The 227,476-nt window shown below is 66.2% G+C and carries 215 protein-coding genes and 1 pseudogene (1 of these 216 cut by a window edge); 139 read left to right on the top strand and 77 right to left on the bottom strand.

Translation table 11 applies throughout. The annotated features are described in order from the left end of the window. Positions 1-304: the 3' portion of a BLUF domain-containing protein gene (locus tag ACMGRF_RS08335; RefSeq protein WP_414485916.1), read on the top strand. It extends 44 nt beyond the left edge of the window; only the last 304 of its 348 coding nucleotides appear in the window; its start codon lies beyond the left edge, outside the window; its stop codon occupies positions 302-304. Positions 305-319: 15 nt separating this feature from the next. On the opposite strand, the gene ACMGRF_RS08330 is transcribed toward ACMGRF_RS08335, so the two are convergent. Beyond that, positions 320-712 (bottom strand): response regulator, encoded by a 393-nt coding sequence (locus ACMGRF_RS08330; RefSeq protein ID WP_049416481.1) that lies wholly within the window; start codon positions 710-712, stop codon positions 320-322. A gap of 133 nt (positions 713-845) precedes the next feature. Between ACMGRF_RS08330 and ACMGRF_RS08325 the strand changes: the two genes are divergently transcribed. The 3 genes from ACMGRF_RS08325 to ACMGRF_RS08315 all read left to right on the top strand — a co-directional run bounded on the left by ACMGRF_RS08325 (position 846) and on the right by ACMGRF_RS08315 (position 2,887). After that, positions 846-1,259, top strand: coding sequence for a hypothetical protein (locus ACMGRF_RS08325; RefSeq protein ID WP_241895114.1), 414 nt, complete (start codon positions 846-848; stop codon positions 1,257-1,259). A gap of 158 nt (positions 1,260-1,417) precedes the next feature. Then, positions 1,418-1,939: a ferritin-like domain-containing protein gene (locus ACMGRF_RS08320; protein WP_049416479.1), complete on the top strand. Its 522-nt coding sequence runs from the start codon at positions 1,418-1,420 to the stop codon at positions 1,937-1,939. A 39-nt stretch (positions 1,940-1,978) separates the two neighbouring features. Continuing rightward, the gene (locus ACMGRF_RS08315) at positions 1,979-2,887 is read left to right on the top strand and encodes a manganese catalase family protein (RefSeq protein WP_049416476.1); all 909 of its coding nucleotides are present in this window, start codon (positions 1,979-1,981) and stop codon (positions 2,885-2,887) included. 121 nt (positions 2,888-3,008) lie between these two features. On the opposite strand, the gene ACMGRF_RS08310 is transcribed toward ACMGRF_RS08315, so the two are convergent. After that, the gene (locus ACMGRF_RS08310; RefSeq protein ID WP_049416473.1) at positions 3,009-3,329 is read right to left on the bottom strand and encodes a KGG domain-containing protein; all 321 of its coding nucleotides are present in this window, start codon (positions 3,327-3,329) and stop codon (positions 3,009-3,011) included. A 303-nt stretch (positions 3,330-3,632) separates the two neighbouring features. Here ACMGRF_RS08310 and ACMGRF_RS08305 point away from each other — a divergent pair, with 303 nt between their 5' ends. The 3 genes from ACMGRF_RS08305 to ACMGRF_RS08295 are packed head-to-tail and all read left to right on the top strand — an operon-like array spanning position 3,633 to position 5,591. Next, a complete protein-coding gene (locus ACMGRF_RS08305; protein ID WP_049416469.1) occupies positions 3,633-4,100 on the top strand; it encodes a BLUF domain-containing protein in 468 nt (155 codons plus the stop codon). Next, the gene (locus tag ACMGRF_RS08300) at positions 4,097-4,864 is read left to right on the top strand and encodes a DUF72 domain-containing protein (RefSeq protein WP_049416465.1); all 768 of its coding nucleotides are present in this window, start codon (positions 4,097-4,099) and stop codon (positions 4,862-4,864) included. Before ACMGRF_RS08305 ends, ACMGRF_RS08300 begins: the two co-directional genes overlap by 4 nt. Continuing rightward, complete coding sequence (locus ACMGRF_RS08295; protein ID WP_414485817.1) at positions 4,857-5,591, top strand: DNA-formamidopyrimidine glycosylase family protein; 735 nt, start codon at positions 4,857-4,859, stop codon at positions 5,589-5,591. The genes ACMGRF_RS08300 and ACMGRF_RS08295 overlap by 8 nt, the downstream gene beginning before the upstream one ends. A 39-nt stretch (positions 5,592-5,630) precedes the next feature. Here ACMGRF_RS08295 and ACMGRF_RS08290 read toward each other — a convergent pair whose 3' ends face one another. After that, entirely contained in the window at positions 5,631-6,128 is a 498-nt protein-coding gene (locus tag ACMGRF_RS08290; protein ID WP_414485816.1) for a ferritin-like domain-containing protein, read from the bottom strand. A 248-nt stretch (positions 6,129-6,376) separates the two neighbouring features. Here ACMGRF_RS08290 and ACMGRF_RS08285 point away from each other — a divergent pair, with 248 nt between their 5' ends. From ACMGRF_RS08285 to ACMGRF_RS08275, 3 genes are all read left to right on the top strand, one after another. Beyond that, positions 6,377-6,553: a DUF3606 domain-containing protein gene (locus ACMGRF_RS08285; protein ID WP_065426543.1), complete on the top strand. Its 177-nt coding sequence runs from the start codon at positions 6,377-6,379 to the stop codon at positions 6,551-6,553. A gap of 13 nt (positions 6,554-6,566) precedes the next feature. Beyond that, positions 6,567-9,116 carry a DNA ligase D gene (gene ligD, locus ACMGRF_RS08280; protein WP_180878924.1) on the top strand — a complete coding sequence of 850 codons (2,550 nt, stop codon included), beginning with the start codon at positions 6,567-6,569 and terminating at the stop codon, positions 9,114-9,116. A 138-nt stretch (positions 9,117-9,254) separates the two neighbouring features. After that, positions 9,255-9,704: a BLUF domain-containing protein gene (locus tag ACMGRF_RS08275; protein WP_049416458.1), complete on the top strand. Its 450-nt coding sequence runs from the start codon at positions 9,255-9,257 to the stop codon at positions 9,702-9,704. 9 nt (positions 9,705-9,713) lie between these two features. Here ACMGRF_RS08275 and ACMGRF_RS08270 read toward each other — a convergent pair whose 3' ends face one another. After that, on the bottom strand, positions 9,714-9,944 hold the full coding sequence (locus ACMGRF_RS08270) for a hypothetical protein (RefSeq protein ID WP_049441027.1): 231 nt from the start codon (positions 9,942-9,944) through the stop codon (positions 9,714-9,716). A gap of 222 nt (positions 9,945-10,166) precedes the next feature. Between ACMGRF_RS08270 and ACMGRF_RS08265 the strand changes: the two genes are divergently transcribed. Next, the gene (locus tag ACMGRF_RS08265) at positions 10,167-11,660 is read left to right on the top strand and encodes an FAD-dependent oxidoreductase (protein WP_049416451.1); all 1,494 of its coding nucleotides are present in this window, start codon (positions 10,167-10,169) and stop codon (positions 11,658-11,660) included. A 27-nt stretch (positions 11,661-11,687) separates the two neighbouring features. Here the strand turns inward: ACMGRF_RS08265 and ACMGRF_RS08260 are convergent, their stop codons facing one another. The 3 genes from ACMGRF_RS08260 to ACMGRF_RS08250 all read right to left on the bottom strand — a co-directional run bounded on the left by ACMGRF_RS08260 (position 11,688) and on the right by ACMGRF_RS08250 (position 12,763). After that, positions 11,688-12,110, bottom strand: coding sequence for a low affinity iron permease family protein (locus ACMGRF_RS08260; RefSeq protein WP_049416449.1), 423 nt, complete (start codon positions 12,108-12,110; stop codon positions 11,688-11,690). Beyond that, positions 12,107-12,361: a hypothetical protein gene (locus tag ACMGRF_RS08255; protein ID WP_049416445.1), complete on the bottom strand. Its 255-nt coding sequence runs from the start codon at positions 12,359-12,361 to the stop codon at positions 12,107-12,109. The genes ACMGRF_RS08260 and ACMGRF_RS08255 overlap by 4 nt, the downstream gene beginning before the upstream one ends. Positions 12,362-12,484: 123 nt before the next feature. Further along, positions 12,485-12,763: a hypothetical protein gene (locus tag ACMGRF_RS08250; RefSeq protein ID WP_134709879.1), complete on the bottom strand. Its 279-nt coding sequence runs from the start codon at positions 12,761-12,763 to the stop codon at positions 12,485-12,487. Between the two features lie 177 nt (positions 12,764-12,940). Here ACMGRF_RS08250 and ACMGRF_RS08245 point away from each other — a divergent pair, with 177 nt between their 5' ends. Continuing rightward, entirely contained in the window at positions 12,941-15,577 is a 2,637-nt protein-coding gene (locus tag ACMGRF_RS08245) for an excinuclease ABC subunit A (RefSeq protein WP_414485815.1), read from the top strand. 107 nt (positions 15,578-15,684) lie between these two features. On the opposite strand, the gene ACMGRF_RS08240 is transcribed toward ACMGRF_RS08245, so the two are convergent. Next, positions 15,685-16,638: an alpha/beta fold hydrolase gene (locus ACMGRF_RS08240; RefSeq protein ID WP_414485814.1), complete on the bottom strand. Its 954-nt coding sequence runs from the start codon at positions 16,636-16,638 to the stop codon at positions 15,685-15,687. A gap of 168 nt (positions 16,639-16,806) precedes the next feature. Between ACMGRF_RS08240 and ACMGRF_RS08235 the strand changes: the two genes are divergently transcribed. From ACMGRF_RS08235 to ACMGRF_RS08200, 8 genes are all read left to right on the top strand, one after another. After that, a complete protein-coding gene (locus ACMGRF_RS08235) occupies positions 16,807-17,376 on the top strand; it encodes a TetR/AcrR family transcriptional regulator (protein WP_049416434.1) in 570 nt (189 codons plus the stop codon). A 62-nt stretch (positions 17,377-17,438) separates the two neighbouring features. Next, entirely contained in the window at positions 17,439-17,915 is a 477-nt protein-coding gene (locus ACMGRF_RS08230) for a DUF1348 family protein (RefSeq protein WP_049416430.1), read from the top strand. A gap of 79 nt (positions 17,916-17,994) precedes the next feature. Beyond that, positions 17,995-18,579, top strand: coding sequence for a hypothetical protein (locus ACMGRF_RS08225; RefSeq protein ID WP_152904729.1), 585 nt, complete (start codon positions 17,995-17,997; stop codon positions 18,577-18,579). 251 nt (positions 18,580-18,830) lie between these two features. After that, the gene (gene paoA / locus ACMGRF_RS08220; protein WP_414485915.1) at positions 18,831-19,487 is read left to right on the top strand and encodes an aldehyde dehydrogenase iron-sulfur subunit PaoA; all 657 of its coding nucleotides are present in this window, start codon (positions 18,831-18,833) and stop codon (positions 19,485-19,487) included. Then, a complete protein-coding gene (locus ACMGRF_RS08215; RefSeq protein WP_414485813.1) occupies positions 19,484-20,434 on the top strand; it encodes an FAD binding domain-containing protein in 951 nt (316 codons plus the stop codon). Before paoA ends, ACMGRF_RS08215 begins: the two co-directional genes overlap by 4 nt. Then, complete coding sequence (gene paoC, locus ACMGRF_RS08210) at positions 20,434-22,638, top strand: aldehyde oxidoreductase molybdenum-binding subunit PaoC (protein ID WP_414485812.1); 2,205 nt, start codon at positions 20,434-20,436, stop codon at positions 22,636-22,638. The genes ACMGRF_RS08215 and paoC overlap by 1 nt, the downstream gene beginning before the upstream one ends. A gap of 9 nt (positions 22,639-22,647) precedes the next feature. After that, positions 22,648-23,709 carry an XdhC family protein gene (locus tag ACMGRF_RS08205; RefSeq protein ID WP_414485811.1) on the top strand — a complete coding sequence of 354 codons (1,062 nt, stop codon included), beginning with the start codon at positions 22,648-22,650 and terminating at the stop codon, positions 23,707-23,709. Next, positions 23,685-24,311 carry a nucleotidyltransferase family protein gene (locus ACMGRF_RS08200; RefSeq protein WP_414485810.1) on the top strand — a complete coding sequence of 209 codons (627 nt, stop codon included), beginning with the start codon at positions 23,685-23,687 and terminating at the stop codon, positions 24,309-24,311. Before ACMGRF_RS08205 ends, ACMGRF_RS08200 begins: the two co-directional genes overlap by 25 nt. A gap of 104 nt (positions 24,312-24,415) precedes the next feature. On the opposite strand, the gene ACMGRF_RS08195 is transcribed toward ACMGRF_RS08200, so the two are convergent. The 3 genes from ACMGRF_RS08195 to ACMGRF_RS08185 form a co-directional block, all read right to left on the bottom strand. Continuing rightward, positions 24,416-24,886: a hypothetical protein gene (locus ACMGRF_RS08195; RefSeq protein WP_134709863.1), complete on the bottom strand. Its 471-nt coding sequence runs from the start codon at positions 24,884-24,886 to the stop codon at positions 24,416-24,418. Continuing rightward, a complete protein-coding gene (locus ACMGRF_RS08190; protein ID WP_414485809.1) occupies positions 24,887-25,243 on the bottom strand; it encodes a hypothetical protein in 357 nt (118 codons plus the stop codon). Positions 25,244-25,701: 458 nt separating this feature from the next. Further along, positions 25,702-26,457, bottom strand: a complete 756-nt coding sequence (locus ACMGRF_RS08185) for a tetratricopeptide repeat protein (protein ID WP_262258009.1) — start codon at positions 26,455-26,457, stop codon at positions 25,702-25,704. Positions 26,458-26,622: 165 nt separating this feature from the next. On the opposite strand from ACMGRF_RS08185, the gene ACMGRF_RS08180 reads away from it, so the two are divergent. Next, positions 26,623-27,480, top strand: coding sequence for a hypothetical protein (locus ACMGRF_RS08180; protein ID WP_262258007.1), 858 nt, complete (start codon positions 26,623-26,625; stop codon positions 27,478-27,480). Between the two features lie 243 nt (positions 27,481-27,723). Beyond that, positions 27,724-28,329, top strand: coding sequence for a hypothetical protein (locus ACMGRF_RS08175; protein WP_414485808.1), 606 nt, complete (start codon positions 27,724-27,726; stop codon positions 28,327-28,329). A gap of 281 nt (positions 28,330-28,610) precedes the next feature. On the opposite strand, the gene ACMGRF_RS08170 is transcribed toward ACMGRF_RS08175, so the two are convergent. Both ACMGRF_RS08170 and ACMGRF_RS08165 read right to left on the bottom strand, forming a co-directional pair. After that, the gene (locus ACMGRF_RS08170) at positions 28,611-29,126 is read right to left on the bottom strand and encodes a DUF3693 domain-containing protein (RefSeq protein ID WP_414485807.1); all 516 of its coding nucleotides are present in this window, start codon (positions 29,124-29,126) and stop codon (positions 28,611-28,613) included. Positions 29,127-29,232: 106 nt separating this feature from the next. Next, a complete protein-coding gene (locus ACMGRF_RS08165) occupies positions 29,233-29,889 on the bottom strand; it encodes a hypothetical protein (protein ID WP_414485806.1) in 657 nt (218 codons plus the stop codon). Between the two features lie 596 nt (positions 29,890-30,485). On the opposite strand from ACMGRF_RS08165, the gene ACMGRF_RS08160 reads away from it, so the two are divergent. Then, complete coding sequence (locus ACMGRF_RS08160; protein WP_414485805.1) at positions 30,486-31,325, top strand: hypothetical protein; 840 nt, start codon at positions 30,486-30,488, stop codon at positions 31,323-31,325. A 35-nt stretch (positions 31,326-31,360) separates the two neighbouring features. On the opposite strand, the gene ACMGRF_RS08155 is transcribed toward ACMGRF_RS08160, so the two are convergent. Beyond that, the gene (locus ACMGRF_RS08155; protein WP_414485804.1) at positions 31,361-31,645 is read right to left on the bottom strand and encodes a hypothetical protein; all 285 of its coding nucleotides are present in this window, start codon (positions 31,643-31,645) and stop codon (positions 31,361-31,363) included. On the opposite strand from ACMGRF_RS08155, the gene ACMGRF_RS08150 reads away from it, so the two are divergent. Together ACMGRF_RS08150 and ACMGRF_RS08145 are read left to right on the top strand one after the other, a co-directional pair. Further along, positions 31,644-32,297: a DUF3653 domain-containing protein gene (locus ACMGRF_RS08150; protein WP_414485914.1), complete on the top strand. Its 654-nt coding sequence runs from the start codon at positions 31,644-31,646 to the stop codon at positions 32,295-32,297. The genes ACMGRF_RS08155 and ACMGRF_RS08150 overlap by 2 nt on opposite strands. Positions 32,298-32,477: 180 nt before the next feature. After that, positions 32,478-32,699, top strand: a complete 222-nt coding sequence (locus ACMGRF_RS08145; RefSeq protein ID WP_414485803.1) for a hypothetical protein — start codon at positions 32,478-32,480, stop codon at positions 32,697-32,699. Here ACMGRF_RS08145 and ACMGRF_RS08140 read toward each other — a convergent pair whose 3' ends face one another. The 8 genes from ACMGRF_RS08140 to ACMGRF_RS08105 form a co-directional block, all read right to left on the bottom strand. Continuing rightward, positions 32,700-33,914: a zonular occludens toxin domain-containing protein gene (locus ACMGRF_RS08140; protein WP_414485802.1), complete on the bottom strand. Its 1,215-nt coding sequence runs from the start codon at positions 33,912-33,914 to the stop codon at positions 32,700-32,702. Then, the gene (locus tag ACMGRF_RS08135; protein ID WP_100450045.1) at positions 33,911-34,195 is read right to left on the bottom strand and encodes a DUF2523 domain-containing protein; all 285 of its coding nucleotides are present in this window, start codon (positions 34,193-34,195) and stop codon (positions 33,911-33,913) included. Before ACMGRF_RS08135 ends, ACMGRF_RS08140 begins: the two co-directional genes overlap by 4 nt. After that, the gene (locus tag ACMGRF_RS08130; protein ID WP_414485801.1) at positions 34,195-35,211 is read right to left on the bottom strand and encodes a virulence factor TspB C-terminal domain-related protein; all 1,017 of its coding nucleotides are present in this window, start codon (positions 35,209-35,211) and stop codon (positions 34,195-34,197) included. The genes ACMGRF_RS08135 and ACMGRF_RS08130 overlap by 1 nt, the downstream gene beginning before the upstream one ends. Before the next feature lie 106 nt (positions 35,212-35,317). Next, positions 35,318-35,455, bottom strand: coding sequence for a major capsid protein (locus ACMGRF_RS08125; RefSeq protein ID WP_180895374.1), 138 nt, complete (start codon positions 35,453-35,455; stop codon positions 35,318-35,320). A gap of 209 nt (positions 35,456-35,664) precedes the next feature. Beyond that, positions 35,665-35,964 (bottom strand): single-stranded DNA-binding protein, encoded by a 300-nt coding sequence (locus tag ACMGRF_RS08120; RefSeq protein ID WP_164072161.1) that lies wholly within the window; start codon positions 35,962-35,964, stop codon positions 35,665-35,667. Between the two features lie 4 nt (positions 35,965-35,968). After that, positions 35,969-37,075: a replication initiation factor domain-containing protein gene (locus tag ACMGRF_RS08115; RefSeq protein WP_414485800.1), complete on the bottom strand. Its 1,107-nt coding sequence runs from the start codon at positions 37,073-37,075 to the stop codon at positions 35,969-35,971. Further along, positions 37,065-37,241, bottom strand: coding sequence for a hypothetical protein (locus ACMGRF_RS08110; protein WP_414485799.1), 177 nt, complete (start codon positions 37,239-37,241; stop codon positions 37,065-37,067). Before ACMGRF_RS08110 ends, ACMGRF_RS08115 begins: the two co-directional genes overlap by 11 nt. After that, positions 37,238-37,465 carry a hypothetical protein gene (locus tag ACMGRF_RS08105; protein WP_414485798.1) on the bottom strand — a complete coding sequence of 76 codons (228 nt, stop codon included), beginning with the start codon at positions 37,463-37,465 and terminating at the stop codon, positions 37,238-37,240. Before ACMGRF_RS08105 ends, ACMGRF_RS08110 begins: the two co-directional genes overlap by 4 nt. A gap of 134 nt (positions 37,466-37,599) precedes the next feature. Here ACMGRF_RS08105 and ACMGRF_RS08100 point away from each other — a divergent pair, with 134 nt between their 5' ends. Next, positions 37,600-38,139: a DUF3693 domain-containing protein gene (locus tag ACMGRF_RS08100; RefSeq protein WP_414485797.1), complete on the top strand. Its 540-nt coding sequence runs from the start codon at positions 37,600-37,602 to the stop codon at positions 38,137-38,139. A gap of 759 nt (positions 38,140-38,898) precedes the next feature. Here the strand turns inward: ACMGRF_RS08100 and ACMGRF_RS08095 are convergent. From ACMGRF_RS08095 to ACMGRF_RS08085, 3 genes are all read right to left on the bottom strand, one after another. Continuing rightward, positions 38,899-39,339, bottom strand: coding sequence for a hypothetical protein (locus ACMGRF_RS08095; protein WP_049414779.1), 441 nt, complete (start codon positions 39,337-39,339; stop codon positions 38,899-38,901). An 8-nt stretch (positions 39,340-39,347) separates the two neighbouring features. Next, positions 39,348-39,950 carry a hypothetical protein gene (locus ACMGRF_RS08090; protein ID WP_180879184.1) on the bottom strand — a complete coding sequence of 201 codons (603 nt, stop codon included), beginning with the start codon at positions 39,948-39,950 and terminating at the stop codon, positions 39,348-39,350. A gap of 103 nt (positions 39,951-40,053) precedes the next feature. After that, positions 40,054-40,719 carry a hypothetical protein gene (locus ACMGRF_RS08085; protein WP_180878884.1) on the bottom strand — a complete coding sequence of 222 codons (666 nt, stop codon included), beginning with the start codon at positions 40,717-40,719 and terminating at the stop codon, positions 40,054-40,056. 325 nt (positions 40,720-41,044) lie between these two features. Between ACMGRF_RS08085 and ACMGRF_RS08080 the strand changes: the two genes are divergently transcribed. After that, positions 41,045-42,163 (top strand): ATP-binding protein, encoded by a 1,119-nt coding sequence (locus tag ACMGRF_RS08080; protein WP_414485796.1) that lies wholly within the window; start codon positions 41,045-41,047, stop codon positions 42,161-42,163. 22 nt (positions 42,164-42,185) lie between these two features. On the opposite strand, the gene ACMGRF_RS08075 is transcribed toward ACMGRF_RS08080, so the two are convergent. Then, a complete protein-coding gene (locus ACMGRF_RS08075; protein ID WP_111096942.1) occupies positions 42,186-42,665 on the bottom strand; it encodes a GNAT family N-acetyltransferase in 480 nt (159 codons plus the stop codon). Positions 42,666-42,798: 133 nt separating this feature from the next. Here ACMGRF_RS08075 and ACMGRF_RS08070 point away from each other — a divergent pair, with 133 nt between their 5' ends. Continuing rightward, positions 42,799-44,994: a hypothetical protein gene (locus tag ACMGRF_RS08070; RefSeq protein ID WP_414485795.1), complete on the top strand. Its 2,196-nt coding sequence runs from the start codon at positions 42,799-42,801 to the stop codon at positions 44,992-44,994. Positions 44,995-45,067: 73 nt separating this feature from the next. Continuing rightward, entirely contained in the window at positions 45,068-45,553 is a 486-nt protein-coding gene (locus tag ACMGRF_RS08065; RefSeq protein WP_049414768.1) for a TspO/MBR family protein, read from the top strand. Between the two features lie 16 nt (positions 45,554-45,569). Here the strand turns inward: ACMGRF_RS08065 and ACMGRF_RS08060 are convergent, their stop codons facing one another. After that, entirely contained in the window at positions 45,570-45,827 is a 258-nt protein-coding gene (locus ACMGRF_RS08060) for a hypothetical protein (protein WP_194430490.1), read from the bottom strand. Positions 45,828-45,990: 163 nt separating this feature from the next. Between ACMGRF_RS08060 and ACMGRF_RS08055 the strand changes: the two genes are divergently transcribed. The 4 genes from ACMGRF_RS08055 (at position 45,991) to ACMGRF_RS08040 (ending at position 51,785) form a co-directional block, all read left to right on the top strand. After that, positions 45,991-46,578, top strand: a complete 588-nt coding sequence (locus tag ACMGRF_RS08055; protein WP_180878878.1) for a biliverdin-producing heme oxygenase — start codon at positions 45,991-45,993, stop codon at positions 46,576-46,578. A 113-nt stretch (positions 46,579-46,691) separates the two neighbouring features. Then, entirely contained in the window at positions 46,692-48,929 is a 2,238-nt protein-coding gene (locus tag ACMGRF_RS08050; protein WP_414485794.1) for an ATP-binding protein, read from the top strand. Further along, a complete protein-coding gene (locus ACMGRF_RS08045) occupies positions 48,926-49,393 on the top strand; it encodes a response regulator (RefSeq protein WP_049414761.1) in 468 nt (155 codons plus the stop codon). Before ACMGRF_RS08050 ends, ACMGRF_RS08045 begins: the two co-directional genes overlap by 4 nt. Continuing rightward, the gene (locus tag ACMGRF_RS08040; protein ID WP_414485793.1) at positions 49,386-51,785 is read left to right on the top strand and encodes a response regulator; all 2,400 of its coding nucleotides are present in this window, start codon (positions 49,386-49,388) and stop codon (positions 51,783-51,785) included. The genes ACMGRF_RS08045 and ACMGRF_RS08040 overlap by 8 nt, the downstream gene beginning before the upstream one ends. A gap of 2 nt (positions 51,786-51,787) precedes the next feature. Here the strand turns inward: ACMGRF_RS08040 and ACMGRF_RS08035 are convergent, their stop codons facing one another. From ACMGRF_RS08035 to ACMGRF_RS08025, 3 genes are read right to left on the bottom strand one after another with little or no spacing between them, the layout of a single operon-like run. Then, positions 51,788-52,480, bottom strand: a complete 693-nt coding sequence (locus ACMGRF_RS08035) for an oxidoreductase (RefSeq protein WP_099485481.1) — start codon at positions 52,478-52,480, stop codon at positions 51,788-51,790. A 13-nt stretch (positions 52,481-52,493) separates the two neighbouring features. Then, positions 52,494-53,168 carry a ChrR family anti-sigma-E factor gene (locus ACMGRF_RS08030; RefSeq protein ID WP_180878857.1) on the bottom strand — a complete coding sequence of 225 codons (675 nt, stop codon included), beginning with the start codon at positions 53,166-53,168 and terminating at the stop codon, positions 52,494-52,496. Beyond that, positions 53,165-53,788 (bottom strand): sigma-70 family RNA polymerase sigma factor, encoded by a 624-nt coding sequence (locus ACMGRF_RS08025; RefSeq protein ID WP_049414756.1) that lies wholly within the window; start codon positions 53,786-53,788, stop codon positions 53,165-53,167. Before ACMGRF_RS08025 ends, ACMGRF_RS08030 begins: the two co-directional genes overlap by 4 nt. A 131-nt stretch (positions 53,789-53,919) precedes the next feature. Between ACMGRF_RS08025 and ACMGRF_RS08020 the strand changes: the two genes are divergently transcribed. From ACMGRF_RS08020 to ACMGRF_RS07970, 11 genes are all read left to right on the top strand, one after another. Continuing rightward, positions 53,920-54,687, top strand: coding sequence for a hypothetical protein (locus tag ACMGRF_RS08020; RefSeq protein ID WP_099495672.1), 768 nt, complete (start codon positions 53,920-53,922; stop codon positions 54,685-54,687). 81 nt (positions 54,688-54,768) lie between these two features. Then, entirely contained in the window at positions 54,769-55,719 is a 951-nt protein-coding gene (locus ACMGRF_RS08015) for an acyl-CoA desaturase (RefSeq protein WP_065178583.1), read from the top strand. Position 55,720: 1 nt separating this feature from the next. Beyond that, entirely contained in the window at positions 55,721-56,998 is a 1,278-nt protein-coding gene (locus tag ACMGRF_RS08010; RefSeq protein WP_414485792.1) for an NAD(P)/FAD-dependent oxidoreductase, read from the top strand. Then, positions 56,995-57,762: a DUF1365 domain-containing protein gene (locus ACMGRF_RS08005; RefSeq protein WP_049414751.1), complete on the top strand. Its 768-nt coding sequence runs from the start codon at positions 56,995-56,997 to the stop codon at positions 57,760-57,762. Before ACMGRF_RS08010 ends, ACMGRF_RS08005 begins: the two co-directional genes overlap by 4 nt. Continuing rightward, positions 57,759-59,018 carry an SAM-dependent methyltransferase gene (locus ACMGRF_RS08000; protein WP_049414749.1) on the top strand — a complete coding sequence of 420 codons (1,260 nt, stop codon included), beginning with the start codon at positions 57,759-57,761 and terminating at the stop codon, positions 59,016-59,018. Before ACMGRF_RS08005 ends, ACMGRF_RS08000 begins: the two co-directional genes overlap by 4 nt. Position 59,019: 1 nt before the next feature. After that, positions 59,020-59,565, top strand: a complete 546-nt coding sequence (locus ACMGRF_RS07995; RefSeq protein WP_049435456.1) for a DUF2878 domain-containing protein — start codon at positions 59,020-59,022, stop codon at positions 59,563-59,565. Next, on the top strand, positions 59,562-60,347 hold the full coding sequence (locus ACMGRF_RS07990; RefSeq protein WP_180878851.1) for a DUF1295 domain-containing protein: 786 nt from the start codon (positions 59,562-59,564) through the stop codon (positions 60,345-60,347). Before ACMGRF_RS07995 ends, ACMGRF_RS07990 begins: the two co-directional genes overlap by 4 nt. Beyond that, the gene (locus ACMGRF_RS07985) at positions 60,344-61,417 is read left to right on the top strand and encodes an SAM-dependent methyltransferase (protein ID WP_414485791.1); all 1,074 of its coding nucleotides are present in this window, start codon (positions 60,344-60,346) and stop codon (positions 61,415-61,417) included. The genes ACMGRF_RS07990 and ACMGRF_RS07985 overlap by 4 nt, the downstream gene beginning before the upstream one ends. Before the next feature lie 8 nt (positions 61,418-61,425). Beyond that, entirely contained in the window at positions 61,426-61,959 is a 534-nt protein-coding gene (locus ACMGRF_RS07980; RefSeq protein ID WP_049439632.1) for a lipocalin family protein, read from the top strand. A gap of 289 nt (positions 61,960-62,248) precedes the next feature. Further along, on the top strand, positions 62,249-62,899 hold the full coding sequence (locus tag ACMGRF_RS07975) for a response regulator transcription factor (RefSeq protein WP_258014892.1): 651 nt from the start codon (positions 62,249-62,251) through the stop codon (positions 62,897-62,899). Positions 62,900-63,060: 161 nt separating this feature from the next. Then, a complete protein-coding gene (locus ACMGRF_RS07970; RefSeq protein ID WP_258014901.1) occupies positions 63,061-65,265 on the top strand; it encodes an ATP-binding protein in 2,205 nt (734 codons plus the stop codon). On the opposite strand, the gene ACMGRF_RS07965 is transcribed toward ACMGRF_RS07970, so the two are convergent. The 9 genes from ACMGRF_RS07965 to ACMGRF_RS07925 form a co-directional block, all read right to left on the bottom strand. Further along, complete coding sequence (locus ACMGRF_RS07965; protein ID WP_099495647.1) at positions 65,222-65,977, bottom strand: SapC family protein; 756 nt, start codon at positions 65,975-65,977, stop codon at positions 65,222-65,224. The two genes, ACMGRF_RS07970 and ACMGRF_RS07965, sit on opposite strands and share 44 nt — an antisense overlap. 110 nt (positions 65,978-66,087) lie before the next feature. Then, positions 66,088-66,360, bottom strand: coding sequence for a hypothetical protein (locus ACMGRF_RS07960; protein ID WP_005409616.1), 273 nt, complete (start codon positions 66,358-66,360; stop codon positions 66,088-66,090). Positions 66,361-66,563: 203 nt separating this feature from the next. Continuing rightward, positions 66,564-68,600 carry an elongation factor G gene (fusA, locus tag ACMGRF_RS07955; protein WP_414485790.1) on the bottom strand — a complete coding sequence of 679 codons (2,037 nt, stop codon included), beginning with the start codon at positions 68,598-68,600 and terminating at the stop codon, positions 66,564-66,566. A gap of 417 nt (positions 68,601-69,017) precedes the next feature. Then, a complete protein-coding gene (locus ACMGRF_RS07950) occupies positions 69,018-69,767 on the bottom strand; it encodes a hypothetical protein (protein WP_414485789.1) in 750 nt (249 codons plus the stop codon). A 64-nt stretch (positions 69,768-69,831) separates the two neighbouring features. Further along, positions 69,832-70,593, bottom strand: a complete 762-nt coding sequence (locus ACMGRF_RS07945; RefSeq protein ID WP_180878847.1) for a heme ABC transporter ATP-binding protein — start codon at positions 70,591-70,593, stop codon at positions 69,832-69,834. Next, the gene (locus ACMGRF_RS07940) at positions 70,590-71,633 is read right to left on the bottom strand and encodes a FecCD family ABC transporter permease (protein ID WP_049412822.1); all 1,044 of its coding nucleotides are present in this window, start codon (positions 71,631-71,633) and stop codon (positions 70,590-70,592) included. The genes ACMGRF_RS07945 and ACMGRF_RS07940 overlap by 4 nt, the downstream gene beginning before the upstream one ends. After that, on the bottom strand, positions 71,630-72,676 hold the full coding sequence (locus ACMGRF_RS07935) for a heme/hemin ABC transporter substrate-binding protein (protein ID WP_180878844.1): 1,047 nt from the start codon (positions 72,674-72,676) through the stop codon (positions 71,630-71,632). Before ACMGRF_RS07935 ends, ACMGRF_RS07940 begins: the two co-directional genes overlap by 4 nt. A gap of 51 nt (positions 72,677-72,727) precedes the next feature. Beyond that, entirely contained in the window at positions 72,728-74,104 is a 1,377-nt protein-coding gene (locus tag ACMGRF_RS07930; RefSeq protein ID WP_099495651.1) for a YncE family protein, read from the bottom strand. A 122-nt stretch (positions 74,105-74,226) separates the two neighbouring features. Next, entirely contained in the window at positions 74,227-75,255 is a 1,029-nt protein-coding gene (locus ACMGRF_RS07925) for an alpha/beta hydrolase (protein WP_414485788.1), read from the bottom strand. A gap of 321 nt (positions 75,256-75,576) precedes the next feature. Here ACMGRF_RS07925 and ACMGRF_RS07920 point away from each other — a divergent pair, with 321 nt between their 5' ends. Then, on the top strand, positions 75,577-75,951 hold the full coding sequence (locus tag ACMGRF_RS07920) for a hypothetical protein (RefSeq protein ID WP_049412844.1): 375 nt from the start codon (positions 75,577-75,579) through the stop codon (positions 75,949-75,951). 73 nt (positions 75,952-76,024) lie between these two features. Here ACMGRF_RS07920 and ACMGRF_RS07915 read toward each other — a convergent pair. The 5 genes and pseudogenes from ACMGRF_RS07915 to ACMGRF_RS07895 form a co-directional block, all read right to left on the bottom strand. Then, positions 76,025-76,395, bottom strand: a pseudogene (locus ACMGRF_RS07915) (DUF805 domain-containing protein). Between the two features lie 115 nt (positions 76,396-76,510). Then, on the bottom strand, positions 76,511-77,788 hold the full coding sequence (locus ACMGRF_RS07910; RefSeq protein WP_238378447.1) for a replication-associated recombination protein A: 1,278 nt from the start codon (positions 77,786-77,788) through the stop codon (positions 76,511-76,513). A 239-nt stretch (positions 77,789-78,027) separates the two neighbouring features. Further along, positions 78,028-78,666 (bottom strand): outer membrane lipoprotein chaperone LolA, encoded by a 639-nt coding sequence (lolA, locus tag ACMGRF_RS07905; RefSeq protein WP_180878840.1) that lies wholly within the window; start codon positions 78,664-78,666, stop codon positions 78,028-78,030. 111 nt (positions 78,667-78,777) lie between these two features. After that, positions 78,778-80,721 carry a DUF3857 domain-containing protein gene (locus ACMGRF_RS07900; RefSeq protein WP_180878838.1) on the bottom strand — a complete coding sequence of 648 codons (1,944 nt, stop codon included), beginning with the start codon at positions 80,719-80,721 and terminating at the stop codon, positions 78,778-78,780. A 39-nt stretch (positions 80,722-80,760) separates the two neighbouring features. After that, positions 80,761-83,121 (bottom strand): DNA translocase FtsK, encoded by a 2,361-nt coding sequence (locus ACMGRF_RS07895; protein ID WP_100478075.1) that lies wholly within the window; start codon positions 83,119-83,121, stop codon positions 80,761-80,763. 233 nt (positions 83,122-83,354) lie between these two features. Between ACMGRF_RS07895 and trxB the strand changes: the two genes are divergently transcribed. Continuing rightward, on the top strand, positions 83,355-84,326 hold the full coding sequence (trxB, locus tag ACMGRF_RS07890; RefSeq protein WP_005416486.1) for a thioredoxin-disulfide reductase: 972 nt from the start codon (positions 83,355-83,357) through the stop codon (positions 84,324-84,326). Between the two features lie 78 nt (positions 84,327-84,404). Here the strand turns inward: trxB and ACMGRF_RS07885 are convergent, their stop codons facing one another. Then, on the bottom strand, positions 84,405-85,967 hold the full coding sequence (locus ACMGRF_RS07885; protein WP_414485787.1) for an N-acetylmuramoyl-L-alanine amidase family protein: 1,563 nt from the start codon (positions 85,965-85,967) through the stop codon (positions 84,405-84,407). A gap of 191 nt (positions 85,968-86,158) precedes the next feature. Here ACMGRF_RS07885 and ACMGRF_RS07880 point away from each other — a divergent pair, with 191 nt between their 5' ends. From ACMGRF_RS07880 to ACMGRF_RS07865, 4 genes are all read left to right on the top strand, one after another. Continuing rightward, the gene (locus ACMGRF_RS07880; RefSeq protein WP_180878836.1) at positions 86,159-87,283 is read left to right on the top strand and encodes a GNAT family N-acetyltransferase; all 1,125 of its coding nucleotides are present in this window, start codon (positions 86,159-86,161) and stop codon (positions 87,281-87,283) included. 65 nt (positions 87,284-87,348) lie between these two features. Then, positions 87,349-88,089 (top strand): leucyl/phenylalanyl-tRNA--protein transferase, encoded by a 741-nt coding sequence (aat, locus tag ACMGRF_RS07875; protein ID WP_100478402.1) that lies wholly within the window; start codon positions 87,349-87,351, stop codon positions 88,087-88,089. 86 nt (positions 88,090-88,175) lie between these two features. Further along, the gene (gene infA / locus ACMGRF_RS07870; protein ID WP_005409596.1) at positions 88,176-88,394 is read left to right on the top strand and encodes a translation initiation factor IF-1; all 219 of its coding nucleotides are present in this window, start codon (positions 88,176-88,178) and stop codon (positions 88,392-88,394) included. 124 nt (positions 88,395-88,518) lie between these two features. Further along, on the top strand, positions 88,519-88,983 hold the full coding sequence (locus tag ACMGRF_RS07865; RefSeq protein ID WP_315974021.1) for a hypothetical protein: 465 nt from the start codon (positions 88,519-88,521) through the stop codon (positions 88,981-88,983). Positions 88,984-89,032: 49 nt separating this feature from the next. Here ACMGRF_RS07865 and ACMGRF_RS07860 read toward each other — a convergent pair whose 3' ends face one another. The 3 genes from ACMGRF_RS07860 to clpA form a co-directional block, all read right to left on the bottom strand. Then, positions 89,033-89,320 (bottom strand): HigA family addiction module antitoxin, encoded by a 288-nt coding sequence (locus tag ACMGRF_RS07860; protein WP_049412360.1) that lies wholly within the window; start codon positions 89,318-89,320, stop codon positions 89,033-89,035. A gap of 8 nt (positions 89,321-89,328) precedes the next feature. After that, a complete protein-coding gene (locus ACMGRF_RS07855) occupies positions 89,329-89,607 on the bottom strand; it encodes a type II toxin-antitoxin system RelE/ParE family toxin (protein WP_099485393.1) in 279 nt (92 codons plus the stop codon). 175 nt (positions 89,608-89,782) lie between these two features. Then, positions 89,783-92,068 (bottom strand): ATP-dependent Clp protease ATP-binding subunit ClpA, encoded by a 2,286-nt coding sequence (gene clpA / locus ACMGRF_RS07850; protein WP_049439660.1) that lies wholly within the window; start codon positions 92,066-92,068, stop codon positions 89,783-89,785. 138 nt (positions 92,069-92,206) lie between these two features. On the opposite strand from clpA, the gene ACMGRF_RS07845 reads away from it, so the two are divergent. Continuing rightward, the gene (locus ACMGRF_RS07845) at positions 92,207-93,019 is read left to right on the top strand and encodes an APH(6) family putative aminoglycoside O-phosphotransferase (RefSeq protein ID WP_414485786.1); all 813 of its coding nucleotides are present in this window, start codon (positions 92,207-92,209) and stop codon (positions 93,017-93,019) included. Positions 93,020-93,119: 100 nt separating this feature from the next. On the opposite strand, the gene clpS is transcribed toward ACMGRF_RS07845, so the two are convergent. Next, positions 93,120-93,446 carry an ATP-dependent Clp protease adapter ClpS gene (gene clpS / locus ACMGRF_RS07840; protein ID WP_005416477.1) on the bottom strand — a complete coding sequence of 109 codons (327 nt, stop codon included), beginning with the start codon at positions 93,444-93,446 and terminating at the stop codon, positions 93,120-93,122. A gap of 112 nt (positions 93,447-93,558) precedes the next feature. Here clpS and ACMGRF_RS07835 point away from each other — a divergent pair, with 112 nt between their 5' ends. From ACMGRF_RS07835 to ACMGRF_RS07800, 8 genes are all read left to right on the top strand, one after another. Next, positions 93,559-94,032 carry a hypothetical protein gene (locus ACMGRF_RS07835; RefSeq protein ID WP_005416476.1) on the top strand — a complete coding sequence of 158 codons (474 nt, stop codon included), beginning with the start codon at positions 93,559-93,561 and terminating at the stop codon, positions 94,030-94,032. A gap of 1 nt (position 94,033) precedes the next feature. Next, complete coding sequence (locus ACMGRF_RS07830; RefSeq protein ID WP_100478071.1) at positions 94,034-94,495, top strand: NUDIX hydrolase; 462 nt, start codon at positions 94,034-94,036, stop codon at positions 94,493-94,495. Then, the gene (gene mnmA / locus ACMGRF_RS07825; RefSeq protein WP_100478070.1) at positions 94,492-95,634 is read left to right on the top strand and encodes a tRNA 2-thiouridine(34) synthase MnmA; all 1,143 of its coding nucleotides are present in this window, start codon (positions 94,492-94,494) and stop codon (positions 95,632-95,634) included. Before ACMGRF_RS07830 ends, mnmA begins: the two co-directional genes overlap by 4 nt. Next, complete coding sequence (gene hflD / locus ACMGRF_RS07820) at positions 95,631-96,245, top strand: high frequency lysogenization protein HflD (protein WP_049412377.1); 615 nt, start codon at positions 95,631-95,633, stop codon at positions 96,243-96,245. Before mnmA ends, hflD begins: the two co-directional genes overlap by 4 nt. A gap of 218 nt (positions 96,246-96,463) precedes the next feature. Continuing rightward, the gene (locus ACMGRF_RS07815) at positions 96,464-97,654 is read left to right on the top strand and encodes a methyl-accepting chemotaxis protein (protein ID WP_414485785.1); all 1,191 of its coding nucleotides are present in this window, start codon (positions 96,464-96,466) and stop codon (positions 97,652-97,654) included. Positions 97,655-97,752: 98 nt separating this feature from the next. Beyond that, positions 97,753-97,968, top strand: a complete 216-nt coding sequence (locus tag ACMGRF_RS07810) for a hypothetical protein (protein WP_180878828.1) — start codon at positions 97,753-97,755, stop codon at positions 97,966-97,968. A gap of 134 nt (positions 97,969-98,102) precedes the next feature. Next, positions 98,103-98,567 carry a hypothetical protein gene (locus tag ACMGRF_RS07805; protein ID WP_180878826.1) on the top strand — a complete coding sequence of 155 codons (465 nt, stop codon included), beginning with the start codon at positions 98,103-98,105 and terminating at the stop codon, positions 98,565-98,567. Positions 98,568-98,675: 108 nt separating this feature from the next. After that, complete coding sequence (locus tag ACMGRF_RS07800; RefSeq protein WP_180878824.1) at positions 98,676-99,182, top strand: hypothetical protein; 507 nt, start codon at positions 98,676-98,678, stop codon at positions 99,180-99,182. Between the two features lie 144 nt (positions 99,183-99,326). Here ACMGRF_RS07800 and ACMGRF_RS07795 read toward each other — a convergent pair whose 3' ends face one another. After that, positions 99,327-102,086, bottom strand: a complete 2,760-nt coding sequence (locus ACMGRF_RS07795) for an EAL domain-containing protein (RefSeq protein WP_414485784.1) — start codon at positions 102,084-102,086, stop codon at positions 99,327-99,329. A 130-nt stretch (positions 102,087-102,216) separates the two neighbouring features. Between ACMGRF_RS07795 and ACMGRF_RS07790 the strand changes: the two genes are divergently transcribed. Then, on the top strand, positions 102,217-104,319 hold the full coding sequence (locus ACMGRF_RS07790) for a PAS domain-containing sensor histidine kinase (protein ID WP_262257951.1): 2,103 nt from the start codon (positions 102,217-102,219) through the stop codon (positions 104,317-104,319). Positions 104,320-104,322: 3 nt separating this feature from the next. Then, a complete protein-coding gene (locus tag ACMGRF_RS07785) occupies positions 104,323-106,095 on the top strand; it encodes an EAL domain-containing protein (protein WP_099485390.1) in 1,773 nt (590 codons plus the stop codon). A gap of 151 nt (positions 106,096-106,246) precedes the next feature. Here ACMGRF_RS07785 and ACMGRF_RS07780 read toward each other — a convergent pair whose 3' ends face one another. The 4 genes from ACMGRF_RS07780 to flgA form a co-directional block, all read right to left on the bottom strand. Further along, positions 106,247-107,467, bottom strand: a complete 1,221-nt coding sequence (locus ACMGRF_RS07780) for an ATP-binding protein (RefSeq protein ID WP_099485389.1) — start codon at positions 107,465-107,467, stop codon at positions 106,247-106,249. Between the two features lie 91 nt (positions 107,468-107,558). Further along, positions 107,559-107,897 (bottom strand): FlgN family protein, encoded by a 339-nt coding sequence (locus ACMGRF_RS07775; protein ID WP_014037132.1) that lies wholly within the window; start codon positions 107,895-107,897, stop codon positions 107,559-107,561. Further along, positions 107,894-108,199: a flagellar biosynthesis anti-sigma factor FlgM gene (gene flgM, locus ACMGRF_RS07770; RefSeq protein ID WP_005409579.1), complete on the bottom strand. Its 306-nt coding sequence runs from the start codon at positions 108,197-108,199 to the stop codon at positions 107,894-107,896. The genes ACMGRF_RS07775 and flgM overlap by 4 nt, the downstream gene beginning before the upstream one ends. 75 nt (positions 108,200-108,274) lie before the next feature. Then, complete coding sequence (flgA, locus tag ACMGRF_RS07765) at positions 108,275-108,931, bottom strand: flagellar basal body P-ring formation chaperone FlgA (RefSeq protein ID WP_049412400.1); 657 nt, start codon at positions 108,929-108,931, stop codon at positions 108,275-108,277. 263 nt (positions 108,932-109,194) lie between these two features. On the opposite strand from flgA, the gene ACMGRF_RS07760 reads away from it, so the two are divergent. The 39 genes from ACMGRF_RS07760 to ACMGRF_RS07570 all read left to right on the top strand — a co-directional run bounded on the left by ACMGRF_RS07760 (position 109,195) and on the right by ACMGRF_RS07570 (position 147,165). Beyond that, complete coding sequence (locus ACMGRF_RS07760) at positions 109,195-110,139, top strand: chemotaxis protein (RefSeq protein ID WP_262257949.1); 945 nt, start codon at positions 109,195-109,197, stop codon at positions 110,137-110,139. Positions 110,140-110,277: 138 nt separating this feature from the next. Continuing rightward, positions 110,278-110,673, top strand: a complete 396-nt coding sequence (gene flgB, locus ACMGRF_RS07755; protein WP_005409576.1) for a flagellar basal body rod protein FlgB — start codon at positions 110,278-110,280, stop codon at positions 110,671-110,673. A gap of 3 nt (positions 110,674-110,676) precedes the next feature. Continuing rightward, entirely contained in the window at positions 110,677-111,084 is a 408-nt protein-coding gene (flgC, locus tag ACMGRF_RS07750; protein ID WP_005416461.1) for a flagellar basal body rod protein FlgC, read from the top strand. Positions 111,085-111,107: 23 nt separating this feature from the next. Next, entirely contained in the window at positions 111,108-111,791 is a 684-nt protein-coding gene (locus ACMGRF_RS07745) for a flagellar hook capping FlgD N-terminal domain-containing protein (RefSeq protein WP_005416460.1), read from the top strand. Between the two features lie 32 nt (positions 111,792-111,823). Next, the gene (gene flgE, locus ACMGRF_RS07740) at positions 111,824-113,047 is read left to right on the top strand and encodes a flagellar hook protein FlgE (RefSeq protein WP_005416459.1); all 1,224 of its coding nucleotides are present in this window, start codon (positions 111,824-111,826) and stop codon (positions 113,045-113,047) included. Positions 113,048-113,079: 32 nt separating this feature from the next. Then, entirely contained in the window at positions 113,080-113,829 is a 750-nt protein-coding gene (locus ACMGRF_RS07735) for a flagellar basal body rod protein FlgF (RefSeq protein WP_414485783.1), read from the top strand. 103 nt (positions 113,830-113,932) lie between these two features. Beyond that, positions 113,933-114,718 (top strand): flagellar basal-body rod protein FlgG, encoded by a 786-nt coding sequence (gene flgG / locus ACMGRF_RS07730; protein WP_005416457.1) that lies wholly within the window; start codon positions 113,933-113,935, stop codon positions 114,716-114,718. 22 nt (positions 114,719-114,740) lie between these two features. Next, entirely contained in the window at positions 114,741-115,433 is a 693-nt protein-coding gene (gene flgH, locus ACMGRF_RS07725; protein WP_005416456.1) for a flagellar basal body L-ring protein FlgH, read from the top strand. 8 nt (positions 115,434-115,441) lie between these two features. Beyond that, the gene (locus tag ACMGRF_RS07720; RefSeq protein WP_049439677.1) at positions 115,442-116,572 is read left to right on the top strand and encodes a flagellar basal body P-ring protein FlgI; all 1,131 of its coding nucleotides are present in this window, start codon (positions 115,442-115,444) and stop codon (positions 116,570-116,572) included. 1 nt (position 116,573) lies between these two features. Then, positions 116,574-117,773 carry a flagellar assembly peptidoglycan hydrolase FlgJ gene (gene flgJ, locus ACMGRF_RS07715; RefSeq protein ID WP_100478063.1) on the top strand — a complete coding sequence of 400 codons (1,200 nt, stop codon included), beginning with the start codon at positions 116,574-116,576 and terminating at the stop codon, positions 117,771-117,773. Positions 117,774-117,781: 8 nt separating this feature from the next. Beyond that, positions 117,782-119,662 carry a flagellar hook-associated protein FlgK gene (flgK, locus tag ACMGRF_RS07710; protein ID WP_053496686.1) on the top strand — a complete coding sequence of 627 codons (1,881 nt, stop codon included), beginning with the start codon at positions 117,782-117,784 and terminating at the stop codon, positions 119,660-119,662. Further along, entirely contained in the window at positions 119,659-120,861 is a 1,203-nt protein-coding gene (gene flgL / locus ACMGRF_RS07705) for a flagellar hook-associated protein FlgL (protein ID WP_099485387.1), read from the top strand. The genes flgK and flgL overlap by 4 nt, the downstream gene beginning before the upstream one ends. 420 nt (positions 120,862-121,281) lie before the next feature. Next, positions 121,282-122,499: a flagellin gene (locus ACMGRF_RS07700; RefSeq protein ID WP_005416451.1), complete on the top strand. Its 1,218-nt coding sequence runs from the start codon at positions 121,282-121,284 to the stop codon at positions 122,497-122,499. Between the two features lie 72 nt (positions 122,500-122,571). Further along, on the top strand, positions 122,572-123,762 hold the full coding sequence (locus tag ACMGRF_RS07695; protein WP_099485385.1) for a flagellin: 1,191 nt from the start codon (positions 122,572-122,574) through the stop codon (positions 123,760-123,762). Between the two features lie 86 nt (positions 123,763-123,848). Continuing rightward, positions 123,849-125,027, top strand: a complete 1,179-nt coding sequence (locus tag ACMGRF_RS07690; protein WP_049442739.1) for a flagellin — start codon at positions 123,849-123,851, stop codon at positions 125,025-125,027. Between the two features lie 441 nt (positions 125,028-125,468). Then, the gene (fliD, locus tag ACMGRF_RS07685) at positions 125,469-126,884 is read left to right on the top strand and encodes a flagellar filament capping protein FliD (protein WP_049412079.1); all 1,416 of its coding nucleotides are present in this window, start codon (positions 125,469-125,471) and stop codon (positions 126,882-126,884) included. A 128-nt stretch (positions 126,885-127,012) separates the two neighbouring features. Beyond that, a complete protein-coding gene (fliS, locus tag ACMGRF_RS07680; RefSeq protein ID WP_005416447.1) occupies positions 127,013-127,429 on the top strand; it encodes a flagellar export chaperone FliS in 417 nt (138 codons plus the stop codon). Next, positions 127,426-127,719 carry a hypothetical protein gene (locus ACMGRF_RS07675; protein WP_005416446.1) on the top strand — a complete coding sequence of 98 codons (294 nt, stop codon included), beginning with the start codon at positions 127,426-127,428 and terminating at the stop codon, positions 127,717-127,719. The genes fliS and ACMGRF_RS07675 overlap by 4 nt, the downstream gene beginning before the upstream one ends. Then, entirely contained in the window at positions 127,716-128,294 is a 579-nt protein-coding gene (locus ACMGRF_RS07670; RefSeq protein WP_049412084.1) for a PilZ domain-containing protein, read from the top strand. The genes ACMGRF_RS07675 and ACMGRF_RS07670 overlap by 4 nt, the downstream gene beginning before the upstream one ends. 92 nt (positions 128,295-128,386) lie before the next feature. Further along, positions 128,387-129,019 (top strand): response regulator, encoded by a 633-nt coding sequence (locus ACMGRF_RS07665; protein ID WP_005413261.1) that lies wholly within the window; start codon positions 128,387-128,389, stop codon positions 129,017-129,019. Between the two features lie 319 nt (positions 129,020-129,338). After that, on the top strand, positions 129,339-130,748 hold the full coding sequence (gene rpoN, locus ACMGRF_RS07660) for an RNA polymerase factor sigma-54 (RefSeq protein WP_414485782.1): 1,410 nt from the start codon (positions 129,339-129,341) through the stop codon (positions 130,746-130,748). A gap of 14 nt (positions 130,749-130,762) precedes the next feature. Then, positions 130,763-131,140 carry a response regulator transcription factor gene (locus ACMGRF_RS07655; RefSeq protein ID WP_005409556.1) on the top strand — a complete coding sequence of 126 codons (378 nt, stop codon included), beginning with the start codon at positions 130,763-130,765 and terminating at the stop codon, positions 131,138-131,140. After that, a complete protein-coding gene (locus ACMGRF_RS07650) occupies positions 131,137-132,645 on the top strand; it encodes a sigma-54 dependent transcriptional regulator (protein WP_414485781.1) in 1,509 nt (502 codons plus the stop codon). The genes ACMGRF_RS07655 and ACMGRF_RS07650 overlap by 4 nt, the downstream gene beginning before the upstream one ends. A 155-nt stretch (positions 132,646-132,800) precedes the next feature. Beyond that, positions 132,801-133,247, top strand: a complete 447-nt coding sequence (locus ACMGRF_RS07645) for a hypothetical protein (protein ID WP_049439015.1) — start codon at positions 132,801-132,803, stop codon at positions 133,245-133,247. Between the two features lie 493 nt (positions 133,248-133,740). Then, on the top strand, positions 133,741-134,106 hold the full coding sequence (fliE, locus tag ACMGRF_RS07640) for a flagellar hook-basal body complex protein FliE (RefSeq protein WP_014037113.1): 366 nt from the start codon (positions 133,741-133,743) through the stop codon (positions 134,104-134,106). 13 nt (positions 134,107-134,119) lie between these two features. Next, the gene (fliF, locus tag ACMGRF_RS07635; RefSeq protein ID WP_049412900.1) at positions 134,120-135,766 is read left to right on the top strand and encodes a flagellar basal-body MS-ring/collar protein FliF; all 1,647 of its coding nucleotides are present in this window, start codon (positions 134,120-134,122) and stop codon (positions 135,764-135,766) included. A gap of 7 nt (positions 135,767-135,773) precedes the next feature. Further along, positions 135,774-136,760: a flagellar motor switch protein FliG gene (gene fliG, locus ACMGRF_RS07630; RefSeq protein ID WP_024958226.1), complete on the top strand. Its 987-nt coding sequence runs from the start codon at positions 135,774-135,776 to the stop codon at positions 136,758-136,760. After that, positions 136,757-137,398, top strand: coding sequence for a FliH/SctL family protein (locus tag ACMGRF_RS07625; RefSeq protein WP_049438661.1), 642 nt, complete (start codon positions 136,757-136,759; stop codon positions 137,396-137,398). The genes fliG and ACMGRF_RS07625 overlap by 4 nt, the downstream gene beginning before the upstream one ends. Beyond that, positions 137,395-138,780 carry a FliI/YscN family ATPase gene (locus tag ACMGRF_RS07620; RefSeq protein ID WP_049412897.1) on the top strand — a complete coding sequence of 462 codons (1,386 nt, stop codon included), beginning with the start codon at positions 137,395-137,397 and terminating at the stop codon, positions 138,778-138,780. Before ACMGRF_RS07625 ends, ACMGRF_RS07620 begins: the two co-directional genes overlap by 4 nt. A 3-nt stretch (positions 138,781-138,783) precedes the next feature. Next, on the top strand, positions 138,784-139,251 hold the full coding sequence (gene fliJ, locus ACMGRF_RS07615) for a flagellar export protein FliJ (RefSeq protein WP_005416437.1): 468 nt from the start codon (positions 138,784-138,786) through the stop codon (positions 139,249-139,251). Then, on the top strand, positions 139,251-140,420 hold the full coding sequence (locus ACMGRF_RS07610) for a flagellar hook-length control protein FliK (RefSeq protein WP_111191038.1): 1,170 nt from the start codon (positions 139,251-139,253) through the stop codon (positions 140,418-140,420). The genes fliJ and ACMGRF_RS07610 overlap by 1 nt, the downstream gene beginning before the upstream one ends. Positions 140,421-140,548: 128 nt before the next feature. Continuing rightward, complete coding sequence (fliL, locus tag ACMGRF_RS07605) at positions 140,549-141,064, top strand: flagellar basal body-associated protein FliL (RefSeq protein WP_005416435.1); 516 nt, start codon at positions 140,549-140,551, stop codon at positions 141,062-141,064. A gap of 10 nt (positions 141,065-141,074) precedes the next feature. After that, positions 141,075-142,079, top strand: coding sequence for a flagellar motor switch protein FliM (gene fliM, locus ACMGRF_RS07600; RefSeq protein ID WP_414485780.1), 1,005 nt, complete (start codon positions 141,075-141,077; stop codon positions 142,077-142,079). Beyond that, on the top strand, positions 142,076-142,411 hold the full coding sequence (gene fliN, locus ACMGRF_RS07595) for a flagellar motor switch protein FliN (protein WP_049438659.1): 336 nt from the start codon (positions 142,076-142,078) through the stop codon (positions 142,409-142,411). The genes fliM and fliN overlap by 4 nt, the downstream gene beginning before the upstream one ends. A 17-nt stretch (positions 142,412-142,428) precedes the next feature. Next, positions 142,429-142,827: a flagellar biosynthetic protein FliO gene (gene fliO / locus ACMGRF_RS07590; protein ID WP_180878818.1), complete on the top strand. Its 399-nt coding sequence runs from the start codon at positions 142,429-142,431 to the stop codon at positions 142,825-142,827. A 1-nt stretch (position 142,828) separates the two neighbouring features. Further along, positions 142,829-143,608, top strand: a complete 780-nt coding sequence (gene fliP / locus ACMGRF_RS07585; RefSeq protein WP_049412891.1) for a flagellar type III secretion system pore protein FliP — start codon at positions 142,829-142,831, stop codon at positions 143,606-143,608. 66 nt (positions 143,609-143,674) lie between these two features. Further along, entirely contained in the window at positions 143,675-143,944 is a 270-nt protein-coding gene (locus ACMGRF_RS07580) for a flagellar biosynthetic protein FliQ (protein WP_414485779.1), read from the top strand. A 13-nt stretch (positions 143,945-143,957) separates the two neighbouring features. Continuing rightward, on the top strand, positions 143,958-144,749 hold the full coding sequence (fliR, locus tag ACMGRF_RS07575) for a flagellar biosynthetic protein FliR (protein ID WP_049412889.1): 792 nt from the start codon (positions 143,958-143,960) through the stop codon (positions 144,747-144,749). A 280-nt stretch (positions 144,750-145,029) separates the two neighbouring features. Beyond that, complete coding sequence (locus ACMGRF_RS07570) at positions 145,030-147,165, top strand: putative bifunctional diguanylate cyclase/phosphodiesterase (protein ID WP_111096374.1); 2,136 nt, start codon at positions 145,030-145,032, stop codon at positions 147,163-147,165. A 292-nt stretch (positions 147,166-147,457) separates the two neighbouring features. On the opposite strand, the gene ACMGRF_RS07565 is transcribed toward ACMGRF_RS07570, so the two are convergent. After that, positions 147,458-147,865 (bottom strand): hypothetical protein, encoded by a 408-nt coding sequence (locus tag ACMGRF_RS07565; protein WP_262223308.1) that lies wholly within the window; start codon positions 147,863-147,865, stop codon positions 147,458-147,460. A 206-nt stretch (positions 147,866-148,071) separates the two neighbouring features. Between ACMGRF_RS07565 and flhB the strand changes: the two genes are divergently transcribed. The 27 genes from flhB (at position 148,072) to ACMGRF_RS07430 (ending at position 179,804) form a co-directional block, all read left to right on the top strand. Beyond that, positions 148,072-149,202 (top strand): flagellar biosynthesis protein FlhB, encoded by a 1,131-nt coding sequence (gene flhB, locus ACMGRF_RS07560; RefSeq protein WP_099487700.1) that lies wholly within the window; start codon positions 148,072-148,074, stop codon positions 149,200-149,202. 44 nt (positions 149,203-149,246) lie between these two features. After that, the gene (gene flhA / locus ACMGRF_RS07555) at positions 149,247-151,307 is read left to right on the top strand and encodes a flagellar biosynthesis protein FlhA (RefSeq protein WP_181452413.1); all 2,061 of its coding nucleotides are present in this window, start codon (positions 149,247-149,249) and stop codon (positions 151,305-151,307) included. Between the two features lie 145 nt (positions 151,308-151,452). Beyond that, positions 151,453-153,075, top strand: a complete 1,623-nt coding sequence (flhF, locus tag ACMGRF_RS07550) for a flagellar biosynthesis protein FlhF (protein ID WP_099496151.1) — start codon at positions 151,453-151,455, stop codon at positions 153,073-153,075. Beyond that, the gene (locus ACMGRF_RS07545; protein WP_005416424.1) at positions 153,062-153,949 is read left to right on the top strand and encodes a MinD/ParA family protein; all 888 of its coding nucleotides are present in this window, start codon (positions 153,062-153,064) and stop codon (positions 153,947-153,949) included. Before flhF ends, ACMGRF_RS07545 begins: the two co-directional genes overlap by 14 nt. Next, positions 153,946-154,689, top strand: a complete 744-nt coding sequence (locus ACMGRF_RS07540; RefSeq protein ID WP_049413365.1) for an RNA polymerase sigma factor FliA — start codon at positions 153,946-153,948, stop codon at positions 154,687-154,689. The genes ACMGRF_RS07545 and ACMGRF_RS07540 overlap by 4 nt, the downstream gene beginning before the upstream one ends. A gap of 57 nt (positions 154,690-154,746) precedes the next feature. Beyond that, a complete protein-coding gene (gene cheY / locus ACMGRF_RS07535; protein ID WP_005413247.1) occupies positions 154,747-155,139 on the top strand; it encodes a chemotaxis response regulator CheY in 393 nt (130 codons plus the stop codon). Continuing rightward, positions 155,139-155,744, top strand: coding sequence for a protein phosphatase CheZ (locus ACMGRF_RS07530; protein ID WP_414485778.1), 606 nt, complete (start codon positions 155,139-155,141; stop codon positions 155,742-155,744). Before cheY ends, ACMGRF_RS07530 begins: the two co-directional genes overlap by 1 nt. A 2-nt stretch (positions 155,745-155,746) precedes the next feature. Further along, positions 155,747-157,588, top strand: a complete 1,842-nt coding sequence (locus ACMGRF_RS07525; RefSeq protein ID WP_099496150.1) for a chemotaxis protein CheA — start codon at positions 155,747-155,749, stop codon at positions 157,586-157,588. Positions 157,589-157,689: 101 nt separating this feature from the next. Next, a complete protein-coding gene (locus ACMGRF_RS07520) occupies positions 157,690-158,430 on the top strand; it encodes a flagellar motor protein (RefSeq protein WP_005409527.1) in 741 nt (246 codons plus the stop codon). Between the two features lies 1 nt (position 158,431). Then, the gene (motD, locus tag ACMGRF_RS07515) at positions 158,432-159,448 is read left to right on the top strand and encodes a flagellar motor protein MotD (RefSeq protein WP_049435163.1); all 1,017 of its coding nucleotides are present in this window, start codon (positions 158,432-158,434) and stop codon (positions 159,446-159,448) included. Between the two features lie 4 nt (positions 159,449-159,452). Then, positions 159,453-160,235: a ParA family protein gene (locus ACMGRF_RS07510; RefSeq protein WP_049416925.1), complete on the top strand. Its 783-nt coding sequence runs from the start codon at positions 159,453-159,455 to the stop codon at positions 160,233-160,235. Next, on the top strand, positions 160,232-161,497 hold the full coding sequence (locus ACMGRF_RS07505; protein WP_099487688.1) for a chemotaxis protein CheW: 1,266 nt from the start codon (positions 160,232-160,234) through the stop codon (positions 161,495-161,497). The genes ACMGRF_RS07510 and ACMGRF_RS07505 overlap by 4 nt, the downstream gene beginning before the upstream one ends. 284 nt (positions 161,498-161,781) lie before the next feature. Then, entirely contained in the window at positions 161,782-162,090 is a 309-nt protein-coding gene (locus ACMGRF_RS07500; RefSeq protein WP_014647026.1) for a lipid asymmetry maintenance protein MlaB, read from the top strand. Beyond that, positions 162,087-162,452: a response regulator gene (locus tag ACMGRF_RS07495; protein ID WP_005409521.1), complete on the top strand. Its 366-nt coding sequence runs from the start codon at positions 162,087-162,089 to the stop codon at positions 162,450-162,452. Before ACMGRF_RS07500 ends, ACMGRF_RS07495 begins: the two co-directional genes overlap by 4 nt. 45 nt (positions 162,453-162,497) lie before the next feature. Beyond that, entirely contained in the window at positions 162,498-164,486 is a 1,989-nt protein-coding gene (locus ACMGRF_RS07490) for a chemotaxis protein CheA (protein WP_049416929.1), read from the top strand. 384 nt (positions 164,487-164,870) lie between these two features. Beyond that, positions 164,871-167,120 (top strand): methyl-accepting chemotaxis protein, encoded by a 2,250-nt coding sequence (locus ACMGRF_RS07485; RefSeq protein ID WP_414485777.1) that lies wholly within the window; start codon positions 164,871-164,873, stop codon positions 167,118-167,120. 160 nt (positions 167,121-167,280) lie between these two features. Further along, on the top strand, positions 167,281-168,054 hold the full coding sequence (locus ACMGRF_RS07480) for a flagellar brake protein (RefSeq protein WP_049438540.1): 774 nt from the start codon (positions 167,281-167,283) through the stop codon (positions 168,052-168,054). Positions 168,055-168,259: 205 nt separating this feature from the next. After that, on the top strand, positions 168,260-168,751 hold the full coding sequence (locus tag ACMGRF_RS07475; RefSeq protein WP_014647021.1) for a chemotaxis protein CheW: 492 nt from the start codon (positions 168,260-168,262) through the stop codon (positions 168,749-168,751). 135 nt (positions 168,752-168,886) lie between these two features. After that, positions 168,887-169,270 carry a hypothetical protein gene (locus tag ACMGRF_RS07470; RefSeq protein WP_014647020.1) on the top strand — a complete coding sequence of 128 codons (384 nt, stop codon included), beginning with the start codon at positions 168,887-168,889 and terminating at the stop codon, positions 169,268-169,270. Positions 169,271-169,371: 101 nt separating this feature from the next. Continuing rightward, entirely contained in the window at positions 169,372-171,747 is a 2,376-nt protein-coding gene (locus tag ACMGRF_RS07465; RefSeq protein WP_180878798.1) for a methyl-accepting chemotaxis protein, read from the top strand. Between the two features lie 531 nt (positions 171,748-172,278). Continuing rightward, entirely contained in the window at positions 172,279-174,561 is a 2,283-nt protein-coding gene (locus ACMGRF_RS07460; RefSeq protein ID WP_134709160.1) for a methyl-accepting chemotaxis protein, read from the top strand. Between the two features lie 37 nt (positions 174,562-174,598). Beyond that, positions 174,599-175,468 carry a CheR family methyltransferase gene (locus ACMGRF_RS07455; protein WP_414485776.1) on the top strand — a complete coding sequence of 290 codons (870 nt, stop codon included), beginning with the start codon at positions 174,599-174,601 and terminating at the stop codon, positions 175,466-175,468. Continuing rightward, positions 175,465-176,061 carry a chemoreceptor glutamine deamidase CheD gene (gene cheD, locus ACMGRF_RS07450; RefSeq protein WP_134709161.1) on the top strand — a complete coding sequence of 199 codons (597 nt, stop codon included), beginning with the start codon at positions 175,465-175,467 and terminating at the stop codon, positions 176,059-176,061. The genes ACMGRF_RS07455 and cheD overlap by 4 nt, the downstream gene beginning before the upstream one ends. Further along, on the top strand, positions 176,058-177,131 hold the full coding sequence (locus tag ACMGRF_RS07445; RefSeq protein ID WP_180881099.1) for a protein-glutamate methylesterase/protein-glutamine glutaminase: 1,074 nt from the start codon (positions 176,058-176,060) through the stop codon (positions 177,129-177,131). The genes cheD and ACMGRF_RS07445 overlap by 4 nt, the downstream gene beginning before the upstream one ends. Before the next feature lie 564 nt (positions 177,132-177,695). Then, positions 177,696-178,334, top strand: coding sequence for a hypothetical protein (locus ACMGRF_RS07440; RefSeq protein WP_180881100.1), 639 nt, complete (start codon positions 177,696-177,698; stop codon positions 178,332-178,334). Beyond that, positions 178,331-178,639: a hypothetical protein gene (locus ACMGRF_RS07435; protein ID WP_241895079.1), complete on the top strand. Its 309-nt coding sequence runs from the start codon at positions 178,331-178,333 to the stop codon at positions 178,637-178,639. Before ACMGRF_RS07440 ends, ACMGRF_RS07435 begins: the two co-directional genes overlap by 4 nt. Next, positions 178,602-179,804, top strand: coding sequence for a lipase family protein (locus tag ACMGRF_RS07430; RefSeq protein ID WP_245150981.1), 1,203 nt, complete (start codon positions 178,602-178,604; stop codon positions 179,802-179,804). The genes ACMGRF_RS07435 and ACMGRF_RS07430 overlap by 38 nt, the downstream gene beginning before the upstream one ends. Before the next feature lie 144 nt (positions 179,805-179,948). Here ACMGRF_RS07430 and acnB read toward each other — a convergent pair whose 3' ends face one another. From acnB to ACMGRF_RS07415, 3 genes are read right to left on the bottom strand one after another with little or no spacing between them, the layout of a single operon-like run. Next, entirely contained in the window at positions 179,949-182,540 is a 2,592-nt protein-coding gene (gene acnB, locus ACMGRF_RS07425; RefSeq protein ID WP_049414346.1) for a bifunctional aconitate hydratase 2/2-methylisocitrate dehydratase, read from the bottom strand. Positions 182,541-182,584: 44 nt separating this feature from the next. Then, positions 182,585-182,983, bottom strand: a complete 399-nt coding sequence (locus ACMGRF_RS07420; RefSeq protein ID WP_005416402.1) for a type II toxin-antitoxin system VapC family toxin — start codon at positions 182,981-182,983, stop codon at positions 182,585-182,587. Between the two features lie 6 nt (positions 182,984-182,989). Next, positions 182,990-183,214, bottom strand: coding sequence for an AbrB/MazE/SpoVT family DNA-binding domain-containing protein (locus ACMGRF_RS07415; RefSeq protein ID WP_005409505.1), 225 nt, complete (start codon positions 183,212-183,214; stop codon positions 182,990-182,992). A gap of 183 nt (positions 183,215-183,397) precedes the next feature. On the opposite strand from ACMGRF_RS07415, the gene ACMGRF_RS07410 reads away from it, so the two are divergent. Next, positions 183,398-183,757 (top strand): outer membrane protein assembly factor BamE, encoded by a 360-nt coding sequence (locus ACMGRF_RS07410; RefSeq protein ID WP_049414348.1) that lies wholly within the window; start codon positions 183,398-183,400, stop codon positions 183,755-183,757. Positions 183,758-184,132: 375 nt separating this feature from the next. Further along, positions 184,133-186,886, top strand: coding sequence for an aconitate hydratase AcnA (acnA, locus tag ACMGRF_RS07405; protein WP_049414350.1), 2,754 nt, complete (start codon positions 184,133-184,135; stop codon positions 186,884-186,886). A gap of 128 nt (positions 186,887-187,014) precedes the next feature. Here acnA and ACMGRF_RS07400 read toward each other — a convergent pair whose 3' ends face one another. After that, positions 187,015-188,565 (bottom strand): BCCT family transporter, encoded by a 1,551-nt coding sequence (locus ACMGRF_RS07400; protein WP_414485775.1) that lies wholly within the window; start codon positions 188,563-188,565, stop codon positions 187,015-187,017. 170 nt (positions 188,566-188,735) lie between these two features. Here ACMGRF_RS07400 and betI point away from each other — a divergent pair, with 170 nt between their 5' ends. The 5 genes from betI to ACMGRF_RS07375 all read left to right on the top strand — a co-directional run bounded on the left by betI (position 188,736) and on the right by ACMGRF_RS07375 (position 195,554). Beyond that, positions 188,736-189,326, top strand: a complete 591-nt coding sequence (gene betI / locus ACMGRF_RS07395) for a transcriptional regulator BetI (protein WP_049413944.1) — start codon at positions 188,736-188,738, stop codon at positions 189,324-189,326. 38 nt (positions 189,327-189,364) lie between these two features. After that, positions 189,365-190,837 (top strand): betaine-aldehyde dehydrogenase, encoded by a 1,473-nt coding sequence (betB, locus tag ACMGRF_RS07390; protein WP_414485774.1) that lies wholly within the window; start codon positions 189,365-189,367, stop codon positions 190,835-190,837. A gap of 101 nt (positions 190,838-190,938) precedes the next feature. After that, complete coding sequence (gene betA / locus ACMGRF_RS07385; protein WP_021202070.1) at positions 190,939-192,621, top strand: choline dehydrogenase; 1,683 nt, start codon at positions 190,939-190,941, stop codon at positions 192,619-192,621. Positions 192,622-192,843: 222 nt separating this feature from the next. Continuing rightward, positions 192,844-194,520 (top strand): long-chain fatty acid--CoA ligase, encoded by a 1,677-nt coding sequence (locus tag ACMGRF_RS07380; protein WP_049413950.1) that lies wholly within the window; start codon positions 192,844-192,846, stop codon positions 194,518-194,520. Between the two features lie 161 nt (positions 194,521-194,681). Then, positions 194,682-195,554 (top strand): crotonase/enoyl-CoA hydratase family protein, encoded by an 873-nt coding sequence (locus ACMGRF_RS07375; protein ID WP_014647007.1) that lies wholly within the window; start codon positions 194,682-194,684, stop codon positions 195,552-195,554. A gap of 70 nt (positions 195,555-195,624) precedes the next feature. Here ACMGRF_RS07375 and ACMGRF_RS07370 read toward each other — a convergent pair whose 3' ends face one another. The 8 genes from ACMGRF_RS07370 to ACMGRF_RS07335 form a co-directional block, all read right to left on the bottom strand. After that, positions 195,625-197,799 (bottom strand): response regulator, encoded by a 2,175-nt coding sequence (locus ACMGRF_RS07370; protein WP_111096384.1) that lies wholly within the window; start codon positions 197,797-197,799, stop codon positions 195,625-195,627. Next, entirely contained in the window at positions 197,796-198,941 is a 1,146-nt protein-coding gene (locus ACMGRF_RS07365; protein ID WP_049435901.1) for a two-component system response regulator, read from the bottom strand. The genes ACMGRF_RS07370 and ACMGRF_RS07365 overlap by 4 nt, the downstream gene beginning before the upstream one ends. Before the next feature lie 204 nt (positions 198,942-199,145). Further along, positions 199,146-200,657: a lysine--tRNA ligase gene (gene lysS / locus ACMGRF_RS07360; protein WP_099487662.1), complete on the bottom strand. Its 1,512-nt coding sequence runs from the start codon at positions 200,655-200,657 to the stop codon at positions 199,146-199,148. A gap of 160 nt (positions 200,658-200,817) precedes the next feature. Then, positions 200,818-202,458 (bottom strand): acetolactate synthase large subunit, encoded by a 1,641-nt coding sequence (locus tag ACMGRF_RS07355; protein ID WP_099487660.1) that lies wholly within the window; start codon positions 202,456-202,458, stop codon positions 200,818-200,820. Positions 202,459-202,520: 62 nt separating this feature from the next. Further along, on the bottom strand, positions 202,521-203,906 hold the full coding sequence (locus tag ACMGRF_RS07350; RefSeq protein ID WP_049413959.1) for an NAD-dependent succinate-semialdehyde dehydrogenase: 1,386 nt from the start codon (positions 203,904-203,906) through the stop codon (positions 202,521-202,523). 629 nt (positions 203,907-204,535) lie between these two features. Beyond that, a complete protein-coding gene (locus ACMGRF_RS07345) occupies positions 204,536-205,318 on the bottom strand; it encodes a helix-turn-helix transcriptional regulator (protein WP_008267447.1) in 783 nt (260 codons plus the stop codon). A 152-nt stretch (positions 205,319-205,470) separates the two neighbouring features. Further along, positions 205,471-206,596 (bottom strand): peptide chain release factor 2 gene (prfB, locus tag ACMGRF_RS07340; protein ID WP_099479803.1). Its coding sequence is split into 2 segments (ribosomal slippage): positions 205,471-206,520 and positions 206,522-206,596, totalling 1,125 coding nucleotides; the frame shifts between segments, so codons are not numbered across the junction. Between the two features lie 69 nt (positions 206,597-206,665). Next, positions 206,666-207,526 (bottom strand): LytTR family DNA-binding domain-containing protein, encoded by an 861-nt coding sequence (locus tag ACMGRF_RS07335; RefSeq protein WP_099487483.1) that lies wholly within the window; start codon positions 207,524-207,526, stop codon positions 206,666-206,668. 175 nt (positions 207,527-207,701) lie between these two features. Here ACMGRF_RS07335 and ACMGRF_RS07330 point away from each other — a divergent pair, with 175 nt between their 5' ends. Then, positions 207,702-208,934: an acyltransferase family protein gene (locus tag ACMGRF_RS07330; RefSeq protein ID WP_414485773.1), complete on the top strand. Its 1,233-nt coding sequence runs from the start codon at positions 207,702-207,704 to the stop codon at positions 208,932-208,934. Between the two features lie 69 nt (positions 208,935-209,003). On the opposite strand, the gene ACMGRF_RS07325 is transcribed toward ACMGRF_RS07330, so the two are convergent. Continuing rightward, the gene (locus ACMGRF_RS07325) at positions 209,004-211,919 is read right to left on the bottom strand and encodes a VIT domain-containing protein (RefSeq protein WP_414485772.1); all 2,916 of its coding nucleotides are present in this window, start codon (positions 211,917-211,919) and stop codon (positions 209,004-209,006) included. 132 nt (positions 211,920-212,051) lie between these two features. Between ACMGRF_RS07325 and ACMGRF_RS07320 the strand changes: the two genes are divergently transcribed. Further along, positions 212,052-213,104 (top strand): DUF1176 domain-containing protein, encoded by a 1,053-nt coding sequence (locus ACMGRF_RS07320; protein ID WP_111191307.1) that lies wholly within the window; start codon positions 212,052-212,054, stop codon positions 213,102-213,104. Positions 213,105-213,179: 75 nt separating this feature from the next. Beyond that, positions 213,180-214,223, top strand: coding sequence for a DUF1176 domain-containing protein (locus tag ACMGRF_RS07315; protein WP_414485771.1), 1,044 nt, complete (start codon positions 213,180-213,182; stop codon positions 214,221-214,223). A gap of 66 nt (positions 214,224-214,289) precedes the next feature. Here ACMGRF_RS07315 and recJ read toward each other — a convergent pair whose 3' ends face one another. Further along, a complete protein-coding gene (gene recJ, locus ACMGRF_RS07310; protein ID WP_414485770.1) occupies positions 214,290-216,047 on the bottom strand; it encodes a single-stranded-DNA-specific exonuclease RecJ in 1,758 nt (585 codons plus the stop codon). Positions 216,048-216,205: 158 nt separating this feature from the next. On the opposite strand from recJ, the gene ACMGRF_RS07305 reads away from it, so the two are divergent. Next, a complete protein-coding gene (locus tag ACMGRF_RS07305) occupies positions 216,206-217,264 on the top strand; it encodes a DUF1176 domain-containing protein (RefSeq protein ID WP_414485769.1) in 1,059 nt (352 codons plus the stop codon). Between the two features lie 95 nt (positions 217,265-217,359). On the opposite strand, the gene ACMGRF_RS07300 is transcribed toward ACMGRF_RS07305, so the two are convergent. From ACMGRF_RS07300 to ACMGRF_RS07280, 5 genes are all read right to left on the bottom strand, one after another. Beyond that, entirely contained in the window at positions 217,360-218,277 is a 918-nt protein-coding gene (locus ACMGRF_RS07300; RefSeq protein ID WP_049416270.1) for a phosphoglycerate mutase, read from the bottom strand. Between the two features lie 4 nt (positions 218,278-218,281). Then, positions 218,282-218,758 carry a transcription elongation factor GreA gene (gene greA, locus ACMGRF_RS07295; protein WP_005409483.1) on the bottom strand — a complete coding sequence of 159 codons (477 nt, stop codon included), beginning with the start codon at positions 218,756-218,758 and terminating at the stop codon, positions 218,282-218,284. Then, positions 218,755-221,997, bottom strand: coding sequence for a carbamoyl-phosphate synthase large subunit (gene carB, locus ACMGRF_RS07290; RefSeq protein ID WP_414485768.1), 3,243 nt, complete (start codon positions 221,995-221,997; stop codon positions 218,755-218,757). Before carB ends, greA begins: the two co-directional genes overlap by 4 nt. Positions 221,998-222,144: 147 nt before the next feature. Beyond that, complete coding sequence (gene carA, locus ACMGRF_RS07285) at positions 222,145-223,272, bottom strand: glutamine-hydrolyzing carbamoyl-phosphate synthase small subunit (protein ID WP_049441159.1); 1,128 nt, start codon at positions 223,270-223,272, stop codon at positions 222,145-222,147. 309 nt (positions 223,273-223,581) lie between these two features. Next, positions 223,582-224,253 carry a 4-hydroxy-tetrahydrodipicolinate reductase gene (locus tag ACMGRF_RS07280; RefSeq protein WP_414485913.1) on the bottom strand — a complete coding sequence of 224 codons (672 nt, stop codon included), beginning with the start codon at positions 224,251-224,253 and terminating at the stop codon, positions 223,582-223,584. A gap of 261 nt (positions 224,254-224,514) precedes the next feature. On the opposite strand from ACMGRF_RS07280, the gene ACMGRF_RS07275 reads away from it, so the two are divergent. Beyond that, positions 224,515-224,976, top strand: coding sequence for a DUF4304 domain-containing protein (locus ACMGRF_RS07275; protein ID WP_049416279.1), 462 nt, complete (start codon positions 224,515-224,517; stop codon positions 224,974-224,976). 85 nt (positions 224,977-225,061) lie between these two features. Here the strand turns inward: ACMGRF_RS07275 and ACMGRF_RS07270 are convergent, their stop codons facing one another. Genes ACMGRF_RS07270 through ACMGRF_RS07260 form a run of 3 tightly spaced genes read right to left on the bottom strand, consistent with a single transcriptional unit; the run spans position 225,062 to position 227,423 of the window. Beyond that, complete coding sequence (locus ACMGRF_RS07270; RefSeq protein WP_049416281.1) at positions 225,062-225,307, bottom strand: DUF6587 family protein; 246 nt, start codon at positions 225,305-225,307, stop codon at positions 225,062-225,064. Beyond that, positions 225,307-227,172, bottom strand: a complete 1,866-nt coding sequence (gene feoB, locus ACMGRF_RS07265; RefSeq protein ID WP_049416282.1) for a ferrous iron transporter B — start codon at positions 227,170-227,172, stop codon at positions 225,307-225,309. Before feoB ends, ACMGRF_RS07270 begins: the two co-directional genes overlap by 1 nt. Further along, entirely contained in the window at positions 227,169-227,423 is a 255-nt protein-coding gene (locus tag ACMGRF_RS07260) for a FeoA family protein (protein WP_005416370.1), read from the bottom strand. Before ACMGRF_RS07260 ends, feoB begins: the two co-directional genes overlap by 4 nt. Positions 227,424-227,476: the final 53 nt, after the last annotated feature.

Genomic DNA, 227,476 nt, shown 5'->3' with positions numbered 1-227,476 from the left:
CTTCGAAGCCGGCGTGACGGGTGTACTTCTTTATGACGGGCTCCGCTTCCTCCAGTACATCGAGGGACCGGAAGACAGCATCAACGTGGTGTACAGCCGCATTCTCAGTGCCCGCAGCCATTGCGAGCTGATCGAACTGAGCCGCGGCAGGGTTTCCGGCCGGTTCTTCCCCTACTGGTCAATGCGGCTGCTGTGGGTACAGGGCTCTGATATCCGCGATGTGGCGCATGGCAACTGGGATGGGCTGTCCCGTGGTGGTGCGCTGCGCCAGCTGAGCCTGGTCGTGGCCCCGCACCTGGGTTGACCGCTGTGGCTGGGGTCAGTGTGCGGAAGAGGGTGCGCAGGCGTCGCCCACCACGCGCCGCACAGTCTCCTGCAACTGACCGACGTGGAATGGTTTGGCCACGAAGGCGGCGCGGCGGTGGCGCTGCGGCACCAGCTGGTCATAGACCGCGGAGACGAACAGGTAGGGGATGCCGAGTTCCGCCAGGCGATCTGCGACTGGGAACACCACGCCGTCGCGAAGCTCGACATCCAGCACGGCGCCGTCGAATCGCTGGGTGTCCAGCAGCCCCAGCGCGTCGAACACGCTGTACGCGTGCGTCACCTGGTCGCCGGCGTCCTCAAGTGCATGTTCCATCAGTGCTGCCAGGTCGAGCTGGTCTTCCACCAGCAGCAGGTTGCATCTGCGCTGGCTCATTCCGGATTGCATGTGTGCAGCCTGTATTGCTTCGGGAGTGCCAGTCTGTGCTGTGCAGCATCAATATGGTGCGTGCGGGTTGTCAGCCCGGCGCGAAGCCCGTGAAGCGCGCCTCCAGCACCGTCGAGGCAGCGTGCAGGGCCGGATGGAACTCGTTGACGGCGCCTTGGCACGTGCCATGGATACTGCCGCCGTCCCCCGCATCGGAGCTTCTCTCATGCCGCTATCCGGAACCGATTCTGCTTCTCCACGCGTGCTGCGTGTGGAGTGCATGCCGCTGGACTGCGGTGGCACTGCCATCGTAGTGGAACTGGACCGCATGCCTGAACGCACGTGGATGAAGTCGCTCAAGCGGGCGCTGCAGGCCGACGATCTCCTGGAGGGCGCGCACGCCAAATTCGATGGGCGCTTCGTGTATGTCGTGGGCGTGGAGGGCGGCGCTCATCGCATGCAACATCGTGTGGTACAGGCGCTGGTGGCAACGGACGCTCCGCGCGCGTCGGGTGGCAGCCTGCAAGGTCGAGCCGGCGGCGCGGCACTGTTTAGCCCGGTGCCCTGATCGCGTACCGGAGCCAGCCCGCGGTCCGTGCATGTTATCGCTGCATCAGGGCGGCGTGCAGCGGCCACCTCCAGCGGTTCACACCGCCCGACAAGGCGGTGATTGCCAGCGCTCCACCATGTTCTCCGGAGGCATGTCGCCCCAGACCGGAGATCGAGATGGCAGACCACAACGACACCCGACGCGAACGCCTGCTGAAATGGCTGCAGGATGCCTACGCCATGGAGCAGGAAGCGGAGACCATGATGAAGGCCATGGCTTCGCGGATCGAGAACTACCCCCAGCTTGCTGCCCGGATCGGCCAGCACGTCCAGGAGACACAGGGGCAGGCCGCTTCCCTGCGGCAGTGCATCGAGGCGCTGGGAGGAAGTGTGCCCACTGCAAAGGGATTGTTCGCCAGCATGACCGCCGCCATCCACGCCGCTGGCAACACCCTGATGGAAGATGAGGTGGTCAAGAGCGTGGGCCTTTCGTTCGGCTTCGAGAACACCGAGATCGCCACGTACCGGGCGCTGGTGATCGCTGCCGAGCGCGCTGGCGCGCCCGACATTGCGGCGGTGTGTGGCCAGATCCTGCAGGAAGAGGTTGCCATGGCGCGCTGGCTGGAGGACCACCAGGACGGCCTGGTCGGCGCGTTCCTCAACCGTGACGAAACGCCTGGCGCCCAGGCCAAGCGTTGACCGCGAAGCCAGCCCACGCCAGCCACTGGAGAAATCCTCATGTTCTTTCATCACAAGAAACTCATGTACACCGTGCGTGTTCGCGAATCCAATCCGCAGCTCGCCAGCCTCATGCTTGAGCAGTTCGGCGGGCCGCAGGGCGAGTTGGCCGCTGCGATGCGCTACTTCACCCAGGGACTTGGCGAATGCGATCCCGGGCGCAAGGACCTGTTGATGGACATCGCCACCGAGGAGATCAGCCACCTGGAGATCATCGGCACCATCATCGCCATGCTCAACCGCGGGCCCAAGGCGATCCAGTCCGAAGGGCTTGCCGAGGCCGAGGACATGCGGCTGCTGGGCCAGAACAGCACCAGCCACACCGAACAGATCCTGTACGGCGGCGGCCCGGCGCTGGTCAATTCCAGCGGGGTGCCGTGGACAGCCGCCTACATCGACTCGATTGGTGACCCCAGCGCCGACCTGCGCTCGAACATTGCGGCCGAAGCGCGCGCCAAGCTGGTGTATGAGCGCCTGATCAACGTCACCGACGACCCGGGCATCAAGGATGCGCTGCGCTTCCTGATGACCCGCGAGATCGCGCACATGAAGTCGTTCGAGAAGGCGCTGCACAGCATCCAGCCCAACTTCCCACCGGGCAAGCTGCCGGGGGATCCCGCGTTCACCGATCTGTACATGGACATGTCGCAGGGCGACGGCGCCGACGACCTGCAGGGCAGCTGGAACAGCGGCGAGCTCTGGGAGCGGGTCAGCGACCGCGAGGCACAGGCTGCGGTGGACGGTGGCGACGGCAGCGGCACGGTGGACCTGGATCCACGCGAACAGGCCGCGGTGCAGGCCATGACCCTGCGCACGCTCTCCGACCCGGAAGCGCGGCCGACCACCGGGGCAGAGCTGGGGGCTGGCCCGGGTGCAGGCGCACTGGACCTGCCACCACGCGAGCCATGAAAAACCTGGGGCGCCCGCCTGCGGCACCCCAGTTGAAACGCCCGTGAGCAAACCCAGGGCGCAGGAAAGTGGGCGGACATCACGTCCGCCCACGAAGGGGTACATCGGGTTTCAACGCCGATCAGCGCTGCTGGCCACCGCGGTTGTTGCCACCGCGCTGCTGCTGTTGCTGCCCGCCTCCCTGGTTGCCGCCCTGGTTGCCACCACCGCGGCTGTTCTGGCCGCCTTCGCGGCCGATGTCGGCCATGTGCTGGCGGTCCTGGCTCACTGCTTCGCCGCCCTTGCGGCCGGCTTCGCGTGCTTCTTCCGAGCTGAATTCATGGGCGTTGCCTGACTCGTGCGCGGCACGTCCACCCTTGGCGGCGATCTCGCGCTGCTTGTCCTCGTCCATCGAAGCGAAACCGCGGTTGCTGTTGCCCTGGTTCTGGTTCTGGTTGGCCATGGAAAGTCTCCTTGGGTTCAGCCGCCCGATTGGCGGCAGCGACCATCTTCCAGATCCGACGCTAGACGGCGGTGGCATGCCTGCCAACGTGGCGTCATCCGGAAGCCCGCGATTCCTCATCCTGCCTCCACGAACCATCGTGAACGCGTGTGCGCATCGGCAGGCACGTCTTCCACAACCCAACCGCGCGTCAACGCGATGCGGAAGGGCTACGCCACAGTTCGACGCAGCCTCCACACCGATCTCACCGCGCGTACGATTCGTGTGGCTAAGGTAGAGCGGTCTGCAACAACCGGTGGTGCCATGCCTTTTCGAGCAATTGCCTACGTAAGTGAAGCCTCCCGCAACCTGACGGAACAACGGCTGCAGCAGCTTGTGGCGGAGGCGGTGCAGTTCAACGAATCCGTCGATGTCACCGGCACACTGCTGTTCGATGGCTCGCGCTTCCTGCAGTACCTGGAAGGCCCGGAGGCAGGAATCAAGGCCGCTTACACGCGCGTTCTGGCCGCCAGCAGCCACAGTGGAATCGTCGAACTGAACCGGGGCAGGGTGGGGCGTCGACAGTTTCCGCACTGGCGGATGCGCAGCGTGCGGGTGGACGAGCTGGCGCTCGGAAAGATCGCCATCTCCGACTGGACCGGCTTCGTGCGCAGCGCGTCGGCGCTGCAGTCGGGCACCAGTGCCCTGGATCGACTGCTATCGGTCTCGCAGTCGCACACGGAGGCAGCTGCGGCCAGCATCACGGAACTGGACGGGCAGCTGGCACGATGAAGGCCACAGCCGCCCCGGTTGCGCCCGTCCCACCACGCGTCGGTTGTGCGGGATGGTCGCTGCCGCGGGCGGATCAGGAAGCGTTCGGCGCGGGCGACAGCCTGCTGCAGCGCTATGCCACACGCCTGTCGATGGTGGAGATCAACTCGGCCTTCTATCGACCGCACCAGCCGAGGACTTACGCGCGATGGGCCGCGAGCGTTCCGGAGGGCTTCCGGTTCGCGGTGAAACTCCCGCGCGAGATCAGCCATGAGCGTCGGCTGCGCGATGCAATGCAACCGCTCGAACAGTTCCTTGAAGGCGTGCTGGCGCTGGGCGGAAAGCTCGGTCCGTTGCTGCTGCAGTTGCCGCCCAGCCTGGTGTACGACACGATCACGACCGAAACCTTCCTGCGGGGCCTGCGCGCACGCACGCGAGCCGACCTGGCGTGCGAGCCGCGCAACCCGAGTTGGTTCACGCCGGAGGTCGATGCGCTGTTGAGCGCGCATGGCGTTGCACGGGTCGCCGCGGATCCGGCACGTGTGCCGGCGGCAGCGATCCCCGGCGGTGACCGCACGTGGAGCTACTGGCGCTGGCACGGCCAACCGCAGATCTATCGCAGTGCGTACAGTGAACAGGCCCTGGCCGGGCTCGCGGAACGGCTGCGGCGCGAATCCGACGCGCAACGACCCGCCTGGTTCGTACTGGACAATACCGCACTGGGCCATGCCACCCGCAACGCCCTGCGCCTGCAGGCGCTGCTGTCGGAGAACGCACATGCCTGAAGGTCCTTCCATCGTGCTGTTGCGCGAAGCCGCAAGCCATTTCAAGGGGCACGTGGTCCGCACCGTGTCCGGTAACAGCCGCATCGACCTGTCACCGCTGCAGGGCCGCAGGGTCAAGGCGGTCCGCAGTTGGGGCAAGCACTTCCTGCTGGAGTTCAGCCGCCACACGCTGCGCATCCATCTGATGATGTTCGGCAGCTGGCGCATCGATGAAAGGAAGCCAACCCCGCCGCGTGTATCCCTGATGTTCGACAATGGCGAGCTGAACTTCTATGCGTGCTCCGTGCGGCTGATCGATGAGCCGTTGGACGATGTCTACGATTGGCGCGCGGACGTGATGAACGATGCCTGGGATCCGAAGCTGGCCCGGCGCAAGCTGAAGGCCCTGCCGGACGTCATGGTCTGTGATGCGCTCCTGGACCAGACCGTCTTCGCCGGCGTGGGCAACATCATCAAGAACGAGGTGCTGTTCCGGATAGGCGTGCATCCCGCCTCCCGGCTGGGCGACCTGCCGCCACGCAGGCTTACCGCCTTGACCGAGCAGGCTCGCGCCTACAGCTTCGATTTCCTGGAGTGGAAGCGCCGCTTCGAGCTGAAGAAGCATTGGCAGGTGCACACGAAAAAGGTCTGTCCCCTGTGTGGTGGCCCGATCAGCAAGCTCTATCTGGGGACGACGCGGCGACGCACGTTCTTCTGTCCCAATGATCAGGTACTGTACGGGACCTGAGGCTGCCGTCCGTGGCAGCCGTATTCCGCGGCGCGCCGATCACGCGGCCTGTGCAGCCTTGGCGTTGCCGCCGCCCTGGGCCAGCAGGGTCAGCTTCTCGTCGGTGGCCTTCTCTTCCTCCAGCGTCTCCAGCAGCAGCGGCAGGGCGTCCTTGTAGCCCAGCTGCTTGGCCAGCGCGGCGATGGTGCCGTAGGACGCAATCTCGTAGTGCTCGACCTTCTGCGCGCCGCCGATCAGGGCCGCATCCCGCACCGGTCCCTTGTCGATGCTGTCGATCACTTCCTTGCCTTCTTCCACCAGGCCCTCCATCGCCGCACATTTGATGCGCTTCAGGCGAATGCCCAGGATCTCCACCACCTGGTCGATGCGCTCGATCTGGCCCTGGGTTTCTTCCAGGTGCGTCTCAAACGCCATGGCCAGGTCCGGGTTCTCGGCCGCACGGGCCAGGCGTGGGAGGGCCTTGGTCAGCTGCTTCTCGGCGCTGTGGATGTCCGAGAGTTCGTGGATGAACAGGTCTTCCGCCGTCTTGATAGCCATACTGGGCTCCGCAGTGAGTGGAGTGCGCAGCGTAGGTCCTGCCCGGTTGCGATCGGGCAGGGGCCAGGTGAAGGCGGCATGGGAACGTCCACCCGAACTCTGCGCGCTGTCTTCACGATGCGGAATCTGTCGGCATCTGTTGCCGCCGATGCATCCAGGTCTTCGCCATGGCTTCACAATGGCATCGCTTCGTACCCATGCACCGGCCGGTACGGTCACTTCACGCCCGATCACCCGTGGAGACTCCCATGAGCGATGACAAGAAGAACACCGGCAGCCCGGACCGGGATCGTATCAACGTCAATGAAGATTACGAGCTGCAGTACTGGACCGCGACGCTGGGCGTGTCCGCCGCAGAACTTCGTGCCGCTGTCGCGGCGGTCGGCCCCACCGCCGTTGCGGTCCGCAAGCATCTGGGAAAATAGCGCGGAGTTGCCCATGTCCCTGGTCGAGTACCGCCGCAAGCGTCGTTTTGACCAGACCCAGGAGCCCGAGCCGGGCAAGGCGCTACCAAAAGGCCAACGCGCCATCTTCGTGGTGCAGTTGCACCATGCCAGCCGCAGGCACTACGACTTCCGCCTGCAGGTCGGGGACGCGCTGAAGAGCTGGGCCGTGCCCAAAGGGCCCAGTTACGACCCGAAGGTCAAGCGCATGGCGGTGGAGGTGGAGGATCATCCTGTCGACTACGCGACCTTCGAAGGCGAGATCCCCAAGGGCCAGTACGGCGGTGGCCATGTTGCCCAGTTCGACCACGGTGTATGGGCCACGCAGGGCGACCCGGAAGCACAGCTTGCCAAGGGACATCTGCGCTTCGAGCTGTTCGGCGCCAAACTGAAGGGCGGATGGCATCTGGTCCGCTCCGGGAAGCCGGCGCGCCAGCCGCAGTGGCTGCTGTTCAAGGACGACGACGAATTTGCCGGCGATATCGAGGCGGACGATCTGCTGGCGGATGTCGCTGAACCCCCTCCGGAGGATCTGAAGCGGTCGGGTGCCGGCAAGACTGCAAAGAAGAGGCTCGCCACAGTACCTGCCAGGCGCACCCGGCCAAAGAACTGGGCGAAGAAGGCCTTGGCGCTCAGCAGGGCAAGAAAGGGCGCCGCGCCGTCCGGTCCATTCGAACCGCAGTTGGCCAAGCTGGGAGACGCGCCGCCCCAGGGCGAGCAGTGGGTCCATGAGATCAAATGGGACGGGTACCGCATCCTTGCCACGGTCGCCGAGGGCAATGTGCAGCTCTGGTCCAGGAATGCACTGGAGTGGACCGGCAAGATCCCCGAGATACGTGACGCGGTGGCGGCGCTGGGCCTGACTTCAGCCGCACTGGACGGCGAGCTCATCGCCGGCGCCGGCACCAAGGAGGACTTCAACCTGCTGCAGGCCACGCTCTCCGGCGAGCGCCAAGGCGTGCTGACGTATGCACTGTTCGATCTGCTGCATCTTGATGGTGTGGATGTCGCTGATGCGCCCTTGCTGGAGCGCAAGGCCCTGTTGCAGTCCGTGCTGGAAGGGCAGGGCAGCCCATTGGCGTTCAGTTCGCATGTGCAAGGCGATGGCGATGAAGCCTATCGCGTGGCCGGCGAGCAGCATTTCGAGGGCATCATCTCCAAGCGCGCCGACCGCAGCTACCACAGCGGCCGCAGCGAGGATTGGCGCAAGACCAAGCAACTGGCCAGCGACGAGTTCGCGGTGGTCGGATATACCGCACCCAAAGGCAGCCGCACGGGCTTCGGCTCGCTGCTGCTGGCCCGGCCGGATGCGAAGCATGGCTGGCTCTACGCCGGCCGCGTCGGCTCTGGGTTCTCGGACGAGCTGATCGGCGACATCAGCAAGCGCATCAAGGGCGGTGGCGGCCGCAAGCCGACCGCCTACGTGCCCACACAGGACACCGACCTGCGCGCTGCGACCTGGTTCGAACCGCGTTTCGTGGTCGAGGTCTTCTATCGCGGGATCGGCGGGCAGAAGCTGTTGCGCCAGGCGTCGCTGAAAGCGGTGCGGGCCGACAAGGATATCGCCGACCTTGCCGATTCCGATCGCGCTGGAACGTCCCGGGCGGCGGCGCGCGCACCGGCACCCTCGCGACCTGCGCGCAGGACCAGGAAGGCACCGGCGGCGGATCGCGTGCCGCCGTCGCTGTCGTCTCCGGGCAAGATCCTGTTTCCCGGCGACGGTTACACCAAGCAGGACGTGTGGGATTACTACACGGCAGTGATGGATCATCTCCTGCCCGAGGTGATTGATCGCCCGCTGTCGATCATCCGATGCCCCAGTGGCACCGCAAAACCCTGCTTCTTCCAGAAACACCATACGGCCGGACTGGAACTGGTCGACGCGGCAAGGCTGAAGGAAGAAAGCGGCATCAATGCCCATTACCTGGTCGTGCGCGACCCGGCCAGCCTGCTCGAACTGGTGCAGTTCAACGCATTGGAATTCCATCCGTGGGGCAGCCACGCCGAAGCGCCCGAGCAGGCCGACCGGGTGGTGTTCGATCTGGATCCAGGACCGGACGTGCCCTTTGCCGAGGTCAAGAAAGCGGCCACCGACATCCGCAAACTGCTGGCGCAGCTGGAGCTGGAGTCATTCCTGCGTGTATCCGGCGGCAAGGGCCTGCACGTGGTCGTGCCGCTCAATCCGGGATGTGATTGGGATCTGACCAAGCGCTTTGCGAAGGGTTTCGCCGAAGCCCTGGCGCAATCCGAGCCGCAGCGGTTCCTGGCAACAGCCACCAAAAGCCTGCGCAACAAGCGGATCTTCGTTGACTATCTGCGAAACGGGCGCGGAGCAACGGCGGTCGCATCCTACTCGTTGCGGGCCAGGCCGGGGGCACCGGTGGCGCTGCCGATTGCATGGGGGGATCTGTCCAAACTCAAGCGCGCCGACGCGTTCACGATCAGGGATGTGCCAGCAAAGCTCAAACGGCGCCGCAGGGACCCGTGGGCCGGCATCGACAAAGTGAAACAGAATCTTGCGCGATGGGCGCAGGCAGACGGGTAGCCCGGGCGCGCTCTGCGTACCGTCTGTCTGTCCGAACCCAACTGATCCACAAAATACACAGCGTCGGAACATACCGGCGGCGCGGTTGGCCTATGCTCTCGACACGGGATCTGGGGGGATTCGCTACAGGAGCAGCCAATGCCGATCAGGGCAGTCGCATACGTGAGTGAAGCGGCCCCAGCCGTTGCGGGTGACCCGCTGGGTCTGGGCAGCGTGAAGCTGGACGAACTGGTGGACGACGCCGCCCGCTTCAACCGGAATGCCGGCGTCACCGGTGTCCTACTGTTCGACGGCGCCCGCTTCCTGCAGTACCTGGAGGGGCCCGAGGACGGCTTGAGCGTGGCGTACTCACGGGTGCTCGGTGCTACCAGCCACACGGGACTGATCGAGTTGCAGCGCGGCAGGGTAGGCAACCGGCGTCTCCCGTTCTGGCCGATGCGCTGGCTCCCGACGCAGCCGGCGGCGTTGAGACGCCTGGCCTGCGCAGACTGGCTGGGGTTTGTGCAGCACAGCGACGGCCAGGCCGACGCTGAGACGGCGATGGATATCCTGGCCAGGCTGGTCGAACCCTATGCCATCGCGGCCTGACGTACTGGCTTAACCACCTCCATGGCGCGCCGCCCACGGGATCTCTCCGCTGCACACGTTGAGGTGCCCGGTGCGCATCACGCAATACATCCGGGCATCGGAGTCGGCACTGGCAGCAATGAAGTCCAGCGCCTCGGCGAGCATTTGGATGAACTGCGGCTCGGGGTAGAACGCCGCCCATTCCGGCAGCATTTCCTCCAGCTGCGCGATCATCAGGTCGATCTCCAGGGGCGTGCTCACAGCGGGTTCCTCCTTCCAGGCACGCTAGCGACCGCACTGCAAGGGAGGCGTCGTCGCCCGCACAGCGGGCGCAGGCGTATCGCCCACGCGATGTTCACCCGCCCTTGATCGGCATCGCTGCGGCTACGCGTGTGAGCATTTTCTGCACGGACGCACCACTGCTGTTTCACCCCCAACGGCGTATCAGGGAAGGCTTCCAGCTGACTCTGCAAGGGTGTATTCATGGCCGACCCGTTACCGCGCGCCAGCCTCTGGTCCCGTGATGCCGAATCGAACAGCTTCCGCCCACTTGCCGGAACCACGCAGGCGGACGTGCTGGTGGTTGGTGCTGGCATGACCGGCCTGCTGACAGCGGCCCGCCTGGCCGATAGCGGCCTGGATGTGCTGGTGGTCGATGCGGGGCCCATCGGCGGGCGCAATACGGTGATGTCCACGGGCAATCTTTACGCGCCGGTTTCCCGGCTGGCAGACCTGATCGCGCGTTGGGGCGGTGACACGGCCCGTCGCATCGTGCAGTGGCGGCAGCAGGCGCTGCGGTCCATCGAAACACTGGTTCACCGCTACGATCTGCGCTGTGGCTTCGAACGCGTGGCGATGCAGTACGGCATGCAGGAGCGCACCCGTGAGGTCACTGCGCGATTCGAGCGTGAGCTGCAGGCCTATCAGCGCGTCGGCCTGCAATGCGAACACCACCAGTCCGGGCTGCCGTTCGCATTGGGCCACGCCTTCCGCGTTGCCGATCAGGCGCAATTGGATCCGGCGGCGTTCTGCATTGAGCTGGCGCGACATCTGGCGGGCCGGGTGCGCATCCACGACTGGACCCGGATCAACAGCATCGAGGCATCCGCCGGGGTTGCGACGGCCGACGGAGCCCGCATCCACGCCAGGCACTTCGTGCTGGCCACCCATTCGCCAGCCGGTTTCAACCTGGTGCAGGCCGAGATGGAGGTCTACCGCGAATACGGCGTGGCGGTACCGGTTGCCACGCCGCCCGCGGCAGGCATTCATTGGATCGCCGATCGGCACCGCTCGCTGCGCGGGGTGCGCGGCACTGACGGCCGTGACTGGCTGGTGCTGGTCGGCGAGACCCACCGCACCGGCGAAACGCCGCCCATGGATCCAGCCCAGCATCTGGTCGCCGACGCGCATCGCAATTTCACCGTGCAGGGCGAGCCGCTGTGCTGGTCCGCGCAGCAGTTCCGTGCAGCCGACCAGCTGCCCTACATCGGCAGCAGCGCGCACGACAATGTGTGGCTGGCTACCGGCTATGGGCCGGACGGCTTGACCTGGGCGGGCGTGGCCGCGCGTGCGATCACCGAGGGAATCATCGGCACGACCAGCGAGATCGAGCAGCTGCTCAGCCCCATGCGCTTCACACCGGTGCGCTCGGCGGCCGGCTGGGCCCGTACCAATGGCACGGTTGCGCGGCACATGGTGGGAGATCGCCTTGCTGCTGCGCCGTCGCACTCACCCACCGAGCTGGCCCGTGGCTGCGGCGCATTGCTGGACGTCGATGGAAAGCGGACTGCGGTCTACCGCGACGAGGGAGGACGCCTGCACACGATGTCGGCGCTCTGCCCGCACCTGAAGTGCGTTGTTCAATGGAATGGCCATGAGCGCACATGGGATTGCCCTTGCCACGGCAGCCGCTTTTCCGCCACCGGAGCGCTGCTGGAAGGCCCTGCCAGGCAGGGCCTCAGCCCAGAACAGTTATAGGCGCAGGCAGCCGCCGGAACAGCGACCTCAGGCTTCGGCGGCCGCGTCCGCATCGCAGGGCATGCAGCGCTCCTTCTTGGACTTGATGTCTGCAGCGGTCTTCGCCAGTGCCTCGTAACGCTGGCGTATCTCTTCAAGGTGGGCCGGCTCCATCGACTCCAGGTTCAACAGCTCCTGGTTTGCGTCCTTGCTGACACGGATCAGTTCATCCAGTTTGATGTGCAGCGCTGCGGTATCGGCGTTCTGCGTATGCTGGATCAGGAACACCATCAGGAAGGTCACGATGGTCGTCCCCGTATTCACCACCAGCTGCCACGTGTCATTGAAGTGGAAAGCCGGCCCGCTGGCAGCCCAGGTGATGATCACCCCCAGCGCTGCGACGAATGCCCCCAGGCTGCCGGACCATCGCGCCGTCGCGGCCGCGACACGGGCGAAACCGCGCCGGATCACTGGTCACCTCCGCCGGCCTCCTCATCCGTTCGGCGGTCTGGCAGCCTGACCCGCTCCCCAAGGCGCTTGGCCTGCTCGTCCGGCGTGGGTGCAGCGACGAAGGGAGAGATCGGGTCGCTGGCGGGGAAGGTTTCCTGCAGCGCTTCGTCATGATTGCGGTGGTTGTGCAGCTTTGCCTGCAGCGGACTGACAGGCTCGGGGCGCTGCGCCTCCGTGTCCGGATGGGGAAGGTCTTTCTGGTCGCGTTGCATGGTACATCTCCAGGTTGATCACCACCTCGCAGGTGGCGGGCCCAGCATAGGAATGCGCGGTGAGCGGCCCCATCAAGGGCGGGGCAACGTGGCGTCAATCCTTCAGGCAACGCGCGTTAACAATCAGCAGGGTGGGGGCCTCCGGGGGCGGCCACGGCGGCGCCACGCCAGCACCTGGCCCACGACCGCCGTCAACAGCAGCATTGCATTGGTCACCACGAAGACCACGCTGCCGAGCATCGCGCTGTAGACCGTGAACAGCGCAGATGCGGTCATCTGGCCTGCGAACAGCCACCTGGACACGGCTTCCGGGTTGGACGACCGCCACTGCTTCACCATCTGACGGATCAAGGTTGCCATCAGTACCGCCGTGGCGGCCCAGCCGAGTACGTCGGGGTGCATGGCAGCCTCCGGTGTGTGGGCTCTCCACGCTAGCCCGTGGCTGGGCAACGCCGTACGAAGGGGAGGTGAAGACAGCATCCCGCCTCCGGCGCCCTCGCGCCATTCACTCCGCACCGGCGACAATGGCTGCTCGGGCGCACCATGCGCGATCCGCCCACCGAATGCAGGAATGCTGAGATGTCCAACACCCCCTTTGGCGAGTCGTCATGTGCTGCCGCAGCCAGCGGCTGCATCGAGGTCCGCGGTGCGCGCGAGCACAACCTGAAGAATGTCGATGTCTCCATTCCACGCAATGCGCTGGTGGTGTTCTCTGGCGTATCGGGGTCCGGCAAGTCCTCGTTGGCCTTCGGCACGGTCTTCGCCGAGGCGCAGCGGCGCTACTTCGAATCCGTCGCACCGTATGCGCGCCGGCTGATCGACCAGGCGGGCGTGCCGGACGTGGACGCCATCGACGGCCTGCCGCCGGCGGTCGCCCTGCAGCAGCAGCGCGGTGCCAGCAATGCACGTTCATCGGTGGGCAGCGTGACCACGCTGTCCAGCCTGGTGCGCATGATGTATTCGCGTGCAGGCGCGTACCCGGCCCACCAGCCCATGCTGTACGCCGAAGACTTCTCGCCCAACACTCCGCAGGGTGCCTGCAGCACCTGCCACGGTCTGGGGCACGTCTATGAAGTGACCGAAGCGCTGATGGTGCCGGACCCATCGCTGAGCATCCGCGAGCGCGCCATCGCCTCCTGGCCACCGGCCTGGCATGGCCAGAACCTGCGCGACATCCTGGTCACGCTGGGCTATGACATCGATGTGCCATGGAAGAAGCTGCCGAAGAAGGACCGGGACTGGATCCTGTTCACCGAGGAAACCCCGACCGTGCCGGTCTATGCCGGCTTCACGCCCGCCGAGACCCGCGCCGCGCTCAAGCGCAAGCTGGAGCCCAGCTACATGGGCACGTACACCGGGGCACGCCGCTACGTGCTGCACACCTTTGCCAACACCCAGAGCGCGCTGATGCGCAAGCGTGTTTCCCGCTACATGGAGGGCCGGCTGTGCCCCGCCTGCCACGGAAAGCGCCTGAAGCCGGAAGCGCTTTCGGTCACCTTCGCCGGCGTGGACATTGGCGAGTTCATGCGGCTGCCGCTGGATCAGCTGGCAGCGTTGCTCGAGCCCATCGCGCAGGGCAACTTCAGTGCACACAGCCACGGCGCGCGTACCAGCAGGCGTGCAACGCCCCGTGATCGCGCCAAGCGGGCAGCAAGTGGCCGCGCGACCCACGAGGGCGCCCCCGACGTGCGCCTGACCTCGGCCCTGTCAGAGGAAAAGCGCCTGGCGGCACAGCGGTTGGCCGGCGGCGTCATGGCGCGTGTGCGGCAGCTGCGCGACCTGGGCCTGGGCTACCTGTCGCTGGATCGCGCCACGCCCACGCTGTCGGCCGGCGAGCTGCAGCGACTGCGGCTGGCCACGCAGCTCAGTTCCCTGCTGTTCGGCGTGCTGTACGTGCTCGATGAGCCCTCAGCCGGCCTGCATCCTGCCGACAGCCAGGCGCTGTACGACGCGCTGGACCGCCTGCGCGATGGAGGCAACTCGGTGTTCGTCGTTGAACACGATCTGGAACTGATGCGGCGTGCACAGTGGCTGGTGGACGTGGGGCCGCAGGCGGGCGAGCACGGCGGGCGGGTTCTCTACAGTGGCAAGCCCGACGGCCTGCGCGGCATCGAGGCATCGCGCACCGCGCGCTACCTGTTCGACCAGGTGCCTGCGCCTGCCAGCCGGCAACGCAGCGCCGGCAGCTGGCTGGAGCTGAAAGGCATCCACCGCCACAACCTGCAGGGCGTGGACGCGCAGGTGCCGCTGGGAGTGCTGACCGCGGTGACCGGCATTTCCGGCTCGGGCAAGTCCAGCCTGATGGCGCAGGCCCTGCCTGAGCTGATGCTGCTGCACCTGGGGCACGAGACGGTAGATGACAGCGCCGACGATGGACCCACCGTGATCGAAGCCACGCGCGGCCAGCTGGCCGGCGACGTGGACGCCATCCAGCGCGTGGTACAGGTAGACCAGAGGCCCATCGGCCGCACGCCACGCTCCAACCTGGCTACCTACACGGGCCTGTTCGACCACGTGCGCAAGCTGTTTGCCGCGACACCCGACGCGCGCCGCCGCCGTTTCGACGCGGGCCGCTTTTCATTCAACGTGGCCAAGGGGCGATGCGAGACCTGCGAAGGCGAGGGCTTCGTCAGCGTCGAACTGCTGTTCATGCCCAGCGTCTATGCGCCATGCCCGACCTGCCATGGCGCCCGCTACAACCAAGCCACGCTGAAGGTGCTGTGGAACGGCCGCAACATCGCCGAGGTCCTGCAGATGACGGTGGACCAGGCCCATGCGTTCTTCGCCGAAGAAGCGGCCATCGCCCGCCCGCTGCAGATGCTGCAGGAGATCGGCCTGGGCTACCTGCGGCTGGGCCAGCCAGCCACGGAACTTTCAGGTGGCGAGGCGCAACGCATCAAACTGGCCACAGAGCTGCAGCGCAGCCAGCGCGGGCGCTCGCTGTACGTGCTGGATGAACCCACCACCGGCCTGCATGCAGCAGACGCGGACAGGTTGCTGGTGCAGCTTCAGCGGCTGGTGGACGCAGGCAACACAGTGGTAATGATCGAGCACGACATGCGGTCTGTCGCACAGGCGGACTGGGTGATTGATGTAGGGCCTGGTGCAGGCAGCGCGGGCGGCACCATCGTGGCGGCCGGGGCGCCGCATCAGGTGGCCCGCGCCAAGGGCAGCAGGACGGCACCGTTCCTGGTCAGGGAGTTGGCGCTTGTGTAGAGCCGAGTCATGCTCGGCTATCGATTTCCTGTGCTCGACTTGCGGCGTCCAGGCCGCGCCTTTCAACAGAAAGCGGGCTCCGGCGCATCGCCGGAGCCCCCGGCGGTTCACTTTTCCTGCAGGAACGTCAGCATGTCCTGGTTGACCCTGTCCTTGTGGGTATCGGTCAGGCCGTGCGGCGCACCCGGGTAGACAATCAGCTTTGCGCCCTTGATGAGCTTTGCCGACTGGCGGCCTGAGATATCGATCGGCACGATCTGGTCGTCGTCACCGTGGATGACCAGGGTGGGCACATCGAACTTCTTCAGGTCCGCGCGGAAATCGGTGGCCGAGAACGCGGCGATCGAATCGTAGGTGTTCTTGTGGCCGCCCTGCATGCCCTGCGCCCACCACGCATCGATCAGCCCCTGCGACACTTTCGCGCCGGGGCGGTTGAAGCCATAGAACGGGCCCGACGGAATGTCGCGGTACAGCTGCGCGCGGTTCTCCATCTGTGCCTTGCGGATGCCGTCGAACACTTCGATCGGCAGGCCGTTCGGGTTGTCGGCGGTCTTCAGCATGAACGGCGGCACCGAGCTGATCAGCACGGCCTTCTTCACCCGCCCGGTGCCGTGCCGGCCGATGTAGCGCGCCACTTCGCCGCCACCGGTGGAGAAGCCCACCATCGTCACATCGTGCAGGTCCAGCGTATTGATCACCGTGGCCAGGTCATCAGCGTAGTGATCCATGTCGTTGCCGTCCCACGGCTGGCTGGAGCGCCCGTGACCGCGACGGTCATGCGCGATGACGCGGTAGCCGTGGTTGGCCAGGAAGATCATCTGCGATTCCCAGCTGTCCGAGTTCAACGGCCAGCCGTGGCTGAAGGTCACGACCGGACCGTCCTTCGGGCCCCAGTCCTTGTAGTACAGCTGCACGCCATCGGCGGTGGTGATGTAGCTGGCGGTGCGCGCGATGGCGGTGACCGGAGCCGGCTTGGCCGGTTCGGCGGCCTGCGCGGACAGGCCGGCCTGGACCGAGAGGGCGAGGGTGGCAATAGCCAGGGAGCGGGCGAAGGTGTTCATGCGGGAACTCTCATGGGTGGGTGGTGAGACGTACTTTGCGCCTGTGATCAGGCATCCGGGTGATGAACTGTCCGGATTTCTTGATAGATCGTCTTGCACGGATGTGCGCGTACGAATCGCTGGCGATCGCCTGTTGACAAGGTAGAACGTCCGTTCTACCTTGCAGCCATGAGCAAGGTCACCACCGATACCCATCAGAAGATCCTGGCCACGGCCGAGGCGCTGATCTACCAGAACGGGATCCACGCCACGGGCATGGACCTGCTGGTGAAGACCTCGGGCGTGGCGCGGAAGAGCATTTACCGCCACTTCGAGAACAAGGACGACGTGGCCGCTGCTGCGCTGAGGGCGCGCGATGCGCGCTGGCTGGCCTGGTTCCGGCAGGAGTGCGACAAGGCCGACACCCCGGAAGCACGCATCCTCGGCATGTTCACCGTGCTCAATAACTGGTTCCAGTCCGAGGGCTATCGCGGGTGTGCGTTCATCAACACCGCAGGCGAGGTCGGCGACCCGGCCGATCCGATCCGGCAGATCGCGCGTGATCACAAGCAGAAGCTGCTCGATTACACATTGGAACTTACCGGACAACTGGATGTGGAGCAGCCGGCGATACTGGCCCGTCAGCTGCTGGTCCTGATGGAAGGCGCCATCACCCTGTCGCGCGTGATGGGTGATTACGGCGCCGCAGACGCCGCGAAGGATGTCGCGAAGCTGTTGTTGGAACAGGCCAAGCGTTAGCGCCTGAGTACGCCAGATCCTTTGAAGCAACCCGTATATCCATTTCGATTGGAGGTCTCCCCGTGTCCGCTGAACAGCCCCGTCCGCCGCTTCCTCCGTTCACCCTTGAATCGGCCACGCAGAAGGTGCGCCTTGCCGAGGATGGCTGGAATTCCCGCGATGCCGACAAGGTGTCGCTTGCGTATTCGCTCGACACCCAGTGGCGTAACCGTGCCGAGTTCATCAACGGCCGGGAGGAAGCCACGCAGTTCCTGGCACGCAAATGGAACAAGGAACTCGAGTACCGCCTGATCAAGGAGCTCTGGGCCTTTACCGAGAACCGCATTGCCGTCCGCTACGCGTATGAATGGCGCGACGACTCCGGCAACTGGTTCCGTTCCTATGGCAACGAAAACTGGGAATTCGGCGCCGATGGCCTGATGCAGCGCCGCTTCTCGTGCATCAACGACATGCCGATCAAGGAAAGCGACCGCAAGTTCCATTGGCCGCTGGGGCGTCGGCCGGACGATCATCCGGGGTTGTCGGAGCTGGGTATGTGATTCCCGCCGAGGCGCCTTCCGAAGCGCGCTCAGGTACGATGGGGCGGCCGGCATCTGCGCCGGCCGGGGCAGGGGTGCAATGGACATGCAGGCAGGGGGCGGAGTCGATCCGCCGGCGAAGACCGATTCTCAGGAACTGGGATTGATGATCCTATTTAAGAGAGCCGGTCTTCTCTTGTGCCTGGCGGGCGCAGGGTTGGTTAATGCGCAGGTGCCGCCTCAACCGGACAGGCCGAAAGTTGAGCTTGACGGGTCGATCGCAACGGATGGTGGCGCGGAGCTTGATGACAAGCAGCTACGCACGCTGGTCGGGCGCGCAGATGCAGGCGATGCTGATGCGGCGTTTCGACTTTCGCGCCACTTTGAGGGCAAAGGCGTGGCCGGCAACTCCCATATGTGGCTTGCCTATGCCGCAGCGCTGGGGCACCCGATTGCACAGTACAACGTGTTCTTCATGTTGAGGGACAAACAGGACTGTGAGTCATCCAGTGAGGCATACGCATGGCTCAAGAGTGCCGCGCTGAAGGGAGTGAAGGCCGCGCATTCCGAACTTGAGCAGGCGGCTCGCATGGCGTCTCTGCGATGTGCCAGCAAGCGAGAGGAAGAGAGAAGCCATCTACCTGCGAGTGAAGCGAGCGTGGCAACTCAGTCAAGCCCGCCGTAGTTGGCCTGCAGGCTGGGAATGAGTCCGGGTGTCCTTGAAAGAGCTCGATGCAGTCGATTTCTTCGGACCTACTACAACACGTTCTTCTAGGCGCAGGCTGACTGCCTTGGTCGGGCCGTACATTTCGCCGACTTCACAGATCTGTACCCCGCAGAGGGGCATAGTAGCCCTTCGGTAGTGTGAGCGCGTCCATCCAGCCACGGGGTTTGCCCGAACGCCAGGAGGTCACTGTGCCAAGTTGTGATGAAGGAATGAAGCTGACGCGTCGCCAGGTGATCGCCGGCGGCGTCACGACCGTGGCAATGTCCGCCGCACCTGGGGCGTCATCGCTCGCCGCCGAACTGGCGACGCCCCCGCCGCCCCCGCCGCCCAGGCCGCCGGTCATCAGCACGGTGGCCTTCACCGTCAACGGCAAGCGGCGGGAGCTTGAACTCGACACCCGGACCACGCTGCTCGATGCCCTGCGCGAACATCTGAAGCTGACCGGGACCAAGAAGGGCTGCGACCACGGTCAATGCGGTGCCTGTACCGTGCTGGTCAACGGTGAGCGCATCAATGCCTGCCTCAGCCTGGCGGTGCAGCACCAGGGCGATGCCATCACCACCATCGAAGGCCTCGGAACCCCCGATGACCTGCATCCGATGCAGGCCGCCTTCATCAAGCATGACGGCTACCAGTGCGGGTACTGCACGCCGGGGCAGATCTGCTCGGCGGTGGCGGTACTGGACGAGATCAAGCGGGGTGTCCCCAGTCATGTACAGGCGGACGTCAGCGCACGGCCCCGAGCCACCAACATGGAAATGCGCGAACGCATGAGCGGCAACCTCTGCCGCTGCGGGGCCTATTCCAACATTGCCGAGGCGATGGAAGAGGTCGCTGGCGTAACTTCTGGAGGGAGGCGCGCATGAGGGCCTTCAGTTACGAACGCGCCAAATCCCCGGCCGAGGCCGCCAAGGCCGTCGCCGGAACCGAAGGCGCGAAGTTCCTGGCCGGAGGGACCAATCTGCTCGACCTGATGAAGCTGGAGGTCGAGACGCCAGCGCACCTGGTCGATGTGCAGGACATCGGCCTGGACAGGATCGAACCCACCGACGAGGGCGGCCTGCGCATCGGCACGCTGGTCACCAATACCGCGCTGGCCTCGCATGAGCGCGTGCGCCGCGACTACGCGGTGCTGACCCGCGCGATCGTGGCAGGCGCCTCCGGGCAGCTGCGCAACAAAGCCACCACCGGCGGCAACCTGCTGCAGCGCACGCGCTGCCCGTATTTCTACGATCCCCATCTGCCCTGCAACAAGCGCCTGCCCGGATCCGGCTGCGGCGCACTCGAGGGGTTCTCCCGGCAGATGGGCGTGATCGGCACCTCGGACAGCTGCATCGCGACCTACCCGGGCGACATGGCGGTGGCCCTGCGGGTGCTGGACGCCTCGATCCAGACCGTCAGCGGTGACGGCAGTACGCGCAGCATCCCGATTGCCGATTTCCACCGTTCCCCCGGCGACAGGCCGCAGCAGGACAACGTGCTGCAGCGCGGTGAGCTGATCACCCACGTCACGCTGCCGGCGCCCCTGGGCGGTCGGCACGTGTACCACAAGGTACGTGACCGCGCGTCCTATGCGTTCGCACTGGTGTCGGTCGCCGCGGTCGTGCAGCGAGACGGCTCGACGCGGTTCGCCTTCGGTGGGGTCGCGCCGAAGCCGTGGCGCGTCGAGGCAGCCGAACCCCTGCTGCGCGACGGCGTAAAGGCCGCGACCCGGCAGGTGTTCGCCGGTGCCCGCCCGACGCGGGAGAATGCGTTCAAGATCGCGCTCGCCGAGCGCACCCTCGCAGCGGTGCTGGTGGAAGGAGAGCGCTGATGCCCCTTGAATTCAACGCCCCCGCCGGCGACAACCTGTTCGACAAGGCCAAGGTCGTCGGCAAGTCGACGCCGCGCATCGACGGTCCACGCAAGACCACCGGTACCGCCCCCTATGCCTACGAGCGCCATGACGTGGCGCCGAACCAGGCCTACGGCTACATCGTTGGTGCGGGCATCGGCAAGGGGCGCATCATTTCGATGGATGCCTCCCGCGCACGTGCTGCGCCCGGCGTACTGGCGGTCATCACCGCACCGGAAACCAAGCCCGTCGGCAAATCGAACTGGAACAATGCACCGCTGTTCGGCGGAACCGAAGTCGCCCACTACCACCAGGCCATCGCCTGCGTGGTGGCAGAGACCTTCGAGCAGGCCCGCGCCGCCGCGGCGCTGATCCGCACCCGCTACGAGCGCAGCAAGGGCCGCTTCGATTTCCCGGCCCTGGCACCGTCCGCACCGCTGGCAAAGGGCCGTGACGGCAAGCCCGACCGGCAGGCGCTGGGCGATTTCGACACCGCCTACGCGAGCGCCGCGGTCAAGCTCGACCAGACTTATCACACCTCCGACGAAAGTCATTCGATGATGGAGCCGCACGCCACCATCGCCGCCTGGGAGGGTGACACGCTCACGCTGTGGACGGCGAACCAGATGATCGACTGGGCCAGGCAGGGCATGGCGGCGATCCTCGGCATCGATCCTGCCAAGGTGCGCGTGGACTCGCCCTATATCGGCGGCGGCTTCGGCGGCAAGCTGTTCATCCGTGCCGACGCGGTGCTGGCCGCGTTGGCGGCCAAGCAGGTCGGGCGACCGGTGAAGATCGCGCTGCAACGCCCGTTGATGCCCAACAACACCACGCACCGGCACGCCACCCTCCAGCGCGTGCGGATCGGTTGCGGAAAGGATGGCCGGATCTCCGCCATCGCCCATGAGAACTGGTCGGGCAACATCAACGGCGAGGACGGCGAAAACGGCACCCTGCAGACGCCCAAGCTCTATGCAGGCGCCAACCGCCTGGTGGCCAACTACATCGCCACGCTCGACATGCCCGAAGGCAATGCGATGCGCGCACCGGGCGAAGCACCGGGCCACATGGCGCTGGAAGTGGCGATGGACGAAATGGCCCAGAAGCTGGGTCTGGACCCGATCGCGTTCCGCATCCTCAACGAGCCCGAGGTCGTGCCCGGCGATCCGTCCAAGAAGTTCTCCGACCGCAACCTGGTGCGCTGCCTGCGCGAAGGCGCGGAGCGCTTCAACTGGAACAAGCGCAACCCCAGGCCGGCGCAGGTCAGGGAAGGGCACTGGCTGGTCGGCATGGGCGTGTCCGCAGGCTATCGCGGCGCACCGACGATGAAGTCGGCGGCGCGGGTCCGGCTTGACGGCCAGGGCGGGGTGATTGTCGAGACCGACATGACCGACATCGGCACCGGCTCCTACACGATCATCGCGCAGACGGCAGCCGAGACCATGGGCGTGCCGCTGGACCGGGTCCAGGTGACCCTCGGCGACTCCCGTCATCCCGCCTCCGCCGGTTCCGGCGGCCAGTGGGGCGCGGCAAGCTCCACCGCGGGCGTGTACGCGGCGTGCGTCAGCCTGCGCCGCAAGGTGGGCGAGAAACTGGGCTTCGACGGCGACACCGCAGACTTCGCCAATGGCCGCATCCAGGCGGGCGGGCGGACGATCAAGCTGGCGGAGGCGGGCACACTGTCGGCGGAGGACGGCATTGCCTTCGGCGACTTCAAGCAAGGCTACGACGTCGGCACCTATGCAGGGCATTTCTGCGAGGTCGCCGTGCATGCCTACACTGGAGAGACGCGCATTCGCCGCATGCTTGCCGTATGCGATGGCGGCCGGATCCTCAATCCGCTGTCCGCACGCAGCCAGGTCATCGGCGGGATGGTGATGGGTGCGGGCGCGACCCTGATGGAGGAACTGGTGGTCGACAAACGGCTTGGCTTGTTCATCAACCACGACCTGGCCGGCTACGAGGTTCCCGTGCATGCCGACATCCCGTATCAGGAGGTGGTCTTCCTCGACACGCTGGATCCGGTAATCTCGCCGATGAAGGCCAAGGGTGTGGGCGAACTGGGCATCTGCGGGGTTGGCGCCGCGATCGCCAATGCGATCTACAACGCGACCGGCGTGCGCGTGCGCAACTATCCCATTACCCTGGACAAGCTCTTGCCGGGCTTGCCCGACGTGGGCTGACCCTTGCGCATGGACCGACCCGCAGCCTCGCCCACTCTGGAGGCCTCCGCCGCAGGCGGAGGGGAGCCCGGCGATCTTGCCGAGGACCTGTCCGCAGCGCCAGGTTTCCTCGCCGAAGGCAGCCCGCGCGGCGTACTCGAGACGGCCTTGACGCGCGTGCGCGCGGGTGAGCACGCCGTGCTCGCGCTGGTGCTGGAAGCCGATGGCTCCACCTACGCCGGTGCCGGCGACATGGTGCTGTTCTGCAACGGCAGCCAGGTCGGCTGGCTGAGCGGCGGATGCCTGGAGCCCGAGCTCGCGCGACGCGCGGAGCAGGTGAGCGCGGCAGGGCGGGTCGACTGGATCGAGATCGACACCCGCAGTGACGACGACCTGTTGAGTGGGTCTGCGCTCGGCTGCCGCGGCCGGCTGCGGATTGCGCTCCTGCCATTGCGTGCCATGGCCGGCATCGACGCCGTCATCGAGGCTTGGTTGCGCGAGGGCGTGTCACTCCAGCGCGACCTTCGCACGTCGGGGCAGGTCATTTTCCGTGCCGGCCATCACGAGCAGGCGTGGCAGCTGCATCCGATGGAGGGTACGCAGCCCTTTGGCGAGGGTGCGTGGCGTCTGCCGTTGCCCCGGCTTCCGCGGGCCCTGGTGTTGGGGGGCGGTCCCGAAACGCCCTTCCTGGTTCCGTTGCTGCGCGGCCTGGGGTGGCGGGTCAGCGTGGCCGAACGGCGAGCGCGCTGGGCCTCAGCCGGGCAGTACGCCGATGTGCATCTTCAGACCAACCCTGCAGAGGCCCTTCATGGCGACCCGTGCGACGCGGTACTGGTGATGCATCACGATTTCGAACTGGACCGGGAGGCGCTGGTGGCCCTGGCTGACACCAACGTCGCGTTCATTGGGCTGCTGGGTCCGCGGCGAAGGCGCGAGGACCTGTTCAAGCTGCTGACACCGGATCAGCGCCACCGCCTTTCCCCTAGACTTCGGTCACCGGTCGGCCTGAACATCGGCGGCCGAGGGCCAGAGGCGATTTCGCTCAGCATCGCCGCGCAGCTGCAGCAATGGCGAAGCGCGCACGGCAGGTGACTGACGCGCATGCGGTCGTCGTGCTGGCTGCCGGCGGGAGCACCCGGCTCGGCCAGCCCAAGCAGCTTCTGACCCGGCAGGGCGAAACCCTGGTACATCGCGTGGTGCGGTTGGCGCGCGAGGTCGCGCCAGCGCAGGTGCTGGTCGTGGTGGGCGCGAACGCACAGGCGGTGACATCCAGCATTGCCGGGCTGGATGCCACTCCGGTAACCAACCCCCACTGGGAACGCGGCCTGGCGAGCAGCCTGCAGGTTGCCGGCGCACACCTGCTGCCCACGGTGACCGCGGTGATGATCCTGGCATGCGACCAGCCCGCAATCGAGCGCTCCCATCTGCAGGCGCTGCTTTCCGGTGCCCGCGCCGCAGCATCAACGTGCGCGGGCACCCGCCACGGACATGCGCTTGGTGTTCCCGCAGTCGTGCCGCGCGCCTGGTTCACCGCTGTCGGTGCAGCCGGTGACCGCGGCTTCGGAGCGCGCCTGCGGCAACTTCCTGTCGATACTGTGCATGTCCTGCAGGCACCGGAACTGGCCCTGGATATCGATACGCCAGAAGATCTTGCGCGTGCGCGCGATGCGGGCTGGATCGATGCCGGGAGGTGACTCGCATGATCACTGGGCCGATGCCTGTCGCGCAGGTGACTAGCGGCAGGGCCGGAGCTCGAACCCTCGCTTCCCGCAGCCGTGTAGATTCGAGCCACGCTCGACTACGGCACGCCACATCGCGCCCCATCAGGCACATCACCAGCAAGAATCTGCAGCACCCGATCCAACAGAACAGGCTCCGGCACGTCAGCCAGTACCTGCTCCAGGTAATCCAACGGCTCCAACTGCCATTGGAGGAGCGCCCGCAACCGAACAACGGCGGGCGCCCGCTGCTCCGCGTCCAGTGAGACCTGCAACAGCAGATGTTTCGAGCGCCTCTCCAGCCACAGCACGGGTATGCCTCGGCAAAGAACCTGGAACTCGGCATCTCGGTGCCGCTCAACGAACTGGAAGCCCTGTCGTGGCCGATCCTCCACGAACTGCATGGCTTGGCGGCGCAACTGCAGAAAGCGATCGCCGGGGATGCTGTGGAATCCGATAGGCGAGGGCTTGGGCGGTGCCAGCCACTGCGTCTGTGCCGCAACCACCACCACAAGACAGAGCGCGGTGGCCGCCCAGCGGCACCACGCCACTCAACCCTCCGGATACAGTCGGGTACTGGCGTGTGCGGTAAGGCCGATTCCGGCCATGATCAGGCCCTCCATCACGCGCGGGCCGACGTATTGCTCCAGTTCGCCGTTCTCGCGGGCGCGCTGCGCGGCCAGCAGGATCTCCAGCACCACGCGAAGGCCGGCCAAGGAGCAGTCGGTGTCCGCCAGGGCGATGCGTCGACCGGGCATCTGATGGCTTTCCGGCCACGGCTGACCATCGGAGGCGGCGCCCGAGCCGATGCTGTGCAGCAGGGCGATGAGCGTGTTCGGATCCAGCCCGGGGCCGTTGGCGGGCGCGTCGTGGATCGGGTGCGGGGTAGGGGAGTGGGGCTGGTTCATGGCAGGGCTCCTTGCGCGCATGCAGAAGCCGCCACCGATAAAGGTGGCGGACGGTGCGTGGTTCGAAACCCCGTGTGTGGATGACCGGGCAGGCGCAAGGCCTCCACGCACCGCCCGCCATAGCCGACTGACGGATTGCCAGCCGGCACCGCGCGAAGCAGTGCCGGCTGGCAAGTGCGAGCAACATCCACACAACCGGGGTTTCGAATCCCGACCACCGATGCACGGTGGCAGGGCAAGGAATACGCGGACCTATGCGTGATGCCAATGCAGTAGGGCTGATGACGTCACTACTTTCAACATTTTCAGAATCGTTGCATACGACGCAACCAAGCTGGAGCCTTGCGCTGCAACGCTATCGGCGATGTCGGTGGTGCAAGCCTAGCGAGTGTCGGCATCCGCCCGGCGAGGCTGTGAGCGAGGCGAATGCGACAGAATTGGCAACGGCTGCCAGGTCGTCACCAGCTCTTCAACGCGACCTTGGTCCGCTCCAACCAGGTGGCATTGTGGCTGCGCGCGTGGCGCGACCAGTGCCGGGCATCATCGATGATGCTGGCGAACAGACTGCGGGCCTGCTCGCGATCGTCGGGTTGCGGCTGCGCCATCAGCCATTCGGCGTAGAGGCAGCGAGCGGCCGCATCGTTTCCGCATTCCACGGCGCGCTCGAATGCGGCGCGGGCTCCGGGTGCTTGGGCGGCAGCCAGTGCCTGCGCGTAAAGCAGCGTCTGTTCCGGCTTGCGGCGCGCATCCGGATGGCGGGCGAACAGGCCGTCCAGCGTCTCCACCGCAAGCGCAGCGTGCCCGGACTCGAGGCGGGCACGGGCAAGGCCGGTCAGGATGTAGGGATCGTCGCCCAGCGGCGAGCTGGCTGCGTGCTCAAGCAGGGTTCTGGCTTCCTCGGCCTGGCCGGCATCCAGCAGCGCCATGCCCAGGCGAACCCGGTTCTGCACGGTGGGCGTTCGCGCCAGTTCGGCACGGGCGTTGCGCAAGTCCTGGCCCGGGTCCATGAGCTGCTTGGCGGAGCGGATGGCCTGACGGGCGCCGCGCGAGTTGCGGGCTTCCGGGAAGTAGATCGCCAGGAAGTAGACGACGCTGCCGAGCAGCGGGAACGAGAAGAGCAGGATGAGCCAGTAGAGGCTCTGGCCCGAGCGGATGGCGTGCACCGCGAAGTAGATGGCCGCCAATACGTGGAGTCCGATTCCGATATAGGGCATGTGTGCCGCCTCGTCCTTGTGAGGGGTGGAACTATAGTTGGGGAGGGGTGGGGCGCCAATGGGCGGGTGATTGTACGTGACGCGTCACGTTAATTGGATTGCAATCTGCGAGGCAGAACGCTGCATGCAACAATGTGGCGGGGCTGTCTTGATGGAAGGGGATACATGGATACCTATCAGCTACGGGGCGCGCATATTGGGCCCCAGACGATCCTGGAGATCAGCCAAGATCGCCACGTAGCCTTGGCAAACGCGCGGCATTGCCTCATTGACGCGGGATCCTTTGAGCGGCGCTACGAGCTACTTATGGGCAACTTCTTGGCGTTCGAGGAGTTTTGCGCCGTAGCACATCTGCGAAGTGAGCTGCGCAAGGACTGGAGCTATGAGACTGGCGATGCCCTTCTAATGGAGGCCAATCGACACGTCATCAATCTATTCACCAGTGGCAAGACGTACATGGATCAAGTGGCACGTGACTTCAAATCATTCGGTGAAGAAGGCGAATTTGCCCGACAAGCCAAGTATCTAGCCGCTACCGCCTATGACAACTGCCTTGCCTACCGCCTGACCTGCCAACTGCGTGATCGATCCCAGCATCGCGCTCTCCCCGTGGACGGGCAAGAGGGCGGGAGAGGCGAGCACGGGCTGTATGCATCTAAGGACAGGATCGTGGCTGACCGAGGGAAGTTCAAAAAGTCCATCCTCGATGAAACTCCCGACAGGATCTATCTCAGAAGAATCCTGCGCGAGTACATGCGGGAGGTGAATGGAATTCACCTTTCGCTGCGCTCGCTGGTCAATGACCATGTTGAATCTAGTCGTCAGACCGTTGAGGCGGCTATCGCCGACTACGGACAGGCACAGCAGTTCAAGGGTCATGCATCGGCGACAGGCATAGGCCTCGAATCATGCCATTACCATGACCACTCGGTAGTGGAGGCAGTTCCCCTCCTGCTGAACTGGGATGATCTGCGATTAGCGCTGGCGAGGAAGAACAGCTTCAAGCTCAGATTCGATGATTAGTGCACTAATGCGGCGCTTACGCAGAGCCAAGGCGGCGTAGGCTCTTTCTGCCGGGCTGGTCGGCTTCGCCTGCGCGAAACTGCAGGCCATGCAGATCAGAGGCACTAAAGGCTGGTTCGCGTCGTTCGCGGTCCATTACGTACCCCAAGGCGTCCTTAGCGCATTCTAGTCGGGTCGAGCCAGCGCGGGGAGTGGACTGCCGTTTATTATGCGAACAACTTGAGCGGGTAGGGGGAAGGACGGATGTCGATTCTTGACTACAGCAAGGAAATTGCTTCGATACTGGCCGGCCTTTTCGGCTTGATTGGAAAGCTTGCGGCGAAGCCTAAGACTTCGATGGGGTGGGGGCCAAGGGCTTCGATTAGTCACATTCTGCCGCCCTTCACAGATGCAGACGGAAATGTGACGGACCAAAGGCCGCACTTAACAGTTGGATCGTTCTTCATCAGCAATACGGGCAAGGTGCCCCTGAGCGAAATCGAGATCGTTCTGAACTACTCTCCCCAATCACTTAATCTTTGGCCGCCGCGACCGTTCTCCATCACTGAAATTGCACACGGCCGAATTGCGATATCTCTCCCCACGCTATCCCCAAAGGATGAGCTATGGTTTGAGATGGTCGCCGTGAATAATACTCTGCCGAATGTCCTTTCCGTCAGGAGTAAGGAAACCGTAGCCCGGCCAATCACGGTCGACTTGTTGCCTGTTGCACCACGGTGGCAGATTCGTGCCATCCAAATCCTGTCGCTCTTCGGCCTCGTAGCTGCTGTGTACGTGATACTTTGGCTCTTGAGCGGCCTGCTAACAGACAATTGGTCATGGCTCAGTGGCGGCTGCAGAGGGGTGTAGGGGGGCGGCGCCCCTACGAAAGCGCCTCACACGCGCTGGCGAGGCTGAGGCCCTTGTTCATGAAGAGCTGCACGCGGTGGCTCGGCGTCAGGGCCAGCCATCGCCACCGCCGCACGCTCTTTGCGACTGCTCACTACATCCCGGAGATTGACCGCAGTGGCGGGATGATGACGAATGCCGGCGACAGCCAGGCCAGATCCTCGGGAAGCAACTCGCGGCCTTGGAGAAAAAACCGGCCCAAGGGCCGGTCAAATCGTTACGGTGGTGCGGGTCGAACTCAATCATGCCGCGATCTCATCCTTGGCCGGGGACTGAGGACGCAGGCAAGAGCCGAGCCAGAGGCCCAGCCATTGCCACGCGGAGCCGACGAATCGCGCCAAGGCCGACACTGCATTTCGCATAATGTATACAACGTGGGCGTTATCGAAGCCCGTGACCGCCGCCTGAGCCTTGTGGGGCAGGGCAAAGCCGACTGCCAGGCACAACGCCATAGCGGTCGCTGCGAGCTTCCGCCACACCGCCTTTTCTTCTCGGCTGATGGCGCGCGCCTCGCCGACGATCCCGAGCACCCGAGCCAGCGGAATTCCGCTCAAGCCTGCGATGGTTGCGCACACCACCGGGTCGGGTAGCGCCCTTGCATGCCTGTAGTTGCTGATTGCTGAGCGGCCTACTCCAAGGGCGGCAGCGAGCTGATTGTCGCTGCTTACCCCTGCCGCGACCTTGCATGCGTCGAGCAACGAATTGATGTCCTGCATGTTCATGACCCTTGACAGGCTGTGTTTAAGGGGAATATACATGCACCCGATGTTCATTGACCTTGAGCATCCCCGCCACCGGCACCCCAAGGCCGCTGGTGGGCTCCCTTGGGACAGGGCTTGGGGGCAGGGCGCGCAAACGACCAATCTAGTTCAAGTTCTGCCCGTCAACTTGAAGCTCAAGATTCAGCTGCTTGGAGAAGGTCTCAGCATGCATGGCCAGTAGTACGGCGGCGTCCTCCACCCACCTGGTCTCGTTGCATGTTTTTACATCAAACGCCTGAGCATCGTCCGTGTACCTCTTCAAGAACATGGAGACGACGCCAATCAATTCGGCCAGGTGGCGCTCAACCTCGTAAAGGCTACGAACAGTTTGCTCGCCCATGACAACTCCATCGTGCTCGAACCTGACACGGGAGTAGCGTATTTCCGCGGCCTCGAATTTCAACCGGAAGTATCGAAGGTTCATAGCTTCCTCCGGGCCTCGCCGCTTGATTTTGAGGCAGTTCCTGAGCCAAAGGCACTCATTGGCGAGGCTGTCCATGAGCAGCAAGCTCTTCCTTCTGCTGGCTGACTGCACCTTGGCTCTATGTTCGGCATCTTGGCGCTGTCGCTTGTTGCTCTCATAAGCAAGAACCGAAGCTGCCAAACCGATTACCCACGTGCCGGCCGCCGCAATCCAATCAGCCCTGCTTCCATGCTCTGCGACATAGAGCACCAAGAATGCAATTCCACCAGCCACAAAGCTGATAGGGATAGACCAAACAACAAAGGCTCGCGGAACCTCGAAATCCAGAATCTTCATTGTGCCCCCTGTGGCTCATCTTCTGTAAAGGGGATTCTGACATGACCGACCCCCTTCTTGCCTTTGCCCTGCCGGGGCAATTGTGGCCATCCCCTCACTCGCGAAGATTACGTGGCGAAGCACAAGCCGCGCATCGAATTTCAGCCATGGTCAGCGCCTGCCTTCGATGAGCGCACCGTGCAATCTCAGCCTGAGCTGTACTGCATGGCCTCCGGCACTACCGAGCAAGACACCACATGCACATGCGTAACGGAGCAGGGCACCAAGGCCGAGATATCGATTCCGGTATGCGTGGCGTTCGCGCGCGATGGCCCGGCCTACAATCCCTATCGCGCACCACGCCAGGAATCGGAGTCGAGTCAGGATCACCCAGCTCGCGGCATCGCTCAGTCCGCGCCATCTGGCAGTGCAGAGTCATCTCCGCATGCGCTGATTGAGGTTGGGAAACGCCCCATGGGGACGTTCCCGGAGACCCCGCCGTATCCGGCTAGCCTCTAATTATCGTGACGCATCACGCAGAGCCTTGCTGGAATAGGCCCCCACTTGCGGTTAATCTCCGCGCCTACAGGCCAGGGGATCAAGGGAAGGAACGCGCAGTGTTCGAAGACTTCATCAAGGGAATCAGGGAGTACATTAGCGACAGATTCATGAGCCCACTAGGCGCTTCGCTCGCCGCTTCTTGGTGTGCCTGGAACTATAAATCGCTTCTCATTATCTTCTCTGGTGAGTCGGCAATACGGAAGATTCACCTCCTGCAGATGGTGTACCAGAACGCATGGTACTCATGGATACACCTTGCTATCGGCCCCTTGATGACCGCCGCGTTCTATATCCTAGTATTCCCGTATCCATCGAACTGGGTGTATAGCTATTCGCTGAAGCGCCGAAAGGAAGCGCTCAATCTCAAGCGCCAAATTGACGATCAGACCGCACTAACTCAGGAAGAGTCACGCGCCCTTCGAAACCGATTCATGGAGCTTGAGACGCAGCACATGACGGAATCCGCACGTCTCGGCAATACGATCGATAGCTTGAAGAATCAGCTTAAGCAGCTAGTCGAGGAAAGAGATGCACTGGCGGAGGAGCTCACTACTGCTCGCCATGTGGAAGTGACTCGAACAATGCAGCCGGAGGCTCCGCCTTCCTCTTCATCATCAGTGGATCCCGATGCAGTCAATGTCAAGCCCATTTCTCTCGACAAGTCGCAGTGGCAGATGCTGGATGCGCTCGGCAGAAATGGCAGCAACACCAGCGTTACGACCCTCTCTGGCCGGCTGAGCCTGGGTGATGCTGCAATCTGGTATATCGCAGGACAGCTCGAAGATATGGGGCTAGCCTTACGGGGCTCCATCACAGACCAACTATCCGGGGAAGGATATCGGGTCGTTTCCTTAACGGATGTTGGACTTCGGCTGTTTATGCAGTCAATCCAGTAGGAGGGGTGTAGGGGCAGCGCCCCTACGCAAGCGCCTTACACGCGCTGACGTGGCCTCGGCCCACGACTTATGTAGACGACATTGGACGTCTCGGCGCTGGAGCCGGGATCACTCACGCAGAACCGTCGTTCTCGACGAATTCTGAGCGCCTCGGCTAGGTAGATGACGCTGGATTTCGCCGTGGTCGAAGCTCTCCGCGCAGCTGAGGCTCCTGGAGTCGCCTCAGCCATCATCAGTCGCCATTCCCGCGCGATGTTGCAGGTCAGGGACCACCAGGTCATGTCGCAAGGCTCCAACTGATGACCTTCGGGGGTGAACATGTGCCCAGCTTGGAATCCGAAACCGGCCCAAGGGCCGGTCAAGTCGATACGTTGGTGCGGGTCAAACTCAATCATGCCGCGATCTCATCCTTGGCCGGGGACTGAGGACGCAGGCAAGAGCCGAGCCAGAGGCCCAGCCATTGCCATGCAGAGCCAACAAAGGCCCAGATTCGACGGATGCGCAATTTCGCATAATGTATATTATGTTCAGAGCGATCCGGGGTTGGCTGGCACGCATCTTGCCTCGATCCCCAGCCCTGCTGTGGCATGGAGCCTGATTGTGCGTGATCGGAACCTGACCGGCCCTTGGGCCGGTTTTTCGTTTAGGGGTGGCCGACTGGTCACACCCGAAGGCCGCGAGCTGGAACCGCAAGATCTAGCGTGGCTGTCGCTCACTGCTGCCCAAGCGCAGGAATGGCGCCGGATGATGGGCGAACTTCGCGGTGATGCTCGATCGGGGCACCCTCGAAACCGTTGCAGCACTAAGGCTGCCAGAAACACCTTTCCTGCAGTGCCGGCTGAGGTGATCGAGGTGGCCACCCTCATGGCGCGGCGGCAAGAGCGGTTGTCCAGGGTGATGGCCGGTCCCGACGCCGAGCCACCGACAGCAGTCCTGCCGGGACCGGGGCCGAGACCTCGCCAGCGCGTGTGAGGCGCTTCCGTAGGGGCGCTGCCCCTACACCCCGTAGAATGGCCGCCGGATCACTTGGGGGTGCCATAGATGGCGAATTCGACGGGACTGGTGTGGAAAGTGGCCCTAGGAGTGTTCTTGGGCGGAAGTGCATTGCTATTGGCGACATGCGGTGTCCTGGGTGTAGCGGGACACGCCGCCGTGAAGGAGCAGGAGCGCGCCGGGGAGGCCCTCGCCCGCCAGCTCTATCCCAAGTCCATGCCAATCGAAGAAGCGCGGTCGAAACGGGAAAGCCTGCTGCGCGAAGAGGCCGCCAAGAAGATTCCACCGGGGTACCGGTGTATCAATGGACAGGCATTCCGCAGGATCGACAACGGCTGGGTGCAGGCATCGATAGCCTGCCCCCGTGATGCATCACGTTAATCAGAAGCTCGCGGGATAAGGCGGCGATTCGGGGAACGTGCCCATAGGACGCTTACCAACCTCAACGAGCGCGTGCGGAGACGGTTCACGCGTGCTGGATGGTTCAGACTGAACGACGCTCCGGGGCGGATCATCCCGACGAGGATCAGCCTCCTGCCGGGGCGCCCGATAGGGGTTATAGGCTGGGCCATCGCGCGCGATCGCTACACACACCGGGATCGAAATTTTGGCTTTGGTGCCCTGCTCCGTTACGCACGTACATGTAGTGTCCTGCTCGGTTGTGCCGGATGCCATGCAATAGAGCTCAGGCTGCGATTGAACGCTGCGATCATCGAAGGCGGGTGCCGACCACGGCTGGAACTCAATCCGCGGCTTGTGACGTTCGATGTACTCCTCACGGGTGAGGGGCCGTGCCGCCGGCCCGCCCGCGCCCAAGGGCGCCAGGGCTCCAGCCGCCGGCAAAGCACCGGCCCCCTGATCCGCCTTCTTTGGTGCCGACGGCGGCTTGATGATGAAGGCATAGATCATCCAGACACCAAGGACTAGCGCGATAGTTACGGAAAGCGCCTGCCAAACCTTCTTAGGCACCTTGAACTTGTGGCTCGCCGTGTGCAGCGTCGCACTGCGGTAACGGGCATACAGCGCCTTGGGGTAAGCCCAGATTTCTTCTTCGGCCTTGTCGCGCACCTTCTCATCGTACGGATCACTTTGGACGCGCGACCACGTAAGGACGCCAGCCCGCTGCATGCCGAACGAGCGATTCATGTGCGTGTGCGAGCCGATGAGCGTGCGTACCTGATGGTGAATCTTGTTCGGCCATTGCGTGACGAAAACAAGATCGAAACCGCGATGCCGGTGCGTGGACATGGCACGAATTCGGGGATCATCGGATTCCCCCGGCTTTCCCGTCGACGGGAACAGTTTGCCGTAACGTTCTAGCCCCTGCGTGTTGCCATCGGAATGCGCTTCGTCGTAGATCACGAAAGAGCCATCCGGAAGCTGTGTCCAATCGTTGTGCTCGGGCAACTTCTCCATCCACGGGAAGGCGTCTGCGCCCTCCTCTACTGTGGCGCCCGCGATATTGGTGAAGAATCGGCGCGGCTGCGCCTTGCCCTCCTTCACCTGGTGCTGGTTCTGCTCATAGAACTCAAGCGCCATCGACATTGCACGCAGGGTCTTGCCATTGCCGGGCTGCCCGGAGATTAGATACATCATTTCGAAGCTGCCTTCTGTACGGCGACCTTGCCCGCATCAATGACCACCTTGGTCACGATGGCAGAGCCGATCATGGTGATGGCCTCCCCTGCTCCAGCCATGAGCATCACATTGGCGAGATCGGCCGCAATGCCTGACCACTTCTGGGTAATGAGGTTCAGTGCGCCCTTGACAAGCGGCAACAGGGCTGCACCTGTCGCGAGACCGAGGCCAGCGCCAGTGAGAACGCGAGCAAGGGAGTTGCCCAGAAGCTGGACAAGGAAGGCTGCTAACCACGGCATTATTTGCGCACTCCTGCAACGATATATACAGCTGCGATCGCGGAACAGGCGATGACCAAGCCCTTGATCATCAGCGCGAAATCGCAGAGCGGTTGGAATTCAAAACTGACGGTCGTGGAGACAGGTCCAACGCCAACAGTGATGACCTTCGCAGCGGGACAGGAACCACCACCGAGGCCACTAGACCATTGCCCCAGATAACTGCTTGGGATGGGCGGGTCCATGTACGGCATCGGCACGTCGCCGGGATATGTGGGATTTTCGGGAAGGCTGGGGTTCTCTCCGCCGTCGCCGTCACCGTCACCATCACCATCACCGTCGCCGTCACCATCACCGTCCCCGTCCCCGTCCCCTCCCCCGTCACCGCCGCCGTCACCACCACCAGAACCACCGTCGCCGCCACCGTCGCCCCCGCCATCACTACCGCCATCGCCATCACCGCCGCCAGTCTCGCCCCCAGTGCCACCACCATCATCCCCACCGCCGTCCCCTACAGGTTTCGGCTCTGGAGCATCCGACTCGGTGCAGGTCCCACCTGTCGGCGAATATCCGATTCCGGATGTGGCCTCAGCATCGAGCGAACTGGAATACATACAGCCCTTGTGGCAGACGTTCACAGTGGCAGCAGTGCCACCACCTTGCCACCCAAGCTCGTAAGGTCGGGCGCTACAGCGCTCACCGAAGTAGTACTTGCCGCACTCAGTGTCGCCAATGCCAGGAATGCGGGCATAGCAGCGAAAGTAGGTTGGATTCTGACCCACAGCCGGACAACCGAGCTTTTCCGCCTTACCGGGCATGCCGTAGCGCTGCTCAAGCGATGAAGCCGCTTCGTCTTCCTTGGCCTTGCACTCTGAGAAGGCAATGCCCTGATCGCAACCAGCTGGAATCTGCCCCGTCTCCCATGTGGCATTGGTACCGCACATGCCGTACCCCGACGACTGTGCGTAAGCCACTGGAGCAATGCCCATGGACGAAGCCCATGCAAGGATGATGACGAGCCAGCGCACCTCAATCACCAAACGCGATGTAGAGCGCGGCACTGCCGACGCAGAGAACGAATAAGCCGAGCATCACGTTTCCCCATAGAAAGGGGCCGGATTGCCCGGCCCCGTGTTACAGCGATCAACCGAAGATCGCGCCCTTGATCCACTTGAAGCCGACCGAGATTGCAGCCGGCGCGAGCTTGGCCGCGCCGATGGTGCCCAGGACAGCAGCCAGTGAGGCCAGAACGGTCAATGCGGTGCTTGCGTCGAGTTCCATGGTGTTCCCCTTCGTTAGTTTCGGATTGTTCTGCCTATCTGCTTGTATGCCCACGCCACGGCGAAACACACCGCAACCATGGACAGAATTCCCGACACCTCGGCAGTGGTAAGTGCGGGAATATCGGTGCGCGGCACGAATCCAGCCTGCTCACAGGTGCCGGTCTGCTGATTGAATTGCAGGCATTCGTAGACGTACCGCGCCATGACTTAGGCCTGCGCTGCCGGGCGCGGTGCAGCCTTCTGCAGCGGGCGCAGAACCGTGAACTTGCTCAGGGTTGCAACGCCCTTGTTGACCTGCAGCATGGCCGGGACGTCGAGCTCGTACTCGCCCGCCTGATAGCCCGGCTGCCCCTTGTCCAGGCGCACATCGAACGGATAGGCGAAACCGTCCGCCTCCAGCTTGGCGCGCTGCTTGCGGGTGGTGAACTCAACGTTCTCGTTGCGGTCGTTGGTGAAGCTTCCACCACGCTCGTTGATCTGCGAATCCAGTACGGTGACCTTGATCATTTCGTTACCCCTTTGAGGTTGGTTGTACGGCCGCGATTTCGGGCCAGTGCGCTGCTGTGTCACCTGTGACCCACTTCGGCAGCGATGGCGAAGTGCAGGATTCGATTACCGACCGCAGGGACTGATCGTCCGGGCAGTTCTTGGCGATGAAATTGAGGGCCGCGCCGTACTGGCGGCGGATGTGGCGCCGAACGCTCTTCCAAGTCGCTTCAACGGCGGCTTTCGTGATTTCGATGCGCGTGGCGACACAGCGCAGAAAGGACAGGACCGGATAAGCCCCGAGCAGGTAGGAGGCCGGATCGCGCAGAATGTCGAGCGGCAGTTCCTTGCGATTGGAGTTGCGGAACTGCGCCTCATAGCGCACCCACGGCGAACTCTTATCGCCCTGCTCCCTGCCCTTCTCGTAGACCCGCAGCTGCTTTTCCGACTTCTTGCCGCCCACATAGAACGTCTTGCCGTCGCCGCTGTCGTAGTCGTCCACCAGCTGCGCCTTGGGGCGCTGACCACGGTTGTCGAAGTCGCCATTGGCGTACCACTTCTGTGCAATGCGCAATGGGTAATCGCCCACCAGGTCATCGGCGCACACATCGACACGGGTGATCCTCCCGGCGCAGCTTTCGAGCTTCGCTCGAAGCTCCAGCCACCGCTGCGCATGGCCGCAGCGCGCTGCGCTAATCGCCTTGCATCCATCGCCGGTAAGTTCGATGCGGGCGGTATACGTACCATCTGCGCGGCGGCACTCTTCGCCACCGAGTTCGATCATCCCGACGAACTTCTTGGCCGCGTCGATGATCTTGACTCGCCACGTGTAGAAGCGGCCGCCGCCGGCCGTTTCATCCAGTTCAAGACCCAGACCGGCGAAGAACCAGCAGAACACCTGCAAGGCCGCAATGCGGGCGTTGTCCGGGGAGAACTCAATCCACTGGCGGACCTCTTCGAAGCTGTCGCCATCACGGAACGCAACCTCGTCCAGCGCTGCGCGCAGATCGATGGAAGCGGAGAACCAGTCAATGCCGACCGTCAGGGTTCCCTCGGGGTTCCTGAATTCACTGACTCCCCTGTTAGACGAGGGGAGTCCCGACCCGGCCAGCACCGCGCGATCACCGGCCATTGGAGCGGTCCTTGCCGAGCTTCCACAGGCGACGAAGGCCCAGCCATGCCTGCTCGATCACGATGGAGAGCAATGCCACTCCCAGCCAAACGGCGATGAGCGCGGCGCACGCCGCAAGACCCATATCGAACTCCGCCAGTTCGGCGAATGAGGGAAACCTGCTCATGCGGCGCGCTCCTGCTCTTCGGCGAACGCGGCTGCTGCCAGCAGATCGCCGCGCTTGGTGGCGGCAATCTCAGCCTGTGCGAGTGCGATGACCTGGGCTTCGCGGGACCGCTGCGAGGCGGTGTAGTCACGCCTGTCGAGCAGCCACGAAACGATGCGAGCGCCGCCAATCGACACGGCCACGATGGCCGCTAGCAGCACGAAGGTAATCAACGGATCGATCATCCCTGTCCCCTACCCCAAGCCCCAAGAGGACCCGCCAGCGGTCTTGGGGAGCGACTGGCGGGGTGTATAGGAATCCCGATACACGGAGGCATGTATAGTGGTGGCCATACACCACTGTCAAGGGATTTCTAGACATGTCAGCCACGTCTGATCTGCTGGACCGAGTGCGGGATGCCGCGAACATCCCGTCCGACAACGTTTTGAGCCAACGGCTCGGCATCACGCGCGCCGTCATCAGCGGCTGGCGGAACGGGAACTACCCTGTCCCGGACGAGCGAATTGCGCAGCTGTGCGACATGGCAAAGCTGGATGGGCCGCTCTGGATGGCACTCATCCACGCCGAGCGCGCAACGTCGGCAGTCGAGCGGAAGATCTGGCGTCTCATGCTGGACAGGATCAGCGCGGCGGCTGCGGTCGTCGCGCTGGTAGCGCTGTCAATGCCGGGCCTCGCAAACGCAAAAACCGCCCAAATTCAGGCAGTTAGCGGTGCCGACAACGGCGGTATGTATATTATGTTCCAAGCATCCCCGGGGACGCTGGCGTACCGTTCGCCTCAATCACCGGCCTTGCTATGCCAAGCCAAGAAGCCAGCCTCCCAGCCTGCCCCTCGCGGCTTGGCAGCTACGGCTTCCTCCTTCGTCCGATCAGGGTCTGCGGCAACTTGTAGCAATTGATGCGCTGAGCTACGTGCAGTCCCAATGACTCGCTGTGATCTTGGTGCATCACCAATGGGGCGTCGCGAATCTGTTGCATCTCCAATGATGTTGCCAAGGCGCTGCAGCCACGCGCTTTCGAGAGCATCTAATTTGGGAGACGGCTATGACCGTTAGCTTCATTTCTGAGCACGCTATCGAGCGATTCACCCCAACTACTTGAGCTTCGTAGATGATCTCTTGAACAAACTCAGCCATTCCAGCCCGCGACTGGTGAGCAACGCGGAACTGGATCTACTGGTGAGACTGGCGGTGCTCGCCCAGGGCTACGCGGAAGGCATCCTCCTCTCGGAGCATGAGTGCAACTTGAGTGCGCTTCCAGAGCGCTATAGATCGCCCGCCCCCATTGCAATTTTGCACACGAGCCATCGGCCTGAGTTGCGCGTGACGTTCGGATAGCACAGCCCTAAGCAAAGGCATCGACCACCACCCCACCCTAAACTTCTGAGGTGCCGCGGGCCGGCGCAATGCCGGCTCGATCTCAGGTGGCACCCTCCCCACGCCGAACCCACCTCTTCCACGAAGCTGGGCCAACCTAAAGGAAGAGGTTCGCCCCTCTCCTGATCGTCACCTCGACTCTTGCGAAATTTGCTTGATCACCGGTGATCCGCGCCGTACTCAGCCGGGCGGCGTGGGCGGCGAAACGCGTCGAGCGCCCCGACAGAACCGACTCAACCTCTGCCAGGGCGGTAATGGCTCAAGGAAAGACATGCTACGCAACTACGACCCCTCACCTGGATCGTAGCCCCACGCACCCGATGTCTCTCCGTCATATCGGCTTTCGATGTCCCTCAGCCAAATATCCAAGTCGCCAATAAAGCGAGCCTTATCGAAATCTCTGAACTTCACTTTGTTAAGCTGTTCTGAAAGCTGCTCAAGTAGCTCCCGGGAAACGTATCGCATCTTTTCCTTCATCGAAAGCGGGACTATTGTCGGCAAATCCAGCATGACATCAGTGTAAAACTCCGCCTTCTTCCTGCGGAACTGCACCCTGCGACTGAAGCCAAGTTCAGGGTCTCGACACATGAACAACAAGGCCACACTTACCACTTCTTCGCCATACTTTTTGTCGGCAAACTCCGTAGCATGCTCAACGTAATGGCTTTTAATTCGACCCACCTTGGCTTCCCAATTGCAGTCTGCAGTAAAGCTCAACTTCATCGCAATCCCTACCTTCTGATCTTATTTCCTGGCGGAAGCTGACCTGTCTGATGACGGGAGTTATCAATTTTCATTTGCTCAAGCATGAGTGACTCCGCCTTTGTCCCTCCAAACTCAGAGTAATAGTCCACGCCGCCGGTCCCAATTCCGTCCAAATAGTTCTGCGAATACCGTGTTCTAGGGCTCTGGGTGGTGCCAAACTTCCACACGTCGCCCTCTGACAGCCAAGCCTGGGCAGTGGGAGCTTTGCTGCCTCTGGTCATCACAGGATACCAGCCGTCGGCCCTGGCCCGGAGGGCGTACTGATAGACCTTCTTTGATCCCGCGCCATATCCACCTCCAGGAGCGGCGAGCCCGATACCGAATCCTACGGCGGCGATCACCTTTGCCTCGGTGGTCTCGCAGGGGTCGAGCAGGGTCCTTCCGGTGTCACAGGCGTCGTATATGGATAGGGCAATCTCTATCCCAGCCCATATCAGCGGCAGTACGACAAACCAGGCGATGTCTCCTGAAGGATCGCTGTAACTGATCGGCTTACCTAGAGCGTAGGCGTAGAAGTTCACATCGCCTGAGGCGAAGCCATAGGAATCTTCGCTGATGAACCGGCCCATGTCTGGGCTGTAGTAGTGCGCCCGATAATAGCTGCAAACCCATGGTGCAGATCGAAGTTCGCCATCCTGATCACTTATGTTCGATCAGAGTGTCAGTCGGCACCTAAATCTCCTTCACCACAACTGCGCTGCCTGTCTTGTTCGCAATGGAAATTCGTCGACCCTCAATCACAATGTTTGAGATGTGGTAACTGACCTTGAACGGATCGGGAATCAGCTCCATCAGCGTGTACTCGGCTGCCAAACCATCGGCTTCCCCATCCGCTTCCACTGCAACCAGTTGGTACCTATCCGTGGCGTATCGGTGGAACAGCCTCAGCTTCCCGTCCCTTGCGCCACGCCCAGCTATGGCCGTCTCATAGGTATAGCCATTCGAGAAATGCACCATGATTGCCTCAGCAAGAGGTTTCGATAGCGAAATCCCGAAGTAGTCATCGATTCGATTAAATCCTTCCAGGTACTTGTCAACAAAGTAGCTGTGAACGTCCGCATCGGAAGTGGTCGCTTCACCGGGAGCGAACGGTGATCCACTGGCACTTGCTGTTTCTGAGATCCTCACCGCAAACGCCCTTTCCCCCATGACTTGCATGTCAACCTTTGAGCCCTCAACGAAAACCAACCTGTTGAATGACCCCAGGTCCAGATCGCGGCGATTTATCCATTCGGAGATGAACAGCGAAAGGTAGTTGGACGCGAGCTGGCAGCGAACACGCAGCGGGTTGGGGTTACTGTAGTATTCAAGATCGATGTAGACTGCGGTTACCTTCACGCTATGGCCTTTGATGGTAGAAGGGATTGGTCAGGTTCTCAGGACGCAGCCCATTGGCATTGTCCGCTTCAATCTGACCCTAGGCACAGGATCCCCGAGCGTTACCGGTCACCCACACCAATTGCGATCTTGAACTTGCGCCATCTTGACGCATTTCGAGGCCCCCGTCCTTATAAATCAACAAGATGGAATTCTTCAAGCTCCGAGCGTGCAACATGGCCGCCCCAACACCGGCAGAACCGCGCCCCACAGGCCGAGCCTTTCTCACCCCGTATCCAAACGCCCTCGTGTAGGCTCGGCGCACCACTTAAGGACGGGTTTGGCGATGCGCCTGGCTGATTTTATCGAACGGAATGCGCGGGAAATCCTCGAAGACGCGGTGGCATTCGCCGAAACGCAGGCGCCCGATACCGTCGAGTTCAGCGCAAAGCAACTTCGGAATCATCTCCCCCAGATTCTTCAGGCGGTCGTAGACGATCTCAGATCGCCGCAGACAGACTCCCAGCAGCTCGCAAAGTCCCACGGGCTTGCACCGTTGAAACCCGGCCCCGAGTCCGCCGCGTCCTATCATGGCCGAACCCGCGCCATCGCTGGCTTTGGCCTCAACCAGATGGTGGCTGAGTATCGAGCACTCCGGGCTTCGGTACTTCGGCGATGGGCATCCGACCAGCAGCTGGCCACTTCATCGATCGATGACATCCTTCGTTTCAATGAGGCCATCGACCAGGCGGTGGCCGAATCCCTTGCTCAGTTCTCTGCCGAGGTCGAATCCTGGCGGCAGATCTTCCTGGCAGCGCTCGGGCATGATCTCCGAGGTCCTTTGGCAGCGGTCATGTTCTCGGCGGACACTCTGGCCAGTGGGCTGCAGGACCCAGCTTTGGCCAAGCAGGCCGAGCGGATCATCAACGGCAGCATGCGCATGAACAAGCTGCTGGACGACCTGCTGGCTTACAGTCGCAGCAAGCTGGGCGATGGCATGGCCATTCATCCGGTGGACTGCGATCTTGCCCAATCGCTTGGCGAGGAAGTCGAATTGCTTCGCGCTGCCCTGCCCCACGTCCCCATCACGTATGAGTTTGAAGGCGATGCCCGCGGTTGCTTCGATGCCTCTTCGTTGCGCGAGGCGGTTCACAACCTCACGACCAACGCTGCAAAATACGGCGAACACGGCACCGATGTGCGGATCAGCCTCGAGGGCCTCGTTGACCAGATCATGATCACGGTGAGCAACACCGGGGCCGAACTGCCGGACGAAGCGTTCAACAGTCTGTTCGATCCCTTGCGCCGAGGCTCGCACAACGCGTCACAGGGGGAACACGCGAGCCTTGGCCTCGGCCTGTTCCTGGTGCGGGAAATCTGCCACGCGCACCGCGGCACTGTCCATGGACGATGGCGGGATGGCCGCACCTCATTCGTCATTACGCTCCCGAAGAGTGCTGATTGAGGCGACCGACCCGGCGACGGCACTACAGGAACCTGTGCATCACGAAGACATCGACCAACCCGCGCTGGCCATGCCGGAAGGCCTCTGGCAGCCTTCCAACCACCGCAAACCCCAGCTTCCGGTACAGCGCCACCGCCGGGCCGTTGGTGCTGACCACGTAATTGAATTGCATGGCCAGGAACCCTTCCGCCCTCGCCCGCTCCAGGCTGTGTTCCACCAGAGCCCGGCCCACACCTTGCCCTTGTGCCGGCGCATCCACCACATACGTGGCGCTGGCCACATGCGCCCCGAGGTCAGGGAAATTCGGGCCCATCTTGTACATGCCCACGACCCGGCCCTCCAGCACAGCTACATGAGGTGCCTGGGCCTGGAACCAATGCGCGCGAAACGTCTCGACAGCGAAAGAGCCAGCAAAGGGCAGCGCATCCTGCGTCGCAATGGCTTGCTTGAACATGCCCCACATCGCGTCGAAATCGCCTGCACGGGCGGGCCGGATCTCCATGCGTCTCCTGCAGATCTGTGGTCGTGACCAGGCTGGACACTACCAGAATCCGGCACCTGCCCCGTAGCTGCTTCACGCGCCCCCGCCATCGGCTCCGCAATAGTTGTGGGAATTCCGGCCCTCAGAGCAGTAGATGCCTCCTGTTTCCGTGCACATCCCGCACCGGCTTCGACGGTGGCGCGTCCCTGCCTGCGTCCTGCTGGGCATCTACCTGCTGTACCTGCTGGCCGGCAACATCTTCCTCAATACCCCACTGTTCGATCAGGTCACCAACCGCAAGCCGCACAAGTTCGTGATGACCACCGGCCCGGCCATCACGCTGCTGCCCGGCCATGTCATCGCCTGGAACGTGCACATGCGCGGCCACGTGAATCACACGGTCTACGTGCTGCATGCTGAGCGCGCCAGCGCCCGGTTGGCGGTGCTGCCCCTGTTCCAGCGCGAGGTGCGGGTTCCGCGCTTGCAGGCGACGGGGGTTTCGGCCGAGATCAGCCGCGTCGACGAAGCCATCCCGCCACCGCCGCGCAGCGATCGCGGCTGGACGCTCCGTTTCGACGCCATCCACAGCGACAGCATCCGCAGCGCACGCTTTGGCAAGCTGCTGATCATTGGCAAGGGCCACGGCACGGTAGGCTTCCTCAAGCAGCTGCGCGGCGGACCGTCGGAGCTCTTCGAATCCGAGGTGGCGTTCAGCGATGCCGACACCAGTTTTGACGGCGTGCAGCTGTTGGGCGACATGGATCTCACCGCGCGCTTCAGCTATCCGCGCCACTATCGCGACCAGGCGCCCGGTCTGGCCAGGTTGAAGCTGCTGCATGCCCAGCTCGAGGTCGATGCCCGCAGCCAGGGCCTGCGCATGGACACCAATGCCACAACGCCGAAGATTTCCAGCGCGCCCGTGCCCGGACGCCTGCAACTGGCGCTGCACCTGATCGACGGCCAGCTGCAGCCCGGGGACCGCGCGATCTGGCAGGTGCCGCTCTACCTGGGTGACGGTGCACCCGATCGCGGCGTGCTGGCCCTGCAGCTCAATGTATCCAACGACCTGCGCCTGCAGGCCCGCTTGCCGCCAAAGTCCGGTACAGGCAGCGAGGTGGATGCCGATCTGCATATCAGTGGCCGGGACATTCCCTTCCAACAGCCCGCACAGCTGCTGGAACGCAGCTCTGGCACAGTACGCGGCGAATGGACGTTCACTTCGCTCAACTGGATCCCTGCCCTGTTCGTTCGCAAGCCGTGGCTGCAGCTGGACGGCGGCGGCACGCTGAAAGCGGATCTGCGCGTGCGCAACGGCGAACTGATCGAAGGCAGCACCGTGGACATTCCTGCGGCCGAAGCCGTGGCCGAGGTGGCGGGTGTGCGCCTGGCAGGCACGGCCAGTGCGCACGGCGAACTGAAGGCCGGCACGCCCAGCCAGGCGCGGCTGGCCGTGCGCTTGCCCCGCTTCACTGCGCGACCAACCGATGCCAAGGACGTGCGCCTGTTCGACGGCCGGGATCTGGCCCTCGACCTGACCGGCGACGGCCGCCTGCAGGAACTACGCAAAGGCGTCCGCGCGCAGCTGCGTTTCAGCCAGGCCACCATCCCGGATCTGACCGCCTACAACCGCTACCTGGGCTCGCCCCAGGTGCGACTGCTCCGTGGCACCGGCACCGTCAGCGGTGACGCGACCCTCGATACCGACGGGCGTGTCGGCCATGGCACGGCCCGGCTGTTGGGGCGCAACGCCAGCGCCAGGGTTGCGGGGCTGGACATGGGCGGCGATATCGACGTCAACGCAACCCTGCGCCGCGGTGACTTCAGCCAGCGTCATTTCGATCTGTCCGGAACCACGGTCGAGCTGCGCAACGTGCAGGTGGCGGGCACGCAGGGCTCGACGGCATGGAAAGGCCGCGTGGACTTCAAGCGTGGGCGCATCGATGCGCAGTCGCCGTTCCAGGTGGATGCGACCACGGACCTGGATCTCAGCGATGCACGACCGTTGCTGGCGCTGTTCGCAGAGCGCACCGACTACCCGCGCTGGACGCTGTCGCTACTGGATTCCGGCCAGGTGCAGGCACAGGCGACGCTGCGCTGGCGCCCTGGCCACCTGGTCATCGATGGACTGCAGGCCGAGAACGATCGCCTTTCGGTACGCGCGCGGCTGGATCTGCTCGACCAGCGCAAGCGCGGTGATCTCTACCTGCGCTGGGGGCTGCTGGGTGCGGGCATCGAGCTGGACGGTGACCAGCGCCAATGGCACCTGGCGAAGGCAAGGGAGTGGTTTGACCAGCGACCTTCCCTGTTGCCAGCGAGCCAGGGAGCCGGTGCCGTCGGCTCTTCAGACTGAAGGCCGGTAGCCTGCATCCATTCGCTGCCCCTGTGCGTAGACAGGCAGCACAGGTATCAAGGAGCTGCACGGTATGAAGCGGAGTTCACAGGTTTCCGGGCTTCTGGGATGGGTGGCAATCACCTTCGTTGCGGCCACCCTGGGGGCGTGGGCGTCCACGTCCGCGGCAAGCTTCTACGCCACCCTCACGCTTCCGGCATGGGCGCCACCGGCCAGCGTCTTTGGTCCGGTGTGGACGCTGCTCTACGCGATGATGGCGGTTGCCGCGTGGCTGGTCTGGCGCGAACGCGGTTGGCGCGACGCTCGGCCCGCGCTGCTGCTCTATCTGGTGCAGCTGGCCGTCAACGCGCTGTGGAGCTGGCTGTTCTTCGGCTGGAAGCTGGGCGCGCTTGCCTTCGCCGACATTCTTGTATTGATCGTGTTGGTGTGCGCGACGATCGTCAGGTTCGCGCGCATCCGCCGGGTTGCGGCGGTCCTGCTGCTTCCTTACCTTGCCTGGATTTCATTCGCCTCGGCGCTCAACTTCGCCGTCTGGCGGGCCAATCCCGGGCTGCTGTGACAAGGCTCCCTGCCGCTCAGGCCTGGGCCACGGCCTGCGGGCGCCAGGTTCGCAGCAGGGCCGGCTTGAACGCCTGCTGCCCGCAACCGGTGGGGCATCGCACCACCCGCGCCGCAGTATGGCTGACCAGGCCCTGCCCTTCTTCTGCCTTGAAGATCGTCTCGCAGGAAAGGCAGCGCGCTACCAGCGAGTACAGGTGCAGCAACCGGCCACTGGCAGGATCCTGCAGTGCATCCACATCCAGCAGTTCAAACTGGCAGCTGTCAGGGAGCATGCGGTACTGGGGCGAGGATGCGGTCTGCAGGTTCACGGGCGTGGCATCGGTTGGAGGTGCAGTCACCGTAGGGCAGTCGCTGTCTAGCCGGCGTGCAGCGCAGATGTGCTGGCCGCGAAACCTGCACCGGCCTCCGCATCGGAATCTGCTAGGGTGCGCGCCGATGCCTACATCCACATTGCCAGCTCAGCCCGATCAGCCCATTGCCCTCAGCGCTGCCCTGAAAGCGCACACCCGGACGGCCCACGATCGCCTCGACCAGCACCTGTTGCAGCAACACATCTTCGCGTCGCGCCAGCGTTACCTCTGCTTCCTGCGCGTGCAATGGCACTTCCATAGCGCCGTTGCGCCGCTGTACCGGATGCAGGATCCGGGCGCGACCCGCTTGCCGCTGATCGAGGAGGATCTTCGCGACCTGGGCGCGACCATGCCGGTGCCCCATGCCTGGCAACCGCAGCCGCAAGTATTCTCGAAAGCGACCGTTCTGGGCTGGCGCTACGTGGCGGAGGGCTCGACGCTCGGGGCGGCCGTGCTGTTGAAGATGGCCGCTGCGTTGCAGCTTCATGCCGGGTACGGAGCGCGCCACCTGCGCCCTTCCGAGCTCGGTGTGGCCGAATACTGGAGACGCGAGCGGGAGGAGCTGGATGTCCTCGTTCTAAGTGCCGAGGAGCGCGCACAGGCATGCATCGGCGCGACAGACGCCTTCCAGTTCATCCGTCGCTGCGTAGATGAAGAATTCAGGTTTGAATGAAAGGTTCTTCACATTCACATGGTGGTATGCGGCGGCACGCTTTTGCTTCACCATTCATGCACACCGGGTGCTGGGCCTTTCCAGCCATCCACGAATCCTGAGTCCCGCCCTTGATGCCTTCTGCCGAATCCGCGCCCGGCGCTGCCCTGTCCAGTTGCGCGCGCGAACCGATCCACACCCCCGGCGCGATCCAGCCCTACGGTGTGCTTCTGGTCGTTGAACCGCAGTCGCTGCGGGTACGCGAGCGCGCCATCAGCCATCCAGGGCTGCTGAGGCAGTTCGGCGAACCGTTGATGCAGCACGTCAGTGAGGTGCTGGGCGGCGTGCTGGCGCCGTTCCAGGGCGTGTTGCAACAGGCGACGGTGGGCAGCAGCGCGCATGTCGGTGCCGTGCACCTGGATGGGCACGGCCGCCATCAGCTGCTGGTGCACCGCTCCGCCACGGACCTTCTGGTTGAGCTGGAAGCACCGGTTCCCGGGCAGCCCGGCTCGCTGGAAGAACTGTATCCAGCCATCCGCGAGCTGATGACCGGCATTGAATCGGCAGCGACGGTGGAAGACCTGTGCAGGCTTGCGGCCGCGCACATGCGGCGGCTCACCGGCTTTGACCGCACCCTGGTCTATCAATTCGATGCCGGCTGGAATGGCATCGTGGTGGCCGAAGATGGCAATGGCCTGTTGCCATCCTACCTTGACCTGCGCTTCCCCGAGTCGGACATTCCCGCACAGGCCCGCGAACTCTACCGCCGGAACCGGGTGCGCCTGATCGCGGACAACAACTACACCCCTGCCCCGCTGATGCGGGCCGAAGACCACCGCGAGGCGCCACCGACCGACCTGAGCCTGGCTGTGCTGCGCAGCGTGTCCCCCGTGCATCTTCAGTACATGCGCAACATGGGGACCGGGGCGTCGATGTCGGTGTCACTGGTACATGAGGGGCGGTTGTGGGGCCTGATGTCCTGCCACACCGTGCAGCCCCGCCGCCTGCCCTATCACGTGCGTACCGCCTGCGAGTTCATGGGCCAGATCCTGTCGCTGCAGATCGCTCTGAAGGAGCGCGCGCGTGCGATCGAAGAGCGCGTGGCCCGGCGTTCGGTGCTGGTCAAGCTCTTGGCACGCATGGCCGGTGATGAGGACTTCATGGCCGCACTGCGCCACGACGAGGCCAGCCTGCTGTCGCTGACCGGCGCGGCCGGTGCGGCCGTCGTGCACAAGGGCGACTGCATGCGCGTGGGTGAGTGCCCACCGGCCAGCGACGTGCTGGCCCTGGCCGATTGGCTGGCTACCCGGCAGGCCGGGCAGGAAACCTACTGCACCGACCACCTTGCCGCCGACTGGTCGCCTGCCGCGCACCTGGCCGATGTAGCCAGCGGGCTGCTGGCAGTGTCCATCTCGCAGCTGCATGACAGCTACCTGATGTGGTTCCGGCCGGAGGTGGTGCGAACCGTGCGCTGGGGGGGAGACCCCCGCAAGACCGCAGCGCCCGGCGTGGCACTGTCCCCGCGGAGCTCCTTCGATGCCTGGAAAGAGACCGTGCGGCAGCGCAGCCTGCCGTGGAATGACGCTGATTGCGATGCGGCGCACGAGATGCGCACGGCCATCGTCGATATCGTGCTGCGCAAGGCCGAGGAGATGGCGGAACTGAACGAACAGCTCCTGCGCAGCAACAAGGAACTGGAGGCCTTTTCCTATTCGGTCAGCCACGACCTGCGCGCCCCCTTCCGCCACATCGTGGGCTATTCGGAGCTGCTTGGAAGTTCGGCGGGCGAACGCCTCAACGAGACCGAGCGCCGCTTCCTGGATACGATCGTCGATTCGGCAAAGTCCGCCGGCACACTGGTGGACGACCTGCTCAGCTTCTCGCAGATGGGACGCTCCACGCTGGGGCGGGTGCGGCTGGACATGGCTGCGCTGGCCGAGGACGTGCGCCGCAGCCTGGCGCTGGATTACGCTGGCCGCGACGTGCAGTGGACGCTCGCGCCGCTACCGGAGGTGGAAGCCGACCCGACGATGCTTCGACTGGTCTGGCAGAACCTGCTGGCCAATGCGATCAAGTTCACCCGTGAGCGCGAGCACGCGATGATCGAGATTGGGCATGACCGCAGCGGCGACGAAGATCACTTCTTCGTGCGCGACAACGGCTGCGGCTTCGACATGCGTTACGTCGACAAGCTGTTCGGTGTGTTCCAGCGCCTGCACCACGTCGAAGAATTCGAAGGCACCGGCATCGGCCTGGCCAACGTGCGCCGCATCATCGGCCGCCATGGCGGCCGTACCTGGGCCGAGGGCGAGCCCGGCAAGGGCGCCACCATTCACTTCACCCTACCCCGCTTCACAGGAGAACACCCATGAGGGACCTGCGGCCGATCCTCCTGGTGGAGGACAGCCCCAAGGATGCAGAGCTGACGATGGCCGCGCTTGCGCGCTGCCAGCTGCTCAACGATGTCATCCATGTACGCGACGGCGCCGAAGCGCTGGACTACCTGCGCTGCGAAGGCAAATTTGCCGGCGCCATGCACGGCGGTCCGGTGGTGGTGCTGCTGGACCTCAAGCTGCCCAAGGTCAACGGCCTTGAAGTACTGGAACAGGTGCGTGGTGATGCGAATCTGAGCAGCACGCCGGTGGTGATGCTGACCTCCTCGCGCGAAGAGCAGGACCTGGTGCGCAGTTACGAGCTGGGCGTCAACGCATTCGTGGTCAAGCCGGTCGACTTCAAGGAATTCTTCGACGCAATCCAGGGCCTGGGCATGTTCTGGGGCATCACCAACCAGCCACCACCCCACCGGCCCAACGGTTCGGGGCAGCGCAATGCGTGATGGATCGCGCCGCAGCGAGCGCCTGCGCATCCTCATGCTGGAGGACAGCGCGCTTGATGCGGAGCTGATCAGCGCCCAGCTGCAGCGTGCCGGCCTCGATTTCGAGGCTGAGCGCGTGTGGACCCGCAACGCGTTCATCGAAGCCATCGACAACCGCCCGTTCGACGTGATCCTCGCCGATCATGTCCTGCCAGGCTTCGATGGTGACGCAGCACTGGCCCTGGCGCGCGAGCGCGTTCCGCAGACGCCTTTCATCTTTGTTTCCGGCACCCTGACCGAGGAATTGGCGGTACAGGCACTCACGCGCGGTGCCCGCGACTACGTGGTGAAGCAACGCCTGCAACGCTTGCCCGATGCGATCCGGCGCGCCCGCCAGGAGGCGCACGAGCGTACCCAGCTGGCCAATGCGCAGGCCGCGCTGAACGAAAGCCAGGCCCAGCTGCAGAGGGTCACCGATGCCGTCCCGGCGCTGATCGCCCAGTTGGACAAGGACCATCGCTACCGGTTTGCCAACAAGGCGTTCCTGGACTGGCATGGATTCAGCCTTGCAGAACTGCTGGGTCGACCGGCATGGGATGTCAGCGGCATTTCCGCCTTCGAGCACGCCCTGCCCAGCCTGGAACGGGTACTGCAGGGCGAGCGCACCCGCTTCCAGGTCGAACTGATCCATCGCAGCGGCGAATCACGATTCGTGCAGATGGACTGCGTGCCTGAGCATGCCGCCGATGGCAGCGTGGCCGGGTATATCTGCCTGGGCAGTGACGTCTCGCTGCTGAAACAGGCCGAGCTGGCCCTGCGCGAAGACAACCAGCTGCTCGAGCAGCAGGTACAGGCACGCACGGCCGAGTTGCGCGCCAGCAAGCGGCGGCTGCAGGCGATCTTCGAATCCAGTTTCCAGCACCAGGTGCTGCTGGATCTGTCCGGACGCGTGGTCGATGCCAATGATGCGTCACTGGCCGCGGTCCTGGCAGACAAGAAGGACGTCGTTGGCCAACGCTTCGCCGAATCGGTCTGGTTCGGCACCACCGAGGGCATCGGCGCGCTGATCGATCGGGCCGTGGCCGCAGCCGTACAGGGCCGCAGTTCACTGCATGCACTGGAGCTGGAACTCCCGACCGGGCGGCGCAGCTTTGATTTCTCGTTCCGTCCACTGCTCGATACGGAAGGCGTGGTCACCGCGGTGGTCTCCGAGGCCGTGGAAACCACCGCGCGCGTGCAGGCTGAGCATGCCCTGCGCCAGTCACAGAAAATCGAGGCCGTCGGCCAGCTCACCGGCGGCATCGCACATGATTTCAACAACATCCTGACGGTCATCTCCGGCAACGTCGAGCACGCCATGCTGCTCAGCGAGCGCGCGGGCGAACCCGGAGCGATGGTGAGCCGTGCGCTGGACAATGCACTGAAGGGTGTCGGCCGTGCTGCCAGCCTGACCCAGCGCCTGCTGGCGTTTGCCCGCCGCCAGCCGCTGCACAGCCAGGCCGCCAACCTCCATGAGCGCCTGCTGGACATGCACGACATGCTGCAGCGTGCACTGGGTGAGCTGGTGCAGCTGGAGATCCGCAGCGCCAAGGACATCTGGTGTGTCGAGATCGACGTCAGCCAGCTGGAGGCCTCCGTACTGAACCTGGCGGTGAATGCCCGCGATGCGATGCCGCACGGCGGCCGGCTGGTGATCGAGGTCGACAACAGCCACCTCGACCACGACTACGCCGCACTGTTCCCGGATGCGACGCCGGGCGAGTACGTGATGCTGCGGGTGCGTGACAACGGCCACGGCATGGATGCGGCCACGCTTGCCCGGGTCTTCGAACCCTTCTTCACTACCAAGCAGGTTGGCCGTGGCACCGGCCTGGGCCTGTCGATGGTGCATGGCTTCGTCAAGCAGTCCGGGGGCCACGTGCTGATCGATTCAGTGGAAGGCGGCGGCACCAGTATCACCATGATGTTCCCGCGCTCACCGCTGGCCCTGCCCTCCGAAGCGCGCACCCCGCAGACCGGCCTGGCCGGCTACTCGCCGCGCGAGGAAACCATCCTGGTGACCGAGGACAACGACGATGTCCGCGCCCACACGGTGGATGCACTGCGGCTGCTGGGCTACCGGGTATTGGAAGCCCACGACGGCCCCTCCGCACTGCGGCTGCTGGAACGCCCTGATACCAAGGTGGACCTGCTGTTCTCTGACGTGGTGATGCCCGGCATGTCGGGCTGGGAGCTGGTGCGTGAAGTCCGTGAACGCTGGCCGGAAGTCGCCGTCCTGTTCACGTCGGGCTATCCTCGCGACCACGACCAGGTGGGCAGCCAGGGACGGGCCGTTGCGCTGCTGCCGAAGCCGTTTACCCGCAATGACCTGGCGACTGCGGTGCGCACCGCGCTGGAGACGGGGCCACACTGAGATCAGGACGCCGGATCGCGCGCACCAGCAGCGATCCGGTTGATGTCCGCACACTCCACCGTGCCCGGCGGATGCTCCTCTCCAGCCAGTGCGATCAACGCCTGACCCAGGGCCAGATTGCTGGTCATCAACGACGGAGCAACGGCACCGGCCAGCTTCATCAACGGCGCGCCACCCCAATACAGGGGCTTGAGCAAGCCGTGACGCGTGCCGGTTCCCGACACCGGTCGGACGCCCCCCGGGCGCAGCATCACCGAGCGCATCGGCAGGGCCTGCAATGCCACCTCGGTCTCGCCCTTGATCCTCAACGGCATCAACCTGCTCTGTGGATCCGCGCCGGCACCGGATACATACAGGAAGCCCCCTTCGGGATTCGCAGTTGCCCAGGCGCGGGCCACCGCCAGCGTGATGTCCCGGGTCACGCGTCGATATTCGGCCTCTGCCGTGCCGACCGGTGGCGCACCGGCACAGTAAAAGCATGCGTCGAACCCGGCCAGTTCATCCGAACGCCCCTGGACATGCAGGAAGTCCGCAACAACCAGCTCCCTGCCCGCTCCGCTGAGGCTGCCCGGGCGCCGCACCAGCGCGGCCAGATGGCCGACCTGCGGCGAGCGCTGGCAGGCCAACGCCACGCCCTGCCCGACCAGGCCTGAGGCACCGGTCAACAGAATCCTCAACGCACCTTTCCCGGCCATGGTCGCACCCACGCTAGAGTTTCACGAAACGCTGGATCTTCCGCGCCACCCAACCGCTGAACACCAACGGCGCGTCCAGCGCTGACACGCAGATGCAGGGAACACCGGGGGCAGTTACCGGTTGATGCTCCACCTCCTCGTCCAGGTCCGCCACGTCGCCCGGCGCGAACAGCCCAAGCGCGTCGTTGTACGAGCCCCGCAGGATCTGGGTCAGTTCGCTGCGGCCATGGCTGTGCATCGGCAGGCACTTGCCCGGGGCGATCTTCAGCATGATCAGCGAGGGCATGTGCTCAGCCCTGATGCAGTGCACGCCTGGCGCCATCCAGCGCCAGCGCAGGGCACTGAGCGAATCGCCGAAGTAAGGATGCAACGAGGCAGGCAGATGATCCGGATCGGCCTCGGGCTGCTCCCTCGGCACAGGGCGCCTGGTTCCGGCGATAGCGCTCGGCGCGTCCGAGACCAGCTGCATCAGCATGGCCTCGCGCAACTGCTCGCGACGCGCGTCGGCCGCGGGCGGTTGGGTCTGCTCCAGCAGCACCGAGCCGATCGCCTCGGCATCACGCAGGCGCTGGCGGCAGTGGGGGCACTGCTCAAGGTGGGCACCGGCCACGATGCTCAACGGCGCCGGCAGCGCGCCGGCGGCATAGCTCATCAGCGTGGATTCGTGCAGGTGGTGGTGCGGATTCACAGCGCACCTCCCACTTTGGCCTGCAGTTGCAGGAACGCACGTCGCAGGTGTGACTTTACCGTTCCCAGCGGCATGCCCAGCGCCTGGGCAATCTCGCTGTGGCTCTTCGCCTCGAAATAGGACATCCGCACCAGCCTCGCCTGCACGGCGGGCAGCTCGTTGATGCGCTGGCGAAGGCGCGCCTGGTCGGCGAACTGCTCGGCGCTGCTGCGCTCGATCATGTCCACGGCCGCGGCGTCTTCCACCGCTGCCTGCACCTGCATCCAGCTGCGCTCGCGACGGATGCGGTCGATATGCAGGTTGCGCGCGATCCGGTACAGCCAGGTACTCAGCGCGCCTTGGGCCGCATCATACTCGGCCGCCCGCAACCACAGGCGCAGCAGGCACTCCTGCGCCATTTCCTCGGCCACGGCGTCGGGTGCGCCCAGGCCACGCAGATACACGCACAGCCGCGGCATGAAGTAGTCATAGATCCGCATGAAACAGTCGCGGTCGCGCAGCCGCGCCACACTGTCCATGTCATCGGCCCAGTTCGTCGGCTCGCTGCTCGGCTGCTGGGAACTGGACACGGTGCGTGCGGTATCGAAGTTGAGGAGGGTGCTGGCGGCGTCAGGGTACATCTGCGTGAGCGGCGGGCAGGTGAAGGTCTGTCCTCTCTACGCGCAGGGGCGGACATTGGATGCAGCAGGCGCTGCGCATCCAAGCAGCCGCGCCCGCCGTATGACCTGAGCCTCCCTACCGGATGAACACCATGCGCACTGCCTGGCTGCTGCTGTGCCTGCCCCATGCCGCGCTGGCGGCGCCCTGGCTGCGCAACGAGGGCGTGGCCACCTCGGCGCAGGGCGACCTGCTCTATCGTGAAGTGCACTGGCGGCGCGGCCCATCGGAGGGTGCCGAGCGCTGGGTGCTCTACCAGTGCCCGGATGGCCGCCCCTTCGCCCGCAAGCATCTGCCGGCCAGTGCCCGCCCACAGGCCCGGGGCTATTCACTGCAGGACAGCCGGAGCGGGCAAACCGCTGAAGTCGACGCCAGTGGCGAGTCGGTGTCGATCGCCTGGAGAGAAGATGCCGCCAGTGAGCTGCGTCAGCGTCGGCTTGAGCTGGCACCGGATGCGGTGATCGACACGGGCTTCGACGCTGCGGTGCGCCAGCATTGGCCAGCGCTGCTGCGGGGTGAACGCATCAGCCTGCCCTTCCTGGTTCCGGGGCGGCAGCGCTTCTTCCCGGTGCAGGTGCGGCGCACCGGCGCTGTTCGCTGGCAGGGCATCGACGCCCAGGCCATCGAGGTCAGTCTGGACACCTGGTACGGCGGCATCGCACCGCGCCTGTCGCTGGTCTATGCCAGCGCCGACCGCCGCCTGCTGGAATTCCGCGGAACCAGTAACCTGCGCGATACCCGCGGCAGCTACCCACAGGTCACGGTGCGCTTCAGCTCGCCGGTTGCCGAGCGGTCGGCCAGCGAATGGCAACAGGCCTGGGCGCAACCGCTGGTCGAACGCTGCGGCGTGATGCCCAAGTGAGGCCGGAATTTTCCACAGTCGGCCGCATCCATTGCGCGCACTGCTGCGTAGAGGAAGACACGACACCCGCCGAGATCCGCCATGGCCTCTGTAGCGCCCCTCCCCCGCCGACGCTGGCGCCTGCTGCGCACCCTGAAGCGCTGGGTCGACACCGGCAGCGCTGCGGACCACGCCGCTGGCGAGCCCGGACGCATCGACTGGCTGCGCGCCGTACCGTTCGCGTTGATGCACCTGGCCTGCATCGCGGTGATCTGGGTAGGTATCTCGTGGACGGCAGTGATCGTCGCCGCAGCCCTCTACGCAGTGCGCATGTTTGCGATCACCGCCTTTTACCACCGCTACTTCTCGCACCGGACGTTCCAGGCATCGCGAACGGTGCAGTTCGTGTTCGCGGTGATCGGCGCGTCCAGCGTGCAACGTGGGCCGCTGTGGTGGGCGGCCCACCATCGCCATCACCATCGGCATGCCGACCAACCGCTGGACCCGCACTCGCCGCGCGAAGGCGGCTTCTGGCGCAGCCACATGGGCTGGTTCCTCACCCGCGAGGCATTCGCCACGGATCTATCGCGCGTGCCTGACCTGGCGCGCTTCCCCGAACTGCGCTGGCTGGACCGTTTTGATACGGCGGTGCCGGTGCTGCTGGCTGCCGCGCTGTACGCACTCGGCGCCGGCCTGGAGCGCTGGGCGCCCGGACTGCACACCTCTGGCCCGCAGTTGCTGGTGTGGGGCTTCTTCATTTCCACCGTGGTGCTGTTCCACGCCACCGTCACCATCAACTCGCTGGCCCATCGTTTTGGCCGGCGGCGCTTCGAGACCCGTGACGACAGCCGCAACAACCTCTGGCTGGCGCTGCTTACCTTCGGTGAAGGCTGGCACAACAACCACCATTTCTTCCCTGGGACCGTCCGCCAGGGGTTCCGCTGGTGGGAGATCGACCTGACCTGGTACGGCCTGCGCGCAATGGCGGCCATGGGCCTGGTGAGAGGGCTAAAGCCCATCCCCGAGTGGGTCCTGGCCAAAGCGAGGTACTGACATGCGCATCGCGATCATCGGCTCCGGCATTGCCGGCCTGGCCAGCGCCTGGTGGCTGGACGGCGAACACGAAGTGACGCTGTTCGAGGCCAACGATTACCTGGGCGGACATACCCACACCCATGACGTGCAGGTGGGCGGCATGCGCATGGCGGTGGATACCGGTTTCATCGTCTTCAATCCCCTGCACTACCCGCTGCTGACGGCACTGTTCGAAGAGCTGGGTGTGGCCTCGCAGCCGACCACCATGAGCTTCTCGATGCACAGCGAGCGCAGTGGCGTCGAGTACAACGCCACTTCGCTGGATGGCCTGTTCTGCCAACGTCGCAACCTGGTTTCGCCTCGCTTCTGGGGAATGCTGGCCGACCTGCGCCGGTTCTACCGGCATGCGCCGCTGCTGCTGGCGGAAGACGAAGGCCCGACACTGGGCCAGTACCTGCGCCGCCAGCGCTACGGCACCGCTTTCATCGAAGAGCACCTGCTGCCGATGGCTTCGGCACTATGGTCGTCGCCGACCGCCACGGTCATGCAGTTCCCGGCCCGCTACCTGGCCCAGTTCATGGCCAACCACCAGATGCTGCAGATGACCGGGCGCGCACCCTGGCGGGTAGTCAGCGGTGGCTCGGCACGCTATATCGATGCCCTTCGCGCCCGCTGGCGGGTGCGTGAGCGGCTGGAATGCCCGGTTCACTCGGTCGAACGCATGCCGTGGGGCGCGCGCGTGCACAGCGCGGCCGGCGTGGAGGGTTTTGACGAGGTCATCCTGGCGTGCCACAGCGACCAGGCACTGGCCCTGCTGCGTGACGCCGATCCGGTCGAACGCGAGGTGCTCGGCGCCATCCGCTACCAGCCCAACGAAGCAGTACTGCATACCGATGCATCGCTGCTGCCGCGCAGCCGCAAGGCATGGGCTGCATGGAATGCACACGTGCCCAGGGATCCAGGCGCGCCCTGTACGGTCAGCTATTGCATGAACCTCCTGCAGGGCCTGCCCGGTGACACCCCGCTGGTCGTGACCCTCAACCGCAGCGAGGTGATCGATCCGGCCAAGGTGCTGCGCAGGCTGCACTATGCCCACCCGGTGCACGATCATGCCGCCATCCGCGCCCAGCAGCGCTGGGCGGAGCTGCAAGGCCGCCGCCACACCTGGTTCGCGGGCGCATACTGGGGCTGGGGCTTCCACGAAGACGGCATCCGCAGCGCCCGCCGCGTGGTGGACGCGATGCGCGAGTGCACCGCGCACCGTGACAGCGTTGCACCCGGCGAGGTGGCAGCGTGAGTGCCAGCGCACTCTACTTCGGGCAGGTGATGCACCGACGGCATCATCCGCAGCCCCACGCATTCCGCTATCCGATCGCGCAACTGCTGCTCGACCTGGACGAGCTGGAGACCGTGTTCGCCGGGCGCTGGCTGTGGTCGGTCAATCGCCGCAACCTGGCCGAGTTCCGCCGCAGCGACTACTTCGGCGATCCCGCACAACCGCTGGCCGATGCGGTGCGCGACCATGCCGCGGCTACCCTGGGCTATCGGCCTTCCGGCCCGGTACGCCTGCTCACCCATCTTCGCTTCGCCGGGCACGTATTCAACCCGGTCAGCTTCTACTACTGCTACCAGTCCGATGGCAGCACCCTGGACTGCATCGTCGCCGAGATCACCAATACGCCCTGGAAGGAACGGCACGCCTATGTGCTGCCAGTCGCCACGGCCACGCACGAAGGCACCTCGCTGCGCTGGCGGTTCGACAAGCGCTTCCATGTCTCGCCGTTCATGCCGATGGATTGCCACTACGACTGGCGGTTCAACCGCCCAGATGATGATCTGCGTGTGCACATGCAGGTCTGGCGCCAAGGCGTTCGCCAGTTTGATGCCACCCAGGCCATGCGGCGACACGCCCTGGATGGCCGCGGGCTGGCCCGGGTCCTGGCCTGCTATCCCTTGATGACCATGCAGGTGATGGCCGCCATCCACTGGCACGCGCTGCGGCTGTGGCTGAAACGCAACCCCGTGCATGACCACCCTGCCCTTGCCGAGAAACCGCGATGAACTCGATGACTCCCCTGGTCGCCCTGCCGCGTCCCGGCGCCTTGGATGCCTTCCTGCGCCGCCGCCTGCTGCAACAGCTTGCCCCCATGCGCGACGGCCGCCTGTGCGTGCGTGATGCACTCGGCGAGGTCTGGCTGGGCGAAGCCCATGGCGAACTGCATGTGACCGTCACCATCGATGACCCGGCCTTCTACCGCAAGGTTGCAGCGCAGGGCAGCGTGGGCGCAGGTGAAAGCTACATACAGGGCGAATGGCACTGCGATGATCTGGTGGCACTGATCCGGCTGCTGGTGCGCAATCGCGACCTGCTCGACGGCATGGAACGTGGCCCGGCCCGCGTGGGCGGCTGGCTGTTGAGGGGCTGGAACCGCCTGCGCCGCAACAGCCGCGAGGGCAGTCGCCGCAACATTGCCGCGCACTACGACCTTGGCAACGATTTCTTTGCCCTGTTCCTGTCGCCGGACCTGATGTATTCCTCAGCCCTGTTCGACACAGAAGACGAGTCGCTGGAATCCGCCTCCCGGCGCAAGCTGGACCACATCTGCCAGCAGCTCCAGCTCAAGCCGGGCGATCGCGTGGTGGAGATCGGCACCGGCTGGGGTGGTTTTGCGCTGCACGCCGCGCAGCACTACGGCTGCCACGTCACCACCACCACCATCTCCGCCGAGCAGCACGCGCTGGCTGCCCAGCGCGTGCAGGCAGCCGGCCTGCAGGACCAGGTCACGCTGCTGATGCAGGACTACCGCGACCTGCAGGGCCGGTTCGACAAGCTGGTGTCGATCGAGATGATCGAAGCCATCGGCGCGGAATACCTGGACACCTACATGGCCACGCTGCAGCGCCTGCTCAAGCCTGATGGCGTTGCCCTGCTGCAGGCCATCACCATCGAGGACCATCGCTACGAGCAGGCCCGGCGCAGCGTCGACTACATCAAGCGCTATGTGTTCCCCGGCAGCTTCATTCCGTCGATCAACGCGATCATGGCCGCAAAGACGCGGTCCAGCGACCTGCAGCTGATCGCCCAGCAGGACTTCGGCCACTCCTACGCGCTGACCCTGCGCGCCTGGCGCCAGCGCTTCCTCGCCCGGTTGCCCGACGTGCAGGCGCAGGGCTTCGATACGCGCTTCTGCCGCCTGTGGGAGTTCTACCTGGCCTACTGCGAGGGCGGCTTCCTGGAGCGCTCGATCGGGGTCTCCCATCTGCTGATGGCGCGCCCGGGGCATCGCCCGCGCGCCTCATCGGGCCAAGGCAGCTGAGATGCGCAGGTTCTGGTCCAATCTGCTTGGCAACCAGCTCGTCTGGCTGTGCGCCGTGGCCGGTGCCGGGCGCGGCTGGCAGTGGCCGGCGTTGCTGGCTGCCTCCCTCTACATCGGCAGCCAGCTGCTGACGTCGCCGCAACCACGGCTGGACCTTCGGTTGATGGTGTTGGCACTGGCCTGCGCATGGCTGGTCGATGCCAGTGCCGCCGCCAGCGGCACCGTGCGCTACGCCGCCGCCCCGCTGGGCTGGGTGCCGCCACCCTGGATCATGGCGCTGTGGGCCGCGTTCGCGATGACGCTGACCACCTCGATGCGCTTCCTGCTGCGCCACCCTGCCTTGCCGGCCCTGTTCGGCCTGCTGTTGGCACCGCTGGCTTATCTCTCCGCAGCGCGCGGTTTCGATGCGGTCGGTTTCGCCGCACCCACGTGGCAGGGCCTGCTGGTGCTGGGCGCAGGCTGGAGCATCGCGCTTTCGCTGCTGTGCGTCACCGCGCGTCGCGGCTCTCGCACCGCCCCGCCCTCCCTGGCCGGAGCATCGTCATGATCAATCTGCTGTGGGTACTGCTGTATGCCGTGCTGGTGATGAGCTGGGGCTGGGCCTGGCAGCGCCGCCACCAGAACATCGGCGTTGTCGACGTGCTCTGGGCCAAGAGCGTGGGTGCCTCGGCCCTGCTGCTGGCGCTGCTTGGCGATGGCGCGATGTTGCCCCGGGTTGCGCTGGGCCTGCTCGGCGGCCTGTGGGGCAGCCGGTTGGCGCTGCACCTGTGGCGCCGGGTCCGTAGCGAACCCGAAGACGGGCGCTACCGTTATCTGCGCGAACACTGGCAGAGCCACCAGGGCAAGATCTTCGGCTTCTTCATGGCGCAGGCGCTGCTGGTCGTGCTGTTCGCCCTGCCCTTCGCTGCGGTGGCAGCCAATTCCCACGCTGGCCTGACACCGTGGACAGTCGCCGCAGCACTGGCCTGGCTGCTGAGCGTCGGCGGCGAGAGCCTGGCCGACCGCCAACTCGCACGTTTCCGCGCCGACCCGGCGAACAAGGGCCGCACTTGCCGCGAGGGACTCTGGCGTTATTCACGCCACCCCAACTACTTCTTCGAGTGGCTGCACTGGTTCACTTATGTGCTGCTTGCCGTCGGTTCCCCCCTGTGGTGGCTGGCGTGGGCCGGGCCGCTGCTGATGTATCTGTTCCTGCGCTATCTCAGCGGCATCCCCTTCACCGAGAAGCAGGCGTTGCGCAGCCGCGGCGACGACTACCGTGCCTACCAGCGCAGCACGCCGATGTTCTTTCCCTGGTTCCCCCGTTCTTCCAAGGAGCATTCCGCATGAGCGCGATCCCGTCACTGAATATGGCCGAAGATGCGGAAACCGGGCTGATCGCCTGGGCTGAGCGCGGGCTGGTTCCCGATGCGGCGCTGCGTGCCGGCATCCGGCGCCTGTGCGCGCAACGCCTGCACGAGGAATCGGCGGGAGGTATTGAGGCACATTCCGCACGCTTCAGCCGTCGCATCGCAGAACTGACCGACAGTCCGCTCGCATTGCATACCGACGCAGCCAACCGCCAGCACTACGAAGTTCCCGCGGCATTCTTCCAGGCCTGCCTGGGCAAGCGGCTGAAGTACAGCAGCTGCTACTACCCCACCGGGCGCGAAACGCTGGACCAGGCCGAGGAGGCGATGCTGGAACTGTATGGCCAGCGCGCCGGACTTGCCGACGGCCAGCAGATTCTTGAACTGGGCTGTGGCTGGGGTTCGCTGACGCTGTGGATGGCCGAACGCTATCGGCAGGCCAACATCACTGCGGTGTCCAACTCGCACAGCCAGCGCCAGCACATCATGGCGCAATGCCAGGCCAGGGGCCTGCACAACGTCGAGGTGCTGACCCGCGACGTCAACCAGCTTGAGCTGCCCACGGCACGCTTCGATCGCTGTGTCTCGGTGGAAATGTTCGAACATGTGCGCAACTACCAGCGACTGCTGGCAAACATCGCGCAGTGGCTGAAGCCCGACGGTGCGCTGTTCGTGCACATCTTCGCCCATCGCACGTTGATGTACCCGTTCGAGACCGAGGGCGGCGACAACTGGATGGGGCGCCACTTCTTCACCGGCGGGCTGATGCCGGCAGCTGACACCCTGCTGCATTTCCAGCGCGACCTGCGACTCGATCAGCGCTGGCTGCTGGACGGCACCCACTACCAGCGCACCGCCGACCATTGGCTGGCCAACCAGGATGCGGCCCGCGAGGCGGTGATGCCGGTATTGGTCGCAACCTACGGTCAGGCGGCGGCGAAGATCTGGTGGCAGCGCTGGCGCATGTTCTGGATGGCCTGTGCCGAGCTGTTCGGCTACGACGACGGCCAGCAATGGCTGGTTGCCCACTATCTGTTCCGTCCCCGTTGAGGTGTGACATGCGCATGCGCTCCCTGCTTCCCCTGCTGGCCTTGAGCCTGTTCGGTTCCGGCTGCAGCTCCAGCGATACCCGCCCCCTGCCCCGCCCGCCCTCGGTGGACGTGCCGCGCTTCATGGGCGACTGGTATGTGATCGCCCACATCCCCTCGTGGCCGGAGCGCGAGGCCTTCGACGCGGTGGAGAGCTATGCACTGCGGCCGGACGGGCGCATCCAGACGACCTTCACTTATCGCAAGGGCAGTTTCGACGCCCCGCAGAAGTCGATGCACCCGGTTGGACGGGTCGAGAAGAACGGCAATGGCGCGATCTGGGGCATGCAGTTCATCTGGCCGATCCAGGCCGAGTATGTGATTGCCTGGCTGGACGACGACTATGGCCAGACCATCGTCGCACGCAGCAAGCGCGACTATGTCTGGTACATGGCGCGTACCCCGCACGTATCGGACAGCGACTACCAGGGCGCCGTGCAGCGCATCGCGGCCATGGGCTACGACACCGCAAAGCTGAGGCGCGTACCGCAGTCGGTGCGATAGATCGCGCAACCGCCCGCTGCTCGGCTCGCGGGTGACCGGGCACTTCGGCGTGACGCGTTACATTACTCCCCTCTCGAAGGGTGCCGGCAGCCCTGCAACCCAGGCCACCTGTACCCAGCGAGAGCGCGCCAGGACACTGCGTCCCGGCGGCTTTCAACCCGACAATACGTCCAGCCCATGGATCAGCTCTTATCGATGGAGCTCATCCATCGATCTTTAGGAATAGTCGTAAAAACGCAACAAATTCGATGTTCGACGCGACAGCGGCGCCAGAATGGCGGCCACGCCCATGGGCGCTGATCACCTCCCGCGCATGAATGGATTTCCTGCACCGCGCCGGCTTCGCCTGGCGCTCCTGGACGATCATGAAGTCGTCCGTCGCGGCACCGCCCTGCACCTGTCAGGCGATCTCCGGTTCGACATCGTCGCCAGCCATGGTTGCAGCGGTGCGCTGATCGACAGCCTGCACCGCATACCCGTGGATGTGGCCATCATCGATCTCACGCTCGCCCGTGGCGACCTGGGCGGTATTGAGCTGGTTACGCTGCTCTGCCGCGAATTCCCTCGCACGCCAATGCTGGCCTTCGCGACACTCTCTCCCACCACGAATCTCAACAGCCTGATCGATGCCGGACTCAGTGGATTCGTCAATAAGGCCGAACCCCTTGCGGAATTGTCCGACGCCATCGTGCGCGTCTTCCAGGGCCTGATCCGGGTTCCGCCGGACGTCAGGCTGGCCGGTGATCGCGGCGAGCTCAGCCGCAACGAGCGGGAGGTGCTGGAGCTGCTGCTGGAAGGCCTGACCGTATCGGAGATCGCGCTGCGCCGGCACCGCAGCATCAAGACCGTCAGCACACAGAAGGGCGCGGTGCTGCGCAAGCTGGGATTGCGCAGCGATGTGGAGATCTATGCGCTGCGTGAACGGCTGGAGTCGCCGTGAGGCGCCACGCGCCATTGCGCCCGTGCTTGCTGCTCCTGGGGTTGCTGGTACTGCTTCTCCTTCCCGCCGCGTCGGCGGAAGATATCCGGTCACCACGCTGGCCGCCGGGCAGCAGCGTGCGGGTCTCCACCGCCCCGTCCCTACGCCCCGTGCCCGCGGCGATGGCCGATCCGTCATCACCGCCGACGCTCGCCCATGGCTACGCCAACCTGGTGGCGCGTCACGCCCAACTCAGCTTCCTGGAACAGCCCTACCCGACGACCGTCGCATCGATCCTCGCTGTGTGCCATCACGAGGCCGACCTGGTCATGGTGTTTGGCGGCGCGAGACACCAGAAGCTGCCCTGCCCCGACCTTGCCGCGTCCAGCCGCTTCCGGGGTGGCGCCACCCTGCTGGCAGGGCGCGCCGGCGAATGGCTGCCACGGGAGATACGCGAGCTCGACGGCCGGGTCGTGGCCGTCGTTGAAGGCGGGCCCTACGCCGGATGGCTGCGCGCGCATCACCCTCAGATCCAGCTGCAGCAGCTGCCTGATCGGTACGCCGCATTGGCGGCAGTCCAATCCGGCGTGGCCGACGTGGCGATTGGCCTGGAATCCACGCTGCGCCCGCTGGTTCGACGCCATTTCAACGGCAGCCTGCGCCTGCAGCCATTCGACAGTGACTTCTCCACCGACCTCTACCTGCTCGTCCGCCGGGAAGACCAGCAGCTGCTTGAACGCATCGGACAGGCGTTGCGGGAGATCACGCTGGAGGAGCATGCGAGCCTGCTCCATCTGTGGGCAGGCCAGACCCTGCCGGCGGCGGCGGGAAACGCACTGGACTGGATGCAGGCCTCGCCCCCGCGCGGCTGGCTGCTACTGGCCCCTCTGCTGGTCGCCCTGCTGCTGTGGCCCATGACCCGTCACCTGCGGGTACGGGGCGACCGTCGCAGCGCGCAGGCCATCGGGATGATCAGTCACGAGATGCGCAATTCGGCACAGGCCGTACTGGCCTCGATCGAGCTGCTTGGACAATCGACACTGCCGAAAGGCGAGCGCGATCTGCTCGCCGCTGCCAGCAGCGCCAGCCAATCCCTGCGCGGCCTGTTGAATCGTGCACTGGACTTTTCGCGCCTCGCCAGCGGCGCTTTCAGGCCGCATGCACAAGCCTGTGATGCGACCCGGCTTTGCCGGCAGGCACTGGAGGCCATTCGGCCACAGGCGCAACAGAAAGGCCTGCAGCTGCATCTTGACGCCCCGACCGAACCTTCTCCGATCATTCTGGTGGACATTGATGCGCTACGCCAGATTGCCAGCAATCTGCTGGCCAATGCGGTGAAGTTCAGTGATATCGGCGGCATCGAGCTGCGCCTGCGGCTGCTTCCAGCAGCGCGGCCGCAAGAGCTGCTGCTGGAGGTGATCGACAGCGGGATCGGGATCGCGCCAGCGCAGGTAGCCGAACTGTTCCAGCCTTTCCGTCAAGGCAACGGTGGGCATCAGCGTGGCGGTAGTGGCCTCGGGCTTTCCATCGCACGCGAGCTGGCACGTGCGATGGGGGGCGATCTGACCGTGCACAGCGTCCTCGGTCGCGGCAGCCGCTTCATCCTGCGCCTGCCGGTGTGCGCAGCTGACTCTGCCGAGAGTGTCCGGGACATGCCCGTGGAGGGCACGCCGCTGGCCGGGCTGCAACTGCTGCTGGTGGAGGACCACGCACTCAGTCGCCACGTCATTGCCGAACAGTTGCGGCGCTGGGGCGCCGAGGTATGTGCCCTGGAAGACGCGGCCAGCGCGCTGGCCGAACAGATACGCCACCCCCGCCCTGCCGTGCTGATCGACATTGGGCTGCGTGGCATCGATGGCTACGCACTGGCACGCGAACTGCGCGCCCGTGGCGGGCATCCGGCCCGCCTGATCGCCTTGTCTGCCCGCACCGGGCGACGTCACCACGCGCGTTGCCGCCGCTCGGGTTTCGACGCGGTGCTGGCCAAGCCGCTGCGCGCCGCCGAACTGCTCGCCGCGCTGGGCATTCCGGCGCCGCAGAGCCCGGACGCGCTTGAGCAGGCGACTGAAATGGACGCGGCCTACAGCGCCGACATCTGCGATGAACTCAGCAGGATCGAGCGGATCGTCGATCACGCAGACGCATCGGCGCTCGGTCATCACGCGCACCGATTGCAGGGCGCGCTACAGATGCTGGGTCAACGCGAGCACGCCGCCATCGCGGCCGAGCTGGTCGATCTGGCGCAGGACGCCACGCCGGACTGGGCCGACGCACGTCGCCTGCTGGGTGTACTGCAGGCCGGACAGGGCGCCCGCGCTGCGGGAACCCTGCCCAACCCCTTGATCACGCGGCCAGACGCTCGACCTGGCGACGGGTCAGGTCATTGAAGCGACCCAGCGACATCAGGTGCTGGTGGATCAGTGCCAGCCAGCCACTGCGGTGCCACTCGACCACGGTTGCTTCCGGCAGCGCGACGAACTTCTCGACGTCCACGACCAGGAAGCCGTTGAGGTTGAACTCCCGGCCATCCGGGGTGCGCACGGTGGCATTGCGCTCGACCAGCAGGCCGTTGTCGACCAGGGCCTTGGAGAAGGCCTGGGTCTGTTCGTGTTCGCGGGTGTACTGGCCGCAGAATTCCAGGGCCTGCTGCACCATCTCGGTGGCCTTGCCGTCAACGAACAGCGGCTGGCCTTCCTCGCCCCCCTTGACCACGCGCGGGCTCTCTTCGTCGATGCCCAGCAGGAAATCATTCTCCGCGCCGGTGTCGATGAAGATGAAGGGGTGGCGGCGCAGGTAGGCGGGAATGTAGGCCTCGTCTTCCCACAGGCCATCCTTGATGAACAGGTTCTGGTCGGACACGCCCACGGCAGCCATCGGAACCGCGCTCGGGCCGGCAAACAGGATCGGGAAGTGGTGCAGGGCCAGCGAGAACTCGCCCAGCACCAGCGGAATGGCATTGTTGCCGGCGGCGAACTCCAGCCTGCCCGGCAGGATGCGCAGATCGGCATGCACATCGGCCTGCAGCGGCACCGGGCGGGTATAGAACAGGGGGGCGCCGCTCGGCGCCGCTTCGGTGGTGGTGTCGCTGGTGGTGGTCATGTTGGGAACCGTTCGATCATGCGCGCCTGCCATCCCGGGCACGCCAGCGGGAACAACCTGAATCCCGCATTATCAACAAGCTCGATGACAACGGCCACCCCACCGGCGAACTATTTCAGCTGCAGGGGGTAGCGCTGCCAGAGTACGTGGACCAGGAAACCGGCCAGCTCGGTATCGCGGGCACTGACCGCCGCACGGATCTTGTCCAGCAGCACCATGTCGCTGCAGGAACGCACGTCGGCATGGTTGGCCTGCCCCGCCCTGCGCGCACGATAGCGCGCGGCCCGCTGCGCATCGCTCATCGCGTACCCGAACTTGGGCGGACGACCGCGCTTGCGCGGCAGGGTCAGCTCCAGGGTTCCGGGGTCTTTGTCATCACGCATGAGAGGGGTGCGGGCGGCGGCGAGCAACGGGGGGTGCGCAATTTATCGTGAGGCATCACTTTAATCCAGCTTTTTCTACAGATTTGTTGCGGCGCAATGCAAACGTTCGCGCACGAATGCGGTTTCATCCACGCATGGCGGGGATACGGGACCCACGGCAATGCGAAAAAAGGGAGCCCGCGAACGGGCTCCCCTCACCTTGCCTATGCCGCACGTACTGGCTCATAGCCGTGCAGGTGCGCCTCACTGCTGGCCCGCCCCTGGCTGAGCGAACGCAGCGAGGTGGTGTAACCCACCAGCTGCGCCAGTGGCGCGAAGCCACTGACCTCGGCACGACCGTCCTGGTCCTCGATGCGGGCGATGCGGCCATGGCGCCGGTTGAGGTCGCCGACTACATCACCCACCGACGCCGAAGGCGAATGCACCGTCACCGCCATCACCGGCTCCAGCAGCTGCGTGCCACCCTCGGCCAGCGCCGCCTTGATCGCCTCGGCGCCTGCGCGATGGAACGCCATCTCCGACGAGTCCTTGGCATGGGTCTGGCCATCGACAAGACTGACCTCGATGCCGACCACCGGATGACCCTGCGGACCTTCCGACAGTGCAGCACGCACGCCCTTTTCCACCGCCGCGATGAAGCTGCGCGGCACCACGCCACCGACGATGCGGTCGTTGAACACGACAAGGTCGTCGTCGCGCGGCGCCACATCCAGCACCACGTGCGCGAACTGGCCCTGGCCGCCGGTCTGCTTGACCAGCCGCCCGACGACGCCCGTCATCGCACGCATCGGCGTCTCCTGGTAGGCCACGCGCGGCGCACCTACGGCCACGTCGACCTTCCATTCGCTGCGCAGGCGCTCCACCATCACCTCCAGGTGCAGCTCGCCCATGCCCCAGACCAGGGTTTCGGCCGTATCGCGATCGGTCTCGACGCGGAACGACGGATCCTCCTGGGCCAGGCTGGCCAAACCCTGTGCCATCCGGATCAGGTCGGCCGCACGCGCCGGTTCCAACCGCCACGCCAGCACCGGTGCCTGTGCCTGGATGTTCTCCAGGCGCAGCGGCTGCTCACGACCGCTCAGCGTTTCACCACTGACCGCATCCTTCCAGCCCAGCACTGCAACGATGTCACCGGCCACGGCCTGTTCGATGTCGTGGGTCTGGTCGGCCTGCACCCGCACCAGCCGACTGACACGCCGACCCTGCGGATGCTGCGAACTGGCCACCGCGTCGCCCACCTTCAAGGTGCCCGAATACAGCCGCACGAAGCTGAGCGCGCCGTGCTGCTGGTGGGTGATCTTGAACAGCAGGCCGGCCAGCGGACCGTCCGGATTCGGCGGCAGCACCACCTCGCCCTCATCGCTTTCGGCGCTGACAGCCGGGCGATCCAGCGGCGACGGCAGGTAATCGACCACCGCGTCGAGCAGCGTTTCGATGCCCTTGTCCTTGAACGCAGCACCGGCCAGCACGGGCACGCCCGCACCCGCCAGCGTCGCCCGGCGGATCGCCGCGCGCAGCTGCCCGGCATCGATCACGCGACCTTCCAGCCAGGCATCGGCCAGTTGCTCATCGTGATCGGCCACGGCCTCGACCAGCGCATCGCGCTGGGCTTGCCACTGGGCCCGTGCCGCTTCGTCCCAAGGGATCACCGTGGTTGCGGCGCCCTCCTGCCACTGCAGCACGCGCTCATCGACCAGATCGACCCAGCCGTGGAAGCCGCTTTCGCTGCCCAACGGCACGCCCAGCGCCCACGGCCGCGCGCGCAGCTTGTCCTGCAGCTGCTCCAGCACGCGCTCGAATGAAGCGCCGACGCGGTCCATCTTGTTGACGAAAGCGATCAACGGCACGCGGTGGCGACGCGCCTGGCGCCACACGGTTTCGGACTGCGGCTGCACGCCATCCACGGCCGAGAACACGGCCACAGCACCGTCAAGCACGCGCAGTGAACGCTCGACTTCGATCGCGAAGTCGATGTGGCCGGGGGTGTCGATCAGGGTCAGCCGATGCGGCGGCAGGTCGCGCGGCGCCCACTGCGCCTGCACGGCAGCCGCGCCAATGGTGATGCCACGTTCGCGCTCGATCGCCGAGAAGTCGGTCGTCGCATTGCCATCGTGCACTTCGCCGACGCGATGGATTTCGCCGCTTTTCCACAGCAGTCGTTCGGTCAGCGTGGTCTTGCCGGCGTCGATGTGGGCAATGATGCCAAGGTTGCGACGGCGCGAAAGGACTTGGGTGTTCATGAGAAAGGTTCCTGCAAAGCCAACTTCGGGGGCCGCGCACCCCGGTTGGCGACAGGGTGCGCGGCTAGCGTTCGGTCTCGGCGATCTGGTGCATGGCATGTTCTCCTTGCGGTACGTCGGGTCAGGGGAAATGGAACTGCAGAAACGAAAAGAGCGCCCCGAAGGGCGCTCTGTGGATCATCCAGCGACAGCCGCTTCAGCGGCCCCGTGGGGCTCCAGGCAGACACGCCCGTTCCGCGCTTGCGCGGGTCAGGGTGAAAAACTTCAGGAGCGGCATCCGGTTCATGGGGCGCATTCTAGACCTGCCACTCTGGCGCGCAAGTGAACATTGCAAACATAAATGGAACGATGAGGCCGACAATGATCGGGGTCAGATCCCTTTGCCCCTGGGCAAAGGGATCTGACCCCTGGCAGCCCTCACTTGCAGCCGTGCAGCCTGCGCGCCTCGGCCACCGTTGCGGCCCGGTCATCCCCCATCGACATCCACCCCTGCAACGACATCGCCGGATCCACCTGTGCCTGTCGGGGGCCGCCATGGATCACAACCTCGATCCAGCTCCCCACCGGCGCCAACTCAGACAGGCGCGCCGCCTGATCATCCTCGGTGCTGAATGTGTCGTCCCGACCCGCCGGCGGTGTGGTGTTCACGGTTTCCGTCTTGCGGGTTCGGACCCGAAGTGCACCATCCGGCAGCCGCTGACTGATCACGTCGTAGCGCTCGATACCGTATGCCCAGCTGTTCTCGCCAACCCTGCGGGTCTCGCTGCCGTCATCCGCCACGGTCACCACCTCGCCTGCCGGCCCGACAACACCCGCGACAGCCCCCAAGCCGGACATCAGTGCCTGATAGACGATCATCTGCCGCTGCTCGGTGACCAGCGCTCCGGCCTTGAGCTTGGCGGCAGGAATCTGCAGGTATGCGGCCTCCTTGCAAAGCACCAGCACCTGCTGGTCATCCCAACTCACGGACATTTCCTCGTTGGCGAAGTACTGCGTTTTCATCGAGGCCACAGCGGCCCCCTCGCCACTGGAATGCCGGGTTTCGATCAGCGAGGCATTCTCGGCCGCGTTGGTCAGCGAAACCTGGGAGGTCGAGGCTGCATTGGCAGCGCACACCGAAGCAATCATCGCGGCAAGCAGCACGCTGCGGGTAACGGTGCGGAACATGGCATCAGTCCATTGAAGAAAACGAAGCCGCCATGATACCCGGAGCAACCTGGCGGACCTTCGCTCAGGTCACCACCACCAGCGGAACCCCGCGCCGCGGATGCTCCAGCACCACCACATCCTGCTGGTAGACCCGCCGCAGGTTGTCTTCGGTGAGCACCTGCAGCGGCGTGCCATCGGCCGCCACCCTGCCCTGCTCCAGCAGCACGATGCGGTCGGCATAGCCCGCGGCCAGATTGAGGTCGTGCAGGACCACGATCACGCACGCACCGGCTTCGGCACACGCACGCACACTGCGCAGCGTGCGCTCCTGATGGCGCAGATCCAGCGCCGCGGTCGGTTCATCAAGCAACAGAAGCGGCGTGTCCTGCGCCAGCACGCGCGCGAACGTGGTCCGGGCGGCCTCACCACCAGACAGCTGCTGCACCTCGCGCAGGCGCAACGCCTGCAGTTCAGCGCCATCGATGGCCGCCTCCACCCGGGCATCGTCCGTGACCGGGTCCGTCGGATGCGGCAATCGCCCCATCGCCACCACCTCTTCGACGCTGAAGGCAAAACGCACGCCGTGCTCCTGCGGCATCACCGCGCGCTCGCGCGCCAGCGGCCCCGCCTTGTAGCTGGCCAGCGGCCTGCCCAACAGGCTCACCTCGCCCGCATCGGCGCGCAGGTCGCCGGCCGCGACCGCCAACAGCGTGGACTTGCCCGCACCGTTCGGGCCCACCAGTGCGGTCACCGTACCCGGTTCGAACGCCAGCGAAATGCCGTGCAGGATCTCGCGTTGCTGGCGGCGCACCACCACATCGTGCAGCTTCAACAGCACACTCATGGCACCGCCTTGCGGCGCTGCTGCAGCACCAGCCAGAGGAAGAACGGCGCACCCAGCGCGGCCGAGAACAGGCCCAGCGGAATCTCCGCCGGCGGATCCAGCGTGCGTGCGGCGGTATCCGCCACCACGATCAGCAGTGCACCCAGCAGGCCGGACAACGGCAGCAACCAGCGATGGCCGGGGCCCACCAGCAGGCGCGCCACGTGCGGCACCACCAGGCCGACGAAGCTGATCGAGCCCGCAAACGCCACCGCCGCCCCGACCAGCAGCGCGCTGAACGCCACCAGTCGACGGCGCGTGCGGGTCACATCCAGTCCCAGATGCTGGGCCTGGCGCTCGCCCAGCGCCAGCATGTCCAGCGGCGTTGCCAACCGTTGCAGTGCCAGCACACCGATGGCAAACAGCGGTGCCACGGCGGCCACGTCGGCCCAGTTGGCACGGGCCAGCGAGCCCATCTGCCAGAACACCAGCGACTGCAGCTCGCTTTCGCTGGCAATGTAAGTGAGGAAACCAATCAGCGCCGAGCAGAACGCGGCCATCGCGATGCCGACCAGCAGCAGCGTCGCATTGCCACTGCCCTTGCCCGGCCGCGCCAGCGCATAGGTCAGGCCGATGGCCAGGGCGCCACCGACGAAGGCGGCAACCGGCACCAGCCAACCGGCGGCACCTGCAGCGCCGAGAACAATGGCAGCCACTGCACCCAGCGCAGCACCCTGGCTGACACCGACGATGCCGGGGTCGGCCAGCGGATTGCCGAACAGGCCCTGCAGACTGGCACCGGCCATCGCCAGCGACGCACCGACCATCGCGCCCAACAGGGCACGCGGAATGCGCAGCTGCCAGACCACCGCCAGATCGCGGTTGCTGACCGCCTGCGGATCAAGCAGGCCCAGCTTCACCGCCAGCGCCTGCATCACCTCCAGCGGCGGCAACCGCAACGGACCTACGGCGAACGACGCCAGCACGGCCCCCAGCAGGGCCAGCAACGCCACCATCAACATCATCCGCCCACGACGGCGGCGCCGATCCGCTGGACTCATGCCTTCGGCATCGCCGCGAAAGCCTCGGCAAGGGCCAGTGCACCCGCACCGGAGCCCACGCTGGTGTACTTCAGCTGCACATCCGGCATCACCCAGACCCGATTGGCCTGCCCGGCCGGGGTCTGCTTCAGCGTCGGGTACGCCTTCCACAGGCCTTCGGCACCGCCGAACAGCTGCAGGTCGTGCTCAGTCACCAGGATCACTTCCGGTGCCGCGGCGACCACGCCTTCATTGCTCAGCTGCGAGTAGTTCTTCACCCCCGCCTCGGTGCCGATGTTGATGCCGCCCGCCAGTGCGATCAGCTGCGCCGACGCACTGTCGGCACCGGCGACGGTCGGAGAGCCACCGGCACCGGTGGCCGAGACGTGGATCACTCGTGGTGCATGGCCCAGGCCCTTGCCAATCGCTGCAGCCTCGTCGAGCTGACGCTGCACCTGCGTGGCAAGTACCTGCCCTGCTTCGGCCAGCCCTAGTGAAGCAGCGACCTTGCGCACCTTGTCAGGTGCCGGCTGCAGGTCATCAATGACCACCGCCGGCTCACCGACTTCGCGCAGCTTCTTTGCCAGTTCGGTGTGGCGACGCAGGCTGTTGCCGAGGAACAGCGAGCCCTGCAGGCTCAGCACACCCTCCACGCCCGTGGTCCGGTTGAACAGGAACTGGTGCGGCGCGGCCCGGCCGGTCTGGGTGGTGGTGTTGGTCGGCGCGGCAAAGACCTGCTTGCCCAGCCCCAGTGCTTCGATCACCGCGATGACGTCGTCGCCACCGGCAATGATCCGGCTGGTATCGGTCACCTCGATATCGGCGCCGTCATCGGAATGCACCTTGGCCGGCAGCACCGCCTTCTGGTCATGCACGGTCGGCATCTCGGCACCGGCCACGCGCTGCCAGCCTGCCGGCAACGCGGTTTCGGCAGCGGCTGTTGCGGCGGGCGGCTCGGTAGTCTTGCCGGCATCAGGCGGCGTTGACGAGCCACTGCAGGCGGACAGCGCCAGCGAAACAGCCAACGGAAGCGCACACAGGCGCAGACGGGACGCGATGTTCATGCTCGTTCTCCTTGCTGGCAGGGCGACGCGCACGCCGCCCCACCGTGTGACTTACTGCTTCGGGGTGATGCGGGTGATGCGGTCACCCTTCGGATCCTCGGCGCCGCGCGACTTGTTCACCGCGAACACGTTGCCCTTGCCATCGGCGCGGACGTGGTTCGGCAGCGTGCCGCCATCAAGATTGGCGACCACCTTGCCGTCACCATTCACCACGGTGACCGTGCCAGCGCCACGGTTGCTGACATAGGCCAGGCCGGAGGCATCATCGAAGGCGACGTTCAGCGCACCGGCGCCAACCGGCACGTCGTGCAGCACCTTGCCGGCGGCCACATCGACGATCAGCAGGTTGTCGGTGCCCTGCGAGGCCACGTACAGGCGGTTGCGCGCCGCGTCGAAGGCCACGCCCGAGGCACTGATCGCGTTGCCCAGGTCGATGACCTTCTCGACCTTGCCGCTGGCCACATCGATCACCGCCGCTTCCGGCGTGCCGATGCTGACGGTGAACAGCTTGCCGCCCTTCTCGTCCAGCACCAGGCTCATCGGCGTGAACTTGCCGTCATCCACGCCGGACTCCAGCGTCACCGGCGGCAGTTCCTTGAAGGTCCGGGCGTCAAACACCGACAGGTGGTCCTCGCCAGTGGCCGACGCGAACACCTTGCCGCGGGCGCCGTCGACCACCACGTCGCGCGCATGTGGCACGGTGTCGACGGGGAACTGGTGGACCAGCGAGAGGTCCTTCTGGCGGTAGACCGCGATCGAGTTCTGCCGGGTATTGGTGACCCAGACATTACCGTTGGTGTCATCCACGCCGACGCCGTAGACCGCGTACACCGCGCCGTTGGTGCTGCCCGGCACCTGCGCCGGGGTGATCGCCCTGGTCACCTTCAGCGACGTCGGGTCCAGCTTCAGCAGCTGCGACTGGGTCACCGGCGGGCGACCCACCGCCGAGGTCACGAATACTGCATTGCTGGCGGCACTGTAGGCGGACTGGTACAGGCCCGGCACCAGCTTGTTGGACTGGGTGGCGAACTGCGCCTGGCCGGACAGCGGCAGCTGCGGCGACACGCGCAGCTTCAGCACCGTGGCTGCAGCCGGCTGGCTGGCGCGCACCACCACCGGGTGGGTGCCCGGCACCGCATCGGCCGGAATGCTCAGCTGGGTCTTGAAGTTGCCGTCGGCATCGACCACCAGCGGCTGCGTGTTGAGCACGCTGTCGCCACGCAGCAGGCTGACCTTCTGGCCCGGCACGAAGCCACGACCAACCACGTCGGCAGTGCTGCCGGGAACCACGTTCTCACCGCGCGAGACAACCTCACCCTTGAAGGTGGCGTTGGCCGGCTGATCGAACACCGGCTGGGCGGTGGCGGTCACCGCCAGCAGCAGGCCGGCGGCGAGAGAGGTAAGGCGGAAAGACGGACGGAACGACATGGCAGGCTCCTTGCACACGTAGGCCGCGCCACGTGGCGCGGGAGTCATCGGTTGCCTGGGCCGCTGCACGCCGGCAGCCTCGCCTGGGTAGTGGGGTCGCACGGCATCGCGTGCGAAGGCATTCATTCGCCGGCGTTGTCCCCGCCACTGGGCGCACCATCGCCGGCGCTGCGGTCGGACACGCCATACAGTTCATGCAGCGCAGCGTGGAACGATGCCGGCAGCATCGGGCCGTGGCCGAGGCCATCGAACTCGCGGTACTGCACGCTCAGGCCCGGCACCTTGCCCAGCCGCTCGGACAACTGCATCGCCGCATCCGGGGCGGCGCCACCGATCCGGCGCAGATGCGCAACCACGCGCGGGTTGCTCATATCGCGCTTGCCGCGATCACCGACGCGCTCGGCGCCGCCCAGCATCAGCCAGAGCTTTGCCGGCTGGCCGTGCACGTTCTGCACGAACTGCTGCTCCGGATCACCCAGCGCCGCGCCCTGGCTCCACCACAGCGACGGGCTGGCGGCCAGATAGGACTGGAACGCGGCAGGTCGCGTGTACAGCGCATTGAGCACGAACAACCCGCCCAGCGAATGGCCCCACAGCGCCTGCTGCCGCGTATCGATGCGTGCGCGACGCTCGACTTCCGGCTTGATGCGGCGCTCGATCACGTCAAGGAAAGCCGCAGCGCCGCCGCCGACTGCCTGGGTCGTGCCGCTCTCGTCGTCGGCACGGTCGATCCACGCGGTGTAGTCGCGGGTACGCGCCTTGGAATCGATGCGCAGGTCGTTGTCATAGCCGATCAGCACCAGTACCGGCGGCGCCTTGCGCGCGGCCAGCTCGGCCAGCAGCGGCTGGTCCAGCACCATGGCCACGGCGTTGCCATCCAGCGCGTACAGCACCGGGGATGGGGTCTTGCCGGCCCTGGCTGGAATCGCCAGGTTCACCCGCCAACGGCGCTGCTGGTCCGGGCTGTCCACCACGAAACGTTCAAAGCGATAGCTGGCCGCCGGCTCGTCCAGCACGGTGTGGCCGATCTTCTGCAGCGGATTGCGCTGCTGCGCATTGGCGTACGGAGTGGCCAGGAGCAGACCCATCATCAAGGCAGCCAGGCCGCGGGCCAATGGACCACGGCGCGAAGGCAGGACGAAATGCTTCATCAGTGGCGGCAGGAGCGGCCGATGGCCGCCGGTTCTCAGGGGACCGCAGTCTACCTTAAACGCGAATGATTATCACATCGATCAAACGTCACGCTGTGTATCACGCGCGCGATGCGTTCATTTTCCCGGTTGCGCCGGAAACACCTAATCCACTATTTTGCCGGTCAGCGGGGCGCAGGAGCGCCCTTCCCTCGCAGGGCTGCGGATGGATGGGCAATCGAGCCGCCGGCCGCGCCCTGTCCTTTACCAAACCCATCCATGCATGGCATGGATCTACTGACCACCATCCACGGGAATGAATCCCGTGACTGCGAGAACACCTTGAAGCGCACCGCCCTGATCGCCCTTTCCCTCGGCCTGATTGCACCCCTGGCCGCCCATGCCGCACAGGACCTGCCAACGCTCTACCAGGCCTTTGAAGAGGCCGGCAATTCGTCACTGGGCATGGAAGAACTCAACCAGACGGTGACATTCACCGCCGTGGCCCTGGGCGTCTCCAGCAACCTGGCGGGCGAGCCGCTGATCGAGGCAGGCGACGATCAGGGCAATGTCCTGGCCCGGCTGACCAGCGGCGACGAACAGCAGGCGGCCAAGCTGGGCGCACTGGAAGAAGGCGCGACTTTCACCGCAAGCTGCACGCTGCAGTTCAGCTCGGGAACGGATTACCTGTCCTTCGGCGACTGCAGCATCAAGTAAGAAAGAAGCCGGCGAAACGCCGGCTTCGTTGTCCCGCCCTGTAGAAGTCGAGCCATGCTCGACTCACGCAATCTCACGGCCCCGCAGGCACCGGGCCGTAGACGTTCTCCTGCGGTGTACCCGGCAACAGCGCGAACACGAAGACCACCAGGCCACCGAACGGAACGAAGGCCAGCAGGTACATCCAGCCCGAATGGTTGCAGTCGTGCAGGCGGCGCACGGTGACGGCCATGACCGCAGCAGCGTGGCCAGCCAGAACACGACGAACAGGATGATCGAAGCGATGCACGGCACGTCGGACTGCATCACCAACCCGGCGATGAGCGGCACCATCAGGACGGCCGAGACGATCAACAGCAACAGCTGGAACATCCAGTACTCGCGACGGTTGGCACGACCCTCGAACGGGGCATAACGCCTCAACGGCAGAATCATTTCCTGCACGGCATCAATCCATTACCCCTGTAAAGCCGAGCCATGCTCGGCTGCTGTTCCAGGAGGTACCTGCAAGCCCGTGCAAGAGCGGAGTCGAGCATGGCTCGACGCTGCATAAGCCGGCTCAGCGACCCTTAGCGGCCCTTGCCGCCTCACGCTCGGCGCGCAGCCGATCCAGCTTTTCCTTCAACTTGATTTCCAGCCCGCGCGGCACCGGGTTGTAGTACACCCGTTCGCCCATCGCATCGGGGAAACCCGTCTGGTCCAGCGCGATGCCACCCTCGGCGTCGTGGTCGTACTGGTACTCGGCGCCATAGCCCAGCTCCTTCATCAGCTTCGTCGGCGCATTGCGCAGGTGCAGCGGCACCTCTTCGGTACCGCTCTGGCGCACGTCGGCCTTGGCCTGGTTGAAGGCCGCATAGCCGGCGTTCGACTTGGCGGTGCTGGCCAGGTAAAGCACCAGCTGCGCGAACGCCAGCTCGCCTTCCGGGCTGCCCAGCCGCTCGTAGATGTCCCAGGCTTCCAGCGCCATGCTTTGTGCGCGCGGATCGGCCAGGCCGATGTCCTCGATGGCCATGCGGGTCAGCCGGCGCGCGAGATAGGACGGATCGCAACCGCCGTCCAGCATGCGGGTCAGCCAGTACAGCGCAGCATCGGGGTTGGAGCTGCGTACCGACTTGTGCAGCGCCGAGATCTGGTCGTAGAACTGCTCGCCGCCCTTGTCGAAGCGACGGGTACGGTCGGCCAGCACCTGGGTCAGGGTCTGCGGGGTGATGCGACCACCCTCCCCGCCCGCCAGTTCTGCGGCGATTTCCAACAGGGTCAGAGCACGGCGCACGTCACCATCGGCAGCGGTGGCGATTTCCAGCAGCAGCTCGGGAGCGACCTCGATACCCTCCTCGCCCAGGCCGCGCTCGCGATCCCCCAGCGCACGTTCCAGCGCTTCGACGATATCGGTTGGTGATACCGCTTCCAGCACATGCACGCGGCAACGCGACAGCAGCGCCGAGTTCAGCTCGAACGACGGATTCTCGGTGGTGGCACCGACGAACAGGATCGTGCCGCGCTCGATGTGCGGCAGGAACGCATCCTGCTGCGCCTTGTTGAAGCGATGCACCTCGTCCACGAACAGCACGGTGCGCCGGCCCTCCGCGAAGCGTTGCGCGGCTTCGGCCAGCACCTGGCGCACCTCCGGCAGCCCGGACAGCACGGCAGAGATGGCACGGAACTCGGCATCGGCGTACTCGGCCAGCAGCAGCGCCAGCGTAGTCTTGCCGCAGCCTGGCGGCCCCCACAGGATCATCGAATGCACGCGACCGGATTCGACCGCGCGGCGCAGCGCGCTGTCCGGCGCCAGCAGGCGCTTCTGCCCGACCATTTCGTCGAGGGTGCGCGGGCGCATGCGCTCGGCCAGCGGGCGCAGATGTTCCCGATCAACACTCAGCAGATCGGGGCCGGGGAAGGAAGTTGAACGATGTCTTGCCACCCGCTCATTGTACCGCGACAGGGTGACGACGATTCCGGTAGTGCCGGCCGCTGGCCGGCAGATCAAAAGCGCGTCAACCAGGGTTGACACCCACCTGGGCGGTGCCGATTGACACCCACCAGAGCAGGTAGCCGGGCCACGCCCGGCATCCCCGATCAATTGCCGATGACGTCGGCGCCCTTCGGCGGGTTGAAGCTGAAGGTGCCGGCGGCGAAGCCCGGGTTGCGCTTCCAGCCGCTGAAGCTGATCACGGTCCGCTGGCCGACAGCGTCGGTGATCTCCATCTTGGCCAGGCCCTGGGCATTGAAGCCCAGCGCGGCGTACTGGAAGCTGGCTTCGGTCTCACGCTTCGGCGACAGCGACAGCCACTGCAGGCCATCGCGCTGCGCAGCCTCTTCACTGACGTCGTACTGCTGTTCCAGCAGCGCCGGGTTGATCAGCGCGGTCAGCGGGCTGTTCTGCTCTTCCTTGCCCTGCTCGCGCACGGTGGCCTGCTCCAGGTCCGGCTCGTACATCCAGACCTTCTTGCCGTCAGCCACGATCAACTGCTCGTGCGGGCGCACGTATTCCCAGCGGAACAGGCGCGGCGCCGACAGGGCCACGCGGCCGCTGGTCGATTCCTTCACCTTGCCGCGGCTGTCGAACACCTGCTGGCTGAACTGTCCGTCCAGGCCCTTCAGGCCACTGGTGAAGGTCTTCAGGTCATCGCGGGCACCGGCCCAGGCACTGCCGGCAGCGGCACAGGCGACAGCCAGGGTAGTAGTGGCAAGGAAATGGCGGAAGTGGAAGTTCATGCGGGAATCCTGTGGGCGCGGGCGCCAGGAAAGGTGGTTGCCAGTGTGCCCGGGGAAAGATGAATGGGCGATCAGGGCGACATTATGCCGCCCTGAACGTCCATCGGCGATTCAGCCGCCAGATGCCGGCAGCTTGCCGTACAGCACCTGGCCACGGAAGCCGCGCCGCACTTCGCGATACAGCGCGCGGAACGCGGGGTAGTCCTGCGGCTGGCACAGCGCCTCCGGCCCACGCACCGCGTTCTGCCGCAAGCGGTGGTGCACGATCACGTCCTGGCCCTCGCGGCTCCAGTCCACCCGGTATTCGCCAGCGGCATTGGTAAAGCGCTGGCTGGCCGGAATGGCGATGATCGGCGCATTGGCCGGGAACTGCAGGCGATAAGTTTCCTCGCGCAGGCTGGCATTGCAGTAGAACGGCGTTTCGTTGGCCGGCGCCGAGGCGGTGGCATACAACCCCCGCACCGACTCGCCACCCGGCGGGTCCGGCACGGCCATGCCGCCGGCCACGCTGAAATCGGCGTAGTCCTCGGCCTGGAACGCCATGCGGTAGCCGAACGGCCGGGTCAGGTCGACCGGCACGCCCTGGATCTGCAGCTGCCCTCGCCCATCGAAACCGGACGCGGCCATGATCTGCTCTTCAGCGCGCGCACGATTCTGCGCGTTGAGCTGGGAGAACTGCGCGCGCATGCCGATCTCGGCGTTCTCACCCAACTTGGGAATGGTCTCGCCGCGCAGGTTGCCGTTGGCATCAAACGTGAACCGCACCTCCATCGACGTCGCATTGCGCTCCGGCGTATTGGCCGGGGTACGCGCCAGCGTAGCTTCCCGGGTACGCATCACCGGCGCACCCAGGTCACCTTCCGGCAGCTGCCCGAAGCGCGCCCACGCGGTGGTCGAATCCAGGTAAAGATCAAACTCGGGGATATAGGTGATGGCGTGGTTGAAGCGGCCCAGCACCGGAATCTTCGGCAGCGTCGGGCCGCCCCCCGCACCGATCAGCACCGGCGAGCTGGCGATACCCTTGGCCGCCAGCAGCGCCTCGAGGATCGTCACATGGTCCTTGCAGTCACCGTAGTGGTTGTCGAGGATGCTCTGCGCGCTGTTCGGCTCCAGGCCGCCATTGCCCAGGTACACCGCCACATAGCGGATGTTCTGCGCCACCCAGCGGTACAGCGCGTCAGCCTGCTCGCGACGGTCGCTGATGCCGGCGGTGATCTCATCAGCGAGCGCCTGCAGCGCCGGGGTCACCTTGGCCGCCGGGCCCGCCTTGAGCTGATAGGCGCGCCCCATCTGCGACCAGTCACGATACGTGCTGGCCATGATGTTCGGGCCGAACTCCCAGCCCGCCGCCGACCAGTTCTGCGCCGGCATCGCCTCGCGGCGCTGGTAGCGCCAGCGCCATTGCGCCTGGCCATTCTTCACTGTCGGCCGGTCACTGCCCTGCACGCCGCGGCTGTCGACGAACATCGGCAGGTTGGCCGGCGCACTCAGGGTGACCTCGGCGTCCTCGTACTCGGTAAAGACGTTGAAGGTCTCCCACAGGCCGAAATAGCCCGGGAAGTACGGCGTAGCCTGGGTGCGGCGCACCTGGTAGTACAGGCGCGTGCCCGGGGCCAGGTTCGGGAACACGATCACCCGCACCTTGCGGTCGGCATACATCGCCGCCGAAGCACTGGAGTAGCTCTCTTGCGTGTAGATACGGTCGGCCGGCACGTCGCGGCGCTGGCCGTCGGCAGTGATGGTGTAGGCACCGAGCACTTCCAGCGTTTCCATCTTCTCGCTGTAGCTCAGCCGCACCTGGCTGAACTGCTCGACGGAGGCCTTGGTCTTGAGCAGGACTTCATAGGTTTCGGTCTGCACATTGCCCGCATCGGGCCGCACCTGGTAGTCGGCGCGGTAACGGACAATGCTGAAATTATTGCTGGCTTCGGTATCGCCGCTGGTGGATGGCGGCGCCGTGGCGGGCGCGGAGGTGGCGGTTTCTGCCAGTGCCGGGCCGGCAGCCATCAGGGCTGCCAGCGCCAGCGCCAGCGCGCTTGGTACGGGGTGAAGCATGCGTCGGTTCCTTGGACGTCGTGGGGGATACGTCGGGTCTTACTTCGGCGGTGGCGGTGCGAGCACCGTGCGGTCGCCGTTGTGCTCGGGCGGACTGACCACGCCGGCCGCTTCCATGGCCTCGATCAGTCGCGCTGCACGGTTGTAGCCAATCTTCAGCCGGCGCTGCACGCCGGAAATCGATGCACGACGGGTCTCGGTGACCACCCGCAGCGCTTCGTCATACAACGGGTCGGACTCGTCGCCAGCAGCGCTGTTCTCGGGCAGGCCGGTGGCGCCGACGACCACGCCGTCGCCCATCGTCTGCACTTCGTCCAGCACGCCGTCGACATAGTCGGCCGGGCCCATCGCCTTGAGGTGCTCGACCACGCGATGCACTTCATCGTCGGACACGAACGCACCGTGCACACGCTCGGGCAGCGCGGTGCCCGGCGGCAGGTACAGCATGTCGCCGTGGCCGAGAAGGGTTTCCGCGCCGGACTGGTCGAGGATGGTGCGCGAGTCGATCTTGGAGCTGACCTGGAAGGCGATACGGGTCGGGATGTTGGCCTTGATCAGGCCGGTGATCACGTCCACCGACGGGCGCTGCGTGGCCAGGATCAGGTGGATGCCGGCCGCACGCGCCTTCTGCGCCAGGCGCGCGATCAGCTCTTCCACCTTCTTGCCGACGATCATCATCATGTCGGCGAATTCGTCGATGAAGATGACGATGAACGGCAGCGTTTCCAGCGGACGCGGCGCCTCGCCCAGCTCCGGGTTCGGCTTGAACAGCGGGTCCATCAGCGGCTGGCCTGCGTCCTGGGCTTCCTTCACCTTCTTGTTGAAGCCAGCCAGGTTGCGCACGCCCACCGCGCTCATCAGCTTGTAGCGGCGCTCCATCTCGGCCACGCACCAGCGCAGGCCGTTGGCGGCCTCCTTCATGTCGGTGACCACCGGCGCCAGCAGGTGCGGAATGCCCTGATAGACGCTCAGCTCGAGCATCTTCGGGTCGATCATCAGCATCCGCAGGTCTTTCGGCGAGGCCTTGAACAGCAGGCTCAGCACCATCGCGTTGACCGCCACCGACTTGCCCGAACCGGTCGTACCGGCCACCAGCAGGTGCGGCATGCGCGCCAGATCGGCCACGGTCGGGCGGCCGGCGATGTCCTTGCCCAGCGCCAGGGTCAGCACGCTGGCCGACTTGTCATATTCCTTCGAGCGCAGCAGCTCGGACAGGAAGATCATCTCGCGGGTGACGTTGGGAATTTCCAGGCCGATCACCGACTTGCCCGGAATGACGTCGACCACGCGCACCGACTTCACCGACAGGCCACGCGCGATGTCCTTGTCCAGCGAACTGATCTGGCTGACCTTGATGCCCGGTGCCGGCTCGATCTCGAAGCGGGTGATGACCGGGCCAGGGTTGGCGCCGACCACCTGCGCATCGATGCGGAAGTCCTTCAGCTTGAACTCGATCTGCCGCGACAGGGTCTCCAGCGTCTCTTCGTCGTAGCCCTTCGGCTGCGGCTTGGGATCATCCAGCAGCGCCAGCGGCGGCAGGTCGGAACCATCGCCATTGACGCCACGGAACATCGGAATCTGGGTATCGCGCTTGGCCCGATCACTCTTCTCGATCACCGGCTCCGGGCGCGGCTCGATCTTCACCGGCTCGCGCTTGGCGCGCACCTCGGCGTCGGCCTTGCGCACTTCCTGGCGTTCCTCGCGCATCACCCGGGTCTGCTTCCACTCGGTGACTTCTTCCTTCTTGCGCTCCAGCAACGGCGCCAGCGACATCACGCCGCGACCGATCTTCTCCATCACCGTGAACCAGGACAGCCCGGTGGCCAGGGTGATCGATGCAAGCAGCAGCACCAGCACGAACAGGTTCGCCCCCAGCGCGCCGAAGCCCACCGTGAGCGAGTTGCCGACCAGCTTGCCGAGGATGCCGCCGGCACTGGCGACGTCGCCACTGAACAGGCGCACGTGCAGGAAGCCGGTGCCGGCGATCAGGAAACCGACCAGACCGACCAGGCGCAGTGCCGGATCCAGGTCGTTCTCGCCCTTGCTCTCGCGCTTGAGGCCGAACATGGCGATCCAGGCCAGCGCGCCGAGCACCACCGGCAGCAGGAAGGCGATGTAGCCGAACAGCTGCAGCAGCACGTCGGCGATCCAGGCGCCGGCGCGGCCACCCAGGTTGTGCACCGGCGCGACCACGCTGCCGGTGTGCGACCAGCCCGGATCGGTTGCCGAATAGGTGAACAGACTGGCCGCCAGATAGAGCAGGGCCGGCGCGATGGCGATCAGGCCCAGATCGCGCCAGAGGCGCTGGCGGCGTGGATTGTCGGTCGCCGCCGCCGCGGCCGTGCGACGTGACGCCTTGCTGTCGTCGGACTTGGAGCGTTCGGGGACCTGCTTCGCCACCTTAGACCATACCTTTGGAATGCGCTGTTAGTGATTGATAATAAATGAGACGGCGTCAGTTTTCAGTTATGCGACGCGCGACAGGGCAATCCGAGGCCCGGAACCACCGCTGGATGACGGCGTTCTGTTCATCGGCTTGAATCGCCCTGCCCCAGCCGCCACTCTATGACCTGCCGAGGATGCTGCGCAAACATCGCCAGCGCCTTGTCCCATCTACCTTTTCGCGAGTTTACATGAGCACCAGCCTGCCCTCCCGCCACCAGCGCCTCGTCATCCTCGGTTCCGGACCGGCCGGCTGGACCGCCGCCGTCTACGCCGCCCGTGCCAACCTGAAGCCGGTCGTCATCACCGGCCTGCAGCAGGGTGGCCAGCTGATGACCACCACCGAGGTCGACAACTGGCCGGGTGACGCCCACGGCCTGATGGGCCCGGACCTGATGGCGCGCATGCAGGCCCACGCCGAGCGCTTCGAGACCGAGGTCATCTTCGACCATATCCACACCGCCGACCTGTCGCAGCGCCCATTCAAGCTGATCGGCGACAGCCACGAGTACACCTGCGACGCGCTGATCATCGCCACTGGCGCCACCGCCAAATACCTGGGCATCCCGACCGAAGAGACCTTCAAGGGCCGCGGCGTCTCCGCCTGCGCCACCTGTGACGGCTTCTTCTACCGCGACCAGGACGTGGTCGTGGTCGGTGGCGGCAACACCGCCGTGGAAGAGGCGCTGTACCTGTCCAACATCGCCCGCAAGGTCTACCTGGTCCACCGACGCGACACCCTGAAGGCGGAGAAGATCATGCAGGACAAGCTGTTCAGGAAGGTCGCCGAAGGCAAGATCGAGACCGTCTGGCACCACCAGGTGGAGGAAGTGCTGGGCAACGATGCCGGCGTGACCGGCGTGCGCGTGAAGTCCACCCTGGACGGCAGCACCCGCGACATCGACGCCCACGGCTTCTTCGTGGCCATCGGCCATCATCCGAACACCACCCTGTTCGACGGCCAGCTGGCGATGAACAACGGCTATCTGGAAATCCGTTCGGGCCTGGGCGGCAACGCTACCCAGACCTCGGTGGAAGGCGTGTTCGCCGCCGGCGACGTGGCCGACCAGCACTACCGCCAGGCGATCACCTCGGCCGGCTTCGGCTGCATGGCTGCCTTGGACGCCGAGCGCTACCTGGACGCGCAGGGCAAGGCGAGCTGAGAAGCGAACCTGCTTCTGTAGAATCGAGCGATGCTCGACTCAGGCAAAAGGCCGACGCGAAAGCGTCGGCCTTTCTCGTTACATCCCTGCGGCAGCCGTATTCTCAGGCAAGCCATTTCGATCAGGGCCGCCCGCATCGGCAACACAACGAACGGTGTGAGGCACGGGCTGCGACTTGACCCCGTCCGCATCCAACACGTGCGTCTCCCAGCCGAGCGTCCCCACGCTGTCGCGACCGCAGCTGAGTTGCATCCTGCTGGGCTGGTCAGGCGAATCGATGACCACCGTCCGTCCGCTGCAGCTCCACCCTGATGGGCACAGCGTATTGCGGGTGATCAGGCTGATCGGGAATTGCGGATGGCCCGCAAACGCCACGTCCACCTCGCGCGAGTCGCCGGATGGAACGTCGACATCTGCGATCGGCTGCCCGGACAGCGGCTCAAACGACTTTCCCGTTGCCCACAGGCGATAGCCCTTCTCCACCCCTTTCATCGACGCCGAGCGGAAGACGGGGTCCTGCAGCGCCTTGGCATCATCCGGATTCGTGTGGAACGCCGTCTCTACGATGATCGATGGCATGTGCGCCTCTCGGTTCTCCCCCTTGTTCAGCGCGTGCGGAGCGGGAGCGACGGTGAATGCCGCATATTCAGGTAGCGAGTGAATCAGCTCCTTCATAGAGCACAGGACGCTCTGTGCAAGGGCAGCATCCATCGGCCTACCAGGTTGCACGATCACACGAGTACCGCGCGCGGCCCCCGTGGGTTCTCCATTGCTGTGCAGATGAATCGCCACCTCAGCGCCGTGGTGGTTTGCAAGAAGCGGCCGACTGTTGATGTCTTCACGCTCCTCCCGATCCCAAAGCGTACTGCCGGCGTACGTATTCCATATCTTCGTCTCGGCCGGATACTGCTCCGCAATTGCGTAGCGCGCAGCAATGGTCCACCACTCCTCACCACTCGGCGGATGAGTCGTCCCCGTGATCTGAACGCGCGGCCGGACGACAGGCATTTGGCTCCTTTGCTCGATCATTGCCTTCAGGTTCGCGGCGTACGACGGAGTCAACAGCCCCTCGGAGACGCCATTCCATTCATCCCTTGAGGTCACCCACCGGTTGTCCTTGTAGCTGTAGAAATACCCATGCCCGGCTGCGACAAATGCCATCCCGGACCCAAGCGTTCCACGCATCCGCCGCAGCGCCTCCCCCGCTTCCCGCGCCGCATCGTCCGCAGCCTTTATCTCAGGAAAGTAGTATTCGATCTCTTTCCCGTCATACAGAAAAACGACACGACTGAACGGCGCCATCTGCTCGGCCCAATGCAGTAGTCCAAAGCTGATCTCACTTCGCTGATCCTCGAACGACGGCCCGTAATCGGCAGGAAGGAAGTCCCGATCCAGCGCCACGGTCAGTACACCGTTGGCGATATCTGCTGATACCTCAACCCGGCGACTGCGCGCCTGGCCATCCACAAGACGAACGCGCTCCAGAATGTCGCGCGCCTTCTGGGTCAAGAGGATGTCGAGCCCAGTGTCCTGCTCCACCGCACGAGGAGCGTCAACGGCCTGCGCGGGGCTGATCAACAGTCCGCCGCCAACAAGAGACAGCAGAACAGAAAGGGATCCAAGGCTAAGCTTCTGGTTCATTTTGGCTACTCCATGCAGAGAGTGAATGCACCGCTCCAGCGGCGTAGCTCACTCTGTCCTTTCGCATTCAGGCATTCCGCAACACAGCGCACACGGATGGAGAATTCAGATTTTCCTCACCTCCAACCGAAACAAACCAACCCAGCCCCGCCAGCACCGTTCGCGATCCACCTGTCCTATCCTTGCCAACCATGCCCTCCACCCGCTTCCTCGACTCCCTGCAGTCCATTCCCGCCACCGACTGGGATGCCCTGCACGACGGCCAGAATCCGTTTATCAGCCACGCCTTCCTTTCAGGCCTGGAACAGCACGGCTGCCTGCGCGAGGACTGGGGCTGGCAACCCCGGCACTTCACGCTGTGGGAGGGCGAGCGCCTGATCGGCGCAATTCCGGGCTACCTGAAGACCAACTCCCACGGCGAATTCGTGTTCGATCACGCCTGGGCCAATGCCTATGCCCGCCATGGCCGCGACTACTACCCGAAGTGGCTGGGCGCGGTGCCGTACTCGCCGGTCACCGGGCCGCGCCTGCTGGCCCGTCACGATTCAGAGCGCACTACGCTGCTGTCGGCGTTGCGCGATGCACTGCCGGCACTGGAGGTGTCATCGGCCCATATCAACTTCCACACCGCAGCGGACGAAGCGCTGTTCGGCGATGACTGGCTGCTGCGCGAGGACGTGCAGTTCCAGTGGCAGAACCCGGGTGACTGGGCGACATTCGACCAGTTCCTCGGCGCGATGAACCACAAGCACCGCAAGAACATCCGCCAGGAACGGGCCAAGGTCGCCCGCCAGAGCATCAGCTTCCGCGTGGTGCACGGCGACGACGCCAGCCGCGCCGACCTGCAGGCGATGTACCGCTTCTACCTGCAGACCTTCCTCGAATACGGCAATGCCCCGGCGCTGACCGAGGCCTTCCTGCGCCATCTGGCCATTTCATTGGGACGCGGGCTGGTGCTGTTCCTGGCCGAACAGGACGGCGAGCCGATTGCCGGCGCGCTGTGCCTGCGCGGTGGCGACACGCTGTACGGCCGCTACTGGGGCGGGGCCACCCTGCCCGGCCTGCATTTCGAAGCCTGTTACTACCAGGGCATCGAGTACTGCCTGCGCGAAGGCCTGAGCCGTTTCGAGCCCGGCGCTCAGGGCGAGCACAAGCTGGCGCGCGGCTTCCTGCCGACCCTGGTGCGCAGCCGGCACTGGGTGGCCGACGCGGACTTCGCCGAGGCGTTGCAGGAGTGGTGCCGGCAGGAGCGGCGCGATGTGCGCCGGTACCGGCAGGAGCTGCTGGGGCACAGCCCATTTCGCGCGGACGGGTGAGCTGCCAACCAAGGTTGGCATCTACCGCGGCATTCACGCGGGGCCGCGACGAATACAATGCCGGCATGACCCGCCAGCTGCCCTGGCGCCTGGCCGATGCGCCGGACGCGCCCTTTCCCCCGGCCGAGACCGCCCTGCGCCAGCCCGACGGCCTGCTCGCGGTGGGTGGCGACCTGCACCCAGCGCGCCTGCTCAACGCGTATGCGGGCGGCATCTTTCCGTGGTTCAGCGAGGGCGAGCCGATCCTGTGGTGGTCGCCTGACCCGCGCATGGTGTTCCGCACCGATGGCGTGCACCTGTCCAGCCGCTTCCGCCGCCAGTTGCGCGGCAGCACGTGGGAGGTCACCGCCGACACCGCCTTCAGCCGGGTGATGCGCGCCTGCGCGGCGGCACCTCGGCCCGGCCAGGACGGCACCTGGATCAGCCCGGCCATGATCGAGGCCTACAGCCAGCTGCACGACCTCGGCTTTGCCCACTCGTTCGAGGTCTGGGACCGGCAGACGCTGGTCGGCGGCATCTACGGTGTGGCGATCGGTACCGTATTTTTCGGCGAGAGCATGTTCAGTGGCGCCAGCGGTGGTTCCAAGATCGCGCTGGCGGCACTGGCGTCCACGCTTCACGGCTGGGGCTGGGAGCTGATCGACGCCCAGGTGGAAAATCCGCACCTGCTGCGGATGGGCGCCGGACACCTGCCGCGCGCGGAGTTCCTGCAGCACGTGCGCCAGGCCGTGCGCCGTGACTGCCGTGAAGGCCCGTGGACACAGGCCGTCGGACGCTTGCCAGCCCAGCGTTTGGCCGGCGGTTAACGCAAACTTTGCAAGCTGGGCCGGTCACGCGTAAAATACCGCGCCTTAGGCCCAGCGTGGCCGTTTTCTGAACCGCACAGGACTACATGTCGAAAGACGATTCCATCGAGTTCGAGGGCACCGTCAGCGAGACGCTGCCGAACACCACTTTCCGCGTTCGCCTGGAAAATGGGCACGAAATCATCGCCCACATCTCCGGCCGCATGCGCAAGAACTACATCCGCATCCTCACCGGTGACCGGGTCAAGGTTGAAATGACCCCGTACGACCTGACCAAGGGTCGTATCACCTACCGCATGAAGTAAGCGGTCGGCGCGCAGCGCCACGTCGACAAGGCCAGCCCTGGTTGCTGGCCTTTTGTCATGCCTGCCATCCGGCCCTGCCGGAGGTCATCGTGACCGAACTCACCGTGACGTCGGTCAGCCCTGCTTGCGGCAGATTCGCATCTGCATCCGTGGCGGCATCGTGGGACCCGATCCAGTCCGGATCGCCATCCCCTGCCCCGCCATGAACATGCCCTCGCTGACCGCCCTGCTCATCGCCCTCGTCGCGTCCGCCAGCGCGCTGCCTGCACGCGCCGCCGATACCCCCACTGCGGCGAACGCCGCTGACTGCATCCAACTGGGCGGCGACCAGCAACTGGTGCGCGCCGGCGCCTCGCGCAACATCCTGCTGCGCAATGGCCAGGACCATTACGTCGTGCATTTCCAGGACGACTGCTCGGCGGCAGGCTACTCGCGGAAACTGAGCTTCGCCACGGACGGCCAGCAGGGCCTGCTGTGCGCTGCCGGCCGCAGCCAGCTGCTCACCGATTCCAGTCGCTGCATCGTGTCGCAGATCGAGCCAGTCGACGAGGCAACCTTCAAGAAGAAGGCCCGCCAGCGCAGCCGCTGACGTCGCGTACGACAAGGGCGGCCGAAGCCGCCCTTGTCAGGAGGGAGTGTCACCGCACAGGCGCAACCAGTGGCAGCACCCGCGGCTGCTCGTGCTGCCGCGCCAGCCAAAGGTCGTAATTGGATTGCAGTCCCATCCAGAAAGCCGCCGTACTGACCCCGGCCATTTCCAGGCGGATGGCCAGATCAGGACTGATGCCCGCCTTGCCGTTCAACACCCGCGACAATGCCACCCGCGACATAGCCAAGCGCTCGGCCGCTTCGGTCACCGAGAGATCCATCGGATCGAAGACCATCGCCTTGATCGTCTGCCCTGGATGTGGGTGGTGATGAATCATGCGCAACCTCAGTGATAGTCCAGGTAGTCCAGCAGCTCCACATCGCCACCGGTGAAACGAAAGGTGATCCGCCAGTTGCCATTGACCCACACAGACCAATGCCCCCGCAGGTCGCCCCGCAGCTTGTGTGGGCGCAATCCAGGCATGGCGAGATCCTCGGGACCCGATGCCACATCCAGGATCGACAGGATCATCAATACCCTGCTGGTGTGACTGTGTCGGATCCCGCTGCTGCTACCGGAGCGGTAGAGCCGCTCGAGGCCTTTGTGGCGAAAGCCGATGATCATCACTGTATCCCGTATCGTTGCGCGATACAAATGAAGTAATCCCGTCGCGCTCACGAAACAGCATTGATGCGTTCGCACCCCTCCAGCAAGGCCGCAGGCGACAGGCCCAGCACAACAAGGGCGGCCGAAGCCGCCCTTGTCATGTCAGGTCCGCCGAAACCGGACGGAGGTCAGCTCATTCCACCGTGACCGGCAGCAAGCGCTCCGGTTCGGCCTGGGTCTCGACCACCAGTTCGTCGTCGCGCACATCGATGCTCACCTTGCCGCCGTTGACCAGCTTGCCGAACAGCAGCTCGTCGGCCAGCGGACGCTTGATCCTGTCCTGGATCACGCGGGCCATCGGGCGCGCACCCATCAGCGGGTCGAAGCCGTGGTGGGCCAGCCAGTCGCGCGCGGTCGGCGTGGCCGACAGGCTGACATGCTTGTCCTGCAGCAGCATCTCCAGCTCGATCAGGAACTTGTCGACCACGCGCAGGATGTGCTCGAAGCCCAGCGCCTGGAACTGCACCACCGCATCGAGGCGGTTGCGGAATTCCGGGGTGAAGCTGCGACGGATGGTCTCCATCGCGTCGGTGGCATGGTCCTGCTTGGTGAAACCGATCGAACGCCGCGAGGCTTGCGCCGCGCCGGCATTGGTGGTCATCACCAGCACCACGTTCTTGAAGTTGGCCTCGCGACCGTTGGTATCGGTCAGCACGCCGCGGTCCATCACCTGCAACAGGATGTTGAAGATGTCCGGGTGCGCCTTCTCGATCTCGTCCAGCAGCAGCACGCAGTGCGGCGTCTTGACGATCTTCTCGGTCAGCAGGCCGCCCTGGTCGAAGCCCACATAGCCCGGAGGCGCACCGATCAGGCGGCTGATCGAATGCGGCTCCATGTACTCGGACATGTCGAAGCGGACCAGCTCGATGCCCAGCTGCAGCGCCAACTGCTTGGTCACCTCGGTCTTGCCGACACCGGTCGGGCCGGCGAACAGGAAGTTGCCTATCGGCTTCTCCGGGTTGCCCAGGCCCGAGCGGGCCAGCTTGATTGCCGAGGACAGCGTCTCGATGGCCGGATCCTGCCCGAAGATCACCATCTTCAGGTTGCGCTCCAGGTGCTGCAGCACATCCTTGTCGGTGGCACTGACCTGCTTGGTCGGGATGCGCGCCATCTTGGCCACGATCGCCTCCACTTCCTCGACGTCGATCAGCTCCTTGCGCTGCCCTTCCGGCAGCAGGCGCTGGCGGGCACCGGCCTCGTCGATCACGTCGATGGCCTTGTCCGGCAGCAGGCGGTCGCCGATGTGCTTCACCGACAGGTCCACCGCCGCCTGCAGCGCTTCATCCGAATAGGTCACGCTGTGGTGCAGCTCGTACTTGGACTTCAGGCCCTGCAGGATCTCGTAGGTCTCGCCCACTGTGGGCTCGACGATATCGATCTTCTGGAAGCGGCGGGCCAGCGCCCGGTCCTTCTCGAAGATGCCGCGGTATTCCTGGAAGGTGGTCGAGCCGATGCAGCGCAGCTCGCCGGAGGCCAGCGCCGGCTTGATCAGGTTGGACGCATCCATGGTGCCACCCGACGCCGAGCCGGCGCCGATGATGGTGTGGATCTCGTCGATGAACAGCACTGCGTTGGGCACCTTCTTCAGCGCGGTCAACACACCCTTCAGCCGCTTCTCGAAGTCGCCGCGGTACTTGGTGCCGGCCACCAGCGCGCCCAGGTCGAGCGAGTAGATCACCGCGTCGGCCAGCACGTCGGGTACCGAGCCCTCGACGATGCGGCGGGCCAGGCCCTCGGCGATGGCGGTCTTGCCCACGCCAGCCTCGCCCACGTACAGCGGGTTGTTCTTGCGGCGGCGGCACAGGACCTGGATGGTGCGCTCGATCTCATCGCCACGACCGACCAGCGGATCGATGCGGCCGGAGCGGGCCTGTTCGTTGAGGTTGCTGGCGAACTCGGTCAGGGCATCGCCCTTCGGCTCGCCCTCCCCGCCTTCCATGCGGCCCTCACCCTCGGAGGAAGAGGACGGCTGCTCGCCTTCCTCGCCCAGCTTGGCGATGCCGTGGGACAGGTAATTGACCACATCCAGCCGGGTGACATCCTGCTGGTTGAGGTAGTAGACGGCGTGGGAGTCCTTTTCGCCGAAGATGGCGACCAGCACGTTGGCGCCGGTGACCTCCTTCTTGCCCGAGGACTGCACGTGGTACACGGCCCGCTGCAGCACCCGCTGGAAGCCCAGGGTCGGCTGGGTGTCACGGCCGTCGTCTTCGGCCAGGCGGGACACCGAGGCCTCGATGGCCTGCTCCAGCTCCTGGCGCAGGCGTTCGGCGTCGGCACCACAGGCCTTCAGTACGGCCTGGGCGGACGGGTTGTCGAGCAGTGCCAACAGCAGGTGTTCGACCGTCATGAACTCATGCCGGGCCTCACGGGCGCGCTTGTAGCACTGGCCGATGGTGTGTTCGAGGTCTTTGCTGAACATGGATTACTCCGGCGGCAGATGGGGACAATATGCGGCCTGACTACGCGATTTCCATCACCCTAGCGGATTGCTGCGTTCAGATGGCGTTAGCAGTGCAGATCGCTTGATCTTCATTCACTCCAGGACAGCCCGCCCAGCATGAGCGAACCCTACCTGAGCCGCTGCCGATTGCGGCGTGATGGCCCGGCCATCGAAACACCCCACGCCCGGCTCTGGCCGGTGCTGACCGCCACCGGCGCGCCGGCGATGCTGAAGATCGCCGACGAAACCGAGGAGCAGAACAGCCATCGCCTGCTGCGCTGGTGGGACGGCGATGGCGCTGCCCGGCTGCTGGCCCACGAGGGGCCGGCGATCCTGATCGAGCGCGCCAGCGGTCAGTCGCTGCGGCAACGCTCGATCGATGGCGCCGATGACGCCTGCACCACGATCCTGTGCCAGGTCCTGCAGCGGCTGCACCGGCCACGGAGCGCGCCGCCAGCAGACCTGGTCTGCCTGCGTAGATGGTTCGCCGACCTGCTGCAGCCAAGGGCCGCGCTGCCGCCACTGCTGGAACAGTGCAGATCACTGGCAGAAGGGGTGTTGCAGGAAGAACAGGAGATCCGGCCGCTGCACGGCGACCTGCACCATGACAACGTGCTGGATTTTGGTGCGCGCGGCTGGCTGGCGATCGATCCGAAGCGGCTGCTGGGTGACCGCGCGTTCGACTACACGACGTTGTTCAGCAATCCGGACCTGTGCGGCCCCGGCATCCACGTGGCCACGCGGCCGGAGCGGTTTGCCGCGCGCGTAGAACAGGTGACCGCGCTGGCCGGCCTCGAGCGCACCCGCCTGCTGCGTTGGGTCGCTGCCAGCGCAGGGCTGTCGGCGGTGTGGTTCCGCGATGATGGCGACCCAGCGGATGTGGACGAATCGGTCGCGAGGATGGCGTTGCAGGCGCTGGCGGAAGCGTGATCCGGCTGTAGAGCCGAGCCTGCGCTCGGCTGCTCTGCCAGCGATCTGGATACCCGCGCGAACAGCAGCCGAGCATGGGCTCGGCTCTACAAAAGGCCGGTCAGGCCTTTTCCATCGTGCACAGCAGCGGGTGCTGGTTCATCCGCGAGTACTCGTTGACCTGGGCAACCTTGGTCTCGGCCACTTCGCGGGTGAAGACACCGCAGACGCCGCGGCCGCGGGTATGAACGTGCAGCATCACCTGGGTGGCCTTGTCCAGGTCCATGCTGAAGAACTGCTGCAGCACATCCACCACGAAATCCATCGGGGTGTAGTCGTCGTTGAGCAGCATCACCTGGTAGAACGGCGGCGGCGCCACTTCCGGGCGCGCGGGCTCCACGGCAACGCCGTGCTCGTGCTGGGAATCGGGGGAGGACTCATGGGGCATCCATCCATTATAAGGGCTAGGGCAGGCCTGCGTCGGCCCGCCGCAGATTGGACGGCACGCACGCCCGCCGTCACAATTGCACCCTCTCCCAACACTGTTTCACAGGATCTTCATGAAAAGGACCCTTCTTCCCGCCCTGCTGATCGCGCTGGCCGCTGCCGGCTCTGCCACTGCCGCAACCAGCGCCGACAAGTCCGTGGCCCGCCACCTGGACAAGCTGGGCTATACCTACGAGGTCGACGAGGATGGCGACTACCGCATGGTCTTCGACGTCGAGGGTGACCGCACCCAGATGGTCTACGTGCGCTCGGCGGTGGAGGATTTCGGCAGCCACAACATCCGCGAGATCTGGTCGCCGGCCTACAACGCCAAGACCAAGCAGTTCCCGGTGGCCGTGGCCAACCGGCTGCTGGAGGATTCGCAGGACGCCAAGATGGGGGGCTGGGTAAAGCAGGACACCACCGCCATGTTCGTGGTCAAGATCGACGCCGATGCCACCCCGGACCAGCTCAGCGACGCCATCGATGCGGCCATCCGCACCGCCGACGCGATGGAGCTGGAGCTGACCAAGAAGGACGAGTTCTGAGTTGAACGCCACGCCGGACCCGCGCTGGGCACCGCACGCCACCGTCGCCACGGTGGTGGTCGACGGCGGCCGCGTGCTGCTGGTCGAAGAGACCATTGAAGGCCGCCAGGTGCTGAACCAGCCGGCCGGCCACCTCGAGCCAGGCGAAAGCCTGGCCGAGGCAGCCCTGCGCGAGACCCGGGAGGAAACCGGCTGGACCGTGCAGCTGACCCATTTCATCGGCTGCTACCAGTGGACTGCCGGCGACGGCACCGCCTTCCTGCGCTTCTGCTACGCAGCGCGCCCGCTCTCGCACGACCCGGCCCAACCGCTGGATGCCGGCATCGACCGCGCGTTGTGGCTGACCCCTGCCGAGCTGCAGGCCGCCGGCGAGCGCCAGCGCAGCCCGCTGGTCTGGCAGGTGGTGGCGGATTACCTGGGTGGCCAGCGCCATCCGCTTTCGCTGGTCCGGGAGGTCACATGAGCACGCCGCGCGTGATGGTGGGCGTCTCTGGTGGTGTCGACTCTTCGGTCGCCGCGTGGCGCCTGGTCCAGCAGGGCGAGGCCGTGGCCGGCCTGTTCATGCAGAATTGGGCCGACGACGGCAGCGGTGACTGCCGCGCCGAGGATGACCGCCGCGATGCGGTCGCCGTATGCGGCCTGCTCGGTATCCCGTTCCACTTCCGGGACTTTTCCAGCGAGTACTGGCAGGGCGTGTTCGAGCACTTCCTGGCCGAATACGCCGCTGGCCGCACGCCGAACCCGGACGTGCTGTGCAACCGCGAGGTGAAGTTCAAGCATTTCCTGGATGCCGCCCGCGAGCTGGGCGCCGAGCGCATCGCCACCGGCCACTACGCGCGGGTGACCCAGCGTGGCCACCAGTGGCTGCTGCTGCGCGGCGCCGACCGCTCCAAGGACCAGAGCTACTTCCTGCACCAGCTGGGCCAGGAGCAACTGGGGGCCACCCTGTTCCCGATCGGCGACCTCGAGAAGACCGACCTGCGACGGATTGCGCGCGACGTCGGACTGCCGACCCACGCCAAGAAGGACTCCACCGGCATCTGCTTCATCGGCGAGCGCGACTTCCGCGAGTTCCTCGGCCGCTACCTGCCGGCCAGGCCCGGCCAGATCCTCGACCCGACCGACGGCAGCGTGATCGCCGAACATCCGGGCGTGTTCTATTTCACCCTGGGCCAGCGCGAGGGCCTGAACATCGGCGGCGTACGCGGCCGCCCGGCCGCCCCGTGGTACGTGGTCGGCAAGGATGTGGCCAGCAACGTGCTGTACGTCGACCAGGACCGCGACAGCCCATGGATGCTGTCCGAGCGCCTGCGATCGGAGGCGGCGCATTGGATCGCGGGCTCGCCACCCGCGCGACGCTTCGAATGCAGCGCCCAGACCCGCTACCGCCAGCCCGATGAGCCGTGTACGGTCGACGTGCTGGACGATGGCAGCGTGCTGGTCACCTTCGCGCGCCCGCAGCGTGCCGTTACCCCCGGTCAATCGCTGGTGCTGTATGACGGCGATGTGTGCCTGGGTGGCGCGGTGATCGCCGCCACCGATGCGCCGCTGGAACAGCGCCTGCGCACCACCCCCTCCCCTTTTGAGGTAATCGCTGCATGAGTTTCACTGTCGACGACCGCGTCCTGGCCTTGGCCGGCATTGCCCAGGCCCTGCAGCAGGTACGCCGCATCGCCGATACCGGCCATTCCGACGCCGCCGCCGTGCGCACCGCCGTGGACAGCGTGTTCCGCGTCGATGCGTCCTCGCCGCAGGCGGTGTTCGGTGACCGCCATGCACTGAAGGCCGGGCTGCGCCTGTTGCACAACTACTTCCGCAACCAGGGCCAGGATCCGATCCTGCCGAAGCTGGCGCTGTCGGTGCTGCAGCTGGAGCGCCGCTTTGTTCAGGATGGCGCCACCGTGAACAAGGTTGCTTCGGGCATCGAGCGTGCCCAGCGCCAGGCCACCGAACTGGGCGACAGCGGCCACCCGGATGTGCTGGCCAGCCTGGGCAGCCTGTATGCGGACACCATCAGCCACCTCAAGCCGCGGGTGATGGTGCAGGGCAACCCGCACTACCTGGGCCAGGCCGGCGTGGTGGCCGAGATCCGTGCCCTGCTGTTGGCCGCGGTGCGCTCGGCAGTGCTGTGGCGCCAGCTGGGCGGCAGCTACTGGGACTTCCTGTTCGGGCGAAAGGCGATGATCGAGGCCGTGGACCGCCTGCTGGCCTGAGGGTGTGGGGTCAGAGCCCTTTTCCATGGAAAAGGGATCCGACCCCGTTGCTGCCTGCCCAAGGGGTCGGATCCTTTCCGGCACGGAAAGGGCTCTGACCCCGAGGCCGCCAGGGCGCCGGAAAACCGGCGCATTCAGAATGCACTTCGAGGCACATCGACGTTAAAGAGAAAGGGGGTACGGCCGATACATCCTCCGTGCACCTCCCGAGAACGTCCATGTACTCACGCATTTTCATCCGTCTGGCCGCCCCCCTGGCTCTGACCCTGCTGCTCCCCTTCGCCATCGGTTTCGAATGGCCGACCGCCCTGCGCTGGGCGATCCTGACCACGATGACGCTGAGCTGGCTCGGCTTCGCGTGGTGGACCACCCGCGCCCAGGCGCATCGTTCCCCGGAACATGCCCGTGTCCTGCGTGAGCAGGACCAGCTGCTGACCGAACTGCGCAACTTCGTCGGCAACGAAATCGACGGTTCGCGTGGTGAAGTGGAACGCGCCCGCGACCTGATCCGCCAGGCGGTCTCCAGCCTCGGTGGCAGCTTCGATGCGATGAACCGCAAGTCGCGCCAGCAGAGCCAGGCGCTGTCGCGCATCGTCGACCGCGCCGGCGATGAAGGCAATGCCGGCCTCGACGTTGCCCGTTTCGCCCAGCACGCCAGCCACCGCATGGAACAGCTGGTGGAAGCGCTGGAACAGGTGAGCGGCCAGAGCAGCACCACCGTGCAGCACATCGACCAGATGGCGCAGCACCTGGATGGCATCTTCGCGCTGCTGGAAGACGTCAAGTCGATCGCCGACCAGACCAACCTGCTGGCGCTGAATGCCGCCATCGAAGCGGCGCGTGCCGGTGAAGCCGGTCGTGGCTTCGCCGTGGTCGCCGACGAGGTCCGCAACCTGTCCGAGCGCTCGACCACCTTCAACGAGCAGATCCGCAAGCTGGCGCACAGCTCCAAGGACGCCATTGCCAAGGTGCGCGAGACGGTCTCGCACATGGCCTCGCGTGACATGGACCGCTCCCGCGAAGCGCGCCAGGAAGCGGCGGCAATGCTCGACAACGTCGCGCAGATCAATGCCTCGCTGGGCGACGGCATGCGCGAAGTGTCCGAGTGCGCCCGTGCGATCGATGGCAGCGTGGCCGAAGCCGTGCGCGCCCTGCAGTTCGAAGACATCGCCACCCAGGCCTTGGGCGGCGTGCACACCCATCTGGACCGCCTGACCGCCATCAACCGCGAAGCGGTGGCCCTGCAGGAGCTGCTGCACCGCAATGGCGGCGTGTTCGACGAAGAGATCGCCAGCGCCCTGCAGCGCACCGGCAATCGCCTGCGCGAGCTGCGCAGCGAATGGGAACGCCCGCCGCACAAGCCCGTCGCCCAGCAGAGCATGGGCGCCGGCACCGTCGAGCTGTTCTGATCCTGATGTCCGCTGCCCTCGCCGGCAGCCCGCAAGGCCCCGGCTCGTCCGGGGCCTTTGCCTGTGACCCACCGCTGGATGCATCCTGTACGCGCACCATGACCCTGATCCGCGCCCTGCCCTCCCTCCTCCACACCGAGCGCCCGCGCAACGCGAGCGTGCGTGAGCAGCTGCAACAGCTGGAAGAGGTCGCCCGCGAGGAAATCCGCGAGCTGCAGCAGCTGGCCGATGCGCGCCCTGCCCCGACGCCGGCGGACGAGGCGCTGCTGGGACTGGCGTGGGACCTGGGGTTGGATGGCGAAGCCCTGAAGTAGATCCACGCCCTGCGTGGATGGCCGCCGCGATATCTGCACCTCTGCTTTGCCTGTCGCCTTTTAGGATTTGTTGCATAGCCTGAGGAAGGGGACGAGGACACACTGCCCACTCCCCCTGTCTCTCTGGCCTCCGCATGACGTTCAATCTGGAAGAAGCCCGCGAGGCTTTTGAGCAATTCCTTATGCTGATGGACGGCCAGATAGAATGGCTGGTCGCGCAGGCTCAAACGCATGGCATTGAACTGGATGGCAGCCCCGAAAGCCTCGACAGGCTGGAACGCCTCCATGACTTGATGGCAGCCACGCTATCTGAGGACGAGCGGGACTCTCTGAGGGTCGTGTTCGCCCGATATCTAGGGGAGACCGTCAGGCTGGCACACGGTGGGAAGTGGGCCCTGCCACTTGATGACCATAAGGACATCCACTTCAACAGGCCCGTCATCATTGGGCACTCACGCTACCCCCTGTGTGAGTTCAGTCCCATCCATGCGATTCGCGCCTACTCGCTTCGCCGCCGCCCGGGGCTGATCAGAAACATCGTAGCCAGCAGCGTTGATCCGCGGATCCTGGACCTAAGCGATCTCGCCGAAGAAGATTGACCCAAGTCGATCCCGAGAAGCGCATGACCTGCTGCACGGACTCGCCCCCCGCGGGGCCGGCCACGGCTGCCCATGGCATGATTGCCCGGTCCCGTCCATGGAAGACCGATGGCCCTCGCCCTGATCGCAGTACTCCTGATCGAAACGGTCCTTCTGATGGCCTGGGTGGCCGGCTATTTCAGCTGGGGCATCACCCTGTTCAACGAACGCATTGCGGCGTCACCGGCCATGCAGGCCCGCCTCTCGCTGGGCAGCCTGGAACGTGACCTGCCGCAGGACAAGTGGCTGCGACTGGCCTTCCATGCGCTGCCCGATGGCAGCATGGCGTTCCGCGAGAGCTTCGCGCCGAGCTTCGGCCTGCGCTACTTCCCGGTGATGCGTGGACGCATCGTGCTCAACGCACGGCGGCACGAGGTGCGGGTGATCGGCCTGTGCAGCTGGTTCGTGGCGATCCTGTCGGTGCTGCTGTTGCCACTGGTGGCGATGCGCCCGATGGTGGCGCCGATGCTGCTGATACTGCCGCTGTTCCTGGCCAGCTATCTGGTCCAGAAGCGCCGCTATGCGGCCATCGTCGAGGCGCTGCGCACGCAGTTGAAGGCGGAGTTTCCCAGGTAGATCCACGCCACGCGTGGAGGGTCGCATGCAGGCATTGGTGCCGATCAAGGTCGGCACCCATCAGGGCGGGGTTACGCCGAGCGCAAGCATTCGTGCCGACCAAGGTCGGCACCTACCAGAGCACGTGCCTGCCAGCGCAGACTGTCAGCGCACCAGCACCGCTTCGCTGCTGGCGTCGGTGCGCATCGGCAACGGGCGCTGCTGGCGCAGCCACTGCGCCAGGTCGCGCGGGCTGAGCGGGCGCGAGTACAGGTAACCCTGGATCTCGTCGCAGCCCTGGCGGCGCAGCATGTCTTCTTCCTGGTGCGTTTCCACGCCCTCCGCCACGACCTTCATGCCCAGCGCATGGCCCAGGTGCACGATGGCCTGGGTCACTTCGGCCGTGCCGGAGTCGTGCAGCATGCCCTGCACGAAACTGCGGTCGATCTTCAGGCGCCCCACCGGGAAGCGGTTGAGGTAGTTGAGGTTGGAGAAGCCGGTACCGAAGTCGTCCACCGCCAGCGGCACGCCGTGCCGTTCGAGCACGTCGAAACAGTGGCGCAGGATGTCGGTGTCACGGATCAGCGCCGATTCGGTCAGCTCCAGCTCCAGCCGCTGCGGCGGCCAGCCGTGGGCATGGCAGATGTCGATCACGCGCTCGGCGAAGCCACGATCACGCAGCTGCACCGCCGACACGTTGACCGCGATGCGGTCGAAATGCAGTCCAGCCCGGTCCCAGGCGGTTGCCTGGCGGCAGGCTTCGTTCAGTACCCAGTCGCCGATGCGCACGATCTCGCCGCATTTCTCGGCGATGGGAATGAACTCGGCCGGGCTGCAATAGCCGATGCCGGGTCGATGCCAGCGCAGCAGTGCTTCGATGGCCGGCGGCTCGCCCTGGTGGGCATGCAGCAGCGGCTGATAGGCCAGGCTGAACTCCTCGCGCTCGATCGCACCGTGCAGCGCGTGCTCAAGCTCCAGCCTGCGCTGGATCCGGGCCAGGGCATCCTGGCTGTAGTACTGGTAGGTGTTGCGTCCGGCTTCCTTGGCCGCGTACATGGCGGCGTCGGCAGCGCGCAGCAGTGAATCGAAGTCGGTCTGCGCATCGCCCAGCATCGCGATGCCGACGCTGGCGCCGACCTTCAGCGTGGTCTCGCCACGGCGCAGCGGCTCAGCCAGCGAGGCGATCAGCTTGCGCGCCACGTGGCCGGCGTCTTCCGGCTCGGCCAGGTCGCGCAGCACCACAATGAACTCGTCGCCACTGAAGCGGCCGAACAGATCGTTGTTGCGCAGGTTCTGGTGCAGGCGGGTGGCGGCAGCCTTCAGCAGCGCATCACCAGTGGCGTGGCCGAAGCTGTCGTTGATGGTCTTGAAGCCGTCCAGGTCGATGAACAGCATCGCCAGCGAGGTACCGCGATCGCGTGCTTCCTCGATGGCCTCGGCGGTCTGCTCGCCGAGCAGCACGCGATTGGGCAGGCCGGTCAGCAGATCGTAGTGGGCCAGCAGTTCAATGCGCTCGTTGGCCTCGCGCTCGCGGGTGATGTCACGGAACAGCACCACGAAGCGCGGCGGCAGTCCGTCACGGCGATCCAGCTCGATCAGCACCTGCACCCAGACACGCAGGCCGGACTGGCGGTAGAAGCACAGGTCCAGCTGCTCGGGCAGGCCGCCGTTGGCGATGCGGGCCAGCGCTGCCTCGAACGCATCGCGCGAGTCTTCGGTGTACAGCGCCATCGCCTGGTCGAGGGTGATCGGTTCCTTGCGCAGGCCGTGGATGCGATAGCACTCCTCGGTCCATTGCATGCTCCGTGTCTGCACCTCGATCTCGCAGCCACCGATGCGGCCCAGCGCGGAAACCCGGTTCAGCAGTTCGGTGCGCCAACGAATCAATGCGTCGGTCTGATGCTGTTCGGTGATGTTCTGCACCTGGCCGAGCAGGCGCTTGGGCTGCCCGTCCAAGTCCAGCAGCGGCTGCATCCACAGCCGCAGGTGCTGTGATGGCTCATGGCCGCGGGTCAGCTCCAGCTCGAGATTGGCGGCACGACCATCGCGCCACAGCCGCCGCCATGCCGCACGCAGCGCGCCACGCGAGCGCGGGTGCAGCTGCTTCAGCCAGCGCCGCTGGCCGGGCACGGCGCCGTGCTCCAGTGCCAGCAGCGAGCGCAGTTCCGGCGACCACCAGAAGTGCCCGCTGTTGGGGTCGAACGACCAGCTGCCCATGCTGGCGATGCGTTGGGCTTCGCTCAGGTGCAGCTGCTGCTCCTGCAGCAGCGATTCGAGCTGCTTCTGCTGTTCGATATCGGTATGCGTGCCGACCATGCGCAGCGGCTGGCCATCGGCGGTGCGCGCGACCACGCGGCCGCGATCCAGCACCCAACGCCACTGGCCATCGGCCTGGCGGAAGCGGAACTGTGCACTGTACTGCTCGCTGCGCCCGCGCAGGTGCTCGTCGAGCGCGGCGCGCACCTGGTCGATGTCCTCGCCGTGGACGCGCGACAGCATTTCAGTCGCCGTCTCGTCGACCAGCGCCGGCGTGCGCGCCACCCGGTCACTGGGGATGTCCCAGTCCCACAGGCTATGGCCGGCGCTGTCCAGTGCCAGTTCCCAGCGCCCGCCCCCGTCGACCGGCACCGGCTCGGGAATGCTCAGGGTGAACGCCAGCAGGTTGCCCGCACCGTCATGCACGGCGCGCAGGTGACCGTCGTAGTGGCCGCGCGGGCCGCCCGGCAGCGTGCAGGGCACGATGCCGCCATCGGCGGCCATCAGGCGCAGATCTTCCAGCATCGGCGCATAGGCCGCCACGGTGGCCGGCAGGCCATGCTCGCGCGCGGCCGGATTGGCCGCCAGCGGGCGCCCGGTACGGTCGACGATGACCAGCGCCGACGCAAGCGGGTGCTGCAGCAGGCTGGCGATGATCCCTTGGTCCACGCGATCTTGCTCCGGATGACACGCCCGTCAGCGGGGCACGCAGTGGTTAACGGCGCCTGCGGCGGATAATTGAGTGGTGACGGCACGCTGCGGGGTAAGATGACCGGCGCCCCTTTCACCCGCCCCGTCCATGCCCGCAGAACCGACCGGCAACGCCCCAGTTCCCGACCCACGGATGGCGCAGGCGCTGAGCCGTGACCGGCGGCGGGTGGTGTTGAGCTACCTGGTGATGGCGCTGGCCTGGATGATCTCCACCGACAGCGTGGTACAGGCGCTGGTGCCCGATCCGCAGCAGGCGGCCCTGTGGCAGGGCCTGAAGGGCTCGTTCTTCGCCCTGGCCAGCGCGGGCCTGCTGTACCTGCTGCTGCGCCCATTGGCCGAGCACGTGCTGCATACCCACGCCCGCCAGCAGGCCTCTGAGCTGCGCCTGCGGCAGATGTTCGAGGGCAACCCCGGCCCGATCCTCGTCTATGACCTGGACACATTGGCGATCCTCGATGCCAACCCGGCCGCCTGCACCGCTTTCGGCTGGGAGCGCGATGAGCTGCTGGAACAGACCATCGACGCCTTGTGGCCACCCGGCCAGGGCCAGGCGCTGCAGACCAAGCTGGAGGCGATCCGCGAGGCGCCCGAAGAGCTGTGCATCCTGCGCGCACAGCTGCAGCTGCGCGATGGCGCGCTGCGGCAGATGGAACTGCGCTCCAACGCGATCAGCTACGACGGTCACAACGCGCGCCTGCTGATCGCCATCGATCGCACTGCCGAGGACCTGGCCCAGCTGCGTCGTGACCAGGCGCTGGCACGGGTGGAAGAGGCCCACGAACTGGCCCGCATCGGTGCCTGGGAGCTGGACCCGTCCACCGGGCTGGGCCGCTATTCCAACCAGGTCTATCGCCTGCTCGGCCGCCGCCCGCCCGAAGCCCGCCGCTGGCACCGCTTCGACGAGCTGCTGGTGCCGGCCGACCCGGCCACCGCCACCCAGACCGAGCAGCTGCTGGCCGAGCTGTGTTCCGGCGAGCCGGTGCAGGTGGACGTGCTGCTGCCGCTGCTGTCGATGGACGGGCGCGCGCTGATGGTGCACCTGCGCGCCGCCAGTGGTCTTGATGAAGCTGGCCGCAACCGCGTGCTGGGCACGCTGCAGGACGTGACCGAACGCGAGCAGTCGCGGCGCCTGCTGCGCGAGCGCGAGGAGCAGTTCCGCGAGCTGGTGCGGGTACTGCCCGACGGCGTGGTGATCCTCTCCGACGAACATGTGCTGTACGCCAACGCCTGGGCCGCCGGCCTGTTCGGCTACGGCAGCCATACCCTGCTGGGCGAGCCCTTGTCGGCGCTGGTCGCTGCCGCAGACCTGCCGCGGGTGCGCGGCCAGCTGCGTGCCGGCCAGCCACACCTGGGACCGGGCCACAGCAGCGTGGTGGCCATGCAGCGCGGCGACGGCCGCAGCTTCCATGCCGGCCTGGCGGTGGGCGACGTGCGCTACGGTGGCCGCGACTGCAAGCTGCTGATCGTGCGCGACCTCAGTGATTCCGAACGCATCCGCAGCGCGCTGGAAACCAGCAACCGCGAACTGCAGGCGATGGCCGGGCGGCTGTTCTCGCTGCAGGAGGACGAGCGTCGTGCGATTTCGCGCGACCTGCACGATGACATCGGCCAGGCCATCACCGCGATCAAGCTGTCGGCGCACGCCGCGCTGGAAGAGGACGATCCGCAGCGGCGTGGGCAGGATCTGGCGCAGATCGTCAGCCTGGCCGACACCACCGTGGCCAAACTGCGCGACATCTCTACCCTGCTGCGCCCCCCGCAGCTGGATGCACTGGGCCTGGAGGCAGCCCTCAGCTGGCAGGCGCGGGTTCTGTTCCGCTCCTCGCCGGTGGAGCTGCTGGCCGAGATCGAGTCGTTGCCCCATCGCCCCGACAACAGTATCGAGCAGGCCTGCTTCCGCATCGCGCAGGAAAGCCTGACCAATGCGCTGCGCCATGCGCGCGCCAGCCAGGTCCTGCTGCAGCTGCGCGACGTCGGCCAGCGCGGCCTGCACCTGCAGATCCGCGATGACGGCGAGGGCTTCGATCCGGACGGCCCGCGCGGCCTGGGCCTGATCGTGATGCGCGAGCGCGCACAGAGCGTCGGTGGCCACGTGCGGATTGAATCCGCGCATGGCGAAGGCACCCTGGTCGATGTCCACCTCCCCTACCAGGCGGCCAGCAGGGCTGCCGTCGATTCACCGGAATACTGAGCCATGTGGAATCCCAACCTGCCCCCGGTCAGCATTGATGACGCTCCCGACCGCCTTGGCGCCGGCAACCCCGAGCTGCAGGCAATGGTTGCCGAGGCAGCCTCAGGCGGCATCGCGCTGATGCTGATGCACGTGGACATCGACCATTTCGCATCGGTCAACGAAAACATGAGTGCCGAAGTGGGCGACCAGGCGCTGGTGCTGGTGGCACAGCGCCTTCAGTCTTACCTGCGCGGGCGCGGCAAGCTGTGGCGGCATGGCAGCGACGAGTTCCTGATCGCGGTGCCGCGCACCGCCGATCTGCCGTTGCCGGAGGATTTCGCCGAGGAGATCCGCCAGCAGATGGAGCTGCCGCTGTCGGTGCTGCCGTACACGTTGTTCATGACCGGCAAGCTGGGCGTGAGCCTGTGCCCGGAACATGCCAGCAGCACCTCGCGCCTGCTCGACCATGCCGAGGATGCGCTGTACCAGGCCGCCCGCGAAGGCGGCAATGCCGTGCGCATCCATGCGGTGGACACCCCGCCGAGTGCGCACAGCGAGAGCATCATCGCGCGCCAGATCGTCGATGCCATTCCCAATGGCGAGCTGAAGCTGCGCTACCAGCCGCTGGTAAGCGCGCGCGACGGCCACGTGGTGGGCATGGAAGCGCTGCTGCGCTGGCAGTCGCCGACCCTGGGCATGCTGGTGCCGGAGCGCTTCATGCGCACCGCCGAACGCTTGGGCATCATCGTGCAGATCGGCACCTGGGTGCTGGAAGGCGCCTTGAAGCAGGCGCGGCTGTGGCGCGACCAGGGCTTCGATGACTTCACCATCGCAGTGAACGTGTCCACCCTGCAGCTGCTGCGGCCGAACTTCTTCGCCGAAGTGATGTCACTGCTGCAGGCGGCGGGCGTACCGGCGCACATGCTGACGCTGGAAATCAACGAGAGTGCGCTGACCAACAACGTCAATTTCGTCCACGAAACACTGGCCAACCTGCGCAACGAAGGCATCAGCCTGAGCCTGGACAACTTCGGTACCGGCGACTCCAGCCTCAGCGCGCTGGTGCGCTACCCGGTGGACAAGCTGAAGATCGACCGCAGTTTCATCAAGAGCGCGCCGGCCGGCAATCGTGAAGCGGCCATCGCGCGCGCGATCATCGCCATGGGCCACCAGCTGGGCATGACCGTGATCGCCAACGGCGTGGAATCGCAGGCCCAGCTGGGCTTCCTGCGCCGCAACGACTGCGACGTGTTCCAGGGCTACCTGTTCGGCGAACCGATGTCGGCCGATGCCGCCGGCATGACCCTGCGCCGCCGCTACCTGCGTCCGGAAGCCTTCGCCGAGACGCGCCCGGACCGGACGCTGCTGCTGCTGGATGACGAGGAGAACGTGCTGCGCTCGCTGGTGCGCCTGTTCCGCCGCGACGGCTACCGCATCCTTGCTGCCGGCAACGTGCGTGATGCGTTCGACCTGCTGGCGATCAATGACGTGCAGGTGATCCTGTCTGACCAGCGCATGAGCGACATGAGCGGCACCGAGTTCCTGGGCCGGGTGAAGATGCTGTACCCGGATACGATCCGCCTGGTGCTGTCGGGCTATACCGATCTGAACACGGTGACCGATGCGATCAACCGCGGCGCGATCTACCGCTTCCTGACCAAGCCGTGGAACGACGACGAGCTGCGCAAGCACATCCACCAGGCGTTCCGCACGTACGAGGAACAGCGCCGCAGCAATGCCGGCCCGGCGCCGGTGGAAACCGGGGATGGTGGCGAGGATCGGCCGTTGCGATGACAATTCCGCCGGGTAGAGCCGGCCGCTGGCCGGCTGCTCCGGGTGTCCGGTTCAACGAGGTTGCCGGCCAGCGGCCGGCACTACCGATTGACCCCGGTAGAGCCGGCCGCTGGCCGGCTGCTCTGGGTGTCCGGTTCCAATCCGGAAGCGGTCAGCGCGGCTGCTTGACCGGCAGCACCACGCGGAAGCGCGAGCCCACGCCGGGTGTGCTGTCCAGGTCGATGCGGCCGTGGTGCTTGTTGATGATGCTGTAGGAGATCGACAGGCCCAGGCCGGTGCCACTGCCCACCGGCTTGGTGGTGAAGAACGGATCGAAGATGCGCTGGCGCAGTTCCGGCGAGATGCCACCGCCGGTGTCTTCGAACTCAACCCAGACGTGATCGCCATCAACGCCGGTACGCACCGTGATCGTGCCGCGCTCGGCGATGGCATGGCCGGCGTTGAGCAGCAGGTTCATGTAGACCTGGTTCAACTCCGATGGCAGGCACTCCACCAGGGGCAACTGGCCGAACTCGCGCACCAGGGTGACCTTGTACTTGAGTTCGTTCCAGATGATGTTGATGGTCGATTCCAGGCCCGCGTGCAGGTCGACCAGCTTCCACGACTCGTCGCGGCCGGAATACGAGAAATCCTTCAGGTCGCGCACGATGCGGGTGACCCGCTCGATGCCTTCGCGCGATTCCGCCATCAGCTGCGGCAGGTCGCGGCTGATGAAATCGATATCCAGGCGGTCACGGATATCATCGATTTCCGGGATCAGCGCTTTCGGGTCCGGCGCGCGCAGGGCGCGCTCGTAGGCTTCGATCACGGTGAACAGGCTGCGCAGGTATTCCTGCAGGCTGCCCAGGTTGGAGTGCACGTAACCGATCGGGTTGTTGATCTCGTGCGCGACGCCGGCGGCCAGCTGGCCGATCGACGCCATCTTCTCCGACTGGAGCAGCTTTTCCTGGGTGCCATTGAGGCGCAGGTAGGCCTGGCGCAATTCGGCATGGCGCTGCTGCAGTTCGCGTTCGTAGTCTTCCTGCCCTTCGATGTGGCGGAACAGGGCGAGGAAATGCCCTTGGCCGACCAGACCATGGTGGTACAGATGGGCGATGACCACGCCCTCGCCCAGCGGCAGGCTGCCATTCCAGTGACCATGCTGGCGAGCCTGTTCCAGCGCATCGGGCGGCAGCAGTTCGCGCAGGCGCTGCGGCGGCGGCAACCCGCCGTCCTCGCCACTGGCCAGCAGGTTCTGTGCGGCCGGATTGGCCAGGGCCACCTGCCCGTCATCGGTGAACAGCAGCAGGCCTTCGCGCAGGCGCTCAAGCAGGGCCTGCAGCACCGGCTGTGGCGGAAGGGGGGCGGTAACCAGGGCGTTGGCAGCGGACACGGCGACTCGGGACGTTCGAACAGGCGCCCAATATACGCGGTCATGCAGCGGGCTTCAGCCCGCCGGGAGGGGTTATGCGACCGCCGTCGCCTCAGGCGACGGCGAGGGGCCGGCCGATGCTGACCGTGTGCGACTGGCCCTTGGCATCGTAGGCCGAGGCGTCTTCGGTGCGGCCGAGCTGGCGCAGCGCCCAGTTCACCTCGCGGCGGCGGCGCGACAGCAGCACGCCATTGGCCCGGTTGCGCTCGGCCAGTTCCTGCAGCTGTTCGCCCTCGCCCACCGGCGGCGCGCCTTCGAGCGCACGCAACGCTTCCAGCTTGGCGCCGGTAGCCCGGATCAGCGCGTGCACGTCGTGCTCGACCAAGGCCTGGCGTTCAACGTCCAGGGCCTGGGCGAGACGCTGCAGCGGCTCGCTCATCGCCGCAGTCATCCGTGCAGCTGCTGGTCCAGATCGAGCATGCGCGATGCAATCGCGTCCGGATTGATCTTGTAGGTGCCGTTCTGCAGCGACTCGCGCACGGCGGCCACGCGCTGGGCGTCGATCGCCGGGGCGGTGGTCAGCTCGCGCTCGATCGCCTGCAGGTTGGTGGCCTCGCCGGTCAGGCGCAGGCTGTCGGCCGCCTCGACCGGGCGCGCCGCCGCATCGGTGCTGACACCGGGCTTGTTGGCCGGGGTCGTCACGCTGCGCAGTGCCTGGGGGACCTGCAGGTTGCCGTCGATTTTCTGGCTCATGGGGTGTCCTGGAGTTGCCGTTCACAAGGGATAACGGCCACAGGGCCGTGATCTTTAGGGATATTTTGCGGTAATTCAACGCGCCACGATTACGTCACCTGCGGCATCGACCGTGCCTTGCACGATCCGCCGCGAGGACAGGTTCTCGACCGAGACCCGTTCGTTCTCACCGGCATCACCCATCGCACGGCCGGCAATGCGGACCTCGACCGAGCCGCGACGCGACACCAGGGCCACATTGTCTCCTCGCTTGATGAGACGCTGCACCACCAGATCGTTGCTCGACAGCAGGGCCCCGGCCTGCAACGGACGACGGGCGATGCGGCCGATCGCCGCATTGGGATCGGCCAGCACCGCGCCGGCGATCCGGGCGGCATCACGCTGGGCAGTGGTGATATCGGCGGCGGTGAGGGTTTCTCCAGTGCCGATTCCACGGTTGAGCACCAGTACGGTCTGGTTGCGGCGCACCTTCACCGGCACGAACAGGCGCCAGCCGCCCGCATCTGGACAGCTGACTTCCACCGTGGTGTTGGCGGTGGGCTGCACCTGCAACGCCCCTCCGCACTTCGGCAGGCGCAGCGCATCGGCCACCTGGGCTTCGCCCTCGCTGCCCGCCGGCAGCGTCGACAAGGCCGCCGCGCGGATGCTCGCCACCGGCTGCCAGTCGGCGGCAGCCGCCCACGGCGAGGCCAGGGCCAGCGCGATGGCGAATAGAGATGTGACCCGGCGCATGGCGCCTCCTTCAATCGGCAAGACCTGGCCCAGGTGCGTGCAAGGGGTGTGCCAGAGCGCCGGGGCCCGTTGATCGGATCCGGAATGGGGATGCGACCGGATGGGTAGAGTCGACTGCCAGTCTACTTTCGCGCGAAGCGCGGGGTTTCCCGTGATCGGATCGAAGAGCAGTCGACTGACAGTCGACTCTACAAACGCAGTGTGGAGGGCACAGGTGGCAGAGCGCCCTCAAGTTTGGCGCCCAACACGCCGATACAGCAGCCATGTCCCATGACCTGCTCAACCGGATCGACCAGCGGACCCGTCTGGCCGGCCACAACCGCCTGGCGCTGCTGCTGTTCCGTCTCGGCGGACGTCAGCTTTTTGGCGTCAATGTCTTCAAGGTGCAGGAAGTCCTGCGGCGCCCGGAGCTGTTCCAGGTACCCGGCCTGCCCAGCCAGTTCGCCGGCGTGGCCGACGTGCGCGGCCGCTCGGTGCCGGTGCTGGACCTGGGCCTGGCGATCGGCCACCCCGAACGTGAGCCCGATGCCGATACCTCGCCGGGTTACCTGGTCGTCACCGAATTCAACCGCTCGATCCAGGGGTTCCTGGTCAGCGGCGTCGAACGCATCGTCAACATCGCGGTGGAAGACATCCACCCGCCGCCGGAGCTTGGCGCCGAGTCGAGCTACCTGACCGCGGTAACCCGCTTCCAGGGTGAGCTGATCCAGGTGATCGACGTTGAAAGCGTGCTGGCCGATATCGCCCAGGTCCGCGGTGACGCCGTACTCGATCCGGCGATGGCAATGCCCGCCGATGGCCCCCAGCTGCAGGTGCTGGTGGTGGACGACTCGCGCGTGGCCCGCCAGCAGATCCGCAGCGTGCTGGATCAGCTGGGCGTGGGTGCCACCCTGCTTTCCGACGGCAGGCAGGCTCTCGACCACCTGTTGCAGATCCACGCCTCGGGCGAAAACCCGGCCGAACGCTATGCCATGGTCATCTCCGACATCGAGATGCCGGCCATGGATGGGTACACGCTGACGACGGAAATCCGGCGCCACCCGGGCCTGGCCGGCCTCTACGTGCTGCTGCACACCTCGCTGTCGGGCGTCTTCAACAACGCCATGGTCGAGCGCGTCGGCGCCAACGCGTTCGTCGCCAAGTACTCGCCGCACGAGCTGGCCGATTTCGTGCTGGACCGCCTGCGCAAGGTGGCGATGGCGGCCTGACGGCCACTGATCCGGTAGTGCCGGCCGCTGGCCGGCAACCGCAGATCCATCGGGGAGCCGGCCAGCGGCCGGCACTACCCTCTCGAATTTGGCACACCCCTTGCAGCTTCCCGGGCAACGTTCCCGTGGGAGTGCACCGTGCGCAACCTGATTACCGACTACCTGGGCGTCCACGCCCAGGCCATGCCGTTGCGCGAACAGCGGATGAAGCTGATCGCCAGCAACCTCGGCAATGCCGACACCCCCGGCTACAAGGCCCAGGACCTGGACTTCGATGCCGCCCTGCGCCATGCCCAGGGGCAGGATGCCAACGGCCTGATGGCCACCACCCATGAGCAGCACTACGAAATCAGTAGTGGCCTGAACCCGTTCCAGATCGCGCGCGAGGGCGTGCAGCCCAGCCTGGACGGCAACACCGTCGATCCCGATGCCGAGCGTGCCGCCTATGGCCGTGCCGCGCTCGAGTACCGCGCCTCGCTCAGCTTCGTCGAGAGCAAGGTGCGTTCCATGCTGACCGCGATCACGGGGCAATAAGCCATGAGCAACCTGCCGATCTTCGATATCGCCGGCTCCGCGCTGCAGGCGCAGTCGGTGCGCATGAGCACCATCGCCTCCAATCTCTCCAACGCCGACACCGTGGCCGGGTCTGCCGACGCCGTGTACAAGCCGCTGGAGCCGATCTTCCAGGCCGTCACCAGCAAGAACGATCCCAACATCACCTCGGTGAAGGTGAAGGAGATCACCCAGAGCGAGGCGGCGCCGATCAAGCGCTACGAGCCGGGCCACCCGCTGGCAGACGCCGATGGCTACATCTACCAGCCCGACGTCGATCCGGTGGCGCAGATGGTCAACCTGATCTCGACCTCGCGCAATTACCAGGCCGGCGTGGAGATGTTGACCACCGCCAAGGAACTGGCCCTGGCCACCTTGACCATGGGCCGCTGAGGCCCGCAGCACCGGATACCGCCATGACCACCGCCGTCAACAACCAGACCAGCCAGGACGTCTATTCCGCGCTGGGCCTGAACGCCCCCAACAGCAACGCCACGAAAAAGAAGAACACGCTCGATCAGGCCGACTTCCTGCGCCTGATGACCGAGCAGCTGCAGCACCAGGATCCGCTGAAGCCGATGGACAACACGCAGATGGTCGCGCAGATGGCGCAGATGTCCACCGTGCAGGGCATCACCGATCTGAACAAGACGGTGAAGGGCTTCCAGGAGTCGATGGCCAGCGACCAGGTGCTGCGTGGCGCGGCGCTGGTCGGCCACCAGGTGCTGGTGCCGTCGGAAAAGCTGGTGCTGGAGAAGGAAGGCAGCGTCGAGGGCACGGTGGCCGCGCCGTCGGCCGGCATCATCACCGTGGATATCACCGATGCCACCGGCGCCAAGGTCACCTCGCTGAGCGTGGAAGCCAAGGCGGCAGGCGAAACCGCCTTCCAGTGGGACGGCAAGGACGCCAACGGCAAGCGCATGGAACCGGGCAAGTATTCCATCGTTGCCAACCATGTCGATACCGCCGGCAAAAGCACCAAGCTGTCCACCTATGTGCAGGCGCCGGTGGAAAGCGTGACCGTCGGGTCCGACGGCCTGTACCTGAACCTGAAGGGCCTGGGCACGGCCCCGATCGACTACGTGCTCCGCGTCAGCTGAGCCGCACATCCCGCATCAACCAGGAGCATCCCATGGGCTTCAATGTCTCGCTGTCCGGCATCAATGCCGCCAACACCGACCTGAGCGTCACCGCCAACAACGTCGCCAACGTCAACACCACCGGCTTCAAGCAGTCGCGCGCCGAGTTCGCCGATCTGTTCGCCTCCACCAGCTATGGCCTGTCGAAGAACCAGACCGGCTCGGGCGTGCGCGTCTCCAACGTCGCCCAGCAGTTCATCCAGGGCCACAACGAGCAGACCGGGCGCAGCCTGGACATGGCCATTTCCGGTGAGGGCTTCTTCACCATGAACATGAACGGTTCGCGCGTGTACTCGCGTGCCGGCAACTTCCAGACCGATTCGGCCGGCTACGTGGTCAATCCGCAGGGCGCGCGCCTGCAGGTGTTCGCGCCGAATGCCGATGGCACCAACTTCGATGCCGGCCGCCTGGTCGACCTGCAGCTGTTGACCACCGACAGCCCGCCGAAGCAGACCAGCGAAGTGAAGGTGGGCTTCACCCTGCCGGCCAACGCCAAGCAGCCCACTGTGGCCACGTTCGACCCGACCGACTCCAACAGCTACAACCACTCCAGCGGCGGCATCACCGTGTACGACTCGCTGGGCGTGAGCCATATCCAGGTCTCGTACTTCGTGAAGGGCGCCAACCCCAACGAATGGACCGTGCACAACTATGTCGATGGCCAGCCCGCTGGCACCCCGACCGCGGTCACCTTCGACAACAGCGGCAAGCTGACCGCCCCGGCCAACGGCAAGGTTGGCCTCGGCACCTTCACCCCGACCACGGGCGCTGGCCAGCTGAACATGACGCTGGACATCAGCGGTTCGACCCAGTACGGCGAGAAGTTCGCGCTGCGCAACACCCAGCAGGACGGCTACGCGGCCGGCAAGCTCAACGAAATCACTGTGTCCGAGTCGGGCGTGGTGTATGCGCGCTACTCCAACGGCGACGACAAGCCGCTGGGCCAGGTCGCGCTGACCACATTCAACAACACCCAGGGACTGGAATCGAAGGGCAACAACCTGTGGGTGGAGACCTTCGAGTCGGGCACGCCGCGCACCGGCATGCCGGACACCTCCAACCTCGGCAAGATCCAGGCCGGTTCGCTGGAAGCGTCCACCGTCGACCTCACCGAGCAGCTGGTCAACATGATCACCGCGCAGCGCAACTTCCAGGCCAACGCGCAGATGATCACCACGCAGGACCAGATCACCCAGACCGTCATCAATATCCGTTGATGAGCTGCTGACCCTGTCACGGAACTCCCCGCATGGATAAAGCCCTTTACGTGGCGCTGACCGGTGCCCGCGCCTCCCTGCAGGCGCAGGGAACGCTCAGCCACAACCTCGCCAACTCGGACACTCCTGGCTTCAAGGAAGCGCTGGCCAACACCGAAGCCTTCCCGATCAAGGGTCCGGGCTTTGCCTCGCGGGTGGATGCGCTGCACGTCGACGCCGGCTTCAACCGCCGGCCCGGCGCGCAGCACATCACCGGCAAACCGCTGGACCTTGCACTGCAGAGCGGCACCTGGCTGGCGGTGCAGGCGAGCGATGGCAGCGAAGCGTATACGCGTGGCGCAGCCCTGTCGGTGACGCCGAACGGCCAGCTGGTGACCTCTGGCGGGCGCACGGTGCTGGATGACAACAACAACCCGATCGCCATTCCGCCCTACCAGGCGATGGAGATCGGCGCCGACGGCACGATCTCGATCATCCCGCAGGGCGAAGGCCCGCAGACGATGGCGCAGATCGGCCGGATCAAGGTGGTGCAGGCGCCGGACGAGCGCCTCGAGCGCGGGCTGGATGGCCTGTTCCGCAACACCGACCCGCGCCAGCCGTTCGCACCGGCACAGGGCACTGCCGTGCACAGCGGGCAACTGGAGGGCAGCAACGTCGATGCTGCCGGTGCGCTGGTGCAGATGATCCAGCTGCAGCGCCAGTACGAAATGCAGGTGCAGGTGATCAAGCACGGCGACGACAACGCGCGCAGCGCCAACAGCCTGCTCCGCCTGGGCAGCTGACGGATTTCCGGCGCCGCCCGGGCGCGGCGCTGGCACACCGCTTGCACACCCGCTACCAAGGGCCGCATTGCGCGGCCGGCTTCACCCAGACAGGACTCCGAAGATGAACCAGGCATTGTGGATCGCGAAAACCGGACTGGATGCGCAGCAGATGCGCATGTCGGTGGTTTCCAACAACCTCGCCAACACCAACACCACCGGCTTCAAGCAGGACCGCGCCAGCTTCGAGGACCTGCTGTACCAGCAGGTGCGGCAGCCGGGCGGCTCTTCGTCGGCGCAGACGCAGCTGCCGACCGGCCTGCAGCTGGGTACCGGCGTGCGCGTGGTCGCCACCGCCAAGAACTTCGAGCAGGGTGGCCAGCAGCAGACCGGCCGCGCATTGGACGTGATGGTCAACGGCCGCGGCTTCTTCGAAGTGCAGATGCCCGATGGCAGCTCGGCCTACACCCGTGATGGCTCGTTCAAGATCAACCAGGACAGCGAACTGGTCACCAACAGCGGCTACCCGGTGCAGCCGGGCATCCAGATTCCCGAGGGCGCGCAGTCGGTCACCATCGGCAGCGACGGCACCATCAGCGTAAAGATGGCCGACAACGCCGCGTCGGTGGAAGTCGGTGCGCTGACCCTGACCGACTTCGTCAATCCGGCCGGCCTGCAGGCGCGCGGCGAGAACCTGTTCCTGGAAACCACGGCCTCGGGCCCGGCCCAGAACGGCAATCCCGGCCTGAACGGTCTCGGCACCGTGGTGCAGGGTGCGCTGGAAGGCAGCAACGTCAATGTGGTGGAAGAGCTGGTGTCGATGATCGAAACCCAGCGCGCCTACGAAATGAATGCCAAGGCGATCTCCACCACCGACTCGATGCTCGGCTATCTCAACAACAAGATCTGACCGGCCCAACCGGGAAACCGCCATGTCGCCCATTTCCAACCTCGCCCGTACTGCCCTCGCCTGCACCGTGGTCGCCCTGCTCGGTGGCTGCGTGATCGCGGGCGACGTGCGCCCCTATCCGGCGATGGCACCGATCCAGCCGATCATGCCGCCGCAGGCCGCGCCCACCGCCGGTGCGATCTACGCCGCTGGCCCGACCCTGCAGCTGTATTCGGACCGCCGCGCGCGCGATGTCGGCGACCTGCTGACGATCACCCTGCTGGAAAACACCACCGCGCAGACCAGCGCCAACACGGCCACCAACAAGGAATCCAACCTGAGCCTGGGCACGCCGTCCATCCTCGGTGCGCCGGTCACCCTGGGCGGCAAGGACATCCTCAGTGCCACCGCCAAGGGCGCGCGTGACTTCACCGGCAAGGGCAACAGCGCGCAGAGCAACCGCCTGCAGGGCAGCGTCACGGTCACGGTGATCCAGCGCCTGCCCAACGGCAACCTGGTGGTACAGGGGCAGAAGAACCTGCGGCTGAACCAGGGCGATGAACTGGTGCAGGTGCAGGGCATCGTGCGCCCGGGCGACATCAGCCAGGACAACACCATTCCTTCCAGCCGCGTGGCTGAGGCCCGCATCGTCTACGGCGGCCGCGGCCCGGTCGCGCAGTCCAACGCAATGGGCTGGCTGAGCCGCTTCTTCAATTCCGGCCTGACGCCGTTCTGAGTATGGCCATGAACTTCTCCTTCTCTACTTCCTGGCAGCGACGCGTGGCGTTGATCGCGTCGCTGATGCTGCTGATCGTGGCCGCCCCGGCCAGCGCCGAGCGCATCAAGGACCTCGCCCAGGTCGGCGGCGTGCGCGGCAATGCGCTGGTGGGCTATGGCCTGGTGGTCGGCCTGGATGGCAGCGGCGACCGTACCAGCCAGGCGCCCTTTACCGTGCAGAGCCTGAAGAACCTGCTTGGCGAGCTGGGCGTGAACGTGCCGCCGAACGTCAACCCGCAGCTGAAGAACGTGGCCGCCGTGGCGATCCACGCCGAACTGCCGCCGTTCGCCAAGCCAGGCCAGCCGATCGACATCACGGTGTCTTCGATCGGCAACGCGGTGTCGCTGCGCGGCGGCTCGCTGCTGATGGCCCCGCTGCGCGGCGCCGATGGCCAGATCTATGCCATCGCCCAGGGCAATCTGATCGTGGGTGGCTTTGGCGCGCAGGGCAAGGACGGTTCCCGTGTCTCGGTGAACGTGCCCAGCGTCGGCCGTATTCCCAACGGCGCCACCGTGGAGCGTGCCCTGCCCGATCCGCTGGCCAACGGCGGCGACATCACCCTGAACCTGCACAACAATGATTTCACCACGGTCTCGCGCATGGTCGCCGCGCTCAACAACGCGTTCGGCGAAGGTGCGGCACGCGCGATCGATGGCGTGACCGTCGCCGTCACCGCACCGACCGATCCGGGCGCACGCATCGGCCTGCTGGCGCGCATCGAGAACCTGGAACTGACCCCGGGCAGCGCCCCGGCCAAGGTGGTGGTCAATTCGCGCACCGGCACCGTGGTCATCGGCCAGCAGGTGCGGGTCGGCCCTGCGGCGATTTCGCATGGTTCGCTGACGGTGACGATCCAGGAGAACACCAACGTCAGCCAGCCCAATGCGCTGTCGGGCGGCCGTACCGTGGCCAGCCCTCAATCCACCATCACCGCCACCAACGACGGCAGCCGCATGTTCAAGTTCAGCGGCGGCACCACCCTGGACGAGATCGTGCATGCGGTGAACGCCGTGGGTGCGGCACCGGGCGACCTGATCGCGATCCTGGAAGCCCTGAAGCAGGCCGGCGCACTGAGTGCCGAGCTCGAGGTGATCTGACATGCGCATCAATCCCGCATTCGACCTGCACCCGGCGCAGCAGAACGATCCGGCGAAGATCGACAAGGTCGCACGCCAGCTGGAAGGCCAGTTCGCACAGATGCTGGTCAAGAGCATGCGCGATGCCAGCTTCGGCGACTCGCTGTTTCCCGGCGAGAACAAGATGTTCCGCGACATGTACGACCAGAAGATTGCCGAGGCGATGACCCGCGGCAAGGGCCTGGGCCTGTCCGGCATGATCACCCGCCAGCTGTCCGGCCAGGCCGCCGAAGGCCCGGCACTGGATACCCGCGTGGATCCGGCCAAGGCCAGCCGCGCTTACCAGCTCAACGCGCCGGCCAGGCCGGCACCGTCGCTGCCCCTGGAAGATGGCAGCCAGGCCGTGCGCATGCTGCAGCAGATGGCCGCAGGCGCACAGCACGGTGCGCAGGCGGCGCTGGCACCGATGGAGCAGGCACTGGACCTGATCGCCGGCCGTGAGAGCAGCGGCCTGCACCGCTCGCTGGGCACCGAGGATCCGTACATCGGCAGCCTGCAGGGCGAGGACTGGGCCGCCAACAGCGACCAGTGGACGGCGACGGCCAGCAATCGCGGCACGGCCGTGAGCCCGGCCGATGCCCTGGCCACGCGCACCGCCGTCGCCCAGCTCGGCGAGCACACCCCGGAGGGGTTCGTCGCCAGTATCTGGCAGCACGCACAGAGCGCGGCCAGGGAACTGGGCGTGGATGCCCGCGCCCTGGTCGCCCAGGCCGCGCTGGAGACCGGCTGGGGCAAGCGCCACATCAAGCACGCCGACGGCAGCACCTCGCACAACCTGTTCGGCATCAAGGCCACTGGCTGGAACGGCCAGCGCGCCACGGCAGGCACCCATGAATATGTCGATGGCGTGCGCCGCAACGAAACCGCCAGCTTCCGCGCCTACAGTTCACCGGCCGAGAGCTTTGCCGACTACGTGCGCCTGCTGAAGACCAGCCCGCGCTACCAGCAGGCCCTGCAGGCCGGCACCGACGTGCAGGGCTTCGCCCGTGGCCTCCAGCGCGCCGGTTACGCCACCGATCCGCGCTACGCCGCCAAGATCGCTGCGATCGCCGGCGGCCCGACCATCGAGCGCGCCGTAGCCGCCGTGGCCGACGCCGGCTCGCGCCTTGGCCAGACCTTCGCCAGCACCGCGACCGCGGCGCTGGGTATCACTCGTCGTTGAGGAACACCATGTCCAGCGTACTTTCCACCGGTACCGGTGCCCTGCTCGCCTTCCAGCGTGCGTTGGCGACCACCAGCCACAACGTGGCCAACCTCAATACACCCGGCTACAGCCGGCAGAAGGTGAACTTCGCCACCGCCGATCCACAGAACTATGGCTATGGCACGGTCGGCAACGGCACCCGCATCACCGACATCCGTCGCACGGCCGACCAGCTGGCGATTTCGCGCCTGCTCGACAGCAGCGGTGAGCTGGCGCGCCTGAAGCAGCTTTCGGGCATGGCCGACCGGGTCAACGCCCTGTTCTCCGATGCCGCCACCAACGTGGCCGGCGTCTGGTCGAACTTCTTCGACTCGGTCAGTGGCCTGTCGTCCAACGCGGCCGGCACCGCCGACCGCCAGAACATGCTCGACGGTGGCAAGGCGCTGGCCAACCGCTTCGTGCAGCTCAACACGCACCTGAACAATCTCAACAGCGAGGTCAACAACGGCCTGCTGGCCGGTGCGACCGAGGTCAACCGCCTTGCGCAGGAGATCGCGCAGATCAACGGTGCCATCGGCACCAACATTGCCTCGGCAGCACCGGACCTGCTCGACCGCCGCGACCAGCTGATCACCCAGCTGATCGGCTACACCGGTGGCACCGCAGTGATCCAGGACGGCGGCATCATGAATGTCTACACTGCCGGCGGCAACGCGCTGGTGGTGGGCACCACGGCGACCAAGGTCACCACCGTGGCCGATCCGTACCAGCCCGAGCGCCTGCAGCTGGCACTGGAGACCCAGGGCAACACCATCCGCCTCGACCCGAAAGCGGTCGGTGGCCAGATCGGTGGCCTGCTGGAATTCCGCGACACCGTGCTGACCCCTGCGCAGGCCGAACTGGGCAAGCTGGCGGTGGGCCTGGCCGAGAGCTTCAACCAGGTCCACCACCAGGGTGTGGATCTGTATGGCCAGATGGGCGGGGACTTCTTCAACATCGGCAGCCCGCGCGTGACCGGCAACAACAGCAATACCGGAACCGCCAGCCTCAGCGCCACCTATGGCGACCTGGGCAAACTGGACGCACAGAACGTGGTGCTGCAGTTCGATGGCACCACCTGGAAGGCCAGCCGCGCCGACACCGGCGCCAGCATTCCCCTGACCGGCACCGGCACCGCCGCCGATCCGCTGGTTATCAACGGCGTGAACCTGGTCGTCGGCGGCACCCCGGCGGCCAATGACCGCTTCCTGCTGCAGCCCACCGCCGGCGTGGCCGGCAGCCTGGAGATGGCCATCACCGATCCGTCGCGCATTGCCGCGGCCGCAGCAGTCAAGGGCGCAGCCGCCACCGCCAACACCGGTACCGGCAAGCTGAGCGGCGTCACCGTCACCGATTCGGCCAACGCGAACCTGCGCAACCCGTCGGCGATCGTGTTCACTTCGGCGACCACCTACACCATCGACGGTGGCCCGCCGCAGACCTATACGCCTGGCCAGACCATCAGTGCCAACGGCTGGAGTTTCGTGCTCGATGGCGCGCCCAAGGTAGGCGATACCTTCAATATCACCCCGACCCCGGCCGGTTCGTCGGACAACAGCAACGCCTCCAGGCTGGCCAAGGTGGAAAGCACGAAGGCCTTCAACGCCGGAACGGTGACACTGAACGGTGCACTGGGTGGCCTGACCACCCAGGTCGGCGCAGCCGCCCGCTCAGCCGAGTACTCGCTCGATGCGCAGCTGGTGATCAATGACAAGGCACAGGAAGCCCGCGACGAGGTCTCCGGGGTGAACCTGGACGAAGAGGCCGCCGACATGCTGCGCCTGCAGCAGGCCTACCAGGCCGCCTCGCAGCTGATCTCCACCGCCGACAGCATGTTCCAGACCATCCTGGGAGCCGTCCGCCGATGAGCAGCCGCATCTCCACCAGCATGATGTTCAACCAGTCGGTGTCGCTGATGATGGCCAAGCAGGCCAAGCTCAGCCACCTGGAGCAGCAGATTGCCACCGGCAGCAAGATCGTCAGCGCCAAGGACGATCCGGTTGCCGCCGGCACTGCGGTCGGCCTTGATCGCAGCCTGGCCGCACTGGACCGCATGAAGCTCAACGCCGGCAATGTGCAGAACCGCCTGGGCGTGCAGGAAAACACCCTGGCGCAGGTCAACGACCTGATGGCGCGCGTCAACGATCTGACCATCCAGGCCAGCAATCCGGCGCTGAGCGCGGCGGACAAGAAGACGCTGATCACCGAGCTCAACCAGATCCGCGATGGCCTGCTGTCGCTGGCCAACGCCGACGATGGTACCGGCCGCTATGTGTTCGGTGGCACCAACGACGGTGACCCGCCGTTTGCCAAGATCGACGGCAAGGTCGTCTATCGCGGCGACCAGACCCAGCGCCAGGTTGAAGTCGGCCCCGATACCTATGTGCGCGACGCCCTGCCGGGCAGCGAGATCTTCATGCGCATCCCCACCGGCGATGGCTTCGTTGACGGCAGCGCCGCGGCCGGCAACACCGGCAACGGCGTGCTGACCAACATCACCCGCGACGGCAGCGACAGCTGGAACGGCCAGGGCTTCAGCGTGCGCTTCACCACCGGCACCCAGTACGAGGTGGTGGATGGTGCGGGCAACGTGACCGGCACCGGCACCTACAAGGCTGGCGACGACCTGGAAGTGAACGGTGTGCGCCTGCGCATCACCGGCGCACCGGCAGCGGGCGACAGCTTCAGCGTACAGGCCGCCAGCAGCCGCGACATCTTCTCCACCATGGACAACCTGGTCGCCGCGCTGGGTGCCGACACCGGTACCACCGCGCAGATGACTGCGCAGCAGAATCAGCTGCAGAGCGCACTGCGCGACGTGGCGCGCGCCTCGGAGCGGATGATCGATTCGCGCGCTGCCGGTGGTGCGCAGTTGAAGGCGCTGGACAACGCGGCGGAGATGCGCGAGGCCAATGGCGTGACCCTGAAGACCACGCTGTCGCAGATGCGCGACCTGGACTACGCCGATGCACTGAGCCAGTACCAGCTGCAGAGCACCGCACTGCAGGCGGCGCAGACGATCTTCTCGCAGATGCAGTCGATGTCGCTGTTCAACAAGCTGCGCTGACGCCTCTCCTGCGTCCCCCCTGAAAGGCCGCGATGCCCTGCATCGCGGCCTTTTTTCGTTTGCGCGCTCCCGTGTTGTTGCCCTCGACGGACATGGCCTGGTGCTGCCTGGCGCAGGTTCCAGCCAATTTTCCGTGATTTTCCATCAAGCCCGACCCCGCCCCGCCGATACCTTCATCAGCGCTGGTCAGGCCCTGCCCGACCGCCCCTCCCGGGGTCGCTTCCACCCTGGCAACAGGGCTGAAAACCCCGGGAAAACAGCTTCAGGCAACGAATTCTGGCTTCAGCGGAATTCACGGCTAAAGGTTGTTGACAAAGCGCCGTTATTCATTTGGCAACGGCGAAGCACACAGCCACACAAAAAAACAGGCGGCGCTTCGTTTCATTCACCAACGGGTTCCATATAAGAGGAGACGACCCCATGGCACAGGTAATCAACACCAATACGATGTCGCTCAACGCTCAGCGCAACCTGAGCACCAGCGGCAGCTCGCTCGCCACCACCATCCAGCGCCTCTCGTCCGGCCTGCGCATCAACAGCGCGAAGGACGACGCGGCCGGCCTGGCCATCAGCGAGCGCTTCACCACCCAGATCCGTGGTCTGGACGTGGCCATCCGCAACGCCAACGACGGCATCTCGCTGGCCCAGGTCGCCGAGGGTTCGCTGAACGAAGTCGGCAACAACCTGCAGCGCATCCGTGAACTGGGCGTGCAGGCCTCCAACGCCACCAACTCGGCCAGCGACCGCAAGGCCCTGCAGGCCGAAGTGACCCAGCTGGTTTCGGAAATCGATCGTGTGGCCAAGCAGGCCGACTTCAACGGCACCAAGCTGCTGGACGGCAGCTTCACCAGCCAGCTGTTCCAGGTCGGTGCCAACGCCGGCCAGGCCATCGCCATCAACAGCGTGGTCAACGCCAAGGCCGATTCGCTGGGGGCGGCCACCTTCGCCAACGGATACACCGGCACTGCGCTGGCGGTGGACAAGGCCACGGCCGACACCACCTACTCCGGCCTGCAGGTCTCGGTCACCCCGCCGGGCGGCACCGCCACCACGGTCACCATCAGCGACTTCACCGTGAAGGCCGGCGAGTCGATCACCTCGGCCACCGCTGCGGCGATCAACAACAAGCTGGGTGAAACCGGCGTGGTGGCCTCGGTCAATGCCGGCGTCATCAGCCTGGCTTCGGTCAAGGATGGCCAGACCTTCGCCCTGGGCGTCAGCGCGGCAACCCCGCCGGCCGGCGTCACCGCCGCGACCATTGCCGGCCTGGGCCTGACCGAGACCAGCACCAACGGCGGCACCCTGACCGGTGCGGCGGCCAGCTTCGTCAAGGACCTCAACGTCACCACCGCCGAAGGCGCACAGAAGGCGATGTCGATCGTCGACAAGGCCCTGGAATCGGTCAACAGCGTCCGCGCCGACCTCGGCGCGATCCAGAACCGCTTCACCTCGGTGGTCGCCAACCTGCAGACCTCCTCGGAGAACCTGTCCGCATCGCGCAGCCGCATCCGCGATACCGACTTCGCCAAGGAAACCGCCGAACTGACCCGCACCCAGATCCTGCAGCAGGCCGGTACGGCCATGCTGGCCCAGGCCAACCAGGTACCGCAGAACGTGCTCAGCCTGTTGCAGCGCTGACATGAGCCGCCCCCGGGGCACGTCGGGGGCGTCTGACCCAACTCACGTGCAACCGCTCAAGGACCTCTCCTCATGGCACAAGTCATCAACACCAATACGATGTCGTTGAATGCTCAGCGTAACCTGAGCACCAGCGGCAGCTCGCTGGCCACCACCATCCAGCGCCTGTCCTCCGGTTCGCGCATCAACAGCGCCAAGGACGACGCCGCCGGCCTGGCGATCTCCGAGCGCTTCGGCACGCAGATCCGCGGTACCGACGTCGCCATCCGCAACGCCAACGACGGCATCTCGCTGGCCCAGGTCGCCGAAGGTTCGCTGACCGAAATCGGCAACAACCTGCAGCGCGTCCGCGAGCTGTCGGTGCAGGCCTCCAACGCCACCAACTCGGCCAGCGACCGCAAGGCCCTGCAGGCCGAAGTGACCCAGCTGGTCTCGGAAATCGACCGCGTCGCCAAGCAGTCGGACTTCAACGGCACCAAGCTGCTGGACGGTTCGTTCTCCAGCCAGCTGTTCCAGGTCGGTGCCAACGCCGGCCAGGCCATCGCCATCGACAAGACCATCGATGCCAAGGCCAATGCCCTGGGCGGCGCCAAGTTCGACACCAACTCGCTGGCCCTGGCCGACCCGGGCACCAACGCTGATTTCAGCACCACCGGCCTGTCCATCAATGGCGTCGCCATCGCTGACGTCTCGGTCAAGCAGGGCGCGGACGCCGCTGCCACCGGCAAGGCCTCGCGCGAAGCATTGGTCACCGCGATCAACGCCAAGATCGGCGAGACCGGCGTCTATGCGGAAGTGAACGGCACCACCGGCGTGACCCTGACCTCGGTCAAGGACAGCACCAACGCCGATGGCTCGTTCAAGGCCATTACCGCGACCCCGGGCACCTGGACCGGCGCCACTGCGCCGACCTTCACCGCGACCACCGACGCTGCGGCGCCGGCCGCCAAGTACGCCAGCAACCTGGACGTCAGCACCGTGAAGGGCGCCCAGCAGGCGATGGAAATCGTCGACAAGGCCCTGGGTGCGATCAACAGCACCCGCGCCGACCTCGGTGCCGTGCAGAACCGCTTCACCTCGGTCGTGGCCAACCTGCAGACCTCGTCGGAAAACCTGTCGGCTTCGCGTAGCCGCATCAAGGACACCGACTTTGCCAAGGAAACCGCCGAACTGACCCGCACCCAGATCCTGCAGCAGGCCGGTACGGCCATGCTGGCCCAGGCCAACCAGGTGCCGCAGGGCGTGCTCAGCCTGCTGCGCTGATCCACTCGCTGATCGACCTCCGGGCGCTGCATGACGCCGCGCCCGGATCCTGAAACACGTTCCACCTTCGCCAAAGGAAAAGCACCATGGCACAAGTCATCAACACCAACACCATGTCCCTGAATGCTCAGCGCAACCTGAGCACCAGTGGCAGCTCGCTGGCCACCACCATCCAGCGCCTGTCCTCCGGTTCGCGCATCAACAGCGCCAAGGACGACGCCGCCGGCCTGGCGATCTCCGAGCGCTTCGGCACGCAGATCCGCGGTACCGACGTCGCCATCCGCAATGCCAACGACGGTATCTCGCTGGCCCAGGTCGCCGAAGGTTCGCTGACCGAAATCGGCAACAACCTGCAGCGCGTCCGCGAGCTGTCGGTGCAGGCCTCCAACGCCACCAACTCGGCCAGCGACCGCAAGGCCCTGCAGGCCGAAGTGACCCAGCTGGTCTCGGAAATCGACCGCGTTGCCAAGCAGTCGGACTTCAACGGCACCAAGCTGCTGGACGGCACCTTCTCCAGCCAGCTGTTCCAGGTCGGCGCCAATGCCGGCCAGGCCATCGCCATCGACAAGACCATCGATGCCAAGGCCGGCTCGCTGGGCACCTCGACCTTCGCCACCGGTGCGACCGCTGCCCTGGCCGCCAGCACCGACGGTGCCCGCTTCTCCGGCACCGTGATGGGCGTGGACATCGGCACGGTTGAAGTGAAGGCCGGCGCCACCACGGCGGATGCATCCAAGGCCGTCGCCACCGCCATCAACGCCAAGATCGGCGAGGCCGGCATCTACGCCGAAGCCAATGCCGACGGCTCCCTGAAGCTGAGCTCGGTGAAGGAAGGCAAGGCCGTTGCCACTGCCGATATCGCCCTGATGCGCAGCGACTACGATGCCACCGCCAAGACCTGGGGCACCGCAGCGGCTGCCGGCGCCTACACTGCTGGCACCGACACCTCGGCCAACGTGCAGAAGCTGGACGTGAGCACCGTGCTCGGTGCCCAGCAGGCCCTGGAAGTGGTCGACAAGGCCCTGGGTGCGATCAACAGCACCCGCGCCGACCTCGGTGCGATCCAGAACCGCTTCACCTCGGTCGTGGCCAACCTGCAGACCTCGTCGGAAAACCTGTCGGCATCGCGCAGCCGCATCAAGGACACCGACTTCGCCAAGGAAACCGCCGAACTGACCCGCACCCAGATCCTGCAGCAGGCCGGTACGGCCATGCTGGCCCAGGCCAACCAGGTGCCGCAGGGCGTGCTCAGCCTGCTGCGCTGATCCACGGCAAGAAGGCGCCGCTACCGTCGGGTCGAACCGACGGTAGCGGCAACCGGGAAGCCACGATGCACGAAGGCGCGGGCCATGCCCGGCCCGGGATGAGTCCCGATCCGGCTTGGCATCGCCCGCTCCTGCGGACCTCTCTTTCAGCGCTGTACCTTTGACTGTACGTACCGGGCGGCTTCGTCTCCCCCCGATTGTCAGTAGCCTGATCCCTCCCCTGCATTGGGGGAGGGCTTTTTGCAGCTTCCCGGCAGCCCGCGGTGAACCCACCCGCACCCTGCCCCAGCCCTCCTGCAACCTGCGTGCCAGAACCTGCGCCAGGCGATTGGCACGGCACATGCATCAACGAAGTCCTCAAGACCCAGCGGCGCAGGCCGCTATTTTCGTTGACGACGGGCCAGCGCACGACGGCCGGGCCCGGATACCAGGAGAAACGACGTGGCAGACTTTGGATACGGTGGCATTGGCTCGGGACTGGATATTTCCAGCATCGTCAACCAGCTGGTCGCAGCTGACCGCAAGCCCGCCGACAATGCGCTGAACCTGCAGCAGTCCAAGGCCAAGATGCAGCTGTCGTCGATCGGCACCATCACCTCGGCCTTCGACAAGCTGAAGACGGCGCTGACCGCACTGAAGGCCACCACGGCGTTCGACACGCGCACGGTGACCGCCAGCAAAGGCGGCGACAAGGGCACCGACGAGATCCTGACGGCGTCGGTCGCGCTGTATGACGTTGGCACCACCAAGGCGGCGGCCTCCAACGGCACGCACGTGGTCAATGTCACCTCGCTGGCCACCGCGCACAAACTGATCGCCGATACCTCGGTACCGAAGACCGACACGTTTGCTGCCGGAACCTTGACGCTGACCGTTGGCGTGGGCGACAAGGCCAAGACCATGAACGTGGAGGTGGAGGACGGCGACACGCTGACCACCATCCGCAACAAGATCGATGCGGCCGGCCGCAAGGAAGGCGTGCAGGCCACCCTGATCAGCTCCGGCGACGACCAGTACCTGTCGATCGCCCAGGAGAAGACCGGTGCCGCCAACGCGATCAAGCTCGAGTACGCAGGCAGCGACGCCAAGCTGGGGGGTCTGGTCAACAGCCTCAAGCAGAACACCGCCGCCGCCGACGCCGAGCTGACCATCGATGGTGTGAAGGTCGTCAGCGCCAGCAATACCGTGGCCGATGCGGTTCCGGGCCTGACCCTGAACCTGAAGATGCCGGGCACCAGCACGGTGACCATCAGCACGGATACTGCGGCAGCCACCAAGGTGATGCAGGAGTTCGTCACCGCCTACAACGCTGCACTGGCGGCGATCAACACCGAAACCAAGTACGACGCCAAGACCAAGGAAGCCTCCACGCTGACCGGCGATGCGCAGATGCGCGGCGCCACCAGCCAGCTGCGCTCGGTGATGTCGAGCGTGCTCAAGGACCTGGCCGGTGACAAGCTCGATGCCAAGGCGATCGGCCTGGATACCCGCGGCTATCCCAACGCCGACGGCACGCTGATCCTGGACACCACCAAGTTCGCCGCCGCCCTGGCCAGCCAGCCGGAGAAGATGCGCCAGGCGATCACCGGTGATACCGGCGGCGCCGGCAAGCTGTACACGCTGGTCGACGGTTATGTGAGCACCACGGTCGGCAAGGAAGGCGCGTTCGTCGCGCGCACCAAGGGCCTGAACACCACGCTGGACAACATCGACAAGCGCCGCAAGGATCTCGACACGCGGATGAAGAGCGTGGAAGAGCGCTACAAGAAGCAGTTCATCGCGCTGGACAGCCTGATGGGCAAGTTGCAGCAGAGCAACACGGCGCTGCAGCAGCAGCTGGCACAGTTGAACCGCTGACGATGCGTGCGTGGCACTCAAGTTTGCCGCGCAATGCACCGATAACGGACGCAACAGCAATCATCGCCGCGCCGCCGGCACCGATCCCCACGATCACCCGACGGCACCCCGCGCAAGGAGAATCACGAATGTACGGTTCCAGCCGTCAATATGCCGAGCAGTACCGCCAGGTGGGAGTGACCAGTGCGGTCGCCGATGCCGATCCGCACAAGCTGGTGGCGATGCTGCTGGCCGGCGCGCTGGAGCGCGTGCGTCGCGCCCTGGCCAGCCTCGAGCGCGGCGACCAGGCCGGCAAGGGCAAGGCGATCGGCGAAGTCTGCGCGATCGTCGGCCACCTCAACGGCTCGCTGGACCATGAGGCCGGTGGCGAGATCGCCGGCAACCTGTCGGCCCTGTACGATTACGTGCTGCAGCGCCTGACCGAAGCCAACCTGCACAACGACCGCGCCGCGCTGGATGAATCGCTGCAGCTGCTGGGCGAGATCGACAGCGCCTGGAACGCGATCCCGCACGAACAGCGGCGCCCGGCCGCGGTGGCGCCATGAGCCTGCCGGAACTGCACGCGCAGCTGGATGCCTTCGAGAAGGCACTGGGCGATGATGCCCTGGACCAGGCCGACAGCCTGCTCGACGGGCACGACAGCACCCTGCATGCCCTGCTCAGCCAGCCGCTGACCGCGGCGGACCACGCGCCGCTGAGCGCCCTGTTCGAGCGCCAGCAGAGCCTTCTGGGCCTGCTGCGCCAGCGCCGCGATGCAGCGGCCGCACTGATGAATGACGGCCAGCGCTCTCTTCGCGCCGCCCATGCCTACCTGCAGGCAGAATCGCTGGCATGACCCAGCTGCCGACCACGTCGCTGCACCATCCCGCCGAAAGCGAGCTGTTCGACGAAACGCTCAGCTGCGAGCTGGCCCTGCCGGCCGAGTTCCAGGCGGGAAGCGCGGCCGGACGCACCAGCGGTGCCGAAGGCCTGCTGCGCAGCCTGGCACTGGTCGAAGACAGCCGTGTTGACGAGCACGACGAACGCAACGAGGCCACCCTGCAGCTGCAACGCCTTGAAGCCAAGCTGGACCTGGCGATGGTGCTGCTCGGCCGCTTGGTGCGCCAGCAGGGCCTGGAACTGCCCCTGCGGCCGGTGCGCTGGTCGCGCCGTGGCATCCGCCTGCAGCTGGGCCCGCGCAGTGGCGCCAGCCCCGGCCAGGCCGGCGTGGTGCGCCTGCAGCCCAGCGACTGGCTGCCCGACCACATCGACCTGCCGGTGGAAGTGGTTGCCGAAGCGGCCGATGGCGGCGGCGGCCACTATCTGTGGCTGCGCTTCCAGCGCCTTGGCGATGGCCTGGAAATGGCCATGGAGCGCCACCTGTTCCGCCTGCACCGACGCCAGGTGGCCGAGGCACGCCGGGCGCGCTGAAAGCTGCCACCATCACGCTTGGCGGGCAAGCCTTGGCGCGCCCGTTCAGCTAAGTTAAGGTGGACTCCCCTACACGGACCTGCTGCGTGCCTGTGCGAGTTCTCATCGTCGACGATCACACCCTGGTCCGCGCCGGCCTGGCGCGGCTGCTGCAGGGGTTTGCCGACGTGCAGCTCGTCGCCGAGGCCAGCAACGCTGAACAGGCGCTGCAGCTGGCCCTGCAGCACGCGCCGGATGTGGTGCTGATGGATCTCTCGCTGCCGGGCCGCACCGGCCTGGAAGCGCTCAGCGACATCCGCCTGCGCGCCCCCGGTACCCGGGTGGTGATGATGACCATGCACGACGATGCCGCCCATGTGCGCGATGCCCTGGATCGTGGCGCGGTCGGGTTCGTGGTGAAGGATGCAGCACCGCAGGAGCTGGAACTGGCGCTGCGCGCCGCGCATGCCGGCCAGGTGTTCCTGAGTCCGCAGATCTCGGCCAAGATGCTGGCACCCATGCTGGGCCGCGAGAAGCCTACCGGCATCGCCGCGCTGTCGCCGCGCCAGCGCGAGATCCTGCGCCGCATCGGCAAGGGCGAAAGCAACAAGGAAATCGCCGCCGACCTCGGCATCAGCGTGAAGACGGTGGAAACCCACCGCGCACGCATGATGGAGTCGTTGGGCTGCCGCCGCGCCAATGACCTGTTGCTGCTGGCCGCGCGCCACCAGCACGAGCTGGAATAAGCACCAGTAGCGGAGTCGGATCCCGTTGCAGCGGAAAGGTGTCTGCCCGCGAGGCCCTGCACTGACGACGAATTCCCGTCACCCCGGCATTCCCTGACAGGAATCCGTACACGGGCCGCTGCGAACCCCGCCGCTTCTGCACGACGAATCAATGACTTGGCGGCCCGTTTCGTCAATATCCCGAGGCAATGTAGGGATAACCCCTACATCCTGTCGGGACAACCACGAACCCCCTCAGGAACCCCCCGATTCCGCCCACGCCGGATCAAAAGCAAGATGCGTTCCACAAGGCGCCGGGGAGCGGCGCCGGGGAACTACGATGAAGGCTGCACTCTCGACCCAGCTGGGCCAACAACTTCACCTCACCCCGCAGCTGCTGCAGTCGATCCGGCTGCTGCAGCTCGATGGCCTGCACCTGGAGCAGGAAATCCAGCGCCTGCTGGACTCCAACCCGCTGCTGGAGATCGAAGAGGCCGAAGCGCCTGCCGCTGATGCCACCGAGGCCGCCGCCACCACGCTGGAAACCGCTGCGTTCGACGAGTTGCCGGAGTCTTCGATGTGGGACGTGGCCGGCGCCAGCTGGCAGGACGGCGACGACGACCGCATGGCGCGCATTGCCGCCGGTGAATCGACCGACCCGCAGCTGCGCGTGCTGCAGCGCCTGGCGCTGGACATGGGCGACCGCGGACTGGCGGTGGCCGCGTTCTGGCTCGACCACTGCGATGAGGCTGGCTACCTGCAGGCGCCGCTGGCACAGCTGCAGCTGCTGGCCAGCGCCCAGTTCGACATCGCCGCCGAGGGCGTCGAGGCCATCCGCCAGCAGCTGCTGCACGGTGAACCCGCTGGCATGGCTGCGCAGGACCTGCGCGAAGGCCTGCAGGCACAACTGCGCAGCCTGCACGGCGTGGTCCCCGCTCGCCACCTGGCCGCCCGCATCCTCGATGGCGCGCTCGAGGCACTGGCTGCGCACGACTACCCCGCCCTCGCCCGGCAGCATGACGCCGAGATCGACGACGTGCGCGAGGCGGTGCGCCTGATCCTCTCGCTGCAGCCGCGCCCCGGCGACAGCCTGCTGCCCGAACGCAACGCGGTGGTGGTGCCGGACGTCGTCGCCTGGCACGCCGATGGGCAATGGAAGGTGGCACTGAACCCGGCCACCAGCCGCCGCGTCTCGATCAACAGCCAGTACGAACAGGCGCTGGCCGAAACCAGCGAAGCCGCGCCGGCACTGCGCGAGATGCTGCAGGAGGCGCGCTGGTTCAGCCGCGGCCTGTCGATGCGCTACGACACCCTGCTGCGCACCGCGCGGGTGATCGTCGAGCGCCAGGCCGCCTTCCTGGTGCGAGGCGAAGAGGCGATGGCGCCGCTGACCCTGAAGGAAGTGGCCGAGGAAATCGGCATGCACGAGTCCACCGTCTCGCGCATCACCACCGGCAAGTTCCTGCAGACCCCGCGCGGCACCTTCGAACTGAAGCACTTCTTCGCCGTGCGCCTGGAAGGCGCCAGCGTCTCCGGACAGGCGGTGAAAGCCATGGTCCGCCGCCTGATCGACGCCGAGCCGGCCGGCCGTCCGCTGGCCGACGAGGCCATTGCCGGCCTGCTGTCACGCCAGGGGGTGAACATTGCCCGCCGAACCGTCGCAAAATACCGAGAACAACTGGATATCGCCCCGGCCCGCGAACGGCGCCGGCTCAGCGCCAGGCAACCGCAGCTGGCCCGGGTGGGCTGAAAAGGATGTTGGACATGAACAAGCTCACGGTCCTGCTGGTCGATGACCACGAGGGCTTCATCAACGCGGCGATGCGCCACTTCCGCAAGATCGACTGGCTGCAGATCGTCGGCAGCGCCGGCAACGGCCTGGAAGCGATCGAGCGCTCGGAAACGCTGCGCCCGCAGGTGGTGCTGATGGACCTGGCCATGCCGGAAATGGGCGGCCTGCAGGCCACCCGCCTGATCAAGTCGCAGGACGATGCGCCGTACATCGTGATCGCCAGCCACTTCGACGACGCCGAGCACCGCGAACACGCGCTGCGCGCCGGCGCTGACAACTTCGTCAGCAAGCTGTCCTACATCCAGGAAGTCATGCCGATCCTGGAAGGCCTCAGGGAGGAACAGTCGTGAGTGAATCGCGCATCCTGGTGCTGGACAACGACGCCGTGCGCGCAGAGCGCACCGTTGCCCTGCTGGAATTCATGGACTTCAACCCGCGCTGGGTCTCCGACGCGGCCGACTTCGATCTGGGCCGGCAGCGCCAGCACGACTGGATGGCGGTGATCGTCGGCAGCCTGGACGACAGCCCCGCCAGCACCGCGCTGTACAACTGGCTGGGCGGCAGCAGCCTGCCGCCGCCGGTGCTGCTGGCCGATGGTGATGCCGCAGCGTTTGCCCAGCAGCACGGGCTGCATGAAGCGAATATCTGGCCGCTGGAAACGCCGCTGCGCCACGCACAGATGGAAGCCCTGCTGCGCCGCGCCAGCCTCAAGCGCCTGGACGCCGAGCATCAGGCCGGCGCCGCGCAGGATCAAGGCCCGACCGGCAACGGCCCGGCGGTGACTGCACTGCGTACCATGATCGAGCAGGTTGCCGCATTCGATACCACCGTACTGGTGCTGGGCGAATCCGGTACCGGCAAGGAAGTCGTATCGCGTGCGATCCACCAGCGCTCGCCGCGCCGTGATGGTCCGTTCGTGGCGATCAACTGCGGCGCCATTCCGGCCGACCTGCTGGAAAGCGAACTGTTCGGCCACGAGAAGGGTGCCTTTACTGGCGCACTGACCGCGCGCAAGGGCCGTTTCGAAATGGCCGAGGGCGGCACCCTGCTGCTCGACGAAATCGGCGACATGAGCCTGCCCATGCAGGTGAAGCTGCTGCGCGTGCTGCAGGAACGCAGCTTCGAGCGCGTCGGTGGCAACCAGACCATCCGCTGCAACGTGCGCGTCGTGGCCGCGACCCACCGTGATCTGGAAACGCGCATCGCCGAAGGCAAGTTCCGCGAGGACCTGTTCTATCGCCTCAACGTGTTCCCGATCGACGTGCCCGCCCTGCGCGAGCGTCGCGAAGACCTGCCGGCGCTGGTGGAAACCATCGCCGCACAGCTGGCCCGCACCGGCCGTGGCGAAGTGCGCTTCACCCCGGAAGCCCTGCAGGCCCTGGCCGGCTACGAGTGGCCGGGCAATGTGCGCGAGCTGACCAACCTGGTCGAGCGCCTGGCGGTGCTGCATCCGGGTGGTTCGGTGCGCGTGCAGGACCTGCCGGCCCGCTATCGTGGCGACGCCGCGTTGGCAGCAGCGGTGGCCGCACCGGCACCGGCAGCTCCGGTTGCCAGCGAAGAACGCCTGGACCTGCGCAGTTTCTCGTTCCACACGCCGGGCAGCGGCAACCAGCCGGCGCTGGAGCACGGCATCGCCGTCAATCGCCCGGCGGCACCGGCCGCCCTGCCCGACGATGGCCTGGACCTGCGCAATCACATGGCCAACATCGAACTGGGCCTGATCAACGAAGCGCTGGAGCGCACCCAGGGCGTGGTCGCCCACGCCGCCCAGCTGCTCGGCCTGCGCCGCACCACCCTGGTGGAAAAGCTGCGCAAGTACGGCATCGAGCGCGAGCAGGCCGAACTGGCCGGCTGAAGCTCGTCATCAGCATGAAGGGGGCACGAACGCCCGGGCTTCCCCGGGCGTTGGTGTTTTTGGCCCCCGGGGTCAGATCGCTTTCCGGCGGAACGGGATCAGAGCCCATTGCTTTTGCAGGTTTTCCTAGAGACAACACGGTCGCAGTGCGGAGCATGGCGAGGACATCCCCAAGGAGGTTCCACCATGCATCGCCTTGCCTGCTCGCCACCCTGCTCTGCCCGTCCCTGGCCACCGCGGCCAACTGCACCCTGCCCGCCACGCTCGACCAGCGCCAGTTCATCAACCTCAGCGACCCGCTGTACGCATCCGACAACCCCAACGCCGGGCGCATGGTCCAGGTCAGCTTCGCCGGCAGCCAATACGTGCTGGATATCCTCGGCACCGCGCTCCGCATCGGCGGCAGCTACCGCTACCAGCGCCTGGCTCCGCATATCGCGGAAATCCAGATGACCGAGGCCTACCCGGCCGGTTCCGCCCACTACACCCTCCTGCTGACCTGCCTGAGCGACCGCCAGGGCCGTTTCATCTACACCCAGCACGACGGCCCCATTGCCCCACGCCAGCGTCAGAATTCCGGCCGCTGGACCCTGCAGCCGTAGGCCAGAAAACCGACGCCGGTTAGACGCCGGTTAAATGACGCCGCCAATGGAGTCAGAGCCCGTTGCGTTGCAACGGGATCCGACCCCGTGCCGCCCAGAGTGCGTCGACCAAGGTCGACACCCACCAGAGCAGGATGCCGTCCTGACAGATCGCCGAGGTCTATCGAAGGCGGGGTGGGTCCGGTTGCGGGGGCGTGAGCGCCATGGATGGCGCGACCGAGCCTCCATGGACGGATTTACGGCGCCCCCCGTAACCGGACCCACCCCGCCATCCCTCAGTAGACCCGCTTCTGCTGTTGCTCCCGCTCCGGCTTTGGCCGTTGGCGTTGCCGTTGAGGTTGCCGGCCAGCGGCCGGCACTACCGCGGGGCGCGGGGTGCAACCCCGCACGCACATCCAACCTCCTCACTTCACTGAATCGAAAACCGGTTTCGGCACGGCACTTGCACCTGCTCCAGCAGACAACCCCATCCCTGTTTCTGGAACCGTTGCAGATGTCCCACTCCGTCACTTCGATCCTTTCGCAGATCCGCTCCTATCAGACCCAGATGGGACAGCCGGCGCTCAACCCGCTGGGCGAAACGCCGCGCAGCAACGCCCTGCCGGGCACGGTGCTGGACGCGCCGCAGGTGCAGCCGGCCAGCTTCACCGAAACCCTGCGTGGTGCGATTGCCGGCGTCAACGATGCGCAGCAGAAGTCCGGCGCCCTCGCCAAGGCCTTCGAGATGGGCGACCCCAGCGCCGACCTGGCCAAGGTGATGGTCGCCTCGCAGCAGTCCCAGATCGCCTTCCGCGCCACCGTGGAAGTCCGCAACCGTCTCGTCCAGGCTTACCAGGACGTGATGAACATGCCGCTGTAAGGAATAGAGACGCATGGCACTGACGCTCTCCAAGGACAGCCTGAACGCCGAGAAGGCCGGGCAATGGTTCGACCGCCTGCAGAGTCTGCAGATCACCCGTCGGCTGGGCCTGATGGCGATGATCGCGGTGGCGGTGGCGGCAGGCCTGTCCGTGTTCTTCTGGTCACAGAAGCCGGGCATGGTCCCGCTGTACACCGGCCTGGACCAGAAGGCCACCGCTGAAGCGACCGACCTGCTGCGCGCCGCGCAGATTCCGTTCGCGCTCGACCCGGCCACCGGTGGCATCACCGTGCCGGAAAAGAACCTGCACGACGCCCGCCTGAAGCTGGCCGGTTCCGGCCTGACCGACAGTGGCAAGCTCGGCTTCGAGCTGATGGAACGCGACCCGGGCTTCGGCGTCAGCCAGTTCGTCGAAAGCGCGCGCTACCAGCACGCGCTGGAAACCGAACTGTCGCGCACCATCAACACGTTGCGCCCGGTGCGCGATTCGCGCGTGCACCTGGCCATTCCCAAGCCCAGCGCCTTCACCCGCCAGCGTGACGTGGCCAGCGCCTCGGTCACCCTGGAACTGCGGGGCGGCCAGCAGCTGGAACGCAGCCAGGTCGATGCCATCGTGCACATGGTCGCGGCCAGCATTCCGGACCTCGCGCCGGAACGGGTGACCGTGGTCGACCAGAGCGGGCGCATGCTCAGCATCACCGACCCGAACAGCGAAGCGGCGGTCAACGCCGCGCAGTTCGAGCAGGTGCGCCGCCAGGAAACTTCGTTCAACCAGCGCATCCGCGAGCTGCTGGAACCGATGACGGGCCCCGGCCGCGTCAATCCGGAAGTGAGCGTGGACATGGATTTCTCGGTGACCGAGGAAGCCCGTGAGCTCTACAACGGTGAACCGCAGAAGCTGCGCAGCGAGCAGATGAGCGAGAACACCACCAGCACGCCGGGTCCGCAGGGCGTGCCGGGCGCGACCAGCAACAGTCCGCCGGGCCAGCAGGCCGCGCCGGCCACCGCGCAGACCCCGACCGAAAGCAGCAAGAACGCCACCCGCAACTACGAGCTGGACCGCACCCTGCAGCACACCCGCCAGCCGGCCGGCCGCATCAAGCGCGTGTCGGTGGCGGTGCTGGTGGACAACGTGCCGCGCGCCGGCGCCAACGGCAAGATGAGTCCGCAGCCGCTGTCGGCCGCCGAACTGACCCGCGTCGAGGCCCTGGTCAAGCAGGCCGTCGGCTTCAACGCCGAGCGTGGCGACACCGTGTCGGTGATGAATGCCCCGTTCGTGCGAGAGACCACGCCTGAACAAGGCCCGGCCTGGTGGGAGCTGCCGTGGGTGCACGACGCCGGCCGCATGCTGCTTGGCGCGGTGGTGGTGCTCGCGCTGCTGTTCGGCGTGCTGCGCCCGGCGCTGCGCGCGATCACCGGCCAGAGCAGGAAGGCGGACGAGCAGGCGCTGGAGCCGCATACCGCGGACGTCCAGTTGGTCGATGACGATGGCATTGCGCTGCCGGCGCTGGGCACCGACCGGGCAAGCCTGGGCGGACCGGATGCGCTCGCACTGCCGGTGGATTCATATGAGGAACGACTGCGGATGGCGCGTGAAGCCGTGAAGACCGACTCCAAGCGCGTGGCCCAGGTGGTCAAGGGCTGGGTGGCCAATGACTGAGGCACAACTGACCGGTGTACAGCGCGCGGCCGTGCTGCTGCTTTCGCTGGGTGAGCTGGATGCGGCCGAAGTGCTGCGCCACATGGAACCCAAGGAGGTGCAGAAGATCGGCATCGCCATGGCCACCATGACCGACATCACCCGCGAGCAGGTGGAACGGGTGATGGACCAGTTCGGCCAGGAGCTGGGCTCGAAGACCTCGCTGGGCGTGGGCTCGGACGACTACATCCGCAACATGCTGGTGCAGGCGCTGGGCAGCGAGAAGGCCGGCAACCTGATCGACCGCATCCTGCTCGGCCGCAACACCACCGGCCTGGACGCGCTGAAGTGGATGGACCCGCGTGCGGTGGCCGACCTGGTGCGCAACGAGCACCCGCAGATCATCGCCATCGTGATGGCGCACCTGGAAACCGACCAGGCCGCCGACGCGCTGAAGCTGCTGCCGGACCGCACCCGTGTGGATGTGCTGCTGCGCATCGCCACCCTCGACGGTATTCCTCCGAACGCGCTCAATGAACTCAACGAGATCATGGAGCGCCAGTTCGCCGGCAACCAGAACCTGAAGTCGTCGAACATCGGCGGCGTGCAGTGCGCGGCCAACATCCTGAACTTCATGGACAGCGGCCAGGACCAGGCGATCCTGGGCGAGATCGCGCGCATCGATGCGCCGTTGAGCAACCGCATCCAGGACCTGATGTTCGTGTTCGACGACCTGGTCGACCTGGACGATCGCGAGATGCAGCTGGTGCTGCGCGAGGTGAGCGGCGAGCGCCTGGGCCTGGCCCTGCGCGGCGCCGACATCAAGGTGCGCGACAAGATCACCCGCAACATGTCGCAGCGCGCGGCCGAAATCCTGCTCGAAGACATGGAGGCCCGCGGTCCGGTGCGCCTGTCCGACGTGGAAGGCGCGCAACGTGAGATCCTGGCCATCGTCAAGCGCATGGCCGATGAAGGCACCGTCACCATCGGTGGCAGCGCGGAGGCCATGCTGTGAGCAACGTCGTGCGCTGGCTTGCCCCGGACCTGCTGGCCCAGCCCGAACCGGTGCCGGATCAGGAGGATGCGTTCGAACTCACCGAGCCGGATCCGGAACACGAACCGGAGCCGCCGCTGCAGCTGCCGACCCTTGAAGAGATCCAGGCGATCCAGGACAGCGCCGAGAAGGAAGGGTTCGAACAGGGCCATGCCGACGGCTACGGCCAGGGCCAGGCCGAAGTACGTCGCCTCGCCGCGCAGATCGAAGGGATCCTGGACAACTTCAGCCGGCCGCTGGTGCGGCTGGAGAACGAAGTGGTCGGCGCCCTCGGCGAGCTGGCGGTACGCATCGCCGGCGCGCTGGTCGGCCGTGCCTACGAAGCCGAGCCGGCACTGCTGGCACAGCTGGTCGGCGAAGCGATCGACGCCGTGGGCGGCAGCACCCGCGAGGTGGAAGTGCGGCTGCATCCGGATGACATCGCCGCGCTTGCCCCGCTGCTGAACCTGTCACCGGCGCAGCGCCTGGTACCGGATACCAGCCTCAGCCGTGGCGACCTGCGCGTGCACGCCGAAGCCGTGCGCATCGACGGCACCCTGGAAGCCCGCCTGCGCGGTGCGCTGGATGCGGTGATCCGCCAGACCGGAGCGACGGCATGAGCGTTGGACCGCAAACCACTCCGCCGCCGGCCGACTGGGCCGTGGCCCGCAACCTGCGCCTGGCCCGGCGCCTGGATGGCCTGCGCGTGGACACCGCGCATGGTCGTGGCCTGATCCGCGAGGGCGTGCTGCGCCGTGCGGTCGGGCTGACCCTGGAAGCGGTCGGCTGCGAGGCGCCGCTGGGGGCCAGCTGCAAGGTGGAAGTGGTCGACGGCGGCTGGGTCGACGCCGAAGTGGTCGGCTTCGCCGGCGAACGCACCTACCTGATGCCCAGCGCCGAACTGCATGGCCTGCTGCCCAACGCCCGGGTGGTGCCATCGGCGCGCCGGGGCGGCGTGGAAGTGGGCGAAGGCCTGCTCGGCCGCGTCATCGACAGCGACGGCGTGCCGCTGGACGGCAAGGGCCCGATCCGCGCCGAAGGCCATGTCGGCATGGCCGGCGTGTCGATCAATCCGCTGGCGCGTGAACCGATCACCCAGCCGCTGGACGTGGGCGTGCGCGCGATCAACGCGCTGCTGCCGATCGGCCGCGGCCAGCGCGTCGGCCTGTTCGCCGGCTCCGGCGTCGGCAAGTCGACGCTGCTGGGCATGATGACCCGCTACACCGCCGCCGACGTGATCGTGGTCGGCCTGATCGGTGAACGCGGCCGCGAAGTGCGCGATTTCGTCGAGACCACGCTGGGCGAGGAAGGCCTGCGCCGCGCCGTGGTGGTCGCCAGCCCCGCCGACCGGCCGCCGCTGGCGCGACTGCATGGTGCCTACCGCGCCACCGCCATTGCCGAGTGGTTCCGCGACCAGGGCCTGAACGTGCTGCTGCTGATGGACTCGCTGACCCGCTTCGCCCAGGCGCAGCGCGAGATCGGCCTGTCGGTCGGCGAACCGCCGACCACCCGCGGCTACCCGCCGTCGGTGTTCGCCAAGCTGCCGGCACTGGTCGAACGCGCCGGCAATGGCGCCAAGGGCCGTGGCTCGATCACCGCGTTCTACACCGTGCTGACCGAAGGCGATGATCCGCAGGATCCGATCGCCGACGCCGCGCGCGCGATCCTCGATGGCCACATCCTGCTCTCGCGCCGCGTGGCCGACAGCGGGCTGTACCCGGCCATCGACGTCGAATCGTCGGTCAGCCGCGTGGTCACGGAAATCGCGGACGAACCGTGGCGCCTGCGCATCCGCAAGTTGAAGCGACTGGTCTCGGCCTACTCGGCCAACCGGGACCTGATCGCGATCGGTGCTTACCAGCGCGGCAACGACGCGGCCACCGACGAAGCCCTGGAACGCTGGCCGGAAATCATGGAGTTCCTCGGCCAGGACGTTGCCAAGGCCGCAGATCTCCCGCACAGCCAGGCGGCGCTGCAGCGCCTGGTGGAACAAGAGAGTTAAGCCATGAACCAGTCCAAGCGCATCGATCCCCTGCTCAAGCGGGCCCAGGAACACGAGGACGCGGTCGCCCGCGACCTGGCCGAACGCCAGCGCGTGCTCGACACCCATCTCTCGCGACTGGACGAACTGCGCCGCTATGCCGAGGAATACGCCAATGCCCAGATGGCGGCGACCAGCCCGGCACAGTTGCTCAACCGCCGCGCCTTCCTCGATCGACTGGACAGCGCGGTCGAGCAGCAGCAGGCCACGGTGAATGGCAACCGCGAAAAAGTGGAGGCCGAGCGCGCACGCCTGATCCTGGCCAGCCGTGACAAGGCGGTGCTGGAGCAGCTGGCCGCCAGCTACCGGGCGCAGGAAAAGGTGGTGACCGACCGCCGCGACCAGCGCGAGATGGACGACATTGGCGCACGGCGTGCACGCCTGGTGCAGGCCGAAGACCAGGACGGCGCCGAGCAGGGAGGCCGCTCGTGATGCCCGCCCCGCTGGCCAGCAGCGCCAACACGGCCACGCCCGCCACCAGCAACAGTGCCGCACGCGCCTCGCGCAGCGAAGGCGGAAAGGACTTCAGCCAGCTGCTGCAGAGCGGCGCCCCGTCTGCACCCACGCCAGCCGGCAGCGCCACGACACCGATGCCATCCACGCCGAGCCAACCATCGACCGCCGACAGCAATGGCCAGGCACCGGATGAACGCAACGCGGACGCCGAAGCGGCAACCGCTGAAACGCCGTCGCTGCCGCCCGTTGCCGTGACCCCGGCTGGACCCGGCACCGAAAAGGACAAGCCCGCCACGACCGAGGACGCCCCGTGGCCACCGCCGGGCCTGGCCGGCCTGGTGCTGGCGATGCCGATGCCTGCCGATCCGGCCGCTGCGCTGCCGACCACCGCTGCACCGGCGCTGGCCAGTGACGACAGCGCGCTGCCTGCTGCTGCCCCCGCCACGAACCCGACACTGCCTGCAGCCGCGCCGGCAGCGGCAACCGCAGCCCCAGTGGCGGCCGACGGCAAACCGGCTGCGACCAGCCCGGAGGATGCCACCGCGCTGCCACTGCCGGAGATGATCCTGCCCGGCAAGCGCAGCGAGCGCGGCGAAGGCAGTGACGTGGCCGTCGTTGGCGACCGCGCAGGTACACCGTTGCTGCACGCACCGGCAGCGGCCGCCGTGCAGGACCTCAAGGCCGCACTCGCCACCGGCAACGCGATCTTCAATGGCGAACCGACGCCGAAACCCGTGCTGGGTGACGATGGCTTCGACCAGGCCATCGGCGCACGGCTGGGCTGGCTGGCCGACCAGAAGATCGGCCACGCCCACATCCGCCTGAGCCCGGACGACATGGGCCCGGTCGACGTACGTCTGCAGTTGAACGGCGACAAGGTGCATGCCAGTTTCAGCAGCCCGCACGTGGACGTTCGGCAAGCGCTGGAAAGCAGCCTGCCGCGCCTGCGCGAGCTGCTGGGCGAACAGGGCTTCCAGCTGGCCCACGCCGATGTCGGCCACCAGGCACCGGGCGGTGACGGCAATGCGCCGGGCCAGCCCGGTGGCAGCGGCATCATCGGCGACGGAGAACCGACGCCGGGCGAGGCCAGTGTGTCGTCGGCGCAGTTGATCCGCCAGCGCGGACTGCTGGACGCCTACGCCTGACAGCCGTGCCGACCAAGGTCGGCACCTACCGGCACAGGTACCCGACGGAATTCCGTCGCATCCCGCTGCCCGGCCTTCGGCACACCGCTTGCATATCCCGGTGAAGCAACCCTCAGGAGCTTCACCCCGTGGCCGCAGCCGCTGACAAAACCAAGAAGACCGCCGAGAAGGACAAGGCCGCCAAGCCGCGTAGTCCGATCCTGATCACCGCGCTGGTGGCCGTACTGGCCGCCGCTGCTGCCGGTGGCGGTGTGTGGTTCTTCACCCAGTCCAAGCACGAAGAGAAGACCGCACAGGCGCCGAAGAAGAGCGCGACCCCAGCCCCGGCACAGTACTTCGCGCTGGATCCGGCCTTCGTGGTCAACCTCAATGGCCCGGTCGACGGCCCGCGTTACCTGCAGCTGGAGGTTCAGCTGATGACCCGCGACCCGGCCGCGCTGGAAGCGATCAAGACCCACGCCCCGGCCATCCGTGCGCGCCTGCTGATGCTGTTCTCGCAGGTCAGCCCGGACCAGATCGCCGATGTCGCCGGCAAGCAGAAGCTGCAGGCCGCCTCGTTGGCCGAAGTGCAGAAGGTGCTCAAGGCCGAGACCGGCAGCAACGGCGCCGACGATCTGCTGTTCACCAGTTTCGTGACCCAGTAAGGGCCCACCGATGAATGATCTGCTGTCCCAGGACGAGATCGATGCCCTGCTCCACGGCGTGGACAGTGGCGCGGTCGAGACCGATGCGGAACCCCCGTCAGGCGAAGCGCGCTCGTACGACTTCGCCAGCCAGGACCGCATCATCCGAGGTCGCATGCCGACCCTGGAAATGGTCCACGAGCGCTTCGCGCGCCTGTGGCGGATCGGCCTGTTCAACCTGATCCGCCGCTCGGCCGAACTGTCGGTGCGCGGCATCGAGCTGATCAAGTTCAACGACTACATGCACTCGCTGTATGTACCGACCAACCTGAACCTGATCCGCTTCAAGCCGCTGCGCGGTACCGGCCTGATCGTGTTCGAGCCGACCCTGGTGTTCGCCATCGTCGACAATTTCTTCGGCGGCGACGGTCGCTACCCCACCCGCATCGAGGGCCGCGAGTTCACGGCTACTGAAATGCGGGTGATCCACCTGCTGTTGAAGCAGACCTTCGCCGATCTGCGCGAAGCGTGGGCACCGGTGATGGATGTCGACTTCGAGTACATCAACTCGGAGATCAACCCGCATTTCGCCAACATCGTGACCCCGCGCGAGTACGTGGTGGTGTGCCGCCTGCACGTCGAGCTCGACGGTGGCGGCGGCGACATCCACGTCACCCTGCCCTACTCGATGCTGGAACCGATCCGCGAACTGCTCGACGCCGGCATCCAGAGCGACCGCAACGACCGCGACGAGAGCTGGGGCAAGACCCTGCGCGAGCAGCTCAACATCGCCGAAGTCACCCTGTCCAGCGTACTGGCCAGCAAGCGCATGACCCTGCGCGACCTGACCCGGCTGAGGGTCGGCGACATCCTGCCGATCGAGCTGAGCCCGCAGGTGCCGCTGTGCGTGGAGAACATCCCCGTGTTCACCGGCGAGTTCGGCATCGCCAACGGCATGAACGCCGTGAAGATCACCGCTACCCATCCGCCGGGCACCCGCCCGCGCGTACCCGTCATCCAGGAAGACCCGCAATGAACGATATCGACGCCCTCGAACCGACCCCGGCCCAGTTCAGCAGCCTGCAGGCCGATGAGGCGGATGGTCCGGACCTGAACCTGGACGTGATCCTCGATGTGCCGGTGACCCTGTCGCTGGAAGTCGGTCGTGCCCGCCTGCCGATCCGCAACCTGCTGCAGCTCAACCAGGGGTCGGTGGTGGAACTGGAGCGCGGTGCAGGCGAATCGCTGGACGTGTTCGTCAATGGCACCCTGATCGCCCACGGCGAAGTGGTGGTGATCAATGACCGCTTCGGCGTGCGCCTGACCGACGTGGTCAGCCCCAGCGAGCGTATCCGGAGACTGCGTTGAGCCTGCTGGCCTCCACCCTGCTGGCGGTCGGCAAGGCCGCCGCGCCGATCGGCCCGCAGGTCGGCCAGCATGCGGCCGCCGCACCCAGCCTGTTCGGTGCGGTGCTGGCGCTGCTGGCGGTGCTGGCACTGGTGATCGGCCTGGGCTGGCTGCTCAAGCGCATGCCTGGCAGCGGCTTCCGCCCGGCCGAAGGCATGAAGGTGGTGGCCAGCCTGAATGTCGGTGCCAAGGAACGCGTGGTGGTGGTGGAGGTCAACGGCCAGCAGCTGCTGCTGGGCGTCACCGCCGGCGGCATCAACACCCTGCACACCCTGCCCGAACCGCTTCCGCCACCGGCGCCGGTGCGCGTGCCGGACTTCAAGAATCTCCCGAATTTCGCCCAGCTGCTGCAGCAGCGGCTGCGCAAGGACCCCTGACATGCGTGTCACCCGTACCCGTCTCGCCACCCTGATGCCGTGGCTGCTGTTGCTTGCCCTGTGCCTGTTGCCGGCGCTGGCGTTCGCCGCACCCGGTGCTCCGGCCACCCCTCTGCCGGACGTCAACGTCGGCAAGATCGGCGGTGCGCCGGTCAGCCTGCCGCTGCAGACCCTGCTGCTGATGACCGCGATCACCCTGATCCCGTCGATGCTGCTGGTGCTGACCTCGTTCACCCGCATCATCATCGTGCTGGGCCTGCTGCGCCAGGCGCTGGGCACCGGTCAGACGCCGTCCAACCAGGTGCTGCTGGGCCTGGCCCTGTTCCTGACCGCGATGGTGATGATGCCGACCTGGGACAAGGCGTGGAGCGCGGGCATGGCGCCCTACCTCAACGGCGACATCGACTTCCAGACCGCATGGACGCTGACCACGCAGCCACTGCGCGGGTTCATGCTGGCGCAGATCCGCGAGACCGACCTGATGACCTTTGCGGGCATCGCCGGGCATGGCACCTACGCCAGCCCCGACGCGATCCCGTTCCCGGTGCTGGTCGCTTCGTTCGTCACCAGTGAACTGAAGACCGCCTTCGAGATCGGATTCCTGATCTTCATCCCGTTCGTGATCATCGACCTGGTCGTTGCCAGCGTGCTGATGTCGATGGGCATGATGATGCTGTCGCCGATGCTGGTCTCGGCACCGTTCAAGATCCTGCTGTTCGTGCTGGTCGATGGCTGGGTGCTGACCGTGGGTACGTTGGCGGCCAGCTTCAATCCCGCGTGACGCGATCCGGCGCGATTGAAAGACAGTCGAGCATGGCTCGACTCTATATAAGAAGGTGGAACCCGAATGTCTCCCGAACTTGCCTTGACCGAACTGCGTGGCGGCCTGATCACCGTGCTGTGGGTGGCCGGCCCGCTGCTGCTCACCGTACTGGTGGTGGGCGTGGTGGTTGGTGTCGTGCAGGCCGCGACCCAGCTCAATGAACCGACGATCGCCTTCGTCGCCAAGGCGGCAGCGCTGACAGCAGTGCTGTTCGCGCTGGGCAGCCTGCTGATCGGCCAGCTGGTTGAATTCACCACGCTGCTGTTCCAGCGCATTCCGCACCTGATCGGCTAGGACACGCGCTTCGATGGATGCCGCGACACAGATGGCGGCCGACGGCCTGCAGGCCTTCGGCATGATCGGTACCGTGCTGTGGACCATGCTGCGCATCGGCGCGGTAGCCATGGCCATGCCCATGGTCGGGACCCGCGCGGTGCCGTCGCGGGTGCGCGTGGTACTGGCCGGCACCCTGGCCATTGCACTGGCGCCGCTGCTGCCCCCGGTACCGGACTGGACCGGCTTCGACGCGGCTACGGTGCTGACCATCGCGCGCGAACTGGCCATCGGCGTGTCCATCGGTTTCATGCTGCGGCTGGTATTCGAAGCCGGTGCGATGGCCGGCGAACTGATCGCGCAAGGCACCGGCCTGGCCTTCGCGCAGATGAGCGATCCGCTGCGCGGTGGCACCTCCGGTGTGATCGGACAGTGGTTCTACCTGCTGTTCGGGCTGCTCTTCTTCACCGCCAACGGCCACCTGGCGTTGATCTCGCTGCTGGTGGACAGCTATCGCGCGCTGCCGATCGGCGCCCCGCTGCCAGATCCACATGCCTTCTTCAGCATCGCCCCGACCTTCCTGCTGACTGTGCTGCGCGGCGCGCTGAGCCTGGCCATTCCGCTGACCGTGGCGATGTTGGCGGTGAATCTGGCCTTCGGTGTACTGGCGCGTGCCGCCCCTGCGCTGAACCCGATTCAGCTGGGCCTGCCGGTTTCGCTGCTGCTGGGCCTGTTTCTGCTGGCGCTGCTGGCCGGGGAAATGGGGCCGCCGGTACAGCGCCTGTTCGACGCCGCCTTCCAGGCCGCGGACGCGGTCACACGCTGACCCGGTCATCACGTTCTACTACTTGCCATGCATTTGTTTCTGTAGATCCGAGCCCATGCTCGGCTGCCTTCGGCAGGAGTGGCAGCCGAACATAGGATCTCGGCTCTACAGGGGCGCAATTTCACGGATTGCCGCTTGAAGTCCCCCCCGGTCTGCGCGTTAGAGTGAATGCGCGGCAACCGGGGGGATGCCGCACCTGGCGGACGCCCGTTCGCGTCGGCCTGCCTCATGCATGCCCCACCGTGGTTTCCGTCGACAGGCAGGTCCGGGAGACTGACGAATGCTGGTAGGCACGTACAACCCGTGGCTGGTGGCGATCTCGCTGGTGGTTGCCGTGATGGCGTCGTACACGGCGCTGGCCATGGCCGGGCGCACGGTCACCGCCCCGGGCAGGGCAGCCGCCTGGTGGTGGCGCCTGGGGGGCGGATTCGCCATGGGCCTGGGCATCTGGTCGATGCACTTCATCGGCATGCTGGCCTTCGATCTGCCCATTGCACTGGGCTACGACCTTCCCATCACCCTGCTCTCGCTGGCCCTGGCGATCGCCTCGTCGGTGTTCGCACTGTGGCTGGTCTCGCTGCGCACCCTGCCCCATCCGCGATTGGCCGGCGGTGCCCTGCTGATGGGCACCGGCATTGCCGGCATGCACTACGTCGGCATGGCGGCGATGCGCATGCAGCCCGGGATCGACTACGACCCGGGCTGGCTGCTGCTCTCCCTGGTGGTGGCGGTGGCCGCGTCGTGGACCGCGCTGTACGTGGCCTTCCGCCTGCGCGCGCAGCGCACCCGCGTCGGTGACCGGTTGGCGGCCGCCGGCCTGCTTGGCCTGGCCATCGTCGGCATGCACTACACCGGCATGGCGGCCGCGCGTTTCCCGGAAGGCAGCATCTGCGGCGCGGCGGTGGGTGATGGCCTGCAGAGCGGGTGGCTGGCGATGCTGGTGGTGGTGCTGACGGTTGCGATCCTGGCGGTAGTGCTGGTGGTCTCGTGGCTGGACCAGCGGGTGGAGGCGCAGCTGCTGCGGCTGCGCAACTCGATGCTGAGCACCTCGTTGACCGATGCCCAGCAGGAACTGACTCAGGCCGCGCTGCACGATCCGCTGACCCGCCTGCCCAACCGCCTGCTGCTGCAGCGGCGTATCGTGCAGGCGCTGGCCGAAGCCGAACAGGGCGGCAGCCGCTTCGCGGTGATGTTCATGGACCTGGACGGCTTCAAGCAGGTCAACGATGCCTACGGCCATCAGGCCGGCGACGCACTGCTGGTGGCGGTGGCCGAGCGTACCCGCCAGCTGCTCCGGCCCAACGATATGCTGGCCCGTCTGGGCGGCGACGAATTCGTGCTGGTGGTGCGCATCGAGCACGACGAGGACCTGCCCACCCTCGCCCGGCGCATCCTGCAGGCGGTGGGCAGCGGCCCGCTGCTGCCGGACAACGAACTGCAGGTGACTGCCAGCATCGGCGTGGCCATCTGCCCCGACCACGCTGCCAGCGAGCGCCAGCTGATGGCCTTCGCCGACGCGGCGATGTACCAGGCCAAGGAATCCGGACGCAACGCCTTCGTGCTGTTCGCCGACTGGATGAACGACAGTGCCGAGCAGCAGTTCCGGCTGCTGGCCGACCTGCGCCGTGCGATCGGCAGCGAGCAGCTGTTCCTGCACTATCAGCCGAAGATCCGCGTGGCCACCCAGAAGGTGGCCGGTGCCGAAGCGCTGATCCGCTGGAAGCACCCGGAGCACGGGCTGATCCCACCGGACCGCTTCATCCGCCTGGCCGAACGCAGCGGCGCGATCAACGAGATCGGTCGCTGGGCACTGGACCAGGCCTGCCAGCAGCTGCGGCGCTGGCGCGACGCCGGGCATGAAGGCTGGTCGATGTCGGTGAACCTGTCGCCGGTGCAGTTCAGTTCGCCGCACCTGCTGCAGGATGTGCGTGAAGTGATCGAACGCTACGACATTGCCCCGCGCCACCTGGTGCTGGAGATCACCGAAAGCACGGTCATGCGCGATACCGATGCCAGCCTTCGCCTGCTGCAGGCCCTGTCGGCGCTGGGCGTGGGCATCTCCATCGATGATTTCGGAACCGGCTATTCCAGCCTGCTGTACCTGAAGCGGCTGCCGGCCACGGAGATCAAGATCGACCACGCGTTCGTGCGTGACCTGGAACACAGTGCGGAGGACGTGGTGATCGTCTCGGCGATCGTGGCGCTGGGCCATGCACTGGACATGGACATCGTCGCCGAGGGCGTGGAAACCGCCGCGCAGCGCGCCTACCTGGAGCGCCTGGGCTGCGACTTCCTGCAGGGGTACCTGCTCGGCCGCCCGGTCGACGCGGCGCGCTTCATGCAGCTGCATGACCTGCCCCGGCCGCGGATCGAGCTGAGCACCGGCTTCAAAGCGCCCGAAGGTGGGGGACGCTGAATCCACCTGGCGATGCAACAGGTGATGGCCTGCTGAGAAGCGCTCGGCGCACCGACCTGATGGTCGGAGGGTGCGTTGGTTGTCTGCAAGAGTTCTGGACTCTTCTGCAGAAATACGCAATTCACGGTAACGTCGACGTTGCCATTTGCGTCATCCCTGGAGCGGCCAGGTCGAACGCTGACGCGCCGGCAAGCCATCCAGCTTCATCTTGGGGATGCTTCCTCCTGCCGGTCACCCGATGCTCAACGAGCCTTGGCCTCCCATGCCGTTGTCGCAAGCAAGATCGTCCGCTTCAGCAGGGAGGGGTAATCCTCGAGTTGTCGGAGACGGCAAACGCGACTGACTGCAACCGCTGGCAAAGTGTTGAAAGCAGGGCCATGAACTCAGAATTGGCCGCCTCAGACCATGCTCGACCGAATCGAAGAGTAAGGTGTATGGAGCTCACCGGGTCTCCATTCAGAGCGGACTCGAGCGAGTAGCGCTCACCATCCGAGAATGCACCTTGGACACATCCGGGGAACACCAACTCCAATGATGCGATTATGGCCTGGGGACATCCGATGTCCTGCACAGCCTCAACATTGGAGAGGTCTTTTTCACCGAGGTCTTCCAGCTTCAAAACGACTATGTCAAAGCTCATTGCTGCGATATCCCATCCTGCAACCCATTCAGCACCGCCCTTCTCTCTGCGTCTTGGCATCATGCCTCATGTAGCTGCTAGCTGCTCCCTGTACAGCAGCAGTTGAACGATCTTCCTCGCCCTCTGGATGCGATAGCGCGGCAGCGCATACAGCACTGCGAACGCCAGAATGAGCAGGAGCAGACACACAGTGCTGCCGTTCGCGGCTGACGGATAACGGCACGGTTCTTGCACGCCCTCCGGCAACCCCTGCCGCAGTGCACGTGATGTCCGAGAACGAATCCGCCGGCGAAAAGACCGAACAACCCACCGAAAAACGCCTGCGCGATGCCCGCGAGCAGGGCAACCTGCCGCGCTCGCGCGAACTCGGCACCGCCGCCGTGTTCGGCGCCGGCGTGCTGGCGGTGATGGCCATGAGCGGCTCGATCGGACGCGGCGCCAGCGCCTGGATGAAGCAGGCGCTCAGCCCCGAGCAGACCCTGCGGCAGAACCCGAAGGAACTGTTCGGCCACTTCGGCGACCTGCTGCTGCAGTTCCTGCTGGTGATCGCACCGCTGGTGCTGGTCTGCCTGCTGGCCAGCTTCGTCGCCCCGCTGGTGATGGGCGGCCTGCGCTGGTCGCAGAAGGCGTTGCTGCCCGACATCAACCGCATGAACCCGATGAGCGGGCTCAAGCGCCTGTACGGCCCGGAGGCCATTGCCGAGTTCACCAAATCGCTGCTGCGCGTGGCCTTCGTCGGCGTCGCCGCCGGGCTGGTGGTCTGGACCGGCTTTGACACCCTGCGCGGGCTGATCCACCACCCGCTGGAGGCGGCCATCACCGACGGCCTCGGCTTCACCCTGCGGCTGCTGCTGGCCACCGCCGGCGCGATGCTGGTGCTGGCCGCCATCGACGCGCCGTACCAGCGCTGGAACTGGATGCGCAAGCTGAAGATGACCCGTGAAGAGCTGCGCCGGGAAATGAAGGAAAGCGAAGGCAGCCCCGAGGTGAAGGGCCGCATCCGCCAGCTGCAGCAGCAGATGGCCAACCGCCGGATGATGGAAGCGGTGCCCACGGCGGACGTGGTGGTGGTCAACCCCACCCACTACGCGGTGGCCCTGAAGTACGAGGGCGGCGCCATGAACGCCCCTACCGTGGTCGCGCTGGGCGTGGACGAGACCGCCCTGCGCATCCGTGAAGTGGCCGACGGCAACAAGGTCGCGATCGTCTCCGCCCCGCCTTTGGCACGCGCCTTGTATCGGGAAGGCCAACTCGGAAAGGAAATCCCCGTGAGACTGTATTCGGCCGTCGCCCAGGTCCTGTCCTACGTCTACCAGTTGCGCGCCTGGCGCACTGGCCCGATGCCGGACGCCCCGCACATCCAGGTGGATGAATTCGGCAAGGGAGGCCGCCCGTGAGCGCCCAGCCCGCCACCGGCTTCAACACCCGCCGCGCCCTGGAAATGATCCGCCAGGGCCTTGGCGCGCCGCTGATCGTGCTGGCCCTGCTGGCCATGGTCGTGGTGCCGCTGGCCGCGCCGGTGCTCGATGCGCTGTTCACCTTCAACATCGCCATCTCGCTGATGGTGCTGCTGGCGGTGGTCTACGTGAAGCGCCCGCTGGACTTCACCATCTTCCCGATCGTGCTGCTGATCACCACCATGCTGCGGCTGGCGCTGAACGTGGCCTCCACCCGCGTGATCCTGCTGAACGGCCAGAACGGCCACGATGCCGCGGGCAAGGTCATCGCCGCCTTCGGTGAATTCGTGATCGGCGGCAACTACGCGGTCGGCATCGTGGTATTCGCGATCCTGACCATCATCAACTTCGTGGTGATCACCAAGGGCGCCGGCCGCGTCTCGGAAGTGACCGCGCGCTTCATCCTGGACGCGATGCCCGGCAAGCAGATGGCGATCGACGCCGACCTCAACGCCGGTTTGCTGACGCGCGAGGAAGCCAAGCTGCGCCGCGAGGAAGTGCGTGAGGAAGCCGACTTCTACGGTGCGATGGACGGCGCCAGCAAGTTCATCCGCGGCGATGCCATCGCCGGCATCCTGATCCTGTTCATCAACATGCTCGGCGGCCTGGCCGTGGGCGTGCTGCAGCATGGCATGCCGTTCGGCGACGCCGCCGCCACCTACACCCTGCTGTCGATCGGTGACGGCCTGGTGGCGCAGCTGCCGGCCCTGCTGGTCTCCAGCGCCGTGGCCATGCTGGTCACCCGCGCCTCGCGTTCGCAGGACATGGCCCAGGCCATGACCGGCCAGGTGTTCGGCCAGTACCGCGCGCTGGCGATCACCGCCGGCATCATCGGCGTGGTCGGCCTGGTGCCGGGCATGCCCAACGTCGCTTTCCTGACGCTGGCCGCGATCCTCGGCTTCATCGCCTGGAAGCTGTACCGCAAGGGCAAGGCGCCGGCTGCCGATGCGGCAGGCGGTGGCACCGATGCCGCCGCGCTCACTGCGCTCGGGCGCCCAGCCGCCGCAGCCCCCACTGCCGAGCTGAGCTGGGACGAACTGCGCCCGGTCGATCCGCTGGGCCTGGAGGTCGGCTATCGGCTGATTCCGCTGGTGGACAGCAACCAGGGCGGCGAACTGATGGCGCGCATCAAGGGCGTGCGCCGCAAGCTGACCCAGGATGTCGGCTTCCTGATTCCCTCGGTGCACATCCGCGACAACCTGGAACTGCCGGCCAACGGCTACCGCGTGCTGGTGCATGGCGTGCCGGTGGCCACCGCCGAAATCCATCCGGATCGCGAGCTGGCACTGGACCCGGGCAGCGCGCTGGGCACCCTAGAGGGCATCGCCGGCAAGGACCCCGCGTTCGGCCTGGATGCCACCTGGATCCAGCCGCACCAGCGCGCCCAGGCCGAAACGCTGGGCTACACGGTGGTCGACCCGGCCACCGTGGTCGCCACCCATCTGTCGCACCTGATCCGCGAACATGCTCCCGAGCTGCTCGGCCATGAGGAAGTGCAGCACCTGCTGGCCAACCTGGCCAAGAGCGCGCCCAAGCTCGTCGAAGATCTGACGCCGAAGGCGCTGCCGCTGTCGGCGGTGGTGCGCGTGCTGCAGAACCTGCTGGTCGAGCGCATTCCGATCCGCCAGCTGCGCAAGATCGCCGAGGCACTGGTCGAACATGCGCCCAGCAGCCAGGACCCGGCGGTGCTGACCGCCGCGGTGCGCACCGCGCTGGGCCGCTTCATCGTGCAGGAGATCGCCGGAATGTCGGCGGAGCTGCCGGTGTTCACCCTCAACCCGCAATTGGAACGTGTCTTGCAGGAGTCCACGCAGGGCAACGGCGCCGCGCTGGAACCCGGACTCGCTGAGCGACTGCACCAGAGCCTGGCCGAATGTGTCAGCAAGCAGGAAGCCCGCAACGAGCCCGCGGTCGTGCTGGTACCTGGCCCGGTGCGCGCCGCGCTGGCCCGCCTGGTCCGCCACAGCGTTCCGTCGCTGTCGGTCCTGGCCTACAGCGAGGTGCCGGAGGACAAGCGCCTGAAGCTGGTCGGAACGATCAGCTGACGCCGCCCGCCGATGCGCCAGAAAACAGACACCACTTTCGAACCAACGCAACAGACAGACACCAAGGGGAACCCGCACCGTGCAGACCACCGACCACCCGAGTTCCCCGACCGCCACCCCGCCGTCTTCGCCTCGTGACCACAGCATGAAAATCAAACGATTCGTCGCCGCCGACATGCGCTCGGCCATGAACCTGGTGCGCAAGGAGCATGGTCCTGACGCCGTGATCCTGTCCAACCGCCGGATCGAGGAAGGCATCGAGATCGTCGCCGCCGCCAACTACGACGAGAGCGCCGTGCAGCGCGCACTGGAAGCCTCGCGCCGTGACGTTGCACCGCCGCCGGCACCCAAGCCGCGCACCGCCGCCGACGCGGTGATCGCCGCCGTCACCCGCCGCCGCAGCAGCACCCCGGCACCGGAACCGGTTGCCGCCACCACCTCGGCGGTGGCCGCCCTCGCCCGTGCGGCAGTGGGCGCTACCGGCCGCACCCTGGACAGCGCCGACGAGATCGTGCCGACCCGCGGCAGCACCGGCTTCGCCGCCACGCTGGCACGCGCCGCCGTCAATGAACCGGCACTGCCGGACCCGATCTTCGCCCCGTTCGCCGAGGCCATCGTTGCACCGGCACCGGCCGTCGCCGCGCCGGCCAACCGCGCCCGTTTCCAGATCGATCCGCCGCACCAGGCACATCACGAAAGCGTGGCGCCGGCGGTGCAGCCGCCGCCGCTGCCGACCGCAGCCCTGTCCGAAACGCAGCCGGAGGTCGCCGCCAGCGAACCGGCGTTGACCGATGCCATTGCCGAATCCGCGCCGACGCCCATGCTCGCCCCAGCCCCGGTGCTGACCGTGGTCGCCCAGGACGACGCCGAGATCCGCCAGCTGCGCCAGGAAGTGGCCGGCATGCGCCAGGTCATCGAGCGCGAAATGAACCGCTTCACCGACGAGCGCCTGCGCGGCTGCCCGGTGCGCGCCACCGCGCTGGACCTGATGGACGAGTACGGATTCGATGCTGGCCTGGCCCGCGACGTCGCCATGCAGATTCCGCTGGAGACCGAGGCGCACCGAGGCCGCGGTCTGATGCTGGGGCTGATCTCGCGCAAGCTGCCGATCGCCCCGGTCGACCCGCTGGAGGAAGGCGGCGTTATCGCACTGGTGGGCCCGACCGGCGCCGGCAAGACGACCACCATCGCCAAGCTGGCCTCGCGGTTCGCCGAGAAGCACGCGCCGCGTGACGTCGCCCTGGTCACCACCGACACCACCCGCATCGGCGCCCGCGAGCAGCTGTATGGCTACGGCCGGCAGCTCGGCATCGCCGTGCACGAGGCCAACAGCGGCACCGACCTGGACCAGCTGCTGGAACGTCTGAAGGACTACAAGCTGGTGCTGATCGACACCGCCGGCCTGGGCCCGCGCGACCGCGCCCTGGCCGCCCAGCTGCAGTGGCTGCGCGCCGCGCGCCAGGTCCGCACCCTGCTGGTGCTGCCGGCCAACACCAGCTTCGGCGACATGGACGAGGTGGTCCGCCGCTTCGGTGCCGCCAACCTGCAGGGCCTGGTGCTGAGCAAGCTGGACGAAACCGGCCGCTTCGGCAACGCGCTGTCGGTGGCCGTCGACCACGCCCTGCCGATCACCTGGGTGACCGACGGCCAGGACGTTCCGGACGACCTGCACCGGGCCAGTGCGGCCAATCTCGTACTTCGCCTTGAAGATTTGCGCCGAGCGGCCGATATGCCCTGCAACCCGGAGTTGAACCATGCCGTCGCGTGAGTACGCCAAGCTGACCAAGACCTTCCCGCTGTCGGCCACCCGCAGCGAGCCGCTCGGCCCTGTGCGCACCATCGCCGTGACCGGCGGCAAGGGCGGCGTGGGCAAGACCAACGTGTCGGCCAACCTGGCCGTGGCGCTGGCCGGCATGGGCAAGCGCACGCTGCTGCTGGACGCCGACCTCGGCCTGGCCAACATCGACGTGATCCTGGGCTTGAACCCCACCTTCACGCTGGCCGACCTGGTTGCCGGCCGCTGCTCGCTGGACGACGTCATCGTCGAAGGCCCGAACGGCGTGCTGGTGGTCCCGGCCGCGTCCGGCCGCCGGCACATGGCCGAGCTGGCCCCGGCCGAGCACGTCGGCCTGGTCAACGTGTTCTCCGAGCTGGAACGCGAGCTGGACATCATGGTGGTGGACACCGCCGCGGGCATCACCGACGGCGTGCTGACCTTCTGCCAGGCCGCGCAGGACACCGTGGTGGTGGTCTGTGACGAGCCGGCGTCGATCACCGACGCCTACGCGCTGATCAAGGTGCTGTCGCGCGAACGGGGCGTGGACCGCATCCAGGTGGTGGCCAACATGGTGCGCGACCCCAACGAGGGCCGCGTGCTGTACGAGAAGCTGACCCGCGTCTGCGAGAAGTTCCTCGCCGATGTCTCGCTGAACTACCTGGGCTGCGTGCCGCAGGATGACTGGCTGCGCCTGTCGGTGCAGCGCCAGCAGCCGGTGGTAAAGGCCTACCCGTCCAGCCCGTCCGCACTGGCGATCACCGAGATCGCGCGCCGCACGGCCCGCTGGCAGGCGCCGACCGAACCACGTGGCGGCGTCGAGTTCTTCCTCGAACGCATCCTCAAGCAGCGCGGGGTGGCAGCATGAAAGGCGCGGCCCAATACAGGGAGGTCCAGCGCTCGGCGGCCAACGAGGTCATCGCCCAGCACTCGGACCTGGTGCGGCGCATCGCCCACCATCTGGCCGCGCGCCTGCCGGCCAGCGTCGAAGTCGACGACCTGATCCAGGCTGGCATGATGGGCCTGATCGAAGCGTCGCGCAGCTACGACGCCGACCAGGGCGCCTCGTTCGAGACCTACGCCTCGATCCGTATCCGTGGCTCGATGATCGACGAGATCCGCCGTGGCGACTGGGTGCCGCGCTCGGTGCACCGCCGCGCACGCGATGCTGCGGCCACCATCCGCCGCCTGGAACAGAGCAGCGGCCGCGCCGCCAGCGCCACCGAAGTGGCCGCCGCGATGGAGATGCCACTGCCCGAATACCTGCGCCTGATGGAAGACGCTGCGCGTGGCCAGGTGCTGAGCCTGGAGTCGCGCATCGAAGACCAGGGCGAGCTGGACACCGTCGCCCAGGGCGGCCCGACCCCGCAACAGGTGCTGGAGCGTGGCGAGTTCGGTCGCGAGCTGGGCAAGGCCATCGGCCACCTGCCCGAGCGCGAACAGCTGGTGCTCTCGCTCTATTACGAGCAGGAACTGAACCTGAAGGAGATCGGCGCGGTGCTCGGCGTGAGCGAGTCGCGGGTCTGCCAGATCCACGGCCAGGCCGTGCTGCGCCTGCGCGGCCGGCTGAAGGTATTCGAGGCCGTCGACGCCGGCCTCGAAGAATGAACATCCCCGAGGCAGCTGCCCCCGGCCGCCCGGAATGAACAACAAAGGAACTCTGCTTTGAACAAGAACATGCGCATCCTGATCGTCGACGACTTCTCGACCATGCGTCGCATCGTCAAGAACCTGCTGGGCGATCTGGGCTTCACCAACACCGCCGAAGCCGAGGACGGGCATGCCGCGCTGTCGCTGCTGCAGAGCCAGCCGTTCGATTTCGTGGTCACCGACTGGAACATGCCGGTGATGACCGGCATCGAGCTGCTCAAGGCGATCCGTGCCGATGCCAAGCTGAAGACCTTGCCGGTGCTGATGGTCACCGCCGAAGCCAAGCGCGAACAGATCATCGAAGCCGCCCAGAACGGCGTAAACGGCTACATCATCAAGCCGTTCACCGCGCAGACGCTGGAAGAGAAGCTCGGCAAGATCTTCGAACGCCTGGCGGCCAGCGCCTGATGGATACCACGGTCGACAAGAACGCCCTCGACCTGCGCCTGCAGGAAGCACTGGATGCACTGGAGTCCGGTGACGAAACCGCCTGGCGGCAACGCATCGACGGACTGGTCGCGCTGCGCACGCAGCCGATGATGAGCGGCCTCTCGCGGCTGGCCCGCGAGCTCGGGCAGGCCCTGGGTGAACTGCCGACCGTGCCCAGCGAGGCCGGCGAACTGGACGATGCCTGCGCACGCCTGGACCACGTGGTGGCGATGACCGAACAGGCGACGCACCGCACTCTGGACCTGGCCGAGGAATGCCGCAGCCTGACCGAACAGCTGCGCGCCGAAGGCCTGCAGCCGGGCCAGGATGCGCAGCTCGAGCGCATCCGCCACAACCTCACCGAGATCGCCCTGACCCAGAGCTACCAGGACCTGACCGGGCAGATCATCCGTCGCGTGGTCGGCATCGTCCGCCGCGTGCATGAGGGCTTCGGCGCGCTCGGCCTGCCGCCGGAACAGCATCGCACCGATCCGGATCTGGCCGGGCCGGCACTGAAGGGACTGGACCGCCACGCGGTCTCGCAGAACGACGCCGACGACCTGCTGTCGGACCTGGGGCTGTAAGCATGAGCGCGGTATCCGACGACATCACTGCCGATTTCATCATCGAGGCGCAGGAAATCCTGGATCGCCTGGGCGAACAGCTGGTGTCGCTGGAGCAGGCACCGCAGGACACCGAACAGCTCAACGCGGTGTTCCGGGGCTACCACACGCTCAAGGGCGGCGCCGGCTTCCTCGGCGTCACCGCCATGGTCGAGCTGTGCCACGCCGCCGAAGAAGCACTGGGCATCGCGCGCGCGGGCCAGGCCGTGCTGCAGGCCCATCACTTCGATGCCGCCCAGCAATCGCTGGACTACCTGCAGTCGATGCTGGACGCCGTGTCCTCCGGCACCGAGCCGGGTTATGCGCCGCCGGACCTGATCGCCCAGTTCGACATGCACGGAGGCGCCGCCGCGCCGGCCGCCCCGGCCACGGTAGCGGCGGCCGGTAGCGGCGACCTGATCACCGACGACGAATTCGAGGCCCTGCTCGACCAGCTGCACGGGGGTAACGCGCCGACCGCGGTGGCGCCGGCAAAGAAGGCTGATGACGGGCTGATCAGCGAAGACGAGTTCGAGGCCCTGCTCGACCAGCTGCACGGTGGCGCCGCACCCGGCGCCAGGCCCATCGCTGCGGTAGCGCCCGCACCGATCACGGCACCACGCCCACCGGCCGCGCCGACCGCACCGGCACCGGCGGCCAAGCCGGCCGCCAAGCCGTTGGCCGAAGCCGAACACACCGTGCGCGTGGACACCAAGCGCCTGGACGCGATCGTCAACCTGATCGGCGAACTGGTGCTGTCGCGCAACCGGCTCAAGACCCTGCGTGCCCGCCTGCGCGACGAGGAGCTGGACCGCGCCGTGTCCACCCTGGACATCGCCACCGCGCGCCTGCAGTCGGCGGTGATGCGCACCCGCATGCAGCCGGTGGGCAAGGTGTTCTCGCGCTTCCCCAAGGTCGCCCGCGACGTCGCCCGTTCGCTGAAGAAGGAAGTGGACCTGGAGCTGATCGGCGCCGAGACCGAGCTCGACCGCAACCTGGTCGAAGCGCTGGCCGACCCGCTGGTGCACCTGGTCCGCAACGCCATCGACCATGGCGTGGAAATGCCCGACCTGCGCGAAGCACAGGGCAAGCCGCGGATGGGCCACGTACGCCTGTCGGCACAGCAGGAAGGAGACTACGTCAGCATCGAAGTGCAGGACGATGGCGCCGGCATCGATCCGGAGAAGCTGCGCGCGAAGGCGCGTGAGAAGGGCCTGATCGATCCGGAAGCTGCCGCCCGCCTGAGCAGCGAGGAGTGCCTGCACCTGGTGTTCCTGCCCGGCTTCTCGACCAAGCAGCAGGTCACGGATATCTCCGGCCGCGGCGTTGGCATGGACGTGGTGCAGTCGCGCATCCGCGAACTCAGCGGGCAGATCCAGATCCAGTCGGAACTGGGCCGTGGCAGCCGCTTCCTGATCCGCGTGCCGCTCACCCTGGCGATCCTGCCGACCCTGCTGGTGCAGGCCGGCGAAGACGTCTATGCGCTGCCGCTGGCGCGCGTGATGGAAGTGCTGCACGCGCCTGGCACGTCACTGGGCTGGTTCGATGGCCGCGCCGTGCTCGACCGCCGTTCGCACACCCTGCCGCTGGTCGATCTCCGCCAATGGCTGGATGTGACGCCCGCCACGTCGACCCTGCTGACCATCGTCGTGCTGCAGGCCGGTGAAGCGCGCTTCGGCCTGGTCGTGGACCAGGTCCGCGGGCGTGAAGAAGTGGTCATCAAGCCATTGCCGAAGGCCCTGCGCGGCCTGCGCGGTTACGCCGGTGCAACCCTGATCGGCGATGGTCGCATGGCGCTGATCCTGGATGTGGACGGCCTGCGCTGACGCTCGCCGGGCCAGTCCCGGCGCCCCGAAAACTGTGACTACCGTCGTTACGCGATCTACCGGTGTCTCAAGTCCCATTCATACAAGCCGATACCGGATCCATGGATAGACTCAGCCTCATTGGACTCTTTCTCGCCCTGGCCTCGCTGGTCGGCGGCAGCATCCTCAAGGGCGCCGGCCTGGCGTCCCTGTGGTCGCCTGCGGCGTTCGTGATCGTCATCGTCGGCACCGTTGCCGCGATCCTGCTGCACACCTCGCCGGCGGTGTTCAAGCATGCGTTCAAGATCGTGCGCTGGGTCGTGCGCCCGCCGCACAGCGACCGCCGCGAGCTGATCCAGCAGATCGTCGAGTGGAGCAACATCGCCCGCCGCCAGGGCCTGCTGGGCCTGGAATCGCAGGTGGAAGCGCAGCAGGACCCGTTCCTGCGCAAGGGCCTGCAGCTGCTGGTGGACGGCGTCGAGCCCGAATCGATGCGGCACATGCTGGAGATCGAACTGGGCAGCCAGGAACACCAGGACCAGGCTGGCGCCAAGGTGTTCGAGGCGATGGGCATCTACGCCCCCACCCTTGGCATCATCGGCGCCGTGCTCGGCCTGATCGCGGTGATGAAGAACCTGGCTGACCCGAGCAAGCTCGGCCACGGCATCGCCGCCGCGTTCACCGCAACGATCTACGGCATCGCCTCGGCCAACCTGCTGTTCCTGCCGATCGCTGCCAAGCTCAAGAGCGTGATCTCGCACAACACGCGCGACCGCGAGATGGTCATCGAAGGCCTGATCTCGATCGCCCAGGGCGAAAACCCGCGCAACATCGAAACCAACCTCTCCGGCTTCCTGCACTGACATGGCCCGCCGCAAGCACCACGAAGAGCACGCCAACCACGAAGCATGGGCGATCCCCTATGCCGACCTGATGACGCTGCTGCTCGCCTTTTTCGTGGTCATGTACGCGATCTCCTCGGTGAACGAGGGCAAGTACCGGATCATGGCCGACGCGCTCACCGATGCCTTCGGTGGCGCACCGCGCACCATCAACCCGGTGCAGGTGGGCAACAAGCAGGTGCAGGGCGGCGGCTGGGACAGCCCCTCGGTGATCAAGTCCGGCACCAAGATCGGCCCGTCCGCGCCGGCACCTTCGCACGACCCGACGCTGCTGCCGTCGATGGCCTCGCAGATGCGCATGCCGGTGTCGGTGCACAACCAGGAGCAGATCGCGCGCGCCGAGCGCCAGCTCAACAGCATCGCCGACCGCCTCACCGCTGCATTGGCGCCGCTGATCGACCGCGGCATGATCAGCGTGCGCCGCACTGAACTGTGGATCGAAGTCGAGATCAACAGCGACATCCTGTTCCCCACCGGCTCGGCCGCGCTGGACGTGCATGCGCGGCAGACCCTGGCCAGCCTGGCCGAGGTGCTGCGCGACGTGCCCAACAGCGTGCGCGTGGAAGGCCACACCGACAACGTGCCGATCGCCACCGCCACTTTCCCGTCGAACTGGGAACTGTCGGCCGGGCGCGCCGCCAGCGTGGTGCACCTGTTCGCCGACCAGGGCGTGCAGCCGTCGCGGCTGGCGATGGTCGGCTATGGCCAGTTCCGCCCGCGCGAAGAGAACGACAGCGCGCAGGGCCGCAACCGCAACCGCCGGGTGATGGTCATCATCCTGGCCGACACGTCGCACTCGGTGGATCCGCTCGGCCAGCGCCTGAACGCAGCCACCGGCGCCACCGACAGCACCGTCACCGAACAGGCCGCCGCAACTCCGGCCAGCGCCCCCACCTCCCCCATCGCACCGGCGAAGTTGCCGCCGGTGCCGGCTGGCAGCCGCGTCGGCGCCGCCGTTCCCCCGGCAATGAAGGAGTAATCCGATGCGCATCTGGGCAGTCGCCAACCAGAAGGGCGGAGTCGGCAAGACCACCACCACCCTCGCCCTCGGCCGCGGCCTGGCCGCGCTCGGCCATCGCGTGCTGCTGATCGACCTCGATCCGCATGCCTCGCTCAGCCGCGCCTTCGGCGTGCCGGTGGACCCGCCGCCGGCCGGCGTGCTGGAGCTGTTCGGCACACCGCCGGCGGACCTGTCCAGCCTGTGCCATGCCAGCAACATCCAGGGCCTGGACTACGTCTGCGCACAGTCGGCGCTGGCCACGCTGGAACGCCGCAGCGCCAACCAGCCCGGCCTCGGCCTGGCCCTGCAGAACGCGCTGGCGCGCCATCAGGGCCAGCACGACTACATCCTGCTGGACTGTGCACCGACCCTCGGCCTGCTGATGATCAATGCGCTGGCCGCAGCCGACCGTCTCATCATTCCGACCCAGGCCGAGCCACTGGCCCTGCACGGCCTGGATGGCATGGTCCGCACCGGCGAGATGGTCGAGCGCTCGCGCCGCCGCCCGCTGCCGATCTCGATCCTGCCGACCCTGTTCGACCGCCGCACACGCGCCGGCAACGAATCGCTGCGCACCATGCAGGACCGTCATGGCAGCCGCGTGTGGGAAGACGCCATTCCGATCGACACCCGCATCAGCAACGCCGCCGGCCTGACCCTGCCAAGCGTTGGTGAGGACTACCCGGGCCGCGGCCTGGCCGCCTATCGTCGCGCCCTGAACTGGATCCTCGGCGAGGATGCCCGCGCCCTGGAGCAGGCCGCATGAACAGCACCGGCATCCTCGACGATTACCTGGACGAACTGCTGGGCGAAGCGATCGCTCCGGCGGCCGTCGTGCTGCCAACGCCGGACAGCGCCGCCCCGACCAAGGCCACCGAAGCCGCCGCCGAACGCGAACCCACCTGGGATGACCTGCCGGCCGAGGTGATCTACGAAACCGAAACCGAGACCGTTGCCGCTGCCCCTGCCGTGGACAATGCTGCACTGGAAGCCGCTTTCGATGCCGCGTCCGCGCCCGTCAGCGTGATCGATGCCGAACGCGAACCCACGTGGGACGACCTGCCCGCTGAAGTGGTCTACGAAACGGATGCCGTCGTCGCGGCCCCGGCCGAGGATGAGGCTGCACTGGAGGCCGCCTTCGAGGCCGCCGCGGCGCCGGCCAGCGCCGGGTCCACCGAACGCGAGCCGACCTGGGATGACCTGCCCGACGAGGTCATCCACGAAACCGCGCCGACACCCGCTGCGGCCGCTGCGAACACCGGCCCGGAACCCACCTGGGACGATCTGCCGGACGAAGTGATCTACGAGACCGACCCTGCGGACAGCCATCGTCTCGCCCACACCGACAGCCCCGGCCTGCAGGCCGCCTTCGAGGCGGCCGCTGGTGGCGAAGACGTGCCTGCGCCGCCGCCCGCCGTGGTCGCAGCGCCGGTGGCACCCCCGGCGGCACATCCTGCAACGGCCCCGGCCGCACGCGCAGCCACACCGCCGCCGCGCGTCGCGGTCGATGTACCCGCAGGCAACCGCCCCGGCACCTGGCAGGAGCTGCAGGCGCAGGCCCACCAACCGGCCCGCAGCCCGCATCCGCAGAACCGGCGCGCCGGCGAGCGCACCTCGCGCTGGCTGCGCCTGCGTTGCGGCACCCAGGCCTATGCGCTGGAACTGCTGAAGGTGCAGGAAGTGGTGCTGCCGGTGCCCCTGCTGCCGCTGCGTGGCACTGCAGCGGCCATGCTCGGCATCATGAACCTGCGCGGCCAGGTGGTACCGGTGATGGATCTCGGCCTGCACCTGGGCGCCGCAGCCGCCGAAGACGACTCACAGACCCGCATCGTGGTCCTGGAGGAGGACGGCGAGACCATCGGCCTGCGCGTGTCGGCGGTGGAAGATGTCGCCAACCTCACCGATTCGCAGATCGAACCCCCCGACACCGCGCGCATCTGCCAGATCTCAAACGACCTGTTCCGTGGCGTGGCCCGGGTCAGCCAGCGCCCGATGATCCTGCTGGACGCCACCCGGCTGTTGAGCTGAACCCCAAAAAAAGGGGACGGAGGGGATTAAGTCGCAAGTGGCTCGGCGCTTTGCGCCGAAGCGGTGCCTGTCGGGGACGCAATGAGCTCCGTTGGATCAACACCCTACGTCCCCACTGCGCGGTCGCCGTTGCCGAGGGGACTGCAGTAGAGCCAGGTCGCTTGCGACTTAATCCCCTCCGTCCCCTTTTAGACAGCGACCGCCTCGACGTACCGCGTCGATTCTTCTAAAGAACCCCACCGGGGTGCCGTTATGGATCACGGAACCGTTTGTCCGGAGCAACGATGAGCACTGTCGAACTGGGTGGGGATCTCGGCATCGAGAGCACTACCGAGCTCAAGAACCGCCTCGCCCCCCTCGTGGAGCAGGCCGGCGAGCTGACCCTGGATGCCAGCCAGGTCGCCCGCATCCACACGGCCGCCGTGCAGGTGCTGTGTGCGTTCGTGCAGGCCCGCCGCGAGGCAGGCCTGGGCACCGGCTTCCACGGTTGCACTGCAACCTTCCGTGACGCCGCGCGCCTGCTGGGCGTCACCCAGGCCCTGGGCCTGGACGTAACCCATGACAACCTGAAATCTGTGGAGAACGCTGCATGAGCGCACGTATCTTGGTGGTGGACGATTCGGCGTCGATGCGCCAGATGGTGTCCTTCGCCCTCACCTCGGCCGGTTTTGCCGTCGAAGAAGCTGAAGACGGCGCGGTCGCGCTCGGTCGTGCCAAGGGCCAGCGCTTCAATGCGGTGGTGACCGATGTCAACATGCCGAACATGGACGGCATCGCGCTGATCCGCGAACTGCGCCAGCTGCCGGACTACAAGTTCACCCCGCTGCTGATGCTGACCACCGAATCGGCCGCCGACAAGAAGTCCGAAGGCAAGGCCGCCGGTGCCACCGGCTGGCTGGTCAAGCCGTTCAATCCCGAACAGCTGGTCGCCACCGTGCAGAAAGTGCTGGGCTGATCGCCCGGCGCCGCTCCCCCTCTTCGCTTCCGGATCACCACTGCCATGAGCATGGACCTGCAACGCTTCCACGCCACCTTCTTCGAGGAGAGCCGCGAAGGCCTCGATGCGATGGAGGCTGGCCTGCTGGCCCTGGAATCGGGGCAGCAGGACGCGGAGATCATCAATTCGGTGTTCCGCGCCGCCCACTCGATCAAGGGCGGCGCCGGCACTTTCGGCTTCGACGCGATCGCCGGCCTGACCCACGTGCTGGAGACGCTGCTTGATGAGCTGCGCGCCGGCAAGCGGGCCCTGGAAGGCCACGCCGTCGACGCCATGCTGTCCTCGGTGGATGTGCTACGCGCCCTGCTGCGCGAAGCCGAACACGGCCAAGCCGCAGATCCCGCCGCAGTCGCTGCGGTGAAGGCCCGCCTGGAAGCGGTTCTTTCCGGCCAGGCCGCAGCGAGCGCCCCGGCGGCCGCCGCAGCCAAGGTGGACGATACGCCGGAAGCCTGGCAGATCGGCTTCACTCCGGCGCCGTCGCTGTTCATGAGCGGCAACGACCCGCTGCGCATCATCCGTGAACTGGAGCATCTCGGTTCGCTGCAGGTCGCCGCGCGCATGGAGCGCCTGCCGGGCTTCGCCCAGCTTGATCCGCTCGAAGCCCATCTTGCGTGGGACCTGGGCCTGGTCGGCAAGGTGCCGCGCAGCAAGATCGAAGACACCTTCGCCTGGGTGCTGGACGATTGTGAGCTGGACATCCGTCCCGCCGCGCCGCCGAGCCTGGCCACCCAGGCGCCGGCCGCAGCGGCCCCCGCTCCGGTCGCAGCGGCACCTGCCGCGCCTGCCGCGCCTGCCGCCAGCGGTGGTGCCAGCCAGGAAGCGGAAACCTCGATCCGCGTCAGCGTCGACAAGGTCGATGCGCTGATCAACCTGGTCGGCGAACTGGTCATCACCCAGGCCATGCTCAAGCAGGTCTCGCACGCACTGGACCCGGTCCACGCCGAGAGCCTGTTCGCCGGGCTGGACCAGCTTGAACGCAACACCCGCGACCTGCAGGAAGCGGTGATCGGCGTGCGCATGCTGCCCGTCGATGCGGTGTTCCGCCGCTTCCCGCGCCTGGTTCGTGACCTGTCCAGCCGCCTCGGCAAGCAGGTGCGCCTGCGCACCGTCGGCGAAGGCACCGAACTGGACAAGGGCCTGATCGAGAAGATCGCCGATCCGCTGGTGCATCTGGTGCGCAACTCGATCGACCACGGCCTGGAAATGCCCGACGTGCGTCGCGGTGCAGGCAAGGACGAAACCGGCACGATCACCCTGGCGGCCTCACACCAAGGCGGGCACATCGTCATCGAAGTCAGCGACGACGGTCGCGGCCTGGACCGCGCCAAGATTCTGGCCAAGGCCACCGAGCGCGGCCTGGCGGTGCCGGACAACCCGACCGATTCGCAGGTCTGGGACCTGATCTTCCAGCCTGGCTTCTCCACGGCCGATGCGGTCACCGACCTGTCCGGGCGTGGCGTCGGCATGGACGTGGTCCGCCGCAACATCCAGGCGCTGGGGGGCGAGGTGCAGATCGAAAGCAGCCTCGGTACCGGCACCCGCACGCTGATCCGCCTGCCGCTGACCCTGGCCATCCTCGATGGCATGACTGTGGCCGTGGCCGGCGAAACCCTGATCCTGCCGCTGGCCTACGTGCTTGAGGCATTGCAGCCGCAGCCCGAGGATATCCGCAGCATGGCCGGCGAAGGCCGCGTACTGCGCGTGCGTGGCGAGTACCTGCCAATCCTGTCGCTGAGCGAGTACTACGGCTACGGCAACCGCGCACCCGGCAGCGAATCGCTGGTGGTGGTGGTGGAAGGCGATGGCCAGAAAATCGCGCTGGAAGTGGACGAACTGGTCGGCCAGCAGCAGGTGGTGGTGAAGAACATCGAGAACAACTACCGCCGCATCGGCGGGGTGTCCGGTGCCACCATCCTTGGCGACGGCCGCGTCGCGTTGATCGTTGACATCGGCGGACTGGTGCGCTCGCTGCGGATGCCGCAGGCCGCCTGATCCACGCCGCATGCGGGTCATGGACCGCCGCCCTTCGGGGCGGCGGTTTTTGTTTGCGTGCGCCTGCCAGTGGGGTCAGATCCCTTTCCGCAGGAACGGCATCTGGCCGCGGGACGGCACCCCGAAACCAGATCGTGAACTCCGTCGGCACGATGGTTGCGGGCGCAACCACTTCATCCAAGCGAAACCGCGTCGCTGCAACGCTTTTGCGCTGTCATCCCTACGCAACCGAATGTGATCTGCGTCCATAAAGTCCGCGCGGACGGCGCCGTTATTTCGCTTTGACGGTCGTCACCGAACCCCACCGGGCACCCCCGTTCGCTCTGCAACCACCCCCAAACCGGCGCACAGACGCCGGCACTCTGCCCACCTGGAGCACCCTGCATGAAGTGGTTCCAAGATCTGCCCATCGCCCGCAAGCTGGCCGTGGGGTTCACCCTCACCACCCTGATGACCGTCGTACTGGGTGCCTTTGCCCTGATCCGCCTGTCCGAGGCCAACGCGCAGCTGCGCGACATGGCCGGCAACGATATCCCCTCGGTCCAGCACCTGGGCGAGGCACGTTCGCAGCTGGGCGAGTTCCGCACCTACGAACTGGCCCAGCTGAGCATGCTCGACCAGCCGGAGAAGGTCGCCGACTACAACAAGCGCATGGACGATACCGCCAAGGCCGTGCATGACGAGCTGGCGGCGTACGCGGCGCTGCCGGCGCTGGACAAGGAGCGTGAACTGTATCGCGCGGCCAGCGCACAGCTGGACCGCTACTTCGCCGCAAACAAGGCGATGCGCGACGCCGTGGCCGCCGGTGATGGCGCACAGGCCCAGCAGATCTCCGACGAGCAGTCGCGCCCGGCGCGTCGCGACCTGTTCGCTGCGATGAAGGCACTGGGCACCCACATCGCCGGCCAGATGGACGGCAAGATCGCCGACGCCAACGCCACCCACCGCACCAGCATGATTGCCATCATCGGCTGCATCGTGCTGCTGTCGCTGGTCGCTGCCGCGCTGGCCATCGTCATCTCGCGCGCAGTGACCGGCCCACTCGGCAAGGCCGTGCATGCCATCCAGGCCGTTGCACGCGGTGATCTCAGCGTCAGCACCCAGGCCACCAGCAAGGATGAAGCCGGCAGGATGCTCGCTGCCACCGCCGAGATGACGGCGATGCTGCGACGCTTCAGCGAGCAGACACAGTTGATGGCACAGATGCACGCTGGCCCGGACATCAGCCATCGCATCCCGGAAGATTTCCCGGGCGTCTACGGCCAGCTGGCCAACGGCATCAACACGGTGATCTTCGAACACCTCGATGCGATCGTCGATGCCATTGAAGTACTCAACCAGTACGCCATCGGCAATCTGAGCCCGGATGCGCGCCGCCTGCCCGGCAGCCGCGCGATCCTGCACGAATCCATGGACGCGGCCAAGGCCAGCCTGCTGGCGATCAATTCGCAGATCCAGCACCTGGCTGCGGCGGCCGCCGCCGGTGACTTCAGCCAGCGCGGCGACGCACAGCGGTTCCAGCACGACTTCAAGCTGATGATCGAGCACCTCAACACCATGATGCAGGTGGCTGACGGCAACCTCGGCCAGCTCTCGCAGCTGCTGCAGTCGATCGCCACCGGCGACCTGACCGCACGCATGGAAGGCCAGTTCAATGGCGTGTTCGCCCGCATGCGGGATGATGCCAACACCACGGTCGCGCAGCTGACCCAGATCGTCGGCCAGATCCAGGCCAGCGCTTCCAGCATCACCCTGGCCGCCGGCGAGATCGCCTCGGGCAACAGCGACCTGTCGCGCCGTACCGAGCAGCAGGCCGCCAACCTGGAAGAAACCGCGGCCTCGATGGAGGAACTGACCTCCACCGTGCGCCAGAACGCCGAGCATGCCCGCCAGGCCAACCAGCTCGCCATCGGCGCGCATGGTGTCGCCTCGCAAGGTGGCGAGGTCGTCGGCCAGGTGGTCACCACCATGTCCGCCATCGAAGCCTCGTCGAAGAAGATCGCCGAGATCATCAGCGTCATCGACGGCATTGCGTTCCAGACCAACATCCTGGCACTGAATGCCGCCGTGGAAGCCGCGCGTGCCGGTGAACAGGGCCGCGGCTTCGCCGTGGTCGCCAGCGAAGTGCGCACCCTCGCCCAGCGCTCGGCCGCCGCCGCGAAGGAAATCAAGGGCCTGATCGACGACTCCGTCGGCAAGGTCGCCGAGGGCTCCAGCCTGGTCCACCAGGCCGGCAGCACCATGGGCGAGATCGTCGCCTCGGTGCAGCGCGTCACCGACATCATGGCCGAGATTTCCGCCGCTTCGCAGGAACAGAGCGCGGGCATCGAGCAGGTCAACCAGACCGTGGTGCAGATGGACGAGACCACCCAGCAGAACGCCGCACTGGTGGAGGAAGCCACCGCCGCCGCACGTGCGATGGAAGACCAGGCCGTGCAGCTGGGTGAAGCAGTGGCCCGCTTCCGGCTGGCATCGCACGGCACGACGGCCATTCCGGCACGCCCGCTGGCAGCACCGGTACCGCGCCAGGTCGCAGCCGCCGCACCGGCGGCAAAAACGGTCCCGGCACGTGCGCTGCGCACCGCGACAGCACAGCCGGCACTGGCTGCGGACGGCGACTGGCAGGAGTTCTGACAGAACCACGGGGTCAGATCCCTTTCCCTCGGGAAAGGGATCTGGGTCCTCACGCGCCGAAAGTGATGCAAATCCCACTTCATAATCCGGTGCAGAGGCCGATACCTCCATCGAGCCTCGCACCAACGCGTGCTGGCGCCCGCCCCTGACCGTAGATTCCATGTCCGACGGCAACGACACTGCAGTGCATGATGTCCACGCGGCCGACGCCGCTGACGAGCGCTTCCTGGTCCGCAACCCGCGCCAGCTGCGGCAGCTGCTGCGCTCGCTGATCGACCAGCGATCATTGATCAACGCGCACATCGACGGCCGCGACCGTTCGTTCCCCACTGCGCTGCTCGACCTCGACGAGGACGAGGACACCCTGCTGCTCGATGGCAGCCCGCAGGAAGCTTCCAACCGCGCCGCCGAGCAGGCCGATCACCTGCTGTGCTTCGCCCAGCTCGAACGGGTGCTGGTGCGCTTCCGCCTGCACGAACTGCAGCGCGTGGACAACGACGGCCACGTGGCCTTCCGCGCCCCGCTTCCGGAAGAACTGGTGCACCTGCAGCGCCGCGAACTGTATCGGCTGGAGACGCCGGTCACTGATTCACCGCAGCTGCTGCTGCCACCCGGCGAAGCGCGGGCCGAAGCGCTGTCGATGCGGGTGGTGGACATCAGCGGTGGCGGCCTGGCCGTGGTGGTGCCCAATGACTGCGCGGTGTTTGGTCTGCAGAAGCGCTATCCGGCGCAGCTGTCGCTGCCGGACGGCCCCGACCTGGATATCGAACTGGTGGTCTGCAACCTGCTGCCGCAGCGCCAGCCCAACGGCATCGAGGTCAAGCGCGTGGGAATGCGCTTTGAATGCCTGCCACGCGGCGCCGACAGCGCCATCCAGCGCTACATCTTCCGCATCGACCGCCAGCGCAAGGCCCGCCGCAACGGTGAGCTCTAAGGCCAGGCCAACAGGAAGTGCCGGCCGCTGGCCGGCAACTTCGCGACAATGCGGGTACGGCCATTGCCGGCCAGTGGCCGGCACTACCGATCTCCGGTAGATCCACGCCATGCGTGGATGCCCTTCCCCCGGCACCTAAAGTCCCCCCCGGCGGGGCCGATATCGAGCCTGACACCGGGACTTCCGGCAGAACCAGGACCCCTCGATGAACGACAAGACCAGCTCCGCCGCCAGCGCCGGTGGCGAATTCCTCAGCTTCACCCTTGGTGACGAGCACTACGGCGTGGACATCCTCAAGGTGCAGGAAATCCGCGGCTACGACGCCGTCACCCGCGTGCCGGACGCCCCGGACTACATCAAGGGCGTGATCAACCTGCGCGGCACCATCGTCCCGGTGATCGACCTGCGCCTGAAGCTGCGCCTGGACAACGCCCGCTACGATGCCTTCACCGTGATGATCGTGCTGAACGTGGAAGACCGCGTGGTCGGCATCGTCGTCGACAGCGTCTCCGACGTGATCCCGCTGTCGGCCGAGCAGATCCGCCCGACCCCGGAATTCGGCGCCGCCGTCGATACCCGCTTCATCTCCGGCATCGGTACCCACGACGATCGCATGCTGATCCTGCTGGACATCGAGACCCTGCTCGACAGCGCCGACATGGGCCAGGCCAACCTTGCCGAAGACGTCGCTGCCTGAGCAAACGGAACTGCTTCACGTTCCAGTCACAACACCCTTCAGTTCCCTTCGGCGGTGCCGATAGGGGGACAGAAGCCGGTCGCGCAGGAGCGCGCAGGACCGGCCCGATCGTTACCATCCCCGGAGATACCCTCGATGAAGTCCCTGTTTGCGTTCGTCTCGGCCGCTGTCCTGGCCACCACCGCCGCCTCCGCTTTCGCCCAGTCGGCCGACATGATCCCGCCTGAAATGGCGCCGCGTTCGGTCGGCAAGGACGGCATGGTCTGTGGCAAGGTCGAAAAGGCCCGTTACGCAGAAGGCTCCGAAGGCCAGCCGACCTTCCTGTACATGGGCGGCGCCTTCCCGCGCCACACCTTCTCGGCGCGTATCGCCGGCGAGAACCGCGGCAAGTTCTCCTTCCCGCTGGAAACCCTGGAAGGCAAGACCGTCTGCGTGATCGGCAAGATCCAGCGCGACGCCTCGCGCGCGGAAATCGAAGTCAGCTCGCCGGCTGGGCTGAAGCTGGCCAACATCAAGTAATCCGCTGTCCGTCGAACCACGCCGGACCTGGTGCCGGCGTGGTTTCTGCTGCAACCGGGCCCGATGCCCGGGCGCGTCTGCCTTAGGAGCTCGCAACGCCCATGCCGTGGATCAACAACCTGAAACTGATGCCGAAGCTGCTGCTGACTTTCGGCGTCCTCCTGCTGGTGATGCTGCTGCAGGGCATCGTCGCCTATCGCGGCCTGCATTCGCTGAACAACGTCACCACCGAGCTGGCCGGTTCGCGCATGGAGAGCATCCGCATGGCCGGCGAGATGCGCGGCATGCTGGGCGAGTACCGCAATGCCGCCTACCAGCAGCTGATCCGCGCCAGCGATGACGTCAAGTCCGATGCGCGCAAGCAGGGTGTCGACCTGCGCGCCAGCATGGACAAGTCGATCAAGGAGTATCCGAAGCTGGTCGACAACCCGCAGCAGAAGAAGCTGTTCGACGCCTTCGCCAAGGAATGGAAGGACGCCCTGGCATCCTATGACAGCGTCACCGAGATGCTGGAACTGGACCTGCCGGACGACGCCATCGATACCTTCGTCGGCGAAACCCGCACCAAGCACCGCAAGGCTGCCTCCGCGCTGGAGGCGCTGATCGCCGAAGACAACCGCCTCGCCCGCGCCTCGCGCGACGAGGCCGCTTCCACCTATTCCGCCTCGGCCGTGCTGACCGTGATCGCCCTGCTGGGTGGCGCCGCGCTCGGCCTGGTGCTGGTGTGGCTGTTTGCCCGCGCCCTGGTCGGCAGCGTGCGTGGCGCCGTCTCGGTCGCCAACGACGTGGCCGGCGGCAAGCTCGATGGCCACATCGACGTCAGCCGCCAGGATGAAGTGGGCGAACTGATGCAAGCCATGCAGCGCATGCAGCGCGACCTGCGCGAGCGCATCGAGACCGACCAGGCGATCGCCCGCGAGAACCTGCGCATTCGTACCGCGCTGGACTACAGCTCGACCGGCGTGTACCTGACCGACACCAGCAACACCATCGTCTACAGCAACCGCGCCCTGCAGCAGACCCTGAGCCAGTACCAGGACGAACTGCGCCGCGACCTGCCGGACTTCGATGCCCAGGCCTCGCTGATCGGCAAGCCGGTTACCGTGCTTGAGCACCGTGGTGAGATGGACCAGACCCTGCTGAACAACCTGAAGGCACACGGTGTCGCGCGTCGCCCGATGCAGTACGGCGATGCCCAGTTCGCCCAGGTGGTGTCGACCATCCGCAATGAAGGCGGCGACACCGTCGGCTACGTGGTGGAATGGCGCGACCGTACCCAGGAAGCGCAGGTTGAAGCGGAAGTGGCCCGCGTGATCGCCCAGGCCGCCGCCGGCGACCTGTCCGGCCGCATTGACGCCACCGACAAGGAAGGCTTCTTCCTGCAGCTGGCGCAGCAGATCAACGGCCTGCTGGACGCCAACGCCGGCAGCATCGAACAGGTCTCCGGCCTGCTTGCGGCACTGTCGCAGGGTGACCTGACCGTGCGCATGCACGGCGACTACCAGGGCGTGTTCGCCCGCATGCGTGACGATGCCAACGCCACCGCCGCGCAGCTGAGCGAGATCGTCACCCGCATCAAGCAGTCCAGCCGCGCGATCAGTTCGGCCGCTGGCGAGATCGCCTCCGGCAACAGCGACCTGTCGCGCCGGACCGAGCAGCAGGCCGCCAACCTGGAAGAAACCGCGGCCTCGATGGAGGAACTGACCTCCACCGTGCGCCAGAACGCCGAGCATGCCCGCCAGGCCAACCAGCTCGCCATTGGCGCGCATGGCGTCGCCTCGCAGGGCGGCGAGGTCGTCGGCCAGGTGGTCACCACCATGTCCGCCATCGAAGCCTCGTCGAAGAAGATCGCCGAGATCATCAGCGTCATCGACGGCATTGCGTTCCAGACCAATATCCTGGCACTGAATGCCGCCGTGGAAGCCGCGCGTGCCGGTGAACAGGGCCGCGGCTTCGCCGTGGTTGCCAGCGAAGTGCGCACTCTCGCCCAGCGCTCGGCGGCTGCCGCCAAGGAGATCAAGGGCCTGATCGACGACTCGGTCGGCAAGGTCAACGATGGCTCGGCGCTGGTGCACAAGGCCGGCGCGACCATGGGCGAGATCGTCGCCTCGGTGCAGCGCGTGACCGACATCATGGCCGAGATTTCCGCCGCCTCGCAGGAACAGAGCGCGGGCATCGAGCAGGTCAACCAGACCGTGGTGCAGATGGACGAAACCACCCAGCAGAATGCCGCGCTGGTGGAGGAAGCCACCGCCGCCGCCCGCGCGATGGAAGAACAGGCCGGCCACCTCAGCGAGGCTGTGTCGATCTTCGTGGTGGACGAAGCCGAAGTCGTGGCCGCCCCGCGCGTCACCGCCTCGGCGCCGCGCGCCGCTGCACCGGCTGCCCCGGCCCCGGCTGCCCCGCCGGCCCGCCGCACGGCAGGTGGTCGCCCGATGGCAACCGAACTGGCCGACGGGGACTGGCAGGAATTCTGATGCCTGCCTGACCTGATCCACGAACACGCCCTGGCCCTGTGCTGGGGCGTTTTTGTTTAGGGGGTATCTGATTATCCAGCCAACGGCGAAGCCCCTCGGGGTGGTCGGTCGAAGTGCTGGGCTGCAGAGGGCAGGCCGGGAGGGTGGGTTGCGCAGGGGACGCCGTGAACCCGTCCCTGGGGGCTTGGCCGCGGCTTGCTCGTGTGCGCTGTCCTGCGCACACGAGCAAGGCGCCATCGAGCCCCCAAGGACGGGTTTACGGCGTGTCCTGCCTGCCCACCCCGGCCCAGCTACTTACTGACAATCCAGCGCCGACCAACCGCTGTTGCTGTTGCTGTTGCTGTTGCCGTTGCCGCTGCTTCAAAAGCCTGCCGCAGGCAGCGCCGCAGCCGCCGCTGCAGGAAAAACCTGAATACGTTCCGACACCGCACCTCAATCCCCCGCCCCCGCGGCCGATAACGGGGTTGTCACGGCGCATCCCGCCGCTGGCCGGCTCGGCGCCGCCCGCCCGCTTCGACCTGGTCCTGCTCGATGAATCTCCTGCATCGCTGGCAACACTACTTCAGCAATCTTTCCGTCCGGCGCAAGCTCAACCTGCTGACGCTGCTCATCGCGCTCGGCGTGATCGCGCTGTCGGTGATCGCCGCCCGCATGCAGTACCTTGACCTGACCGAGACCCGCAAGGCTGCGCTGAAGACCCAGGTCGAACTGAGCTACGGCATCCTCCAGCACTACCACCGCCTGGCCGGTACCGGCGAGCTCAGCGAAGAGGCCGCCAAGCGCGCCGCGCTGCAGGCGCTGGAGGTCATGCGCGCCGGGAACGATACCTACTACTTCAACATTTACGACACCGGCTACCGCCTGCTGATGCACCCGTTCCGCAAGGACCTGGTCGGCAAGGACATGAAGGACTTCCACACCGACGACGGCGTACGGATCTACTACGACCAGGTCGAAGCGGCTCGCGCCGGCGGCGGCTTCGTCAACTACCGCTGGGCCAAGCCGGGCAGCAAGGGCGAGGTCGAGAAGGTCGCGTACGCCGGCCTGTTCGCGCCGTGGAACTGGGTGGTCAGCAGTGGCGTCTACATGGACGACGTGCAGAAGCAGGCGCTGGTGTTCACTGCCATCATGACCGTCTCCGGTGGCGTGCTGGTGCTGATCGTGCTGGCCCTGAGCTGGGTCATCGGCAACCGTATCGCGGTACCGCTGAAGCAGGCCACGGCCGTCGCCGAAGGCATCGCCGCCGGCAAGCTCGACAGCCACATCGGACCGCAGCCGCACGATGAAACCGGTCGCCTGCTGGAGGCCATGGCCGGCATGCAGCAGCAGTTGCATGCGGTCATCACCGGCCAGCGCGAAATGGCCCGCCGCCACGACGGTGGCGAACTCAGCTACCGCATCGACGCCAGCGCCTTCCCCGGCGAATACGGGCTGATGGTGCAGGAAACCAACGCCCTGGTTGGTAGCCACGTGCAGACCCTGCACGATGTGCTGGACGTGGTGCAGCAGTACGCGGTCGGTGACCTGAGCCGCGACATCGCCCGCTATCCGGGCGAGAAGGCGGCGATGACCACCACCGTCGACACCGTCAAGGCCAACCTCGGCCGCATCAACGCCGAGATCAAGCAGTTGGCCAGCGCCGCTGCTGCCGGCGACTTCAGCCGCCGAGGCGATGCGCAGGGCTTCGACCACGATTTCCGCCTGATGCTGGAAAACCTCAACGCGATGATGGCGGTCAGCGATGACAACCTCGGCAAGCTGTCGCAGCTGCTGTCGGCCATCGCCGAGGGCGACCTGACCGCGCGCATGCACGGCGACCATCAGGGTGTGTTCGCCCGCATGCGCGACGATGCCAACGCCACGGTCGCGCAGCTGACCCAGATCGTCGGCCAGATCCAGGCCAGCGCTTCCAGCATCACCCTGGCCGCCGGCGAGATCGCCTCGGGCAACAGCGACCTGTCGCGCCGGACCGAGCAGCAGGCCGCCAACCTGGAAGAAACCGCGGCCTCGATGGAGGAACTGACCTCCACCGTGCGCCAGAACGCCGAGCATGCCCGCCAGGCCAACCAGCTCGCCATCGGCGCGCATGGTGTCGCCTCGCAAGGTGGCGAAGTGGTGGGCCAGGTGGTCACCACCATGTCGGCCATCGAAGCCTCGTCCAAGAAGATCGCCGAGATCATCAGCGTCATCGACGGCATTGCGTTCCAGACCAACATCCTGGCGCTGAATGCCGCCGTGGAAGCCGCGCGTGCCGGTGAACAGGGCCGCGGCTTCGCCGTGGTTGCCAGCGAAGTGCGCACCCTCGCCCAGCGCTCGGCCGCCGCCGCCAAGGAGATCAAGGGCCTGATCGACGACTCCGTCGGCAAGGTCGCCGAGGGCTCCAGCCTGGTCCACCAGGCCGGCAGCACCATGGGCGAGATCGTCGCCTCGGTGCAGCGCGTCACCGACATCATGGCCGAGATTTCCGCTGCTTCGCAGGAACAGAGCGCGGGCATCGAGCAGGTCAACCAGACCGTGGTGCAGATGGACGAGACCACCCAGCAGAACGCCGCACTGGTGGAGGAAGCCACCGCCGCCGCACGTGCGATGGAAGACCAGGCCGCACAGCTTGCAGATGCCGTGGCGATCTTCCGGCTCGACAACCAGGTCTCGGCCGCGATGCAGGCCGTTGCCGCGCGGGTCGAGCCGGCGAGAGTCACCACCGTGGCACCTCCGCAGCCAAGCCGTGCGGCAGCACCTGCACCGATACCGCCACGTCGCAGTAGCAACGCCAGCACCTTCGCCGCCAGCGACAGCGACTGGCAGGAATTCTGAGACCCACCCGCGGCGGCTTCGGCCGCCGCCCCCGCCGATGGACACGTCCCCCGTGCAAAGTCCTACCCCCATCGTCACCGGCCCGCGCGAATTCGAGTTCGCCGACCGCGATTTCCGCCGCGTCTGCGACCTGATCTACCAGCGCGTGGGCATCGCCCTCGCCCCGGCAAAGCGCGACATGGTCTATGGCCGCCTGTCGCGCCGCCTGCGCACGCTGGGCATGCGCAGCTTCCAGCAGTACCTGGACCATCTGGAACAGGAAGATGGTGACGAGTGGCAGGCGTTCACCAACGCGCTGACCACCAACCTGACCTCGTTCTTCCGCGAACCGCACCACTTCGACAAGCTGCGCGAAGAACTGCAGCAGCGCTCCAGCCGCACGCCGTTGCTGCTGTGGTCGTGCGCGGCGTCCACGGGTGAAGAGCCCTACTCGATGGCGATCACCGCGTGCGAGGCCTTTGGCACCCTGAAGCCGCCGGTGCGCATCCTTGCCACCGACGTCGATACCCAGGTGCTGGCCACCGCCGGCCGCGGCGTCTACAACATCGATCGCGTCGCCAGCCTCGATCCGGACCTGCGCCGCCGCTACTTCCAGCGTGGCAGCGGCCCCAACGAGGGCCAGTGCCGCGTGCTGCCTGCGCTGCGCGAGCTGATCGAGTTCCGCCCATTGAACCTGCTCGCCCCGCGCTACGACGTCGGTGGCCCGTTCGACGCACTGTTCTGCCGCAACGTGATGATCTACTTCGACAAGCCGACCCAGCGCGCGATCCTCGGCCGGCTGGTACAGCACCTGGCCGATGACGGCCTGCTTTACACCGGACACTCGGAGAACTACCTGCACGCCGCCGACCTGATCCAGCCCTGCGGCCGCACCCTGTACCGCCGTGCGGCGAAGGCCGGTGCATGAACGCCTCACTGCGTACCGACGATGTGATGCGCTACCAGGATGCGCGCTTCCAGACCCTTGCCGCCAAGCTGCTGCCGACCCAGTACCTGGTGGTCGATGACACCACCGCGCTGACCACCACCCTGGGTTCGTGCGTGGCCGCCTGCCTGCGCGACCCGGTACTGAAGATCGGCGGCATGAACCACTTCCTGCTGCCGGAAGGCAACGCCGGCGACGGCGCGCCTGCGCGTTACGGCAGCTATGCGATGGAACTGCTGATCAACGACATGCTCAAGCGCGGCGCACACCGCAAGCGCATCGAGGCCAAGGTGTTCGGTGGCGCCAACGTGCTCAAGGGCTTCACCAGCAACCCGGTTGGCACCCGCAACGCCGAGTTCGTGCGCCAGTACCTTCAGGCCGAGCACATTCCGATCATTGCCGAGGATCTGTGCGGCATCCATCCGCGCAAGATCTGGTTCTTCGCCGATTCCGGCCGCGTGGTGGTGCAGCGCCTGCCGCATGCGCATGAGGCAGAAGTGGCCGCCACCGAATCGGCGGTGCGTGCGCGCCTGTCCAGGGCGCCGGTCACCGGTGGCGTGGAGCTGTTCGAATGACCTTCACCGGCAACGCCCCCTGCCGGGTCCTGATCGTCGACGACTCCGCCGTCGTGCGGCAGATGCTCACGGAAATCCTGTCCAGCGACCCGGCCATCGACGTGGTCGGCACCGCGGCTGACCCGCTGTTGGCGCGCGAGAAGATCAAGCGCCTACTCCCGGACGTGATCACCCTGGACGTGGAAATGCCGCGCATGGACGGGCTGGCGTTCCTGGAAAACCTGATGCGCCTGCATCCGCTGCCGGTGGTGATGATTTCCTCGCTGACCGAGCGAGGCGCCGACACCACCCTGCAGGCACTGGCGCTGGGCGCCGTGGATTTCGTTTCCAAGCCCAAGCTGGACGTGGCACGCGGCCTGCAGGGCTATGCCGAGGAGATCATCGCCAAGGTCAAGATGGCGGCGCGCTCGCGCGTGCGTCCGCTGGTGCGTGCCAGCGCCCCCAAGCTCACACTGGACGCAGCGCCGACGATGCGTGCTGCCTCGCCGCAGTTCCGCACCACCGACCGGCTGATCGCCATCGGCTCCTCTGCCGGGGGGACCGAAGCGCTGCGCGTGGTGCTGGAAGGCATGCCTGCCGATGCACCCGCCGTGGTGATGACCCAACACCTGCCGGCCAGCTTCAGCAGTGCCTTCGCCGAGCGACTGGACCGCCATTCGGCGATGGCAGTGCGCGAGGCCAGCGACGGCGAAGCAGTACTGCCCGGCCACGCCTACCTGCCACCCGGCGGCAAGCACCTGCGCATCATCCGCGACGGTGCCCGTTGGCGCTGCCGCGTCGACGACGGCCCAGCGGTGAACCGGCACAAGCCGGCGGTGGACGTGCTGTTCCGCTCGGTCGCGCAGAGCGCGGGTGGCAATGCCATCGGGGCCATCCTCACCGGCATGGGTGACGACGGCGCACGCGGCCTGCTGGAAATGCGCCAGGCCGGCGCACCCACGCTGGTGCAGGACGAGGCCACCAGCGTGGTCTGGGGCATGCCGGGTGCCGCGTTCAAGCTGGGCGCGGCCGAGGAACAGGTGCCGCTGGAGCGGATTGCGGAACGCCTGCTCACCCTCGCCCGCAGCTGACAGGCCCCTGTAGAGCCGAGCCCACGCTCGGCTCCGCTCCAGGCGCCTGCTCCCGCCCCGCCTCACCCTTCACGAAACTGGCACCCGCCGTCCCGCGATTTTCGGGCTTCACCACCGCGACCGGGCCCTTGCGGTGTCGAGCGTGGGCGCCGGGGAACGGAAATCCCGATGCGGCTGCCAACGCGGAGCGGAACCTTGATTGTACCGCGCGCCATTCGCGCCCACTGGGAGGTTCGCAGGTCAGACTTGGAGTGCTGCTGAGGCGGGTCGTATAGTCGGGGCAACGCAGAGCAATGGAACGCTGATGAACGATACGCCGCAAAGTCTCGTGCCACCGGTACGCAGGGATGGAGTTCCCGGGTGCGGCCGGCATGAATTGCGCAATCTGTCGCATCTGCCCCAAGATGCCCTTCATGGGACCGTCCTCTGCAGTGTAATCCCCTATTCCTCTGTTCAATGAACAGGGCAATCCAGTCCACATTCTCACCCGTAGAGAACCCTGCTCAGTAGTACCGCTGTACAGACGCACGCGCGTAGTACATCCGTCAGCGACATGGATTACTCATGCTGAAATCCCCCCCGACCCTCGCTCATGTTGCGTTGATCGCTTTGGTCACACTGGCCGCTGCGGGCTGCAGCGAGGAACGCTCCTACCCGGTCTATCGCGAGAATCCTGCACCCAAAGATGCGGTACCGATCGTGATCCGGGTCAGTGATGCACCCGTGGAAGTTCCAACGCCCCAGGTCTTCGTCACCTACGAGGTAGAGCCACTCTGTCTCCCTCCGATCAACAATTACGAGGGGGTGCAGTACGAGCCGAACCAGCACAAGGTTGAGCTTCAGGCACAGCGCCTCAGTGCAACTGAATTCAGCAGTGTTGTTTTCAACGACGGTATGGAAGTTGCCGACTATTACGGTCGTGGCCCGTGCACTTGGACACCCGTGCTCGTGGAAGCTTCATTCGCCTTCGTCATCGATGATCGCCCTATCCAGGCAACCGCATGGACTTCATTCACAAAGCTTGAAACCGAGAAACTCGCTACTACCTACGTACATCGCGCCTTACGCCCCATGACTTCAGGGGGATCGCCAGAGTGGACGCCTACCGAGCCTTCGGCTTGGTACGAGAAGATGTCTCAAGATAAGCGAAAGGATTACTTCCCAATCGAAATCTCCACACGGACTGAAGGAACAGCCCAATGAATCCTGGAGCAAATGCAGCCCTCTCAGATCATGTCTACAAGGATCCGCTCCCTGAGCCCAAGGCCATTGTTACCATTGCCGGGACGGAATATCGTGTATTGGCCAGCCTAAACTCCGCCACCGGCTACCAAGGCGTCATTTACCATAATCTCGAATCCAAAGAAGTAATCGTCACCCATCGCGGTACCGAGTTTGATCGCCAGCCTCTGATTGACGGCGGCATCGATGCGGCGATGGTCACCGCCAGAATCAACGCGCAGATTGATGATGCCCGCGCTGACCAAGCAGGCAATCGAGCTGGCTGACGCAAATGGATATGGCCAGGTATCCGTTACTGGCCACTCGCTGGGCGGCGCGCTCGCGCAGATCACGGCGCATCACTACAACCTCCCCGGCGACGCATTCAATCCTTACGGTGCTGCCGGGCTGGCGTATCGCCTTCCTGAGGGCCAGCCGGCCAACGCGGCGCCTTTCACCAACCATGTGATGGCAGGCGACCTGGTCAGCGCGGGCGGTCCTCATTACGGCAAGGTAGAGATGTATGCGCTGCCCAGGGAACTGGAGGTTCTGCGCAACGCCGAGCACGGCCAGCGCATCGCCTCGCTTGGAGCACCCGGGATGAAGAGCGGCCATGTCATGTCCGCCGCCGTGGCGGTCCAGTTGGGCGACTCCCATCGATTGGTTCATTTCCTTGATCGCGTGACCGACAAGGGCCCGGTGCCGTCTGTACTGGACAATCCCCAGGCCCGGATCACGGATCCTGAAGACCTGCGCCGGATTGCCGACTACCGCAGTGATGTTCATCAGCTGCGCGCAGGCGCGACCGTGCTGGTCGGCGGCGGACCTGGCCTGCTGCGCGACGGGGTCAATTACCTGCGCGGTATTGAGGAAGCCGGTGCATATGCCCGCCGCGAGGCTGAAGCGGAGCAGCGGGCCCGGAATGCGCTCAGGCCGGGGGAGCAGCTGATCCAGGAGGCAACCGACAAGGGCTCGCCCTCTCTCGGCAATCCCAGCTTCTCTCCCAGGAGTCCATTGCAGGAGAGCATTGAGTCAACCTTGGACAAGGCAGGCTTGGATCCCAGGAAGGAAGGCCATCCAGACCATGCGCTCTACCAGCAGATCCGCGATGGTGTATCCGCCGTGGATGCCAGGCACGGGCGCAGCTTCGATGAAACCAGTGAGCGCATGACGGCCAGCCTGCTTGCGACGGCCAAGAACAGCGGGCTCGAACGCGTTGATCATGTGGTCCTGGGCAGTCCACCCAGCGATGGCTCGGGCCCTCTCATGTTCATTGTGCAGGGAGCACCGGACAATCCAGCACACCTGCGGGCGTCGGTTCCGATCAGCGAGGCAATCAATACGCCGGTGGAGCAGTCGCTCGCCAAGGCCGAACAGATTGCGCAGGCACAGCAGGTCGGTCAGCAAGACCACGCCCAGGAGCAGACCCGAACCGCGATGCGCATGGGCTAGGCCACCTGGCCGGGCACAATAAAAACCCGGTTTTCACCGGAGGTTCTTCGTTTTCATCGGGGTGCCGGCCAGCGGCCGGCACTACCATGCGTCGTCCGCTCACAAAAAACCCCCGGCGCGAGCCGGGGGTTTTCCGTTACCGCATCAGGCAGCGACCGTGCTGGCCACGTCCTGGTATTCCTCGATCTGGTCAAAGTTCATGTAGCGGTAGATCTCCGCACCATTGGCGTTGATCACGCCGATGTCCGCCATGTACTCCTCCTTGGTCGGGATGCGGCCCAGGCGCGAGCAGATCGCCGCCAGTTCCGCCGAACCCAGGTACACGTTGGTGTTGCGGCCCAGGCGGTTCGGGAAGTTGCGGGTCGAGGTCGACATCGCCGTGGAACCCTCGCGGATCTGCGCCTGGTTGCCCATGCACAGCGAGCAGCCCGGCATTTCCATGCGTGCGCCGGTAGCGCCGAAGGTGCCGTACACGCCCTCCTTGGTCAGCTCCGAGGCGTCCATCTTGGTCGGCGGGGCCACCCACAGGCGGGTCGGCAGGTCACGCTTGCCTTCCAGCAGCTTGGCAGCGGCGCGGAAGTGACCGATGTTGGTCATGCACGAACCGATGAACACTTCGTCGATCTTGGCACCGGCCACTTCGGACAGGGTCTTCACGTCGTCCGGGTCGTTCGGGCAGGCCACGATCGGCTCGTGGATGTCGGCCAGGTCGATCTCGATGACGGCGGCGTACTCGGCGTCCGCATCCGGCTCCAGCAGCTGCGGGTTGGCCAGCCACGCTTCCATCTTCTCGATGCGACGCTGCAGCGAGCGCGGATCCTGGTAACCCTCGGCAATCATCCACTTCAGCAGGGTGATGTTGCTGGTCAGGTACTCGATGATCGGTTCCTTGTTCAGGCGCACCGAGCAACCGGCCGCCGAACGCTCGGCCGAGGCGTCGGACAGTTCGAACGCCTGTTCGACCTTCAGCTCCGGCAGGCCTTCGATTTCCAGGATGCGGCCGGAGAAGATGTTCTTCTTGCCCGCCTTGGCCACGGTCAGCAGGCCCGACTTGATGGCGTACAGCGGGATCGCGTTGACCAGGTCACGCAGGGTCACGCCCGGCTGCATCTTGCCCTTGAAGCGCACCAGCACCGACTCCGGCATGTCCAGCGGCATCACGCCGGTGGCCGCGGCGAAGGCGACCAGGCCCGAGCCGGCCGGGAACGAAATACCCACCGGGAAACGGGTGTGCGAGTCACCGCCGGTGCCGACGGTGTCCGGCAGCAGCATGCGGTTGAGCCAGCTGTGGATCACGCCGTCGCCCGGACGCAGCGAAACACCGCCACGGGTGGAGATGAACTCCGGCAGAGTGTGGTGGGTCTTCACGTCCACCGGCTTCGGGTACGCGGCGGTGTGGCAGAACGACTGCATCACCAGGTCGGCCGAGAAGCCCAGGCACGCCAGGTCCTTCAGCTCATCGCGGGTCATCGGGCCGGTGGTGTCCTGCGAGCCGACCGAGGTCATCTTCGGTTCGCAGTAGGTGCCCGGGCGCATGCCCTGGCCTTCCGGCAGGCCACAGGCACGGCCGACCATCTTCTGCGCCAGCGAGAAGCCCTTGCCGGTATCGGCCGGCTGCACCGGCAGGCGGAACAGGTCGGTCGGGGCCAGGCCCAGCGCTTCGCGCGCCTTGCCGGTCAGGCCACGGCCGATGATCAGCGGAATGCGGCCGCCGGCACGCACTTCATCGAACAGCACGTCGGACTTGACCTGGAACTCGGCGATCACTTCGCCGTTCTTCAGCGCCTTGCCTTCGTACGGGCGCAGCTCGATGACGTCGCCGTGCTCCATCTTCGACACGTCCAGCTCGATCGGCAGCGCACCAGCATCTTCCATGGTGTTGTAGAAGATCGGCGCGATCTTGCCGCCCAGGCACACGCCACCGGCGCGCTTGTTCGGGATGTACGGAATGTCATCGCCGGTCCACCACAGCACGCTGTTGGTGGCCGACTTGCGCGAGGAGCCGGTGCCGACCACGTCGCCGACGTAGGCCACCAGGTGACCCTTTTCCTTCAGCGACAGGATCTGCTGGATCGGGCCGCGCTTGCCGTCTTCTTCCGGGGTGAACGGCGCATCGTCGCGCTTGTTCTTCAGCATCGCCAGAGCGTGCATCGGAATGTCCGGGCGGGTGGTCGCGTCCGGTGCCGGCGACAGGTCATCGGTGTTGGTTTCGCCCGGCACCTTGAACACGGTGACGGTCAGGCTCTGCGGCACTTCCGGGTTGCTGGTGAACCACTCGGCATCGGCCCAGCTCTGCAGCACGGCCTGGGCGTTGGCGTTGCCGGCCTTGGCCTTTTCCTGCACGTCATGGAACGCATCGAACACCAGCAGGGTCTTCTTGAGGCCATTGGCGGCAATGGTGCCGACGCTGGTGTCGTCCAGCAGCTGCACCAGCGGCGCAACGTTGTAACCGCCGAGCATGGTGCCCAGCAGTTCGGTGGCGCGCTCGCGGCTGATCAGCGGGTTCTGCTCGCTGCCCAAGGCGATCGCCGCCAGGTACGACGCCTTGACCTTGGCCGCGTCATCGACGCCGGCCGGCACGCGGTGGGTCAGCAGGTCGAGCAGGAACTCGGCCTCGCCCTGCGGCGGGTTCTTCAGCAGTTCGATGACATCGGCCGTCTGCTGCGCGCTCAGCGGCAGCGGCGGGATGCCAAGCGCAGCGCGCTCGGCGACGTGGTGGCGGTAGGCTTCCAACATGACAACTCCCGGGTAATGCGTAGGTTGAAAAATCAAAAGTGGGCTCAGGCGTGCGGCACGATCAGCTTCAGGCCCTTGAAGTAGTCGCGGTAAAACGTATCGTTCCAGGTGATCAGGCCATCGCACTGCAGCAGTGCGTGGGCGCCGACCATGAATTCGTCCAGGCTGCGGCGGCTGCCGCCACGCTGGCGATGACGACGGTGCATCTCGCCGGCGCGCAGCGCCGACTTGGCCTCCATCGGGTTGAAGTGCACGCCCATCTCTTCCAGTGCTTCGAGCACTTCGGCACCGCCGCGCAGCGATGCGCACACTTCGGCGAGGGTTGCGCCACAGACCACCACGCGGCCACCGACCAGGCTCTGCCGGAGGATGGCTTCCACGGCATCGGCCTGCGGACCATTGCTGAGCAGCTCGACCAGCACCGGTGAATCGACGGCGATCATCACGGCTTACTCCTCGTCACGCACCGCGCGCACCGCCGCGTCGGATGACTCGAAGCCGTCCAGCGCGAACTTGCCGCGCGCCCGCGAAATGGCATCGTCAACACTCTTGCGCAGGATGATGCGGCTGCCGTCCAGCTCGACCTTCAGCAGCGTGCCCTTGGTCAGGCCGAGAGCATCACGCACCGCCTTGGGCAGGGTGATCTGTCCGCGTTCTGCAACAGTGGCTTCCATGGGTAGGCCTCAAAAAGTATGCATGAATTATACATACCTGACGTGACCACCTCAAATCGGGCGAACTGTGACCTTGAACCGGAATCAGTCGCATTCGACCGCTAGACTGGCCGAGCAGCCCTCGCTGTACCGGGCCGGGACGCTCCGGCACCGCACGACCCCTCCGTCATAAAAGGACGTTCAATGCGCGCATTCATCCTGACCCTGGCCCTGGCCACCCCCCTGACCCTCGCCGCAGGCCCGGCCCACGCCAATCCGTTCGCGGCCCACACCACCGGCACCGAGATCACCCAGAAGCAACTGGACGAGCTGGAGGTCGGCAAGGCGACTCAGGACCAGGTCCGCGAGAAGTTTGGAGCGCCGACGCGTCGTGAGCAGCTGGGCGACACCCAGGTCTGGTACTACGACTACGCCAAGATCAAGCACTTCGGAAAGAACGTGCAGGAATCGACCGTCTTTGAGTTCGGCAAGGACAACGTACTCAAGGTGAAGTCCAAGGGCGCGGCTCCAGCCAAGACCGGCAATCCGTTCCTGGGTGGCTGATCACCACTGACTGGCGCGCTGCCCGTCGGCGGCGCGCCCCCCCCGTGCCCGGTCAAGAACGACTCGACCGCCACGATGGCGATCGCTCAGCACGGCTCCGCTCCCAGCGCCTGCAGCACCACGTGCTGCCATCCACCTATCCCGGCGCCACCCGGCACTGCCTCAAGCCTGTCAGCCCGCACTGAATCCGGCGGCGCCATGACACGAAAACTACATACGAATATATAACCTTGCGTTCTGAGCCCGCACTTCTGCGGCCCCGACGGCATCGGCGATACTGGCCTTCTGCCCGGCGGCACGGACTGCCGGCCAACGCAAGCAGGCCCGCCCATGCGCGGGCCACTGCAAGCCATCCGCAAGAAGGAGTCATCCCGCATGAGCGATTCGTTCTCCACCCGCAGCCAGCTGAACGTCGGCGGCAAGACCTACGACTACTTCAGCCTGCCCACGCTGGGCCAGCGCTTCGATATCTCCCACCTGCCCTACTCGATGAAGATCCTCCTGGAGAACCTGCTCCGGCACGAGGACGGCGGCATCACCGTCGGCAAGGACCACATCGAGGCCGTGGCCCGCTGGAACCCGGCGGCCGAGCCGGACACCGAAATCGCGTTCATGCCCGCGCGCGTGGTGCTGCAGGACTTCACCGGCGTGCCCTGCGTGGTCGACCTGGCCGCGATGCGCGACGCCGTCGTCAAGCTCGGCGGCAAGCCGGAGCAGATCAATCCGCAGATTCCCTCCGAACTGGTCATCGACCACTCGGTGCAGGTCGATGTGTTCGGCAAGCCCGACGCGCTGGACCTCAACGGCAAGATCGAATTCCAGCGCAACCAGGAACGCTATGGATTCCTGCGCTGGGGCCAGAAGGCCTTCGACAACTTCAAGGTGGTGCCGCCCAACACCGGCATCGTCCACCAGGTGAACCTGGAAAACCTCGCCCGCGTGGTGATGACCGCGGACAAGGACGGCAAGGCGGTGGCCTATCCGGATACGGTGTTTGGCACCGACAGCCACACCACCATGATCAATGGCATCGGCGTGCTGGGCTGGGGCGTGGGCGGCATCGAAGCGGAGGCCGCCATGCTCGGCCAGCCGTCGTCGATGCTGATCCCGCAGGTGGTCGGCTTCAAGCTGACCGGCAAGCTGCCCGAGGGGGCCACCGCCACCGACCTGGTGCTGACCGTCACCCAGATGCTGCGCAAGCTGGGCGTGGTAGGCAAGTTCGTCGAGTTCTACGGTGACGGCCTGCAGCACCTGCCACTGGCCGACCGCGCCACCATCGGCAACATGGCCCCGGAATACGGCGCCACCTGCGGCATCTTCCCGATCGACGCCGAATCGCTGAACTACCTGCGCCTGTCGGGCCGCAGCGAAGAGCAGATCGATCTGGTCGAGGCCTATGCGAAGGCGCAGGGCCTGTGGCACGAGCCGGGCAGCCCGCACGCCCAGTACAGCACCACGCTGGAACTGGACATGGGCACGGTGAAGCCGTCGCTGGCCGGCCCTAAGCGTCCGCAGGACCGCGTGCTGCTGGAAGACGTGCAGAAGAACTACCGCGAAGCGCTGGTCGGCATGACCGCCAACCGTGACAAGCGCAGCGAGGACGTTGCCACCTTCGTCAACGAAGGCGGCGGCGCCGCAGTCGGCAACGAGCAGCTGGCCAAGGGCTTCGCCGACATCGAGATCGAAGGCCGCAAGGTGCGGCTGAAGGATGGCGCAGTGGTCATCGCCGCCATCACCTCGTGCACCAACACCTCCAACCCGGCGGTGATGATCGGTGCCGGCCTGCTGGCCCGCAACGCGGCCGCCAAGGGCCTGAACCGCCAGCCGTGGGTCAAGACCTCGCTCGGCCCAGGCTCGCGTGTGGTCACCGACTACCTGGAAAAGGCCGGCGTGCTGAAGGAGCTGGAGAAGATCGGCTTCTACGTGGTCGGCTACGGCTGCACCACCTGCATCGGCAACTCCGGCCCGCTGCCGACCGAAGTCAGCGCCGGCATCGCCACCGGCGACCTGGTGGTGACCTCGGTGCTGTCGGGCAACCGCAACTTCGAGGGCCGCGTGCACCCCGAAGTAAAGATGAACTACCTGGCCAGCCCGCCGCTGGTGGTGGCCTACGCCATCGCCGGCACCACCGACATCGACCTGACCACCCAGCCGCTCGGCACCGGCAGCGACGGCCAGCCGGTGTTCCTGCGTGACATCTGGCCGAGCAACAAGGAAATCGGCGACGTCATCGCCGCCACCATCGGCCCGGAGATGTTCAAGCAGAACTACGCCGATGTGTTCAAGGGCGATACCCGCTGGAACACCATCGCCTCGCCGGACGGCAACCTGTACGAGTGGAGCGACGCCTCCACCTACATCAAGAACCCGCCCTACTTCGATGGCATGACCATGCAGACCGGCAGCATCGACGACGTGCACGGCGCACGCGTGATGGGCCTGTTCGGCGACTCGATCACCACCGACCACATCTCCCCGGCCGGCAACATCAAGAAGGACTCGCCGGCGGGCCGCTTCCTGCAGGAACGCGGCGTGCAGCCGGCCGACTTCAACAGCTACGGCAGCCGCCGCGGCAACGACGACGTCATGGTCCGCGGCACCTTCGCCAACATCCGCATCAAGAACCTGATGTTCGGTGGCGAGGAAGGCGGCAACACCCTGTACTACCCCGCCGGTGGTGGCCAGCCGGAGAAGCTGGCGATCTACGATGCGGCCATGAAGTACAAGGCCGACAAGGTGCCGCTGGTGGTGCTGGCCGGCAAGGAATACGGCACCGGTTCGTCGCGCGACTGGGCGGCCAAGGGCACCCTGCTGCTGGGGGTGAAGGCGGTCATCGCCGAAAGCTTCGAACGCATCCACCGCTCCAACCTGGTCGGCATGGGCGTGCTGCCGCTGCAGTTCCGCAACGGCGAGAATGCGCAGAGCCTGGGCCTGGACGGCTCGGAAGTGATCGACATCACCGGCCTGCAGGACGGTGCAAGCAAGCGCGCCACGGTCACCGCGACCAAGGCCGACGGCACCAGGAATACCTTCGAGGTGTCGGTGATGCTGCTGACCCCGAAGGAAGTCGAGTACTTCCGTCATGGCGGCCTGCTGCAGTACGTGCTGCGCCAGCTGGCCAGCAAGTAACGAAAAAGGGCCGGATCCTTGCGGGTCCGGCCCTTTGCGTTTGCGATGCCCCCTTGTAGAGCCGAGCCTGCGCTCGGCTGCTTCTGCGCCAACAGCAGCCGAGCATGGGCTCGGCTCTACAGAAGCACTCAGCGGCGTGGCGCATCCGGGTCGGTGCGCAGCGCCTTCAACAGGCCCCACATGTAGAACGCCAGGGTGAACGAGAACGGCAGGCCGCACAGCACGACCGCCGTCTGCATCGCGCTGAAGTTGCCGGCCAGCAGCAGGCCGACGCTGGCCACGGTGATGCCGGCGGCCCAGAACACGCGCAGCCAGATCGGCGCGTCATGGCCATCTTCGACGCCATCGTCAACACGACGGGTGCACAGGTTGGCGATCATCAGCGTGCCCGAGTCGACCGGGGTCAGGAACAGCACGAAGCCGATCACCACCGCGGCACCGGCCACGTATGGCGCGCCGGGCAGGTATTCCAGCAGCTTGAACAGCGTCATCGCTGCATCGTGCTGGGCCACCTCACCCAGGATCGCCTGGCCATGGTTGAGCACCAGGTCGATGGCGGTGTTGCCGAAGATCGACAGCCAGGCCAGGGTGAAGCCGAGCGGGATCAGCAGCACGCCCATGATCACTTCGCGGATGGTGCGGCCGCGCGAGATGCGCGCCACGAAAAGGCCGACGAACGGCGCCCAGGCGATCCACCACGCCCAGTAGAACAGCGTCCACGACCCCATCCATTCACGGCCCTTGGGATCGTTGAGGTACATGTCGAAGCTCTTGCGCACGAACGCGCCGAGGTAGTCACCGGTGTTCTGGATCAGGCCGTCGAACAGGTGCAGGGTCGGGCCGGTGACCAGCACGAACAGCAGCAGGCCGCACAGCAGGCGCACGTTGAGGCTGGACAGCCAGGCAATGCCCTTTTCCACGCCAGCGACCACGCCGATGGTGGCCACCACCATCATCACCAGCACGATGGCCACCAGCACCTGCGGCGTATCCGGGATGTGGAACAGGTAGACCAGGCCGGACTGCACCACCAGCGCGCCGATGCCGAGGTTGGTCACCATCGAGATCAGCGTGGCCAGGATGCCGAAGCCATCGACCATGTCGCCGATGCGGCCATGGATGCGCTCACCGAAGATCGGGTACAGCGCCGAGCGCAGCGCCAGCGGCAGGTCCCGGCGGTAGGCGAAGTAGCCCAGTGCCACACCGACCAGCGCGTACAGCGCCCAGCCGTGCAGGCCCCAGTGCAGGAAGGTCAGCACCATCGCTTCGCGGCCGGCGGCCACGGTGCCGCCGGGTTGCCCGGGCGGATGCAGGAAATGGTCCAGCGGCTCGTAGGCGCCGTAGTACAGCAGCGCGATGCCGATGCCGGCCGAGAACAGCATCGAGACCCAGGCAACGTAGCCAAACGCCGGTGACTCCTCGTTGTGGCCCAGGCGGATGCGGCCATACGGCGAGAACGCCAGCCACAGCACGAAGCCCAGGCACAGCACGATCAGCAGCATGTACCACCAGCCGAACGCGGCCGACACTTCGGCCTGCGCCCATTGCAGCCAGTGCTCGCTGGCTTCGGGATAGAGAACGGTGAGCAGCCCGAGGATGCCGATCGACACCGAGGAGCTGAGGAAGACAAAACGGTTCAAGCGCAGGGGCGAACGCTTGGGATGAGCCAGGGAAGACATGGGGTCGTCTCATCAAGTCCGAGGGAGCACATGGGCGGGGCCGGACCGGTAAACCGGGCCCATGGCGTGGGGCGCGAGCGCATCCTAGGGTTTATTGATTGAACGTTCAATCAATAAAAAGCATAATGGCGGGCAGCCCGATCCTTCGGGTCGCAAACCGTGGAGAGACAATGCCGAAGAAAGGCGTGGAACCGGTACGGCGCGAACAGCTGATCCGGGCCACTTTCCAGACCATCGACGAGATCGGCATGGCCGATGCGACCGTTGCCACCATCGCGAAGAAGGCAGGGTTGTCCAGCGGCATCGTCGCCCACTACTTCGGCGACAAGGACGGCCTGCTCAATGCGGCAATGCGGCAGATCCTGCGCGAACTGAAGGACGCCGTCGCCCGCTACCGCGCCGAGGCCAGCGATGACCCGCGCGAGCAGCTGCGTGCCATCGTCGATGGCAACTTCGACGACAGCCAGATCAACGGTACCGCGATGCGCGTCTGGCTCACCTTCTGGGCCGCCAGCATGCATCAGCCGGAACTGGCCCGGTTGCAGCGCGCCAACGACCAGCGCCTGTTCTCCAACCTGTGCCACCAGTTCAACCGCCTGCTGCCCCATCCGCAGGCCCGCCTGGCCGCCCGTGGCCTGGCCGCGATGATCGACGGCCTGTGGCTGCGCGGCAGCCTGGTCGGCGGCCAGTTCAACGCCGAGAAGTCCCGGCGCATCGCTTACGGCTACATCGACTTCCAGTTGCAGGCTGCCGCGCTATAAGCGCTTCAGCACCCGCCCCCTTCCAAGGAGTACGCCCCATGACCACCCTGCCCGTCCAACAGCTCTACATCCACGGCCAGCGCGTCGATGCCACCAGCGGCAAGACCTTCAAGACCGTCAACCCGGCCACCGGTGAGGTGATTGCCGAAGTGCAGGTTGCCAGCCAGGCCGACGTCGAGCGCGCCGTGCAGAGCGCGGCCGAGGGCCAGAAGGTCTGGGCCGCGATGACCGCGATGGAGCGCTCGCGCATCCTGCGCCGCGCCGTCGAGATCCTGCGCGAGCGCAACGACGAACTGGCCCACCTGGAAACCCTGGACACCGGCAAGGCACTGGCCGAGACCACCACCGTGGACATCGTCACCGGCGCCGACGTGGTCGAGTACTACGCGGGACTGGCCACCGCCATCGAAGGCATCCAGCTGCCGCTGCGCGAATCGAGCTTCTTCTACACCCGCCGCGAACCGCTGGGCGTGGTGGCCGGCATCGGCGCCTGGAACTATCCGATCCAGATCGCCATGTGGAAGTCGGCGCCGGCGCTGGCTGCCGGCAACGCGATGGTGTTCAAGCCCTCCGAAGTCACCCCGCTGACCGCGATCAAGCTGGCCGAGATCTATACCGAAGCCGGCGTGCCGGCCGGCGTGTTCAACGTCGTGCAGGGCCCGGGCCGCGAGATCGGCCAGTGGCTGACCGAGCACCCGGTGATCGAGAAGATCTCCTTCACCGGCGGCGTCGCCACCGGCAAGAAGGTCATGGCCAGCGCCGCGTCCTCGTCGCTGAAGGAAGTGACCATGGAGCTGGGCGGCAAGTCGCCGCTGGTGATCTGCGATGACGCCGATCTGGACCGCGCCGCGGACATCGCGGTGATGGCCAACTTCTTCAGCTCCGGCCAGGTCTGCACCAACGGCACCCGCGTGTTCGTGCCGCGCAGCATGCTGGCCGCATTCGAGGCGGCCGTGGTCGAGCGCGTCAAGCGCATCCGCATCGGCGACCCGATGGCCGCCGAGATCAACTTCGGCCCGCTGACCAGCTTCCCGCACATGGAAAACGTGCTGCGCTACATCGAGAGCGGCAAGGCCGAAGGCGCCCGCCTGCTGACCGGCGGCGGCCGTGCCACCGAAGGCGCGCTGGCCAACGGTGCCTACGTGCTGCCGACCGTGTTCTCCGACTGCCGCGACGACATGACGATTGTCCGGGAAGAGATCTTCGGGCCGGTGATGAGCATCCTCGCCTACGACGACGAAGACGAAGTGGTGCGTCGTGCCAACGACACCACCTTCGGCCTCGCCGCCGGCGTGGTCAGCAAGGACATCAGCCGCGCCCACCGCATCATCCATCGCCTGGAAGCCGGCATCTGCTGGATCAACACCTGGGGTGAATCGCCGGCCGAAATGCCGGTCGGTGGCTACAAGGAATCCGGCGTCGGCCGTGAGAACGGCATCTCCACCCTCGGCCACTACACCCGCATCAAGTCGGTGCAGGTCGAGCTGGGCGACTACGCCAGCGTGTTCTGACCGGCGCGCCGCCAGCGCGCTCCCTCGTCCGGCCACCGCGCCGATCCGACATTCCGCCGCGACGCCTGCATGCAGCGCGCCGCGGCCTGCAGGAGACACCCATGAGCACCCATAACGAGTACGACTACATCATCATCGGCGCAGGCTCGGCCGGCAACGTGCTGGCCACCCGCCTCACTGAAGATGCCGATGTCAGCGTGCTGCTGCTGGAAGCCGGTGGCCCGGACTACCGGTTCGACTTCCGTACCCAGATGCCGGCCGCACTGGCCTTCCCGCTGCAGGGGAAGCGCTACAACTGGGCGTACAAGACCGATCCGGAGCCCTTCATGAACAACCGCCGCATGGACTGCGGACGCGGCAAGGGCCTGGGCGGCTCGTCGCTGATCAACGGCATGTGCTACATCCGCGGCAACGCGATGGACTATGACAACTGGGCCAGCATGCCGGGCCTGGAGGATTGGACCTATCTGGACTGCCTGCCGTATTTCCGCAAGGCCGAAACCCGCGACATCGGACCCAATGACTACCACGGTGGCGACGGCCCGCTGCGCGTGACCACGCCCAAGGCCGGCAACAACGAACTGTTCGCTGCGATGGTCGAGGCCGGCGTGCAGGCCGGCTACCCGCGCACCGACGATCTCAACGGTTACCAGCAGGAAGGCTTCGGCCCGATGGACCGCACGGTGACCCCGAAGGGCCGTCGCTCCAGCACCGCCCGTGGTTACCTGGACCTGGCCAAGCCGCGCCCGAACCTGACCATCGTCACCCACGCGCTGACCGACCGCATCCTGTTCTCGGGCAAGCGTGCGGTAGGCGTGCAGTGGCTGCACAACGACCAGCCGCAGCGTGCCACCGCCCGCCGCGAGGTGCTGCTGTGCGGCGGCGCCATCGCCTCGCCGCAGATCCTGCAGCGCTCGGGCGTCGGCCCGGCCGACCTGCTGCGCAGTCTGGACATCGACCTGGTGCACCACCTGCCGGGCGTCGGCGCCAACCTGCAGGACCACCTTGAGATGTACCTGCAGTACGAGTGCAAGAAGCCGGTCTCGCTGGCTCCGGCGCTGAAGCTGTACAACCAGCCGGCGATCGGTGCCGAGTGGCTGTTCCTGGGCACCGGCATCGGCGCCAGCAACCAGTTCGAGGCCGGTGGCTTCATCCGCAGCGACGCCGAATTCGACTGGCCGAACCTGCAGTACCACTTCCTGCCGGTGGCGATCAACTACAACGGCTCCAACCCGATCAAGGCGCACAGCTTCCAGATGCACGTCGGTTCGATGCGCTCGCCCAGCCGTGGCCGCATCCACGTGCGCTCGAAGGATCCGCGCGAACATCCGAGCATCCTGTTCAACTACATGTCGCACGAGCAGGACTGGCGCGAATTCCGCGCGGCGATCCGCATCACCCGCGAAATCTTCGCGCAGCCGGCGCTGGCCCCGTACAGCGGCCGCGAGATCTCGCCGGGCAGTGCACTGCAGACCGACGCGCAGATCGATGCATTCGTGCGCGAGCATGCCGAGACCGCCTATCACCCGTCCTGCTCGAACAAGATGGGCCATGCCGACGACCCGATGGCGGTGGTCGATGGCCAGGGTCGCGTTCACGGGCTGGAAGGCCTGCGCATCGTCGATGCCTCGATCATGCCGCAGGTGGTGACCGGCAACCTCAACGCGCCGACCATCATGATGGCCGAGAAGCTGGCCGATGTGATCCGTGGCCGCACCCCGCTGGCCCGCAGCACCGCGCCGTACTACAAGGCCAACGGCGCACCGGTGCGCAAGCAGGGTTGACGCAGGCAGCCCGCTTGGGGCCACGGTAGTGCCGGCCGCTGGCCGGCATCCGCCGGATCGCCTGTCCAGCGCAGATGCCGGCCAGCGGCCGGCACGACCCAGCAAAGAGGCCCTTCGGGGCCTCTTCGCGTTTTCCCTACGGCGGGGTATGCTGCAATGACCGGCCGTTGTCGATACGCTCAGGGTCGGAACCTAATACATCACGATTCCTGGAGGGGGAATATGAGTCTGGATCGTCCCTGGCTGCAGAGCTATCCGAAAGGCGTTCCCGCCGAAATCGACGTCAACGAGTTCCATTCGGTAGCTTCGGTCTTCGACGCTTCCGTCGCGAAGTTCCGCGACCGTCCCGCCTACTCCAGCTTCGGCAAGGTCCTCACCTATGGCGAGACCGACGCGCTGGTCAATCAGTTCGCGGCCTACCTGCTGGGAGAGCTCAAGCTCAAGAAGGGTGACCGCGTCGCCCTGATGATGCCCAACTGCCTGCAGTACCCGGTGGCCACCTTCGGCGTGCTGCGCGCCGGCCTGACCGTGGTCAACGTCAACCCGCTTTACACCCCGCGCGAGCTCAAGCACCAGCTGGTCGATGCCGGCGTGACCGCACTGGTGGTGGTCGACAACTTCGGTGACACCGTCGAGCAGGTCATCGCCGATACGCCGGTCAAGCACGTGGTCACCACCGGCCTGGGCGACCTGCTTGGCGCCAAGGGCGTGATCGTCAACTTCGTGCTGAAGTACATCAAGAAGATGGTGCCCAACTACCATCTCAAGGGCGCGGTGCGCTTCCGCCAGGCGCTCAAGATCGGCAGCCGCCACAGCCTGCCCAAGGTCGAGATCGACCACGACGACATTGCGTTCCTGCAGTACACCGGCGGCACCACCGGCGTGGCCAAGGGCGCGATGCTGACCAACCGCAACCTGATCGCCAACATGCAGCAGGCCTCGGCCTGGATCAGTGCGTCGGGCATCGAGATGGGCAAGGAGTGGATCATCACCGCCCTGCCGCTGTACCACATCTTCGCACTGACCGCGAACGGGCTGGTCTTCATGAAGTTCGGTGGCTGCAACCACCTGATCACCAACCCGCGGGACATGAAGGGCTTCGTCAAGGAGCTCAAGTCGGTGCGTTTCACCGCCATCACCGGCGTCAACACGCTGTTCAATGGCCTGCTCAACACCCCCGGCTTCGACACGGTCGACTTTTCCTCGCTGAAGGTCACCCTGGGCGGCGGCATGGCGGTGCAGCGTGCCGTGGCCGAGCGCTGGAAGAAGGTCACCGGGGTGACCCTGGTCGAGGCCTATGGCCTGACCGAGACCTCACCGGCGGCCTGCATCAATCCGCTCACCCTGACCGAATACAACGGCTCGATCGGCTTGCCGATCCCGTCCACCGATGCCTGCATCAAGGACGACAACAGCGCCATCCTGCCGCTGGGCGAGGTCGGCGAGCTCTGCATCAAGGGCCCGCAGGTGATGAAGGGCTACTGGCAGCGCCCGGAGGAAACCGCTAAGGCGATCGATGCCGACGGCTGGCTGCATACCGGCGACATGGCGAAGATGGACGAACACGGCTTCTTCTACATCGTCGACCGCAAGAAGGACATGATCCTGGTGTCCGGCTTCAACGTGTACCCGAATGAAGTCGAGGACGTGATCGCGATGATGCCGGGCGTGCTGGAAGTGGCCGCGGTCGGTGTCCCGGACGACAAGTCCGGCGAGGTGGTGAAGGTGGTCATCGTGAAGAAGGACCCGAACCTGACCGCCGAAATGGTCAAGGAGCATGCCCGGGCCAACCTGACCGGCTACAAGCACCCCAAAATCGTTGAATTCCGAAAGGAGCTGCCGAAGACCAATGTCGGCAAGATCCTCCGTCGCGAACTCCGCGATACGCCCGCCCAGTAAGGGTTTTCGGCAATTTGAACGGCACCGGGCCCGGGGCGGAAACGTCCCGGGCCCTTTCGCATGCGACGCCCCTGGGGCGGTGTAGCATCGCCGCGTGTGTGGACCGTTCGGCCCGCCGGCCACCCACCTGACACTGCGGGCCGCATGCCGAGGACCCTTCCATGAGTACCATCGAAAAGCTGCCTTCAAGCGGCTCACCGTTCGCCACCATCCGTACCGAAGACAGCGCCGACGGCGCTGCCCACTGGCTGTTCATGCACGCCGATGCCGCCACCGGGATCCGTCCCTGCTGCCGCAAGGACATGCTCGACGAAATGTGGAGCTACATGGCGGCCATCACCCGCAGCCCTGCCGAACGCCACAACGGAACCTTGCGGCATTTCGTGCTGGCCTCCGATGCCGTCGCCTACAACCTGGGCGGCGACCTGGACCTGTTCACCCGCCTGATCCGCGAAGGCAACCGCGACCTCCTGCTGAACTACGCCCAGCGCTGCGTGGAGGGCGTGCACCACCTGCATACCGGGTTCGGCGGTGATGTCCGTTCGATCGCGCTGATCCAAGGCGACGCCCTCGGCGGTGGCCTGGAAATGGCCCTGGCCTGCCACACCATCGTCGCCGAGGAAGGCAGCGGACTGGGCCTGCCGGAGGTGCTGTTCGGCCTGTTCCCGGGCATGGGCGCCTATTCCTTCCTGTGCCGCCGGGTGTCGCCGCATCTGGCCGAGAAGATCATCCTCGACGGCCGGGTCTACAGCGCCGAGGAAATGCATGCGATGGGCGTGGTCGACGTACTGGTGAAGAAGGGCGAAGGCCGGGCCGCGGTGGAAGAACTGATCCGCCAGCAGCAGCGCACGCCGCAGTCCTATCTGGCGATGAACGCCGCACGCGCCATCGCCCAGCCGGTCAGCTACGACGAACTGCTGGAGATCACCAAGGTATGGGTCGATTCCGCCCTCGCACTCGGCGACCGCTCGCTGCGCACCATGGATCGCCTGATCAAGGCCCAGACCCGTCGCGCCAGCCTCGACGCAGCCTGATTCATCCCTCCCCCAGGATGGGTTCAAGCCCGGTTGGCCACCGGGCTTTTTTTATGGACCATGCCGTGGTTCAGCGCGCCTCGCCATCGTCGGCAGCGCCGCGCAGCCGGCGTTCGGCCCGTGCCTCCAGTGCACGCCGGCCTTCCTTGATCGCCTCCTGCAGGATGCCCAGGCGCGTGCGCCATTCGGTCTTCAGCTGCCAGTCGGCCATCCGCATCAGCTCGCCGGCACGGTTGGACGCGCGCATCAGGCCGAGGTTGCTGGCCACGCCCTTGATCGCGTGGGATTGTTCGCGGAACACATCCCACTGCGTGGCCTCGCCGGCCTGCTCTGCCTTGCCCATGCAGCCCGCCACGTCCTCCAGGCATTGGCGGATGAACTCACGTTCGAAGCCCTCGCCCATGCCCAGCGAGGCCAGCTCGTCCAGCACGCTGCTGTCGAGCACCCCATCCTGCAGCGCCATCGGTCGCACCACCGGTGCGGCCATGGTCTTCAGCTGGGCGTTGCTGGCGATCTCGGCCAGCGTATCGAGCAGGCGCACCGCCACCACGGGCTTGGCCAGGAACGCATGCGCCCCAGCCTGGGTACAGCGCTGGATCGCCTCGGGCGTGACATCGGCGCTGAGCACCAGCACCGGCGTGCGCGGTCCGCCGCCGGCCTGCATCACCCGCAACTCCTTCAGCATGTCCAGCCCGCTCATGCCCGGCATGTGCAGGTCGACAATGACCGCGTCGAACTCACTGTCGGCCAGCGCATCCAGCACCGCCTCACCGCCATCCACGCACAGCACGCGATGCCCGGCCTTCTGCAGCAGGCGCTGCAGGACCATGCGGTTGGCCTCGTGGTCGTCGGCCACCAGGATCTGCATGCTGCGCACGCGGGCGCGATGGCGCAGGAACGGGTCGGCAAATGCGATCACGTTGCCGCCCGGCCCCACGTCGTCGTCGCCGGTCAGGCTCGGCACCGCTCCCGGCACCTGCGGCTGCGGCGGCGCGAACGGCAGCTCGACCCAGAAGTGGCTGCCGCGAGGCGGGTTTTCCAGATAGCCGATATCGCCGTCCATTGCTTCGACCAGGCCCTTGGCGATGGTTGTGCCCAGCCCGGTGCCCTCGTGGCGACGCGCCATGCTGACGTCAGCCTGCTCGAAGGCATCGAACAGCCGCGCACGCATGGCCGGGGCCACGCCGATGCCGGTGTCGAGGATGTCGAAGCGCAGCCGCACCGCGCCACTGGTATCGGCCTGCACCACGCTGACACGGATTTCGACCCGGCCGTGATCGGTGAACTTGACCGCGTTGCCGGCCAGGTTCAGCAGGATCTGCCGCAGGTGCCCGACGTCTCCGCGCACGCGTGGCGGCACGCCATCGGCGACCTTCACCCGGTAATCCAGGCGCTTGGCCTTGGCCTGCGGCAACAGGATCAGCCCGATCGCCTGGATCACGTCGGCCACGGCGAAGTCTTCGGCCACCACGCGCAGCTTGCCGGCCTCGATGGCCGAGATGTCCAGAACTTCCTCCACCAGCGCCAGCAGGCTGCGCGACGACGCCTGGATGGTGTTGAGGCACTCGCGCTGCTCATCGTCCAGGCGCGTGGTCGCCAGCACTTCGGTCATGCCGTTGAGGCCGTTCAACGGCGTGCGGAACTCGTGGCTCATGTTGGCCAGGAAACGGCTCTTGGCCTCGCTGGCACGGCGCGCCTCGGCCATCGCTTCGGTCAGCTGCCGCAGCAGTGTCGAGAAGTACAGCGGCACCGCCGCCAGGCCGAGCCAGAGGCCGATGGCCAGACGGAAATTCTGTTGCCAGTAAGGCGTCAGCAGCACCGTGCAACCGAAGCTCACCATCGCCATCGCCACCGCCACGTACAGGTAGTGGTTGCCGAAGCGCATGCCGTTGCCGACCGTCACCCACATCACCACGATGTAGACCCAGGCCAGGGGCTCGCCCATCTGCACCATGCCGGCAGCGATCAGGCCATAGTCGGCGAGCATGCCCAGCACGCGGCGGGGATCGGAACGCGCCGGCCGCCACAGCAGCCAGCCGAACAGCAGCAGCGACAGGCTCAGGCCGGTCAATACGATCGCCAGCACGCCCACGTACTGCGTGTGCGGCAGGTCGTGGCGCGGCGCCGGCAACAGCACATAGGCCAGGATCAGGCTGATCAGGACAATACGGACGATCTGCTGGCCGTGTTCGCTGTCCTGGCGCTGGGACAGGCGCAGCCGCAGCCGCGACAACAGCCGTTTCACGCGCCCAGCCCCGGGCGCGCGGACGCCATCGAATGCTCGGCGCAGATCTGGTCCAGCTGTTCGCGGCCGCGCAGCAGCGCGTCCACGCATCGGGGATCGAACAGCCGGCCACGCTGGGCGTAGAGATAAGCCAGGGTGGCTTCCATGGTCCATGCTTCCTTGTACGGACGGGGCGAAATCAGGGCGTCGAAGACATCGGCGACAGCCACGATGCGCGCTTCCAGCGGAATCGCATCGCCGACCAGCCCATCGGGATAGCCGCTGCCGTCGTAGCGCTCATGATGACGCAGTGCGATCAACGCGCCAACCTGGATGAAACGATTCTGGCTGCCGCTCAGCAGTTCATGGCCAATCCGCGGGTGCCGGCGCATGATCGCCAGCTCCTCCTCGTTGAGCTTGCCCTGCTTGAGCAGCACCGCATCGGGAATGGCAATCTTGCCCATGTCATGCAGCGGCGCAGCCATTTCGATCAGGCGCACCTCCTCCTCGGGCAGCCCGAGCTGTTCGGCAATCAGGCCGGCCACACGTGCCATGCGCTCCAGGTAGGCGCTGGTGCCGGCATCACGGAACTCGATCGCGCGCGCCAGCCGCGACAGCGTTTCGCGCTCCCGCTCTTCGACCTCATGCATGCTGGCCAGCAGGCGCTGCTCCAGCGACAGCGCCCGTTGCTTCACGTTCTCGGTCTGCTGGCGCAGCTGCAGCAGGTTGTAGCAGCGCGCACGCAGTTCGCGCGGGCGGATCGGCTTGACCAGGAAGTCGATGACCCCTGCTTCCAGTGCCGCCTGCCGGATCGGCTCGTCACCGACCACGGTGATCAGGATCACCGGAATGTCGCGGTGCTTGGGCAGCCGACGGAAACGACGAGCGAATTCCAGCCCGTCCATCTCCGGCATGCGGTAATCGAGCAGCAGCAGGTCGACCGGATGGGCTTCGCACCAGGCCAATGCGGTCAGCGGATCGCCGAAGTCATACACGCTCAGTTCCGGCGCGATGTCTTCGATGACGTGACGCAGCATCGTCCGGGCGGAAGTCTGGTCATCAACGATGACGATATTCAACGCGTACTCTGCCTGGTTTTTCGACCACGCTGGATCATCAGCAGGCGAGGATACTCTGCCGCTGCGAACGCTCGCACCCTGCATCGGCCTGACTCCCGTGTCGTGCATCCCGATTCATGATCGTCATCACAATGTGAAGCGGACTCCCCACACCGTGCCTTCCCCTGACGCCGATCAAGCCATAACAGGCGTCAAGGTAGTGCAATTACGATACGCCGAGTGCGGGACGCGTCAATCGCGCCGTCTCGTTTCGGGACGGCGCGCACAAACGGGAGTCAAAAAGGTGACTTACTGCTCCGGACGCATGTACGGGAACAGCAGCACATCGCGGATCGAGCTGCTGCCGGTCAGCAGCATCACCAGACGATCGACGCCGATGCCCAGGCCGCCGGTCGGGGCCATGCCGTACTCCAGCGCACGGATGTAGTCGGCGTCGTAGTGCATGGCCTCGTCGTCGCCACCTTCCTTCGCGGCCACCTGGGCCTGGAAGCGCTGGGCCTGGTCTTCCGGGTCGTTCAACTCGGAGAAGCCATTGGCCAGCTCCTTGCCGTTGACGAACAGCTCGAAGCGGTCGGTGTAGCCCGGATCATTGTCGTTGGCACGGGCCAGCGGCGAGACTTCCACCGGATGGTCGGTGATGAAGGTCGGCTGGATCAGGGTGTGCTCGACGGTGGCCTCGAAGATCTCAAGCAGCAGCTTGCCCCAGCCGTAGGACGGCTTGACGCGGATGTTCAAGCGCTCGCAATGGCGCAGCAGCGCGTCACGGTCGGTGCAGTCGGCAACCGAGATTTCCGGGTTGTGGTGGCGCACGGCTTCGTCCATGCGCCAGCGGCGGAACGCCGGGCCCAGGTCGATCTTCGCACCGTCCCACTCGACCTCGGTGCTGCCGTTGACCGTCTTGGCCACGTCACGGATCACGCCTTCGGTCAGGTCCATGATCTCGTTGTACGTGGCATAGGCCTCGTACAGCTCCATCATGGTGAATTCCGGATTGTGGCGGGTGCTGACGCCTTCGTTGCGGAAGTTGCGGTTGATCTCGTACACGCGCTCCAGGCCGCCCACGGTCAGTCGCTTGAGGTACAGCTCCGGCGCCACGCGCAGGTACAGGTCCAGGTCCAGCGCGTTGTGGTGGGTGGTGAACGGCTTGGCCGCCGCGCCGCCGGGGATGTAATGCATCATCGGCGTCTCGACTTCCAGGAAGTCGCGGTTGTCCAGCCACGCACGCATGGCGCGGATGATCTTCGAGCGCTTGATGAAGACCGCGCGCGACTCCGGGGTGACGATCAGGTCGACGTAACGCTGGCGGTAACGCTGCTCGACGTCGGCCAGGCCATGCCACTTGTCCGGCAGCGGGCGCAGCGACTTGGTCAGCAGGCGGATCGACTCGGCCTTGACCGACAGCTCGCCGGTCTTGGTGCGGGTCAGGCCGCCTTCGACGGCGATGATGTCGCCCACGTCCCAGCCCTTGAACGCGGTGTAGGCATCGCCCAGCACGGCCCCCTGCAGGAACAGCTGGATGCGGCCGGACTCGTCCTGGATCTGCGCGAAGCTCGCCTTGCCCATGATGCGCTTGGCCATCAGGCGGCCGGCCATCTTCACCTGGCGGCCGTTGCCTTCCAGCGCCTCGGCGGTCCACTGTCCGGCATCGGCGAATTCTTCCTGCAGGCGGCCGGCGAAGTCCTCACGACGGAAATCGTTCGGGTACGCGATGCCCTGCCCACGCAGCGCTTTGAGTTTCTCACGGCGCTCGGCGATCAACTTGTTCTCGTCGACGGGGGGGGTATCGGTAGCTTCGCTCATGGATCTGCGGGAATCGTATAGTGAGGGGGGATGCAGCGCCCGGCACAGCCGGTTGCCCAGCATACCAAAACCGCCCAGCCCCAGCCGGGAGAGGGGTCAGATCCCTCTGCTGCGCAAAGGGATCTGACCCCGCCCGGGCCCTCACCTGGACTCTGGATGTCTACCCGTTGCCGGGGAACGCCTGCCGCAGCTCGTCCACCAGCACCCGCTGGTTCTCCGAGTAATCGACCGGTACCGACACCAGGTGCACCCCGCCCTCGTTGAAGGCCGCCTGCAGGGTCGGGATGAACTGCTCGATGGCGGTCACCTCGTGGCCCTTGCAGCCGTAGGCCTCCGCGTACTTCACGAAATCCGGGTTGCTGAAGGTCATGCCGTAGTCGGTGAAGCCATCCACCGCCTGCTTCCAGCGGATCATGCCGTAGGCGCCGTCGTTGAGGATCAGCACCACCAGGTTCAGGCCCAGCCGGCGCGCTGTCTCCAGCTCCTGGCTGTTCATCATGAATCCACCGTCGCCACACACCGCCAGCACTCGTCGTTGCGGGTACAGGATCGAGGCCATGATCGCCGACGGCAGGCCCGCGCCCATGGTCGCCAGCGCGTTGTCCAGCAACAGCGTGTTGGCCACCTGGGTGCGGTAGTTGCGCGCAAACCAGATCTTGTACATGCCGTTGTCCAGCGCCACGATGCCGTCCGGCGGCATCACCTGGCGCACGTCGTGCACCAGCCGCTGCGGGGTGAACCGGGCCTCTTCGGCACGGTCGGCCAGGTGCTCGAGGATGGTCGCGCGCAGCGGCAGCAGCGCAGCGGCATTCGGCACCGCGCCTTCGATGCGGTCGGCCAGTTGGGTCAGCGAACGGCCGATGTCGCCGATCACCTCCACCTGCGGGAAGTACACCTGTTCCACCGCCGCCTGCGAGTAGCCGATATGGATCACGGTCGGCCCACCCGGGCGCATCACGAACGGCGGCTTCTCGGTGACCTCGTGGCCGATGGTCACGATCACGTCGGCCTGGTCGATCGCCATGTGCACGTAATCACGCTCGGTGAGCGCTGCGGTACCCATGTACAGGCCCGAGCCCCCGGCGACCGCGCCCTTGCCCATCTGCGTGGTGAAGAACGGAATGCCGGCGCGCAGCACGAACGCCGACAGCGCCTCGCTGGACTGCGGCCGCGACGCCGCCGAAGCGATCATCAGCAGCGGACGCCGGGCGTTGCGGATGGTCTCTGCCGCCCGATCCAGCGCTTCCGGGCTGGCGATGGGACGATCCACCGCGTGCGGCGGAACCAGCGCCACGCCTTCGACCTCATCGGCGGCGATGTCTTCGGGGAGTTCCAGCAGCACTGGGCCCGGGCGCTCTTCCTGGGCGACACGGAACGCCTCGCGGACGATGGTCGGGATGGTGCGTGCCGAGACGATCTGCCGCGCCTGCTTGGTCAGCGGCTTCATCGTGCCGACGATGTCGACGATCTGGAAGCGCGCCTGCTTGCTGGCGACGATGCCCTTCTGGCCAGTGATCATGATCACCGGCCACGCACCGAGCAGCGCATAGGCGGCGCCGGTGGTGAAGTTGAGCGCGCCCGGACCGAGCGTGGCCAGGCACACGCCCGGCTTGCCGGTCAGGCGGCCATAGGTGGCCGCCATGAACACCGCTGCCTGTTCGTGGCGGGTGATGACCAGCTCGATGCTGGAATGGCGGAGCGACTCGACCACGTCGAGGTTTTCTTCGCCGGGAATACCGAAAATGCGCTCGACGCCTTCGTTCTCAAGTGCGGCGACGAGCAGATCTGAACCCTTGGACATCGGATGCCGTCCTTTGTGCTGGACTGATGGTGGATCGTTGCAGGAGGAATGAGAGCCGCGCGTCAATGCTTGTCGAACCACACTGTCTGCGCGTTGACGAATTCACGGATGCCGAAGTGCGAGAGCTCGCGGCCGAAGCCGCTCTTCTTCACGCCGCCGATCGGCACGCGCGGGTCTGAAGCGGAGAAGCCGTTGACGAACACGCCGCCGGTCTGCAGCCGGCGTGCCAGCTGCATCGCTCGGGCGCGGTCGCCGGTCCAGAGGTTGCCGCTGAGGCCGAATTCGCTCTGGTTGGCCAGTTCCACCGCATGGTCGGCATCGCGGGCGCGGCTGATCGAGGCCACCGGCCCGAACGTTTCCGTATCAAAGGCCTGCATGCCCGGCTCCACGTCCGCCAGCACCGTGGGCGCATAGAACGCGCCCGGGCGATCGAGCTGATGGCCACCGACAAGCAGCTGCGCGCCTGCGTCGACCGAGGCGCGCACCTGCGCGTCCAACTGTTCCAGCAGGTCCTGGCGTGCCATCGGCCCGATGCGGTTGGCCGGGTCGCGGCCATCGCCGATGGTCAGTGCCTGCACCTTCTGGCAGAACTGCGCCACGAAACGATCGTAGACCGCGTCTTCGACGATGATGCGCTTTCCGGCGATGCAGACCTGCCCGGTGTTCTGGAAGCGCGAGGCCACCGCCGCATCAACGGCGGCGTCCAGATCGGCGTCGGCCAGCACGATGAACGGATCCGAGCCACCCAGCTCCAGCACCACCTTCTTCAGCGCCTGCCCGGCCTGGGCCGCGATGCTGCGGCCTGCGGCCACGCTGCCGGTCAGGGTCACTGCGGCGATGCGGTCATCGGCGATCGCGCGGCTGGTGCCCTCGCGGCTGATGTTGGCGGCGATGAAGGTGCCTTCCGGCAGCCCGGCATCGCGCCAGGCCGCGTCGAGCAGCTGCGCGGTACCGACGATGTTCTCGGCCGGCTTCAGCAGGAAGCCGTTGCCGCCCATCAGGATCGGCACCGCCGCACGCATCACCTGCCAGTACGGGAAGTTCCACGGCATGATGCCCAGCACCACGCCCAGCGGCAGGTAGGACACGTAAGCCTTGTCGTCGGGCACCTGGGTCGGTTCGTCGCGCAGGAACTGCGCGCCGTGGTCCGCGTACCAGTCGCACAGCACGGCACATTTCTCGATTTCGGCCAGCGCTTCAGCCTGGACCTTGCCCATTTCGGCAGTGGCCAGCGCGGCCAGCTTCTCGCGGTCACGCCGCAGTACGGCGGCCATCGCTCGCAGTACGTCTGCGCGCTGTTCGAGGCTCTTGACGCTCCAGGCCGCAAAGCCGACCTGGCCGCGGTCGAGGATCGTTTCCAGCTCGGCATCGGTGGCGAAGGGATGGCTGGCGATCTGCTGGCCGGTGGCCGGATCGCGGGAAATGGCGGTGGTGGGGGCAGCGGACATGCAGGGCTCCTGTTGTCTCGGCAACGGGCAGCGGCCCGTCTTCTGCACAGGAATGTGGACCCGATTGGCGGAGGCAACAAGGCGTCTGCTTATCCTGTGACTTGCACTTACCTGCCTGAATGGGGCTCTTGGCAGGGCTGCGCCCTGCACCCGCAGAGGCTTCAAGCCAAGCCAAGGCAACGGCAACGGCAGCAGCTGGCATTCCGTGGGTTGGCGGGGTGGGTCCGGTTGAGGGGGACGCTGCAAGTACATCCATGTAAGCTCGGTCGCCGCATCCATGCGGCTCACTGATCTGGCCCCCCGCAACCGGACCCACCCCGCCTTCGACAGAGTTCTGCGATCTGTCGGGAATACTCTTGGGATCTGACCCCGGAATTTCTTTCGATATCTGACAGATGTGTCGACCAAGGTCGACACCTACCAACGGCCGCGCGAAATTTGTCTGAGGCGGGGCGGTGTGGGTTGGCAGGACCGTTGGCGCCATGGATGGCGCCATCGAGCCCCCATGGACGGGTTTACGGCGTGTCCTGCCAACCCACACCGCCCCGCCATCCCACCGAATGCCCGCCTTTGCTGTTGCCGTTGCTTCGGCCTCTGCGGGTGCAGGGCGCAGCCCTGCCGAACACCCCCTACTTCCGCGGCAGGTAGGTCACCAGTGACAGGTCATGCCGGCTCTCCGGCACCAGCGCCACGTACTGCAGGTCCAGCAACCCGCGCGTGGGGTGGTTCAGCTTCTTCGCCCCTTCATCGAACCGGCGCACATCGTGCTCCGGCCACCACTGGCGGAACTCCTCGCTGTGCGCTGCGATGTCCTCCACCAGCGCCAGGAACGGCGCCTTGTCCGGCGCCTGCGCCATCGCCGCACGGAAGCCCGCCAGCAGGCCACGGGTCATTTCTTCCCAGTTGAGGATCAATGTGCGGTATGGCGGGTACAGGAACATCAGCCGCAGCGTGTTGCGCTCATGCGGCGCCAACTGGCTGTAGTCCACGAACAGCTCGGCGATGGCCGGGTTCCAGGCCAGGATATCGAAGCGGGTGTTGCGCACATAGGCCGGGATCGGCTGCATCGCCTCCACCAGCTGGCGCAGGCCGTCGGTCACGCTCTCGTCCGGTGATTCCAGCGGCACGCCGTAGCCGGACAGCGCGAACGCGTAGGCGCGTTCGTCGTCGCTCATGCGCAGCACCTGCGCCAGGCGCTCCAGCACCTCGGGCGAGGCGCGCACTTCACGGCCCTGCTCGATCCAGGTGTACCAGCTGACGCTCACCCCGATCGCCAGCGCGACTTCCTCGCGCTTCAGGCCCGGGGTACGCCGGCGCCCGGCCGGCAGGCCGAGCGTGGCGGGGTCGACACGGGCGCGGCAGGCCTTGAGGAAGCCGCCGAGTTCCTTGCGTTCACTTTCGCTGCGCATCATCGGCCCGTCCTACCCTTTGTAGCGTCGAGCCATGCTCGACGCGTCCGCCAGCTCGCGAAAAGCAGCCGAGCGTGGCTCGGCTCTACAAAAAACCAGTTCAGCCACCCTCGGCGTTGCGCGCGAGGGTGATGATCTCCACGCAGGCGCGTCGATCAGGCATCGACGCGCTTGGAGCCCACGGCCAGGCCGGCCTTCAGGCTGGCCTCGACGAACTCGTCCAGGTCGCCGTCCAGCACCTTCTGCGTATCCGAACGCTCGATGCCGGTACGCAGGTCCTTGATACGGCTCTGGTCCAGCACGTAATTGCGGATCTGGCTGCCCCAACCGATGTCGGACTTGGTGGCTTCCACCGCATCCTTCTCGGCGTTGCGCTTCTGGATCTCCAGCTCGTACAGCTTGGCCGCCAGCATCTTCATCGCGTTGTCGCGGTTCTGGTGCTGGCTGCGGCCGGTCTGGCAGGCCACGACGATGTTGGTCGGGATGTGGGTGATACGCACCGCCGACTCGGTCTTGTTGACGTGCTGGCCACCGGCACCGGACGAACGGTACACGTCGGTACGCAGGTCGGCCGGGTTGATGGTGATGTCGATGTTGTCATCGATCTCCGGCGACACGAACACCGAGGTGAAGCTGGTATGGCGGCGGTTGTCCGAGTCGAACGGCGACTTGCGGACCAGGCGGTGCACGCCGGTCTCGGTCTTCAGCCAGCCGTAGGCATAGTCGCCTTCCACGCGCAGCGTGGCGGACTTGATGCCGGCGACGTCGCCACCGGAGACTTCCATCAGCTCGGTCTTCCAGCCGCGCGACTCGCACCAGCGCAGGTACATGCGCAGCAGGATCTCGGCCCAGTCCTGGGCTTCGGTGCCACCGGCACCGGCCTGGATGTCGACGAACGCGGCCGCATTGTCCATCTCGCCGGAGAACATGCGCTGGAACTCCAGCTTCTCCACGTGCGCCTGGTGCTTGTCCAGATCGGCAACCACGGCCAGTGCGGTCTCCTCGTCCTGCTCGGACTCGGCCAGCTCCAGCAGTTCGGTGGCGTCGTTCAGGCCATCGAGCACCGAGGCGATGCCGCCCACGGTCTTTTCCAGGCTGGAACGCTCGCGGCCCAGGTTCTGGGCGTACTCGGCGTTGTTCCAGACATCGGGGCTTTCCAGTTCCCGCGTTACTTCTTCAAGACGCTCTTTCTTGGCGTCGTAGTCAAAGATACCCCCGAAGCGACAGCACGCGATCAGTCAGATCGGTGATGCGCTGGCGGACAGGATTCAGTTCGATCATGTCGGCGGTTATGCATTCAAAAGATGACTGGTAATGATACCGCAGGCCGGGGATGCCCGGAATGAGGCCTCACCCTGCCCCCAGCGCCTGCCGCAGCAGCGGCAACTGGCGCCGGCTGCAGGGCACTTTCGCCCCGTCGGCCATGTGCAGCAGGGCCTCGCCACCGTCCAGCGGCTCGATCGAGCGCAGCTGGCCGCGGTGGATCAGCCAGCTGCGGTGCGGGCGCAGGAACTCGCCCGGGTCCAGCCGCTGCTCCAGCGCCGCCATGGTGATCCGCAGCGGATAATCGTGGCCGCGCACCCGCAGGTTCACGTAATTCCCCGCCGCCTGGGCGTACTCCACGTCGGCGGTGGCCACCAGGAATTCCTTGCCCAGCTTGCGCACCAGGAAGTGCTGGGGGCGCTCGACCGGCTCCACCGGCGGCCCGACGTCGGGCTCGGCCAGCAGGCTCGCCTCGCCCTGCCTGCGCCTGCCGAACCAGCTGGCAAAGTGCTCAAGCGCCACGAACATCGCGAACGTGCGCACATCCTTCAGGTACTCGTAGGCAAAACGCTCCAACAAACCGGCATCGTCCTGGTAGCGGTAGCCCAGCCACGCGTAGGCCACATGCCGCAGCAGGATCATCCCCGCCACATGCAGCAACGACCAGCCGACACTGGCCACCAGATACAGCGGCAGCCGCCGCGTCCAGGTGTCGGCGTGCAGCGGCCAGCGCTCGCAGCCCCACCACAGCAGCGGCAGGGTCAACAGGACCAGGCCGAGGCTGCTGAACTCCCAGACCATTGGCTCCCACAGCCCGAGATCGGCGCCGCGGCGACTGGCGTCCATCACTTCCACCAGCGCATTGGTCACTGCCGAGGCCGACAGGACCGCCGCCCAGACCAGCAGGCGGGTTGACGTGCGCCAGCGCGGTGGTCGGCCCTGGGTCATTGCTGCATCCATGTCGTTGCGGTGCTCCAGCCTGCCTCAAGGGACCAAGGGTAGCGGCTCCATTGGTCCCACCACCCCCGCCATTGGTCACTGCGCGGGTTCCGGCGGCCCCTCGGCAGTGGCTGCACGGGCCGAGCGGCGTCACCTTGGCTCGACCTTCCGGCACACCACCACCATGACCCGACGCCACGACATCGACGCCCTGCGCGTGTTCGCCTTCGCCCTGCTGATCCTCTACCACACCGCCATGGCCTACGTGGACGACTGGGGCTTTCACCTCAAGAGCGTGCATACCGCCGAATGGCTGCAGTGGCCGATGCTGTTCGTCAACCGCTGGCGGATGTCGCTGCTGTTCCTGATCTCGGGTATCGCCATCGCCCTGATGCGGCCGGAAGGCAGGTTGCTGCGCTTCGCCGCCCTGCGCACCTGGCGGCTGCTGCTGCCGCTGCTGTTCGGCATGTTCGTGATCGTGCCGATCCAGCCCTATTGCGAAGGCGTGGCCAACGGCCACGTGGCGCCCGGCTTCGGCCACTTCCTGCTGCGCTACTGGCAGGTGCGGCCGTGGCCGGAAGGCAGCTTCGCCGGCTGGCAGTACGGCATCACCTGGAACCATCTGTGGTACCTGGCCTATCTTTGGAACTACACGCTGGCCTTGGCCCTGTTGATGCCATTGCTGGGAACGGCGGTGGTTCGCCGCGCGATGGCGCTCTGCGCAGCATCGCCTGTGCTGCTGATCGGCCTTCCGTCCGCCCTGCTGCTGGCCTGGGTGATCTGGCTGGAGCCGATCTACCCGTCCACCAACGCCCTGCTCAGCGACTGGTACCAGCACGCGAAGTACGCAACGGTATTCCTGGCGGGCTACCTGCTGGGTCGTGAGCCGGTGTTCTGGGAGCGCGTGGTCGCCCTGCGCCGCACCACGCTATGGCTGGCACTGGCTGCCGTTGGCTGGTATCTGGGGTTGCGCATCCTCGGCCAGGTGCTGCCCGCCGATTCCCCGCTGCGGCAATGGCCCGAACCGTTCTGGGACCTGCAGGGCCGGGCCAGCCAGTCGCTGTACGTCTGGACCGCGCTGCTGAGCATCCTCGGCTGGGGCAAAGTCTTCCTCGACCGCCCGTTCCACTGGCTGCCGTACTGCACCGAGGCGATCTATCCCTGGTACATGCTGCACCAGAGCCTGATCATCGCCCTGCTGTTCTGGCTCAAGCCACTTCAGTTGGGACCGTGGATGGAACCGGCCCTGCTGCTGGCCGGTACTGTCGGCGGCTGCCTGCTGATCCATGAACTGCTGATCCGTCGTTCGCGCTGGCTGCGGCCGCTGTTCGGCCTGCGTGCGAATCCGCCAGCGTCGCCGGTTGCACACGCTGCTCGGTTGTGGAGCCGAGCCCGCGCTCGGCTGCCTCTGTCATGAGCCGAGCATGGGCTCGGCTCCATACCGAAGCGGTCGAGCAGGCCCGACTCCACATACGTCCGGGATCGATCAACGCACCTCGAACTCGCCCACAAGCACGGTTTCCGCGCGGTCCTTCAGCCGCATCGTCACCATCTGGTCCTTCTGCTTGGCCGTGCCCCAATGGGTGGTCAGGCGCAGCATCAGGGTCGTAGCGCCGGTCACCAGCTGCTGGCGGTTGCCGAAATAGTTTGCCTCCACCTTGTACTTGCCGGGCTTGGCATTGCGCAGCGAGAACTGCTCGGGGCCGTAGCCGCCGGTGAAGTCCTGCGACATCTGCCCGCCCTGGTAGGTCAGCCGGTTGCCGTAGTACGCGCGCTCGCCGTTCGGGTCGGTCACCCACATGTCCATGTCGCTGTTGTCGGCGTCCCACGACAGCACCACGCGCAGGTCCAGCGGCATCGGCTGCAGCAGGCGCGGGTCGATGCCGGTGGTATCCAGCCGGGGCGTGCTGCCGTTCACCAGGTTGGTCAGCTCATCCAGTGCAATCAGGGCGATGCCATCGAAGCGGCTGTCCCACGGCCGCACCACCACCTGGTACAGCGGCGCCAGCGCCTGCTGCGGCTTGCCTGCCGCTGCCAGCGCCAGGCCCAGGTCGCGGAAGCTCTGCGGTTCTTCCTGGCCCATCGCCAGCACCTGCTCGAATACCGGCACCGCCAGTGCGGGCGCGTCGGCCTGCATCAGCCGGTAACCGAGCACGCGCAGCAGGTGGCGGTTGTCCAGATCCATCTCGGCCAGGTTCGACAGCACGCGCAGTGCCAGCTCGCGCTGGCCCTGCTCCAGCAGCAGGTCGGCAACATCGAGGAAGAACGCGCTGCTGTCGGCATGGGCATCGCGCTCGGCCAGATAGCGGCCATAGAGCTGCGACGGCGGCCCCTGGCGCAGGCGCCGGGCGATGGCCGAGTCCGGCTGCCAGGCCGCCAGCTGGATGCCGAGCTGGCCGTCGTTGGCGGCCGCAGCGGCATCGACTGTGCCGCCGGTGACCACAATCGCATCCAGTGCGTTCTCCGACGCGGGCGCCGGACGACGCGCGCGTGCGCTGCTGGCCTGCATGCGCTGTTCTGCCGCTGCGGCCATCGGTGCAGGCGCGGGCGGTGCCGCGGGCGCAGGGGCTGCCAGCATCGCCACGGGGGCGGACTCGGCTGCAGAGTCTGCGGATGCAACCTCCAGCACCATTTCCTTGGCCTGCGGCGGCGCATCCTTCGGCCAGCTACGGCTCCACCACTGCTGGCGCTCCTTCCAGCGGGCGGCCACTTCATCCAGGCGCTGGCGATCGACTGCGGCGCGATCCCTTACCTGCACTGCAAACCTGGCGTCGTACTCGGCGCGCAGCCTGCCGGACGGACGGATCGCATAGCGCAGGTAGTCCTCCAGCGTCTCCAGCACGATCAGCGAGGTATCCGGCCCCACCAGGCCAAACTGCTGGGACAGGCGCTGCATGGCCTCGCGGTTGCCGCGACGGTCGGCGGCCAGCTGCTGCAGGCGCGCCTGCGCCCACAAGCCCGCCAGCAGTTCTCCGTCGTTGCTCTTCTGCGTGGCGGGCAGCGCCTGCCATTCGCCACCACCCACGCGCACCCGCATCGGCACGCCGTCGGCGGCCAGTCGTGCGTGCAGCCACAGCCAGCCCTGGGCCTCACTGCGACGATCGATCACCACGTCCTGAACGCCACGACCCGCATCAACCTGCACGTCCAGCGGCGACGACAGCAGCTCGCGCGCCGCCGAATCGACATCCTCGCCCAGCGCAACGAAGCGGCCGCCACGCGCTTCGCTCCAACCACGCAGTCGCACGGCATCGGTGCGCGCACCGGCGCTGCTGACCGCAAACAAGCGTTGATCCGGCGCCATCGCCGGCAGCTGTTCCGGCCCGTAGGTCAACAGTCCATCGCTGACCAGCAGGTATTCCTTCACGCCCGGCTGCGGCTGCCACTGCGCCAGCGCGCTGGCACCGTCAGGGCGCACCGCCTGCAACGCTGCGCGCAGCTCGTTCCAGTTGCCGGCGCGGATACGGAATCGACGCACCGGCTCGGCGCGATCGCGCAGTACGGTCAAGGCCACGGTGCCGTCACCCAGCGCGGCGAAATAGCGATCCAGCAGGGCGAACTCACGTGTGCGATCGCGCTGCCCCGCCGAACCGGAGCCGTCCCACAGCAGGCCGATCTCGCTGGGCAACGTGCGGGGTGTACTGCTGGCCGCCACCGGCAGCTGTGCCAACAGGTAGTGCCCATCCTGCCAGGGCGCCACCTGCACCTGTGCCTGGCGGGCTGCCGGCAGGTTCCACTGGAGTTGCTTCGGCAGCTGCGCACCCTTGCCCTGCCACTGCAGCTGGCCCGCGCTGATGCGGAATGGCGCAGTACCTGCGGTGGCCGCGTCGGGAGCATGCACCTTCAGTTCAACCGAGGCTGCACCGGCGGCGAACTGCAGCGGCAGCGTCCACTGCCAGCTTTGGCCGGCGAAGGCCAGCGGTTCGCGGATCACCAGCTGCACACGCCGACTGCCACCGGGCGGCAGCGGGTAGACGCGCAGGCGGAACTGGTTGCCGGCGGTCTGTTCCAGCAGGCCCGGATCGACACCCCGGCGGGCGATTTCCTCGAACACCTGGCGGCCGCGGTCCTTGGCCACCGGCACCGCGTCACGCATCTCGCCGTTGATATCCAGCGCGAAGCCGGTGATCTGCTGGCCATCAGCCAGCGGGAACTGCAGCTCACCCTCCAGCACACGACGGTTCGGGTTGTGGAATTCCAAGGTGATCCGGGTCTGGGCAACGCCGGCCTGGACCTCGCCTTCGATGCGGGCGTGTCGCAGTTGGACCGCCTGCTCGGCAGCCGGGGCAATCAGTAACGGGGTAGAGCCAGTCGGCACGGGCGGACGCCGCGCCGACTGCGCCGACGCGGGCATGGCCATCAGGCCAAGCAGGAACAGGGTGCAGCAACGGGCGAAGACCATGACAGGACTCCAGTGGGATCGTAAATGCTTGAACGCATCAGTTCGACGATCGGGGTTGACGTCGTACGACGCTGGCCCTCAATTCCTCCATTGCCCACCATGAGGAACAAGTCCGCCCTGCCAAGGATGCCCATGAGACACGCTCCGCTCGCCTTCCTGCTCGCCCTGTCAGGATCGATAGCCACAGCCGCCCCAGAATCCCACGAAGGGTTGTTCTATCAGCACCTGGACTGGGTTGTCGCCTGCGACAATACCCGTACCTGTCGAGCTGCCGGCCACTCCGGCAGCAGTGACAGCCCTTTGAGTGTCCTGCTCACCCGTAAGGGTGGGCCAGATCAAGTGATCGAGGGCCGCCTGGCACTGCAACCGGACAAGGGCCAGGCCCAGCCCAAGGGCCTTCTGAACCTGCGAATTCAAAAGCAGGACCTGGGCGCTTTGACGCCGGACGCCGTGGCCGGCATGTACTCAATGAGTGCCACCCAGACCCGCGCACTGCTGTCCGCATTGGTTCGTGATGGAGGAATCAAGGTAACCGATACCACCGGCCAGCGCTGGACGCTCTCGGACAAGGGGGCGGCAGCTGTGCTGCTGAAGATTGACGAGTACCAGGGTCGTTTGGGCACTCCGGGTGCGATGCTGCGCACAGGCAGCTCACCTGAAGCCGGAGTGTTGGTCGCGCAACCAGCAACGGTGATCCGTCAGGCATCCACGCTGGACTCTACGCGCGATGACGCGGCACTCACCAGGATTGCGGCCTCTGTGGAACTCAGAGCTGCATTGCTCGCCACCCCCAAAGGACCACATTGCGAAGGATTACTCGAAGCCAATCTGGATCCTTCGATCAGCAACTCACCACTGAAGGTCCGCCGCCTGGACGCAGTGCATCTCTTGGTCAGCGTTCCGTGCTGGCATGCGGCCCACAACGACGGTGTCGGCTACTGGGTCATTCGCGAGCAGCCCCCATTCCAACCGAGCTGGGTAACCAATGACGCCTACCACTATGAGAATGGCCAGATCGTTGCCTACAGAAGGGAGCTTGGTCCAGTCGAATGCACATTCGAGTACACGTGGACCTGGAATGGCGCACGCTTCATTGGAACCTCCGCCGTGAGGGGTGTCATGTGCGGTCCTCACGCGCTCGATGGCGTCTGGAAGCTGCCGACTCTCGTTTCAGAAATACGCTGATTCCGGAACTTTCGCTCCACCAATGACGGATGACCAACCTCAACGCGACTCTCTTCCCCACGTGTAAGGATGCCGATGCGAACCTCCCTGCCCGCCGCCCTGCTGGCCCTGGCCTGCCCAGTGAGCGCCATTGCCGCTGTCCCCGCCAAGAGTCTTTACTTCCAGCATCACGACTGGATGCTGGCCTGCGACAACACCCGTACCTGCCGCGCCGCCGGCTACCAGGACGATGTCGGCGGCAACTTGCCGGCGTCGGTGCTGCTGACTCGCAAGGGCGGACCCGGCCAGCCGGTCAGCGCCGAACTGATGCTGGGCCAGTACAACGAGGTCAAGCTGCCGACACAGCTGTCGCTGCAGATCAACGGCAAGGATCTGGGCGCGCTGTCGTTGACCGCAGACACGGCGACACTGTCTACAGCGCAGACCAAGGCACTCCTGGCCTCGCTGGCGCGCAGCAGCCGCATCGTGGCGGTCGGCAACGATGGCCAGCGCTGGACGCTGTCCGATCGTGGCGCCTCGGCGGTGCTTCTGAAGATGGACGAATTTCAGGGCCGGCTGGAGACTCCCGGCGCGCTGATGCGCAAGGGGTCGCGCGCCGAAGCCTCAGTTCCTCCCGCACTTCCGGTGCCTACGCTGGTTCTGGCGCCATTGGTGGCGGCACGAGCCACCGATGCCGCACTGGAACACTCACCCGCACTGCGCGCGGCGCTGGCCGCGGCCAACCCGGGCGGCGACTGCGTCGCACTGACACCCGAAGGCCTGCCGATGGTGGACGGCCCGCAGGAGCTGCGCGTGTCCCGGCTGGGGAGGACTTCCCTGCTGGTGTCTACGCTCTGCTGGCGTGGCGCCTACAACGAAGGCATCGGCTACTGGGTAGTGAACGATGCACCGCCCTTCAAGGCCACGCTGGTGACCGCATCGGGCGGCGATGACGATGGTCGGGTAATCAGTTCGGCGCACAAAGGCCGCGGCTTGGGCGATTGCTGGTCCACCGCGAGTTGGGGCTGGGACGGGCGCCGCTTTGTGCAGACCGATGAATCCACCTCCGGCCTGTGCCGGCTGGTCGCGGCTGGGGGTGCATGGCACATGCCGACGCTGGTGACCGAGGTGAAGCCCTGAGCTTGGCCAGTTGACTGGATCCACGCGTGGCGCGCCGCCCACGGCCCCCCGCACGCGACGCGGCGCTCAAACCGGCAGGCAGTGCTCGACGATCAGCTGGATGGTGCTGCCGCCGCGATAGTCGTCGCAGGCCAGGCGATAGGCGAGGTGCACGTGGCGGCCAGGCGCATTGCCGTGCCAGCCACCGAAGTGGATCGCGTTGATGGTGCCGGGTACACCCGGCAGGCGCAGTTCCAGCTTGAGGTGGCGTTCCTTCAGCACGCGCCAGTTGGCCACTTCGAAGTGGCCATCGAACAGTGGCTCGGGGAAACCCTGGCCCCACGGCCCGGCCAGGCGCAACGCATCGGCGTGGCGATGGTCCAGCTCGTCCGCGGCCAGTTCGCCGTCGCTGAGCACCTGCTGCTGCAGTGCCGCCGGATCGAGCATCTCCAGCACCACCGCGACGAAGGCGGCCTTGAAGTCATCGACGTGGTCACGCCGAAGGCTGAGCCCGGCCGCCATGGCGTGGCCACCGAAGCGTTCGACCAGGCCCGGATGGCGCGCATCGACCAGCGCCAGGGCGTCACGGATGTGCAGGCCGGGAATGGAGCGCGCCGAGCCTCGCAGGGTGTCGGCGCCGGGTTCGGCCGGAGCGAAGGCGATCACCGGGCGATGCAGGCGATCCTTCATCTTCGACGCGACCAGGCCGACCACGCCCGGATGCCAGTCCGCATCGAACAGGCAGGCCGCCACCGGTCGCTGACCGGCCATGTCGAGCACCACCCGGGTCAACGCCTGCTCGGCGTCATCGGTCATCGACTGCTGCACGGCGCGCCGTTCCGAATTGATCTGCTCCAGCGTCTGCGCGATCTCGCGTGCCTGGCGCGGGTCTTCGGTCAGCAGCAGCGCGATGCCCAGCGCCATGTCTTCCAGCCGGCCCGCGGCATTCAGGCGCGGGCCGAGCGCGAAGCCGATGTCCGTGGCTGTGAGGCGCTCGGCATCACGGCCGCTGGCTTCGATCAGCGCACGCAGGCCGACACAGCCCTGCCCCGCGCGCAGGCGGCGCAGGCCCGCGCTGACCAGTGCGCGGTTGTTCGGATCCAGCGCCACCAGATCGGCGACGGTGCCGACCGCCACCAGGTCCAGCAGCGTGGTCAGGTCCGGCCCCTTCCCATCGGCGAAGACGCCGGCCTCGCGCATCTGCCGGCGCAGCGCCATCAGCACGTAGAAGATCACGCCGACGCCGGCCAGCGACTTGCTGGGGAAGGCATCACCGTCGAGATTGGGATCGACGATGACATCGGCCGGCGGCAGCTGCGGCCCGGGTAGGTGATGGTCGGTGACCAGCACCTGCCAGCCGCGCGCCTTGGCCGCGGTGACACCGGCATGGCAGGCAATACCGTGGTCGACCGTGACCAGCAGGTCCGGCTGCAGCGTGGCCAGCTCTTCCACCAGCGACGGTGACAGGCCATAGCCATGCACCATGCGGTTCGGCACCGCGTGGAAGACGTGTTGCGCGCCGAGCATGCGCAGGCCACGCACGCCGACTGCACAGGCGGTGGCGCCATCGCAATCGAAATCGCCGACCACCAGGATGCGCTTGTCGTTGGCGATGGCCTCGATCAGCAGACCCACCGCATCATCGATGCCGGTCAGCAGCTCAGGCGCGTGCAGATTGCCCAGCTTCGGCTGCGCCAACTCCGGTGTACCTGCGCCACGGCTGGCATAGAGCCGCGCCAGCAACGGCAGCGTGCCGTCCGGCCAATTGCCGGGTATTACCGCATCGCGGCGGCGGATCGTCGGCGCATCAGAGGCGGGCTGCGCAGCATCGGCGGCAAGGGACATCGGCATCGCCGGTTACGAAAGACCCGCACATCATAACGTGCACCGCTCCCCCGGTCGGCTGCCGCTGCTGACGAGGCACCTTGGCTCTCCGGCCAGCAGCATTTGGATTTCACGACCGCATCTTCCATGCTTGCCTGCCCTGGAACGGACTTCCATCCATGACCCGCACGCTGCTGACCGCGCTGATGGCACTCACCGTGGCCCCGGCCGCCCACTCCGCCACGCCTGAGCCCAGGCCCGGGGTCGAATTCGAACACAACGACTGGTCGCTGGCCTGTGACAACACCCGCACCTGTCGCGCCGCCGGCTACAGTCCGGAACAACCCGGCAACCTGCTCAGCCTGATGCTGGAACGCACGGGCGGCCCGGGTACGAAGGTGCTCGCGCGGCTGCGCAATGGCGAGGATGGCGAAAGCGCGACGCCGGCCGGGGCGCTGCGCCTGCGCCTGAACGGCAAGGACCTGGGCCCGGTGCGCGACACCGGCGACGGGGACAGAGTGTTGTTGCAGCAGGCACAAACCGATGCACTGGTCGCCGCACTGCCGCGCCAGGCACGCATCGAGATCATCGACGGCAAGGGCAAGGCGTGGCCGATCTCCGACCGCGGTGCAGCGGCCGTACTGCTGAAGATGGACGAGGCCCAGGGCCGGCTGGGCACGCCCGGTGCGCTGGTGCGGCGTGGCGACAAGCCCGAAGCGAGCGTGCCTGCGGCATTGCCGGTGCCGGTGATCATGCGCGGCACGCTGGTGGCACCGCGCGCCTCGGACGCGGCGCTGGCGAAGGCACCGGGCCTGCGCAAGGCGCTGATTGCCAGCCTGCCGAAGCCGGATGAGTGCGGTCGCCTGAGCGATGGCGAGGAAGATGAGATCGAGATCCAGCGGCTGGACGCCCAGCATGTGCTGGCAAGCACCCGCTGCTTCGTGGGTGCCTACAACTTCAGCAGCGGCTACTGGGTAGTGCAGGACAAGGCGCCGTACGAAGCACGCTTCGTCACGTCCGATGCGGAAGACTTCGATCGCGACGACGCTACGTTGAGCGGTCGTTTTCGCGGGCGCGGCGTCGGCGACTGCTTCTCCGGCCACGATTGGGTCTGGGATGGAACGCGTTTCGTGAAGGCCAGAGCGTTCACTACCGGGCAGTGCCGCGGCGTGGCGGGGGCATTGGCAGCTGCCGACGGTGGTCAGCGAGGTTCGTTGACGCGCCGCTACCTGCGGTAGGGCCGGCCGCTGGCCGGCGACCCCGGCATACCCTTGGGAGGCAGCGCCGTTTTCCGATGGAAAACGGATCCGACCCCGCTCGGCCGAGGCGCCGCTCAGTCGTGCAGCTGGCGCGGCTTCTTCCAGAACTGCCAGCGCTGGCCTCGATCCAGCTGGAACTGCAGGCCGTCCTCGAAATCCAGCACCAGCCGCTGCAGCTCACCACGCTTCAGCGCGGCCAGCAGCGGACGGATCGCATCATTGCCGAGCTGCTGCAGGGAACGCAGCTGGCGCAGATCGACCAGTGCATCCACCGCCTGCTCGCCATCCACGGCTACGCCAGCCGCCAGGGCCAGGCCCTGCAACAGCGCGTCGCGGCTGCGCACCTGCGCGTGTGGGGTGCTGACCGACACCGGCATCACGCCGCCGCCCCAGAACCACAGCGAATTGATCGGCTGTTGTCCCTGCGCGGCGCGCTGCTGGTTCCAGGAATGGTTGTGCAGCAGCACCTGCGCCTCGGTCATCAGCGCCCGCCAACGGCGGCCGCCCTCGCCTTCCGGCAGGTGCGAGAACAGGTCATCGCCGAGGACCTCGTCCGGACTGTCGAAGTCTGGCAGCACCAGGTCGATCGGAAGCCGCAGGTACCAGCGCGACGGGTCCGGTGCGTCAAGCACGAACCCGGCATCGGCAAACAAGGGCTGCAGCACCGGCAGCAGGGCCAGGCTGTCGGCCAGCGTCGGCCGCAGCGTTTCGCCGTAGGCCATCATCCGCGCGCCATGCATGTCCGGCACCATGCAGGCCGGATCGGCACGCAGCCAGCTGGCGCCGGCGGCATCGCCGACGTCGCGCTGGCGGGTCAGCGCGGCCACCGGCCAGTGCGGCGCGGCAACCGAGAAATGGCGTGCCAGCTGCGCGCGTTCGCCTGGCGCGACCTGCACCGTGGTGGCACGGCCGAGCGCACGTGCCACATCGTCCGGCAACGCAGCCGCGGCAAAGCGGCTGCGGGCCGGCAACAGCAGGGTCGCCGTTGCCACCGTGTCAGTCCACGTAGCTGACGCTGACGATCTCGTACTCGCGCTGGCCGGCCGGGGCGTCGATCACGATCGAATCGCCTTCCAGCTTGCCGATCATCGCGCGCGCCACCGGCGAGGAAATCGCGATCAGACCCTGCTTGATGTCCGCCTCCAGGTCACCGACGATCTGGTACTTCTTCTCTTCGTCGGTTTCCACGTCGGCCAGGGTCACGCTGGCGCCGAACACCACCTTGGAGCCGGCATTGAGCTTGCTCACGTCGATGATCTCGGCATGCGACAGCTCGCCTTCCAGCTGCTTGATGCGGCCCTCGATGAAGCCCTGTTCCTCGCGCGCGGCGTGGTACTCGGCGTTCTCCTTCAGGTCGCCATGCTCGCGCGCTTCGGCGATCGCGGCGATCACCTTCGGGCGCTTGACCGACTTCAGGTGATCCAGTTCGTCGCGCAGCTTCTGCGCGCCCTTCATGGTGATGGGGGCTCTCATGCATTCAACTCCTTGTGCAGCTCCTGCAGCGACCAGACAGGGCCGGTGCCGCGGAATTCCAGTGAATCCACCAGCGCCTTGGCGCCGGCAATGGTGGTCGAGTAGGTGACGCGATGCTGCAGCGCCTCGCGACGGATCGAGAACGAGTCGTTGATCGCCGAGCGACCTTCGGTCGTGTTGACGATGTAGACGATCTCGCCGTTCTTGATCGAGTCGACGATGTGCGGACGGCCTTCGACCACCTTGTTGATGATCTCGCAATCCATGCCGTGCTGCTGCAGCCACGCAGCGGTGCCACGGGTGGCAATCAGGCTGTAGCCACGCGCCAGCAGCGCCTTGGCCACCGGCAGCACGCGCTTCTTGTCCGGGTCGCGCACCGACACGAAGGCCTTGCCGACCGGCGGCGCCTTGATGCCGCCGGCTTCCTGCGCACGCGCGAAGGCGGCGTTGAAGGTGCGACCCACGCCCATCACCTCACCGGTGGAGCGCATCTCCGGCCCGAGGATCGGATCGACGCCCTGGAACTTGGCGAACGGGAAGATCGCTTCCTTCACCGAGTAGTAGTCCGGCACGATTTCCTTGGTCGCACCCTGCTCGGCCAAGGTTTTGCCGGCCATGCAGCGGGCGGCGATCTTGGCCAGCGCCATGCCGGTGGCCTTGGACACGAACGGCACGGTGCGCGAGGCACGCGGGTTCACTTCCAGCAGGTAGACGGTGTCGGCACCTTCGTCGCTGGTCTGGATCGCGAACTGGGTGTTCATCAGGCCCACCACGTTCAGGGCCTTGGCCAGCTCCACCACCTGGCGGCGCAGTTCGGCCTGGGTTTCAGCCGACAGCGAGTACGGCGGCAGCGAGCACGAGGAATCGCCCGAGTGCACGCCGGCTTCTTCGATGTGCTCCATCACGCCACCGATCAGGACGTTGCCGTCCTTGTCGGCGATGATGTCGACGTCGCACTCGACGGCGTTGTCGAGGAAGCGGTCCAGCAGCACCGGCGAATCGTTGGACACCTTCACCGCGTCGCGCACGTAGCGGGCCAGGTCGGCTTCACCGTAGACGATTTCCATCGCACGGCCGCCCAGCACGTAGCTCGGGCGCACCACCAGCGGGTAGCCGATCTCGCGGGCCAGCAGCAGGGCTTCCTGGTCGTTGCGGGCGATGCGGTTCGGCGGCTGCTTCAGGCCCAGCGTGTCGACCAGCTGCTGGAAGCGCTCGCGGTCTTCGGCCAGATCGATCGAGTCCGGGCTGGTGCCGATCACCGGCACGCCGTTGGCTTCCAGCGCGCGCGCCAGCTTCAGCGGGGTCTGGCCGCCGTACTGCACGATCACGCCCTTCGGCTGTTCCAGTTCGACGATTTCCAGCACGTCTTCCAGGGTCAGCGGTTCGAAGTACAGGCGGTCGGAGGTGTCATAGTCGGTCGACACGGTCTCCGGGTTGCAGTTGACCATGATGGTTTCATAGCCATCCTCGCGCAGCGCCAGCGCCGCGTGCACGCAGCAGTAGTCGAACTCGATGCCCTGGCCGATGCGGTTCGGGCCACCGCCGAGGATCATGATCTTGTCGCGGTTGCTCGGCGCGGCCTCGCACTCGTCCTCATAGGTCGAGTACAGGTAGGCGGTACCGGTGGAGAATTCACCGGCACAGGAGTCCACGCGCTTGTAGACCGGGCGCACCTTGTGCGCACGCCGCAGCGCGCGGATGGCGGCTTCGTTGGTGCCGGTCAGCTGCGCCAGGCGCGCGTCGGAGAAGCCGGCGCGCTTCAGCTTGCGCAGGCGTGCGGCGTCCAGCGCGTCGATGCCACCGGCAGCGACTTCGCCTTCCGCCGCGATGATTTCCTCGATCTGGTCCAGGAACCAGTGATCGATGAACGACAGTGCGTAGATCTCTTCCACGCTCATGCCGGCGCGGAACGCATCGGCCACATAGAACAGGCGCTCCGGGCCTGGGGCCTTCAGCTCGCGGCGCAGGGTCTGCAGGTCGTCTTCGCTGCCCAGGTCCAGGCCGGTCGGGTCGAAGCCGACCTTGCCGGTCTCCAGGCCACGCAGGGCCTTCTGCACCGACTCTTGGAAGGTGCGGCCCATCGCCATCACCTCGCCCACCGACTTCATCTGGGTGGTCAGGCGCGCATCGGCCGCCGGGAACTTCTCGAAGGCGAAGCGCGGGATCTTGGTGACGACGTAGTCGATGGACGGCTCGAACGAGGCCGGGGTCAGGCCGCCGGTGATTTCGTTCTTCAGTTCGTCCAGGGTGTAGCCCACGGCCAGCTTGGCGGCGACCTTGGCGATCGGGAAGCCGGTGGCCTTGGAAGCCAGCGCCGAGGAACGCGACACGCGCGGGTTCATCTCGATGACGACCACGCGGCCGGTCTTCGGGTTGATGCCGAACTGCACGTTCGAGCCACCGGTATCGACGCCGATCTTGCGCAGCACGGCGATGGAGGCATCGCGCAGGCGCTGGTATTCCTTGTCGGTCAGGGTCTGTGCCGGCGCCACGGTGATCGAGTCACCGGTGTGCACGCCCATCGGGTCCAGGTTCTCGATCGAGCAGACGATGATGCAGTTGTCCGCGGTATCGCGGACCACTTCCATCTCGAATTCCTTCCAGCCCAGCACCGACTCTTCCACCAGCACTTCGGTGGTCGGCGACAGCTCCAGGCCGCGGCTGACGATCTCGACCAGCTCTTCGCGGTTGTAGGCGATGCCGCCACCGCTGCCGCCCAGGGTGAAGCTGGGGCGGATGATGGTCGGATAGCCGACGCGGGTCTGGATTTCCAGCGCTTCGTCCAGGGTGTGGGCGACGGCGGCGGTCGGGCACTCCAGGCCGATCTCACCCATGGCCACGCGGAACAGCTCGCGGTCTTCGGCCATGCGGATCGCTTCGCGCTTGGCGCCGATCAGTTCGACGTTGTACTTCTCCAGCACGCCGTTGTCGGCCAGATCCAGCGCGCAGTTCAGCGCGGTCTGGCCACCCATGGTCGGCAGCAGCGCATCGGGCTTTTCCTTGGCGATGATCTTCTCGACCGTCTGCCAGTTGATCGGCTCGATGTAGACGGCGTCGGCCATCTCCGGGTCGGTCATGATCGTGGCCGGGTTGCTGTTGACCAGCACCACGCGGTAGCCCTCGTCGCGCAGGGCCTTGCAGGCCTGGGCGCCGGAGTAGTCGAACTCGCAGGCCTGGCCGATGACGATCGGGCCAGCACCGATGATGAGGATGGTCTTGAGGTCAGTGCGCTTGGGCATTTTCTTCTCTAAGTCAGTACAGCGTGACAAGGGGGAGTGATCGCACGCTGTCGATCAGGAATCTTGATCCGCAGCGCCGCGCCAGTGGCAGCAGCGATGCGGGGTTTACGGTCCATCGCGACGCCACCGGGGCCGGCGGCGTACTGATCACGCCTTGGCCTGCTCCATCAGCGCCACGAAACGGTCGAACAACGGACCGACGTCGTGCGGGCCCGGGGATGCTTCCGGGTGGCCCTGGAACGAGAACGCCGGCACGTCGGTGCGGGCGACGCCCTGGTTGGTGCCGTCGAACAGCGAACGGTGGGTCACGCGCAGGGTCGGCGGCAGGGTTGCTTCATCGATCGCGAAACCGTGGTTCTGCGAGGTGATCATCACCCGCCCGCTGTCCAGGTCCTGCACCGGGTGGTTGGCACCGTGGTGGCCGTGGCCCATCTTCATGGTCTGCGCGCCCGAGGCCAGGCCCAGCAGCTGGTGGCCCAGGCAGATGCCGAAGGTCGGGATCTTCACGTCGATGAAGGTCTTGATCGCGTCGATGGCGTAGTCGCACGGTTCCGGGTCACCCGGGCCGTTGGACAGGAACACGCCGTCCGGCTTCAGTGCCAGTACTTCGGCGGCCGGGGTCTGCGCCGGCACCACGGTCACTTCGCAGCCGCGCTCGGCCAGCATGCGCAGGATGTTGGTCTTCACGCCGAAGTCGTAGGCCACGACCTTGAACCGGGCCGGCACGCTGACGAAGGCATTGGCATCCAGGTCCAACTGGCCCTCGGTCCAGGTGTAGGTCTTCTCGGTAGTGACGACCTTGGCCAGATCCATGCCCTTCAGCCCCGGGAACTTGCGGGCGGCTTCCAGTGCCTTTTCCACGTCGATGTCGCCGGCCATCAGCGCACCGTTCTGCGCGCCCTTCTCGCGCAGGATGCGTGTCAGCTTGCGGGTGTCGATGCCGGCGATGGCGACCACGCCACGCTGGATCAGCCAGTCCTGCAGCGACACCTGGCTGCGCCAGTTGCTGGGACGGCGCGGAACGTCGCGCACGATCAGGCCGGCCGACCACACCTTGGACGCTTCATCGTCCTGGTCGGTCATGCCGGTGTTGCCGATATGCGGATAGGTCAGCGTGACCATCTGCCGGGCGTAGGACGGGTCGGTCAACACTTCCTGATAGCCGGTCATGGCGGTGTTGAACACCACTTCACCGACGGACAGGCCGGGCGCGCCTACGGATTCGCCCTCGAATACGGTGCCGTCTTCGAGGACGAGGATTGCGGCTTGGGTCACGGGAATCTCACTTTGGCTACCGAGGGGGCTGCCGAAGTCACGCCTGCGCTTCACGGAAATCCGGTTGCAAAAAAGCGCGGACGTACGGTCTGGGACCGGTCCGGCTTTCGTGATTCGGCGAGTGCGAATTGTAGCGCTGCCGGGGCGCTCGCGCCAGCGGTTATCGCGCTTCATGAACAGGCGATTGCGCATTCATTTCAATCCGGCCGCGTATGCGGCACCCGCTACCGGGTAGTGCCGGCCGCTGGCCGGCAATCCCATTGGCGTCCCGTAACCCAAGGTTGCCGGCCAGCGGCCGGCACTACCGCCTCACGCCAGCAGGTCCCGCACCCGGTAGCTGCCGGGGGCCCGGCCCTGCAGCTGGCGGGCGGCGAACAGGGCGCCGCGGGCGAAGATGTCGCGGTTGGTGGCCCGGTGTACCAGCTCGATGCGCTCGCCCAGCCCGGTGAACTGCACCAGATGCTCGCCAACGATGTCGCCAGCACGCAGGCTGGCGTAGTGCGGCTCCGCCCCGCCCCGCTGCGCGGCCGCGCCCAGGGTCAGCGCGGTGCCCGAAGGTGCGTCCTTCTTCTGCGTGTGGTGCGATTCGACGATATCGCAGTCCCAGCCGGCCAGCGCCTGTGCCGCACGCTCGACCAGCTCGTCCAGTACCGCCACGCCCAGGCTGAAGTTCGAGGCCCAGACCAGCGGAATCTTCGCCGCTGCCGCATCCAGCGCCTGGCGCTGCGTGCTGGAAATGCCGGTGGTACCCGACACCAGCCCTGCCCCGCGATCCACGCACAGCGCCAGCAGCGGGTCGAAGCCCTCCGGCAGGCTGAAGTCGATCGCCACGTCGAACACCGGCGCACCGGGCAGTTCGCTGGCCGCGAAGAACGGCACGCCGTCGACCACGCGCTGCGCCGGCGCACGGCCGGTCACCGCAGCCACGATCTGCAGGGTATCGGGATGTTCGGCGGCCAGCCGCAGCAGGGCCTGGCCCATGCGCCCGGAGGCGCCGTGAATGAGCAATCGCAGGGGAGTCTGGTTCATGCCTGAAGGCTAGCGGCAGCACGCCCGCTCCGGCAAGCGCCATCGCTGCGATGCTGGATGCCCCTCGCGCGATGGCGCGCATTCCTCGCGACGTGCGGCGTCATCTGCACGCCTCTGTCAGCCCGCGCGACACCGGCGGTGACGGGTTTGCCACTGGACGCGGCAACGCTCCCCTTCAAGTCTGTGGCCCTTCCCTCAGCCCGGGCAAAACCCATGAAATCCTCGACCGTCTTCAGCAAATGCGCCAGGAAGACCGGTTATGCCGGGACGTCGACCACGCGCTACCGCTTGCTGGATGCCGCCCTGCTTGTCGTGAATCACCAGCGCGCCAGCGAAAGCCGGGGCTTTTATGTGAATGCTGGACTCTACTTTCCAGAGCTGCTCGCGTATCCCCTCGCGCCTGACGATCTTGAAACGGCTTTCCGGTACCGCTCCAGCATTCCCACGCCGCATGTCGACTGGCGGATCGAAGAAACGCCGGGCCTGCGCCGGACCTTCATCCAGCAGGATCTTGATGACCTGCTGGAGGCCGGTAACCGCGACGCGTTGAAGGCCCTGCTGCTCGATGCCCTGGCCGACGTGGCCGGTTTCGCAGCAGCCCATGGAAACCGCGAATCGGTGCGGCGATTGAATCAGGACGGGAACTTCCGCGCGATCATCCGCAGAGAGGTCTGAACCCCGGCGCGTGCGAACCAGGGTTCGCACCCACAGGTGGAAAGTTCGCACCCTCCGGACAGCCGCCGTCGAGCATGGCTCGACGCTACTTCTTGGTCGGCCCGCAGCTGTCGCAACCGCCACAGGCGCCACCACCTCCACTGGCCGGCGGCGCGACCCTGCGCCCCAGCGCCTGCAGCCAGGCCGCGCGCCCCGGTTTCAGCAGGGCCAGCGCCAGCGTCCCGCGCAGCGTGCGCACGGTGCCCGGGAACTGCTTCTTCAGCACCACCCAGGCACTGACCAGCACGGCCACCGCGATGATCAGGTACTGGATCAGCAGCCCGGTATCCATCAGCCGCCTCCCAGCGCCCTGGTCACCTGGTAGGTGATCAGCGCGGCCACGTAGGCCGCAGCAAACAGGTAGAACGCGGCAAAGCCCATCTGCTTCCACGAGTTGGTCTCGCGCTTGATGGTAGCCAGCGTCGAGATGCACATCGGGGCGTAGATGTACCAGACCAGCAGCGACAGGGCCGTGGCCAGCGACCAGCCATCGCTGATCAACGGGGTCAGCGCCTGGCTGGCGGCATCGTCATCGGCGGCCGACAGCGCATACACGGTGGCCAGCGACGACACCGCCACCTCACGCGCGGCCAGGCCCGGAATCAGCGCGATGCAGATCTGCCAGTTGAAGCCCAGCGGTGCGAAGAACACCGCCATCGCATGGCCGATCCGGCCGGCGTAGCTGTAGTCGATGGCCGGCATCGTGGCATCGGCCGGGGCCGCCGGGAACGACAGCAACACCCACAGCAGGATGGTCAGCGCCAGGATGATGCCGCCGACACGCTTGAGGAAGATCATGCCGCGCTCATACAGGCCGACCGCCAGGTCACGCACGTGTGGCAGGCGGTACGACGGCAGCTCCAGCATCAGCGGATGCTCGCTTTTGTCGCGGCGCCACTTCTTCATGATCCAGGACATCGCCAGCGCACTGAGGATGCCGGCCGCGTACAGGCCGAACAGGACCAGGCCCTGCTGGTTGAACACGCCCCACACCGTCTTCTGCGGAATGAAGGCACCGATCAGCAGCGCGTACACCGGCAGGCGCGCCGAGCAGGTCATCAGCGGTGCGACCAGGATGGTGGCCAGGCGGTCGCGCGGGTCCTGGATGCTGCGCGTGGACATGATGCCAGGCACCGCGCAGGCGAAGCTGGACAGCAGCGGGATGAACGAGCGGCCGGACAGGCCGGCGGCGGCCATCATGCGATCGAGCAGGAACGCCGCACGTGGCAGGTAGCCGGATTCCTCCAGCACCAGGATGAAGAAGAACAGGATCAGGATCTGCGGCAGGAACACCACCACGCCACCGACGCCGGCGATGATGCCGTCGGTCAGCAGGCTGGCCAGCGGACCCTCCGGCAACACGCTGCCAACGAGAGCACCGAGCCAGGCGAAGCCAGCCTCGATGCCATCCATCAACGGCGTCGCCCACGCGTACACCGCCTGGAAGATCAGGAACATCACCACCGCCAGGCTGATCAGCCCGAACACCGGGTGCAGCAGCCAACGGTCCAGCGCGTCGTCGATCTTCGCGGTCCGCGCCGGCATCCGCACGGCGACCGACAGGATCTCGCGCACCTTGGCGTGGTAGTCGATGCCACCTTCCGGGCCCGGCACCGGCGCATCCAGGTGCGGCACCATCGCATCGAGGCGCTCGACCAGGGCCCTGGCACCCTGCTTGCGCACCGCCACGGTCTCCACCACCGGTACGCCCAGCTCGCGCTCCAGCGCGGCCACGTCCACCTGGATGCCACGGCGCTGGGCCGCATCGACCATGTTCAGGGCGACCACCATCGGCTTGCCCAGCTCGCGCAGTTCCAGCGCGAAGCGCAGGTGCAGGCGCAGGTTGGTGGCGTCGATCACGCACAGCAGCACGTCCGGCGCAGCTTCACCCGGGTAGAAGCCCCGGCACAGGTCACGGGTGATCGCCTCGTCCAGGCTGGCCGGATGCAGGCTGTAGGCCCCCGGCAGGTCGAGCACGGCGAATTCGCGGCCGGACGGCGCACGCAGGCGGCCTTCCTTGCGCTCTACGGTGACGCCGGTGTAGTTGGCGACCTTCTGCCGGCTGCCGGTCAGCTGGTTGAACAGCGCGGTCTTGCCGCTGTTGGGGTTCCCGACCAGCGCGATGCGCAGCGGTGCGGCGGAGACAGTAGCGGTCATGCACGTCGTTCCTGGCTGGCGGCGTCGACCACGACGCGCTTGGCTTCACTGATCCGCAGCGCGAACCGGGTGAACCCGACCTGCACCAGCAGCGGTTCGCCTCCCACCGGGCCCTTGGCCACCAGGCGTACTTCCTCGCCATTCACGAAACCCAGCTCGCGCAGGCGACGGGCAATGGCATCGTTGGCATGCAGGTCCTGCACGGACTCGACCACGGCCGAGGTGTGCAGCGGCAGTTCGGACAGCGTCATCTAGCGTGTTCTCTGCTGGATGTAAATGGTTCTCGATTCTAACATTCCCGCGT

It is taken from the genome of Stenotrophomonas sp. EMP41 (assembly GCF_047495535.1).
GTDB lineage: Bacteria > Pseudomonadota > Gammaproteobacteria > Xanthomonadales > Xanthomonadaceae > Stenotrophomonas > Stenotrophomonas sepilia.
The sequence above is the reverse complement of the archived record's forward strand: the minus strand, read 5'-3'. Positions and strand labels throughout refer to the sequence as shown.

Bases quoted from the DNA above. Each gene is read 5' to 3' on its own strand.
- ACMGRF_RS07320 (WP_111191307.1), top strand. From the start codon at position 212,052: ATGAGACACGCTCCGCTCGCCTTCCTGCTCGCCCTGTCAGGATCGATA.
- ACMGRF_RS08245 (WP_414485815.1), top strand. From the start codon at position 12,941: ATGTCCAACACCCCCTTTGGCGAGTCGTCATGTGCTGCCGCAGCCAGC.
- ACMGRF_RS07720 (WP_049439677.1), top strand. From the start codon at position 115,442: ATGAACTTCTCCTTCTCTACTTCCTGGCAGCGACGCGTGGCGTTGATC.
- ACMGRF_RS08190 (WP_414485809.1), bottom strand. From the start codon at position 25,243: ATGAACCAGCCCCACTCCCCTACCCCGCACCCGATCCACGACGCGCCC.
- ACMGRF_RS07745 (WP_005416460.1), top strand. From the start codon at position 111,108: ATGACCACCGCCGTCAACAACCAGACCAGCCAGGACGTCTATTCCGCG.
- ACMGRF_RS07790 (WP_262257951.1), top strand. From the start codon at position 102,217: ATGCCCGCAGAACCGACCGGCAACGCCCCAGTTCCCGACCCACGGATG.
- ACMGRF_RS07415 (WP_005409505.1), bottom strand. From the start codon at position 183,214: ATGGAAGCCACTGTTGCAGAACGCGGACAGATCACCCTGCCCAAGGCG.
- ACMGRF_RS07940 (WP_049412822.1), bottom strand. From the start codon at position 71,633: ATGAGTCCAGCGGATCGGCGCCGCCGTCGTGGGCGGATGATGTTGATG.
- fliE (WP_014037113.1), top strand. From the start codon at position 133,741: ATGTCCCACTCCGTCACTTCGATCCTTTCGCAGATCCGCTCCTATCAG.
- ACMGRF_RS08310 (WP_049416473.1), bottom strand. From the start codon at position 3,329: ATGGCCAACCAGAACCAGAACCAGGGCAACAGCAACCGCGGTTTCGCT.
- ACMGRF_RS07455 (WP_414485776.1), top strand. From the start codon at position 174,599: ATGGACACGTCCCCCGTGCAAAGTCCTACCCCCATCGTCACCGGCCCG.
- ACMGRF_RS07460 (WP_134709160.1), top strand. From the start codon at position 172,279: ATGAATCTCCTGCATCGCTGGCAACACTACTTCAGCAATCTTTCCGTC.
- ACMGRF_RS07260 (WP_005416370.1), bottom strand. From the start codon at position 227,423: ATGACGCTGTCCGAACTGCCGCTGCACACCTCGGCCGTGGTCGAGTCC.
- ACMGRF_RS07950 (WP_414485789.1), bottom strand. From the start codon at position 69,767: ATGTTCCGCACCGTTACCCGCAGCGTGCTGCTTGCCGCGATGATTGCT.
- ACMGRF_RS08175 (WP_414485808.1), top strand. From the start codon at position 27,724: ATGTCGATTCTTGACTACAGCAAGGAAATTGCTTCGATACTGGCCGGC.
- flhF (WP_099496151.1), top strand. From the start codon at position 151,453: ATGAAAATCAAACGATTCGTCGCCGCCGACATGCGCTCGGCCATGAAC.
- ACMGRF_RS07345 (WP_008267447.1), bottom strand. From the start codon at position 205,318: ATGATGCGCAGCGAAAGTGAACGCAAGGAACTCGGCGGCTTCCTCAAG.
- cheD (WP_134709161.1), top strand. From the start codon at position 175,465: ATGAACGCCTCACTGCGTACCGACGATGTGATGCGCTACCAGGATGCG.
- ACMGRF_RS07620 (WP_049412897.1), top strand. From the start codon at position 137,395: ATGAGCGTTGGACCGCAAACCACTCCGCCGCCGGCCGACTGGGCCGTG.
- ACMGRF_RS07580 (WP_414485779.1), top strand. From the start codon at position 143,675: ATGTCTCCCGAACTTGCCTTGACCGAACTGCGTGGCGGCCTGATCACC.
- ACMGRF_RS07930 (WP_099495651.1), bottom strand. From the start codon at position 74,104: ATGTCGTTCCGTCCGTCTTTCCGCCTTACCTCTCTCGCCGCCGGCCTG.
- ACMGRF_RS07985 (WP_414485791.1), top strand. From the start codon at position 60,344: ATGAGCGCGATCCCGTCACTGAATATGGCCGAAGATGCGGAAACCGGG.
- ACMGRF_RS08115 (WP_414485800.1), bottom strand. From the start codon at position 37,075: ATGGCCGGTGATCGCGCGGTGCTGGCCGGGTCGGGACTCCCCTCGTCT.
- ACMGRF_RS08070 (WP_414485795.1), top strand. From the start codon at position 42,799: ATGCCTCCTGTTTCCGTGCACATCCCGCACCGGCTTCGACGGTGGCGC.
- ACMGRF_RS08290 (WP_414485816.1), bottom strand. From the start codon at position 6,128: ATGGCTATCAAGACGGCGGAAGACCTGTTCATCCACGAACTCTCGGAC.
- motD (WP_049435163.1), top strand. From the start codon at position 158,432: ATGGCCCGCCGCAAGCACCACGAAGAGCACGCCAACCACGAAGCATGG.
- fliN (WP_049438659.1), top strand. From the start codon at position 142,076: ATGAACGATATCGACGCCCTCGAACCGACCCCGGCCCAGTTCAGCAGC.
- ACMGRF_RS07690 (WP_049442739.1), top strand. From the start codon at position 123,849: ATGGCACAAGTCATCAACACCAACACCATGTCCCTGAATGCTCAGCGC.
- betB (WP_414485774.1), top strand. From the start codon at position 189,365: ATGACCACCCTGCCCGTCCAACAGCTCTACATCCACGGCCAGCGCGTC.
- ACMGRF_RS08235 (WP_049416434.1), top strand. From the start codon at position 16,807: ATGAGCAAGGTCACCACCGATACCCATCAGAAGATCCTGGCCACGGCC.
- ACMGRF_RS07815 (WP_414485785.1), top strand. From the start codon at position 96,464: ATGTACTCACGCATTTTCATCCGTCTGGCCGCCCCCCTGGCTCTGACC.
- ACMGRF_RS07810 (WP_180878828.1), top strand. From the start codon at position 97,753: ATGACCCTGATCCGCGCCCTGCCCTCCCTCCTCCACACCGAGCGCCCG.
- ACMGRF_RS07410 (WP_049414348.1), top strand. From the start codon at position 183,398: ATGCGCGCATTCATCCTGACCCTGGCCCTGGCCACCCCCCTGACCCTC.
- flgJ (WP_100478063.1), top strand. From the start codon at position 116,574: ATGCGCATCAATCCCGCATTCGACCTGCACCCGGCGCAGCAGAACGAT.
- ACMGRF_RS08300 (WP_049416465.1), top strand. From the start codon at position 4,097: ATGAAGGCCACAGCCGCCCCGGTTGCGCCCGTCCCACCACGCGTCGGT.
- ACMGRF_RS07960 (WP_005409616.1), bottom strand. From the start codon at position 66,360: ATGCGTGATGACAAAGACCCCGGAACCCTGGAGCTGACCCTGCCGCGC.
- ACMGRF_RS08090 (WP_180879184.1), bottom strand. From the start codon at position 39,950: ATGGGCCGGTTCATCAGCGAAGATTCCTATGGCTTCGCCTCAGGCGAT.
- clpA (WP_049439660.1), bottom strand. From the start codon at position 92,068: ATGTTCAGCAAAGACCTCGAACACACCATCGGCCAGTGCTACAAGCGC.
- ACMGRF_RS07855 (WP_099485393.1), bottom strand. From the start codon at position 89,607: ATGATCATCGGCTTTCGCCACAAAGGCCTCGAGCGGCTCTACCGCTCC.
- ACMGRF_RS08285 (WP_065426543.1), top strand. From the start codon at position 6,377: ATGAGCGATGACAAGAAGAACACCGGCAGCCCGGACCGGGATCGTATC.
- ACMGRF_RS07655 (WP_005409556.1), top strand. From the start codon at position 130,763: ATGAACAAGCTCACGGTCCTGCTGGTCGATGACCACGAGGGCTTCATC.
- rpoN (WP_414485782.1), top strand. From the start codon at position 129,339: ATGAAGGCTGCACTCTCGACCCAGCTGGGCCAACAACTTCACCTCACC.
- ACMGRF_RS08080 (WP_414485796.1), top strand. From the start codon at position 41,045: ATGCGCCTGGCTGATTTTATCGAACGGAATGCGCGGGAAATCCTCGAA.
- ACMGRF_RS07835 (WP_005416476.1), top strand. From the start codon at position 93,559: ATGAAAAGGACCCTTCTTCCCGCCCTGCTGATCGCGCTGGCCGCTGCC.
- ACMGRF_RS08185 (WP_262258009.1), bottom strand. From the start codon at position 26,457: ATGCCCTATATCGGAATCGGACTCCACGTATTGGCGGCCATCTACTTC.
- ACMGRF_RS07540 (WP_049413365.1), top strand. From the start codon at position 153,946: ATGAAAGGCGCGGCCCAATACAGGGAGGTCCAGCGCTCGGCGGCCAAC.
- ACMGRF_RS07760 (WP_262257949.1), top strand. From the start codon at position 109,195: ATGTCCCATGACCTGCTCAACCGGATCGACCAGCGGACCCGTCTGGCC.
- flgK (WP_053496686.1), top strand. From the start codon at position 117,782: ATGTCCAGCGTACTTTCCACCGGTACCGGTGCCCTGCTCGCCTTCCAG.
- feoB (WP_049416282.1), bottom strand. From the start codon at position 227,172: ATGACCGCTACTGTCTCCGCCGCACCGCTGCGCATCGCGCTGGTCGGG.
- ACMGRF_RS07380 (WP_049413950.1), top strand. From the start codon at position 192,844: ATGAGTCTGGATCGTCCCTGGCTGCAGAGCTATCCGAAAGGCGTTCCC.
- ACMGRF_RS07280 (WP_414485913.1), bottom strand. From the start codon at position 224,253: ATGGGCCAGGCCCTGCTGCGGCTGGCCGCCGAACATCCCGATACCCTG.
- clpS (WP_005416477.1), bottom strand. From the start codon at position 93,446: ATGCCCCATGAGTCCTCCCCCGATTCCCAGCACGAGCACGGCGTTGCC.
- ACMGRF_RS07910 (WP_238378447.1), bottom strand. From the start codon at position 77,788: ATGCGCCCGCGCACCCTCGACGAAATGGTCGGGCAGAAGCGCCTGCTG.
- aat (WP_100478402.1), top strand. From the start codon at position 87,349: ATGACCCGCCAGCTGCCCTGGCGCCTGGCCGATGCGCCGGACGCGCCC.
- ACMGRF_RS08215 (WP_414485813.1), top strand. From the start codon at position 19,484: ATGAGGGCCTTCAGTTACGAACGCGCCAAATCCCCGGCCGAGGCCGCC.
- greA (WP_005409483.1), bottom strand. From the start codon at position 218,758: ATGAGAGCCCCCATCACCATGAAGGGCGCGCAGAAGCTGCGCGACGAA.
- ACMGRF_RS08105 (WP_414485798.1), bottom strand. From the start codon at position 37,465: ATGATCGATCCGTTGATTACCTTCGTGCTGCTAGCGGCCATCGTGGCC.
- ACMGRF_RS08065 (WP_049414768.1), top strand. From the start codon at position 45,068: ATGAAGCGGAGTTCACAGGTTTCCGGGCTTCTGGGATGGGTGGCAATC.
- ACMGRF_RS08180 (WP_262258007.1), top strand. From the start codon at position 26,623: ATGGATACCTATCAGCTACGGGGCGCGCATATTGGGCCCCAGACGATC.
- hflD (WP_049412377.1), top strand. From the start codon at position 95,631: ATGAGTTTCACTGTCGACGACCGCGTCCTGGCCTTGGCCGGCATTGCC.
- acnB (WP_049414346.1), bottom strand. From the start codon at position 182,540: ATGTTGGAAGCCTACCGCCACCACGTCGCCGAGCGCGCTGCGCTTGGC.
- ACMGRF_RS08315 (WP_049416476.1), top strand. From the start codon at position 1,979: ATGTTCTTTCATCACAAGAAACTCATGTACACCGTGCGTGTTCGCGAA.
- betI (WP_049413944.1), top strand. From the start codon at position 188,736: ATGCCGAAGAAAGGCGTGGAACCGGTACGGCGCGAACAGCTGATCCGG.
- ACMGRF_RS07695 (WP_099485385.1), top strand. From the start codon at position 122,572: ATGGCACAAGTCATCAACACCAATACGATGTCGTTGAATGCTCAGCGT.
- ACMGRF_RS07420 (WP_005416402.1), bottom strand. From the start codon at position 182,983: ATGATCGCCGTCGATTCACCGGTGCTGGTCGAGCTGCTCAGCAATGGT.
- mnmA (WP_100478070.1), top strand. From the start codon at position 94,492: ATGAGCACGCCGCGCGTGATGGTGGGCGTCTCTGGTGGTGTCGACTCT.
- fliP (WP_049412891.1), top strand. From the start codon at position 142,829: ATGCGTGTCACCCGTACCCGTCTCGCCACCCTGATGCCGTGGCTGCTG.
- ACMGRF_RS08320 (WP_049416479.1), top strand. From the start codon at position 1,418: ATGGCAGACCACAACGACACCCGACGCGAACGCCTGCTGAAATGGCTG.
- ACMGRF_RS07785 (WP_099485390.1), top strand. From the start codon at position 104,323: ATGTGGAATCCCAACCTGCCCCCGGTCAGCATTGATGACGCTCCCGAC.
- ACMGRF_RS08125 (WP_180895374.1), bottom strand. From the start codon at position 35,455: ATGGAACTCGACGCAAGCACCGCATTGACCGTTCTGGCCTCACTGGCT.
- ACMGRF_RS07565 (WP_262223308.1), bottom strand. From the start codon at position 147,865: ATGCCAAGACGCAGAGAGAAGGGCGGTGCTGAATGGGTTGCAGGATGG.
- ACMGRF_RS07375 (WP_014647007.1), top strand. From the start codon at position 194,682: ATGAGTACCATCGAAAAGCTGCCTTCAAGCGGCTCACCGTTCGCCACC.
- ACMGRF_RS08120 (WP_164072161.1), bottom strand. From the start codon at position 35,964: ATGATCAAGGTCACCGTACTGGATTCGCAGATCAACGAGCGTGGTGGA.
- flgC (WP_005416461.1), top strand. From the start codon at position 110,677: ATGAGCAACCTGCCGATCTTCGATATCGCCGGCTCCGCGCTGCAGGCG.
- fusA (WP_414485790.1), bottom strand. From the start codon at position 68,600: ATGAACACCCAAGTCCTTTCGCGCCGTCGCAACCTTGGCATCATTGCC.
- ACMGRF_RS07975 (WP_258014892.1), top strand. From the start codon at position 62,249: ATGGGCGCTGATCACCTCCCGCGCATGAATGGATTTCCTGCACCGCGC.
- flhB (WP_099487700.1), top strand. From the start codon at position 148,072: ATGTCCGAGAACGAATCCGCCGGCGAAAAGACCGAACAACCCACCGAA.
- ACMGRF_RS07470 (WP_014647020.1), top strand. From the start codon at position 168,887: ATGAAGTCCCTGTTTGCGTTCGTCTCGGCCGCTGTCCTGGCCACCACC.
- ACMGRF_RS07500 (WP_014647026.1), top strand. From the start codon at position 161,782: ATGAGCACTGTCGAACTGGGTGGGGATCTCGGCATCGAGAGCACTACC.
- ACMGRF_RS07445 (WP_180881099.1), top strand. From the start codon at position 176,058: ATGACCTTCACCGGCAACGCCCCCTGCCGGGTCCTGATCGTCGACGAC.
- ACMGRF_RS08025 (WP_049414756.1), bottom strand. From the start codon at position 53,788: ATGTACCCTGACGCCGCCAGCACCCTCCTCAACTTCGATACCGCACGC.
- flgA (WP_049412400.1), bottom strand. From the start codon at position 108,931: ATGCGCCGGGTCACATCTCTATTCGCCATCGCGCTGGCCCTGGCCTCG.
- recJ (WP_414485770.1), bottom strand. From the start codon at position 216,047: ATGTCCCTTGCCGCCGATGCTGCGCAGCCCGCCTCTGATGCGCCGACG.
- ACMGRF_RS07545 (WP_005416424.1), top strand. From the start codon at position 153,062: ATGCCGTCGCGTGAGTACGCCAAGCTGACCAAGACCTTCCCGCTGTCG.
- ACMGRF_RS07775 (WP_014037132.1), bottom strand. From the start codon at position 107,897: ATGACTGCGGCGATGAGCGAGCCGCTGCAGCGTCTCGCCCAGGCCCTG.
- ACMGRF_RS08240 (WP_414485814.1), bottom strand. From the start codon at position 16,638: ATGAACACCTTCGCCCGCTCCCTGGCTATTGCCACCCTCGCCCTCTCG.
- ACMGRF_RS08135 (WP_100450045.1), bottom strand. From the start codon at position 34,195: ATGCCGTGGTTAGCAGCCTTCCTTGTCCAGCTTCTGGGCAACTCCCTT.
- ACMGRF_RS07880 (WP_180878836.1), top strand. From the start codon at position 86,159: ATGCCCTCCACCCGCTTCCTCGACTCCCTGCAGTCCATTCCCGCCACC.
- ACMGRF_RS07490 (WP_049416929.1), top strand. From the start codon at position 162,498: ATGAGCATGGACCTGCAACGCTTCCACGCCACCTTCTTCGAGGAGAGC.
- ACMGRF_RS08305 (WP_049416469.1), top strand. From the start codon at position 3,633: ATGCCTTTTCGAGCAATTGCCTACGTAAGTGAAGCCTCCCGCAACCTG.
- ACMGRF_RS08095 (WP_049414779.1), bottom strand. From the start codon at position 39,339: ATGAAGTTGAGCTTTACTGCAGACTGCAATTGGGAAGCCAAGGTGGGT.
- lysS (WP_099487662.1), bottom strand. From the start codon at position 200,657: ATGAGCGAAGCTACCGATACCCCCCCCGTCGACGAGAACAAGTTGATC.
- flgG (WP_005416457.1), top strand. From the start codon at position 113,933: ATGAACCAGGCATTGTGGATCGCGAAAACCGGACTGGATGCGCAGCAG.
- ACMGRF_RS07435 (WP_241895079.1), top strand. From the start codon at position 178,331: ATGAATCCTGGAGCAAATGCAGCCCTCTCAGATCATGTCTACAAGGAT.
- ACMGRF_RS08000 (WP_049414749.1), top strand. From the start codon at position 57,759: ATGAACTCGATGACTCCCCTGGTCGCCCTGCCGCGTCCCGGCGCCTTG.
- ACMGRF_RS08140 (WP_414485802.1), bottom strand. From the start codon at position 33,914: ATGATGTATCTAATCTCCGGGCAGCCCGGCAATGGCAAGACCCTGCGT.
- ACMGRF_RS08110 (WP_414485799.1), bottom strand. From the start codon at position 37,241: ATGAGCAGGTTTCCCTCATTCGCCGAACTGGCGGAGTTCGATATGGGT.
- ACMGRF_RS07570 (WP_111096374.1), top strand. From the start codon at position 145,030: ATGCTGGTAGGCACGTACAACCCGTGGCTGGTGGCGATCTCGCTGGTG.
- flgE (WP_005416459.1), top strand. From the start codon at position 111,824: ATGGGCTTCAATGTCTCGCTGTCCGGCATCAATGCCGCCAACACCGAC.
- ACMGRF_RS07430 (WP_245150981.1), top strand. From the start codon at position 178,602: ATGCCCGCGCTGACCAAGCAGGCAATCGAGCTGGCTGACGCAAATGGA.
- ACMGRF_RS07440 (WP_180881100.1), top strand. From the start codon at position 177,696: ATGCTGAAATCCCCCCCGACCCTCGCTCATGTTGCGTTGATCGCTTTG.
- ACMGRF_RS08265 (WP_049416451.1), top strand. From the start codon at position 10,167: ATGGCCGACCCGTTACCGCGCGCCAGCCTCTGGTCCCGTGATGCCGAA.
- ACMGRF_RS07365 (WP_049435901.1), bottom strand. From the start codon at position 198,941: ATGCAGGGTGCGAGCGTTCGCAGCGGCAGAGTATCCTCGCCTGCTGAT.
- ACMGRF_RS08205 (WP_414485811.1), top strand. From the start codon at position 22,648: ATGGACCGACCCGCAGCCTCGCCCACTCTGGAGGCCTCCGCCGCAGGC.
- ACMGRF_RS08010 (WP_414485792.1), top strand. From the start codon at position 55,721: ATGCGCATCGCGATCATCGGCTCCGGCATTGCCGGCCTGGCCAGCGCC.
- ACMGRF_RS07610 (WP_111191038.1), top strand. From the start codon at position 139,251: ATGCCCGCCCCGCTGGCCAGCAGCGCCAACACGGCCACGCCCGCCACC.
- fliM (WP_414485780.1), top strand. From the start codon at position 141,075: ATGAATGATCTGCTGTCCCAGGACGAGATCGATGCCCTGCTCCACGGC.
- ACMGRF_RS07465 (WP_180878798.1), top strand. From the start codon at position 169,372: ATGCCGTGGATCAACAACCTGAAACTGATGCCGAAGCTGCTGCTGACT.
- ACMGRF_RS07860 (WP_049412360.1), bottom strand. From the start codon at position 89,320: ATGATTCATCACCACCCACATCCAGGGCAGACGATCAAGGCGATGGTC.
- ACMGRF_RS07480 (WP_049438540.1), top strand. From the start codon at position 167,281: ATGTCCGACGGCAACGACACTGCAGTGCATGATGTCCACGCGGCCGAC.
- fliR (WP_049412889.1), top strand. From the start codon at position 143,958: ATGGATGCCGCGACACAGATGGCGGCCGACGGCCTGCAGGCCTTCGGC.
- ACMGRF_RS08165 (WP_414485806.1), bottom strand. From the start codon at position 29,889: ATGAAGATTCTGGATTTCGAGGTTCCGCGAGCCTTTGTTGTTTGGTCT.
- ACMGRF_RS07645 (WP_049439015.1), top strand. From the start codon at position 132,801: ATGGCGAGGACATCCCCAAGGAGGTTCCACCATGCATCGCCTTGCCTG.
- flgM (WP_005409579.1), bottom strand. From the start codon at position 108,199: ATGAGCCAGAAAATCGACGGCAACCTGCAGGTCCCCCAGGCACTGCGC.
- flhA (WP_181452413.1), top strand. From the start codon at position 149,247: ATGATCCGCCAGGGCCTTGGCGCGCCGCTGATCGTGCTGGCCCTGCTG.
- ACMGRF_RS08035 (WP_099485481.1), bottom strand. From the start codon at position 52,480: ATGGCCGGGAAAGGTGCGTTGAGGATTCTGTTGACCGGTGCCTCAGGC.
- ACMGRF_RS07980 (WP_049439632.1), top strand. From the start codon at position 61,426: ATGCGCATGCGCTCCCTGCTTCCCCTGCTGGCCTTGAGCCTGTTCGGT.
- paoA (WP_414485915.1), top strand. From the start codon at position 18,831: ATGAAGCTGACGCGTCGCCAGGTGATCGCCGGCGGCGTCACGACCGTG.
- ACMGRF_RS08295 (WP_414485817.1), top strand. From the start codon at position 4,857: ATGCCTGAAGGTCCTTCCATCGTGCTGTTGCGCGAAGCCGCAAGCCAT.
- trxB (WP_005416486.1), top strand. From the start codon at position 83,355: ATGAGCACCAGCCTGCCCTCCCGCCACCAGCGCCTCGTCATCCTCGGT.
- ACMGRF_RS07885 (WP_414485787.1), bottom strand. From the start codon at position 85,967: ATGAACCAGAAGCTTAGCCTTGGATCCCTTTCTGTTCTGCTGTCTCTT.
- ACMGRF_RS07325 (WP_414485772.1), bottom strand. From the start codon at position 211,919: ATGGTCTTCGCCCGTTGCTGCACCCTGTTCCTGCTTGGCCTGATGGCC.
- ACMGRF_RS07525 (WP_099496150.1), top strand. From the start codon at position 155,747: ATGAGCGCGGTATCCGACGACATCACTGCCGATTTCATCATCGAGGCG.
- ACMGRF_RS07935 (WP_180878844.1), bottom strand. From the start codon at position 72,676: ATGAACATCGCGTCCCGTCTGCGCCTGTGTGCGCTTCCGTTGGCTGTT.
- ACMGRF_RS08055 (WP_180878878.1), top strand. From the start codon at position 45,991: ATGCCTACATCCACATTGCCAGCTCAGCCCGATCAGCCCATTGCCCTC.
- ACMGRF_RS07735 (WP_414485783.1), top strand. From the start codon at position 113,080: ATGGATAAAGCCCTTTACGTGGCGCTGACCGGTGCCCGCGCCTCCCTG.
- ACMGRF_RS07700 (WP_005416451.1), top strand. From the start codon at position 121,282: ATGGCACAGGTAATCAACACCAATACGATGTCGCTCAACGCTCAGCGC.
- ACMGRF_RS08250 (WP_134709879.1), bottom strand. From the start codon at position 12,763: ATGCACCCCGACGTACTCGGCTGGGCCGCCACGGCGGTACTGATGGCA.
- ACMGRF_RS07925 (WP_414485788.1), bottom strand. From the start codon at position 75,255: ATGAAGCATTTCGTCCTGCCTTCGCGCCGTGGTCCATTGGCCCGCGGC.
- ACMGRF_RS07945 (WP_180878847.1), bottom strand. From the start codon at position 70,593: ATGAGTGTGCTGTTGAAGCTGCACGATGTGGTGGTGCGCCGCCAGCAA.
- ACMGRF_RS08150 (WP_414485914.1), top strand. From the start codon at position 31,644: ATGTGCCCAGCTTGGAATCCGAAACCGGCCCAAGGGCCGGTCAAGTCG.
- fliJ (WP_005416437.1), top strand. From the start codon at position 138,784: ATGAACCAGTCCAAGCGCATCGATCCCCTGCTCAAGCGGGCCCAGGAA.
- ACMGRF_RS08100 (WP_414485797.1), top strand. From the start codon at position 37,600: ATGTCAGCCACGTCTGATCTGCTGGACCGAGTGCGGGATGCCGCGAAC.
- ACMGRF_RS08170 (WP_414485807.1), bottom strand. From the start codon at position 29,126: ATGTATATTCCCCTTAAACACAGCCTGTCAAGGGTCATGAACATGCAG.
- lolA (WP_180878840.1), bottom strand. From the start codon at position 78,666: ATGAACTTCCACTTCCGCCATTTCCTTGCCACTACTACCCTGGCTGTC.
- carB (WP_414485768.1), bottom strand. From the start codon at position 221,997: ATGCCCAAGCGCACTGACCTCAAGACCATCCTCATCATCGGTGCTGGC.
- ACMGRF_RS08325 (WP_241895114.1), top strand. From the start codon at position 846: ATGGAACTCGTTGACGGCGCCTTGGCACGTGCCATGGATACTGCCGCC.
- ACMGRF_RS08040 (WP_414485793.1), top strand. From the start codon at position 49,386: ATGCGTGATGGATCGCGCCGCAGCGAGCGCCTGCGCATCCTCATGCTG.
- acnA (WP_049414350.1), top strand. From the start codon at position 184,133: ATGAGCGATTCGTTCTCCACCCGCAGCCAGCTGAACGTCGGCGGCAAG.
- ACMGRF_RS07530 (WP_414485778.1), top strand. From the start codon at position 155,139: ATGGATACCACGGTCGACAAGAACGCCCTCGACCTGCGCCTGCAGGAA.
- betA (WP_021202070.1), top strand. From the start codon at position 190,939: ATGAGCACCCATAACGAGTACGACTACATCATCATCGGCGCAGGCTCG.
- flgL (WP_099485387.1), top strand. From the start codon at position 119,659: ATGAGCAGCCGCATCTCCACCAGCATGATGTTCAACCAGTCGGTGTCG.
- ACMGRF_RS08255 (WP_049416445.1), bottom strand. From the start codon at position 12,361: ATGCAACGCGACCAGAAAGACCTTCCCCATCCGGACACGGAGGCGCAG.
- ACMGRF_RS07510 (WP_049416925.1), top strand. From the start codon at position 159,453: ATGCGCATCTGGGCAGTCGCCAACCAGAAGGGCGGAGTCGGCAAGACC.
- ACMGRF_RS07675 (WP_005416446.1), top strand. From the start codon at position 127,426: ATGAGCCTGCCGGAACTGCACGCGCAGCTGGATGCCTTCGAGAAGGCA.
- ACMGRF_RS07355 (WP_099487660.1), bottom strand. From the start codon at position 202,458: ATGTCCAAGGGTTCAGATCTGCTCGTCGCCGCACTTGAGAACGAAGGC.
- ACMGRF_RS08020 (WP_099495672.1), top strand. From the start codon at position 53,920: ATGCGCACTGCCTGGCTGCTGCTGTGCCTGCCCCATGCCGCGCTGGCG.
- fliS (WP_005416447.1), top strand. From the start codon at position 127,013: ATGTACGGTTCCAGCCGTCAATATGCCGAGCAGTACCGCCAGGTGGGA.
- ACMGRF_RS07965 (WP_099495647.1), bottom strand. From the start codon at position 65,977: ATGACCACCACCAGCGACACCACCACCGAAGCGGCGCCGAGCGGCGCC.
- ACMGRF_RS08330 (WP_049416481.1), bottom strand. From the start codon at position 712: ATGCAATCCGGAATGAGCCAGCGCAGATGCAACCTGCTGCTGGTGGAA.
- ACMGRF_RS07505 (WP_099487688.1), top strand. From the start codon at position 160,232: ATGAACAGCACCGGCATCCTCGACGATTACCTGGACGAACTGCTGGGC.
- ACMGRF_RS08060 (WP_194430490.1), bottom strand. From the start codon at position 45,827: ATGCTCCCTGACAGCTGCCAGTTTGAACTGCTGGATGTGGATGCACTG.
- ACMGRF_RS07995 (WP_049435456.1), top strand. From the start codon at position 59,020: ATGCGCAGGTTCTGGTCCAATCTGCTTGGCAACCAGCTCGTCTGGCTG.
- ligD (WP_180878924.1), top strand. From the start codon at position 6,567: ATGTCCCTGGTCGAGTACCGCCGCAAGCGTCGTTTTGACCAGACCCAG.
- ACMGRF_RS07970 (WP_258014901.1), top strand. From the start codon at position 63,061: ATGGCCGATCCGTCATCACCGCCGACGCTCGCCCATGGCTACGCCAAC.
- ACMGRF_RS07400 (WP_414485775.1), bottom strand. From the start codon at position 188,565: ATGTCTTCCCTGGCTCATCCCAAGCGTTCGCCCCTGCGCTTGAACCGT.
- ACMGRF_RS08155 (WP_414485804.1), bottom strand. From the start codon at position 31,645: ATGTTCACCCCCGAAGGTCATCAGTTGGAGCCTTGCGACATGACCTGG.
- ACMGRF_RS07350 (WP_049413959.1), bottom strand. From the start codon at position 203,906: ATGTCCGCTGCCCCCACCACCGCCATTTCCCGCGATCCGGCCACCGGC.
- ACMGRF_RS07335 (WP_099487483.1), bottom strand. From the start codon at position 207,526: ATGACCCAGGGCCGACCACCGCGCTGGCGCACGTCAACCCGCCTGCTG.
- ACMGRF_RS07670 (WP_049412084.1), top strand. From the start codon at position 127,716: ATGACCCAGCTGCCGACCACGTCGCTGCACCATCCCGCCGAAAGCGAG.
- ACMGRF_RS08015 (WP_065178583.1), top strand. From the start codon at position 54,769: ATGGCCTCTGTAGCGCCCCTCCCCCGCCGACGCTGGCGCCTGCTGCGC.
- infA (WP_005409596.1), top strand. From the start codon at position 88,176: ATGTCGAAAGACGATTCCATCGAGTTCGAGGGCACCGTCAGCGAGACG.
- flgH (WP_005416456.1), top strand. From the start codon at position 114,741: ATGTCGCCCATTTCCAACCTCGCCCGTACTGCCCTCGCCTGCACCGTG.
- ACMGRF_RS07805 (WP_180878826.1), top strand. From the start codon at position 98,103: ATGACGTTCAATCTGGAAGAAGCCCGCGAGGCTTTTGAGCAATTCCTT.
- ACMGRF_RS07475 (WP_014647021.1), top strand. From the start codon at position 168,260: ATGAACGACAAGACCAGCTCCGCCGCCAGCGCCGGTGGCGAATTCCTC.
- ACMGRF_RS08045 (WP_049414761.1), top strand. From the start codon at position 48,926: ATGAGGGACCTGCGGCCGATCCTCCTGGTGGAGGACAGCCCCAAGGAT.
- ACMGRF_RS07305 (WP_414485769.1), top strand. From the start codon at position 216,206: ATGACCCGCACGCTGCTGACCGCGCTGATGGCACTCACCGTGGCCCCG.
- ACMGRF_RS07900 (WP_180878838.1), bottom strand. From the start codon at position 80,721: ATGCTTCACCCCGTACCAAGCGCGCTGGCGCTGGCGCTGGCAGCCCTG.
- ACMGRF_RS07275 (WP_049416279.1), top strand. From the start codon at position 224,515: ATGAAATCCTCGACCGTCTTCAGCAAATGCGCCAGGAAGACCGGTTAT.
- ACMGRF_RS07845 (WP_414485786.1), top strand. From the start codon at position 92,207: ATGAGCGAACCCTACCTGAGCCGCTGCCGATTGCGGCGTGATGGCCCG.
- ACMGRF_RS07330 (WP_414485773.1), top strand. From the start codon at position 207,702: ATGACCCGACGCCACGACATCGACGCCCTGCGCGTGTTCGCCTTCGCC.
- ACMGRF_RS07520 (WP_005409527.1), top strand. From the start codon at position 157,690: ATGGATAGACTCAGCCTCATTGGACTCTTTCTCGCCCTGGCCTCGCTG.
- ACMGRF_RS07495 (WP_005409521.1), top strand. From the start codon at position 162,087: ATGAGCGCACGTATCTTGGTGGTGGACGATTCGGCGTCGATGCGCCAG.
- paoC (WP_414485812.1), top strand. From the start codon at position 20,434: ATGCCCCTTGAATTCAACGCCCCCGCCGGCGACAACCTGTTCGACAAG.
- ACMGRF_RS08075 (WP_111096942.1), bottom strand. From the start codon at position 42,665: ATGGAGATCCGGCCCGCCCGTGCAGGCGATTTCGACGCGATGTGGGGC.
- ACMGRF_RS08200 (WP_414485810.1), top strand. From the start codon at position 23,685: ATGGCGAAGCGCGCACGGCAGGTGACTGACGCGCATGCGGTCGTCGTG.
- ACMGRF_RS07270 (WP_049416281.1), bottom strand. From the start codon at position 225,307: ATGGATACCGGGCTGCTGATCCAGTACCTGATCATCGCGGTGGCCGTG.
- ACMGRF_RS07800 (WP_180878824.1), top strand. From the start codon at position 98,676: ATGGCCCTCGCCCTGATCGCAGTACTCCTGATCGAAACGGTCCTTCTG.
- ACMGRF_RS07485 (WP_414485777.1), top strand. From the start codon at position 164,871: ATGAAGTGGTTCCAAGATCTGCCCATCGCCCGCAAGCTGGCCGTGGGG.
- fliF (WP_049412900.1), top strand. From the start codon at position 134,120: ATGGCACTGACGCTCTCCAAGGACAGCCTGAACGCCGAGAAGGCCGGG.
- ACMGRF_RS07990 (WP_180878851.1), top strand. From the start codon at position 59,562: ATGATCAATCTGCTGTGGGTACTGCTGTATGCCGTGCTGGTGATGAGC.
- ACMGRF_RS08225 (WP_152904729.1), top strand. From the start codon at position 17,995: ATGGACATGCAGGCAGGGGGCGGAGTCGATCCGCCGGCGAAGACCGAT.
- ACMGRF_RS08050 (WP_414485794.1), top strand. From the start codon at position 46,692: ATGCCTTCTGCCGAATCCGCGCCCGGCGCTGCCCTGTCCAGTTGCGCG.
- ACMGRF_RS08275 (WP_049416458.1), top strand. From the start codon at position 9,255: ATGCCGATCAGGGCAGTCGCATACGTGAGTGAAGCGGCCCCAGCCGTT.
- ACMGRF_RS07315 (WP_414485771.1), top strand. From the start codon at position 213,180: ATGCGAACCTCCCTGCCCGCCGCCCTGCTGGCCCTGGCCTGCCCAGTG.